Source organism: Micromonospora sp. NPDC048887 (assembly GCF_040649715.1).
Taxonomy (GTDB): domain Bacteria; phylum Actinomycetota; class Actinomycetes; order Mycobacteriales; family Micromonosporaceae; genus Micromonospora.
The window spans coordinates 112,308-340,224 of record NZ_JBEZGA010000004.1 but is presented as its reverse complement, the minus strand read 5'-3'; the positions used below and the strand labels follow the sequence as shown (position 1 = coordinate 340,224).

Sequence of the window (227,917 nt, the reverse complement as noted above, 5' to 3'; positions counted from 1 at the left end):
CAGGCCGTACAGCGTGAGGTAGCGGGTCCGGATCTGGCGTACGGACAGCGTGGTCACGGCTTCTCCTCGGCGGGCGGCGGGGTGGACCGTGGGTAGGCCGCGTCCATCGGCAGGGCGGCGAGGTAGAACTGCACCGTCTCGGCGGCGGGGTCGTCGGGGTCGGTGGCGTCACGGTGCCGCTCGAAGACCGCGAAGACCTCGTCCTGGATCGCCTTGAGGCGGTCGGCGGGAATCCGCATGAAGAAGTCACCCATACCGAAGCCGTCGCGCCAGGCCGGCGACCACCGGTGCCGCTGGGCGAACCAGCGTTCGGCGTGCTGGGCGAAGAAGCGGACGTAGTCCGCCTCGATCCACTCGATGGCCGCCCGCGCGTCGGGGTCGTCGTCGAAGTCGCTTGATTCCCAGTTCGTGACGTCGTGCGCGGCCCGCCAGTAGCGCTGGCGGCCGGTGCCGAGGCTCGGGTCCTCCACCACGAGGCCGACCTCGGCGAGTTGGCGCAGGTGGTAGCTGGTCGCGCCGCTGTTGGTGTCGAGCGCCTCGGCGAGGGCGGTGGCGGTGGCCGGGCCGCCCACGCGCAGCGCCCCGACCAGCCGCATGCGCAGCGGCTGCGCCAGGGCACGGACCTGGCGGTGGTCGATGCGTACGGTGCGCTCCTTCTTCTCCTCCATGAGATGCACAATATCTGTGCACACTTTACGTGCACAAGATGCTTGCAAAGAATCTGTGCAACTAGTCTACAGCTCGAAGATCCCCCGCAGGCGGGTCCGCAGCAGCCCGTTGGCGCGGGTGGAGTCGAGCACCACCTCACCGGCCGCTGGCACCCACCGAGCAGTCTCATCACTCCCCCTGAAGATCGAAGAGGCCCGCGTCATCATGACGCGGGCCTCTCCGGCAGGTGACGATCAGGTGGGGTCGGCCACCGGGGCGGCCGGGCCGGCGGTGCCGGCGTGCGGACCGGCCGGCGCCTTCGGCTTGGCGTCGATGCCGGCCTCGGCGCGCTGCTGCCCGGTGATCGGGGTGGGCGCGCCGGTCAGCGGGTCGAAGCCGCCCCGGGTCTTCGGGAACGCGATCACCTCGCGGATCGAGTCCGCGCCGGCCAGCAGCATGCAGACCCGGTCCCAGCCGAACGCGATGCCGCCGTGCGGCGGGGCGCCGTACTTGAACGCCTCCAGCAGGAAGCCGAACTTGTCCTGCGCCTCGTCGGCGGTGATGCCGAGCAGGTCGAACACCCGCTGCTGCACGTCGCCGCGGTGGATACGGATCGAGCCGCCGCCGATCTCGTTGCCGTTGCAGACGATGTCGTACGCGTACGCCAGCGCCCGGTCCGGCGCGGACTCGAACCGGTCCACCCACTCGGCGTTCGGCGAGGTGAACGGGTGGTGCACGGCGGTCCAGCCGCCGTCGTCCGTGCGTTCGAACATGGGCGCGTCCACCACCCAGCAGAACGCCCAGGCGCTCTCGTCGACCAGGTTCGCCCGCTTGGCGATCTCGATCCGGGCGGCGCCGAGCAACTCCTGCGCCTCGCGGGTGTTGGTGCTCGCGGCGAAGAAGATGGCGTCGCCGGGCTTCGCGCCGACCGCGTCGGCCAGGCCGGCCAGGTGCGCCTCGGACAGGTTCTTCGCCACCGGGCCGCGCGCCTCGCCGGTCTCCGCGTCCAGCACCACGTACGCCAGGCCGCGCGCGCCGCGCGCCTTGGCCCAGTCCTGCCAGCCGTCCAGTTCCTTGCGGGTCTGCGACGCGCCGCCGGGCATGACCACCGCGCCCACGTAGCCGCCCGCGTCGATCGCGCCGGCGAACACCCGGAACTCGGTGCCGCGCAGGTAGTCGGTCAGCTCGGTCAGCTCCACGCCGTAGCGCAGGTCCGGCTTGTCCGAGCCGTAGCGGGACATGGCGTCGTGCCAGGTGATGCGCGGGATCGGCCGGGCGATCTCGTAGCCGGCGAGGTCCTTCCACAGCGCCGAGACGATCGCCTCGCCGAGGTCGATCACGTCGTCCTCGGTGACGAACGACATCTCGATGTCGAGCTGGGTGAACTCCGGCTGCCGGTCGGCGCGGAAGTCCTCGTCGCGGTAGCAGCGGGCGATCTGGTAGTACCGCTCCATGCCGCCGACCATCAGCAGCTGCTTGAACAGCTGCGGCGACTGCGGCAACGCGTACCAGCTGCCCGGCTGAAGCCGCACCGGCACCAGGAAGTCGCGGGCGCCCTCCGGGGTGGAGCGGGTCAGCGTCGGCGTCTCGATCTCCAGGAAGTCCCGCTCGTGCAGCACGCCGCGGGCGATCTGGTTGGCCCGCGAGCGCAGCCGCATCGCCTTGGCCGGGCCGCCCCGGCGCAGGTCCAGGTAGCGATACTTGAGCCGGATGTCGTCGCCGGCCTCGATCTGGTCGTCCACCGGCAGCGGCAGCGGCGCGGCCTCGGAGAGCACCTCCAGCTCGGACGCGGTCACCTCGACCTCGCCGGTGGGCAGGTCCGGGTTCTCGTTGCCCTCCGGGCGGCGGGTGACCTCGCCGGTGACCTTGACGCAGAACTCGTTGCGCAGCGCGTGCGCGTCCTCCTCGCGGAAGACCACCTGCACGACGCCGGAGGCGTCGCGCAGGTCGACGAAGATGACGCCGCCGTGGTCGCGCCGGCGGGCCACCCACCCGGCGAGGGTCACCGTCGAGCCGGCGTCCGCGGCGCGCAGGCTTCCGGCATTGTGGGTACGGATCACGGCTGGCGTCTCCTCAATCTGGTCCACTCACTGCTCCCCGCATTCTGTCAGGGCGGGCGGGGCCCGCTCCCGGGCACCCGTCGAGCCCGGCCCCTCCTGGGAGGCGACAAAGCCCGGTGGCGCGCGTCGCCGGCGGTTACCGTGGCCGGGTGCGTGCCGTACCGAGCTGGGCCGTGGCCACCGGGGCCGCCGCGCCCGCGCTGCTGGTGGCGGGCTGGACGGTGGCCGGCGCCCGCCAGCCGGCGGGATACGACCCGGTCCGGGACACGATCAGCGAGCTGGCCGGCGAGGGCGCCACCGATCCGTGGCTGATGGGCGGCGCGCTGGTGCTGCTCGGCTGCTGCTACTGCGCCACCGCCGCCGCGCTGCACGCCGCCGGGCTGCCCAGCCGTTTCCTGCTCGCGGTCGGCGGGGTGGCCACGGTGGCGCTCATCGCGTTCCCCCGGCCGCAGGTGGGCGGCTCCCCGGCGCACGGGGTGGTGGCCACTGTGGCGGTGCTCGCGCTGGCGCTGTGGCCGGCCGGCACGGCGCTGCGCCTGCCCCGCAGGGTGCCGCGCGAGGTGGCCGCCTCCCCGGCGGGCCGGCCGCCGTGGGCGTTCCGCCGGCCGGTGGCGCTGGCCGTGACGGCGGTGCTGCTGGCGTTGTTCGGCTGGTCGGCGGCGGAGGTGACGGGCGGCTCCCGGACCGGGCTGGCCGGGCGGGTGGCCGCGCTCGCGGTGACGCTCTGGCCGCTGGCGGCGGTGCTGTCCGCGCGGCGGGCCCACCGGCACTGGACGGCCCGGCCGTCGGAGCCGCCCCGGCCGGACGGCCCGCCGCTCGGTCCGGGCCGCCTCGGCGCGGGCACCTGAGACGGGTACGCGGAACGGGCCGCCGGTCACCCGACGGCCCGTTCGTGGGAGTGCGTGGATCAGAAGACGCTCACGCCGTAGCGGCTGAGCGCCTCGGTGACCGGCTGGAAGTAGGTCGTGCCGCCGGAGGAGCAGTTGCCGCTGCCGCCGGAGGTGAGGCCCAGCGCGACGGTGCCGGCGAACAGCGAGCCGCCGCTGTCGCCCGGCTCGGCGCAGACGTTGGTGCGGATGAGGCCGGAGACGCTGCCCTCGGCGTAGTTCACGGTCGCGTTGAGCGCGCTGACGCTGCCGCTGCGCAGGCCGGTGGTGCTGCCGGAACGGCGGACGGACTGGCCGACGTACGCGTTGCCGGCCGAGGTGATGTCCTGGAAGCTGCCGTTGTAGAGCGAGACGTTGCCGGCCGCGTTGGCCGAGTTGCTGTGCCGGACGATGCCGTAGTCGTTGCCCGGGAAGCTGGTGCCGGTCCGGGTGCCGAGCACGGTGGTGCGGCTGGAGTTGGAGTACCAGGTCGAGCCGATGTTGGTGCAGTGCCCGGCGGTGAGGAAGTAGTACGTCGAACCGCTGCGCACGTTGAAGCCGAGCGAGCACCGGCCGCCGCTGGCGTAGATCGCCTGGCCGCCGGAGATCCGGGTGCTGAGCGTGCCGGCCTCGGCCTCGATGCGGATCGCGCCGTTGTGACGGGCGGCGGCGGCCTTGACCCGCTCCAGCTTGGCGCCGGTGACGGTGCTGTCGACGGAGACGACGACCTGGTTCGTGGCCGGGTCGGTCCACCAGGCGGTGCCGGGGATCTTGGCGGAGCGCTCCAGCTCGCTGGTGGCGGCGTTGAGCTTGTCCGCGCCGCGCGCCACGATCTTCGGGATGGCGCCGGCGTCGCGCACCTGGCGGGCGGTCGCGGTGTCGGTCACCGTGACGATCATCTTGCCGCTGGCGTCGGCGTACGTGCCGGCCGCGCGGGCACCGAGCTTCTCGACGAGGGTGGCGGCGGCGTCCGGCGAGAGGGCCGTGGGGGCGGCCTGCGCGGGTGCGCCGAGCAGCGAGCCGGTGACCAGGGTGCCGGCGACGGCGACTGCGGCGGCGCGGCGGAGCGTGGACCTCGTGGGTCGCATGTAACAACCTCCGAATGGGGGTGAACGGGCGCTGTCATGGGGGCGCGCCCGAGGACAACCCGGGTGACCTGGGGAAACCTCCCGGATGCCCAAAGTATTCACACATTTAAGATCATAAACAAGACATACCTTTGCCCGGATTCGCACCCGCGCGCGATGTAACGCCGAAGCAACAACATCGACACCATCTGTCAGAGCCGGTTCAGGGTCGCGGGGGTGGACCCCGGCACTCCGCGCGGCTCGGCAACCTCGCACCCCTCGGCGCAGCGCGAGCCGACCGGACCTCGCCGCCGCAGCCGCGGTGCGCACGCCCAGCAGCGAGCCCTCCGGGTCGGCCAGGTGGCGCCCACCCCAGCCGAGCACTGGTCAACGCCGAGCGCGGAAGGCCCGTACGCCTTCAACGGCGCACGCCGTCGAAGATCGGGCAGAGCACGACCAGGGTGCGCATCCGATACGGAACAATTTTCCGCCAAGGCAATGAAGCAAGCCCTGAACGCCCACTAGGGCGCTCAGGGCTTGCTGCTGGCATTACCAGCCTTCATTCAGGGTGCCCGCCAAGCTCCGGTCTGGGCGCACTGAAAAACAACGCACCACGGCGAGTCAGCGCATCGCGACTAGACGATCTGGACCGCCGTAATAGTCCTGCCGGGGGCTGCGAAACTCGTGGACTCACCGGGGTTGTAGAAGATTACGTCGCCGTTCGAGAGCGTTACGAAAGCCGTGTTGCTCCCGGCCTTGATACGAACCACACTGTTGATGGTCGTGTATACCTTACCCGCGCCACTGTAGCAGTGGTGATAGTTCAGAGCCGTAATGATGTCCACGGTAGAACTAGTGCATGACACCTTCGAGATGGCGAAGGCGGGCGTGCCGGGAATAGCCGCCAGAGCAAGCCCCGTGGCTGCCACCGCAGTGATCGCTCGCTTTACCCCTCGTCGCATAGGGAGCACCTTTCTCGTCGGCAGGTTCCGGCACACGAGGTCGTCATTTTGACGACCTCGTGCGTTGAGCAGAACGTTATCAGATAGATAGATGCATGACCATCTCTGATCGGCCATCATCACCCTGCCCGCGATGTCAACCGATTTACGACCTGCGTTTATCGGCTGCAGAAAATGTGTGCCTAGCTGCGGCTTCGATCCGACGAGCCGTATTGAGCACGTCGAAACGCGTGTGCATTGACCACCGAGGCACCAGGGGCGGGCATGCTCCGCCACGCCATCCCGAGGATTCTCGGTAGCTCGCTTCGGGCGGGGAGGAGCGGGGTGGGGCTAGCGCACAAGCAGGCGAGTGGCCCTGGCCGCGCGCCTCTCCTCGAAGCGGGACGCCTGGGTCTCCAGGGTGTCCAGGTGGGCGGCGATCTCGTCCCGGGCGGCCTCGCCGTCGGCGTTCAGGCCGGTCACCTCGAACAGGTTCCACTGCCGCAACACGGGCATCACCACGTCGTCGCGGTGCTGGCGCAGGTCGTAGATGCCGGCCAGCGCGATCGCCACCGACTTGCGGGCGAAGCCGTCGATGCCCACGCCCGGCATCTGGAAGTCGGCCAGCACGTCGGCGACCGCGCGCATGGCCTGCGACGGGGCCAGCTCGAACGCGGCGCCGAGCAGGTTGCGGTAGAAGACCATGTGCAGGTTCTCGTCCGCGGCCACCCGGGCCAGCAGCGCCTCGCACGTCGGGTCGCCGGTGGCCCGGCCGGTGTTGCGGTGCGAGATGCGCGTCGCCAGCTCCTGGAACGACACGTACGCCAGCGAGTGCAGCATCTCCTGGTCGTGCGCGTTCTGGTAGCCCGCCGACATGTGCACCATGCGGGCCCGCTCCAGCGCCACCGGGTCCACCGCCCGGGTCACCGTGAGGTAGTCACGGATCGCGGTGCCGTGCCGGCCCTCCTCGGCGGTCCACCGGTGCACCCAGGTGCCCCACGCGCCGTCGCGCCCGAACAGCGTGGCGATCTCGTGGTGGTACGAGGGCAGGTTGTCCTCGGTGAGCAGGTTGACGATCAGCGCGGTCCGCGCCACCTCGGGCAGCGTCGAGTCCTCCGGCGACCACGCCTCGCCACCCAGCGGGCCGTCGAAGGTGCGGCCCTCGCTCCACGGCACGTACTCGTGCGGGAACCACTCCTTGGCCAGCGACAGGTGGCGGTCGAGGTTCTTCTCGACCACCGGCTCGAGTTCGGTGAGCAGAGCGGTCTGGCTGAGCACGGTCACGACGTTCTCCCTACGGTGGCGTAACTTACGCCACCGTAGGTCGAAACGTCTTCAGACGCCAGTGCCGGCCGGGCCGACCAGCGGCTTCAGGTCCGCCCGGGGCGGCGTCCACTCCCCCGCCGAGGCCGGCACCTGCTCGCCGGAACGGATGTCCTTGACCTCGTCACCGTCCGCGCCGGGGAACCAGACGTACGGGATGCCGCGCCGCTCGGCGTACCGGATCTGCTTGCCGAACTTGGCCGCCGACGGGGACACCTCGGTGGGCACACCGCGCGAGCGCAGCGCCGCCGCGACCGCGTCACTGGCCGCCCGGCCCTCCTCGGCGGTGACCGCCACCAGCACGCAGGTCGGCACCGGACGGGACACCGACAGCGCCTCGGCGCCGAACAGCAGGCCCAGCAGCCGGGTCACCCCGATCGAGATGCCCACCCCGGGGAACCGGACGTTGCCCGAGCTGGCCAGGTTGTCGTACCGGCCGCCGGAGCAGATCGAGCCGAACCGCTCGTAGCCGAGCATCTGCGTCTCGTAGACCGTACCCGTGTAGTAGTCCAGGCCCCGCGCGATGCGCAGGTCGGCCACGCAGAGGCCGGGCGCGTGCGCGGCCGCGGTCTCCACCACCGCGGTCAGCTCAGCGACGCCCTCGTCCAGCAGCGGGTCGCTCACCCCGAGGCCGCGCACCGCGTCGGCGAAGGAGGCGTCCGGCGCGGAGATCTCGGCCAGCGACAGCACGGCCTTGGCCTGTGCCTCGCTCGCCCCGGCGGTGCTCGCCAGCAGCTCCGTCACCCCGGTCGGACCGATCTTGTCGAGCTTGTCCACGGCACGCAGCGCCGACTCCGCGTCCGTCAGCCCGATGCCCCGGTAGAACCCCTCGCAGATCTTGCGGTTGTTGACCTGGATGCGCACCGGCGGGATCGGCAGCGACCGCAGCGCGTCGCCGATGACCAGCGGCATCTCGGCCTCGTAGTGCGCCGGCAGCGTGTCCCGGTCGACGATGTCGATGTCGGCCTGGAGAAACTCGCGGTACCGGCCCTCCTGCGGGCGCTCGCCCCGCCAGACCTTCTGGATCTGGTAGCGGCGGAACGGGAACTGCAGCTTGCCGGCGTTCTCCAGCACGTACCGCGCGAACGGCACGGTCAGGTCGAAGTGCAGGCCGAGCGCGTCGTCACCGGCCGGGCCGTCGGCGTCGGCCTGCAACCGGCGCAGCAGGTAGACCTCCTTTGCGGTATCCCCCTTCCGCAGCAACTGATCCAGCGGCTCGACCGAGCGGGTCTCCAGTGGCGCGAAGCCGTACAGCTCGAACGTGGCGCGGATGCGATCGAGAACGAACTGCTCGATCATCCGCTGGGCGGTGGTCCACTCCGGGAAGCCGGAAATGGGCGTGGGCTTGCTCATCACGAACTCCTTGAGAACCCGCGCGGGCGCGGGCGAGGGTCTAGAGGCCTCGGGTGGGCGCGGCCGGGCGCGCGCCGCCGGTGCCCGCCACCTCGACGAGGAACGGGTTTGTCGCGCGCTCGCGGCCGATCGTGGTCGCGGGGCCGTGGCCGGGCAGGACGACCGTGTCGTCGGCCAGCGGGAGCACCTTGTCCCGCAGGCTGGACAGCATCCGGGGCATGCTGCCGCCCGGCAGGTCGGTGCGGCCGATCGAGCCGGCGAACAGCACGTCACCGGAGAGGCAGATCTGCTCCGCCTCCCAGGGCGAGCCGGCGCCGGGCAACCGGAACAGCACCGACCCGCCGGTATGGCCGGGAGCGTGGTCGACGGTGATCTCCAACCCGGCGAGCGACAGCGTCGCGCCGTCGGTCAGCTCGGCCACGTCGTCCGGTTCGGCGTACGGCAGCCGGCCGCCGAACAACTGGGTCAGGTCCATCGACAGCGCCTTGCTCGGGTCGGCCAGCAGTTCCCGGTCGTCCGGGTGGACGTAGGCGGGGATGCCCCGCGCGCCACAGACCGGGGCGACGGAGAACGTGTGGTCCAGGTGGCCGTGGGTGAGCAGCACGGCGGCCGGGTGCAGGCGGTGCTCGGCGAGCACGGCGTCGAGCTGGTCGAGCACCCCGATGCCGGGGTCGACCACCACGCACTGCTCCCCCGGCCCGGTCGCCACCACATAGCAGTTGGTGCCGAAGGCGTCCGCGGGAAAGCCGGCCACGAGCACGTCGCTCCCCTTTCCGTCCGGTCGTCGTCCCCCTGCAGCCTAGTCGCAGCGGCGAGCGGGTTGCGCCCGCCACCGGCCCCGCCTGCCCCGGCCGGGCTGAGACGGCGGGACCTCGTACACCACATTCACAGTCGCTACCCGTACACTCTGGCGGGCGTGTGGCGTGGCGCACCCCGATCGGAACGGCGGACGGCGCCCGGCGCCGGCGGCGATCAGGCAGAGGAAGGGGAGCACACGTGGCTTCCAGCAGGGACCGGCAGCGCAAACTGGCGCGCGCCAAACTCGATCGGCAGCTCGCCCGGCGGGCGGCGGCCGCGAAGCGCCGCCGGCAGATCCGGGCCGGCGTCGGTGCCGCGGTGGTGCTCGTGCTGATCGTGGCCGGCTCCGCCTGGGCGCTCGGCGCGTTCGACTCCGAGCCGGAGAAGAAGGCCGCCGAGGACGTCTGCCTCTGGACCGCCGAGGACGGCGCCGTCAACACCAACCTCAAGGACGTCGGCCAGCCGCCCACCACTGGCCTGCCCACCTCGGGCACCCGCCCGATGACGATCACCACCAACCAGGGTGGGCCGATCACGGTGGAGCTGGACCAGACCGACGCGCCGTGCGGCGCGGCGAGCCTGAGCTACCTGGCCGGCCGGTCGTTCTTCGACAACACCACCTGCCACGAGATCACCGCCGAGGGCGCGCTGCGCTGCGGCGACCCCACGGGCACCGGGCTCGGCGGCCCGACCTACTCGTTCTACAACGAGAACGTCCCGACCGCGCCGGAGCCCGACCCGTCGGCCTCCCCGGCGCCCGGGCAGCCCCCGGCGTACCCGAAGGGCACGGTCGCCATGGTCGGCAACCCGCCGGGCAGCAACGGCAGCCAGTTCCTGATCTTCTTCAAGGACGCCAGCCCGGCCAAGCCGGCCTACTCCGTGGTCGGCAAGGTCACCGGCGGCCTCGACGTGGTGGAGAAGATCGGCGCCCTGCCGACGGTGGACAATGGCAATGGCGCCAAGGTCAAGCCGAAGACGCAGGTGCTGGTCCAGAGCGTGACCGTCGGCGAGCCCGGCGCGGCACCGGCCGGCAGCCCCGCGCCGTCGCCCAGCGCCAGCGCGGGCTGACCCGACAAGCCGATCCGGCGGCCGCCGGCGGTGTCAGACATGATCCGGCGCGCGCGCCGACCCATACGCAGCAGGTGAGGAGTGACCGTGACGTCCACCAGAGACCGCCAGCGCGCGGCGGCGCGAGCCAAGCTCGAACGGGAGATGGCGGAGCGGGCCGGCCGGGCCCGTAAGCGCCGGCAGACCCAGGCGATCGTCGGAGCCGCCGCGGTGCTTGTGCTCGTCGTGGCCGGCACGGTCTGGCTGGCCACCTCGCTCGGCGGTGACGACGACGAGCAGCAGGCGGGCGGCGCCACCGGCGCGGGCTCCGTGCAGTGCGCGTACACGGAGGTGCCCAAGGAGGGCCGGCCGCCGCAGATCAAGGACGTCGGCCTGCCGCCGGCCCAGCAGGCGGGCAAGGGCACCCAGACGCTGACCATCGACACCAACCTGGGCCAGATCACCGCCAAGATCGACCGCGCCAAGGTGCCCTGCACCGCCGGTAGCTTCACGCATCTGACGGAGAAGGGCTTCTACAACAACACCAAGTGCCACCGGCTGGTTACCGAGGGCATCAAGGTGCTCCAGTGCGGCGACCCGAGCGCCACCGGGAAGGGCTGGCGGGACACCGACGGCATCGGCGGGCCGTCGTACAACCTGGCCGAGGAGAACCTGCCCACCGACAAGCGCCCGCCGTACCCGGAGGGCGTCATCGCGATGGCGAAGTCCAACCAGCCGGGCAGCACCGGCAGCCAGTTCTTCATCGTGTACGGCGACTCGCCGCTCGACCCGAACTACACGGTGCTGGGCACCATCACCGACGGCATGGACGTGGTGAAGCAGGTCGCCGCGGCCGGTGACGACGGCGCGTTCGCCAAGCAGGCCGGCGGCGGCCACCCGAAGAAGGAGATCACCATGACCAAGGTGACCATGAGCCCGATCCAGGGCGGCTGACCGCACCCCACGACGACGAAGCGCCCGCCGGCTGCGGATCCAGCCGGCGGGCGCTTTCGCGTGCGTCGTGGGTGGCTCAGGCCCCCGAGGTGACCCGGTACGCGTCGAACACGCCGTCGACCTTGCGGACGGCGGCCAGCAGGTGCCCCAGGTGCTTCGGGTCGGCCATCTCGAAGCTGAAGCGGCTCACCGCCACCCGGTCCCGGGTGGTGGTGACTGTCGCCGACAGGATGTTCACCCGCTCCTCGGACAGCACCCGGGTCACGTCGGCGAGCAGCTTGTGCCGGTCCAGCGCCTCGACCTGGATGGCGACCAGGAACGTCGAGGCCGACGTGAGCTTCCAGCTCACCTCGACCACCCGCTCCGGCTGGGCACGCAGGTCCTCGGCGTTGGCGCAGTCGTCCCGGTGCACGCTCACCCCGCCGGAGCGGGTGACGAACCCGAAGACCGAGTCCGGCGGCACCGGCGTGCAGCAGCGGGCCAGCTTGATCCAGACGTCGCTGACGCCGCGGACCACCACGCCCGGGTCGGCGCTGCTCTGCCGGCTGCGCGGCGGCCGGGTGGCGACGGCGGTCTCGGCGATGTCCTCCGCCGCGCCCTCCTCGCCGCCGTAGGAGGCCATCAGCTTCTGCACCACCGACTGCGCGGAGACCTGGCTGTCGCCGACCGCGGCGTAGAGCGAGGCCACGTCGGCCAGGTGCAGGTCCCGGGCGATCGCCATCAGCGCGTCCGAGGTGAGCATCCGCTGCAACGGCATGCCCTGCTTGCGCATCGCCTTGACGATCGCGTCCTTGCCGGCCTCGATCGCCTCCTCGCGCCGCTCCTTGTTGAAGTACTGGCGGATCTTCGTACGCGCGCGCGGGCTCTTGACGAAGCCGAGCCAGTCCTGCGTCGGGCCGGCGGTGTCGGACTTCGACGTGAAGATCTCGATCACGTCGCCGTTTGAGAGCGTCGACTCCAGCGGCACCAGCTTGCCGTTGACCCGCGCGCCGATGCACTTGTGCCCGACCTCGGTGTGCACCGCGTACGCGAAGTCCACAGGCGTCGACCCGGTCGGCAGCGGGATGACGTCGCCCTTGGGCGTGAAGACGTACACCTCCTGGCTGGACAGGTCGAACCGCAGCGCGTCCAGGAACTCGCTCGGGTCGGCCGCCTCGCGCTGCCAGTCCAGCAGCTGCCGCAGCCACGTCATCTCGTCGATGTGCGCCGGCGGGCCCACCACCGGGGTGCCCTTGTGCTCCTTGTACTTCCAGTGCGCGGCGATGCCGAACTCGGCCGTGCGGTGCATCGCGTACGTGCGGATCTGCATCTCCACCGGCTTGCCGGTGGGCCCGATGACAGTCGTGTGCAACGACTGGTACATGTTGAACTTGGGCATCGCGATGTAGTCCTTGAACCGGCCCGGCACCGGCTGCCAGTTGGCGTGGATGACCCCAAGCGCCGCGTAGCAGTCCCGCACCGTGTCGACCAGGATCCGCACACCCACCAGGTCGTAGATGTCGTTGAAGTCGCGTCCCCGCACGATCATCTTCTGATAGATCGAGTAGAGGTGCTTCGGCCGGCCGGTCGTCTCCGCCTTGATCTTGGCGGCCTTCAGGTCGGTGGACACCTTCTGGGTCACCTGGCGCAGCAACGCCTCGCGCTGCGGCTGATGCTCCCCGATCAGCCGGTTGATCTCCTCGAACCGCTTCGGGAACAGCGTGCCGAAGGCGAGATCCTCCAGCTCCCACTTGATCGTGTTCATACCGAGGCGGTGCGCCAGCGGGGCCAGGATCTCCAGCGTCTCCTTGGCCTTCTGCTCCTGCTTCGGGCGGGGCAGGAAGGTGAGCGTCCGCATGTTGTGCAGCCGGTCGGCCAGCTTGATCACCAGGACGCGGGGGTCCTTCGCCATCGCCACGACCATCTTGCGGATGGTCTCGGCCTTGGCCGCGTCGCCGAGCTTGACCTTGTCGAGCTTGGTGACTCCGTCGACGAGCAGCGCGACCTCACCACCGAAGTCGGCGCGCATCTGGTCGAGCGTGTATTCCGTGTCCTCGATGGTGTCGTGCAGCAGCGCCGCCACCAGCGTGGTGGTGTCCATGCCCAGGTTCGCCAGGATGGTCGCCACCGCGAGCGGGTGCGTGATGTAGGGGTCGCCGGACTTGCGGTACTGCCCCGAGTGCCACCGCGCGGCCGTGTCGAACGCGCGCTGGAGCAGCCGCGCGTCGGCCTTGGGGTGGTTCTCCCGGTGCGTCGCGATCAGCGGCTCCAGCACCTCGCTGACCTGCGAGGTCTGCCAGGGCGCGTTGAACCGGGCCAGCCGGGCGCGTACCCGCCGGCCGGTGGGCGCGTTGGAGAGGGCGAAACCGCCGCCGGCCGGGGATTCGGTGGAGCCCTCGGTCGGGAACGGCACCACGACCGCCCCGCCGTCGGCGGTCGCGTCGGACGCGCCGGTGGCACCGATCGCCCGCGCCGGCGGGTTGCCGCTGCGCTCGGTCACCGAGCCGTCCGCGTCGCCTGTCGGGTGCACCGTGCCCTCCACCGGAGGGACGACATCGTGGGACACCGGCCTCCTCACCGCTCGCCGGAATGCGCCGGCCGTCCGGCCGACGTCTGGTTCAACCGGCCCGGGGGCCGGTGTTGTTCCACGCGGTCGCCGGGGGCCGGGCCCCGGCGCCTTCGCCGCCCCGGACAGCTCGGCCGGGGCGGGCAAAGGGCAATGCTACCCGCACGCAGGGTACGCCACCGCTCCCCCGGGCGGTCGGTGCCGACCGCCCGGACGGGCCGGCCTGGTCAAACGGTCAACAGGGCATGGACCGGGCGCGGTGCCAGCCGCTCACGGCCGGCCAGGAAGCCCAGCTCCAGCAGCACGGTGAACCCGGAGACCGTCCCGCCGGCGCGTTCCACCAGGTCGAGCGTCGCCTCGGCGGTGCCGCCGGTGGCGAGCACGTCGTCGAGCACCAGCACCCGGTGACCGGCGGTGAAGGCGTCCTGGTGCACCTCCAGCGTCGCCTCGCCGTACTCGAGCGCGTAGGAGGCCGAAAGGGTGGCCCGGGGCAGCTTGCCGGCCTTGCGCACCGGCACCACGCCGACCCCGGTGGCGTACGCGACCGCCGCGGCCAGCACGAACCCGCGCGCCTCGATGCCGGCGACGGTGTCGAACGAGTCCGGCCCGTGGTGGGCGATGATGCCGTCGATCACCGCCCGGAACGCCTCACCGTCGGCGAACAGCGGCATCAGGTCCTTGAACACGACACCCGGCTTGGGGAAGTCCGGCACGTCCAGCAGCCGACTGGCGACGAGCTGGGCGACCTCCGGGCCGATGTCTCCGCGTATCCCTGCGGTGTGGGTCTCCGTCACGGTATGTCCCATGTCCTCTCGAAACGACGACGGCGTCCGTCATGCCGTGACATCAGCATGGCGGACGCCGTCGAACCAATTCCGTCCGGTCCTACGGTCAGCGGCGCTTGCCGCCGGGCCGGTTGCCGCCACCACCGGCGGGACGACCGCCGCGGGCTCCGCTGGGGCGCTTGCCGGTCGGGCGGGCGCCCACCTTGGGCGCGGCGCCGGCCAGCGCGGCCGCCTCCGGGTCGATCGGCGCGTCGGCGACCGGCGCGGCGGCCGGCCGGCCCTTCGGCGTGATCTCGCCGCGGGCGAGCGCGGCCCGGCGGGCCTGCACCCGCTTGTTGTGCGCGCTGATCCGGGGGTCCATGTTCTTCAGCAGCACCAGCAGCGGCGTGGCCAGCAGGATCGAGGTCAGGAACGCCACCGCCATACCGACGAACAGCACCAGGCCGAGGTCCTTCAGCGTGCCCGCCCCGAGCAGGCCGGCACCGATGAAGAGCAGACCGCCGACCGGCAGCAGCGCCACCACCGAGGTGTTCAGTGACCGCATGAGGCTCTGGTTGAGCGCCAGGTTGGACGCCTCGCCGTAGGTGACGTTGTTGTTCGCGGTGATGCCGCGCGTGTTCTCCTGCACCTTGTCGAAGACCACCACCACGTCGTAGAGCGCGAAGCCCAGGATCGTGAGGAAGCCGATGATCGTCGACGGGGTGACCTCGAAGCCGACGAGCGAGTAGATGCCGGCGGTGAGGACCAGGTTGGTCAGCAGCGAGATGATGGCGGCGACCGCCATCCGCCACTCGAAGCGCAGCACCAGGTAGATCGACACGACCGCGATGAAGATCAGCAGACCGAGGAAGGCACGCGAGGTGACCTGGCTGCCCCATGCCTCGGAGACCTGGCTGCCGCTGATCTGGTCGGCCTGGATGCCGAACTCCTGAGCGATCGCGGCCTTGGCCTCGTTCGCCTGCTCGGCGGAGAGCTGCCCGGTGCGCATCTCGTAGAACTCGCCGCTGGTGCCGCCGACCTTCTGCGCGCTCACCACCTCGACGCCGGGCGCCTCGTCGGCCAGCACCTCGTCGACCACCTGCTCGGCCCGGTCCAGCGTCCCGACGCTGGCCGGCACCTGGAACGAGTTGCCGCCGGCGAACTCGATGCCGAGCTTGAACCCGCTGATCGCGAAGCTGAGCACGGCGACGAGCACGAGCAGGCCCGCCACGCCGAACCACACGTTGCGGCGCCCGACGATGTTGAGATCCGCCTCGCCCCGGTAGAGCCGGGCGGCAAGACCGCTCTTAGCCATCTCAGGCCTCCTTCACACGCGGGTTGCGGGCGGTGCCCGGCTCGGCCGACCGGGCCGGGAGCGCCCGGCCCAGACCGCTGACCCGCGGCGACAGGAACGCCTTGGTACGGGCGAACATCGTCATGATCGGGTGGCGGAAGAGGAACACGACGACCAGGTCCAGCACGGTCGCCAGGCCGAGCGCGAAGGCGAAGCCCTTCACCGCGCCGACCGACACGATGTAGAGCACCACCGCCGACATCAGCGTGATGGCGTTGGCCGAGATGATCGTCCGTCGGGCCCGGATCCAGGCGCGCGGCACCGCGCTGCGTGGACTGCGGCCCTCCCGGATCTCGTCTTTCAGTCGTTCGAAGTAGATGACGAACGAGTCCGCGGCGACGCCCAGCGACACGATCATGCCGGCGATGCCGGCGAGCGTGAGCGTGAAGCCGATCGACCGGCCGAGCACCACGAGCGCGCCGAACACCAGGAGCGCGGAGAGCACCAGGCTCAGGAAGATGACCGAGCCGAGCAGACGGTAGTAGAAGAACGAGTAGATGATGACCAGCAGCATGCCGATGCCGGCGGCCAGCAGACCCGCCTTGAGGTGGCTGTCGCCGAGCGTGGCGGTGACGTTCTGCTGCTCCTGCGGCTCGAAGGTGACCGGCAGCGCGCCGTAGCGCAGCTGGCTGGCCAGCGCGTTGGCGGCCTTGCTGTCGAAGCTGCCGGTGATCTGCGAGTCACCGGTCAGCACGCCCTGGATCTCCGGGGACGAGACGATCTCGTTGTCCAGCACCACGGCGACGCGGCACTTGCCGTCCTGGCCGAGCGCGGTCTGGTCGCAGGCCTGGCCCTCGTTGTTGAACGCCTCGCGGGTCAGCGCGGTCCACTTCTCCTGGCCCTTGCCGGTGAAGTTCAGGCTGACCACCCAGGAGCTGGTCTGGTCGAGCTGGGCGGAGGCGTCCTTGACATCGGTGCCGAGCACCTTCGCCACGTCCAGCAGGTATTTCGCGCCGGACTCGCAGGCGACCGCCTTCTGCTTCTCGTCCTTGATCGAGGCGGCGGGCCGCGTGTCGAGCTGGGCGCAGGTGATGGTCGGGACGTTGAACTGCATCTCCACCGGCAGGACCGCGACCTCCTGCGGGGAGAGCGTGCCGAACGGCTTGAGCTTGTCGGCCAGCGACGGGTCGGTGGTCAGGTCCGCCGGGGCCTGCAGGCCGGAGGCGGCGGCCCAGGCGGGCGCGCCGACCTTCTGCTCGACGGCCTTGCGCTGCTGCTCGATGCTCTGCGGCACCGGCTCGGCGCTGGCGCTCGGGCTCGGGCTGGCGGCGCTCGGGCTCGCGCTCGGCGCGGCGGCGCTCGGCGTCGCCGACGGGGAGGCCGGGGCCATGCCGCCCTGGCCGCCGGCGCTCGGCGACCCGCTCACCTTGGGGCTCGCGCTCGCCTTCGGCGACGCGCTGCCCGACGGCGCCGGGCTGGCGGACCCGGACGGGGTGGCGCTGGGCACCGGCGCGGGCGCGGCTGCGGCGCCACTGCCGTCGGTGGCCTTGAGCACCTTGCGGAAGCGCAGCTCGGCGGCCTCACCGACGTCGGTCAGGTCGCGGTTCTGGCCGGGCAGGGAGATGACGATGTTGCGGTTGCCCTCGGTCACCACCTCGGCCTCGGCCACGCCGTAGGCGTTGACCCGGCTCTCGATGATCTGCCGGGCCTCCTCGAGGTTGTCGGCGGTCGGGGGCTTGCCGTCCACGGTGTTCGTGGCCTCGAGCGTCAGCCGGGTGCCGCCGACGAGGTCCAGGCCGAGCCGGGGCTCCAGCCGGTCCTTCCAGCCGCCGCTGGCGCCGCCCGAGAAGAACACCAAAAGATAGAGGACGACGAAGATGAAGCCGAGTACGGCGAGCTGCCGTCCGGGCCGCATCTGTCCCTGAGGTGGTGCCACGGCTGTCCTGTCTCCCTGTACGGTCGCGCCGCTTCCGCGGCGGCGACAACTGTCGGGCCGGGGGTGTCCGCCCGACTGCTCCGGCGGGTCGGCACCGGAGCACGGCACGCCGGCTGGTGCGCGGCGTGGGGGCGCCGCACGGCCCGGCCGGATGCCGACGCCGGGCGCCGACCCCAACTATCCACTTGTACGGATGAATCCGCTGCCCCGTCCGGGGCGGGTGGTCACTCCTTGACCGGCTCGGCGTCCTCGGTGATCGTCTCCTCAGCCGGAGCCTCGGCGCGCTTGATCACCCGCGCGACGGCGGGGCGGGCGTACCGGGTCTGCACGCCGGGCGCGACCTCCAGCAGGACCGTCTCGTCCTCGACCGCGGTGACCGTGCCGTGCAGGCCGCCGATGGTGACCACCTCGTCGCCCGGGGCGAGGGCGGACTGCATCTGCTCAGCCTCGCGGCGGCGCTTCTGCTGCGGACGGATCATCATGAAGTACATGACGACGAAGAGCAGAGCGATCATGAGGATCGGCGTCAGACCGCCGGCTCCTCCGCCACTCGCTGCTGCGTAAAGCACGGTGTAGACCTTCCGGTTGGCGTCCGCCCCGGCGCCGGAGGGCGCCGCAGCGGAAGCGAATTCTCACGTCCTGTACAAACGCGGCGAAGTCTAGTCCCTGCTCCTGAGAAGACCGAATGCGGCACAGATCACGAACGGATCACGGCTGGTCGGTCTGCACCGAGAACAGATCGGGCCCCGGAGGGGCATCCATCCCAAATGTACCATTCGGGGGCGTGCGGCCCAGATGGCGCCAGGCGGCCTCCGTCGCCACCCGCCCGCGCGGGGTACGGGCCAGCAGCCCGGCCCGGACCAGGAACGGCTCGCAGACCTCCTCGACCGTGTCCGGCTGCTCGCCCACCGCCACGGCGAGCGTGGACAGGCCCACCGGGCCGCCCCGGAACGAGTCGACGAGCGCGGTCAGCACCGCCCGGTCCAGCCGGTCCAGGCCGAGCGCGTCCACGTCGTAGACGGTCAGCGCGGCCCGCGCCGTCTCCAGCGTGACCACGCCGTCGGCGCGTACCTCGGCGTAGTCCCGCACCCGGCGCAGCAGCCGGTTGGCGATGCGCGGGGTGCCCCGGGACCGGCCGGCGATCTCCGCCGCCCCCTCGGCCCGGATCGGCACGCCGAGGATCCGGGCCGACCGGTGCAGCAGCGTCTCCAGGTCGGCCGGCGCGTAGAAGTCCAGGTGCGCGACGAAGCCGAACCGGTCGCGCATCGGGCCGGTCAGCAGGCCGGAGCGGGTGGTGGCGCCGACCAGCGTGAACGGCTCCACGTCCAGCGGAATGGCGGTCGCACCCGGACCCTTGCCCACGACCACGTCGACCCGGAAGTCCTCCATGGCGCTGTAGAGCAGTTCCTCGGCCGGCTTGGCGATCCGGTGGATCTCGTCGATGAACAGCACGTCGCCCTCGGCGAGGCCGGTCAGGATCGCGGCCAGGTCACCGGAACGCTCGATGGCCGGGCCGCTGGTCACCCGGATCCCGGTGCCCAGCTCGGCGGCGACGATGTTGGCCAACGTTGTGTTGTGCACCACGAAGTCGTTAACCGTGAAGGTGTGGTCGCCGTCGACGGTCAGGCACCGGCACTCCTGCAGGCCGACCGCCTCGACGGAGGCCACCCGGTCGGCGGCGAGCCGTTCGTCGAATCGATCTCGACGCGGCATCCACTCGGCGAGCCGCCGACCTCGCTCACCGATCACCGTCACACGCTGCGCGAACCGCGCCACATCGTCCTGGCTGGTGACGCTCAACCGCCAGGACTCGTGCGGCCGACCCTGGTAACGCCCGCGCTTGAGCTTGAGCCGTGACTGAACACCGAGCCGCAGCAGCAGGTGTTGTACGTCCTCCAGCAGCCCCCGTGAGACGCTGTAGAACTCGACGACCACGTCGTACCGGTCACGTCCCCGGCGGCTCACCGTACCGTCGCAGGCGAAGTAGGCGCCGAGAAACGCCGACACCTGCCAGGCGTCACCTTCGAAGACGAAGTCGGGCACTCGCTTCTGCCAGGCGTTCTTGCCGAGCAGGCCATGTTCGGCCAGCCAGGGCTGAAGACCCGAGATACGGATCATCGAACTGCGGGCACTGTTGGGCCTGGTCACGTGACTGTGCCCGATCCGGTCACAAACAGACCGGAAGTCGGCCAGCACGTCCTCGTCACCCCCCGTGAAGGTGACCTGATTCGTCGTGCATCCGTCGCCGATGAGATAGCCGGCGAGCTTGTACTCGGCGACATCCTGAACGGTGTCCGCGACCAGTTCCGGGCACAGGACATTGGCGACGAAGTCGCGGTCGGTGAGATCTCCCGCCTTCGTCCAGCCCTCGGTGGTCCAGAAGGGGTGGTCGGGTGCCGCGACGACATCCCGCCCGCTCGTGGTCCGGATCCTGACCGACTCCAGTTCACCCTGCTCGTGCACCGCCAGCACGGTGGCGCCCGCCCCGGTTCGGGTGATGACCCGGTCACCCACCTCGATGTCACCGAGCCGGCGCCGTGATCCGTTCTCCAACAGGACCAGAGCCTCCACGGACACCGGCTTCCCGAGACCCGGCGGGCCCGACAGGAGGATGTGGTCGGGCGGGGAGCCGCGCCGCATCGCGCCCTGCAGCAGCAGGTCGAGCTGGTCGCGGACCCGGTGCTGGGCGATGAACTCGTCCAGCCGCTTCGGGCGGACGCTGGCCTCCGCGTCCCGCTCGGCGTCGTGCACGTACGCCGAGACCAGGTTCTCCCCGGTCATCGGGTCCGGCCCAGGAGGCGGATCGCCTGCTTGAGCAGCACCGGCACCGGCGGGGTCTCGCCGTCGACCGTCTCCGCCACCGCGGCCACGGCCTGCTCGGCCTGGCCCGCCGTCCAGCCGAGCCCGACCAGCGCCTGGCGCACCTGCTCCGGCCAGGCGCCCCCGGTCACCCCGGCCGCGCCGTCGGCGCCCACCGGCACCGGACCGACCCGGTCACGCAGCTCCAGCACCAGCCGCTCGGCGCCCTTCTTGCCGATGCCCGGCACCCGGGTCAGCGCCGCGGTGTCGGCGTTGGCGATGGCCTTGCGGACCGCGTCCGGCGTGTGCACGGCGAGCACCGCCTGGGCCAGCCGGGGACCGACCCCGCTGGCGGTCTGGAGCAGCTCGAACAACTGCTTGGCGTCGTCGTCGGCGAAGCCGTAGAGGGTGAGCGAGTCCTCCCGGACCACAAGACTGGTGGCCAGCCGGGCGGGCTGGCCCACGCGCAGGTCGGCGAGCGTGCCCGGGGCGCACTGCACGGCCAGGCCGATGCCGCCCACCTCCACCACCGCGTGATCCGGGCCGGTGGCGGTCACCGTGCCGCGTACGCTCGCGATCATCGCGTCCCTCCTCGTCGAGCCTGTTGCGCGGCGGCGGCCAGCTTGGACCGGGTGCCCCCGCGCCACACGTGACAGATGGCCAGCGCCAGCGCGTCGGCGGCGTCGGCCGGCTTCGGCGGCTCGGGCAGCCGCAACAGCCGGGTCACCATGGCGGTCATCTGCTTCTTGTCCGCCTGCCCCGAGCCGGTCACCGCGGCCTTGACCTCGCTCGGCGTGTACGTCGTCACCGGCAGCCCGGCCCGCGCCCCGGCGAGCACGGCCACGCCGCTGGCCTGCGCGGTGCCCATCACGGTGCGGACGTTGTGCTGGCTGAACACCCGCTCCACGGCTACCGCGTCCGGCCGGTGCTCGGCGACCAGGTCGGTGAGCGAGCGGTCCAGGTGCAGCAGGCGCAGCGCGAGGTCGTCGGCCGGGTCGGTGTAGACCACGTAGTAGGCCACGAGCGTGCAGGGGCGGCCCGGCACGCCCTCGACCACGCCGACCCCGCACCGGGTCAGCCCCGGGTCGACGCCCAGCACGCGCACGCCGCCTCCTCCCGAGCCGCCAGCAGTACGTGTGTTCGACACACCCTACTGGTGGCCGCCGACGGCGGGTCGGCCGGACACGCCGGGCACGGGTGGTGACGCGGCGCACCACACAGGCGGGCGGTGGAGTATGTGTCGCCGCCCCATGTGCCGGGGGGCACCCGGCTCGTACGTTCATGCGCCATGACGGCAGAACCAGTGGCGGCCCCCCACGTCGTACACGTCGACCTGACCGGTCGCATCGCGCTGGTCACAGGTGGTGGCGGCGGCATCGGCCGGGCCTGTGCCCTGCGCCTGGCCGCGGCCGGCGCGACGGTCGTGGTGCTGGACCGCGACGTGGCGGCGGCCGAGGCGGTGGCCGCCGAGGCGGGCGGCCGGGCGGTCGGGATCGACCTGGCCGACCCGGTGGCGGTGGACCGGCTCGACGTCGACGCCGACATCGTGGTCAACAACGCCGGCCTGCAGCACGTCGCGCCGGTGCAGGACTTCCCGGTCGAGCGCTTCGAGTACATCCAGCGGGTGATGGTCGAGGCGCCGTTCCTGCTGATCCGCCGCGCGCTGCCCCGGATGTACGCGAACGGCTGGGGCCGGATCGTGAACATCTCCTCGGTGCACGGGCTGCGCGCCTCGCCGTTCAAGGCCGCGTACGTCTCGGCCAAGCACGCGCTGGAGGGCCTGTCCAAGGTGGTCGCGCTGGAGGGCGCCGCGCACGGCGTCACCGCCAACTGCATCAACCCGGCGTACGTGCGCACCGCGCTGGTGGAGAGCCAGATCGCCGACCAGGCGGCCACCCACGGCATCGGCGAGGACGAGGTGGTCGAGAAGATCATGCTGGCCCGGGCGGCGATCAAGCGGCTGATCGAGCCGGCCGAGGTGGCCGAACTGGTGGCCTACCTGTGCTCCCCGCCGGCGGCGTTCCTCACCGGCACCTCGATCGCCCTCGACGGGGGCTGGACGGCGAACTAGTGGCCCCGCGCACAATGTCGCTCATGTCGTCGCCGGTGGAGTTCCTGGAGTTGCTGGCGCGCGAGGCCGCCGCTGTCGAGTTCGAGGGCCCGCTGGTGGCCGCGCGCGCCGCCGGCCTGCCCGCCGAGCGGCTGGCCGAGCTGGAGCAGGCGAAGGTGGTGGCGCTGCGGGTACGGGCGCTGCTGGCCCGCCGGCGCCGCCGGGAGACCGAGCTGTCCGGCCTGTACGACACCGCGAGCGACCTGGCCGGGCTGCGGGACCTGGACGACGTGCTGCGCGCGATCGTGCACCGGGCGCGGATCCTGCTCGGCACCGACGTGGCGTACATGACGCTCAACGACGACGAGCGCGGCGACACGTACATGCGGGTCACCGACGGTTCGATCTCGGCCCGGTTCCAGCGGCTGCGGCTGGAACTGGGCGACGGGCTCGGCGGACTGGTCGCGCAGACCGGCACCCCGTACGTCACCTCGAACTACCAGGAGGACGAGCGGTTCCGGCACACCGGGGAGATCGACGGCGGGGTGGGCGAGGAGGGCCTGGTGGCCATCCTCGGCGTGCCGCTGCGGCTCGGATCCAGCGTGATCGGCGTGCTGTACGCGGCCAACCGCTCGGCCCGGCCGTTCGCCCGCGAGGAGGTGTCGCTGCTGGTGTCGCTGGCGGCGCACGCGGCGGTGGCGATCGACACCGCCCGGCTGCTCGCCGAGACGCGCGCGGCGCTGGCCGAGCTCTCCGCGGCGAACAGCACCATCCGGGCGCACAGCAGCTCGGTGGAGCGCGCCGCCGCCGCGCACGACCGGATGACCGCGCTCGTGCTGCGCGGCGGCGGGATGGAGGACGTGGCGGCGGCGGTCACCGAGGTGCTCGGCGGCGCGCTGCTGGCGCTGGACGCCGAGGGCCGGCGGCTGGCCCGGGTCGGCGAGATCGAGGAGCCGGACCGGGCGGACATCGTGGAGGCGGTCGCCGCGTCGCGTACCGAGGGGCGCAGCGTGCGCCGGGGCCCGCTCTGGTACGCCGCGGTGGTGGCCGGCGCGGAGAACCTGGGCGCGCTGGTGCTGCGCCCGGACGACGAGCTGGTCGACGCCGACCAGCGGATCCTGGAGCGGGCCGCGCTGGTGACCGCGCTGCTGCTGCTGTTCCGCCGGACCGTGGCCGAGGCGGAGGGACGGGTACGCGGCGAGCTGCTGGACGACCTGATCGCCCGGCCGCTGCGTGACGCCGACGCGCTACGAGCGCGGGCCCGCCGGATCGCCGTGGACCTGGACGCCCCGCACGTGCTGGTGGCGGTCGGCGACGACGCGTTCGCCGAGACCGGGTCGGCCCGGCAGCGGGTGCTGTCCTGGGCCACCACGTACGCCTCGACCCGGGGTGGCCTGGCCGCGGCGCGCGACGGGCGGGTGGTGCTGATGCTGCCCGGCAACGACGCCGGCGGCGCGGCCCGCGCGGTGGCCCGGGATTTGTCCCGGATGACCGGCCGCCCGGTGACCGCCGGGGCGAGCGGCCCGTCGACCGGTCCGGCGTCGCTGGCGGTCACGTTCGCCGAGGCGGAGCGCTGCCTGTCCGCGCTCGGTGCGCTGGGCCGGGCCGGGCAGGGGGCGAGCACCACCGAGCTGGGCTTCGTCGGGCTGCTGCTCGGTGCGGTCGGCGACGCCGGGGACCGGGACGTGGCCCGGTTCCTCGCCACGACCGTGGGGCCGGTGCTGGACTACGACGCCCGGCGGGGCACGGCGCTGGTGAAGACGCTGGAGGCGTACTTCGGGGTGGGCGGCAGCCTGGCCCGGGCCGCCGAGCAGTTGCACGTGCACGTCAACACCGTCACCCAGCGGCTGGAGCGGGTCGGGCACCTGCTCGGCGCGGACTGGCAGCGGCCGGAGCGGGCGCTGGAGGTGCAGCTCGCGCTGCGCCTGCACCGGCTGCGCACGCCCGGCCGCTGACCGGGCGCCGGCCGGGTCAGCGGACGCGCAGGCCGTCCAGGACCGTGTCCACGATCCGCTCCGGCAGCAGCCGCTCGTCGCGCTCGGGGTGCCAGCGCAGCATCCGCTGGGTGAGCATCGGCGCGGTCAGCAGTGCCATCGCCACCTCGATGTCGAGGTCGGCGCGCAGCTCGCCCCGGTCGACGGCACGGCGCAGCACCTCGCGCATCGCCGCGCGCCGGGGCCCGATGATCGCCTCGTACGCCTGCCGGTGGGCGGAGCTGCGGTTCACCTCCGGCACCAGGCAGGGCATGATCTTGCGGACGCGGGGGTCGGCGTGCTGGCCCACCGCGCCGACGAGCACCACCAGGTCGTCGCGGACGGAGCGCCCGGCAGTGCGGGGCGCGGGCCCCTTGAGCGTGCGCAACGCGTCCAGCAGCAGCGCGTCCTTGCCCGGCCAGCGACGGTAGATGGTGGCCTTGCCGACTCCGGCGCGGTTCGCGATCGCCTCGATGGACAGCGACTCGACGGTGCTGCCCTCGGCCAGCAGGTCGAGGGCGGCGTCGATGATCGCCTCGTCCGCGCGGGTGCTCCGCGGTCGCCCGGGCGACCGCGGAGCATCCGCCGTGGAAGTCATGTCAGACATTGTCCACGAACCTACGCGGTACCGGCCAACTCCCGGTCCGTGACCGGCGTCGCGCCGGGCGCGGCGACGACCGGACGGCCCGGCATCCAGCGCAGCACGATCACGATGCCGAGCGCGGCCACAAACGCGGAGGCGCCCGCGGCCCAGTGCATGGCCGACACGAACGAGTCGTTCGCCGCGTCGATCAGTCGCGGCGCGTCGGGGCCGAGCCGGCCGGCGACGGCGTACGCCCCGGAGACCGACTCGCGGGCCGCGTCGCGTACCGGGGCGGGCAGTGCGGCCACCGCCGGGCCGACCTGGTCGCGGTAGACGGCGGAGAGCACCGAGCCGATCACCGCGACGCCGAGCGCGCCGGCGACCTGACGCACGGTGTTGCTCACCGCCGAACCGACACCGGCCTTCTCCCGGGGCAGCGACGACATGATCGACTCGGTGGCCGGCGGCATGATGTTCGCCATCCCGGCGCCCTGGAGGAAGCCCAGCGCCGAGAAGATCCAGATCGGGGTGTCCGCGTCGATGAAGACGAACGCGGCGAGCGCCACTGTGGTGAGAAGCAGCCCGGCGGCCGCGACCGCCCGGCCGCCGTAGCGGCGGACCATCGCCGCGCTGCGCGGCGCGAAGATGAGCTGGGCCGCGGCGAACGGCAGGAACAGCAGGCCGCTCTCCAGCGGGCTGTAGCCACGCACGAGCTGGAGATAGAACGCGCCGAAGAACAGCACGCCCATGGCGGCGAAGAAGATCAGCCCGACCAGGGCCACCGGCGCGGCGAACCGGGGCACCCGGAACAGCCGTACGTCCAGCGACGGGTGGTCGCTGCGCAGCTCGTGGGCGACGAACCAGCCGAGCACCGCGAGGCCGCCGAGGACCGCGATCCACACCCGCGGGCGACCGAAGCCGTGCTCGCCGCCGTCGATGATGCCGTAGGTGAGCGCGACCAGGCCGACCACCGACAGCAGCACGCCGAGCAGGTCGACCCGGCCGGGCTTCGGGTCTCGGGACTCGGGGACCAGGGCCGCGACGAGCACCACGCCGAGCGCCACCACCGGCACGTTGATCAGGAATACCGAGCCCCACCAGAAGTGCTCCAGCAGCGCGCCGCCGAGCACCGGGCCGATCGCCACCGCGAGGCCGACCGCGCCGGCCCAGACGCCGATCGCCTTGGCGCGCTCGCGCGGGTCGAAGACGTTGGAAATGATCGAGAGCGTCACCGGCATGATGGCCGCGCCGCCGACGCCCATCAGCGCGCGGGCCGCGATCAGCTGGCCCGGATCCTGCGCGTACGCGGACAGCAGCGAGGACAGGCCGAACAGCGCCAGCCCGAGGATCAGGAAGCGGCGGCGGCCGAGCCGGTCACCGAGCACGCCGAAGGTGAACAGCAGCCCGGCGAAGACCAGTGTGTAGGAGTTGATCGCCCACTCCAGCTCGCCCTGCGTGGCGCCGAGGCCGTGCACCGGGTCGGCCAGGGTGCGCAGCGCGACGTTGAGGATGGTGTTGTCGAGGACGACCACGAGGAGGCTGATCACCAGCACCCCGAGGATCACCCACCTCCTCGGGTGTCCCGTGTTCTCGTGTGGTTCCACTTGCCGCTCTCCCCCCGGTTCACCCGCGCCGAAATACGATACGGGTCGGACTCGTAACCATGCCGAGCGTAGGCGAGCGGATTTCGATACGGTACCGGTTCGTATCGAGTGTGTCTCAGGTCACGTCCGGGTCCCCTAGGGCATGGCGGCGCGGCGCCCGGCCGCGGCGCGGCAGGAGGTGAGCGCGTCGGACAGGGTCCTCAGATGCCCCGCCGGCGGCGTGATCCAGCCCGGTCCGGCGCTGTGCACCCACACCGACGGGAACTCCCGCGCGAACCGGGCCATCCGGTACGCCCGGCCGGTCACCGGAGTCTGCGACCACACCACCACCGTGTGCGGCCGGCTGCGGCGCACCGCACTGGCCAGCGCCGGCCAGGGCAGGGCAGCGCCCAGGAACAGGCTGCCCATGTTCGCCTCCCGCAGCGCGGCGGCGAGCGCGTGCAGGCCGAGACAGTGCAGCTCCTGTTCGGCCGCGGCGAGCAGGATCCCCCCGGACGGCAACCCCCGCCCCGGCTCCCGCAGCAGCGCGTCCAGGCCGGACCGGATCCCCTCGGAGAAGGCGTGCTCCACCGCCACCTCGACCGCGCTGTGCCCGGGCAGCGCGGCCAGCATCGGCGCGCAGACCCGCTCCCACACCGCCGTCACGCCCCACCGCCCGGCGGCCTCGACGACCAGCCCGGCCACCCGGTCACCGTCCAGATCCTCCGCGGCGAGCGTGAGGTGCTTGCGGACGCCCTCGACGGCGTCGCCGGGCATCGCCTCGGTCACCAGAAGCACCTCCCGGGTAGACGGTCACTACCCAGGGATTCGGCGGAACGGCACCGCTTGGATGCGCTCGGGCCGCCCTGATCGAGGCAACCTCAGTCCGGGAAGGTGACCACCCAGCGGGCGCCCTCGCCCCGGGCCAGCCGGTCCAGCGCCGCGGGCGCCTCGGTCAGCGGCACCGTGCCGCTCACCAGCGGCCCCAGGTCCAGGTCGCCGGCGGCGAGCGCGGCGGCCAGCTCCGGCACCTCCAGATCGGGGTCGGTCGAGCCGTACACCGAGGAGCGCAGCGTGCGCGCGGAGTGGAAGATGTCCAGCGCGGAGAGGCTGAGCAGGTCGTCCTTGCCGCCCATGCCGACCACTGTGACCGCTCCCCCGCGCCGCGTCGCCCGCCAGGCGGCGCGGATGGTGGCGGACCTGCCGACGCACTCGAACGCGTGGTCCACGCCGCGCCCGTCGGTGCGGGCCCGGATCTCCTTGCCCAGCCGGTCGTCCGAGCGCAGGAAGTCGGTGGCCCCGGCGGCGAGCGCCAGGTCCCGCTTGGCCTCCACGACGTCCACCGCGAGGATCGGCGCCGCGCCGGCTCGCCGCGCGGCGGTCAGCACCGCGAGGCCCACCCCGCCGAGGCCGATCACCGCGACCGACTCGCCGGGTGCGACCCGCGCGGTGTTGCGGACCGCGCCGACGCCGGTGAGCACCGCGCAGCCCAGCACCGCCGCCTGCTCCGGCGGCAGCCCGGCCGGCACCGGTACGGCGGCGCGCTGCGGCACCACCACCTCCTCGGCGAGCGCGCCGAGCCCGAGCGTGACCTGCAGGGGCTCACCGGCGGCCGTCTCCCCCCGGGGCGTGGACGGGTTGGGGTTGGCCGCGCAGAGCCACGGTTCGCCGTGCCGGCAGTGCCAGCACTCCCGGCAGGCGGGCGCCCAGTTGAGCACCACCGGCGTGCCGACCGCCAGTGTCGTACCCGGCCCGGCCTCGGCCACCACGCCCGTCGCCTCGTGCCCCAGCACCAGCGGGTACGTGGGTGCCAGCGTGCCGTCCACCATGGCCAGGTCGGAGTGGCAGATGCCGGCGGCGCGGATGCGTACCCGCAGCTCGCCCGGGCCCGGCGCGGGCAGGCGTACCTCCTCGACCGCCGGGGTGGCGCCCCGGCCGCGCACCACGAGCGCCCTCACCGCTGGATCGCCTTCAGCTCGGTGAACTCCTCCACGCCGTACGCGCCCAACTCTCGGCCGAGGCCGGACTGCTTGTAGCCGCCGAACGGGGCGAGCGGGTTGAACGCGCCGCCGTTGACGTCCACCTGGCCGGTACGCATCCGCCGGGCCACCGCCAGCGCCGCGTCGGAGTCGGCGGACCAGACCGCGCCGGCCAGCCCGTACCGGGAGTTGTTGGCGATGGCGACCGCCTCGTCGGTGTCGGCGAACGGGATCACCGCGAGCACCGGACCGAACACCTCCTCCTGGGCGAGCGCGCTGTCCGGGTGGACATCGGCGAAGACGGTGGGCGCGACGAAGTGACCCTGCGGCGGCAGTGGCGCGTCCGGGCCACCGGCGACGAGCCGGGCGCCGTCGGCGAGCGCGCGGTCCACGTGGTCGCGTACCCGCTGGGCCTGCGCGGCGGAGGCCAGCGGGCCGAGCCGGGTGGCCGGGTCGAAGGGGTCGCCGAGCCGGTAGCCGGCCACCGCCGCCTCGACCAGGTCCAGCGCCTCGGCGTAGCGGTCGCGGTGCACGAGCATCCGGGTCCAGGCGGTGCAGGTCTGCCCGGAGTTGAGCAGCGCGTTGCCGACGCCGACCTTGACCGCGGTGGGCAGGTCGGCGTCGGCCAGGATGACGTTCGCCGACTTGCCGCCGAGTTCCAGCGACACCCGGGCGATCCGCTCGGCGGCCAGGTGGGCGATGCGGCGGCCGGTGGCGGTGGAGCCGGTGAACGAGACCAGGTCGACGTCGGGGTGCGCGGCGAGCGCCTCGCCGACGACCGGGCCGGTGCCGGGCACCAGGTTCACCACTCCCGGTGGCAGGCCGGCGTCGACGATCGCGTCGAAGAGCAGGTAGGCGGTCAGCGGCGTCAGCTCGCTGGGCTTGAGCACCACAGTGCACCCGGCGGCGAGCGCGGGCGCGACCTTCGCGACCACCTGGTGCAGCGGGTAGTTCCACGGGGTGATCGCGCCGACCACGCCGACCGGCTCCCGGACCACGAGCGAGTTGCCGACCGTGTGCTCGGCGGCCGGGCGGGCGGCCAGGTCGACCATGCTCCGCAGCACGGTGAGCGGCAGGCCGGCCTGGACGCGGGTGGCGAGCTTGAGCGGGGTGCCCAGCTCGGTCGCCACCGTACGGGCGATCTCGTCGGCGCGGGCGGCGAGCGCGCTGTGCAGCCGGTCGAGGTGCGCGGCCCGCTGTTCGGGGGCGGTGGCGGCCCAGCCGGGGAACGCGGCGCGGGCGGCGGCGACCGCGCGCTCCACGTCGGCCGGAGTGCCGGCGGGCACCTCGCCGACGGTGCTCGCGGTGGCCGGATTCTCCACCGGGATGGTGTCGCCCGACGACGGGTCGACCCAGTCACCGGCGATGTGCAGGTGGCGGCGCGTCAGCAGGGCGGGCGGGGCGGCGGCGAGATCCATGGCGTCCTTCGGGGGCGGGGGAAACTAGCGGTGGGAGTTTCTACGCTACTCCGGACCGCCGACCCGTTCCAGCGGGGCGACGGTGGCGGCGTACTCGGCGGCGAGCCCGTGCAGCAGCGCGTCCAGGCCGAGCGCGAACGCGCCCTCGTCCACGCTGCGCTGGTGGCCGGCGAGCCGGTGCGCCTGGTTGAGGTGCGGGTGCGCGGCGTAGAGCGAGGGGTCCTCGACGAAGCCGCGGGCGAACGAGCCGAGCGCGGACCCGGCCACGAAGTAGCGCATGGCGGCGCCGATGTGGGTGGCCCGCGCGGGCGGCCAGCCGGCCCGCACCAGCGCGCCGTAGACCGCGTCGGCCATGGCGAGCGCGGCCGGACGGCGGCCCGGCCCCTGCGCCAGGTACGGCACGATGTTCGGGTGCGCGGCCAGCGCGGCCCGGTACGAGTGCGCCCAGCGGCCGAGCGCGTCGAGCCAGTCGTACTCGTCGAAGACGCCGGTGTCGACGGTGGCCGCGACGCCGTCGGCCACCGCGTCGAGGATCTCCTCCTTGGTGGCGAAGTGGTTGTAGAGCGAGGGACCGCGTACGCCGAGCGCGGCGGCGAGCCGCCGGGTCGAGAGCGCGTCCAGCCCGTCGGCGTCGATCAGGGCCAACGCGGTCTCGACGATCCGATCGCGGGTGAGCAGGGCCTGCCGGGGTCTGGGCACCTGGTCATCATCCTCCCTTCGACATCGGGCCTGGACGCGGGAAAACTTCCAGCGCTAGTTTAGAGCCAGTCGACCTGAGGGGGCACCGTGGACTTCGCACTGTCCGACGAGGAACGCGCGATCCGGGACACCGTTCGCACGTTCGTCACCCGTGAGGTGATGCCGCTGGAGGCGGAGGTGCTGCGCCGCGAGCGCGCCCACCAGCCCGGCCTGGACCGCTCCGAGCTGCGCGAACTCCAGCTCAAGGCGAAGAAGTTCGGCTTCTGGGGGCTGGCCACGCCGGAGGAGTACGGCGGGATGGCCCTCCCGGCTGTCATGCAGTCGCTGATCTGGACCGAGCTGGGCCGCAGCTTCGTGCCGTTCCGCTTCGGCGGCGAGGCCGACAACATCCTGTTCCACGCCACCGAGGAGCAGAAGCGCGAGTTCCTGATCCCCACCATCGAGGGCGAACGGATCTCCTGCTTCGCCATCACCGAGCCCGGCGCGGGCTCCGACGCGGCGAACATCAAGCTGCGCGCCCGCCGCGACGGCGACGACTGGGTCCTCGACGGCGAGAAGACGTTCATCACGAACGGCAACGACGCCGACTTCGCCATCGTGGTCGCGGTGACCGACCCGGAGAAGGGCGCCCGCCGCGGCGGCGCGACGGCGTTCCTGGTGGACCGCGCGATGGGCTGGCGGTCCGAGTTCATCCAGACCATGGGCGAGGGCGGCCCAGCCTCGCTGATCTTCGACGGCGTACGGGTGCCGCACCGCAACATCCTCGGCGAGATCGGGCAGGGCTTCACGCTCGGCATGGAGTGGATCGGCAAGGGTCGCTACACGATCCCGTCGCACGCCATCGGCATCGCCGAACGCGCCCTGCAGATGGCCATCGACCACGCCAACACGCGGGAGACGTTCGGCGCGCCGATCGCCACCAACCAGGCCATCCAGTGGATGATCGCCGACTCGGAGACCGAGCTGGAGGCGGCCCGCTGGCTGATCCTGCGCTCGGCCTGGACCGTCGATGCGGGCCTCGACCCCCGGCACGCCTCCTCCATGGGCAAGCTCTACGGCGCCGGCATGGTCAACCGGGTGGTGGACCGGGTGCTGCAGATCCACGGCGGCATGGGCTACACCCGTGAGCTGCCGATCGAACGCTGGTACCGGCAGGTGCGGCTGTACCGGATCTTCGAGGGCACCGACGAGATGCAGCGGCTGATCATCTCCCGGGACCTGCTGCGCGGGTACACGAAGATCGGCGGCCATCTGGCCTGACGCGTCGTGTCTCAATCCTGACTCTGCGCAACCACGCGCAGGTCTGGGGTGTGTCCCCGGCACAGGCACCACCAGCTGGAGGGGATGCACATGCGCACACGAACCAGGGCGGTCGCGCTCACGACGGCCGCCGCCATGCTCGGAGTCCTCGCGCTCTCGGCCGCACCGGCCTCGGCGAGCGTGAGTCAGGGGTACATCGCGGGTTCCGGCGACTGGCGGGACGACTGGGGCGACGAGGGCCCGTTCTCGGCGTCGACGCGCTCGTACAGCAACGTCGTCGCCATGTGGCAGATGATCCTGTGGGCCGACGGCTACCTCACCCGCTCCGAGGTCGACTGCCGGTTCGGGCCGCAGACGACGGCCGCCACGAAGCGGTGGCAGAGCGCCCGGGGCCTCGTCGCCGACGGCGTCGTCGGGGCCAGGACCCTGTCCCGGGCGGCCACCCGCCTCGGCGTCTGGGAGAGCGAGGGCTGGTACTACTACGACGGAGCCACCGACTACTTCCAGCTCGGTCGCCGGACCGACGGCAGGTGGGACATGAGCCTCGGCCCGGACCAGGAGTGGAAGCTGCTCTCCTACACGTCCGCGACCTTCGCCGTCTGCTGACCCACAGGTACGGCCGGCGCGCGGTGGCGGGCCGGCCGTACTCCGGGTGGTCTGCGGTCGTTCTCCGGCCGCCCCGGCCCCGGGTCAGCCGGTCAGCGCCTCGATCGCCCGGTCCACGTCCGCCTCGGTCGTGTAGAGGTGGAACGAGGCGCGGACCCGGCCGGCCCGTACCGCCGCGCGCACCCCGGCGCGGGCCAGCCGCTCCTGTGCGTCCGGCACGTCCACGCTGACGATCGCGCTGTCGCCCGGCGGGCGGCCCAGCCCGGCGAGGAACCGGTTGGCCAGCGCCACGTCGTACGCGCGCACCTCCTCCGGATCGAGGTCGGCGAGCAGTTCCAGCGCCGGCGCGGCCCCGACGTAGCACAGCCAGGACGGGGAGATGTCGAAGCGCCGGGCGTCGTCGGCCAGCCGCAGCGGCGTCCCGTAGTAGGAGGCGTGCGGGTCCTCTCCGGCGTACCACCCGGCCGCGTCCGGGCGTATCCGCTCGCGCAGCGCCGGGGCCAGGTAGGCGAACGCCGCGCCGCGCGGCGACATCAACCACTTGTACGCCCCCACGACCACCGCGTCCGCGCGGTCCGCCGCGAACGGCAGCCACCCGCACGCCTGGGTGGCGTCGACCACCACGAACGCGCCGTGCGCCCGGGCCGCCGCGACGATCTCGTCGTACGGGGCCACGGTGCCGTCGGCGGACTGCACCACGCTGAACGCCACCAGGTCGGTGCCGGCGTCGATCGCGTCGGCCAGTCCGGCCAGCGGCACGGTGCGGACCCGCACGCCCCGCTCCCGCTGGACCAGCCAGGGGAACAGGATCGAGGTGAACTCGCCCTCGGGCACCACCACCGAGGCGCCGGCCGGCAGGCTCGCGGCGATCGGCGCGACCAGCTGCGACACGGCGGAGCCGATGCTCACGTCGGCGGCGTCCACACCGGTCAGCCGGGCGAACGCGGCCCGGGACCGCCCGACCGACTCGTCCCACACCTCGAACGACACCCGCCCGGTCCGCCAGTCGGCGAGCACCCGCTCCACGGCGTCGCACACCGGTTCGGGCGGCAGCCCGTAGGTGGCGGTGTTCAACCAGCCCGGCTCCGGCTGCCACAACTTCTGCGCCTGCTCCAGCTCCATTCCCCGACGCTAACCACCCCCACCCCACCCCCGGCACCACCAATCCCACCCCCGTGGCCCCCGCCCCCGCCCCCGACCCCGCCCGCCCCGGCCTGGCCCACCCCGCCGGAGCCGGGGCGCCGCACCAGGGCGGCCGGCCGGGCGATCATGAGGTTGGCGGCGATTGTGGTCCGAATTGCCGCCGTCAACCTCATGATCGTCGCGCTGAGGCTCAGCGGGGTGGGGGGAGGTCGGTGAGGGCTGCGGCCAGTTCGGTTCGCACCCTCGGCAGGGGCCAGGTGGCCAGGTCCCGCAGGGTGTGGCGCCGGCGCAGGTGTCGTACCGCGGTCAGGCCGACCAGGTAGCCGCAGCGTTTGGGCAGGTCACCTGCGAGCGGCGAGTCCCGCATGAGGAAGTACGGGGCGTGGTGGTCCACGTCGGTGGCGTCGAGGTCGGCGCGGACCCGGCGCAGGATCGCCGGCCAGCGGCGGCGGCACTCGTCGAGCCAGGGGCGGTGGCCGGGGCGGCCGAACCAGAGGTACGCCTCGTCCGGCCGCCCGGGATCCAGTTCCGCGGTGACCTGGGTGGCGAGCCCTTCGGTGAACAGCGCGTTCGCCACGCCGTACTCGGGCCAGTCGCGGATCGCCGCGCACCGGTCGTGCACCACGTGCGCGGCCTCGTGCCGCACCAGCAGGCCGAGGTCCTCGGGCGGCCCGAGCTGTTCCACGGCGAGGAACAGCGCGTACCTGCCGTCCATCTCGCCGGCCCAGCCGTTCGCCTGGTGCAGCCCGACCAGCACCACGCACTCGACCGGCCCGCCCTCGCCGGACCAGCCCAGCGCACCGGCCACCGCCGCGACGCCGTCGGGCAGCAGCGCGCGTACCGTCCCGGCGGTTGCCGCCAAATCGGCGGCGCGGTCGCGGAGTCCGTCCAGGACGGCGGCCACGCGCGCGGCGTCGGACCAGTCGCCGTCGCGGCGCAGCGCCCGGAGCACGTCCGGATGCCCGGCCAGGTAGCGGGAGGTCCACGGCTGCGGCGAAGCGAACGACTCGGCGCAGGCCAGGAAGTCGGGCACCAGGTCACGGACGCGGAGCAGGTCGGCGGGCGGCATCCGCACGATGCTGCCCGGCCGCGTCCCGCCGGGCAACACCGGGACGGTACGGGCCCCCGGCGCGACCGCGCCGGGGATCTCGCCCTAACTGAAGGAAGTCTTCACGATGAAGCCCTCTTTTGCAAGGTATCGACATTGATGAGCGTCACGCTATAAGGTGCGGCGAACCGGCGACGGGAGCCCAGTCGCCCCATGTAGTCGACGAGGAGTGACGTGACAATTCGGAGACCCTCGCGTCGGGTGAGCACCTTGCTCGGCGGCGCCATGATCCTCACGATCGGCCTGACCGGTCAGCCGGCCCAGGCAGCGCCACAGCACCGCGCGCAGCCGCTCGCCGCCGCCTTCGACCGGGCCGCCGCCGGTTCCGACGTGCCGCGCGACCTGCTCGCCGCGCTCGGGTACGCCGAGACCCGCCTGGACGGCCACGGCGGCGAGCCCAGCGCCTCCGGCGGATACGGCGTGATGCACCTGACCAGCAACCCGAAGGTGCGGACCCTCGACGAGGCGGCCCGCCGGACCCGGCTGGACCGCGCCGAACTGCGTACCCGGGACGCGGCGAACGTGGCCGGCGCGGCGGCGGTCCTGCGCTCGTACGCCGACGAGGCCGGGCTCACCGCGGCGCAGCGGGACGACGTCAACCAGTGGTACGGCCCGATCGCCCGCTACGGCGGCGCGACGGACCCGGCGACCGCACGGCTGTACGCCGACTCCGTGTACGACCTGCTCGCCAGGGGCTTCATCGCGACCACCGCCACCGGCGAGGTCAGCGTGGCCGGCCGTCCGGTCGCACCCCAGCGGGGCCGGTACACCGACGTCGCGCCGCTGGGCAGCGGCGACTTCGGCACCCTGAGCACCGACTACGGCCCGGCGGCCTGGGTGCCGGCCAGCTCGTCCAACTACACGGCCTCCAGCCGCGAGTCGGCGTACCCGATCAACTACATCGTCATCCACACCATGCAGGGCAGCTACTCCGGCTCGATCAGCTGGTTCCAGAACCCCGCCGCCGGCGCCAGCGCGCACTACCTGCTCCGCTCCTCCGACGGTGCGGTGACGCAGATGGTCCGGGACAAGGACATCGCCTGGCACGCGGGCAACTGGACCTACAACACCCAGTCGATCGGCATCGAGCACGAGGGGTACGTCGACAACGCCTCCTGGTACACCGACGCGATGTACCGGTCGTCGGCGGCGCTGACCCGCTACCTGTGCGACAAGTACGGCATCCCGAAGACCCGCACCAACATCATCGGGCACAACCAGGTGCCGGGCGCCACGCACACCGACCCGGGGTCGAACTGGAACTGGACCTACTACATGCAGCTGGTCACCGGCGACACCACGCCCCCGCCGACCGCCTGGTCGACCATCGTGGACAACACCACCGCCGGCCGGTTCACGGCGAGCGCCAACTGGAGCACCTCGACGTACTCGGCGCAGCGCTACGGCGCCGACTACCGGTACGCCAACCCCGTCGCGGCCAGCGACACCGCCTGGTACAAGGTGAACATCCCGGCGACAGCCACCTACCGGGTGGAGGTCTGGTATCCGGCCGTGGCCGGCTACAACACCTCCACGCCGTACATCGTCGCGACGACGAGCGGCAACCAGACGGTCTCGGTGAACCAGACGGCGAACGGCGGCGCCTGGCGCTCGCTGGGCACCTTCACCCTGGCCGCCGGGGACGCCAACAAGGTGGGTGTCAGCCGGTGGTCCGGCAGCACCGGGTACGTGATCGCCGACGCCATCCGCGTCACCCGCGTCTAGCTCGCTGAGCCGGAGGCGCTCGGCCCGGTCAGCTCACGTTGGCCGGGCCGAGCACGCTCTTCAGGTCACCCATCAGCGCGGTGGTCGCCGCGACCCGGAACGGGCCGAGGCGCAGCGTGGTCACCTTGCCGCCGTTGAGCAGCTTGACGTGCACCTCGGTGTCGCCGGGGTGCAGCACCAGCGTCTCCTTGAGCCGTTCCACCAGCGGCGGCGTGCAGCGGTGCACCGGGATGGTGAGCGTGACCGGTTTGCTCCCCGGGGTGCTGCTGACATCCGGCATGGACATGTCCATCGCCATGATGCGCGGGGTGTCGTCGCGCCGGTCCACCCGGCCCTTGACCACCACGATGGCGTCCTCGGCGATGTACTGCCCGATCACCTCGTACGTGTTCGGGAAGAACAGCGTCTCCACGCCGCCGGCCAGGTCTTCCAGGGTGGCCGACGCCCACGCCCGGCCCTGCTTGGTGACCCGGCGCTGCACGCCGGAGAGGATGCCGGCCAGCGTGACCACCGCGCCGTCGGGCACGGTGCCCTCCTCGGACAGCGCGGCGATGGTGGTGTCGGCGGCGGCGCCGAGCACGTGTTCCAGGCCGAACAGCGGGTGGTCGGAGACGTACAGGCCGAGCATCTCGCGCTCGAACGCGAGCTTGTCGCGCTTGTCCCACTCCCCCTCGCCGATGACCGGCATGACAGTGGTGGTGCCGCCGGTCTCCGCCTCGCCGAAGCCGGCGCCGAACAGGTCGTACTGGCCGACCGCCTCCTTGCGCTTGACGTCGGCGTACGCGTCGATGGCGTCGGCGTGCACGGCGAGCAGGCCCTTGCGCGGGTGGCCGAGCACGTCGAACGCCCCGGCCTTGATCAGCGATTCGATCGTCTTCTTGTTGCAGACCACGGCGTCGACCTTGGACAGGAAGTCGTAGAAGTCGGCGTAGTCGCCCTTCTCCTCGCGGCAGCGCATGATCGAGGCGACCACGTTCGCGCCGACGTTGCGCACCGCGCCGAGGCCGAAGCGGATTTCCTTGCCGACCGGGGTGAACGGCCCGGCCGAGGTGTTGACGTCCGGCGGGAGCACCTGGATGCGCATCCGGCGGCACTCGGAGAGGTAGAGCGCCATCTTGTCCTTGTCGTCACCGACGGAGGTGAGCAGGGCGGCCATGTACTCGGCCGGGTAGTGCGCCTTGAGGTACGCGGTCCAGTAGGAGACCAGGCCGTACGCGGCGGAGTGGGCCTTGTTGAACGCGTAGCCGGCGAACGGCACCAGCACGTCCCACACGGCCTGGATGGCCTCGTCGGAGTAGCGGCGCTCGCGGCAGCCGTCCCGGAACGGGATGAACTCCTTGTCCAGGATCTCCTTCTTCTTCTTGCCCATCGCCCGGCGCAGCAGGTCGGCCTGGCCGAGCGTGTAGCCGGCGAGGATCTGCGCGGCGCGCTGCACCTGCTCCTGGTAGACGATCAGGCCGTACGTGGGCGCGAGGATCTCCCGCAGCGGCTCCTCCAGCTCCGGGTGGATCGGGGTGATCTCCTGGAGGCCGTTCTTGCGCAGCGCGTAGTTGGTGTGCGAGTCCACGCCCATCGGACCGGGCCGGTAGAGCGCCAGGACGGCGGAGATGTCCTCGAAGTTGTCCGGCTTCATCAGCCGCAGCAGTGAGCGCATCGGCCCGCCGTCGAGCTGGAACACGCCGAGCGTGTCACCACGGGCCAGCAGCTCGTACGCCGCCTTGTCGTCAAGCGGCAGGCCGAGCAGGTCCAGCTCCCGGCCGTGGTTGAGCTGGATGTTCTTCACCGCGTCGTCGATGATCGTCAGGTTGCGCAGGCCGAGGAAGTCCATCTTCAGCAGCCCGAGCGACTCGCAGGTCGGATAGTCGAACTGCGTGATGATGACGCCGTCGGAGTCGCGCCGCATGAGCGGGATGTGCTCGATGATCGGCTCGGCGGACATGATGACGCCGGCGGCGTGCACACCGGTCTGCCGGATCAGGCCCTCGATGCCCTTGGCGGTCTCGATGACCTTCTTGACGTCCGGGTCGGACTCGTAGAGGCCACGGATCTCGCCGGCCTCGGCGTAGCGCGGGTGCTTCGGGTCGAAGATGCCGGACAGCGGGATGTCCTTGCCCATCACCGCCGGGGGCATGGCCTTGGTGATCCGGTCGCCGACCGCGTACGGGAAGCCGAGCACCCGGGCCGAGTCCTTGATCGCGGCCTTCGCCTTGATCGTGCCGAACGTGGCGATCTGCGCGACCTTGTCCTCGCCCCACTTGTCGGTCACGTACTTGATGACCTCACCCCGCCGGCGCTCGTCGAAGTCGATGTCGACATCCGGCATGGAGACGCGCTCGGGGTTCAGGAACCGCTCGAAGATCAGGCCGTGCGGGATCGGGTCGAGGTCGGTGATGCCCAGCGCGTACGCCACGAGCGAGCCGGCCGCCGAGCCACGCCCCGGGCCGACCGCGATGCCCTGGCTCTTGGCCCACTGGATGAAGTCGGCGACCACGAGGAAGTACGACGGGAAGCCCATCTGGATGATGACGCCCAGCTCGTACTCGGCCTGGACGACGTGGCCCTCGGGGATGCCGTTCGGGAAGCGGCGCTTGAGCCCCGCGAAGGTCTCCTTGCGGAACCAGGACTCCTCGGTCTCGCCCTCGGGGATCGGGAACCGCGGCATCAGGTTGTGGAACGTGAACATGCCGGCCGGGTCGACCTTCTCGGCCACCAGCAGCGTGTTGCGGCAGCCCTGCTGCCACAGTTCGGAGGAGTCGACGGCGCGCATCTGGTCGGCGGACTTGACGAAGTAGCCGCCGCCCTCGAAGCGGAACCGGTTCGGGTCGGCCACGTTGCTGCCGGTCTGTACGCAGAGCAGCACGTCGTGCGCCTCGGCCTGCGCCTCGTGGGTGTAGTGCGAGTCGTTCGTGACCACCGGCGGGATGTCGAGCTTGCGGGCGATCTCGGTGAGCCCGTCGCGGACCCGGCGCTCGATGTCGAGGCCGTGATCCATGATCTCCAGGAAGTAGTTGTCCTTGCCGAAGATGTCCTGGTACGCGGCGGCGACCTTGAGCGCCTCGTCGAACTGGCCCAGCCGCAGCCGGGTCTGCACCGCGCCGGAGGGGCAGCCGGTGGTGGCCATGATGCCCTCGGCGTGCTCGGCGATCAGCTCCATGTCCATCCGGGGCCACTTCACGTAGTGGCCCTCCATGGAGGCGCGGGAGTTGAGCTTGAACAGGTTGTGCAGGCCGTCGCGGTTGGCCGCCCACATGGTCATGTGGGTGATCGCGCCGTTACCGGAGACGTCGTCGCTCTTCTGCTCGGGGCGCCCCCACTTGACCCGGGCCTTGTGGAAGCGCGACTCCGGCGCGACGTACGCCTCGACGCCGAGGATGGGCTTGACCCCGGCGTCCATGGCCTGCTTGTAGAAGTCGTTCGCGCCGTGCATGTTGCCGTGGTCGGTGATCGCCACCGCCGGCATGCCGAGCCGCGCCGCCTCCGCGAAGAGGTCCTTGAGCCGGGCCGCCCCGTCCAGCATCGAGTACTCGGTGTGTACGTGCAGATGCGCGAACGAATCGCCCATGCGTGGCGCCCCCCGGGTTGTGGATCAAGCTGCGTCGGAGTCGACCGACCCACCCTACCGAGGCGGTCCCGCGGGCTCCACCGCCCACACCGAGGGTGCTCCGTCTCTCTCCGACCGGCAGGTGTGCGGCACGCGACGTTCTGCTCTATTGCAATAGTGTGTGGCACACACTATCGTGTTGAGCATGGTCAGCGATGAGGTCCTCCGGACCCACCTCCAGGAGCTACGGCGCGGCACGGTAGTGGTGGCCAGCCTGGTCGCCCTGCGCCGCCCCGACTACGGATACGCCCTGCTGCAACGGCTGGCCGCGCACGGCTTCGCGGTCGACGCCAACACGCTCTACCCGCTGCTGCGCCGCTTGGAGGACCAGGGCCTACTCACCAGCGAGTGGAACACCGAGGAGAGCCGGCCGCGCAAGTTCTACCGGACCAGCGCCGACGGCGACGCCGTGCTGAACCTCCTGCTCGACGACATGACCGCGGTGCGGACGTCCGTCACCGAACTGATCGAAGGAGCGGAACGATGAGTTCCCTGACCGACCGTTACGTCGCCGCCACCATGCGGGCCGTGCCCGCGCAACGCCGCCTGGAGCTCGCCGAGGAGCTGCGCGGCTCCATCGCCGACATGATCGACGACCGGACCTCGGGCGGGCAGGACCACGCCTCCGCCGAGCGCGAGGTGCTCACCGAGCTGGGCCATCCGGAGAAGCTCGCGGCCCGCTACAGCGACCGCACCCTGCAACTCATCGGCCCGCGCTACTACCTGACCTGGTGGCGGCTGCTGCGGCTGCTGCTCACCTGGATCCCGGCGATCGTCGGCGTGCTCTCCGGCGTCACGAAGGCGCTTGTCGACGGCGAGCCGGGCGCGGCGATCGGCACGGCGGTCGTGGCCGCGATGCAGACCGCGGTGCAGATCGCGTTCTGGGTCACGCTGGTGTTCGCCCTGCTGGAGCGCACCCGGACCCCGCTCGGGCTGCCCGAGTGGACCGTCGACCAGCTCCCCGAGGAGAGCCGGGAGCGGCAGATCAGCCACTCCGACAGCATCGCCTCGGTGGTGTTCCTGCTCGCCACCGTCGGTGGTCTGATCGGTCAGCACTTCCAGCGCTGGACCACCGACGGCGGCTCCCGGATGCCGGTGCTCGACCCGGCGCTCTGGAGCTTCTGGCTGCCGGCCCTGATCGTGGTGCTGCTGGCCACCGTCGGCCTGGAGATCGCCAAATACCGGTCCGGCCGGTGGACCTGGCCGCTGGTGGCGGTCAACGCGGTGCTCAACGTGGCCTTCGCCGCCCCGGCGCTCTGGCTGCTCGCCACCGACCGGCTGCTCAACCCGGAGCTGGTCGAGCGGTTCGCCTGGCTGCGCGACGGCGGCACCGTCGAGTTCGCCCGGGTGGCGGGCGCGGTGGTCGTGCTGGTCGCGATCTGGGATGTGATCGACAGCGCGATCAAGGCCGGACGCGCCACCCGCTGACGCCCGGCCGCGGTCCCCGCGACCTCGCTCTCGCCCCGGTGCCGTCGGCGCCGGGGCGAGACGCCGTCGGCTGCCCGACTCAGCCGGGGCGGACCGGCCACCCGGGGCATAGCCTGAGGTCCGGACCACCGGCGAGCACTGGGACGCCCTGATGCCCCTCCCCGACGGCACGGACGAGCTGGCCCGGTCGGCGGCACTCGGCGACCGCACGGCCCTCGACGCCCTGCTGGCCGCCGTACGGCCAGAGGTGCTGCGGCAGTGCGCGCGGCTGCTGCCCCACCGGCAGGACGCCGAGGAGGCCTGCCAGGACGCCCTGCTCGCGCTCGCGCACGGGATCACCGGGTTCGAGGGGCGGTCGTCGTTCGACACCTGGCTCTACCGGATCACCGCCAACCGGGCCCGCTCCACCTACCGCACGTTGCGGCGACGGTGGCAGCGGGAGGCCGACGGGGTCCCGCTGCCGGACCCGCCCGACCCCCGCCGGACGAGCGTGGTCGCCGGCACCCGGCTCGACCTGCTGGACGCGCTCGACGCGGTCCCGCCGGACCTCGCCGAGGCGGTGACCCTGCGCGACGTGCTCGGGCTGAGCTACCGGGAGATCGCCGGCCTGCTCGACGTGCCGGAGGGCACCGTCAAGTCCCGCATCCACGAGGCCCGGCGGCAACTGCGGCTACGGCTGTCCGATGCGTGAGCCGGCCCGCCGGCGGGGCGGCGTCGCGCTCGTCGTACTCGCCGCCCTCGCCGCGACGCCCGCCTGCGCCGGCCGCCCGGTCTCGCCACTTCCGGCACGGCCGGCGGTGACAAGCGCCGTCGCCGCCGCGCCGCCCACCACCGCGAGGCCGCCCGGGCCCACCCCGGCACCGCCGGGGAGCACGCCGGCCCCGTCGAGCAGCAGACCGGCGGTCCCGCGTACGCGGCCACGACCACCGGCCGCGCCCCGGACCACCCGGCCCGCCCCGCCGGTACGCACCACCGCCCCGGCCGCGTGCTTCGGGGCGGTCCGCCACGACCTGATCCTGGCCGAGACCGAACTGGCGCTGGTGCGGTCGCTCTGCTTCGCCGCCGGTGGAATCCTGCGTATCCGGGGCATCGGCCCGGGTGAGGTGACGGTGGACCGCGAGGATCTGGTCTCGCAGAGCTACGAGGCCGGCGTGGTGGACATCCGGTTCGTGCGCACCGGCACCGTCGTCGTCACCATCCCGCAGGACGGGCGGGCGTACCCCATCACAGTGGTGGTGGTCTGACCGCGCCGCCTACCCGGCCCGTACCCCGGCGAGCACGCCGTCGGCGAAGTCCGCGCCCGCGTCCGGCGGCGGGACGAGCTGGACGTAGAGCAGGCCGGCCCGGCCGGTCGCCGGCCCGGCCGCCTCGACGATCACCGGGCGGCCGGTGGGGCAGGTGTACGTGACGACGGTCCACTCGACGCCGCCCTGCCGGGTACGCCGCGGCGGTGCCGCGACGCAGTCGGCGTGCGGCCGTCCGGCGAGGAAGGCCGCCGGACCGGTCCGGCGAGCCGCACCGGTGGCGAGACCGACGAACGCGCCGGGCAGCATGGGGTCGGCCGCCCAGTTCCCCGGGTCCGGGGAGATCACCAGCGCCGGTTCGAGGCGGCCGTCGTCGCCGTACCGTCCGGCCCAGCCGGTTCCCTCGGCCCGCCAGCCCGCCGGCAGGAGCACGGTCAGCGGCCCGCTGCGGCCCACCGCACCGGCCGCAACGGGGTGGATCGCGTCCCCCGCGCCCGTGACGGCGACGGCGAGCGTCACCGCGACCGCGGCCACGGCCGGCACCGGGCGCGGTGCCCGCCGGGGCGGGGGCGGGGCGGGCCCACCCGCCACCGCGCGCCGCAGCGCCCGCCGGAACGCGTCCGCGTCCGGGTGGCGGTCGGCCGGGCGTACGGCGGTGGCGGTCCGCAGCACGACGTCCACGGCGGCCGGTACCCCGGGACGCAGGCGTGAACCGGCCGGCCGTTGCTCGACCGGCCCACCCGGTGGGTTCGCCCGGCCGAGCAGCCGCAGTCCCAGGCGGCCCAGTCCGAACACGTCGGCGCGGGTGTCGACCACCGCCAGCGGGTCGTCCTGCTCCGGCGCCATGTAGCCGGGCGTGCCGGCCCGGGCGGTCAGCCCGGAGGCGGAGGCGAGCGCCTTGGCCAGCCCCAGGTCGGCGATGAGCACCCGCTCACCGTCCGGGCCGGAGTGGAACAGGACGTTGCTCGGTGTCAGGTCCCGGTGCACCACCCGGTGCCGGTGCAGCACCGCCACCCCGGCCGCGATCTCGTCCAGCACCGACAGGGCCTCCGTCACCGGCAGCGGGCCCCGGGCCAGCCGGTCCCGCAGGCTGCCACCGTCGGCCCAGGCCAGCACGGCGTACGGGCGGCCGTCGGGCAGCTCCCCCACGGCGTGCACCCGGACCAGGCGGTCGTGGTCCAGCCGCCGCAGCAGCCGGGCCTCGTCGAGGAACCGTTCCCGCACCCGCAGGTCGTGGCTCCAGTTCTCGGCCAGCACCTTGACCGCCACCCGGCCGGCGAGGGCGGGGTCGTACGCGAGCCAGACCGTGGCGAAGGACCCCGTGCCGAGCAGGCGCTCCACCCGGTACGCCCCGATCCACGTCGGCGTGATCATCGCACCACCTCCGGGACCGCCACCCGGGCCACCACGTCGACGGTAGACGATCCACCGAACCGAACCGCCGCGGCCGGAGACCAACAGGACAGGAGAACCCGACGGAAGGAGATCCACCATGAACCGTCTCGCGTCCACCGTCCTCGCCGCTCTGCTGGCGCTGGCCGCCGCCGTGCCGGTCGCCGCACCGGCCGCCTCCGCCGCACCGGTGCGCACGGCGGCCACCGGTGGCGATGCCGGCACGCCGGTGCGCGCCCGGTCGGCGGTCCCGGAGAACGCGGTGCTCAGTGTCCGGGGCGCCGGCCCGTTCCGGATCGGCGCCCGGCTGGACCGGCTCGTCGCGGCCGGCCTGATCGACTGGACGGCGCCCGGCTGCCCCGGAGTCGTGCACGCCGGTGTCACCGGCTCCTGGGCCGGCGCGATCCTGCTGGCCTTCCGGGACGGCCGGCTCGTGTCGGTGGGCACGGCCACCGCGCCGCCGCGCTCCCCGGCCGGCGGGTCGGTCGGGATGTCCTTCGCCGAGCTGGAGCGCGTCTACGGACCGCGCGGCAGCATGATCCCCAACGACGCGGGTGACGCCGAGGCGTACCTGGTCCGGTTCGGGTCGCGGGTCGAGCTGTTCAGCGACCACCCGATCCGGCCCGGGGCCGGCTACTACGAGGCCGGTCTGGCGTCGTACGTCGAGCGGGGGTTCCGGCAGGGCTGCTGCTGCTGAGGGCGGCGGGCCCGGCCGTCGTGCCGGGCCCGCGTCCGGCGGCCGCTCAGGTCGCCGCCCGCCACTCGCGGGACAGCACCGCGTAGACCACCTCGTCGGTCCACTCCCCCTTGACGAACTCGTTCTCCCGCAGGTGCGCCTCCCGGCGCATGCCCAGCCGCTCCAGCACCCGGGCCGACGCGGTGTTGCGGGCGTCCAGCCGGCCGACGATCCGGTGCAGCCCCAGCCCGTCGAAGCCGATCCGCAGCAGTTCCCGGGCCGCCTCGGTGACGTACCCCCGGCCGGTGTGCGCGGGATGCGCCACGTACCCGATCTCGCCCTGCCGGTGCTCCCCGCTGGTCCAGCTCAGCAGCACGTCCCCGGCGAACTCGCCGGTGCCCGCCAGCGTCACGGCGAGATTGAGCACGTCGCCGGGGGCACGCAGCGCGGTCCGCCGGACCAGCCGCTCGATGGCGGCGCGGGCGGCGGCGTCGTCGTACGGCTGGTGGTAGAGGTAGCGGGTCACCTCCGGGCGGCCCCGGTAGTCCCGGACCACCGTGAGGTCGTCGGCGGTGAAGGCGCGCAGCACCAGGCGCTCGGTGCGCAACGGCAGATCGGGCACGAACACCCCGGCAGGCTACGTCGCGGTTGTCGTCCGGCCCACCCGATTACGCCCCGAGCACCGCACCGGGCGCGGCGGTGGCATGGTCGTACGGTGAGCACCGCACCCACCACCGCCTGGCGCCGGCCGGTTCCCACCGCCGCGCAGTTGCGCGCCGACCTCTGGGTCGGGCTCGCGGTCACCGTGCTGGCCCTGTTCGAGCTGACGCTGGCGCACAGCACCGGGGCCTTCCTGCTCGGGCCGCCGCCGAGCCTCGGCGAGCAGGTCTGGTGGACGGTGGCGGTGACCGCCCCGCTCGCCGTACGGCGGCGATGGCCCGCCACCGTCGCGGTGCTCGTCTCGATCGCGTTCATCGCCGGGCAGGCACGGGCGGTGCCGCTCGCCCAGCTCCCCTCGGGCGCGTTGTTCGCCGCCCTGTTCACGCTCGGCGCGTGGGGTGCCGACCGGCGGCTGGCCGGGCGGCTGCGCGCCGGCATCATCGTGGCGATGTTCGGCTGGCTCGCGCTGTCGCTCGCGCTGCGGGCCGACCAGATCTCGGCGGCCTCCTTCGCCGACGCCGCCGGCCCGGTGCCGCCGGTACTCGCGGCGGTGGTCAACGGGGTGTTCTACAACGTGCTGTTCTTCGGGTTCGCCTACTATTCCGGGCAGACCGCCTGGGTGGCCGCCCGCCGCCGGCACGAACTGCGGGAGCAGGCCGAGCAGCTGCGCCGGTCACAGGCCGAGGCGCGCGAGCGCGCGGTGATGGGCGAGCGGGTCCGCATCGCCCGGGAGCTGCACGACGTGGTGGCCCACCACGTCTCGGTGATGGGCGTGCAGGCCGCCGCGTGCCGGCGTGTCTTCGACCGCGACCGGGACAAGGCGCGTACCGCGCTGGCCGCGATCGAGGAGACGGCCCGCACCTCGGTCGACGAGCTGCGCCGGATGCTCGGTGTGCTGCGCGACCCGGCCGGCGCGGCCGCCGCGCCGGAGGACACCGCCGGCATCGAGGACGTCCGCGCGCTCGTGGACCGGGCCCGGGAGACCGGGCTGCGGGCCGAACTCGGGGTGTACGGCGAACCGGTGCCGCTGCCGCGCTCGGTGTCGCAGGCGGCGTACCGGATCGTGCAGGAGGCGGTGACGAACGTGGTCAAGCACGCCCACGCGACCACGCTCGACGTGCGCATCCGCTATCTGGCGAGGGAACTGGAGATCGACGTGAGCGACGACGGGCACGGCGGCGCGCCGGCCGCCGGGGCCGGGCTCGGCCTGATCGGCATGCGGGAACGGGTCGCCGCCCACGGCGGTGAGGTGGAGGCCGGGCCACGCCCCGGCGGCGGGTTCCGGGTCCGGGCCCGCATGCCGCTGCCGGTCGAGGCCACCGGGCGGGCGGCGTGACCGCGCCGGTACGGGTGCTGCTCGTCGACGACCAGCACCTGGTCCGGACCGGTTTCCGGGTCATCCTGGAGGTGGAGGACGACATCGAGGTGGTCGGCGAGGCCGCCGACGGGCAGCGTGCCGTGTCGATGGCGACCGCGCTGCGGCCGGACGTGGTGCTGATGGACGTGGAGATGCCCGTCCTCGACGGGCTGGAGGCCACCCGCCGGATCACCGCCGACGCGACGCCGGGCGGCCCGGCGGTGCTGATCCTCACCACGTTCGACCACGACGACTACCTGTTCGCCGCGCTGCGGGCCGGGGCGAGTGGCTTCCTGCTCAAGAACGGCACCCCGGAGGACCTGGTCGAGGCGGTGCGGGTGGTGGCGCGCGGCGAAGGGCTGATCGCGCCGTCGCTCACCCGGCGGGTGATCTCCACGTTCGCCCGGCCCGGCGCGGCGCCGCCGGACCCCCGGCACGACGCGGCGACGGCGGACCTGACCCCGCGCGAGCGGGAGGTGCTGGAGCTGGTCGCGAGCGGGGCCAGCAACGCCGAGATCGCGGACGTCCTGCGCGTCGGCGAGGCGACGGTGAAGACCCACGTCAGCCGCGTCCTGGCGAAGCTGGGGTTGCGCGACCGGGTGCAGGCGGTGGTGTTCGCGTACGAGCACGGCGTGGTGCGGCCCGGGGGATGACGCCCGTCCCCCACGCGACGGACCTCGTGATCGCCCCACGGTGGGACGACGGGAGCGACGGCCGGCCGTAGCGTCGGGATCATGACCAGCGTGCTCCGCCTCGACGGCGTCGACCGCAGCTTCGGCGGCCGTCAGGTGCTCAAGGACGTCTCCTTCGACGTGACCGCCGGGCGCATGACCGGATTCGTCGGCGGCAACGGCGCCGGCAAGACCACCACCATGCGGATCGTTCTCGGCGTGCTCGCCCCGGACGCCGGGCAGGTGACATGGCGGGGGCGGCCGCTCACCCGCGAGGCCCGGGCCCGGTTCGGCTACATGCCGGAGGAACGCGGCCTCTATCCCAAGATGACGCCCCGCGAGCAGGTGGTCCACCTCGGCCGCCTGTACGGGCTGGACGCCGCCGGTGCGCGCCGGCGTACCGACGCGCTGCTGGAGCGGGTCGGTCTGGGCGAGCGGGCCGACGACCTGCTGGAGACGCTGTCGCTCGGCAACCAGCAGCGCGCGCAGATCGCCGCCGCGCTGGTGCACGACCCGGAGGTGCTGATCCTGGACGAGCCGTTCTCCGGGCTCGACCCGCTCGCCGTCGACATGGTGGTGGCGGTGCTGCGGGAGCGCGCCGCCGCCGGAGCGCCGGTGCTGTTCTCCAGCCACCAGCTCGACGTGGTGGAGCGGCTCTGCGACGACCTGGTGCTCATCGCGGGCGGCACGATCCGGGCCGCGGGCGCCCGCGAGGAGCTGCGCGCCGCGTACACCCTGCCCCGGTTCTCGCTCGTGGTCGACGGCGACGCCGGCTGGCTGCGCGACCAGCCCGGCGTGCGGCTTGTCGACCTCGACGGCGCGCGCGCCGTGTTCGAGGTGGACCCGCCCGCCGACGACCAGGCGGTGCTGCGCGCGGCGCTGGAGCGCGGCCCGGTCCGCGCGTTCGGCCCGGTCACCCCGTCCCTCGCCGAGATCTTCCGAGAGGTCAACCAGTGAACACGTTCCAGGCCACCCGGCTGGTCGCGGCCCGCGAGATCAAGGTCAAGATCCGCGACAAGACGTTCCTCTACAGCACGCTTATCTTCCTGCTGCTCGCCGTCGTCGCCACTGTGGTGCCGGCGCTGATGAGCAGCGGCCCGTCCACGGTCGCGGTGACCGCGGCCGGCGCCGAACCGCTGCGCGCGGCCGGGCTGGACGTCATGCTCGTCGCCGACGACGGCGCCGCCGAACAGGCGGTACGCGACGGCGACGCGGACGCCGCGGTGGTCGCCGGTCCGGTCGTGGTCGCCGACGAGCGGGCCCCGGACGACGTGGTCTCCGCGCTCAGCGCGGCCCCGCAGGTGAAGCTGCTGGACCCGGACGCGGTGGATCCGCTCGTCGGCTACCTGGTGCCGTTCGCCTTCGCGTTCGTCTTCTTCTTCATGTCCCAGACGTTCGGGTTGCAGATCGCGCAGAGCGTCACCGAGGAGAAGCAGACCCGGATCGTGGAGATCCTGGTCGCCGCCGTGCCGGCCCGGGCGCTGCTGGCCGGCAAGATCCTCGCGGCGGGCGCGCTGGCGCTGGGACAGATCACCCTGATCGCGGCCGTCGCGCTGATCGGCATGCGCCTGACCGACGGCGGTGACCTGCTCGGCCTGATCGCACCCGCGATCGGCTGGTTCGTGCCGTTCTTCCTGTGCGGTTTCCTGCTGCTGGCGGCGATGTGGGCGGCCGCCGGGGCGCTGGTGAACCGCCAGGAGGACATCGCCGGGGCGTCCACCCCGGTGCAGCTCGCCGTGATGGCGCCGTTCTTCGCGGTGGTGTTCCTCAACGACAACGCCGCCGCGATGCGGATCCTGTCCTACCTGCCGATCTCCGCGCCGACCGCGATGCCGGTACGGCTGTTCACCGGCGACGCGGCCACGTGGGAGCCGTTCGTGTCGCTGGCGCTGCTGCTGCTCGCGGCGGCCGGGTTCCTGCTCGCCGGGGCCCGGATCTACGAGGGTTCGCTGCTGCGCACCAACGGGCGGACCTCGGTGCGCACGGCGTGGCGGCAGCGCGAGCCGATCGGCTGACCACGCGAGACGCGGAGCGCCGGCCACCCGATCACGGGGTGGCCGGCGCTCGGCACGTCGGGCGGGGTCAGCCGACGGCGGCCATGACCTCGTCGGAGACGTCGAAGTTGGCGAAGACGTTCTGCACGTCGTCGCAGTCCTCCAGCACGTCGATCAGCTTGAAGATCTTGCGTGCGCCCTCCTCGTCCAGCGGCACGTTCACGCTGGGGATGAGGGAGGACTCGGCCGACTCGTACTCGATGCCGGCGTCCTGCAGCGCGGTGCGGACCGCGACCAGGTCACCCGGCTCGGAGACCACCTCGTACGCCTCGCCGAGGTCGTTGACCTCCTCCGCGCCCGCGTCGAGGACGGCCATCATCACGTCGTCCTCGCTGGTGCCGGCCTTGGGGACGATCACGACGCCCTTGCGGGAGAACATGTACGACACCGAGCCCGCGTCGGCCAGCGAGCCGCCGTTGCGGGTCAGCGCGGTGCGCACCTCGGTCGCCGCCCGGTTGCGGTTGTCGGTGAGGCACTCGATCAGCATCGCCACGCCGTTCGGGCCGTAGCCCTCGTACATGATGGTCTGCCAGTCGGCGCCGCCGGCCTCCAGGCCGGAGCCGCGCTTGACCGCGCGGTCGATGTTGTCGTTCGGGACCGAGTTCTTCTTCGCCTTCTGGATGGCGTCGTAGAGAGTCGGGTTGCCGGCCGGGTCACCACCGCCGGTACGGGCGGCCACCTCGACGTTCTTGATCAGCTTGGCGAACATCTTGCCGCGCTTGGCGTCGATGACCGCCTTCTTGTGCTTGGTCGTCGCCCACTTTGAGTGGCCGGACATCTGTTACCTCCGTTGCTACCCGCCGTCTGCATCGACCGCACCACACGCCCCGCTCCCCCGCCGGCTCACGCCGACGCCGAGGTGCCGTGATCTCTGCTGGGAGCCGCGGCGGGCTGATGGCCCTGCCGAATCTCGGCAATCCTACCGGCGACCGGCGGGTGACTGTCACGCGCCGCACGGCACCGGCCCGTCCCAGGCCGCCCGAACCGGCACAACCGGGGACAGACCGGCCACTCATTCCCCGAAACCGTACGACAGCGCCACCGTCGGCTCGAACGTCTCGCGTTCCTCGCAGCGCTCCTCCAGACCAGCCCGGAAACGCCGGAACGACTCCAGCTGCGGCAGCGGCCCAGGCAGCTCCGGCGCGGTGGCCACCTCGACGAAGCTGCGTTCGTCGTCGAGCCGGTAGGAGACGTAGCGGAAACCGGACGGCCGCAGCCGGGCCAGCTCGTCGTGGACGGCGCGCAGCAGGCGCAGGTGCTCGGTCAGGCGCTCCGGGCGGATCCGGTAGCGGATCAGGATCATCTCCACGCTCACACCACCTGCTCCGGGCCGTCCCCGGCGGCGCCGCGACGGCCGGGGCGGGCACTTCCCACTGTCGGACCGATCCGCACCGGTCCTGTCCTCTGTGTCGTCCTCATGCCGGGAATCGTCGGTCCGGCCGCCGCCACACCGGGAGACCGGCGCGAGGCTGGCCCTGCCGGGGCCACCCGGCGGCCCGCCGCCGGTGCGAGACTGGGCCGATGATGGACGGCGAGCTGGGGGCGTTCCTGCGCAGCCGCCGGGAGGCGCTGCGCCCGGCCGACGTGGGGCTCGCCGCGGGCCCGCGCCGCCGCACGCCCGGTCTGCGCCGGGCGGAGCTAGCGACGCTGGCCCAGGTCAGCGTCGAATACCTGACCCGGCTGGAGCAGGGGCGCGACACCCGGCCCTCGCCGGAGATCCTCGCGGCGCTGGCCGACGCCCTGCTCCTCGACGACGCCGACCGGGACCACCTGCACCAGCTCGCGACGGTCGGCCACAGCCGGCACCTGTGCCCGCACGAACGGACGTCAGTGGCCCGCGCCGTCCGCCCGACGGTCCGGGCCGTACTCGACGGGCTGCGGGGCAACCCGGCGTACGTCGTCAACCGGCTGAGCGACGTGCTGGCCTGGAACGACGCGTTCGACCGGCTGGGCCGGCCACTCGGCCTACTCGACGGCAGCCGGCCCAACCTGCTCTGGTTCACGTTCGCCGACGAACGCGCCCGCGACCACTTCCCGCAGTGGGCGGAGCTGGCCGACCAGCAGGTCGCCGAGCTGCACCGGCTGCGACGGGGCGACCCGGCCACGGACGCGTTCGCCGAGCGGCTGGCCCGCACCGTGGGCACGCCGTTCACCGAGCGATGGCGGCGGCGTCCGGTGGCCGCGCCGCGTACCGGCGTGCGTGGACTGCGGCACCCGCAGGCCGGTCCGTTGCGGCTGGCCTACGAGACGCTGGACATCGCCGACGCCGCCCACCAGCGCATCGTCGTCCACCTGCCGGCCGACGCCGCCTCCGCGTCCGCCCTGGACGGGCTGCTCGGCCGGCGGCCCGGTCAGCTGCGCGCCGTCGCCGGCTGACGGCGGTCCGGACGGCGGGCGGGCCGCATGCCACTCAGGACGCGGCCCGGACCAGCTCCACGAAGTGGCGGTGCAGGCGCAGGTCACCGGTCAGTTCCGGATGGAACGAGGTGGCCAGCAGGTTGCCCTGCCGTACCGCGACGATCCGGTCCGCGGCCGGGCCGTCGGTCACCCGGCCGAGCACCTCGACGTCCGGGCCGACGCGCTCGACCCAGGGCGCGCGGATGAACACGGCGTGGAACGGGCCGCCGTCGACGCCGGTGAGCGCCACCGGCGCCTCGAACGAGTCGACCTGACGGCCGAACGCGTTGCGCCGCACCGTCATGTCGACGCCCGCGAAGCCACGCTGGTCGGGTCGGCCGTCCAGCACCCGCGCGGCCAGCATGATCATGCCGGCGCAGGAGCCGTAGACCGGCATGCCGGCGGCGATCCGTTTGTCGATCGGCTCGCGCATCTCGAAGATGTCCACCAGCTTGCTGATCGTGGTCGACTCGCCGCCGGGCACCACCAGGCCGTCGACCGCGTCCAGCTCGCCCGGGCGCCGCACCGGCCGGGCGTCGGCGCCCGCGCCGGTCAGCGCCGCGACGTGCTCGCGTACGTCGCCCTGAAGTGCGAGCACGCCGATCACCGGTACGGCCACGATGCTCCCTCCGGGGTGTTAAGAGGGGGCCCCGCCTCTACCGCAGGCGTTAACAGGGGGCCCTTCCTTGCGCTCACCAGCCGCGCTCGGCGAGGCGGTGCGGCTGGGGGATCTCGTCGACGTTGATGCCGACCATCGCCTCGCCCAGCCCGCGCGACACCTTGGCGAGCACGTCCGGGTCGTCGTGGAACGTGGTCGCCTTGACGATCGCCGCGGCCCGCTGGGCCGGGTTGCCGGACTTGAAGATGCCCGAGCCGACGAACACGCCCTCCGCGCCGAGCTGCATCATCATGGCCGCGTCGGCGGGGGTCGCGATGCCACCGGCGGTGAACAGCACGACCGGCAGCTTGCCCAGCTCGGCGACCTCCTTGACCAGCTCGTACGGGGCCTGCAGCTCCTTGGCCGCGACGTACAGCTCGTCGTCGGGCAGCGTCTGGAGCCGGCGGATCTCCTGCCGAATCCTCCGCATGTGCGTGGTGGCGTTGGAGACGTCGCCGGTGCCCGCCTCGCCCTTCGAGCGGATCATCGCGGCGCCCTCGGTGATCCGGCGCAGCGCCTCGCCCAGGTTCGTCGCCCCGCACACGAACGGGACGGTGAACGCCCACTTGTCGATGTGGTTGGCGTAGTCGGCCGGGGTCAGCACCTCGGACTCGTCGACGTAGTCGACGCCGAGCGCCTGGAGGATCCGCGCCTCGACGAAGTGGCCGATACGGGCCTTTGCCATCACCGGGATCGAGACGGCCTGGATGATGCCGTCGATCATGTCCGGGTCGCTCATCCGGGACACGCCGCCCTGCGCGCGGATGTCGGCAGGCACGCGTTCCAGGGCCATCACGGCCACCGCGCCGGCGTCCTCGGCGATCTTCGCCTGCTCGGGGGTGACCACGTCCATGATCACACCGCCCTTGAGCATCTCGGCCATGCCGCGCTTGACGCGGGCGGTGCCGACGGCGGTGGCGGCGGTCGGGGCTGCGGATTCAGACACGGGACATCGCTCCTCGGCGCACTCGGGAGGTGACTGCGCAGGAATGCTACGACCGGCGCGGCGCCGGTCCGAGCGCCAATCGAACCCCCGGTGGTCTGCCGTGTGGCCCCGGTCACGGCCGGTGGATCAGCCGGTGGTGACGTCCGCGTGCGACGCCAGCGTGGGATCGTCGATGTCGAAGTAGCGCGGCCACTCCCGCCCGCGTCCCATCCGGAACAGGCGCACCACCGGACGCCCGCGCGCCGAGCGGGCGTCGCGGACCAGATCGGTGTGCACCTGCCGGGCCAGCGCCAGCCGCCGGCTCGCCGCGATCACCGCCGCGCAGGCCGGGTCGTCCGGGTCCAGCCGCACCGCGCGCAGCTGCCGGGTCAGGTCGTTCTCCGCCGCCTCGCGCTCCTCCGGCACGGCGTCCAGCGCGATCCGGGCGGCGGCATACAGCTCCACGCCGTACCGCTGCTCGGCCAGGACCGCGGCGGCGGCCGCGCGGCGCAGCAGGTGCGCGTCCAGCGCGCGGGCCGCCGAGTCCGCGCGGATCTGCAACCGCTGCACCCGCCCGGAGGTCCAGATCAGGTACGCCGAGAGCAGCCCGAGCACCACGACCGCGCCCACCACCCACCACATGCCCGGCATCGTAGTGCTGCTCCTCATCCCGGCCGGCCGGCGCTCGCACCGGTCGACGCGCTCGTCACAGCGGCCGCGGCGGCCACAGCGGTCAGCCCAGTCCCGCCCACTCCTGGTCCATGACCCGGCCGTCGGTGGCCTCGATCGCGGCTGCGTATACCTCCAGAACGCGGCGGGCAACCACGGGCCAGTCGAAATTCGCCACCACCTGGTCGCCGCAGGCGGTCAGCCCGGCGCGGCGGCCGTCGTCGTCGAGCAGCTCGGACAGCGCGGCGGCCAGCCCGGTCGCGTCGCCGGTCGGGAACAGCCACCCGGCCCGCCCGCCGTCGAGCACCCGGCGGAACGCGTCGAGGTCGCTGGCGACCACCGTGGTGCCGGCGGCCAGCGCCTCGGTGAGGATCATCCCGAAGGACTCCCCTCCGGTGTTCGGTGCCACGTAGAGGTGCACGCTGCGCAGCATGCGTGCCTTGTCCGCCTCGGAGACCAGGCCGAGGAACGTGACCCGGTCGCGCAGGCCGGCCGGGAACCGCCCGTACAGCTCGTCGGCGTCACCAGGCCCGGCGACCAGCAGGCGCAGCCCGGGGCGGTGCGGCGCGAGCGCGACGAACGCGTCCCGCAGGATCGGGAAGCCCTTGCGCGGCTCGGTGAACCGGCCCAGGAACCCCAGCGTGCCGCCGGTGCCCGGGGCGCACTCCCCCGGCCAGCCCGGCAGCGGCGGCACCCCGGCGAACTTCGCCACCGCCACCCCGTTCGGGATCTCCACCGCGCCGCCGTCCATGTGCTCGACCTGCACCTTGCGGGCCAGCGCGCTGACCGCGATCCGGGCGGTGATCCGTTCCAGCACGATCTGGAGCGCGCCCTGCGCGGCCGACAGCACCCGGGAGCGGGTCATCGCGGTGTGGAAGGTGGCCACCACCGGCCCGCGCGCGCAGAGCACCGCCAGCATCGACAGGCTCGGGGTGAGCGGCTCGTGCACGTGCAGCACGTCGAAGTCGCCCCGGGTGATCCAGCGCCGCACCCGGGCGGTGGAGACCGGGCCGAACGCGATCCGGGCCACCGAACCGTTGTACGGCAGCGGCACCGCCCGGCCGGCCGACACCACGTACGGGGGCAGCGCCGAGTCCTCGTCGGCGGGTGCCAGCACGCTCACCTCGTGACCGAGCCCGAGCAGCGCCTCGGCCAGGTCCATGACGTGGTTCTGCACGCCGCCCGGCACGTCGAAGGAGTACGGGCACACGATGCCGATCCGCATGGCGTCCCCCTAGACCGTCCCGGTGGTGGCCGGCGGCTGCGCCGACGCGGGCGTGCCGTCCCGGCCCTGGTCCAGCCACATCCGTTGCAACATGTGCCAGTCTTGCGGATGCCGGGCGATGCCCGCCGCCAGACCGTCGGCAATCCGCTGCGTCACCGCGCGCACCCGCGCGTCGAGTGGGGCGCTGTCCGGGTCCGGCAGCGGCAGCGGACCCTCGAGCGACGCGCACGCGGTGTCCGGTTCGTACCACATCGAGGCCACGTAGAGCGGTGCGCCGGTGCGGATGGCCAGCAGCGCCGGCCCGGCCGGCATCCGGGTCCGGCCGCCGAAGAAGTCCACCTCGACGCCCCGGGCCGACAGGTCCCGGTCGGCGAGCAGGGGCACCACGTAACCGGCGCGCAGCCGGTCCACCAGCACGTCGAACGCGGGACGCGGGCCGCCCTGGTTGGGCAGGATCTCCATGCCCAGCCCTTCCCGGAACCCGACGAACCGCTCGTAGACGCCGTCCGGAAGCCGTTCCGCCACAGTCGTCATCGGCCAGCCGGTGGCCGCCACCCAGGCACCGGCCGCGTCCCAGTTGCCGGCGTGCGGCAGCGCCACCACCGCCCCCCGCCCGGCCGCCACGTCGGCGGCGAGCAGTTCCTGCCCGTCCAGGCGGAACCCGGCGAGGATGTCCGCCCGGCTCAGGCCGGGCAGCCGGAACGCCTCCATCCAGTACCGGGCGTACGAGCGCAAGCCCTCGCGCACCAGCGCGTCCAGTTCCGCGTCGGGCATCTCCGGTCCGACCACCCGGCGCAGGTTGGCGCGCAGCCGGCGCGTACCCCCGCCGTCCTTGCGGTGGGCGCGGTCGGCGCCCATCCGGAAGGCCGCCGCCGCGACGGGCCGGGGCAGCGCCCGGACCAGGCGCCAGCCCGCGACGAAGCCCGCCTCGGTGAGGTTCACTCGGCGCCGACCCGCTGGGCCTGGCGGTAGACGTGCGCCATCCGCTGCCCCACGGTGAAGATCGAGACGGCGGCGAGCAGCCAGAGCGCGATCTCCAGCGCGTGCCGGACGCCGACGCCGGTGAGCAGGCCGCCGACGCCGACGATGAGCAGCCGCTCGGTGCGCTCGGCGATGCCCACGTTGCAGGTCATCCCGAGCCCTTCGGCGCGGGCCTTGACGTAGGAGACGAGCCCACCCGCGGCCAGGCAGATCAGCGCCGCCGCCACGCCCGAGTAGTCGTGCTCGGTGGCCAGCCAGTACGCGACGGCGCCGAACACCGCGCTGTCGGCAATCCGGTCCATGCTCGAGTCGAGGAACGCCCCGAACCGGGTGGACCCGCCGCTCATCCGCGCCATCGTGCCGTCGAGCAGGTCGGTGAGAGCGAAGACCGTGACGATCAGCGCGCCGGCGACCAGGTGGCCGCGCGCGCCGAAGCCGAGCGCGCCGGCGAGCACGCCGAGGGTGCCGGTCACGGTGACCGCATTGGGGGACACGCCCGCACGCAGCAGCGTGCGGGCGATCGGCTCCACGACGCGGGTCATGCCCGCGCGGGCCGTCACTTGGAAGATCTTCGCCATGGCGGTCCCACGATAACGGCCCGCAACGGCCGGGGACACAGCCGGGCGTACGACCCGCCCGACGGCCCTTGTGCGGGCACCCGTGCGGGTGTGAGATCGAGCCAGGAGGTGAGCCAGTTCACCGGATCACCGGTCCGCGTTCGCATCCGGCAGCAGATCACCGGAAGATATCGCCGCGGCGCCCGTCCCGGGTCCGCTCCCCGTCGCCCGCGGCGGTCGCCACCACCACCGGTTGAGGGAGGTGCGCCGCGATGGCGCAGAAGAACGAGAAGGGTGTCACCGGCGGCGCGCCGGTGGTGACCGAGCCCGGCAGGGTCCGCAACGTGGTGCTCGTCGGGCACTCCGGCGCCGGCAAGACCACGCTGGTCGAGGCGCTGCTGGCCGCCAGCGGCACGATCAGTCGCGCCGGCGCCGTCACCGAGGGCACCACAGTCTGTGACCACGACCCCGCCGCCGTACGCCAGCAGCGCTCGGTGAGCCTCGCCTGCGCCCCGCTGGTGCACCGCGACGTCAAGGTCAACCTGCTGGACACGCCGGGCTACGGCGACTTCGTCGGCGAGCTGCGCGCCGGGCTGCGCGCCGCCGACGCGGCCCTGTTCGTGGTCTCCGCCGTGGACGGCATGGACGCCGCCACCGCCGCCCTCTGGGAGGAGTGCGCCGCCGTCGACATGCCCCGGGCGGTGGCGGTCTCCCGGCTGGACCACCCGCGGGCCGACTTCGACGAGGCGGTGGCGCTGTGCCAGCGGGTCTTCGGCGACAACGTGCTCCCGCTCTACCTGCCGATGCTCGGCGACGACGGCGAGTCGGTGGCCGGCCTGATGGGGCTGATCACCCGCCGGGTGTTCGACTACTCCGCCGGGCTGCCGGCGGCGGTGCGCGAGCCGGACCCGGAGCACCTGCCGGCCATCCAGGAGTCCCGCAACGAGCTGATCGAGGGAATCATCGCGGAGAGCGAGGACGAGACCCTGATGGACCGCTACCTCGGCGGCGAGGAGATCGACCCCGAGGTGCTGATCACCGACCTGGAGACCGCCGTCGCCCGGGGCCACTTCTATCCAGTGGTGCCCGTCTGCGCGGAGACCGGAGTCGGCCTGGACGCGCTGCTCGACGGCCTGGTCGCGGCGTTCCCGTCCCCGCTGGAGCACGACCTGCCGGCGGTCACCGGCGTGGACGGCTCGCCCCGCCCGCCGCTGACCTGCGACCCGGACGGCCCGCTGGTCGCCGAGGTGGTCAAGACGACAGTCGACAGGCACGTCGGGCGGGTCTCGCTGGTGCGGGTCTTCTCCGGCACGCTCCGCCCCGACCAGGTGATCCACGTGTCGGGGCACGGCATGGCCGAGCGCGGCCACCCCGACCACGACGCCGACGAGCGGGTCGGCCACGTCTACAGCCCGCTGGGCGCGACGCTGCGCGAGGTGCCCGCCTGCGTCGCCGGTGACCTGTGCGCGATCACCAAGTCGGGCAGCGCGGAGACCGGCGACACCATCTCGGCCAAGGACGACCCGCTGCTGATCGCCCCCTGGGAGATGCCGGAACCGCTGCTGCCGGTGGCGATCACGGCGCGCAGCCGGGCCGACGAGGACGCGCTGGCCCGCAACCTGTCCCGGCTGGTCGCCGGCGACCCGACGCTGCGGCTGGAACGCAACCCGGAGACCCACCAACTGGTGCTCTGGTGCATGGGCGAGGCGCACGCCGACGTGGTGCTCGACCGGCTGCGCGGCGGCGGGGTCGAGCTGGACACCGAGCCGGTCCGGGTGCCGCTGCGCGAGACGTTCGGCGCCGCCGCCCGGGGGCACGGCCGGCACGTCAAGCAGTCCGGCGGCCACGGCCAGTACGCGGTCTGCGACATCGAGGTGGAGCCGCTGCCCCGGGGCGCCGGCTTCGAGTTCGTCGACCGGGTGGTCGGCGGCGCGGTCCCGCACAACTACATCCCGTCGGTCGAGAAGGGCGTCCGGGCCCAGATGGAACGCGGTCTGGTCGCCGGCTACCCGGTGGTGGACCTGCGGGTCACGCTCGTCGACGGCAAGGCGCACAGCGTCGACTCCTCCGACGCGGCGTTCCAGACCGCCGGCGCGCTGGCGCTGCGCGACGCCGCCGAGAAGGGCCAGCCGACGCTGCTGGAGCCGGTCGACGAGATCACCGTACGGGTGCCCGACACGTCGGTCGGCGCGGTGATGGGCGACCTCTCCGGGCGGCGCGGCCGGGTGCTCGGCACCGAGCCGGACCCGGATGCCGAGGGCCGCACGCTGGTCCGCGCCGAGGTGCCCGCGACGGAACTGCTGCGGTACGCCGTCGAGCTGCGCTCGATGACCGCCGGCACCGGTACGTTCCGCCGCGAGTTCGCCCGCCACGAACCCATGCCCGCCCACCTGGCCGACCAGGCCCGCAAGGAATCCACCACCCGCTGACCCCACCCTCCCCCCTCCTCCCCTCTCCCCTCCCCCGCCTCGGCCCCGCGATCTTGCACTTGCGGCCCCGGCAAGCGGTGCATTTCCGGCAACGGGAGGGCACTAAGTGCAAGATCGACGCCGCCGAGGGCGGGGTTGGGTCAGGACTGCGCAGATCTTGGTAGGAAGTGGCCCTCATAGGGGCCCTTTCGTACCAAGATCTGCGGTGGCCTCAGGATTTGGGACACCGATCTCGTCGCGTGGGAGCGATCGGCTCGACGGGCGCGATCGGCTTGACGGGGTCGCTCGGCGGGCGCGATCGGCCGGGGCAGGGTCGGCTCGGCGGGGTCGGCTTGGGAGGTGCGGTCGGCTTGGGGGTGCGGTCGGCTCGGCGGGCGGGTCGGCCGGGGCAGGGGTCGGCTCGACGGGGTCGGCTGGTGGGTGGAAGTGCGGTCAGGGGCGGACGGCGGGGACCGGGGGCATCGGCCAGTGGGGGCGGTCGGCGTCCCGCAGGGCGGCCCGCCGTACCGCCGCCAGTTGCCGCTCCACCTCGGCGAAGTGGTCCGGGGCGAGCGGACCCCGGGCCAGCGCGGCGGCGTTCTCCTCGACCTGGGCGACGGTACGGGCGCCGGGGATCGGCACCGCCCTGTCGCTGCGCGCCCAGATCCACCCGATCGCTCCCTGCGCGAGGGTGCGGCCGTCGGCGATCAGCGCGTCGCGGACGGCGGCGACCCGGCGCAGCCACTCCGGGGCGGGCCGGCCGCTGCGGAACCACTCCAGCCAGGTCGGCCCGAGTCCGCGTACGTCGTCGCGGGGCAGCGTGGACTCCGGCGTGTACTTGCCGGTGAGCAGGCCCATCCCGAGCGGCCCCCGGGCCAGGCTGGCCAGGTCGTGCTTGCCGCAGACGTCGAGCATGGCCGGGGCGTCGCGCAGCACCGACAGCGCGTGCTGCACGGCGGCGGCGCCACGGGCGACCTGGGCGAAGGCGGCGGCCCGGTCGGCCCGGTCGGTGCTCCACCCGTACGACCGGATCAGGCCGGCGTCGACCAGGTCGTCGAGCGTGCCGATGAGCGCCTCGGCCCGGGGCAGCGGCAGGTCACCCAGGTGCAGCTGGTAGAGGTCGATGCGGTCGGTGCCGAGCCGGCGCAGCGAGTCGGTCACCGCCCGGCGCAGGTAGTGCGGCGAGGCGTTCTCGCCGGTGGCCTGCCGGGTGCGCTCGTCGAACGTGTAGCCGAACTTCGTGGCGATCACCGCCTCGTCGCGCCGGCCGGCCAGTGCCCGCCCCAGCACCCGCTCGCCGTGCCCGGCGCCGTACGTGTCGGCGGTGTCGAACAGGGTGACACCGAGGGCGAGCGCACGGCGGACGGCGCGTACCGACTCGTCGTCGTCGACCCGGCCCCAGCCCAGCGGGCGGGCGCCCTCGGCCCACGGGCCGCCGATCGCCCAGCACCCCATGCCGAGGGCGCTCACCTCGATGCCGCTGCGCCCCAACTGTCGTGTGTCGACTGCCACCGCCGCATCCTGTCACCTTCCCGGCGACCGCGGGCCGATTCGTAGCCGGAGAGTCCGACCGCGATCACGCCGCGTGACGCCAAGGGGTGGACCATCGTGCTGAACCCGATATGCCTCTGAGGCATATCGGTCCGAGGCCGTCCCTTCGGTCCCGCCTCTGAGGAGGAACGCCGTCGCCCGGCGAGCCGTCAGCGCGCGTAGGCCAGCAGCACCGGCTCGTCCTGGCCCGGCCAGGTGCCGGTGAGGCCGCCCGCCGCCGGAACGTCGGACGGTACGGGCCGCCGGACCACCGCAAGCTCGACGTCCCCCACCCGGACCAGCGTCACACCGCCGTCACCCGCGCCGGCCGAAGCCGGACCCGTCGGCACCGGTCCAGCCGGCACCGGGCGGCCGGTACGGCTGCCCGTCAGCGTCATGCTCGCCGGTCGCACCTCGCGCCTTCCGTCGACCTCGAAGTATTCCTCGGCCTGACCGGCGTCGGCGAGCACCGCGGCGGCCAGCAGCGGCGGGTACACCGGATCGCCGCAGGCGTCGTACGCCCAGCGGCGGCCGAGCACCGAGTGCTCGATGACGCCCACCAGGTGCTCGTCAGCTCCGGCAAGCGGCGCGGCCCGGTAGGTGAGCGGCGCCTGGAGCACCGGGCCGTCGCCGGCGCGCACGAGCAGCGTCTCGACGCCGACCTCGCCGGCCGGGTCGTCGAAGCGGTACGCCGCCACGCGGCTGACCGGCGCGCCGGCCTCGCCGGCGAACCACTGCCGGCCGGGCAGCCAGGAGGCGAGCAGCTCCAGTTTCGAGGGGCGCAGTTCCGCGCGGTGCAGGAGAGCCATGCGCGAGATCGTACTGTCGGGGCCCGCCGCCGTCAGGCCGCCGCCCACGCCCCGGCGAGCAGGTCCCGGGTGTCGGCGAGCAGCTGCGGCAGCACCTTCGTCCGGCCGATCACCGGCATGAAGTTGGCGTCGCCGCCCCAGCGCGGCACCACGTGCTGGTGCAGGTGCGCGGCGATGCCCGCGCCCGCGACGCCCCCCTGGTTCATGCCCAGGTTGAAGCCGTGCGCGCTGGACACGTGCCGGATCACCCGCATGGCGGCCTTGGTGAACGCGGCCAGCTCGACCGTCTCCGGCTCGTCCAGCTCGGTGTAGTCGGCCACGTGCCGGTAGGGGCAGACCAGCAGGTGGCCGGGGTTGTACGGGTAGAGGTTGAGCACCGCGAAGACGTGCTCGCCCCGGGCCACCACCAGGGACTCCTCCGGCGGCAGCCCGGGCGCGAGGCAGAACGGGCAGCCGGCCGGCTTCTCGTACCCGCCCTCGGGCCGGTCCTCGCCGGAGATGTAGGTCATCCGGTGCGGCGTCCAGAGCCGGTCGAGTCCGTCCGCCAGACCGTTGTCGCCGCCGTACCCGGTGTCCCGCTCCGCCCCTGTCACACAGGCGATCCTACGATCCGGGGCGAACCGCGCCGCCGCCCGGGCGGCGCGGTCGCCGGGCCGCCTACTCGGCGGCGGTGGCGGTGGGACCGGCGTTGGTGCGCGAATCCACCACCTCGCGGACGTGCGCCACCGCCTCGTCGATCGGCACACCGTTGCGCTGCGAGCCGTCGCGGTAGCGGAACGAGACGGTGCCGGCGGCCACGTCGTCGTCCCCGGCGATCACCATGAACGGGATCTTCTGCTGCTGCGCGTTGCGGATCTTCTTCTGCATCCGGTCGTCGCCCAGGTCGACCTCGGCCCGGACGCCGTGCCGCCGCAGCGTCGCGGCGAAGTCGACCAGGTAGTCGCCGTGCTCCTCGCGGATCGGGATGCCGACCACCTGCACCGGTGCCAGCCAGGCAGGGAACGCGCCCGCGTAGTGCTCGGTGAGCACGCCGATGAACCGCTCGATGGAGCCGAACTTGGCGCAGTGGATCATCACCGGCTGCTGCCGGGTGCCGTCGGCGGCCTGGTACTCCAGCCCGAAGCCCTTGGGCTGGTTGAAGTCGTACTGGATGGTCGACATCTGCCAGGTGCGGCCGATCGCGTCCTTGGCCTGCACGGAGATCTTCGGGCCGTAGAACGCCGCGCCACCCGGGTCCGGCACCAGCTCCAGGCCCGTCTCCAGCGCGCACTGCTCCAGCACGGCGGTGGCGGTCGCCCAGTCGGAGTCGGAGCCGACGAACTTGTCCGGCTTCGACTCGTCGCGGGTCGACAGCTCCAGGTAGAAGTCGTCGATGCCGAAGTCGCGCAGCAGGCTGAGCACGAAGCCGAGCAGGTGCTTGATCTCGGACGGTGCCTGCTCCTCAGTGCAGTAGGAGTGCGAGTCGTCCTGGGTGAAGCCGCGCACCCGGGTCAGGCCGTGGATCACGCCCGACTTCTCGTACCGGTAGAGCGTCCCGAACTCGAACAGCCGGATCGGCAACTGCCGGTAGGACCGACCGCGCGACCGGTAGATCAGGTTGTGCATCGGGCAGTTCATGGCCTTGAGGTAGTAGTCGCTGCCCTCCATCTCCATCGGCGGGAACATCGTGTCCTTGTAGTAGGGCAGGTGTCCCGACGTGTGGAAGAGACCTTCCTTGGAGATGTGCGGCGTGCCGACGTAGTCGAAGCCCTCCTCGATGTGGCGGGCCCGGACATAGTCCTCCATCACCCGCTTGAGCACACCGCCCTTGGGGTGGAAGACCGGCAGACCGGAGCCGATCTCGTCGGGGAAGCTGAACAGGTCGAGGTCCGCGCCGAGCTTGCGGTGGTCGCGGCGGGCGGCCTCCTCGAGCAGCTTCAGGTACGCCTTGAGCTCGTCCCGGGTCGGCCACGCGGTGCCGTAGACGCGCTGGAGCTGCGGGTTGCGCTCCGACCCGCGCCAGTACGCGGCGGCCGAGCGCATCAGCTTGAACGCGCCGATCAGGCGGGTGTTCGGCAGGTGCGGGCCACGGCACAGGTCCGACCAGCAGACCTTGTCCTCGTTGGCGGCCAGGTTGTCGTAGATGGTCAGCTCGCCGCCGCCCACCTCCATCACCTCGGAGGAGTCCAGCCCCTCCCCCTTGACCTCGATCAGTTCCAGCTTGAACGGCTCGGCCGCCAGCTCGGTCCGGGCCTCGTCCAGGTCGGCGAAGCGGCGGCGGCGGAACCGCTGGCCGGACTTGACGATCTCCTGCATGCGCTTCTCGAGCTTGGTCAGGTCGTCCGGCTGGAACGGCTTGTCGACGCTGAAGTCGTAGTAGAAGCCGTTCTCGATCGGCGGGCCGATGCCGAGCTTCGCCTCCGGGAAGATGTCCTGCACCGCCTGGGCCAGCACGTGCGCGGTGGAGTGGCGCAGCACGTTCAGCCCGTCCGGGCTGTCCAGCGGCACCGGCTCGACCGCGACCTCCTCGGCCGGGCGCCAGTCCAGGTCGCGGAGCTGGCCCTGCGGGTCGCGGACCACCACGATCGCCTTCGGCCCGCTCGTCGGCAGGCCGGCCGCGGCCACCGCGTCGGCAGCCGTCGTCCCGGCGGCGACGACGACGGGGTCGGCCACGACGGGGGTACGGGGTGCGGACACGGTGACTCCTAGTCGTCGACGGTACGGATCGGCCGGTGACCGGCCTCTGCGATGCTATCGGTCGCCCGGATCCGCGCCGCCGCCGACGCCGGTGCCCGTTCCCGGCGAGTTCCGTGCCGTGTTGAACCTTTTCGCCCCGCAGCCCGAACTACCAGGTGGGGCCGGAGCCGGTGCCGGCCCCAGTCGACAGGGATGGGGACGACCATGAGGATGACCCGTCGGGGCCGGTGGGCGGCGGCGTTGCTGGCGGCCGTACTCGCCGGGGCGGTAGGCTGGCCGGGCGCGGCGAACGCGGCCGGGGTGACGGTGACGACCTCGCCCGCCCAGGTACGCCAGGGCGACGCGATCGAACTGTCGGTGCTGGTGCCGGCGGACAAGCCCGGCACCCGGACCACCCGGATCGAGCTGACCATGCCCGCGGACGCCCCGATCGGGGAGGTGTATCCGCTGTCGGTGCCGGACTGGGCGCCGACCATCACCACCCGCACGCTCGACCAGCCGGTCCCCGGCATGCACGCGGCCGAGCTGAACCAGGTGACCCACTCGGTCAGCTGGCTGCGGATGCCCGGCACCGGCACCGGGCCGGCCCGGCTGCCGCTGGGCATGGGACCGATGCCCGCCACCGACCGGCTCACGTTCACAGTCGTGCAGACGTACGACGACGGCACCGTGGTCCGGTGGGCGGACCCGGCGGGTGGCGCGCACCCCGCGCCGACGCTCGATCTGCTGCCGCCGCTGCCGGGCACCGTGACGCACGACGGCGGCCCCGGCGCGGGGGCGAACGGCGGTGCGCACGGCGGTCACGGCGCGGCGGGCGGACCCGGCGCTGCCGATGGGGCGCAGGACGGCGCTCCGGGCGGCACGGCGGCCGGTACGGCGGACGACGGGCCGAGCGCGGACCTGCTGCTCGGTGGCGGCCTGCTCGCCGGGCTGGCCGGCGGCGCCGCGATCGGCTGGCTGCTCAGCCGCCGCCGGCGCGACACCATGGCCCTCCCGCAGGGCAGCAACGGCACCCCCGACGCCACCGCGACCGCGACCCCCGACAGCGGCACGCCCTCCGACACCGACGGTGCCCCCGCCAGCGCGACCCCCGAAGCCGGCGAGCCGGTGACCGTCGGCGCCCCCACACGCTCCTGAACGGGGCGGGGACGGACCCGTCAGGCGGGGGTGGGAAGCCAGTGGGGCAGCGGCTCGCGGGCGGCCAGCCAGTCCGCCGGCACGCCGCCCGGGGTGCCGGCTCCGGTGTACGCGGCCACGATCCCGCCCACGATGGCGGCCGTGGTGTCCACGTCGCCGCCCGCCTGGACGCAGGCGCGGATCGCGGCGGGATAGTCGTGCAGCAGCGTGGCGGCGACCCAGAGCGTGAACGGCACGGTGTCCTGCGCGGTGACCCGGGAGCCGTTGCCGAGCGCGCCGGCCGCCCCGGCGGCGGAGTGACCGAGCAGCGCGGCGGCCCGGCGTACCCCCCGGTGCACCTCACCGGCCGGGTCGAGCGCCCCCGCGACGGCGGTGAGCAGCCGGGCCGGGTCGGGCCGGTCGCCGTCGAGGCGGGCGCGGGCGGCGAGCGAGGCGGCCACCGCGACCGCCACCGCACCGGCGACGCCCTCCGGGTGGGCGTGCGTCACCTCGGCGGAGGCGCGGGCCTGTTCGGCGGCGCGCCGGGTGGAGTCGGCGTGCCAGGCGCCGAGCGGCGCGACGCGCATCGCGGCGCCGTTGCCGCAGGAACCCTGCCCGTCGAACGCGGACGCGGCGGCCACCGGCCAGGGCGTGCCGGTGCGGATCAGCCGCAGCACGGTCACCGCACCCGGCCCGTACCCCCGGTACGGCTCGCAGCGGTGCGCGAACGCCAGCGCCAGCCGGTCCCGGTCGATGTGCCCGTCGGCGGCCAGCTCGGCCACCACGGAGCAGGCCATCTCGGTGTCGTCGGTCCACTCCCACGGCGGCTCGGGCAGCCGCCCGGCGGCGAGGTCATCCGGGTGCCGTCCGGGGACGAAGAACTGGGAACCCAGCGCGTCGCCCACCGACAGGCCGGCCAGCGCGTCGCGGGCGAGCGTGAGGCGGGCGTCGGGAAAGAGCGTGAACGTCATCGCCGCCCCAGCTTGCCCGCTTCGCCGGAGCTCCGCAACGCTGCCGGCTTGCCACGCCGAGTACGGTGCTGACGTGGCAACCGTCCTGCTGGTCGAAGACGACCACGTCGTGCGCGGCGCCATGCTGCGGTCGCTGACCGACCGGGGGCACGCGGTGCACGCCGTCGGCACCGCGCTGGACGCGTTGCGCCGGGTCGCCGCGGAGACACCGGATCTGGTGGTGCTCGACCTCGGACTGCCCGACCTGGACGGCTCGGACGCGCTGCGCATGCTGCGCGGCATCACCGACGTGCCGATCATCATCGCCACCGCCCGCGACGACGAGCAGTCGGTGGTACGGCTGCTGCGCGCCGGCGCGGACGACTACATGGTCAAGCCGTTCACCGGGGCGCACCTGGACGCCCGGATCACCACGGTGCTGCGCCGGGCGGGGCGGGCCAGCCGTACCGTCGCGCCGGCCGTGCACACGGTCGGCGGCCTGCGGGTCGACGTGGGTGAGCGCAGCGCGGTGCTGGACGGGGAGGCGCTGGCGCTGACCCGCAAGGAATTCGACCTGCTGGCGTATCTCGCCGCGCGTCCCGGCCGGGTAGTGTCCCGGCGGGAACTCTTGGAGGAGGTATGGCGGCAGCCATCGGTCGGCGAGGACCAGACCATCGACGTTCACCTGTACTGGCTCCGCCGCAAAATGGGCGAGTCCGCGGCGAAGCCGCGCTACCTGCGCACCGTGCGGGGGGTCGGCTTCCGGCTGGTGGCGCCGGACTGAGGCTCACGCTGGCCGGGCTCACCGCCGGCCTGTGCGGGCTGATCGCGCTCGCGTTCCTCGTCCCGCTCGGGCTCACCCTCGCCGACCGGACCCGGGAGGCGGAGCTGGCGGACGCCGAGCGCCGCGCCGCGCTGGTGACCGGCGCGCTGGCGGCCAGCACGGACACCGCGACGATCGAACGGGCGGTGGCCGCCGCGGCCGGCGACGATCCGGCCCTGCGTCCGGTCGTGCACGGCATCGGGGCGGACGAGTCCGCCGGCCGCGCCAACCCGCGGGTGCTCGCCGACGCCGCCACGCAGCGCCGGTCGGTGGTGACCGACGTGGACGGCGGGGTGCTGCGGCTGGACCCGGTGGTGCTCGGTGACCGGGTCGCCGTGGTGGAGGTCTTCGTCCCCGACGAGGTGCTCGACTCCGGCGGCGGCGGGCGGTGGCTGCTGCTGCTCGCGATCGGCCTGGCGCTGGTCGGCGCAGCCGTGGCAGTGGTCGACCGGGTGGCCGCGCGGGCCGTGGACGCCACCGGCGACCTGGTCAAGGCGGCGCTCGCGGTGGGCGACGGCGAGCTTGGGGTACGCGTCGAGCCGACCGGCCCGCGCGAGCTGGCCGAGGCCGGGCACGCGTTCAACCGGATGACGGAACGGCTGGTGGCGCTGCGCGCCGACGAGCACGAACTGGTCGCCGACCTGTCGCACCGGCTGCGTACGCCGCTGACCGCGCTGCGGCTGGACGCCGAGGCGCTGGAGTCCGACGACACCAGCATCGGCACGTTCAGCGAGGCGGAGCTGGACCGGCGGCGCGGCATCCGGCGCATCCGGCAGGCGATCGTCACGCTGGAGGGCGAGGTCGACCAGCTCATCAAGACGACCCGCAAGGCGGTCAGCCAGGAGACGGCGCCGGCGTCGTGCGACGTGAGCGAGGTGGTCCGGGACCGGATGGTCTTCTGGTCGGCGCTGGCCGGGGACCAGAACCGCCCGCACCGGGTGGCCGGTGCGCAGTTGCGCATCCCGGCGCCGGTGCCCCGCGCCGAGCTGGCCGCCGCGCTGGACGCGGTGATCGGCAACGTGTTCCGGTACACGCCGCAGGGCACGGCGTTCGAGGTGGCGGTGAGCCGCCGGGACGGCTGGGTGGCGATCCGCGTCGACGACGCCGGGCCGGGCATCGCCGACCCGGACCGGGCACTGCGCCGGGGCGAGAGCGACAGGGGCTCCACCGGGCTCGGGCTGGACATCGCCAAGCGGGTCGCGTTGCAGGCGAACGGTTCGGTGAGCATCGACCGGGCCCGGCTCGGCGGGGCGAGCGTGGTGATGCTGCTGGCCGATCCGGACGCGGCGCCCCGGCCGGTGAACCGGTTCGGGCTGGTCGGCCGGATGGCCCGGGAGGCACGCGAGCCGCGCGCCGGGCGGCGCTGGGGGCGTCCGCGCTGACCGGTGACTGTGTACCGGCGCAAGTTCTCCTTAAAGGTGGTTTAACGACGGCCGCGAAACCGGCGTGAACTGGCAGGATCGCTGACAGAACCCATCAGTTCCGTCGGCCGGGACGCCCCGTAACACCTTCCGGCCGGCGGATCATGCGCGCGGCGGGAGTCCGGTCCCCCCACACCTCGCTCCCGTCGCGCGCGCTCTCCCGTCGAGCCCGGGCGCGAGGTGACCGTCATGCCACCGGCTGTCAGCCGTCTGCTCCGCTGGGCCGCCGTCATCGGCCTGGGCATCGCGCTCACGCTGGCGGTCTGGCAGGACCCGGTGCTCGCGCACGGTCCCGTGCGGCCCGCGCCGGCCGCGGCCGGTCCGAACGTCGCGCTCACCGCGCTGGCGGTGGCCGGGATGCTGCTGACCGCGCGACGCCGGCCGCCCCGGATGTCCCGGCGGCCGGCGCCCGTACGGCCGCTCAGCGGGCCGCGTTCGCCAGGTACGCGTCGATCTCGGCGGTGATCCGGGCCTGCTCGGCCGGCGCCAGGAACGCGGCCGAGACGGCGTCGCGCGCCAGTGCCGCCACCCCGTCCGGGCCGAGCCGCAGCAGCCGGGCGGCCACCGCGTACTCGTCGTCGAGCGTGGTGCCGAACATCGGCGGGTCGTCGGAGTTGATGCTGACCGGCACACCGGCCTCGACGATCCGGGGCAGCGGGTGGGCGTCCAGGCTCGGCACGGCCCGGGTGCGCACGTTGGAGGTCGGTGCGATCTCCAGCGGGATCCGCCGCTCGGCGAGGTGGGCCAGCAGCGCCGGGTCCTGTGCGGCGGAGATGCCGTGGCCGATCCGCTCGGCGCCCAGCTCGCGCAGTGCGTCCCAGATCGTCTCCGGGCCGGTGGTCTCACCGGCGTGCGGCACCGAGCGCAGCCCGGCCGCCCGGGCCTGGTCGAACCAGGGCTTGAACTGCGGCCGGGGCACCCCGATCTCGGGGCCGCCGAGGCCGAAGCTGACCAGCCCGTCCGGTCGTTCGTCGAGCGCGATCCGCAGCGTCTGCTCGGCGGCGGGCAGGCCGGCCTCGCCGGGGATGTCGAAGCACCAGCGCAGCGCGATGCCGAAGTCGGCCTCGGCGCGCTTGCGGGCGTCCTCGATCGCCTCGCAGAACGCCGGCGCCGGGATGCCGCGGTTGACGTGCGAGTAGGGCGTGACCGTCAACTCGGCGTAGCGGACCTGCTGGCGGGCCAGTTCCCGGGCGACCTCGTGGGTGAGCAGCCAGACGTCGTCGGCGTCGCGGATCAGGTCGACCACGCTCAGGTAGACCTCGATGAAGTGGGCGAAGTCGCGGAACGCGAAGTAGTCGGCGAGCGCCTCCGGGTCGGCCGGGACGGGGCTGCGCCCCTCGTGCCGGGCGGCCAGCTCGGCGACGATCCGGGGTGAGGCCGAGCCGACGTGGTGTACGTGCAGCTCCACCTTGGGCAGTCCGGCGATGAAGGTGGGCAGGTCGGTCACGAGTTCTCCTCTGCGCGGGCGCCGGTGCGGGCCACCATGAAGATCCGGCGGAACGGGAAGTACACCTGACCCTGCCGCAACGGGTACGCCTGCGCGAGCCGTACCCCCAGCTCGGCGCGGAAGGCGGCCCAGCCGGCGGCGTCCAGCGCGGCGCGGACCGGGCGCAGCGCGGTGCCCTCCATCCAGGTCAGCACCGGGTGGTCGGCGCCGGTGGCGGGCAGCAGATGCACGTACGTAGTCTCCCAGGCGTCCACCGCGCAGCCCGCGTCGGTCAGCAGCGTGGCGTAGCCGACCGGCTCGTCGACTGGCGCCTCGCGCAGCTCACCGGCGAGCGCGTCGCGCCACCGGTCCTGCCGGGCGACGGAGCGCAGCAGCCGGTGCGACGGCGCGTCGAAGTTGCCGGGGACCTGGAACGCCATCCAGGCGCCGGCCGGCAGCGCGTGCGCCCAGCGACGGAGCAGATCGCGGTGTTCCGGCACCCACTGGAGCACGGCGTTGCCGACCAGCACGTCCACGTCGGGCTCCGGCCGCCAGTCGCGGACGTCGGCGACGGCGTACGTGACCGGTCCGCCCTCGGCGGTCGCCCGGGCGATCATCTCCGGAGAGGAGTCCAGGCCGGTGACCCGGGCGCCGGGCCAGCGGCCGGCGAGCGTGGCGGTGAGCGTGCCGGGGCCACAGCCGAGGTCGACAACGGCGCGCGGGTGCTCGGCCCCGACGCGGGCCAGCAGGTCGTGGAACGGCCGGGAGCGCTCGTCGCCGTAGCGCAGGTAGGTGCGCGGATCCCACATGACAGCCTCCAAACCGTACGTACGTCTTGTTAGACCGTACGGCCCGCCGAGCGCGACGGCAAGCCGCTCACTAGGCTCGGCCGGGTGGAACAGCGCAGCTTCGACCGGCTCGGCCGGCACGTCGGCATCATCGGACTCGGCGCATGGCAGCTCGGCGCGGACTGGGGCGAGGTCAGCGAGGACGACGCACTCGCCGTGCTCGCCGCCGCCGTCGACGCGGGCGTCACCTTCCTGGACACCGCCGACGTGTACGGCGACGGCCGCAGCGAGGCGCTGATCGGCCGGTTCCTGCGCTCCCGCCCCGGGCACGGGCTCACCGTGGCGACCAAGATGGGCCGCCGGGTGGAGCAGACGCCGGAGGCGTACACGCTCGACAACTTCCGGGCCTGGACCGACAGGTCCCGGGCCAACCTCGGCGTCGACACGCTCGACCTGGTGCAGCTGCACTGCCCGCCGACCGCCGTCTTCGCCGACGACCGGGTCTTCGACGCGCTCGACACGCTTGTCGCCGAGGGTCGCGTGGCCGGGTACGGCGTCAGCGTGGAGACCTGCGACCAGGCGCTCACCGCCATCGCCCGGCCCGGCGTGGCGAGCGTGCAGATCATCCTCAACGCGGTCCGGCACAAGCCGCTGGAGCGGGTGCTGCCCGCCGCCGCTGCCGCCGGGGTGGGAATCATCGCCCGGGTGCCGCTGGCGAGCGGCCTGCTCTCCGGCCGGTACGACGAGCACACCACGTTCCCGGCGAACGACCACCGCACGTTCAACCGGCACGGCGAGTCGTTCGACGTGGGCGAGACCTTCTCCGGCGTCGACTACGACAGCGGCCTCGCCGCGGTACGCCGGCTCGCGCCGCTGGTCGGCGACGACCGGACGATGGCGCAGTTCGCGCTGCGGTGGGTCCTCGACCAGCCCGGCGTGACTGTGGTGATCCCCGGCGCCCGCTCCCCCGAGCAGGCGCGGCGCAACGCCGAGGCGGCCGGGCAGCCGGCGCTGACCGAGGTGGAGCTGGCCGCGGTGCGGGCCACCTACGACGAGCTGATCCGCCCGCAGATCCACGACCGGTGGTGAGCCGGCCGGCCGGCGCGGCGTCGCCGGGTGTACGCGGCGGCGGGCATGCTGGAGCGGGACTGTCGTCGGAGGGGAAACGATGAGGGGTTGGTTCCGGCTCACCCTGGGGCTGCTCGCCGTGGTGATCGGTGCGCTGTGGACGGTGCTGGGTCTCGGGTACGTCGAGGGCAGCGCGATGAGCGACAGGCGGATCTGGGCGGTGGTCGGCCCGGTGCTGATCCTGTTCGGACTGGCCGGGCTCTGGTGGGGGATGCGGGCGCGGCGCCGCTGAGCCACCGGGCAAGGCGAAGCCCCGCCTCCCGTACGGGATGCGGGGCTTCCGGCACCGGCCGGCGCGGCCGGTGCGGTCAGCTCAGATGGGGCGGACCTGCTCGGCCTGCGGACCCTTCTGACCCTGGGCGATCTCGAACTCCACCCGCTGGTTCTCCTCCAGCGTGCGGTAGCCGCTGGTCTGGATGGCCGAGAAGTGGACGAACACGTCAGCACCCCCGCCGTCGACGGTGATGAAGCCGAAGCCCTTGTCAGCGTTGAACCACTTCACGGTTCCCTGCGCCATGTGTATCTCCTTCTAAAACTGGCGGCCGAGCACGCCGTGCGGCCGATTGGCCGTTTTCGAGCAGCGGCGCCTGAGGCGGCCCCCATGCGGGAGACTTCTCTCAACCCACGCGTCTCTCAACAGCGTGAGAAAGCAAACCACGTACGCAAAAACTTCGCACAGCCTAGCGGAGGAAATTTCTCCGACATGTGACCTGAAGGTCGCGCGAGCGCCGCCGCGCGGACCGGACGGAGCCATGCGAAAGGCCCCTTCCCCGCGCTCGGGAAAGGGGCCTTTTCCGGCCTTCTCGTCAGTCCGGCCAGCGGCCGGTCAACCGGCGTACGCCCACCGCTCCGCCCCTGTCGACGGCGGCCCGCACCACCGCGAAGATGGCGCCCTGCAGGGCCGCGGCGGCCAGCACCTCGCCCCAGCGGCGGTCCTCGTCGGTGGCGCTCGGCGCCTCGCCGTCGCCCGCCGTCACCTTCCAGACCTGGCGGAAGACCGCCCCCGCGACGGCGCCGGCGGCGAGGCCGAGCAGCACCCCCACCGGCTTGTACGCCGCCTTGCCGACCCTGCCGCTCACCTGTGCCTCCCTCGGACGATCACCAGCACCACCGCCGTCACCAGCGCGCCGGCCGCGATGGCCGCCCACGGCAACGGGTTGCGCCCGACCGCCTCGCCCTTCTCGTACGCCTGCGCCCGGACCAGCCGGGCCCGCTGGGCCGCCCGCCCGCGCACCCGGGCCGCGGTCAGCGACGCCTGCTCACGCATCCGCGCCTTCGCCTGCTCGGCCGAGTGCCGCACCAGCGCCTTCGGATCGGCCCTGGCCGCGAGCAACTCCATCGTCTCACCGAGCTCCACCCGGGTCCGGCGGATCTCCTCCCGGAGCGCCGCCACGTCCCCGGTCCCGTTACCGGTCATGCCCGCCTCCCGTCCTTCACCGCGGCGGTGACCGTCTCGACGTCCGCCCGAACGCTGCGGACCGTCGCCTGGGGCACCGGCGGGACGGCACGGCTGACCTGCTTCTTGCCCACGAGCGCCAGGATCCCGGCGAGCAGGAACAACGCCACCGCCACGATCAGGGCGGCGAGCCACGCCGGCATGACCAGCGCCAGCAGCAGGATCACGGTGGCGACCAGGGCCCCGGCGCCGTAGAGCGCCATCACCCCGCCGCCGCCGAACAGACCGATCCCGATCCCGGCGTGCTTGCCCTTCTCGGTCAGCTCCGCACGGGCCAGGGCCAGCTCGTCCCGCACCAGGCGGGTGACCTGCTCGGTGGCGCGCTGTACCAGTTCGGCGGTGGACGGCTCGCTCCCGGTCCGCGACGTGCTGCGACTCGCGACGTCAGCCATGCTGTCCTCCTTTCGTCATCACCGCGCTGTATGCCCGGAGTCGCCGCTCGTCAATCCTGCGCGGCGCGGCCGGTACGTCCGGCCGCGCGCCGCCGCAAGCCGGTGCCGGGCACCGGATCCGGGGCGTGCGCACCACGTCCCCCGCCACGGCCCGGCCAAACCCGTGCGGCCGGAAAGCCGCCCGTACGCGCCGAACCCCCGGCGCCGTGGGCGGCCGGGGGCTCCGATCGGGGTACGGGGTCAGCCGCGCGCCTCGGCGTGCTCCTCCCGGCCCACGAACACCTCGCTGCGGGCGTCGCCGTCGTCGCTGCCGCCGAAGACCCGCGCGTCGTCGGGCGCCTCGGTGCCGGCCGGGCGGCGTACCGGGCGGCGCGGCTGCGCCGCCTGCCAGGGCAGCGGCCCGGTGGCCTCGCCGACCTCGGCGCGCAGCCGGGGCAGGGCGGTCGGGCGCTGGTCGCGTACCCAGGCCACCAGGTGCTCGCGGACCAGGCACCGCAGGTCCCACAGGCTGCCCGCGTCGGCGGCGCTGACCAGCGCGCGGACCTTGACCAGGCCACCCGTCGCGTCGGTCACCTGGAGCACGCAGACCCGTCCGTCCCACAGCTCGGTGCCCTCGCACAGGCGGCGCAGCTCCTCCCGCATCGCCTGCACCGGGATGGCCCAGTCCAGCTCGAACTCGGCGGTGCCGAGCACCGCCGCCTCGGTACGGGTCCAGTTCTGGAACGGCCGGCTGGTGAAGTACGAGGTGGGCAGGATCAGCCGTCGGTCGTCCCAGACCTGCACCACCACGTAGCTGAGCGTCAGCTCCTCGATCCGGCCCCACTCCCCCTCGACCACCACCACGTCGTCCAGGCGCACCGCGTCGCTGAACGCGAGCTGGAGACCGGCGAAGACGTTGGCGAGCAGGCTCTGCGCGGCCAGCGCGGCGACCGCGGCGATCACACCGGCCGAGGTCAGCACACCGGCGCCCACCCCGCGGACGGCCGGGAAGGTCATCAGCATCACGCCGACCGTGAGGATCACGATCACCGCGATGGTCAGCCGGCGCAGCAGCACCACCTGGGTACGCACCCGGCGGGCGTGCCTGTTGTTCGGCACGTCGACCCGGAACCGGGCCAGCGCGGTGTCCTCCGCCACCACCAGCAGCGAGGCCACCAGCCAGGCGGTGGCCGCGATCGTCGCCAGCACCAGCGTGTGCAGGACGAACTGCCGCCACGGGCTGCCGACCGCGTACCCGGTGGTGAACCGGACCGCGAACTGCACCGCGGCCACCGTGAGCGCGACCTGGAACGCGCGGTGCGCGTGCTCGGTCAGCTCGGTCATCAGCAGCGAGCGGCGGCCGAGGCGGCGGATGACCCGGTGCACCACCTGGGCCAGCACCAACGCGATCGCCGCCGCGGCGAGCGCGGCGGCGACGGTCACGACGTAACTCTGCACGAACTCTCTCTCCCTCCGACCGGGCGGAATCGGGCAAGGGCCCAATGGTGCCCGGCGGCCCGGGTATCGACCAGGATCAGACCTTGCGGTACCGGGACTGGAAGAAGCAGTAGACACCGAACGCGGCGATGCCGAGCGCCATGAGCGCCAGCAGCCACGGCCCGTACGACTGGTCGCGCAGCGTACGCAGGGCGGCGTCGAGGCCACGCGCCTTCTCCGGGTCGTAGTTCACCGCGGCGACGACGACAAGCACGCCGGCGATGGCGAAGACGGCGCCCCGGGAGGCGTAGCCGGCCATGCCGAGCCGACGGGTGAGCTGGCGGGTCTTCGGGCTCATCTCGCCGGTCTTGAGGTTGCGCTCGAACTTCTTCTTCAGGCCGTAGATCACCATGCCGACGCCGAGCGCGGCGAGCGCGAGCCCGGCCAGCCCGACCAGCCACCGGCCGCCGTCGGAGGCCATCAGCTTCTCGGAGAGCTGCTGCTGCTGGTCCGAGGCGTTGGAGCTGGCGTCCTGGAAGACCTTGATCGCGGTCCAGCCCAGCCAGACGAACACGACGACCCGGACCGCCGAGGCGATCCGCTCGAACAGCCGTTCCTTGCCGGTGCGGGACACGTGGCCGGAGATCGCCTCGAATGCCTGCCAGATCGCCATGGCGAACAGGCCGACCGCCATCGCGATCAGGAGGAACTTCCCGAGCGGCTGCTCACCGAGGGTGCGCAGCGCGCCGTTCTGGTTACCCTCCTCGCCCGAGTTCCCGAAGGCGATCTGCAGCGCCAGCCAGGCGAGGAGCAGGTGCACAACTCCGTAACCGATGAATCCGGCACGGGTCAACAGTTCGAGCCACCGGCTGTTTCGAGCCTGGGCGGCGGTGGCTCCGGCATTCCGGGTGAGAGACATGAGCCCTCAATCTCCCGGCGGGCGATTTTCCAAACGTCCGCGCCCGCCGGGACGGCCGAAACGGATCAGCCGTTGAGGTCGCGGGCGACCCGCAGCACCACCTGCTGGTCGGTGACGCTGTCCAGGCTGACCTGGAAGCCGGCGACCTCGGTGGCCTGCTGGCCGACGGTGAGCGAGAGCTGTTCCCCGGCCACCTCGACCGTCACCTGGTCGCCCTGGGCGCCGACCAGCTTGGCCTCGACGCCGAGGATCCGCGCGCTGGCCTCGACGCCGCGGTCGAAGGTGATCGTGCAGGCGTCCAGACCGCAGTCGGTCTCGGCGCCCTCGGAGCTGCATCCGGCGAGCAGTGCGGCGCCGAGGGCCAGGCCGGCGAGCAGACCGGCGGCGCGGCGGGCGGGGGCGGAGGTGGCGCGTCGGATCGTCACCGGCCCAAGGATAGGCGGCCCGCGCCACGGCGCCTTCGCCCACCGGTGCCGGGAGGCCACGCCGGGCGGCGTGTCCGGGGTGCGCGCTAGGGTGCCGGAATGGCTTTCGACGTCGCCCGGGTCCGGGCCGCCTACCCTGCCCTGGGCGAGGGATTCGCCCACTTCGACGGCGCCGGGGGCACCCAGACAGCCACCGGCGTCGTCGAGGCCGTGGCCGGGGCGATGCGTGCCGCCACCGGCAACCGCAGCACCGCGTTCCCGCCCGGCCGCCGGGCGCTCGACCTGGTCGCCGGGGCGCGGGCCGCGGTCGCCGACCTGCTCGGCGCGCAGCCGTCGGGCGTGGTGCTCGGGCCGAGCGCGACGGCGCTGACATACACGCTGGCCCGCACGCTCGGCGCGGGCTGGCGTCCGGGCGACGAGGTGGTGGTGTCCCGGCTGGATCACGACGCCAACGTCCGCCCGTGGGTGCAGGCCGCGCAGGCGTCCGGCGCCACGGTGCGCTGGGCCGAGTTCGACCCGGCGACCGGCGAGCTGCCCGCCGGGCAGTACGCCGACCTGGTCACCGAACGCACCCGGCTGGTGGCGGTGACCGCCGGCAGCAACGCGATCGGCACCGTGCCGGACGTGGCGGCGATCGCCAAGACCGCACACGCGGCCGGGGCGCTGGTCTGCGTGGACGGCGTGCACTCCGTGCCGCACGGCCCGACCGACCTGGCCTCGCTCGGCGCCGACTTCCTGGTGACCAGCGCGTACAAGTGGTCCGGTCCGCACCTGGCGGCGATGGTTGCCGATCCGCGGCGGTGGGCGGAGCTTCGCCCGGCGAAGCTGCTCCCCTCCGCCGACGCGGTGCCGGACCGGTTCGAGTACGGCACGCCGAGCTTCCCGCTGCTGGCCGGGGTGACCGCCGCGGTGGACCACCTGGCCGGCCTGGACCCGGAGGCGACCGGCGATCGCCGGGAACGCCTGCGCGCCGCGCTGGCCGCCGCGCGGGCGCACGAGGAGGCGGTCTTCGACCGGCTGCTCGCCGGGCTCGCCGACCGCCCGTTCGTGACCGTGTACGCCGCACCGGCCCGGCGCTGCCCCACGGTGTCGTTCCGGGTGGCCGGTCTGGCCCCGGCACGGACGGCGGCGGCGCTCGGCGAGGCGGGCCTGTGCCTGTCGCACGGCGACTACTACGCCTACGAGTACTTCGAGGGCATGGGCCTGCGCGCCGACGGCGGCGCGGTGCGGGCCAGCGTCTACCACTACAACACTGTCGACGAGGTGGACCGGCTGCTGGCCGAACTGGACCGGCTGGCCGGGCCCGGAGGGAGAATGATCCGGTGAGTTTTCTGGTCGAGGAGAACACCGCCGAGCGCCGCTTCGAGATCCTGGTGGACGACGCGCTGGGCGGGTTCGCCGCGTACACGCCCCGGGGCGAGACGCTCGTCTTCACCCACACCGAGGTCGACGACCGGTTCCAGGGCAAGGGCGTCGGCGCGGCGCTGGTCCGGGGCGCGCTGGAGCAGGTCCGTGCCCGGGGCGGCCGGGTGGTGGCGCAGTGCCCGTTCGTGGCCTCGTTCATCGAACGCCACCCCGAGTACGCCGACCTGCTGGCCGACAAGCCGTGAGGCCCGGCCCGGCCGGGGGACCTCCCCACCCGGCCGGGCCGGGAGTCAGCGTGCCCCGGTCAGCACCTCGGCGGCGGCCCGCGCCGCTGCGGCGGTCGCGCCGTGGGTGGCCAGGTGCACCGCGCCGGTGACCAGCTCGGGCACGCCCAGCTCGACCACCACCGCGTCCGGGCGGGCGGCGAGCGCCCGGCGTACCGCGTCCCGCATCCAGTCGTGGCGGTGCAGGTCGCGCACCACGAGCACCAGCGGCCGGCCGGCCGGCGCAGCGCCCGGATCGGCCGGTACGGCGTCGGCGGCGTAGCGGACGGTGGTGGTGCCCGGCGCCAGGTGGGCCAGCGGCGCGGCGATGCCCCACGGCGTCTCCTCGCCGATGGCGATGTTGCGTGCGGGCGCGAACTCCACCACGTGCGCCGGACCGGCCAGCGGCAGCAGCCCGGCGTCGCCGGTGACCCGTACCGCCCGGCGGGCGGCGGCGAGCCCGATCGGTGGGTTCCCGGCCGAGTGCGGGCCGGCGGTCCGGCGGGCGCGGGCGGCGACGCTCCACGCGGCGAGCTGACCGACGCGCTTGGCCGCCTCGGCGAGCCGTTCCTCGGGCAGTTCCCCGCTGATCACCGCCGCGACGATCGCGTCGCGCAGCTCGCGGGCGTCGGCCTCGGTGGCCCGTTCCCCGCCCACGCAGATCGCGTCGGCGCCGGCCACGAGCGCGCGCACGGCGGCGCCGGTGAAGCCGTACCGGTCGGCCACCGCGCGCATCTCCACCGCGTCGGTGACCACCACGCCGCCGAAGCCCATCTCCTCGCGCAGCAGGCCGCCGAGCACGCGCGGGCTGAGGGTGGCGGGCAACTCCGGGTCCAGCGCCGGCACCAGCAGGTGACCGGTCATCACCGCCTGCGCCCCGGCCGCGACGGCGGCACGGAACGGGGCGAGTTCGACAGCGTCGAGGCGGGCCCGGTCGCCGCCGATGCGCGGCAGGTCGTGGTGCGAGTCGACCCGGGTGTCGCCGTGGCCGGGGAAGTGCTTGGCGCAGGCGGCCACGCCGCCGGCCTGCAGGCCGCGTACCCAGGCGGCGGTGTGCCGGGCGACGAGTTCCGGGTCGGCGCCGAAGGAGCGCACCCCGATGACCGGGTTGGCCGGGTTGGAGTTGACGTCGGCGTCCGGGGCGTAGTCGAGCGTGACGCCGACTGCTGCCAGTTCGGCGCCGAGGTCGCGGGCGACCTCCTCGGTCAGGGCCGGGTCGTCGACCGCGCCGAGCGCGTAGTTGCCGGGCCGGGAGCTGCCCCGGGCCGACTCGATCCGGGTGACGTCGCCTGCCTCCTCGTCGATCGCGACGATGACGTCCGGCCGCTCGGCGCGCAGGTTCGCGGTGAGCGTGGCGACCTGCTCGTTGTCGACGACATTGCGGGCGAACAGGACGACCGAGCCGAGCCCTTCGCCGAGCCAGCGGCACACCCACGGCGGCGGCGTGGTGCCGACGAAACCGGGTTGCAGGACGGCGGCGGCGAGCGCCGCCAGGTCTCCGGTCGATCCCACGGTCCGCTCGCTCATGTGCTGTCGTACCCCCGTCTCCCCCACGGACCCGCCAGGACCGGCGGGTGCTGCCATGGTCACACCGCGCAGCTAAATAGTCAACAATCCTTACTGTTAGCCGCTGGCATCCCGTGACCACCCGTGGGAGAGTTCCCACATGTCCGCCCTGCCGCTCGCCGACGCCACCAGCGCCGCCGACATCCCCGGCGTACGCCTGCTCGGCCTGGTGGTCGGCGGCCTGTTCCTGCTGATCGCGATCCGGGCCATGTTCCGCCGCTGATCCCGCGCCGGGCGGTGAGCGGCGGTGCCGGTTTCGGGCGGGATCGCCGGGGGTAGCTGAGGCGCTTGATGAAACTGACCACGCACTCCACCAGCCTGCGCCGGGCGGCGCGGAACCTGTTCGGCTGGACCGCGCTGCGGCCCAACCAGCTCGCCGCCATGCGCGCCGTGATGAAGCGCCGCGACGCCCTGGTGGTGCTGCCCACCGGCGCCGGCAAGTCGGCGATCTACCAGATCCCGGCCAGCCTGATCCCCGGCCCGACGGTGGTGATCTCCCCGCTGCTGGCGTTGCAGCAGGACCAGATCGCCGCGCTCAACGAACGGCAGCGCCCGGAGCTGCGCGCGGTGCGGATCAGCTCGGACGAGAGCGCCGCGCAGCAGGCCGAGGCGATCGAGGACATCCGGGCCGGGCGCGCGGAGTTCCTGTTCATCACGCCGGAGGCGCTGAGCAATCCGGACCGCCTGGCCGAGGTGCGCGAGCTGAAGCCGGCTCTGGTGGCGATCGACGAGGCGCACTGCATCTCCGCGTGGGGCCACGACTTCCGGCCGGACTACCTGGCGCTCGGCCACCTGATCGACGGCCTGGGCCGGCCGCCGGTGGTGGCGCTCACCGCGACCGCCTCCCCGCCGGTACGCGACGACATCATCGCCCGGCTGCGGCTGCGCGAGCCGGAGGTGGTGGTCTCCGGGCTGGACCGGCCCAACCTCTTCCTGGAGGTGGCCTACTGCCCGACCGACGACTACCGGTGGCGGCGGCTCATCGCCCTGCTGCGCGACGACGAGCGGCCCGGCATCATCTACGTGCCGACCCGCCGGGCGGCCGAGGAACTGGCCGAGCGGCTCACCGGCGCCGGTTTCCCGGCCGAGTTCTACCACGGCGGCATGCCCACTGCGGCCCGGCACGAGCTGCACGAGGCGTTCCTGGCCGACCGGGTGCCGATCATGGTGGCCACGTCGGCGTTCGGCATGGGCATCGACAAGCCGAACATCGCCTGGGTGGTGCACATGGCGCTGCCCGACTCGCCGGACAGCTACTTCCAGGAGATCGGCCGGGCCGGGCGCGACGGCTCGCCGGCCCGGGTGCTGCTGCTGTGGCGCTCCGAGGACGTCGGGCTCCAGCGCTACTTCAGCGGCGGGCTGCCCGACGAGAAGGAACTGACCGAACTGGCGGCGGTGCTGCGCGGCAAGGCCCGCAACCGCAAGGAACTGCGTGAGCTGACCGGTCTCGGCCCACGCAAGCTGGGGCAGTACCTGTCCCTGCTGGAGCAGGTCGGCGCCGCCGAGCCACGGGCCAAGCAGCGCATCGGCGCGCCCCGGTACGCCCCGGCGGCGGTCGAGGCCGGCCGCGCCGCGCTGGCCGAGGCGGAACGGCAGCAGACGGTCACCCGGTCGCGTACCGACATGATGCGCGCCTTCGCCGAGACCACCGGCTGCCGCGGCCAGGCTCTGCTGGCGTACTTCGGCGAGCAGATGAACGAGGTCTGCGCGCACTGCGACAACTGCCACGCGGGCACCAGTGTGGCCGGTGACGGCGCGGTCGGGCCGTTCCCGGTGCACAGTCAGGTCCGCCACCCGGAGTGGGGCTCCGGCCTGGTGCTCAGCTACGAGGAGGACCGGATGACCGTGCTCTTCGACGAGGTGGGCTACAAGACGCTGTCCGTGCGCGTGGTGTCCGAACAGGGCCTGCTGACGCTGGACTAGCCTGACCCGGGCGCCACGGGGGCGCCCGTCGACAACGACGACCACGGCGAAAGGGGCCTGATCGTGATCGAGCAGCCGGCGTACACCCGGTTCGGCGTCTCCGACGAGGAGTGGGGACTGCTTGTGGGGCTGCCGCAGTCGGTGATCACCGCCGCGGCCGCCGCCGAGTCCGACGGCACCCGCCGGACCATGGCCGAGAACGCCGCCGGGCTGGAGACCATCGCCGCCGGCCGGGAGTCGGCGAGCCCGCTGGTCGCGGCGGTGGCAGGTGAGGTCGTCGACCGGGTGGGCGACCCGGAGACCGGGGCGGAGCTGCCGGTGATCACGCCGGACGACCCGAAGGCGATGATCGAGGACGTGCTGGCCCGGGCCGGGCAGGCGTCCGCGCTGCTCGGCGCGCGGGTGGACGAGGGGCAGGCCGGGGCGTACCGGCACTGGCTGGTGGAGATCGCCGAGCAGGTGGTGGGCGCCGCCTCCACCGGCGGCATCCTGGGTCTGGGCGGTGACACGGTGACCGATTCCGAGCGCCGGTTCCGGGACCGGCTGGCTCACGTGCTGAACGACTGAACGGACTCCTAACAGAAGGCTCGTCGATCCGTCAATGACGGACGTCACGCCCCACGGGTGTCGCTTTTCGACCCCGTGGGGCGTCCTGCTTAGAGCAGGAGTGACGAGCCACGGGGGTCGTTGATGGACGGAAAGCTGCAACGCCAGGTCCTCGACACGGCGGCGCTGCCGCCACGGGAACGCTTCGGCATGTGGCTGGACATGCTGGCGGGCATCCCGACGCCGCTGCGGGTGCACACCGCGCACGCCGACGACTTCGTCGCCCGCGCGGAGTTCATCGAACTGGGCCCGATGCGGCTCATCCGCTACCGCTACCCGTCGGTGGACTGCGTGCGCACCTCGAAGCTGATCCAGCGCTCCGACCCGGACTACTACCTGCTCGCGCTGACGCTCACCGGGACCAGCCAGGCCGACCAGGAGGGGCGGCGGGCCCGGTGCCGGCCCGGTGACCTCACCTTCTACGACTGCTCCCGCCCGCACGAGGTCAGCCACCACGCCGACGCCGCCGGGTCCGCGTACGCCCGCTCCATCGTGGCCCTCATGCCGTACGACGCGCTGCCACTGCCGCACCGCCGGCTAGCCCGCCTGTTCGCCGGCCGGATGTCCGGCTCCGAGGGCGTCGGCGCGCTGGTCGCCGACTTCCTCACCCGGATCACCGCGCACCCCGAGCAGTACCACGCGGCCGACGCGGAGCGGCTGGGCGCCGTCGGGCTGGACCTGGTCGCCACGCTGCTCGGGCGCAACCTCGTCTCCGAGGACGCGGTGCCCACCGAGATCCGGCGGCGTGCGCTGCGGGAACAGGTGCACGGGTACGTGCGCCAGCATCTCGGCGACGCCACGCTGGACCCGGGCCGGATCGCCGACGCGCATCACATCTCGCTGCGCTCGCTGCACCGGCTCTTCGAGGACGAGGAGACAACCGTGGCCGCGTACATCCGGGACGAGCGACTGGCCCGGTGCCGTCGCGATCTCACCGACCCGGCACTCGGCGACCGCTCGATCCAGGTCATCGCCGCCCGCTGGGGTTTCCGGGACAAGGCGCACTTCAGCCGGGTCTTCCGGGCCGCGCACGGGGAGACGCCGCAGGCGTACCGGGCCCGTCACCTGGAATCGGCACGGATCGTCAACACCACGGCATCCGCCGTCAACCCGGCCCGTACATACTGATCTCGGGCCGATACCGCTCGCGGTGGCCCATGGATATCGGGGGGCCGCGGCGTGGCGCCCGCGGCGGTTCAGCCGTGGGCGGCCCCGCCCGGTAAAGCCCCCGCACCGCACCCGCGGCCACGGTTTCCGGCCCCGTCGCGCATCCCCCCAGGACCGGCGGGGCCGGTCGGCACTCAGCCGGCCTCCTCCTCCAGCAGCGCCAGCACCGACTTCTCCACCGCCTCGCGCGGCATCTCCGGCCGTACCGGCGCCAGCACCCCGTCGTGGTAGAGGTCGACCACGCGCGGGTCCACGTATGAGGTCCGGGCCACCGTCGGGGTGTTGCCGAGCAGTTCGGCCACCGAACGCATCACCGCCGCCACGGCGCGCTTGCGGGCGGTGGCGGAGCGCTGCGGGCCCACGGTGGCCAGTTCGGCGGCGGCCAGCACCGTCGCGTGCCAGGTGCGGAAGTCCTTCGCGGTCATCTCGCCGCCGCTGGCGTCGCGCAGGTAGTCGTTCACCTCGTCGCTGCGCACGTCGCGCCAGGCCCGGCCGTCCCAGTAGCCGAACAGCCGCTCCTGCGCCCGCCGCCGCCGGCGCAGGTTGAGCAGCACCTGGCACAGCTCCGCGTCCTCGATCCGGCGGACCTGCTCGATCCCGCCCTTGGCCGGGAACTCGAACACCACGCAGCCGCCCCGGGAACGGGCGTGCTCGGGCCGCAGCGTGGCCACCCCGAACGTGGGGTCGTCACCGGTGGCGTACTGGTCGCTGCCGACCCGGAACGCGCCCATGTCCAGCAGCCGGGCGACAGTCGCCAGCACCCGTTCCCGGCGCAGGCCGCGCAGCGCCAGGTCCTGCGTGACCCGGTCGCGCAGCGCCGGCAGCCGGTGCGCGACCTCCAGCACGTGGTCGAACTTGGCCTCGTCGCGCTTGCGCCGCCAGCCCGGGTGGTAGAGGTACTGCTTGCGGCCCGCCGCGTCGATCCCGGTGGCCTGGATGTGGCCGTTCGGGTACGGCGAGATCCACACGTTCCGCCAGGCGGGCGGGATCACCAGCTCGCGCAGCCGCACCAGTTCCTCGGCGTCGCGCACCGGCTCGCCGGCCGGGTCGAGGAACAGCCAGCCCTTGCCGCGCCGCCGGCGGGCGTACCCCGGCCGGCCCGGATCGCTACGCCGCAACCGCACCGGATACCCGTTCCACGTCGGCCACCGCGGCCACCACCTCGTCGATCCCGATGGCATCCAATGTCGGGTGGGTTCCTACCCCGCCCGACCCGGTCGAATCCCGGTTGACGGTGGTGGGGGTGAGCGCGCCGAGCGCCCGGTGCCGGGGCCGGTCCGGCGGTGGCCCCCAGTGCGCCGCCGGCACCGGCCCGAACAGCACCACCGAGGCGGTGCCGTAGCCGGTGGCGAGGTGGGCGACGCCGGTGTCCCCGCTGACCACCAGCCGCGCGCCGGCGACCAGCGCGGCCAGTTCGGCCAGCCCGGTCCGGCCCGCCAGCACCGCCCGCGGCGGCAGCCCGGCGTCGCGGGCGACCCGCTCGGCCAGCGCCCGCTCGTCCGGCGAGCCGGTGACCGCCACCCGGTGCCCGCGCGCGGCCAGCTCCCGGGCCAGCCCGGCGAAGCGGTCCGCCGGCCAGCGCTTCGCCGGGATCTTCCCGCCCGGGTGCAGCAGCGTCACCCCGGCCGGCACGCCGGTCACCGCCGGCCGCCGCAGCGCCAGGTCTCCCGGGTCGGCCGGCAGCCCGTACGCGTGCAGCAGCCGGCACCAGCGTCGGACCTCGTGCTCGTCGTCGTCCCAGGCGGGGCCGTGCGGGTGTCCGGCGTCGGGGTTGGCGTGGGCGAGCAGCCGGCCGGGGCGGACGGCGGCCAGCGCCCGGTGCGACCGAGGTCCCCGGCCGTGCAGGTTGACAGCCACCTCCGGTGGCGGCCCGGTCCAGGCGATCCGGTCCGGTCCGGTGGTGGGCAGCACTCGGTCCACCGCCCCGGTCAGCTCCGCCAGCGGCGCCAGCCAGGCCGGGGCGGCCAGCACCAGTTCCCGGCCCGGCAGGCCGGCGCGCAGACCGCGCAGCGCCGGCACGGCGGTGGCCAGGTCGCCGACCCCGAGCGCCCGCAGCACCAGGATCACGGGTACGAGGACTCCTGCGCGGCGCAGACGACCATCTCGCGTACCGCGCAACCGGCCGGCTGGGACAGCGCGAACATGACCGCGGCGGCGGTGTCGGCCGGCTCGTTGAGCACCGCGTCCGGGCCGGGGCGGTACTGCGCGTCGCGCTCGTCGAAGAACGCGGTCCGCATCCCGCCCGGGATCAGCAGCGTCACGCCCACCGTGCCGGCCAGTTCGGCGGCGAGCGCCCGGGTGAAGCCGACCACCCCGAACTTCGCCGCGCAGTACGCTGTCGCGTCGCTGACCGCCTTCACCCCGAGCGTGGAGGCGACTGTGACGATGCTGCCCCGGGACGCCTCCAGCCAGGGCAGCGCGGCCCGGATCACCGCGGCGGTGGCGAGCAGGTCCACCGTGACGATCCGCTCCCAGGTCTCCGCCGGGATGTCGGCCAGCTTGCCCGGCACGTCCATCCCGGCGGCGGTGACCACCGCGTCCAGCCCGCCGGCGCGTTCCGCGAGGTCGCGGGTGGCGGCCTCGGCGGCGCGGGTGTCGGCCAGGTCGCACTCGACCCAGGGCACCCCGTCGGCGGGCCGCTGCCGGTCCAGCACCAGGGGGCGCCCACCGGCGCGGGCCACCGCGGCGACCACCGCCGCGCCGAGCCCACTGGAACCGCCGGTGACCAGGACGGTCGGCCCGGCGCCGGGCGCGCCGGTGCTCACGCCGCCACCGTCGGGCCGGCGGGGGCGGCCGTGCCGGGTCGGATGCGTCGCTCGTTCATCGTGCTCCCTTCGCCGTGGACCGGACCCGCGTGACGGCCGCGTCGACCGGCCAGCCGCCGCTGCCGCGCCCGGCCCGCGCCGCCGCGATCATGTCGGTGGTCGAGCGCCCGTCCAGGTACGGCACGACCACCGTGTGGCCGCCCCAGCGGGCCAGGATCTCCGTCTCGGGCAGCGTCTCCGGCCCGCCGCCGCTGGCGTAGTCGCCGCCCTTGACCCAGATGTCCGGGCGCAACCAGGACAGCGTCGCCTCCGGGGTGGGCTCGTCGAAGATCAGCACCGCGTCGACGCAGCCGAGCGCGGCGAGCAGCCGCCCCCGGTCGCCCTGCGGCACGACCGGACGTTCCGGCCCCTTGAGCCCGGCCACGCTGGCGTCGGAGTTGAGGCAGACCACCAGGCAGTCGCCGAGCTGCCGGGCCGCCTGGAGCGTCGCGACGTGCCCGGCGTGCAGCAGGTCGAAGCAGCCGCCGGTGGCCACCACCGTGCCGCCGGCCGCGCGTACCCGGGCCACCACCTCGCCGGCCGCCCCGGCGCCGATCCGGTCCCCCCCGCCGGTGACCACGGCGGGGGCCACCGCCCGCACCGGTGCGGGCAGCGCGGTGGCCACCCCGCCCGCGGCCACGTACGCGGACGCCTCGGCGACCGCCTCCTGCACCGCCTCGGACACCAGCGCGCCCCGGGCCAGGGCCAGCGCCGCGGTGGACGCGAACCGGTCGCCGGCCCCGCAGGTGTCCCCCTCGGCGGGCGGCGCCGGCACCACGAGGGGCGTGGCGCCGGCGTGGCTGAGCAGCGCGCCGTCCCCGCCGAGCGTCACCGCCACCGCGCGCGCCTGCCAGCGGCGGCGCAGCGTGTGGGCGCTGCGGGACGCGACGGCCAGGCGGGAGCCGCCCGGCGGCGTCTTGGCCAGGTCGCGGGCCTCCGGCTCGTTCGGGGTGGCCAGGTGCACCCCGGGTACGGCGGCCGGCCCTCGCGGGTGCGGATCCCAGACCACCGGCGCCCGGGTCGCGGTCAGCGCGGCGCGCAGCGCCGGATGCCCCGCCACGCCCCGGCCGTAGTCGCTCACCAACACGGCGGACGCGTCGGCGAGCAGCCGCAGCACGGCGTCGCTCGGCTGGCCCGGCGCACCGGCGGTACCGCCCCGGTCGTGGCGCAGCAGCACCCGGCCGCGCGCCCGCAACCGGATCTTCTCCGGGGTGGCGCCGGCCAGCGGAAGCGCGTACAACCGCACCCCGGCGGCGGCGAGCAACGTGCCCAGCCGGGCGCCGCCCGCGTCGTCGGCGACGGCGGTGACCAGCGCGACCTCGGCGCCCTGCGCGGCGGCGAAGACGGCGGCCAGCCCGGCGCCACCGGGCCGGTCGAGGGACACGGTCTCGTCCAGCACCGGCACCGGGGAGTCCGGGCAGAGCCGGTTCACCAGACCTTCGACGTCGCGGTCCAGCAGCGTGTCACCGAGTACCACCACCGGTCCCCTCATGCCGTACCTCCCCGGCCGGCCGGCGCCGTCGGATCCGGCTCGCCGACGACGACCTCGACACCGGCGCGTACCGGCCCGGCCGGAGTCTGCGCGGCGGGCAGCGCCAGTTCGACGTACTCGCAGAGCACGTGCGAGGCCACCAGGTGCAGTTCCTGCACCACCTGCCCGTCCGCCGAGTCGATCGCCAGGTGCTCGTGGCAGAGGTCGGCGAGGGGGTTGGGCGCGGGTCCGGTGAAGGCCCAGGTGCGTAGGCCGGTCTGGTGGGCGGCGTGGGCTGCGGTGAGGAGGTTGGTGCTGGTGCCGCTGGTGGTCATGAGGAGGAGGTGGTCGTGGGGTCGGCCGTGGGCGCGGACTTGCCGGGCGAAGGTTTCGTCGTATCCGTAGTCGTTGGCGATGGCGGTGAGGGCGCTGGTCTCGGCGTGCAGGGCGATGGCGGAGAGGGGTTGGCGGTCGTGGTGGAGTTTGCCGACGAGTTCGGCGGTGAGGTGCTGGGCTTCGGCGGCGCTGCCGCCGTTGCCGGCCACCAGCAGCCGGCCACCGGCGGCGAGCCCCCGCGCCAGCTCCGCACCCCAGCGGGCCAGCATGTGTTCGGCCTCCCGCAGGGGCAGCAGCGCGGCGGCCAGCCGGCTCAGGTGGTCCTCGAGCACCGTCGCGCCGGCGGCCGGCGTGGCGGGCGTCATCAGGCGACCACCCGGGTCGGGCGGCGCACGGTGGCCACCTCGCCGTACAGCTCAGTGAGGCGGTCCGCGGTGGTGGCCCAGGAGTAGCGGGTGCGGGCCCGCTCCAGCGCGGCGGTGGCGTAGGCGAAGCGGCGGATCCGGTCGCCGAGCAGGCCGCGCAGGGCCGCGCCGAGGGCCGCCGGCTCCCGGGGCGGCACCAGGTCGCCGGTGCGTCCGGCCACCACCGTGTCGATCAGCCCGCCGACAGCCGTCGCGACCACCGGTACGCCGCAGGCCATCGCCTCCAGTGGGGTGAGCCCGAACGGTTCGTACCAGGGTGCGGCGACGAGCACGTCGGCCGACCGGTACCAGCGGCCCATCTCCTCCCGGGGCACCGCGCCGACCAGGCGTACCCGGTCGGCGACGCCCAGGGAGCGGGCCAGCGCGCGCAGGCGCAACGCGTACGGGTCGGTCTCCAGCAGTCCGGCCGGCGGCCCGCCGACCACCACGCACTCGGCGTCGGGCACCTCGGCGACGGCCCGGATGACGTCCTGGAAGCCCTTGCGCTCGACCAGCCGGCCGACGGTGAGGATGCGGGCCCGGTCGCCGTCGCGGTCGGCGACCGGGCCGAGCGGGGAGAACGTCGTCAGGTTCACCCCCGACGGCACGACTGTCATCCGCGTCCGGGGCACGCCCATCCGGACCAGTTCGGCGACCTCGTCCTGGCACTGGGCGACCACCCGGTCCACCGAGCGGCCCAGCCTCCGCTCGTGCTCGACCCGGCCCGGCGGGCTGGTGTCCTGCACGCCCTGGTGGCGGCGCTTGACGGTGCCGAGCGCGTGGAACGTCTGCACCACCGGCACGCCCGCCCGGCGGGCTGCGGCGAGGCCGGCCAGCCCGCTCATCCAGAAGTGCGCGTGCACCACCTCGGGCTGCCAGTCGCCGGTGCGCCACCGGTCGGCCAGCCACTGCCCGAACGCCGGCATGTACGGCAGCAGGTCGTCCTTGGCCACCGGCTCGGCCGGCCCGGCCGGTACGTGCACCACCTCGTACCCGTCCGGGGTGCGGACGCTCACCGGGAGGTCCACCGCGTCGAGCCGGGTGTAGACGTGTACGTCGTGACCGGCCGCCGTGAGCGCGGCGGAGAGCTCCGCGACATGCGTGTTCTGGCCACCGGCGTCCTCCCCGCCGAGGACGGCGAGCGGGCTGGCATGCTCCGAGATCATCGCGATGCGCATACTTCCTCCTCCAGCAGCCGGTCCCAGTCGGCGAGGAATCGCTCCAGGCCGTAGCGGTCCCGGGCGGCGGCCCGGGCCACGGCGCCCGCCCGGCGGGCGGACTCCGGGTCGTCCAGCAGGCCACGGGCGGCGTCGACGAGCGTGTCGACGCGGGTGGACAGCGCGCCCGCGGCGGGTGGCACCGCCTCCACCGCCTCGGTGGTGGCCAGTGCCACCACGGGCATGCCCATGGTCATGGCCTCGATGAGGCTGAGGCCGAGTGAGGTCCAGCGGCACAGGTGCAGGTACGCGCGCCGTTTGGCGAGTTCGGCGTGCATCGCGTGCTGAGGTACGTCGTCGTGGCTGGTCAGCCGGTCCGCCGGCAGGCCGAGGTGGGCGGCGAGACCGTCCACCTTCATCCCGTAGACGTCGAGTGGCGCCAGCGCGGCGAAGCGGGCGAGCAGGTCGGTGCCGGTGACCCGCCAGCGGCGTACCGGCTCGTTGATGACCACGGCGAGGCGGTCGAGTTCGCCGGTCCACTCGACGGCCGGTGGTACGACGCCGTGGTCGACCACTGTGGTGCGGGTGGCGCCGTTGTCCCAGAACAGCTCGTTGAACGCGGTGACGTGGGTGAGCAGCAGGTCGTCCCGGTCGGCCATCGGGTGCCGGGTGTTCGGCACATCGCCCTTCGGGGTGTTGTGCTCGACGTAGATCGCGGGCAGGTCGCGGCCGGGCCGGCGGCCGAGCCACTCGGCGGCCAGGTCGAGTTCCTCCGGGCGTTGCAGGATCACCAGGTCCACGTCGGCGTCGCGCAGGTCTTCCGGGGCGATCTCGACGGCGTTGTCCGGCCACTGGTAGGTGCGCGCCCGGCCCAGCCCGTACGGGCCGCGATCCGGGGTGACGGGCACCAGGTAGCGGTGCTTGCCGTGCACGAAGGACGTCGTCCACGATCCGTGGACGTGCCACAGCAGGATGTTCATCCGGCCACCCCGCCCGCCACCGGCGCCGGCACGCCGAGCAGCCGCAGCGCCTCCAGCACCCGTCCCGGCTCGACTGCCGACAGGCAGGGGTGCCCGGGGACCGGGCAGACGGTGGCGCGGGTGTCCCGGCACGCCGCGCCCGCGTCACCCAGCCGTACCGTCGGCACCCGGTACGGCCCCCACTGCCCGAACGGGACGGTGGGCGCGAACAGGCTCACCACCGGCACGCCGAGCGCGGCGGCCAGGTGCGCCGGGCCGGTGTTTCCGACCACCAGCGCGGCGGCTCCGGCGATCACCGCAGCCAGCTCGTCCAGCCCGGTCCGCCCGCCCAGGTCGACGCCGCCCGCCGTGGCGACCCGCGCGGTCAGCTCCCGCTCGTCCTGCCCTCCGGTGACCACGACCCGGTGACCGGCGGCGGCGAGCACCCGGACCACGCGGGTGGCCAGTTCCTCCGGGCAGGCTCGGGTCTCCACCGACGATCCCGGGTGCAGGACGACGTAGCCGGGCGGCCCGGCGGCCTCCGCGGGCGGCGGCAGCCGGTCGGTGCGGATGCGCAGTGCCGGTTCGTCGTGGTCGGGCAGCGCGTAGCCGGCGGCGGCCGCGAGGGACAGGGCGCGTTCGGGTTCGGGTACGCCGGGCGGGACGCGGTGGCGCACGTCGAGCAGGCTGCCCGGGTAGTCGTCGCTGATCGCGCTGATGCGGGGTATCCCGGCCAGGCGCAGCAGCAGGGCCAGGGGCAGGGCGGACTGGTGGAAGGAGGTGAACACGACCGCCTCGTCGGCGCGTACCCCCGACAGCCTGTCGGTCAGCGCGCGGACGGCGTGGGGGTCGACGGGCGGGGCGGGCGCGTCGATCCACGGCAGCGACGCCTCGACGATCTCGTCCACGCCGGGGAGCAGTTCGGCGGCGGCGCGGCCGCGTGGCCCGCACAGCAGCACCACCCGCTCCGCGCCCGCCGCTACCGCCCGGATGCCCGGCCCGGTCACGAGCACGTCCCCGGCCGCGTCGCTGCGCACCACCAGCACCGTGCCCCGGCGCGACCGGCGCGCAGGCCGCGGCGCGGCCGTCAGGCGCATCCGGGCCAGCACGATGCCCACCGCGTCCGGCAGGTCGGCGGCGACTGTCGGCGCGGCGGCCACCTCGGCGGTCCTCGTGGCGGGCGTGGGGACCATGATCGCGGCGGCGCCCGCCGCGGCGGCGGCACCCGTGTCCGCGCCGATGTCGCCGATCAGCACGCACCGGGTCGGCGTCGTCCCGAGCGCGCGGGCGGCCTCGTGCACCAGGCCGGGCGCGGGTTTGCGGCAGGCGCAACCGTCGGCTTCCGCGTGCGGGCAGATCGCCCAGTGGTCGAACGGACCCAGCAACTCCTCGATCCGGGCGTGCACGGCACGCATCTGCGCCTCGGTGAACAGACCCCGGGCCAGCCCGGACTGGTTGGTCACCACGGCCAGCCGCAACCCGGCCGCCCGCAACCGGTCCAGCGCCTCCCGGGCACCCGGCACCGGCCGCACCTTCTCCGGATCGCCGTTGTACGGCACGTCCTCCACCAGCGTGCCGTCGCGGTCCAGCAGCACCGCGTCGTACAGGCCGGACGGGAACCGGTCAGCACCCGGGTCAACCCGGGCTGACCTGCACTGATCCCGCTCCTGGTCCCGTCGCACGGGCGGCGGGTTCCCGACGCCCCGAGGAGTAAACGTCAACGTCGGCGCCAGGCCGCCCCGCCGGTGCCGCACGGCCGGGGCGCACGACTGCCACGACCGGCCCGGTGCGGCGATACCCGCCGCCCCGGAGAAGCTAACCCCTGTCGCCGTTAGCGACGGCCCATGGCGGGGTACCGCTCGGTGATGGCGGTTGTGGAGAAGGTGATCGACGCGCCCCCGGAGCAGGTCTTCGAGGTGCTCGCGGACGGGTGGACGTACAGCGACTGGGTGGTCGGCACCGCACACGTGCGGGACGTGGACGACGCGTGGCCCCGCGTCGGCACCAACCTGCACCACCGGGCCGGGCCCTGGCCGTTCTCGCTCCAGGACAAGTCGACGGTGCTGGAATGCGAGGCGCCGCACCGGCTGGTGCTGCGCGCCGGGCTGTGGCCGGCCGGGGAGGCGATCGTGGCGTTCGCCCTGGAGCCGCTGGAGGGCGGCCGGACCCGGGTGACGATCGGCGAGGACTTCGCCGCCGGGCCGCTGCGGTGGGTCCGGACCAAGCTCAACGACCTGGTGCTGCACCTGCGCAACCGGGAGACGCTGGCCCGGCTCTCCGACATCGCGACGCGGCAGAAGCCGGAGCCGTGATCGATCGCCCGGCGGGGCGTCTGTGCGGCTGCCGTACGAGGGACTGGCTACCCTCTCAGGTGAACCTGTCGGCTGACCGAGGATGTCCGTGATGATCGAACCCGTGCAGTTACCCTCCCCGTGGGGGGATGCGCGCCTGACCGTCGTCGTTCCGACCTACAACGAGGCGGGCAACCTTCCGGTGCTGGTCGAGCGCCTGCTCGCGCTGCCGCTGCCGGGGCTGAAGGTGCTGGTCGCGGACGACAACTCCCCGGACGGCACCGGCGAGGTCGCCGACAAGCTGGCCATCGAGCACCCGGACCGGGTGACGGTGCTGCACCGCCCGGGCAAGGAGGGCCTCGGCCGGGCGTACGTGGACGGCATCGGCCGCGCGCTCGACGACGGCGCGGACTTCGTCGCCCAGATGGACGCCGACCTGTCGCACCCGCCGGAGGCGCTGCCCGGCATGCTCGGCGCTCTGCTGTCCACCCAGGCCTCGGTGGTCATCGGCTCGCGTTACGTGCCCGGCGGCGAGCTGGACGAGAACTGGCCGCTGTACCGGCGCGCGCTCAGCGGCTGGGCCAACCTGTACGTGCACACGCTGCTGCGGGTACGCATCCGCGACCTGACCGCCGGCTTCAAGATCTGGCGGGCCGACGCGCTGCGCGCGATCGGGCTGGACCGGGTGCAGTCGAACGGCTACAGCTTCCAGGTGGAGATGCACTACCTCGCCACCAAGCTCGGCCACACGATCCTTGAGGTGCCGATCCGCTTCGAGGAACGCCGCGACGGCGACTCGAAGATGACCACCGCCACGAAGATCGAGAGCGCGCTGATGCCGTTCAAGCTGCGCAGCCGGCACCGCAACCTCGACTCCTGAGCGCTTCCGCGTTCCACCGCGCCCTCACGCCGCGTAACTGTCACCGCGCGTGAGGGCGCGCCCGCTCAGCCACATCTCCCGCCGCGCCCTTTGCTCTGCCGCCATCGGCGCAGCACCGCCCTGAGCAGGGATGCTTTCCGGGCGGCCGTTCCGTTCACAGCGCACGTTGGTCACGATGCGTAACCGATGCATATGAGGCTGCAGAGCAAAGGCAGCGGCGCGGTCATCCCGTCGAGGCGCTGCCGAACACTCAGCGTGACGCACTCGAATTGACGTCAGCCGCGTCGGCGTAGTGGTGGTCGGTCGCTGCCGCTGAGCGCCTCGGCCCCGGCTGCCGATCTCGTTTGCCGGAAGACTGCGCCGGTCTGCGGTTCGGTCGACGAGGTTGCCAGGTGTTCCCCCGGTGGCGCGGGAAGCGGTCAACGGCAGCGGCAGCGGTGAAGGCGCGGCCGGGTCAGCGGTAGACGGTGCGGTGGGCGGCGGCGATCGTCCGGGCGTACACCGCTCCGGTGACTGCCCGGTCGCGGGCCAGCGCGGCCCGCGCCGCGTTCGCGCCCGGCGCGCCGTGCACGCCGCCGCCGGGGTGGGCGGAGGCACTGGCCAGGTAGAGCCGGTCCACCGGGGTGTCGGCCCGGCCCAGGCCGGGGATCGGCCGCAGGAACAACTGCTGGTACGCCGCGGCCGTGCCGCCGCCCAGCGCGCCCCCGACCAGGCTCGGTTCGGCGGCCTCCAGGTCGGCCGGGCCGGCCACATGCCGCCCGACGACGGACGCCCGGAACCCGGGTGCCGCCGCCTCCAGCGTCTCTTCCATCCGCTCCACGTGCCCGGCCACCTCCTCGGCGCGCCAGTCCCGGCGGAACGGCAGGTGGGTGTAGGACCAGAGCGACTCGGTGCCGGGCGGTGAGTGGCTCGGGTCGGCCACCGACATCTGCCCCACCAGCAGGAACGGATCCCGGGGCAGCTCGCCGCGGGCCAGCTCGGCCGCGTACGTGGTCAGGCCGTCCATGTCGGCGCCCAGGTGCACGGTGCCGGCACCGGCCAGGTCGCGGTTCTTCCACGGCACCGGCGCGGACAACGCCCAGTCGACCTTGAGCGTGGAACCGTCCCACTTGAAGTGCGCCAGATCCTCGACCATCCGGGGCGGCAGCGCCGCCGCGCCGACCAGGTCGAGGAAGAGCGCCGGGGCCGGCACGTCGGCGAGCACCGCGCGCCGGGCCCGCCAGTCGGCGCCGCCGACGGTGCGCACGCCCATCGCCCGGCCCCGGGCGGTGAGCACCCGCTCGACCCGGGCGCCGTACGTAATCCGGCCGCCCCGCTCGACCAGCCGCGCCACCAGCGCGTCGGTGATCCGCTGGGCGCCGCCGACCGGCACCGGCCAGCCCACCTGCTGGCCGAGCATGGCGAGCAGCCAGCCGTACACCCCGGAGCCGGCATCCTCCGGGGACAGGTCGGTGTGCAGGGCGCAGCCGGCCAGCAGGACCGGACCGCCCTCGCCCTCGAACAGCTCGGCACCCAGCTTGCGGACCGGGAGCACGAGGCGGCGGGCCAGCCGCAGCGCGCCGCCGACGCGGAGCTGCCGCAGCAGGCCCAGACCACCGCGCACCGGGGGGAACGGGGTGGTGATGGCCTGCAGCATCGGCTCGGCCACCTGACGCCAGTCGGCGTACGCGTGCCGCCAGCGCTCCCCGTCGCCGGGGGCGAACGCCTCAAGCGACGCGGCGGTGGTGTCCAGGTCGCGGTTGACCACGGCGGCCCGGCCGTCCGGGAGCAGGTGCGCCAGCACGTCCGGCGCGTGCGTCCAGGACAGGCCGTGCTGTTCCAGGCCCAGCCCGTCGAGCACCGGGGAGGCGTAGCCGAGCGGATAGAACGAGCTGTAGAGGTCGCTGAGATAACCGGGCGCTGTCACGTACGCGGAGCGGACGGCCCCGCCGGGCGCCTCGGTGGCCTCCAGGACCTCGACGTCCCATCCGGCGTCCACCAGCAGGTTCGCGGCCACCAGTCCGTTGTGCCCGGCTCCGATGACGACGGCGTCTGCGGTGGAGGTCATCGGATCCGCCTACCCGGCCGGTCACCGGGCGAAACGCGTTTGCCCTGCCCATGCCGGGGCAAGCACGGCCGCATGTACACGGTTGCGCAGCTCATTGGTGGAGTGTGGGGCGCCGGCGGCGAGGGCGGTGAGCTGGTCGTCCACGATCCGGCGGACGGGTCGCCGGTGACCCGGGCGCCGGTCGCCACCGCCGACGAGGTGGCCAAGGCGGTGGAGGCGGCCCGGGGCGTGGCGGCGGAGTGGGCGGCGACCGCCCCCGCGGAACGGGCCGCGGCGCTGCACCGTGCGGCGGACGCGGTCGAGGCGGCGGCCGGGGAACTGACCGACGCGACCACGGCGGAGATGGGCAAGCCCCTCGATGACGCGCGGGGCGGGGTGGCGGCGGGCATCGGCACGCTGCGACAGTACGCCGAACTCGCCCCGGTACGCGGCGGCCGGACCCTGCACGGCGCGCACGACGCACTGGACTTCATGGCTCCCGAGCCGCGCGGCGTGGTCGCCGCGATCACCCCGTGGAACGACCCGGTGGCGGTGTCCTGCGGCCTGCTCGGCGCGGCCCTGGTCACCGGCAACGTGGTGGTGTACAAGCCGAGCGAGCGGACCCCCGCCACCGGGTGGCTGCTGGCCCGCGCGCTGGACTCGGCGTTGCCGGCCGGGGTGCTGTCGCTGCTCACCGGCGGCGGCGAGGTCGGCGCCGCGCTGGCCGGGCAGGAACTGGACGTGATCGCCCACGTGGGCTCCACCGCCACCGGCCGGGCGATCGCCGTCGCGGGCGGGCGGACCGGCGCGAAGGTGCTGCTGGAGAACGGCGGGAGCGATCCGCTGGTGGTGGACGCGGACGTCGACCCGATCTGGGCGGCCGAGCAGGCGGCGCTCGGTTGTTTCGCCAACGCCGGGCAGATCTGCGTGGCGGTGGAGCGGATCTACGTGCACCGCGACGTCGCCGAGGGCTTCACCGACGCGCTCGTGGCACGCGCCGAGGCCCTGACCGTGGGCCCCGGCCGCGATCCGGGCACGCAGCTCGCGCCGCTTGTCGACAGGCGGCACCGGGACCACGTGCACGGGCAGGTCACCGCGGCGGTGGCGGACGGGGCCCGGGTACGCGCCGGCGGCGTGCTGCCCGACGGCCCCGGCGCGTTCTATCCGGCCACCGTGGTCGAGGGCTGCCGCCACGACATGGCGCTGGTCCGGGAGGAGACGTTCGGGCCGGTCGCCCCCGTGGTGGTGGTCGACTCGTTCAGCGAGGGCCTGCGCTGCGCGGCCGACTCGCCGTACGGCCTGGCCGCCACCGTCCTGACCGGTTCCATGAGCCACGCCCAGCGCGCCTGGCGGGAGCTGCCGGTCGGCACCGTGAAGATCAATTCGGTGTTCGGCGGGGCGCCGGGCGGCGCGGCCCAGCCGCGCCGGGGCAGCGGCCAGGGCTTCGGGTACGGCCCGGAGCTGCTGGACGAGTTCAGCGCCGTCAAGGCGGTACACCTGGAGGCGCCGGGCGGCGGCCACTGGTGAGACGGCACGAATGAGCCCGGGACCGAGGCGGTCCCGGGCTCGACGCGTACCCAAAGGGGTCAGCGACCCCCGCGGGCCTTGCGGGTCGCGTTGTTGTTGGCCTTCTCGATGGCCTTGACCAGTTCCGGCTTCGTCATCCGGGACCGGCCGCGCACGTCCAGTTTCTTCGCCACCTCCATGAGGTGGTCCTTGGTGGCGTTGGCGTCCACCCCGCCGGCCGTCGGCGCGCGCCGGGCCGGGCCGCCGCCCTCGGCCTGCCTGTCGCTGGGGCCCTTGCGGCCCTTGGGCTCCCAGTGGTCGCCCACCTTCTCGAACTCGTGCTTGACCGCGGCGAAGGCGGTGCGGTGCGCCCGCTCCCCCTCGCCGTAGGTCTCGACCGCCGAGTCGTGCGTCTTCTCCCAGGTCCGCTGCGCCTTCGCCGGCGAGCGCCGCAGCGTGCTGGGCAGTACCTCGCGCCCGGGCATCTCGTCCTCCTGGAGTATCGATCGGCTGTCTGGTGTGGTTCCCTCCCGCCCGGCGGGCAAACCGGCACCCGGTTTGTCGATTTCCACCGGCGGGTACCGCCCGCCCACGCCCGGTGGCGGGGCCTGGAGGAGGCGGACATGACCGTGACCACACCACAGACGGTCGGCGGCCGGACGCGATCCCGCTTCCCCCGGCGGATCCGCCAGCTCAACTGGCGCACCTGGCGCGGCGTGCTGATGCGCAGCGGCAAGGGTTTCGTCACTGACAACTGCGCGGACTGGGCGGCGGCGCTCACCTACTACGGGGTGCTGGCGCTGTTCCCGTCCACGATCGTGGTGGTGGCGCTGGTCGGACTGGTCTCCGACGGCCCACGCACCGTCGACACCGTGATCGACCTGGCCCGGGAAATCGGCGCCGGTTCGGTGGTCGGCAACGACGCGTTCGTCGGTGTGGTGCGCAACGTGGTCGAACAGCAGGGCTCGGCGAAGGTGCTGCTGAGCTTCGGCCTGCTCGGCGCGCTCTGGTCCGCGTCCGGGTTCATCGGCGCGTTCACCCGGGCCTCGAACGCGATCTACGGGGTGCGGGAGGGGCGGCCGTTCTACCGGCTGCGCCCGTTGCAGATCGGCATGGCCGCGGTGACGATCGTGCTGCTGGCGGTGGTGGCCACCGGGCTGATCGTCAGCGGCCCGGTCACCGACGCGGTGGGTGACCTGCTGCACGCCGGGGCGGTGGCCCGGACCACGTGGTCGGTGGCGAAGTGGCCGCTGCTCGCGGTGGTCGCGATGACCTTGCTGTCGCTGCTGTTCTGGATCGCGCCGAACGTCCGCCAGCCGCGGTTCCGCTGGCTCACCCCGGGTGGCGCGCTGGCGCTCGTGGCCTGGGTGCTCGTCTCCTTCGGCTTCGGCCTGTACGTGGCCAACTTCGGCTCGTACGACGTCACGTACGGCAGTCTCGGCGCGGTCATCGCGTTCCTGGTGTGGCTCTACCTGTCCAACTGCGCGTTGATGCTCGGCGTGCAGGTGAACGCGGAGCTGCAGCGCGGGCGGGCGATGCAGGCCGGGATCGAGGAGCCGGACGACCCGGTGCTGCCGCCGCGCGCCCCGGCCGACGAGGACAAGGAGAACGCGGACAACGAAAAGACCGCCGACCGGTTGCCGCCCGGATGACCGGCTCCCCCGGCCGGCGCCGGTTTACCGGCGGCCCTCGGGGGCATCTCCCAAGGCATGGAACGTGGCAGCAGCAAGCACTCGCCCAGGGTCGACGACCAGATGAGCAGTGAGGTCAGCGGTCTCGTCCAGAGCGCCGGCACCGGCGGTTCCCGGGCCGAGGAGTTCCGGATCCCCGAGCCGGCCGGCGAGGACCAGCCGGAGGCCACCACGGCGCCGGCCGGGGAGCTGCGCAGCGGCGCGCCGCAGGGCATGAGCTCCGAGGACGTCGAGGCGCGCAGCCGCCTGGGGCGGTTCATCACGATGACCGCCCTGCCCGGCGACCGGGAGGCGCTGCTTGCCAACGCGCTGGAGAACGAGGCGCCGACGGACATCGTCGCCGCCCTGGAGACCCTGCCCGAGGGCACCACCTACCAGACGATCTCCGAGGTGTGGGCCGCACTCGGGCACCGGAACGAGACGACGCGCTGGTGAGCGGGCCGGCCCACGGCCCGCGACGAGACACCGGCGGAACAGGAGGAACCCCGACATGAGTGGCGTTACCGAGCATGTGGACGTGAAGGTCCCGATCCGGACCGCGTACGACCAGTGGACCCAGTTCGAGGAGTTCCCGCACTTCATGGAGGGTGTGCAGGAGGTCCGGCAGCTCTCGGACAGGATGACCCACTGGACGGTCGAGATCGCGGGCGTGAAGCGCGAGTTCGACGCCGAGATCACCGAGCAGTTGCCGGACGAGCGGGTGGCCTGGCGCTCCACCGGGGGCACCCAGCAGGCGGGCGTGGTGACCTTCCACCGCCTCGACGAGGGGCACACCCGGGTCACGCTCCAGATGGAGTTCGAGCCGCACGGCGTGGTCGAGCAGGCCGGCGACAAGCTGGGCGTGGTCGACCGGCGCGCCAAGGGCGACCTGGAGCGGTTCAAGCAGTTCATCGAGCGGCGCGGTCAGGAGACGGGCGCCTGGCGCGGCGCCGTCGACCGCCCCACCCCCTGAGCACCCTCCCCGTACCGAGTCTCCGATGGCCGCCGGCACCGCCGGCGGCCATCGCCGTGCCCGGCCGTTTGCGATCATCCGGTCCGGGTACCGCAGGGTAATGACCGACAACGACCGCCACGTGTGGCGCGACGAGGACCGTACTCCCCTGCATGAGCTGGACCAGGCCATCGCCCGGTCGGCCACGGACGGCCAGGGCGACGACGTCACCGCCAACGACGCCGGCGAGGAGGCCGCGTTCGGCCACGGCCCGGAGGCGGTGGACCGGGGTGCCGGCCCGGAGGCCGAGCGGCGTGAGATGACCGATGCGGACCGGGCCTACCGGCCGTCGACGATCGGGCGGACCGGCCCCGACAGCATGTGATCCCCGGGTGACTGCGGGCACCCGTGCCGGTGCCCGCAGCCGCCGGATTCATGCTCGGCCGAAGCGACATAAAGTGCGGTACGGACGGTCGGGAAAACGGACAGCCCATCCAGAATCGGCCGAACGGCTGACGGCACTCACCTCGATGCGCGCAAGACTTTCGGGATGCAACAGGGCTCCGGTTTTCTCTCCAACCGTCAGCGCAAGCTCGCCTGGCTGGGCTTCCTGCTCGCCGCGATCCAGGCTCCGGTCTCGGCCCGGTTCACCGACGACAGCTCCTGGCTGTTCAGCCTGGTGGTGGCGCTGATGGTAGCGACCGTGATCATCGCCGACGACGGCGCCCGCCGCCGCCCGGCCGACGCCCGCGCCTCCGACTGAGTCAGCCTCCGCCGGGGCGCGCCTCGTGCCCCGGCACCCCCCGGCTGCGGCGGCGCTCCTTCATCTCCGCCTCGTAGAGGTGCCGCCGGCCCTCGACCAGCTCGTCGCGGGCCCGCCGGTCCAGCTCCCGGAAGAGCGCGTAGTACCCGTCGTCGAAGTCCTCGACGATCTGGAACGTCCACCGTCCGGCGATGACGTTGCGGCCGAGCAGTTCCCTGTCGATCCGCTCGGCGATCGCCGGGTGGCCGGCGGAGCGGAACATCTCCACCGCGTCGTCGAGCATCAGGTCGGCGTGGCCGATGAGCTGGTGCAGCTCGTACAGGTGGCCCCGGGCCCGCTCGACGCACTCCAGGGCCTCGCTGAGCTTGCCCAGCGCCTCGACGGTGGCGTCACTCACTCCCTCCGGGCGCCGGTGCGCCCGGTCCGGTCCGTCGGCCCGTTGTCCCATCCTGTCCCTCCGTGACCCGATCGCGTGGTCTGCGTATCGGACTTCTGCCCCCGCACGGGCGACTCAACCCTGGCGGAGGAGGCGGCCGCTCCCCCGGACGATCCGGGCATCCGCCGCTCGGCCGAGGTCGGCCCCCGGTGGGCGGCGTTAGCCTCGGACACCATGCGCGCGCCGAAGAACCGGGTCGCGACCCGCCGCTCTGCGGCCGTGGCCGCGCGGACGACCCTCACCACGCTCACCGCCGCCGTCGGCACCGCCGGCCTCGCCGCGGCCCACGCGAACCCCGGGCTGCTCGCCGAGGTCGACCAGCACGCCGCCGGGGTACGCGACAGCCTCGACGGCGACCGCCGGCCGCTCACCGTCGCGGCGCTGGCCGGGTACGTCGACGGGCTGCGCGAGGCGGCGGCCGAGCACGGCTGGACGCCGCCGGCCGGGGCGGAGGTGGACTGGTCCGAGCCGGACTGGATGCTCACCCGCCTGCTCGCGGTCTGCCTGCTGGCCCGCGGGCTGGACCCGCGCCACCTGGCCTGACCCGGGCACGGCTACGGGGCGCCCGCGATCGCCCCGCGGACACCCCGTCACCCGTTGCCGTCAGCCGTTCGGCCGGCGGAACTGCTGCGTCTCGTCCCCTGCCTCGCCGGAGCGGTATGTGCCCGCCCCCGACATGGACGACTGCGGCGACGCCGGTGCCGGTTGCCCGCCCCGGTCGGCCATCCGCCGCTCGTAGTCGCCGCGGCCGGCCTGCTGCGCCTGCCGCTGCTGCCGGATCGCCCGGGACTCCTCGGCGGCCCGGTGCAGCCAGCCGTCCCAGCGGTCCTGCATCGGCTTGACCAGACCACCACCGACACCCACGATCAGGATGCCGGCCACTGTGGCGAGGAACGCCACAAGCACCGGTGTGGTCACCGTGGTGGCGATGCCCACCTGGTTCAGCGCGGCGATGATGCCGAGCGCCAGGATGAAGATCGCCGTCACGTCGGCCAGCACCCGGCCGTACGAGAGCCCGCCGAGCGCGCCGGAGACCAGGTCCCGGACGGCGTTGGCGATGGCGGCGGCGATCACCACGATCACGATCGCCACGAAGGCCCGCGGCAGCCAGGACACCACCCCGCGAATCAGGTCGCTGATCGCGTTTGGCCCCCACACCCCGAAGGCGAACTGCAGGGTGAACAACAGGACCGCGTAGTAGGCCAGTTTGGCCAGGATGTCGCTGGCGTCGTACTTGGTGCGCTCCAGGGCCCGTTTGACACCGCCGCGTTCCACGGCGCGGTCGAACCCGACCCGTTCCAGTGCCGCGTCCACGATTTTGAGGACGGCTCGGGCGATGAGCCAACCCACGACGAGGATCGCGATGAACGCGATCGCCCGCGGTACGAAGAGCAGCACCGACCTCCAGAAGTCGGTCCAGGCCGCACTGATGTCGACCTGACCGACCGCGAGGGTTTTCGGCATGATGTCCCTCCTGTCGCGTGAACTGCGCCGCCCGCATACCCGATGGCCTGGGCAGCACGCCGGGCCGGACCGGGGCAATTTCCCGACATGGCCTGCCTAACCGGCCCTGACCTGCTCGAACATCCGCGTCGTCGGGTGCCCGCGTCCGCCACGGACACATGATCGGAACCAGCTGGCCACGCGCCGGTTAGGCTGCGGTCATGCCAGGCACCGTCGGTCGGGTTCCCACTCCGTCCGCCCCCGCACCGGGAGCGCCCACCGATCCCGTCGTCGGCGGGCCGGCGGCCGGTGCCGTTCACCCCTGGGCCGGCACGTCGCTGGGGCCCCCGGACACCTGGGATCCCGCGGTCCGCGCGGTGGCCGACGTGGTGCTCGCCTCCCCGGTGCCGATGGCCCTGCTCCTCGGCGACGACCTGGTGGTCTTCTACAACGACGGGTACGCCGAGCTGATCGGCGACCGGCACCCGGACGCGCTGGGCCGGCCGGCGGCCGAGGCGTTCGCCGAGGTGTGGCGCGACCCGGGCGCGGGCGAGGCGCTGGAACGGGTCTACCGGCACGGCGAGCCGTTCCTGCAACGGGAGGCGGTGCTGCCGGCCGACCGGCAGGGCCCGGCCGAGCCGGCCGTGTTCACCAGGGGCCACTGCCCGGTCCGCGACTCCGGCGGCCGCATCGTCGGCGTGCTCACCGTCTCGGCGCAGACCACCCAGCTGACCCAGCAGTTGCAGAGCCTGAGCGACTTCGCGGCGGCGCTGGCCGGCACGCTCACACTCGACGACGTGGCGCGGGTGACGCTGCGCTACTGCCTGCACACCTTCGACGCCGACCGGGTGTCGTTCGCGGTGGACGAGGGCAGCGCGTGGCGGCTGGTCCGCCGCATCCGCGGCGAGCTGCTCGACGAGGCCGACGAGCGGCTGCCCCCGCTGTGGCGGCGGATGTCCGCCGAGTCGGCGCTGCCGGCGGTGGTGTCCGCGCGCAGTGGCGTGGCCTCGTTCACCGCCGACGGGCAGCCGCTGCGCGGTGTCGCGGCGGACCGGCACGACGAGAAGATCCGCGCGCTCGCGGCGCTGCCGCTGCGGACGACTGTGGTCCGGGGTTCGCTGACCGTCGGCTACCGGGCGCCGCGCCCCTGGTCCCCAGCGGAACGGGCGCTGCTGACCGCGTCCGCGGAGCTGGTCGGCCAGGCCGCCGAGCGGGCCCGCCGGTTCGAGACCCAGCACGGCACCGCCCAGATGCTGCAACGCAGCATGCTCCCGGAACGGCTGCCGGACCTGCCCCGGCTGCGCATCGCCGCGCGGTACGACCCGGGCGTGGACGGCAACGCCGCGGGCGGCGACTTCTACGACGCGTTCCTGCTGCCCACCGGCGCGCTGGGCGTGGTGCTGGGCGACGTGGCCGGACACGACGTGCAGGCCGCCGCCCGGATGGGCCAGGTACGCGCCGCGCTGCGCGCGCTCGCCCTCGTCGACTCCCGCCCGGACGCGGTGCTCGACGGACTGGACCGGCTGGTCAGCAGCCTCGGCGTCGAGGGCGGCACCCAGGAGCTGTTCGTGACGGTGATCTTCGGCGTGGTCGAGGCGGACCGGGAGCTGATCACGCTCGCGAGCGCCGGTCATCCCGCGCCGCTGATCCGGCGCGCCGGACCCGACGCGGCGGCGGCCGAGTTCGTCGACGTGCCGCCCGCCCCTCCGCTGGGTCTGGGCGGGCGTGCGCGTACCGCCACCGTGCCGTTCCGTCCCGGCGACACCCTGCTGCTCTACAGCGACGGCGTGGTGGAGCGGCGCTGGCAGGACCTCGCGGCCGGGATGGCCGGGCTGGGCGCGGCGGTGACCGGGGCGGCAGGCGGTGACCCGCGCGCGCTGTGCGCGGTGGCGTCCGCGTCGGTGCCGGGCGCCACCGAGGACGACGTGGCGGTGCTCGCGGTGGAGTACGCGGTGCGCCCCAGCCGGTCGGCGAGCATGGAGGTGCCGGCCGAGCCGACCGCGCCGAGCCGGGTCCGGCACTGGATGACCGCGCAGCTGGGCGAGTGGCGGGTGCCGGAGGCGGTGATCGGCGCCGCGGTGCTGTGCACCAGCGAGCTGACCACCAACGCGTTGCTGCACGCCGGCACGGCCGCCCGGGTCGAGGTCGACCTGTCCGCCGAGCGGCTGCTGGTGTCGGTGGCCGACTCGGGCACCCGGGGTCAGGTCACCCGGGCGCAGACCGACACGCTCAGCAGCCGGGGCCGCGGGCTCGGCCTGATCGAGGAGCTGAGCGACGCCTGGGGCACCGACCCGACCGTACGCGGCTCGACGGTCTGGTTCGAGATCCTCATTCCGCCGGGTGAGTCGCGCGTCGGCGACGCTGCGGCCGGGTAGGAGCCGGACATGGCCGACGACAAGCGACGCGGTGTCCTCTTCGACGTGGACGGCACCCTGGTCGATACGACGTACCTGCACACGGTGAGCTGGTGGGAGGCGCTGCGCCAGGGCGACCACCGGGTGCCGATGGCGCGGATCCACAGGTCCATCGGCATGGGCTCGGACAAGCTCCTCGACCACCTGCTCGGCGCCGAGCGGGACCGGAGCGCCGACGGCAGGCTGCGCGACGCGCACGACGCGCTCTACGCCGAGTACTGGGAGCGGCTGGCGCCGCTGCCGGGCGCCCGTGAGCTGCTGCGCGCCTGCGCGGAGCGCGGGCTGCGGGTGGTGCTCGCCACCTCGGCCGCCGAGCACGAGGTGACAGCGCTGCGGGCGGCGCTGGACGCGGACGACGTGATCGACTCGGTCACCTCGTCGGCCGACGCGCAGGAGAGCAAGCCGGCACCGGACATCCTGGTCGCCGCGCTGGAGCAGTCCGGCCTGGCCGCCGAGCGGGTGGTGTTCGTCGGCGACTCGGTCTGGGACGTGGCCGCCGCCGGCAAGCTCGACATCCCCTGCATCGGGCTGACCTGCGGCGGCACCGGCCGCGCCGAACTGGCCGGCGCGGGCGCGGTGGCGGTGTACGAGGACCCGGCCGCGCTGCTGGGCGCGCTGGGTGACAGCGCCATCGCGTCGCTCGGCTGACGGGCGGCTCAACCGGCCGGCGCGCGCAGGCTTAGCCGGACCCGCTTCGGGGCACTGCTGGACTCCACCGCCCGGCCGCCGGGCGACGGAAGGGTGGTGTCGTGGAACCGGTGGATGTCGCGTTCGCTCTGCTGGGCGTCGGTGCGCTGCTGGCCGGGGTGCTGCCCCGCGTGCTGGAGCGACGGCCACTGTCGATGCCGATCGCGTTCCTCGGGCTCGGCATGCTCGTGTTCGTGCTGCCCACCGGCCTGCCCACACCGGACCCGCTGCGCTGGCCGGAACTGACCACCCACCTCACCGAGGTCGGTGTGATCGTCGCGCTGATGGGCGCCGGCCTGAAGATCGACCGTCCGTTGAGCTGGTCCCGCTGGTCGTCGACCTGGCGGCTGCTGGCGATCGCCATGCCGCTGTGCATCGCCGCGGTGGCGCTGCTCGGGTGGTGGTGGGCCGGCCTGGTGCCGGCCGCGGCGCTGCTGCTCGGCGCGGCGCTCGCCCCCACCGACCCGGTGCTCGCCTCGGACGTGCAGGTGGGCGAACCGACCGATGTGGAGGACTCGGAGGACGAGGTGCGCTTCGCGCTCACCTCGGAGGCGGGCCTGAACGACGGGCTCGCCTTCCCGTTCGTGTACGCGGCCATCGCGATCGCCACCACCGGGCTCGCGCCGTCCGGCTGGCTGGCCGAGTGGTTCGCGGTGGACGTGCTCTACAAGCTCGCCGCCGGGGTGGGTGGCGGGCTGCTCGTCGGCTGGCTGCTCGGCAAGCTGTTCTTCCGCGCCCCGAGCAAGCTGCGGCTGGCCCGGCACTCCGAAGGGTTCCTCGCGCTGGCCGCGACGTTCCTGGCGTACGGGCTGGTCGAGGTGATCGGCGGGTACGGCTTCCTGGCCGTGTTCGTGGCCGCCCGGGCGATCCGGGCCGCCGAGCGCACGCACGAGTTCCACTCCGTGCTGCACGACTTCGCCGAGCAGGTGGAGCGGCTGCTCACGGTGCTGCTGCTGCTGCTGTTCGGCGGGGCGGTGATCGGCGGGCTGCTCGCGCCGCTGACCTGGCCGGCGGCGCTGGCCGGGCTGGCCCTGGTGCTGGTGATCCGGCCGCTGGCCGGGTGGCTGTCACTGCGCGGGGCGCCGGGCAAGCCGGCCGAGCACTGGGTGATCGCGCTGTTCGGCATCCGCGGCGTCGGCTCGTTCTACTACCTGGCGTACGCCACCAGCAAGACCGACTTCCCGCAGGCGGATCTGGTCTGGGCCACAGTCGGTCTCGTGGTGGTGGTGTCGGTGGTGGCGCACGGCATCGCCGCGACACCGGTCATGCAGTTGCTGGACCGGGCGGGCGAACGCACCGGCGAGGGCGCGCGGGCCGGCTCGGCGGCGCAACCGGTGGCCGCCACCGGCTGAGCACGCGTCGAGTTGTGGCCTGGATCAGCCCAGCCGGGCGGCGAGCGCGCGGCCCAGGTCCCGGCCGGAACGCCAGGCGGTCTGCGCGCGCGGCCGGCCGAACGCGTCGCCGGCCAGCCCGATCCCGTCGTCGTCCAGGTGGTACGTGGCGCTCCCGGACTGCGCGGCAGGTGTCGCGTACGTCCAGCGGTGCACGTGTGTCGACGCGGCCGGCTCGGGCAGTCCGAGCAGGTCGCGGACCGCCTGCTCGATCGCCGGGCCGGCGGCGGCGGGCTGGCGCAGGTGCCCGGCGGCGAACCCGGCGGTGGTGTGCGCGACGAGCACCGGGGCGGCGTCGCCACGCCGGTCGCCGTCGTCACAGACCAGGCTGAGCACGGGGTGGTCGTTGACGAACGCGCCGTGGAAGTCCGCCCAGCGGCGGGCCGGGTACCGCAGCACCCCGGTCAGCGCCGACGACCAGCGCTGCGCGGCCACCGCCCGGGTGGCGTCGGCCAGGGCCGGGTCCAGCAGCGGCGCGGCCTGCGGGCCGGGCATGGCCAGCACGACCGCCTCCGCCTCGACGCCGTCCACCCGGGGGCCCGGCTCGACGCGCGTCACCAGCCGTTCGTGCGTCACCGGCAGGTCGGCGGCGAGGTGCTCGACGAGCGAGCGCAGCCCGCGCGGGGCGGCCCAGCGCATCGGGCCGCTGACCCGCTCGCGGCCGCCCGGCCCGTACGCGACGAGCGTGTCGGTCCACTCCCGGGCCAGCCCGGCGGCTCGCCACCGGTCCGCCACGGCGGCGAAGTCCGGATCGTCCACGGTGAAGTACGCGGCGCCCAGGTCGGCGGGACGGCCGTCGAAGCGCTTGCTGGCCATCCGCCCGCCGGTGACCCGGGCGCGTTCGCGTACCCGCACCGGGATGCCGGCCCGCGCCAGCTCGGTCGCGCAGGCCACCCCGGCGATGCCCGCACCGACCACCACCACGCCCGCCCGGTCCGCCGTCACCAGGTGATCGTAGGCGGCGGGCGGCATGAACCCGCCCGACCGGGGGTAGTGGTACACCTGTTCGAGGAGAGGTGATCAGCATGGCCGACCGCGACAACGCCAGCGGCAGGAACGTGAACCCGGACGCCGCCGTCAAGGACCCGGACGACTGGGTCACCGGCGACGAGCCGCCCACCGCCGCCCAGGAGTCGTATCTGCACACCCTGGCCCAGGAGGCGGGCGAGCCGGTGCCGGAGGGCCTGACCAAGGCCGAGGCGTCCCGGCGGATCGACGAGCTCCAGGCGGAGACCGGCCGGGGCCGCTGAGGTCAACGTGGGGGCAGGCGGTGCAGCTCGACCCGGTCGAGCCGCCCCGCCGCCACCCGGGCGGTCAGGTAGGTGGCGTACGGCTGTGCCCGCCGGTCGGTGGGTGAGCCGGGGTTGAGCAGGCGCAGGCCGCCCGGGGCGACGCTGTCCCAGGGGATGTGCGAGTGTCCGAAGACGAGCAGGTCGCAGTCGCCGTACGCGGCGGCGCAGCGTTCCTCGCGGCGGGTCTTCGGGCCGGTCTCGTGCACCACGGCGACGCGCAGGCCGTCCAGGTCGACCCGGGCCACCTCGGGCAGCCGGGCGCGCAGCTCCGGCCCGTCGTTGTTGCCGTACACGGCGATCAGGCGGCGCGACCGCTCCTCCAGTGCGTCCAGCAGCGCCACGTCAACCCAGTCCCCGGCGTGCACCACCACGTCCGCGGCCTCGACGGCCGCCCACAGCGCCGCCGGAAGGTCCCGCGCCCGCTTCGGCACATGCGTGTCCGCCATCAAGACCAGATCCACTCCCTCATCCTCCCCCACCCGCCCTCTTCGCCGCGTCGATCATGAACTTGGCGGCACTCAGGGAGATCGACTTCGCCGTCAACCTCATGATCGACGCGAAGCGGTAGCGGGGTGGCGGGCGGAGGGGGCGCGGGCGGCGGCGTCGGTGATGCGGCCGGCGGCGATGATCAGGCCGATGTGCGAGTACGCCTGCGGGAAGTTGCCCACCTGCTCGCCGGTGTCCTGGTCGATCTGCTCGGCGTAGAGGCCGAGGTCGTTGGTGCGGGCGGCGAGGCGCTCGAACAGCCGCCGGGCCCGGTCCAGCTCCCCCGCCTCGGCCAGGCAGGCGGCCAGCCAGAACGAGCAGATCACGAACCCGGCCGGGTCGCCGTCCCAGCGGCGCAGCAGCCCGTCGCGGGACAGCCGCCGCTCCAGCACGTCCATCGTGGCGCGCATCCGCGGATCGCTCGCCGGCAGGAAACCGACCAGCGGCATGACCAGCACCGAGGCGTCCAGGTCGTCGGCACCGAACGCCCCGGTGTACGCACCGACGCGCTCGTTCCAGCCGTGGGTGAGCACGGCCGCCCGGATCTCGTCGCGCGCGGCGGCCCAGCGCGCCACGTCGGCGGGCTCGCCGATGCGGGAACCGAACCGGACCGCCCGGTCCAGCGCGGTCCAGCACTCCACCTTCGACGACACGTAGTGCCGCTGCGGACCACGCCCCTCCCACATCCCCGCGTCGGGCCGGTGCCAGCCGCGCTCGGCCTGGTCGGCGAGAGTCCGCAGCAGGTCACGCACCTCTGGTGACATCGGATCGAGGTAATACCGCATCAGCCAGGCGGCGTCGAGCACCTCGCCCAGCACGTCGTTCTGCCGCTGCCGCCAGGCGTCGTTGCCGACCAGCACCGGGCGGCTGTGCTCGTACCCGGCCAGGTGGTCGAGGTCGTGCTCGGTCAGGTCCCGCTCCCCCTCGACGCCGTACATGATCGGCACCGGTTCGTCGCCGATCCGGCCCATCGCCCGCGCCACCCAGGTGAACTGCCGGTCCGCCTCGTCCGGGCAGGCGGCCCGCCAGAGGGCCTGGAGCGTGAGGCTGAAGTCGCGCAGCCACACGTAGCGGTAGTCGTAGTTGCGGTCGCCGCCGAGCCTCTCCGGCAGCGAGGTGGTGGCCGCCGCGACGACGGCGCCGCTCGGCGCGTACGTCATGCCCTGCACGGCGAGCGCGCTGCGCCGCACCTCGTCGCGGTACTCGCCCTGGTAGTCGTGCAGCGCCGACCAGGACCGCCAGCCGGCGACCGTCTCGGCCACCACCTCGGCGGCGTCGGGCAGCGCCGGTCGCCCCCCGGCGTACGTCGGGGCGTACCCGAGGGTGAAGCGGTGAGCGCTGCCGGCGCGGGCGGTGAACCGTCCGGCGGCAGCCCCTTCGGCGATGGTCAGCGGGACGTCGGCGCGCAGCTCCAGGCGGCAGGCCCCGGCGGTGGCGGCCACCACCCCGTCGTGCTCGGTGAGGTAGGCGCCGACCCGGCCGTACTCGAATCGCGGCGCGTATTCCACACGCATCCGCACCTCGCCGGTGAGCCCCTCGACCAGCCGGGCGAGCACCCGCGGCGAGCGCATCCCGATCTCGTGACCACGCGCGCCGGGCTCCAGCGCCAGGGCGTCGGTGACGGCCACCGTGCCGGTCGCGGTGGTGAAGACGGTACGCAGCACCAGCGTGTCGTCCAGGTACGACCGGCTGCTGGTGGCCGCGCCCTCCGGGCGGATGCTCCAGTGCCCGGCGTCGGCGTCGAGCAGCCGCCCGAACACCGACGGCGCGTCGAACCGGGGCGGGCACCACCAGTTGACCGAGCCGTCGCTGTCGACAAGCGCCGCGCTGCGCCCGTCGGCGAGGAAGCCGTGCTCGCTGATGTGTCGGGTCGGCACGGGTGTGGCTACCCGGCCCGGGCACCGGCATGCCTCGCCACATCGGTCCGGCCCGGCGCGTTACCGCTGCCCGGCGGCGGGAACGCGGCGGGTTGACGAAGGAGGATGCTCATGACCAGACCCTCGACTCCGACCGCGGCCTGGCAACCCGGAATGCCGGGCAGCGACAACCTCCCGTCCGGCCCGGGCGGTCGCCCGACGCCGCCGAGCGGGGACGGGCACGGCCCACAGGCCGGTTCGGCGACCGTCACGATCGGCTCGTACCCGGACTATCCGTCCGCCCAGCGCGTGGTGGACTATCTGGCCGACAACCGGTTCCCGGTGGAACGTACCTCGATCGTCGGCACGGACCTCACGCTCGTGGAGACCGTGATGGGACGGCTCACCACGGGCCGGGCGGCCCTGTTGGGCGCCGGCACCGGTGCCTGGTTCGGTTTGTTCATCGGGTTGCTGTTCGGCATCTTCACCGCCGGCAACTGGCTGGCGGTGATCCTGGTCGGGCTGGTGATCGGCGCGATCTGGGGTGCCGTGTTCGGCGCCGTCGCGCACGCCATGAGCGGTGGGCAGCGTGACTTCACGTCGGCCAGTTCGCTGCGGGCCGCCCAGTACGCGGTCACTGTGGACGCGGATCTGGCCGGTCAGGCCCAGCAGCTGCTCAGCCGGATGCACCTGACACCGACCGGCGCGACCGCCCGCTGACGCGGGTACGCGACATCGAGGGAGGGCCCCGCCGGGGTCCTCCCTCGTCGCGTCAGTGGTACGCCCGCTCGCCCGCCCGCAGCGACACGTCCACCCGGTTCTCCGGCGGGGCCAGCGGGCACGCCCACCTGTCGTCGTAGGCGCAGCTCGGGTTGTAGAGATAGTTGGCGTCCAGCCGGACCCGGCCGCCGGGCAGCACGGTCAGGCCCCGCCCGAACGTGCCCTTCACCGTGTCGGTGAGGTACCGGCCACCGCCGTACGAGCCGTCGCCGCAGGTGCCGTCGCGCAGCGGCAGGAACAGCCCGCCCCCGTACGCCTCGATCCACCACAGCGTCAGCGGTCCCCACGGCGTCTCGGCGACCGCGACCCGCCGGTACGCGACCACCCCGTCCGGGCCGCCGGTGTCGATGCGCAGCTCGCCGGAGGCGGCGCGCAGCGGCGCCTCGACCACTGCCGACGGGTCGGGCGGGTACCAGCGCAGCCCGGTGAAGCCGGGCCGGTCGGCGGGCGGCACCGGGCTGCTGGGGTGGGTGCGGAACAGCTCGTCGCGCGCGGCCCGGAACCCAGCCAGGTCGAGGCCGGACAGATAGAGCCGGGCCACCCGCTCCCGCCAGTCGAGCAGGTCGAGATCGTCCATCCCCCGACCCTATCTTCAGTTTTCAAGAAGGGCGGCATCAGGCACGATGCCGCATGCGGCAGAGGCGCTTGTTTAAATTTTAAATAGTGCTACTCTCGGAGCCATGACGGAGAGCCTGGACGCGGAGCGGATCGCCTGCTGGCGTGCGTACATCGAGTCGAGCCAGCGGCTGTTCACGCGGCTCGAGGACGACCTGCGCGCCGACAGCGACCTGAGCTTCGCCGACTACCACGTGCTGGTGCTGCTCTCCGAGGTGCCCGGCCAGCGGCTGCGCATGGGTGAGCTGGCCGACCGGCTGGTGTTCTCACCGAGCCGGCTGACCTACCAGATCACCACGATGCAGAAGCGCGGCCTGGTGGCGAAGGAGGCGTGCCCGGCGGACCGGCGCGGCAGCGAGGCCGTCCTCACCGCCGCCGGCCTGCTCGCCCTGCGCGAGGCCGCGCCGCACCACCTGCGCTCCGTGCGCGCCCACCTGATCGACGACCTCGACGACGCCGAGGTCGCCTGCCTCACCCGGGTCTTCGAGCGGCTCGGCCGGCGCCTGCGCGCCGACCGCACCGCGTCGTCCACCCCGGCCGACAAGTAAGGAGCCCCGCGATGCCCGCGATCACCGTCGACGACGTCCTCGTCCTGCCCCGCCTGCCGAAGCTCGGCGAGGCCACCGAATACCGCTCGGTCCGCCGGGTCACCACCGCCCCCAGCGGGTACGAGGGCGAGGGTTTCCCGGTCCGCCGGGCCTTCGCCGGCGTGCCGATGACCGAGCTGGACCCGTTCATCCACCTCGACCAGATGGGCGAGGTCGACTACGCGCCGGGCGAGCCGAAGGGCACCTCCTGGCACCCGCACCGCGGCTTCGAGACGGTGACCTACATGATCGACGGGATCATGGACCACCAGGACTCGACAGGTGGCGGCGGCACCATCACCGACGGCGACACCCAGTGGATGACGGCAGGTAGTGGTCTTCTGCACATCGAGGCGCCGCCGGAGCACCTGGTGATGAGCGGCGGGCTGTTCCACGGCCTCCAGCTCTGGGTCAACCTTCCCCGGGTGGCCAAGATGAGCGCGCCCCGCTACCAGGACATCCGCGGCCGGGAGTCGGCGCTGCTGACCACGCCCGACGGCGGTGGCCTGATCCGGGTCATCGCCGGGGAGGTCGCCGGGCACCGGGGCCCGGGCTCGACGCACACGCCGATCACCATCGCGCACGTCACGTTGCAGCCCGGCGCCGAGCTGAGCCTGCCGTGGCGGTCGGACTTCAACGCGCTGGTGTACGTGCTTGCCGGCCGTGGCACTGTCGGCACCGACCGTCGGCCGATCCACCTCGGCCAGCTCGCCGTGCACGGGCCGGGCGAGGCGCTGCGGATCACCGCCGACCCGACGCAGGACTCCAACACCCCGGCGCTGGAGCTCTATCTGATGGGCGGCCAGCCGATCCGCGAGCCGGTGGCGCACTACGGCCCGTTCGTGATGAACACCCGGGCCGAGCTGATCCAGGCGGTCGAGGACTTCCAGGCCGGCCGGCTCGGGGTGATCCCGACCGGGCGGGTGCCGCACAGCGACGGCCAGGGCGACCGGCCCTGACCCGCTCCGGGCGCCCCGGTTCGCCGGGGCGCCCCGGCGGCGGCCTCAGGAGACGGCGAAGATCCCGGCCACTCCGAGGATCACCATCAACAGGACCGCCACCAGCGCACCCCGCTCCCCCTCCACCGCCTGGTCGCGGTCGGTCACGGTGTTCGTCGTCTCGGCGGGCATGTCGGTGCCTCCTCGGTGTCGCGATCCAGGGGTCCGGCGCACCCCTGGCGCGCGGCGCCGACGCCGACCTGCTGCTCGACGTGCGGGGCCCTGCCGGGGGTCCTACCGTGTGAGGACGTCGTCGACCTCGGGGGGTGGAACGTGACTCTGCGGGACTGGTTCCTCACCGCACAGGAACGCGCCAACCCGAGGTCTGAGTTACCCGCCTGGACCGATGGAAACCTCGCCGAGCCACTGATTCACGGTGCCGCGTACTTTGACCGCCTGGTCAGCGAGGTGGAGTCGTTGTCGGCGGGCGACCACCTGTTCTTCACCGACTGGCGTGGCGACCCGGACGAGCGGATGCGCCCGGACGGCCCGACTGTGGCGCAGCTGTTCGCCCAGGCCGCCCAGCGCGGGGTGATCGTCAAGGGCCTGATCTGGCGCTCCCACCTCGACACGCTCTCCTACAGCGAGGCGGAGAACCGCGACCTCAGCGAGGCGATCCGCGCGGCCGGCGGCGAGGTGTTGCTCGACCAGCGGGTCCGGCGCGGCGGCTCGCACCACCAGAAGCTGGTGGTGCTGCGCCGCCCCGGCGACCCGAGTCGCGACGTCGCCTTTGCCGGCGGCATCGACCTGTGCCACAGCCGCCGCGACGACGCCGACCACGCGGGCGACCCGCAACCTGTCGGCATGTCCCCCCGGTACGGCCCCACGCCGCCCTGGCACGACGTGCAGCTCGCGGTGCGCGGGCCGGTGGTCGGCGCGCTGGACACCACGTTCCGGGAACGGTGGACCGACCCGATGCCGCTGGACTCGGAGAACCCGACGGCGTACCTGCGGGACCGGCTGCGCGGCTCCGACCTGCGCCCGGACCCGCTGCCCGCGCAGCCCGCCGACCCGCCGCCGTGCGGGCCGCACCACGTGCAGGTGCTGCGCACCTACCCGGCGGTGCGGCCCCGCTACTCATTCGCCCCGGACGGTGAGCGCACGGTGGCCCGCGGCTACACAAAGGCGGTACGCCGGGCCCGGCGACTGATCTACCTGGAGGACCAGTACCTCTGGTCGACCGAGGTGGCCGAGCTGTTCGCGCAGGCGCTACGGGAGCACCCGGACCTGCACCTGGTGGCGGTCGTGCCCCGGCACCCGGACGTGGACGGCCGGCTCGCGCTGCCGCCGAACATGGTGGGCCGGGAACAGGCGCTGTCGCTGTGCCACCGGGCCGCGCCGGAACGGGTGCACGTCTTCGACGTGGAGAACCGCGAGGGCACGCCGGTCTACGTGCACGCCAAGGTCTGCGTGGTGGACGACGTCTGGGCCAGCGTGGGCAGCGACAACTTCAACCGCCGGTCCTGGACGCACGACAGCGAGCTGTCCTGCGCCGTCCTCGACGACACCCGCGACACCCGCACGCCGGCCGACCCGGCCGGGCTGGGCGACGGTGCCCGGGTGTTCGCCCGCGACCTGCGGCTGTGGCTGTGGCGCGAGCACCTGGACCGCGATCCCGGCGGCGGGCAGGACGACGACCTGCTGGACCCGGCGGACGCGGTGGCGGCGATCACCACGACGGCGGAGGAACTGGAGCGCTGGCACGCCGGCGGGCGCGTCGGTCCCCGCCCGCCGGGCCGGTTGCGGCCGCACCACCCGGAGCGGTTGCCCTGGCGTACGCGGCTCTGGGCGCTGCCCGCGTACCGGCTGGTCTACGACCCGGACGGCAGGCCGCTGCGGGCCCGGCGAGCCGGTACCTGGTGAGACCCGAATCAACCGCTTCACACCGTTCACACCCGCCTACACCTTAAGTACATCGTACTTTCGGCTAGATTTCCGCAGGACGATCGGGCTATGGTGGCTTCCAAACGTAGGACCAACACCTAAACCTAAGCGTCACGTCTTTTTTCTTCCGTGGACGAGGTGCAGGGAGGACCACCCATGACCGCTCCCACGACGAGCGCCCCGGCGACCACGCCGGCCGGCTCCGCGAAGCTCGACCCCCGCTCGCTCACCGACAGCGCCGCCGACCTGCTCGCCGCGATGGCCGCGCTGCCCGCCGACCACCCGTCCCGGCCCGCGCTGCGCGACCGCGCCATCGAGGCGTGGCTGCCGCTGGCGAACCACCTGGCCCACCGCTACAGCGGCCGGGGCGAACCCAACGACGACCTGGCGCAGACCGCCGCCATCGGCCTGATCAAGGCGATCGACAAGTTCGACCCGTCGCGCGGCGTCGACTTCGCCGGCTACGCCATCCCGACCATCATCGGGGAGCTGAAGCGCCACTTCCGCGACCGCACCTGGGACATCCGGGTGCCCCGCCGGCTCCAGGAGCTGCGGCTGGCGATCTCCGACGCCAACAGCACGCTGCTCCAGACGCTCGGCCGCTCGCCGACTGTCGCCGACATCGCCGCCCACCTCAAGCTCACCGAGGAAGAGGTCCTGGAGGGCCTGGAGGGCGCTCGCGCCTACAACGCGGTGTCGCTGTCCACCCCGACCGGCGACGGCGAGCGGGCCACCGAGCTGGGCGACCTGCTCGGCGGCGAGGACGGCGAGTTCGAGCTGGCCGAGATGCGGGTCGCCCTCGGCCCGGCGCTCGCCACGCTCGACCAGCGCGAGCAGAAGATCCTCACGCTGCGCTTCTACGGCAACCTGACCCAGTCGCAGATCGCCGAGCAGATCGGCGTCTCGCAGATGCACGTGTCCCGCCTGCTGGCCCGGGCGCTGACCAAGCTGCGCGGTCAGCTCGACGGAACGTACTAGCAAGGGGGCGGCGGCCGGGTCGGCGGACCCGGCGTCGCGGCCACCCGGCCCGGTCGGCGGTGCGCCGGCCGGGCCGTTCCGCGTTCCCGGGGGCAGCGCGGACCGTCCAGCGGTGCGGTGCGAGAGTGGGTCAGTGCTCGCCGACATCCCGCTCGACCTGCCGGTCCGCCCGGTCCTGCCGGTGCTCGTCGACGCGCTGCGCGAGCGGGGCGCCGCAGTCCTGGTGGCGCCGCCGGGCACCGGCAAGACCACCACCGCGCCGCTCGCGGTCGCCGACGCGGTCACCGGCCGCGTGGTGATCGCCCAGCCCCGGCGGGTGGCCGCCCGCGCCGCCGCGCACCGGATGGCCGCCCTGCTCGGCGAGCGGGTCGGCGACCGGATCGGGTACGCGGTGCGCGGTGAGCGCCGGACCGGGCCGCGTACCCGGGTGGAGGTGGTCACCACCGGCCTGCTGGTCCGCCGCCTGCACCACGACCCGGAGCTGCCGGGCGTGGCCGCGGTGCTGCTCGACGAGTGCCACGAACGGCACCTCGACGCCGACCTGGCGCTGGCGTTCAGCGTCGAGGCCCGGGCGACGCTGCGCCCCGACCTGTGGCTGCTGGCGATGTCGGCCACCCCGCAGACCGACCGGTTCGCCGCGCTGCTCGGCGCCGGCGACCCCGCTCCCGTGGTACGCGCCGAGGCGGCGCTGCACCCGGTCGAGCGGGTGTGGGCGCCGCCACCGCGCCCGGTGACGCCGCCCGGCGCCGGCCGGGTCGACCCGGCACTGCTCGACCACGTGGCCGCCACGGTCCGCCGGGCGCTACGTGAACGCGACGGTGACGTGCTCGTCTTCCTGCCCGGCGCCGGTGAGATCGGCGCCGTCGCGCGCCGCCTGGCCGATCTCCGCGACATCGCGGTGCTGCCGTTGCACGGACGGCTGCCCGGGCCCGCCCAGGACGCGGCGCTCACCCCTGCTGCCGGACGGCGCGTGGTGCTCGCGACGGCGGTGGCGGAGAGCAGCCTGACCGTCCCCGGCGTCCGGGTGGTGGTGGACGCCGGACTGAGCCGGGTGCCCCGCACCGACCTGGCCCGAGGGCTGGGCGCGCTGGTGACGGTGCCGGTGTCGCGGGCCGGGGCCACCCAGCGCGCCGGCCGGGCCGGACGGGAGGCGCCCGGCGCTGTCTACCGCTGCTGGTCGGAGGCGGCGCACGAGCGGCTCGCCCCGCAGCCCGAACCGGAGATCGCCACCGCCGACCTGACCGGGTTCGCGCTGGAGCTGGCGGCCTGGGGCACACCGGACGGCACCGGGCTGGCGCTGCCCGACCCACCGCCGCCGGCCGCGCTCACGGTGGCGCGGGAGACGCTGACCACGCTCGGCGCGGTGGACCACGACGGCCGGATCACCGCGCGGGGACGGGCGGTCGCGGCGGCGGGCACGCATCCCCGGCTGGCGCGGGCGCTGCTGGACGGCGCGCCCCGGGTCGGTGCCGACCGGGCCGCCCAGGTGGTGGCGATCCTCGGCGAGGACACGCTGGGCGGGACGGGAGACGACCTGCCCGCACGCTGGCGCCGGCTGCGCGACGGCACCGATCCGGGCGCCACCGCGCGCTGGCGCACCGAGGTACGCCGCCTGCGCGCCGCCCTGCCCGCCGACCGGAACCCCGCCGGCACCCCGGCCGGATCGACGCCGCACCGCAGCGGGAGCGGCGAACCGTCGGCCGGCGACGAGCGGGAGCGCCTGCCCGACGATCTGGCCGCGGGGCTGCTCGCCGGGCTGGCGTACCCGGAACGGCTGGCCCGGGCACGGCGGCCGGGCGGGTCCGCGTACCTGATGGCCGGCGGGACCGCCGCGGAGCTGGCGCCCGGGTCGGGGCTGGCCGGAGCGGCGTGGCTGGCCGTCGCGGTGGCCGACCGTTCCCCCGGCGCGCCGTCCGCCCGGGTGCGGCTGGCCGCGCCGATCGACGAGGCGACCGCCCGGGAGGCCGGTACGGCGCTGCTGCGCTCCGGACGGGAGGTGACCTGGTCCGGCGGGGACGTGGTGGCCCGGGAGGTGGTGCGGCTCGGTGCCGTCGAACTGGTCGACCGGCCGCTGACCGCGCCGGAGCCGGAGCTGGTCGCGGCGGCGCTGCTGGACGGGCTGCGGCAGGAGGGGACGGGCCTGCTGCGCTGGACGCCGGAGGCAACCGGGCTGCGCCAGCGGCTGGCGTTCTGCCGCCAGGCGCTCGGCGACGACTGGCCGGACGTCACCGACGCGGCGCTGCTCGCCGGCGCGCCCGTCTGGCTCGGCCCGGAGCTGGCCCGCGCCCACCGCCGGGCCGACCTCGGCCGGGCGGACGTGGCGACGGCGCTGCGGCGGCTGCTGGACTGGCGGCAGGCGGCGCGGCTGGACGAGCTGGCCCCGGAGCGGCTCGCGGTGCCCAGCGGCTCGCGGATCCGGGTCGACTACGCCGATCCGGCCGCCCCGGTGTTGGCGGTGAAGCTCCAGGAGACGTTCGGCTGGCGGGACGTGCCACGCGTCGCCGACGGGCGGGTGCCGGTGCTGCTGCACCTGCTCTCCCCCGCCGGACGGCCGGTGGCGGTCACCGCCGACCTGGCGTCGTTCTGGCGCACCGGATACCCGCAGGTACGGGCGGAGCTGCGCGGACGCTACCCGCGCCATCCGTGGCCGGAGGACCCGACCACCGCCGAGCCGACCCGCCGGGCCAGCCCGCGCCGGCGGTGAGGGCTGCTACTCCTCGACCACGTCGGCGATCACGACGGTGATGTTGTCCGGGCCGCCGGCCCGCAGCGCCAGGTCGATCAGCCGGGCCGCGCAGGCGTCGCGTTCCGGCTGCTCGCTGAGCACCTCGGTGAGCGTGTCCGCGCGGACCACGTTGGAGAGGCCGTCGCTGCACAGCAGCCAGCGGTCACCGGCCCGGGGCACCATCGTGGCGTACGACGGGGAGACCTCGTCGCCCTGCAACGCCTGGGTCACCACTGCCCGCCGGGGGTGGCTGCTGGCCTGCTCGGCGGTGATGACGCCCTGGTCGACGAGCATCTGCACGAACGTGTCGTCGCGGGTGACCTGCTTGAGCACGCCCTCGCGGTACAGGTAGGCCCGGGAGTCGCCGACGTGCGCCACCGCCAGGCAGCTGCCGGTGCGGGCGAACAGCAACGCGGTGAGCGTGGTGCCCATGCCCTGGCGTTCCGGATCCTCCTCGACGGCCTGGCGGATCCGCGCGGTGGCCACCTCGATCCCGCCCTGGAGCGCGGCGACGAGCGCGTCCTCCGGCGTCTCCACGTCCAGCGGGGCGATCGCGTCGATGGCGATGCGGCTGGCCAGGTCGCCCGCCGCCATGCCGCCCATGCCGTCGGCGACCGCCACCAGCCAGGCGCCGGCGTGCTGCGCGTCCTGGTTGCCGCTGCGGATCAGCCCACGGTCGCTCGCTCCGACGGAACGAAGCTTCAGGGTCATGGGTCGCAGCCTGCCAGGTCTAGGGCTCGGATGTCTCTAGGAGATCACTGACATCGTACGTGGCGCGCGGAATCCCGCCGCGCGCGGGCGCGCGGCAGCTCATCGGGCCGGATCGATTGACAGCGACGGAACGCGGTGGAAACATCGGGCTGATATTGGGAGCGCTCCCAGTTCCCGGTCTCCCCCACCACCCCCGAGCACGGAAGGAACCTCCGTGACCCGATCCCGTCGTCGGCTCGCCGCGATCGCGGCTACCACGCTGGCGCTCACCGGCCTCACCGCCGGCCCGGCGAGCGCCGAGGTGCCGCCGGACGCCCCCGAACAACTACGCAACGGCGACTTCAGCGCCGGTGTCTCACCCTGGTTCTCGTACGGCACCGGCGACCTCGCTGTCGTCGACGGCCGGCTCTGCACCTCAGTCGCCGCCGGCACCGCCAACCCGTGGGACGCCGGCATCGGCCAGGACGCGGTGCCGCTGACCCAGGGCGCCGAGTACGAACTCTCCTTCGACGTCTCCGCCACCCCGGGCGCGGCCGTCAAGGCGGTGCTCCAGCTCGGCAGCGCCCCCTACACCACGTACGCGAGCGTCGACGCGACCGCCACCGGCACCGCGAAGCACGTCACCACCACCTTCACCTCGCCGGCCGACAACCCCACCGCCCAGCTGATCTTCCAGGTCGGCGGCAGCGCCCAGGCGCAGACGTTCTGCCTGGACAACGTGTCGCTGCGCGGCGGGGAGCCGGCGCCGCCGTACGAGCCGGACACCGGTCCGCGGGTCCGGGTCAACCAGGTCGGCTACCTGCCCGGCGGCCCGAAGCACGCCACTGTGGTCACCGAGGCCACCGAGGCGCTGCCCTGGCAGCTCAAGTCGGCCGCCGGCTCGGTGGTCGCCAGCGGGCAGACCGCTCCGCGCGGCACCGACGCCGCCTCGGCGCAGAACGTGCAGACTGTCGACTTCTCCGCGTACCGCACGCCGGGCACCGGCTACACGCTCACAGTGGACGGCGAGACCAGCCACCCGTTCGACATCTCCGGCGCGCTCTACGACCGGCTGCGCGCCGACTCGCTGCAGTTCTTCTACGCCCAGCGCAGCGGCATCGAGATCGACGGCGACCTGATCGGCGAGGAGTACGCCCGCCCCGCCGGCCACCTGGACGTCGCGCCGAACCAGGGCGACACGAACGTGCCGTGCCAGGCCGGCGTCTGCGACTACTCGCTGGACGTGCGCGGCGGCTGGTACGACGCGGGTGACCACGGCAAGTACGTCGTCAACGGCGGCATCGCCGCCTACCAGCTGCTGAGCACCTTCGAGCGGACCAAGACCGCCGAGACCGCCGACGGCGGCGCCGCCCTGGGCGACGCCACGCTGCGGGTGCCCGAGCGCGGCAACGACGTGCCGGACGTGCTCGACGAGGCGCGCTGGGAGCTGGAGTTCCTGCTCCGCATGCAGGTCCCGACCGGCAAGCCACTGGCCGGGATGGTCCACCACAAGATCCACGACCGGAACTGGACCGGCCTGCCGCTGCAGCCCCAGGACGACCCGCAGCCGCGCGAGCTGCACGCGCCGTCCACCGCCGCCACGCTGAACCTCGCCGCCGTCGCGGCGCAGTGCCAGCGCCTGTACGCCCCGTACGACGCCACCTTCGCCGCGCGCTGCGGCACCGCTGCGAAGACCGCGTACGCGGCAGCCAAGGAGCACCCGGCGATCTACGCCTCGGCCACCGACGGCACCGGCGGCGGCGCGTACGACGACACGAACGTCAGCGACGAGTTCTACTGGGCCGCGGTCGAGCTGTGGCTGACCACCGGCGACAAGGCATACCTGGCCGACGTCACCGGCTCGCCGCTGCACACCGCCGACGTGTTCGCCGCGAACGGCGCGTTCGGCTGGCAGAGCGTCGCCGCGCTGGGCCGCCTGGACCTGGCCACCGTGCCGAACACGCTGCCCGCCGCCGAGAAGACCCGCATCCGCGAGTCCATCACCGCCGCCGCCGACAGCTACCTGGCCACCATCGCCGGCCAGGCGTACGGGCTGCCGTTCCCGGGCAGCGCCGACGCGTACGTCTGGGGCAGCAACAGCAACCTGGTGAACAACGCGATCGTGCTGGCCACCGCGTTCGACCTGAGCCGGGACGCGAAGTACCGCGACGGCGCGGTGCAGGCCGCCGACTACCTGTTCGGCCGCAACGCGCTGAACATGTCGTACGTGACCGGCTGGGGCGAGCAGCACGCCCGCAACCAGCACAGCCGCATCTTCGCCCACCAGTTGAACCCGGACCTGCCGCGCCCGCCGGCCGGTTCGCTCGCCGGTGGCCCGAACGCCGCGCTCCAGGACCCGTTCGCGGCGAACCTGCTCGCCGGATGCGCGCCGATGTTCTGCTACGTCGACGACATCAACTCGTACGCGACGAACGAGGTGGCGATCAACTGGAACTCGGCGCTGGCCTGGCTGGCGTCGTTCCTGGCCGACCAGGGTGACGCCGGCGCGGTGCCGGCGCCGTCCTGCGCGGTCACCTACACCACCCACGGGAGCTGGCCGTCCGGCTTCACCACCCAGGTGACGGTGCGCAACACCGGCACGAAGGCGGTGAACGGCTGGACCCTGCGCTGGGCCTTCCTCAGCGGCCAGAAGGTGAGCCAGTCGTGGTCGGCGCAGGTCGGCCAGAGCGGCGCCACCGTCACCGCGAAGAACCTGTCGTGGAACGCGAAACTGGCGCCCGGCGCCAGCACCACGTTCGGCTTCAACGGCGTCTCCTCCCCCGGCCCCAATCCCGACCCCGGGCTGGTCACGCTGAACGGAAAGGCCTGCACGGTCTCCTGACCGGGCGGATCGGGCGCCATCGCAGGACCGGGTACGGTCCTGCGATGGCGTACCTGTTCCTGCTCGGCGCGATCACCGCCGAGGTGATCGGCACCAGTCTGCTCAAGGCCACCGACGGCTTCACCCGCCTCTGGCCGACGCTCGGCCTCGCCGTGGCGTACCTGTCCGCGTTCGGGCTGCTCTCGCTGGCCGTGAAGGACATCCCGGTCGGCGTCGCGTACGCGGTCTGGTCCGGCCTCGGCACCGCCGCCATCATGGCGATCGGCGCGGCGTTCCTGGGTGAGCCGCTGAGCGTGGCGAAGGTGGTCGGGGCTGGGCTGGTCATCGCCGGGGTGGTGGTGCTCAACCTCGGCGGCGCGCACTGAGCACGGCCCGGCTCAGGCCGGCCGCCCCGCCGCCCGCAGCAGCCGGAGCTGCCCGATCTCGGCCACGTTCTTCATCAGCTCGGCGTTCACCCAGCCGGCGAGGTGCGCGACGGTGAGCCCCGCGTCGGCGGGCCAGGGGTACGCGGCCGGCCGATCCAGGTCGGCCGCGGTCAGCCCGTCCAGCACGTCCGTCCACTCCGCCCGCAGCTCCCGCAGCCAGGCGACCGTGTCGTCGCCCGGCCCGGGCCACCGGATGTCGTCGCGTTCCCGCGCCGGTCGCTGCCGCACGTGGTCGGCGGCGACCGACCACCACCAGCCGATGTGCCAGCTCAGCCACGCGATCGTGGGCACCGGGACCGGGTCCGGCTCGGTGTCGGCCCAGTCGGGACGCCACCCGCCGTCCGGGCCGGGACGCATGGTCCAGCAGAGTCCGCCCGGCTCCCAGAGGAAGTCCGCCGGCTCCAGCCGGTCGAGGTGGTACTCGGCGAGCGCCCAGGTCAGGTCGAACTGCCGGCGCAGCAGGGTGTTCACGGGGGCGGACACCGCGCGATCGTGGCACGGGACGCGGTCCCGGTCGACCGGTTGACCGCTCCCGGCCCCCGTGCGGGGGACGGGGCGGCGCATCGCGATCCGCTCGGCCGGGTCGAGGCCCAGTGCCGCCTCGGCGGCCAGCAGCTCGATCAGGCCCGCGGTCAGCTCCGTCCCGCGCAGCTCGCGGAATCCGCACCGCACGTAGTAGGGCCCGTTCCACGGCACCGAGCGGAACGTGGTCAGCGTCAACGCCGGCAACCCCTGCGACGACGCCCACCCCGCCACCCGGTCGAGCAGACGCCGCCCGATGCCACGCCGCGCGTACGCCGGGTCGACGCTGAGCTGCTGCACGTGCGCCGCGCCGTCGACCACGTCGGCCAGCACGAACGCGATCGGCCGGTCGGCCGGGTCGGTCGCCACCCACAGCCGGCCGGCGCGCTGCCCGGCGGCCAGCGCCTCCACCGGCAGCGGCGGCATGTCGGCCACCAGGGTCATGCCGATCTCCCGGAACGGGGCACCGGAGGCCACCTCGATCCGCTGCACCTCGGTCAACTCGTCGGCCCGGGCGATCCTGCTGCGCTCCACGGCGCCGACCCTGGCAGAGCGGGGACCGGCGGGCGAGCGGATTTCCCGTGTCGTGCTCCGGGTGTTCCGGCGGCGACCAGCGCCGGCGACGCCCCGCTGGGCTCGCGGTGTGACAGGCGTCGCCCCGAGCGGGGCTCCGGGCCGACCGGAACAGTCCTAGCGTCGACCCCATGGCCCTCGCCGGACCCCGCTGACGGGCGCGTCTCGCCGCTCCCGCCGCCCGGGCCGCTGCGCACGCACGCGTACGCCACGCTGGCCAACACCGTCGGCGCAGGGCTGTGGCTGGCGGGCGGGGCGCTCTACCTGACCCGGGACGTGGGGCTCTCCGCGACCTCGGTGGGTGCCGGGCTCACCCGTCGCCGGGCTGATCGGGCTGAGCGCGAGCGTGCCGCTGGGCGGGCTGGCCGACAGGTGGGATCGCCTACGACCTGGCCCCGCCCGGGGCGATCGGGGCGTACCAGGGCGCGGACGGCCTGGTCGCCGGGCTGGCCCAGGCGCTCGGCCGGGGCCTGCTCACGCTGCTGGTGCTCGGCGGCGGTCCGGTCGGCTGGCTGGTGCTCGGCGGGATCTTCGCCGCCGCCGGGCTGACCGCCCCGGCGCTGACCCGCCGCGCGGTGGCGAGCCGGGCCGCGCCCGCGAGGCGACCCGCCGGCGTGCCCGGCTGAGCGCGGTGTAGCAGCATGGCGGGATGACCGACCGGCAGAGCATCACGATCCGCCCGGGTGGACCCGGCGACGCCCCCACGCTGCTGCGGCTGCTCGACAGCGCCACCGCCTGGCTGACGGAACTCGGGCGTACCGACCAGTGGGGCAGCGAGCCGGCGTCGATCGACCCGCGTCGCATCGCCCAGGCCGACGCGTGGGCCGCCGGGGACGGGCTGTACCTCGCCGAGATCGACGCGACTGTGGTGGGCGCGCTCGTGGTGGGTGCGGCCACCGAGTATGTGCCGCCGGCCACCGGGCCTGAGCTGTACGTGAACCTGCTGGTCACCGACCGGGCGTACGCGGGGCGCGGGGTCGGGGCGCGGTTGCTGGAGTACGCGGCGGAGCTGGCCCGCGAGCGCGGTGTCGGCCTGCTGCGGGTGGACTGCTTCCGCAGCCCCGACCGGGCGCTCGTGCGGTTCTACGAGAGCTGCGGGTTCACCGCCACCGAACCGTTCACCGTGGAGCGGCCGGGCCGCCCGACGTGGACCGGGCAGGTGCTGGAGCGCCGGGTCGGCTGAGTCAGCCGATCTCCTCGTCCACGAAGCACCAACGCCACGACTCCCCTGGCTGGACCGACCGCATCACCGGGTGCCCGCTCGACTCGAAGTGCTTCGTGGCGTGCTGGTACGGCGACGAGTCGCAGCAGCCCACGTGCCCGCAGGTCAGGCAGGCGCGCAGGTGCACCCAGTCCGGGTTGCCGATCGCCACGCAGTCGGGGCACTCGGTGGTGGTGCCGGGTTCGGCCGTACCGGCCTCGGCCAGGTGCTCGCAACTCATTCAACGACCTCCTGTCGCAGCAGGGACTCCTCCAGATCCAGGTCACGATAGGCGCGGGTGAGCACCTCCTCCGGGATCCGGCCGGAGTCGCGGGCAGCCCGGAACACCTCCCGCTCGGCGTCGATCATCTCCTGCCGCAGGCGGGCGTACGCCTGGGACGGGGTCTCCCGTTCCGTGCCGCCGAGCCGTTCCCAGGCCAGGTTGGCGCGGGAGGTGGTCAGCCCGCGCAGGCGTTCCACCACCGCCTCCGGCGCGCCGGCGGCCAGCTCGTCGAGGCGTTCCCGGGCGGCCCGGCTGGCCCGTTGCTGCACCCCGGCGGCGGACAGCGCGTCCTGCACCGGGTCGTCCGGGGGCAGCCGCAGCCGCCGGGCCAGCCAGGGCAGCGTGGCGCCCTGGCCGACCAGCGTCGCGACGATCACCGCGAAGGCCAGCCAGATGAGCAGCGCACGCGGGTACGGCGTGTCGCCGGCGAGGGTGAGCGGCAGGCCCAGCGCGGCTGCCAGCGTCACCACGCCCCGCATGCCGGCCCAGCCGACGACGACGGGAAACTGCACCGGCGGCGCCGGGTCGCGCCGGCGGATCCGGGGCACGAGGCGGGCCAGGTAGGTGGCCGGGAACACCCAGGCGAACCGGGACAGGAAGACCGCGGCCAGCACCCCGGCGGTGATCGCGGCCAGCGAGCCGATCGGCTCGTCGAGGTCGCGTACCACCTCCGGCAGTTGCAGGCCGACCAGCAGGAACACCAGCCCTTCCAGCAGGAACCGGATGAGCCGCCAGAACGCGGTCACCTGGAGGCGGGAGGCGGCCGACAGCAGCGTGGGCAGCCGGTGCCCGATGCCGAGGCCGGTCACCACCACGGCGACCACACCGGAGGCGTGGATCTCCTCGGCGGCGAAGACCACGGCGAACGGCACGATCAGCGACAGCGCGTTGTCCAGAACCGGGTCGGTGATGCGCTTGTGCAGGTAGCCGAAGACCACCACGCCCAGCAGACCGACCAGGATGCCGCCACCGGCCGCGACGACCACCTCCCGGGCCACCGCGCCGACGCCGACGCCGCCGGTGGTGGCTGTCGCGGCGACGATCGCCACCCGCAGCAGCACCAGCGCGGTGGCGTCGTTCACCAGGCTCTCGCCCTCCAGGATGGTGACGACCCGGCGGGGCAGTCCGACCCGGCGGGCCACCGCGGTGGCGGCGACCGCGTCCGGCGGCGCCACCACCGCGCCGAGCGCCAGGCAGATCGCGTACGGCAGCTCGGGCAGGAACCAGTGCACGACGGTGCCCACCACGAACGCGGTGAAGACAACCAGCCCGACGGCGAGCAGCAGGATCGGCCGCAGGTTGAGCCGGAACGCCGGTACGGACGTCTCCAGCGCCGCCACGTAGAGCAGCGGCGGCAGGATGCCCACCAGCACCAGGTCCGGGTCCAGCCGCACGTGCGGGAAGAACGGCAGGAAGGACAAGGCGAGGCCGAGCACCACCAGCAGGATCGGTGCCAGCAGGCCGAGCCGGCGGGCCAGCGCCGCGCCGAAGGTCGCGATGGCCAGGAAGACCACGACCTCGAACAGTGCATCCACGACCGTCGAGCCTATGCGGCGGCGGGCCGTTGTGGGATCAGGCGGCGGAGCGCAGCTTCGGCAGCACCTCGGCGCCGAACGTGTCGATGAACGCGCGCTGCTCCTGCCCGACGTGGTGCAGGGCGATCTGGTCGAAGCCCAGCGCCACGTACTCCTCCAGCCAGCCGATGTGCCGGCCCAGGTCGGCGGAGACGTTCACGGTCTCGGCGACCTTGGACATCGGCACGTCGGCGCTCGCCACGTCGAAGTGCTCGGGGGTCTCCAGGTCCCAGCAGACCGGCGGGGCGAACACGTTGCTGCGCCACTGCTCGTACGCGATCGCCTCGGCCTCGGCCTGCTCGGGCGCCCAGCTCACGTGCACCTGGAGGTGCAGCGGGCCGCGCCCGCCCGCGTCCCGGTAGGCGTCGATCATCTGCCGCAGGTGCTCGACCGGCGCGTTGACGGTGATCAGCCCGTCCGCCCACTCGGCGCACCAGCGCGCGGTGGCGACGCTGACGGCGGCGCCGACGAGCGCGGGCGGCTCCTCCGGCCGGGTCCACAGCCTCGCCCGGTCCACTGTGACGAGCCCGTCGTGGCTGACCTCGTCGCCTGCGAGCAGCGCCCGGATCACGTCGACGCACTCACGCAGCCGTGCGGAGCGCACGTCCTTGCGCGGCCAGACCTCGCCGGTGATGTGCTCGTTCGCCGCCTCGCCGGTGCCCAGGGCGGCCCAGAACCGGCCCGGGTACATGGCGCCGAGCGTGCCGATGGCCTGCGCGATGATCGCCGGGTGGTAGCGCTGGCCGGGCGCGTTCACCACGCCGAAGGACAGGTTCGTGGCCTGGAGCGCGGACCCGAGCCACGACCAGGCGAACCCGGACTGCCCCTGCCGTTCGCTCCACGGCGAGAAGTGGTCGGAGCACATGGCCGCGTCGAAGCCGGCGCGCTCGGCGTGGATCACCGCCTCCAGCAGCCGGGCCGGATGGATCTGCTCGTGGGATGCGTGGAAGCCGAACGCCGTCATGGTCGCCACTCCTACCCACCCCGGTCCGGATGTAAGCAGGGGCCCCTTCTTAACGCCTCAGGTCGAGGAAGGGCCCCCGCTTAACACCTCACTCGGAGTGCGCGCCCGCGCCCGCTCCTGCCTCGCCCTCGCCGATCCAGACGGTCTTGGTGTTGCAGAACTCGCGCATGCCGGCGGCGGACAGCTCGCGGCCGTACCCGGAGTTCTTCACGCCGCCGAACGGCAGCTCCGGATAGGACGTGGTCATGCCGTTGATGAAAACGTTGCCGGCGTCCAGGTCGACGGCGAAGCGCTCCTGCTCGGCCGGGTCGCTGGTCCAGGCGTTGGAGCCGAGGCCGAAGCTGGTGCCGTTGGCGACCTCGATCGCCTCGTCGTACGAGCCGACCCGGTAGAGCCCGGCGACCGGCCCAAACACCTCCTCGCTCCACATGCGCATCTCCGGGCGCAGGTCGGTGACCACAGTCGGCGGGTAGTACCAGCCGTCCCCGGCCGGCTTCTCACCGCCGCAGAGCACCGTCGCGCCCTGGTCCACCGCGTCGGTGACCTGGGCGTGCACCTCGTCGCGACCGCGCTCACTGGCGAGCGGGCCGACGTCGGTGCCGTCGTCCATCGGGTCGCCGACGCGCAGCGCCGCCATCCGGGCGGCGAACTTCTCGGCGAACGCGTCGAACACGTCGGTGTGCACGATGAACCGCTTCGCGGCGATGCAGGACTGCCCGTTGTTCTGGCAGCGGGCGGTGGTGGCGACCTCGGCGGCGGTGTCCAGGTCAGCCGAGGGCATCACCACGAACGGGTCGCTGCCGCCCAGCTCCAGCACCGTCTTCTTGATCTCCCGGCCGGCGATCTGGGCGATGGACCGGCCGGCCGGTTCACTGCCGGTGAGCGTGGCGGCGCGGACGCGGGGGTCGCTGAGGATCCGGTCGACCGCGTCGGAGCCGACCAGCAGCGTGGTGAACGCGCCCTCGGGGAACCCGGCCCGGCGGAACAGGTCCTCCAGGTAGAGCGCGGTCTGCGGCACGTTCGAGGCGTGCTTGAGCAGGCCGGTGTTGCCCGCCATCAGGGCCGGGGCGGCGAACCGCATCACCTGCCACAGCGGGAAGTTCCACGGCATCACCGCCAGCACCGGGCCGATCGGCTGGTAGCGCACGTACGCCCGCTTCGCCTTGACCGCGGCGGCGTCGGCCGGCTCGTCGGCGAGCATCCGGGGTGCGTGCTCGGCGTAGAAGCGGCAGGCGGCGGCGCACTTGGTGACCTCGGCCTTCGCCGCCGCGTACGTCTTGCCCATCTCGGTGGTCATCAGGCGGGCCGTCTCGTCGCGCTCGGCGTCGAGCAGGTCGGCGGCGGCGAGGAGCCAGCGGGCCCGTTGCGCGATGGTGGTGTCCCGCAACTGCCGGAAGGCGAGGTCAGCCCGCTCGATCGCGGCGTCGATCTGCTCGTCCGACATCGCCTCGTACGTCTTGAGCACCTGTCCGGTGGCGGGATTGGTGGTGGCGATGGGCATCTCGTACTCCTGTCACTCGAACAGCGAGTGCCGCACGCCCGGCTCCTCCCGGCGGCGCGCGGCGCGGCGGCGCTGGATCACGACCAGGTCGACCACCGCCACCACGGCGAGCAGCGCGCAGACGACACCCAGCCAGGCGATGTCGGCGGCGAACGCGAGCACCGCGAAGACGGTCATCACGACCAGACCGAACGTGGCGAGCGCGAGCCGCAGGTTCAGGGCGCTGTTCGCGTGGCCGACCGTGCCACGGGCGCGACGGGGCTGTGATCGGGTCATTCCTGTCGCCTACCCCGGCTCGGGCGGGGATAACCGGCGGGCGGGGGAACGCCGGTGATCCGGGACACCCGGCGGGTGGCCGCCGGATGCGCCCGGTGGACGGGTGCGTTACATCGGTCTGCCGGTTCCGGCGGAGATCCCGCGGGCCGGTGGAGAGGATGGCATGACCACGACTCAGGCCGTACCCGTGACCGTCGCCGTGTCCCGGCGCGCTGACCCGGCGCGTACCCACGAGGTGGTGGCGTGGATGCGGGCCGGGACGGCGCTGGCGGAGGGCTTCCCGGGCTTCCTCGGCGCCGGTTTCGTCCGCAGCGCCCCCGGCTCGGGCGAGTGGCACGTGATGTACCGGTTCGCCGACGCGGACACGCTGCGCGACTGGGAGGAGTCGCCGCAGCGGCGCTGGTGGCTCAGCTCCGCGCAGGGCATCGTCGAGCACACGCGGGTGGAGCGGCGGACCGGCATCGAGGGGTGGTTCGAACCGCCGGTGGACCACGTGGTCGAGACGTTCGGCGAGCCGGAGCCGGCCGCGCCGCCGCGCTGGAAGCAGGCCGTCACGATCTGGCTGGCGTTCTTCCCGCTCAGCCTGGCCGCCACGCTGCTGACCACGAGGTTCCTGTCCGGCGTGCCGCTGGCCGGCCGGACGCTGCTCGTGACGCTCGTGCTCACGCCGCTGATGACCTACCTGGTGCTGCCCCGGATCACCCGGGCGTTGCACCGGTGGCTGCACGGCCGGCCAGCGCCGACACGGCAGATGTGAACGACGGTGGTCGATGCCCGATAGCCGACAGAACCGTCGCCGGGCCACCGCCGGGGCATAGGGTCGACGCGCCCGTTGCCGCCGCCGGACGGGGGACCGATGAGACGCTGGATCGCCGCGCTGGCCTGCCTGGCGGCGCTGGTCGCGCTCGCCTGTGACGGCGCCGGCGAGGCGTCTCCCCGGCCCTCCGGCACGCCCCGCCCCGGCGAGCCCCGGGTGCTGACCGCGCTCGGCGACTCGGTGACCACCGGCTACGGCTCCTGCCTGGTGCTGGTGAGCTGCGAACGCAACTCCTGGTCGACCGGGGACGGCCTGCGGGTGGAGAGCGTCTACCGGCGGCTGCGCGCCGACGTGCCGGGGCTGCGGGCGTACAACCGGGCGACGCCCGGGGCCCGCGCGACGGCGCTGAGCGGCCAGGCCCGGTCGGCGGTACGCGACAAGGCCGACCTGGTCACCGTGCTGATCGGGGCGAACGACGCCTGCCGGGGCGACGTCGACGACATGACTGCGGTGGCGACCTTCCGCGACCAGGTGGACGCGGCGCTGGCGGTGCTGCGCGAGGGCCGGCCGAAGGCCCGGGTGCTGGTGACGAGCATCCCGGACCTGTACCGGCTCTGGCAGATCGGGCACACCGAGCCCCGCGCGGTGCGGGCCTGGTCGCGGGGCGTCTGCCCGGCGCTGCTGGCCGACGCCACGTCGAGCGCGCCCGCCGCGGCGGCCCGCCGGGCCCGCGTCAGGGACCGGATCGAGGCGTACGACGGGCAACTCCGTGCCGCCTGCCGGGCGTACGGTTCGCGCTGCCGCTTCGACGGCGGCGCGATGCACCGCCACCGCTTCACGCTGGAGCAGGTGAACGCGCTGGACTGGTTCCACCCGAACGCGGCCGGGCAGGGCCGGCTGGCGGAGGTGGCCTGGAACGCCTCCGGCTGGGCGAGCTGACCGGCCGGCACCGGCCGCCCGGGGCGGGTCGGCCGGCGCGCGGCGGGTCAGGGCCGGCGCGGGCCGGGTAGCTGCTGGTGGCCGGCGGCGCGGTAGAGGGCGCGCGTGCGGTCGGCCAGCTCCTTCGTCGCCGACGAGTTGGCCCAGGTGCCGAGCACGATGGCGGCGCCGGGCACGATCTTGGCGAACATCCGCTTGGCGGCGCGTACCCCGGCCATCCGGGCCAGCCGGACGCCGAGCTGGAGCATCACCCGGCCCAGCGCCCGGTCACCGGCGGCGCCGAACAGCGCGCCGGCCCGTTCCCGGCCGGCGGCCACGCCGAGCGCCAGGCGGGCGGTCTGGGCGGCCTTGTGCACCCGCTGGAGCACCAGCAGGTCGGTGGCCCGCTCGGGGTCCGCCGGGTCGGCGCCGTAGGCGGCCGCGACGTGCAGCACCAGCCGGGCCTGGGTCCAGGCCAGCACGCCCACGTCGATCACCGCGCCGGGCAGCCCGGCCGCGCCGGACACCGCGCCGGAGAGCCGGGCGTGGTTGACGAACTTGCGTACCGCCTGGTCGGCGAGCTGCTCCGGTGGCGTGTCGGGCCGCAGCGCCCGCTCCCGGGCGGCCCACTGCGCGGCCTCCGGGCCGAGCCGGCGTACCGCTTCCAGGGCCAGGTGCTCCGGCGCGTACTGCGGGTCCGCCCGCATCCGGTCCCACAGCTTGGCCGGTGGCGCCTCGGGCGCCTCCACCGGCGGGACGGGGGCGGTGGGGACGGCGTTGGGCTCCCCGTCGACGGGGGCGGGGTCGGTCACGAAGGGCTCCGGAGGGCTCGTGCGGCGGGGGCGACGCGGGTCAGCGCCGGCGCGACTGGAGCCGGGTCGCGATCTGCCGCAGCCGGGCCTGGTTCTCCGGCTTGGACATCTCACGCCGGCCGCGCTCGACCAGCTGCTGGCCCCGCGGCGACCGCAGGAAGGCGGTGATCCGTTGCATCAGTGACATGAGGGTCCTCCCGTCCCGCGGTCCCCTTCATGTGTACCTGGGACCGGCAAGCCCCGTGATACCCGAATCGCCCCTTCGGCAACCCCCGTCCGGGTCAGCCCAGGATCTCGGCCACCACCTCGCCGGCCCGCCACTCGTGCTGGGCGTACGCGTCCGGGAACGCCGAGATCTGCACCGCCTGCGCGGCCACCGAGAGCGGCAGGTTCTGCCAGCCGGGGATCTCCGCCAGCGCGGACAGGAACGCCTTCGTCGCGTACTCGGGGTCCATCAGCTGCTCGACGGTGCCCCAGCCGCTGCTCGGGCGCTGCTGGAACAGCCCGACCGAGTCGTGGTCCCAGCCGATCGCCTGGTGCGGGTAGCTCTGCGACTCGGGCAGGACGCCGCTGGCGTAGTTGAGCAGGGTGCTCTCCTGCATGGCGGTCGCCACCGCGATGACCAGGGCCCGGCGCGGCATGCCCATCTTCTGGCCGGCCTGCACGATCTTCTTGGCGTTGTTCATCTGGGTGCGGTCGAGGCCGGCGACCGGGACGATCTGCCGGACCGTCTTCTTCGGCTTGGGCTTGGCGGTCGCCTTCGGGCTCGCCGTGGCGGACGGGGAGGCGCTGGGGGTGGCCGGGGCGGTGCTCGGGCGGGCCATGGCCCGGGAGGCCGGGTCGACCGCCGCGCGCTCGGCGACCTCCGCCGAGGGCGCCGGGCTCGCGGCGCGCTCCGGGGCGCCGAAGCCGGCCTGGCTGACGCCGACCAGGCCGAGGCAGCAGGCCGCGCCGGTGGCGACCGCGAGCTTCGTCCGGCCGGGCCGGGGGTTCGTCGGTGCCCAGAAGCGGGTACGTGGGAAGAGCCGCCGGAGCGTCGCCGACCGGTTGGTGGAGGAGATATCGTCCGAACGGTCAGCCGGGCGGCCGGAGCCGAACGGGTCGTCGAGGTTGCCGTCGTTACGCATCCGACGAGGCTAGGCAGGGCAAACCGGGATCACCCAGGCCGATTGAGTGGCCCTCGCCACACTTTGGCCAGCATAAAACGGACATGTCGCCCCGGCGCCGGTCGGCCGGTGACGGACCTCGGCAACCGGGCCAATCACCCGGGCGACAGTGGGCATACCGGGCCGGGCACTAACGTCGCAGACCTCCCGGTCCCGGCCGATGATCGACTAACTCGTCCGTTCGGACGATCCGGATATCGGTCGCCGGACCGGGGCGTAGCCGAATCGTGATCATCATCCGGGCATCGGACGTGGCCGTAACGGAATGGACCACGCACCCCGGTACGTTGGCCGAACCGGGGAGGCCGCACGGTCGGCACTCCCCCGTACGCGTCGACAGGGAGGACCCACCGGTGCTCGATCCACACGAGCTCTACGAACTCACCGACGAGCTGCCCGAGCTCGGCCAGCCGGTGCTGATCCAGGCGCTCACCGGCTTCGTCGACGCCGGCAACGCCACCCGGCTCGCCCGGGAACAGCTACTCACCTCGCTCGACGCCCGGGTGATCGCCCGTTTCGACGTCGACCAGGTCTTCGACTACCGCTCCCGCCGCCCGGTGATGACGTTCGTCGAGGACCACTGGGAGTCCTACGACGCCCCGGCGCTGGAGCTGCACCTGCTGCACGACGACGACGAGACCCCGTTCCTGCTGCTCACCGGCCCCGAGCCGGATCTGCAGTGGGAGCGTTTCGTCGCCTCCGTCGCCGGGCTCAGCGCCCGCCTCGACGTCCGGCTCACCGTCGGGCTCAACTCGATCCCGATGGCGGTGCCGCACACCCGGCCCAGCGGCGTCACCGCGCACGCCACCCGCAAGGAGCTGATCGCCGGGCACGAGCCGTGGCTGCAGAAGGTGCAGGTACCGGCCAGCGTCGGTCACCTGCTGGAGTACCGCCTCGGCGAGCGGGGTCGCGACGCCCTCGGCTTCGCCGCCCACGTGCCGCACTACGTGGCCCAGGCCGAGTATCCGGCCGCCGCCGAGGCGCTGCTGTCCGCCGTGTCCCGCAGCACCGGACTGCTCCTGCCCGTCGAGGATCTGCGGACCGCCGCCGAGGCGGTCCGGGTCGAGATCGACCGTCAGGTCACCCAGACCGAGGAGGCGGCGACGCTGGTCCAGGCGTTGGAGGAGCAGTACGACGCGTTCGCGCGCGGCCGGGGCGAGAAGAACCTGCTGGCCGGCGAGACCGGGCCGCTGCCCACCGCCGACGAGCTCGGCGCCGAGCTGGAACGGTTCCTGGCCGAGCAGACCCGCCCGGGCGACACCCCGGAGCGCTAGCGGACCGCCGCCCGTCCCGGGGCGGGCCGCTCGGCGGGCCGGGCGGCGGCGTCCCCGGGGATGCGGCAGGGTGGAGACATGCGCCTGGCGACCTGGAACGTCAACTCGGTGAAGGCCCGCCTGCCCCGGCTGCTCGACTGGCTGGCCACCACGAAACCCGACGTCGTGTGCCTGCAGGAGACCAAGTGCCCCGACGGGGCGTTCCCGGTCGCCGAGGTGGGCGAGCTGGGCTACGAGGTGGCCAGCCACAGCGACGGGCGGTGGAACGGCGTCGCCGTGCTGTCCCGGGTCGGGCTGGCCGACGTGACAGTCGGCTTCCCGGGCGAACCCGGGTTCCCCGAGCCCGAGGCCCGCGCCATCTCGGCCACCTGCGACGGGCTGCGGGTCTGGTCGGTGTACGTGCCGAACGGCCGCGCGCCGGACGACCCGCACTACGCGTACAAGCTGGCCTGGTTCGCGGCGCTGCGCGACGCGCTCGAACCGGAGGTGGCCGGACCACTGCCGGTGGCCGTCTGCGGTGACTTCAACGTCGCGCCCACCGACGCCGACGTCTGGGACCCGGCGCTGTTCGTCACCTCCACCCACGTCACCCCGGCCGAGCGGGCCGCCCTGGCCGCGCTGCGCGACCTGGGGCTTCAGGACGTGGTGCCGACACCGATGAAGGGGCCGCACCCGTTCACCTACTGGGACTACCGGGCCGGGATGTTCCACCAGAACAAGGGCATGCGGATCGACCTGGTGTACGCCAGCGCGCCGTTCGCCCGCGCGGTCCGCTCCGCGTACGTGGACCGGGAGGCCCGCAAGGGCAAGGGCCCCTCCGACCACGCCCCGATCGTGGTCGACGCCGACCTGGCACCGGCCGTCGAGACGTTCTGAGCCCGACGCTGGTTAGGGTGGACACATGGCTGTCGTGAAGATCAACGCGATCGACGTCCCGCCCGGTGCCGGCGAGGAGCTGGAGAAGCGGTTCGCGGCCCGGGCCGGCGCGGTGGAGAACTCCCCCGGCTTCCTCGGCTTCGAGCTGCTGCGCCCGGTCGCCGGTGACACCCGCTACTTCGTCTACACCCGCTGGGAGAGCGAGGAGGCGTACCAGGCGTGGGCGCAGGGCCCGTCCCGGGCCGCGCACGCCGAGGGCGGCGAACCCCGCAAGCCCGTCGCCACCGGCGCCACCCTGCTGGAGTTCGAGGTGGTCCAGCAGGTCCCCGCCAAACCCTGACCCACCCCCTCCCACCTTCCCCGCCCCGTTGGAGATCTTGGAAGATTTGGGCCCCCACAGGGGCCGTTTCCTTCCAAGATCTCCCACGTTCCTGGCGCTCCGGGTCTCCGCTCGGCGATCATGAGGTTGGCGGTGACGAAACGGGCAACCTGCGCCGCCAACCTCATGATCGACACGGCCGGGACGTGCCGGGCGGGAGCGGTCAGCGGGTGAGGGACGCGAAGACGATAACGTTGTCCTGGTAGCCGGTCCGGCCGCCGACCCACTCGCCGCCGCACGTGATCAGGCGCAGCTCGGCCGGGCCCGAGTCGCCGTAGACCCGGGCGGCGGGCAGGTTGGCCTTGTCGAAGTACTCGACGCTGTCCACCGTGAAGGTCACCACGCTGCGGTCCGCGCGGGTCACCTGGATCCGGGCGCCCGGCTTGAGCGAGCGCAGCCGGTAGAAGACGGCCGGGCCGCTCTTGGTGTCGACGTGGCCCACGATGATCGCCCGGCCCGGGTCGCCGGGCACCGCTCCCCTGTCGTACCAGCCGGTCTGGTCGTGCTCGGTCAGCGGCGGCACCGCCACCGAGCCGTCCTTCGCCTGCCCGACCGGGGTGACCGGCGCGTTGACCTTGATGGCCGGCACCGCCAGGCGTACCGGCCGGCTCGCCGGCTTGCGGACCGGGGCGGCGGCACTCACCGCGGGCGCGGCGACGCTCGATTCTCCTGACTCGGTGGACGCGTCGGCGAAGTCGAACGGCCCGGCCGTGCGGCCCAGGCCGGCCCCGGTGGCGAACACGCCGACCAGCACCAGCACCACCGCGAGGGGCTTCGACCAGGAGCCCCGGCCTCGGTCCCGTCCGCCTGGCGACGCCGGTGGCGGTTCGACAGGCGGCGGCCCGGCGGGGCGTGGGCGCAGGGCCGGCGGCCCAGCCGGTGGCGGGCTCCACGGTCGCGACGCGGCGGGCGGCGGCATCCACGCCCGCGCCCCGGAGACCGGCACGGCCGGCGATCCGGTGCCGGCGGTCGGTCCGCTCCGGCCGGCCGGGCGAGACGAGCCCGTGAAGGTGTCCGCTCCGTCTTGGTGCGGCGAGCCGGCCCGGCGCGCGGCAGCCGAGGGCGCGGCGGCCGAAGGCGCGACGGCCGAGGGCGCGGCGGCCGGGTCGGCCCTGGAGAACCGGGCCGCCTCGGTGGGCGGTGCGGCGGGCGGGCCATTCCGGGACGGGCGGGCCGCGTCCGTGGGTGGCGCGGCGGGCGGGGGCAGGGCGAGGAACGGCCAGCCGGAGCGCCGGGATCCGGCGGGCGGCGGCGGGACGAAGTGCTCGGCCATGACCGGCCTCAGCGTCCGGCGGCGCCGCGGGCCTGCCGGCGGGACGCGGCCACGCCGAGCCCGGCGCCGACCACAGTCACCGCCAGCCCGACGGGCACCAGCAGGCCGCCGAGTCCGGGGCCGGCGGTGCCGCCGAAACCGGTCGCCGGACCACGGCTGGGCAGGTGACTCGGCTGGGGCGGCTGCCGGGTGGGCTGCCCCTGCTTCACCACCTGGAGCATGGTGGAGGCGGTCTCCCCGCCCGGGCATTCCAGCTTGACCCGGTAGTTGCCGGGCCGGGTGCGCTCGTGCACCATCGGCGTGGCGGTGAGCAGGCCGCGCTGCGGCTGCACCTGGATCTTGCCGAACGCGTCCGAGGTGACGATCGCCGGTACGGAGTTGTCCCGGCAGCTCGCCCGGATGCCGACCAGGTAGCCGGGCGAGACGGTGCCCGGGGTGACCTCCACGAAGATCACATCGGCCGGGGGCTGTTCCGGCACCGGCTCGGCGGCGCGCGGCGCGGCCTGGGCGGGCCCGGCGCCGGCCAGCGGGGCGGCGCACGCGGCGAGGGCGACAAGCAGCGCCTCACGTACCCTGAACGACCCCATGACCCCTCCCGGCGTACGGGATGAATCCTCTCACCCCCGGCCGCACATCACATCCGATCCGGGTCGCGTAGGCTCGGATCGCTGTGACCCTCACCGACATCGCCGCCGGCCGCATCCGTACCTTCCATCCGCGTCGCGGACGGATGAGCGAGCGGCAGCGCGACGCGCTCACCCGGCTCTGGCCCGCGTACGGCCTGGAGATCGCCGCCCTCGACGGGCCGTGCGATCCGACGGCGCTGTTCGGACGACGGGCGCCGCTGGTGCTGGAGATCGGCTCCGGCATGGGCGACGCCACCGCCGCCATGGCGGCGGCCGACCGGGACCGACACTATCTGGCGGTCGAGGTCCACACGCCGGGAATCGCCAACCTGCTCGACCTGGTCGAACGCCACGGTCTGGACAACGTGCGGGTGGCCGAGGGGGACGCGCTGGACCTGGTCCGGGCCATGCCGGAGGGCTGCCTGGACGCGGTGCACGTCTTCTTCCCCGACCCGTGGCCGAAGACCCGCCACCACAAGCGGCGGATCATCGCGCCCGCGCACGTGGCGCTGCTGCGGTCCCGGCTGGCGCCGGGCGGCACGCTGCACTGCGCGACGGACTGGGCCGAGTACGCCGAGTCGATGCGCGAGACGCTCACCGCCGACCCGGAGCTGGTCGACGTGTACGGCGGCTACGCGCCGCGCCCGGCGCACCGGCCGGTGACGAAGTTCGAACGGCGCGCGCTGACCGCCGGCCGGGAGGTCTTCGACCTGATCCACCGGCGGCGCTGAACCCGGTTGGCGCGGCGGGGCGGGATCCAGGCACGATGGGAGCCGCCATGACTCTCACCGCCGCGCTGCCGAAGACCGCCGACCCCGACACCCTCTACGACGCGTTCGCCTCCTGGGCGTCCGAGCGCGGCCTGGACCTCTATCCCCATCAGGAGGAGGCGGTCATCGAGATCGTCTCCGGCGCGAACGTGATCATGAATACGCCGACCGGATCGGGCAAGAGCCTGGTGGCGATCGCGGCGCACTTCGCGGCGCTGGCCGACGACCGGACGACCTTCTACACCGCGCCGATCAAGGCGCTGGTCTCGGAGAAGTTCTTCGCGCTCTGCGAGGTCTTCGGCGCGGAGAACGTCGGCATGCTCACCGGCGACGCCAGCGTCAACGCGGACGCGCCGATCATCTGCTGCACCGCGGAGATCCTGGCCAACCTGGCGCTGCGCGAGGGCCGCCGCGCCGACGTCGGCCAGGTGATCATGGACGAGTTCCACTTCTACGCCGAACCGGACCGGGGCTGGGCCTGGCAGGTGCCGCTGATCGAGCTGCCGCAGGCCCAGTTCGTGCTGATGTCGGCCACGCTCGGCGACACCACCCGCTTCGTCGACGACCTGACCCGGCGCACCGGGCGGCCGACCGCCGTCGTCCGCTCGGCCGAGCGGCCGGTCCCGCTCCTCTTCTCGTACGCGACCACGCCGCTGCACGAGACGCTGGAGGAGCTGCTGGAGACCAGACAGGCCCCGGTGTACGTCGTGCACTTCACCCAGGCCGCCGCGCTGGAACGCGCCCAGGCGCTGATGAGCGTGAACGTCTGCACCCGCGCCGAGAAGGACATGATCGCCCAGGCGATCGGCAACTTCCGGTTCACCTCCGGCTTCGGCAAGACGCTGTCCCGGCTGGTCCGGCACGGCATCGGCGTGCACCACGCCGGCATGCTCCCGAAGTACCGCCGCCTGGTGGAGACGCTCGCCCAGGCCGGCCTGCTCAAGGTCATCTGCGGTACCGACACGCTCGGCGTCGGCATCAACGTGCCGATCCGTACCGTGCTGTTCACCGGCCTCTCGAAGTACGACGGGGTGCGCACCCGGCTGCTCAAGGCGCGCGAGTTCCACCAGATCGCCGGCCGGGCCGGTCGGGCCGGATTCGACACGCTGGGCCGGGTCGTGGTGCAGGCCCCCGAGCACGTGATCGAGAACGAGAAGGCCCTCGCGAAGGCCGGCGACGACCCGAAGAAGCGCCGCAAGGTGGTGAAGAAGAAGCCGCCGGAGGGTTCGATCGGCTGGGGCGAGCCGACGTTCCAGCGCCTCGTCGAGGCCGAGCCGGAACCGCTCACCTCCAGCTTCCAGGTCAGCCACTCGATGCTGCTGAACGTGATCGGCCGCCCCGGCGACGCGTTCGCCTCGATGCGGCACCTGCTCACCGACAACCACGAGGACCCGGCCGCCCAGCGCCGGCACATCCGCCGGGCCATCGCCATCTACCGGGCGCTGCGGGCCGGCGGCGTGGTCGAGGAGCTGCCCGAGCCGGACGAGACAGGCCGCCGGGTGCGGCTCACCGTCGACCTCCAGCTCGACTTCGCGCTCAACCAGCCGCTGTCACCGCTGGCGCTGGCCACCATCGAGCTGCTCGACCGCGAGTCCCCGTCGTACGCGCTCGACGTGCTCAGCGTGATCGAGTCGATCCTGGACAACCCCCGCCAGGTGCTCTCCGCGCAGCAGTTCAAGGCCCGCGGCGAGGCGGTCGCCGCGATGAAGGCAGAGGGCATCGAGTACGAGGCCCGCCTGGAACTGCTCGACGAGGTGACCTGGCCCAAGCCGCTCGCCGAGCTGCTGGAGTCCGCGTACGAGATGTACCGGCAGGGCCACCCGTGGGTCGCCGACCACCAGCTCTCCCCCAAGTCCGTGGTCCGGGACATGTACGAGCGGGCCATGACGTTCCCCGAGTACGTCCAGTTCTACGGGCTGTCCCGCTCCGAGGGGCTGGTGCTGCGCTACCTCGCCGACGCGTACAAGACGCTGCGCCAGACCGTCCCCGAGGACGCGAAGACCGAGGAGCTGGTCGACCTCATCGAGTGGCTGGGCGAGCTGGTCCGCCAGGTCGACTCCAGCCTGATCGACGAGTGGGAGCGGCTGCGCAACCCGTCGGACGTGGCCGAGGTGGCCGCCTCGCTGGACGACCGGCCGCCGGCGGTGACGCGCAACGCGCGGGCGTTCCGGGTGCTGGTGCGCAACGCGTTGTTCCGCCGCGTCGAGCTGGCCGCGCTGCGCCGCTGGGACCTGCTCGGCGAGCTGGACGCCGGGGACGGCTGGAACGCCGACGCCTGGGCCGACGCGCTGGAGCCGTACTTCGAGACGTACGACTCGATCGGGGTGGGGCCGGACGCGCGAGGGCCGGCGCTGCTGATGATCGAGCAGGGCCGCGAGAGGTGGACCGTACGGCAGATCCTGGACGACCCGGACGGCGACCACGACTGGGGCATCAGCGCCGAGATCGACCTCGCCGCCTCGGACGAGACCGGCGCGGCGGTGGTCCGGGTGACAGACGTCGGCCAGCTCTAGGACTACGCGAAAAAGGGCCGCCCGGGATGTCCGGGCGGCCCTTTTCGTTCCCTGGGCGATGTCAGACCCGTCGATTAGAATGTATGTACTAATCCAGTCGTTGACCTGGGAGGACGCCCGTGACCGCGCCCACCTCCGCCGCCCCTGTCACCCCCTATGCCACCCTCCTCGGCTTCACCCGGTACGTCGACCGCACCGGCCCCACGAAGGCCACCTTCGTCGGCGGGCTGCGCCGCCAGCGGGCCAGCCGGCACGGCTTCAACCCGCACGGCCAGTTCGTCAAGGCACTCAAGGCCGACGTCGCGTTCCACACCGGCGGCACGCATCTCGCGCAGGTCGCCGACCTGGTCAAGCCGCGCTGGCGCCCGCTCTACGAGGCGCTGGTGCCGGGCGCGACCCGCTGGTTGCACTCGCTCGGCGAGCCGGCCGGCGTCGACCTGGCGCAGACCCGTGACGCGCTGGCCATGCTGGGCGACCTGCCCGTGAAGATCAACCCGCAGTTCGGTGTGCGCTTCGCCGACGGCCGGGCCGAGGCGATCCGGCTGCACTTCGACGAGGCGCCGCCGAGCGAGGAGGCGACCCTGGCCACGCTGCACCTGATGGCCCGGCACATGGACGCGGTGCTGCCGCACGCCGAGCCGGTCCTCGTCGACGTGCGGCGCGGCGAGGCGCACCGGATGCCCGCCGACGTCAAGCCGGAGCCGATCGAGCAGTGGCTGGCCGGTGAGGCCGCCGCCTTCCGCGCCATCTGGTCCACCGCCGCCTGACCTGGCGCAGCGAACGGCCGCCCTCGCCCGAGGGCGGCCGTTCGTCGTGGCCGGAGTCCGGTGAGGACGCTTTTCCTCCACCTGGCCGGAACAGGTGGCATATGTGGGCAATCATTGGGAACAGCCCGGCATGGCTGTCGACTCCACGAACGTCCGTCGCCACCGCGACCGGACCGATCGGGGCGAACCCCTCTCACTCCGGGCGTCCTGCCACGAGCTGCGCGCGCCGATGCTGACGCTCGCCCCACCGCGTCGCCGCCGCCTGGCCGCGTCGGTCGGCGCGGCGCCGGCCGCCCCGCGTCCCTACGGCACCGACCCGGAAACGGCCGACAAGGCCGCCGACACGGTCCAGAGCAAGCTCGCCTGACCTCGCCGCGCCGCCCCGCGCGGCGGCCGCGCGGCACGAACCCGCCTGATCCGTCTCGTTCCGTCGCTCGTCAAGGAGCAGCAGTGGTCACGAACGACTCAGCTGTCGCGTCTCCGCTACGGACCGCCCGCGCCCCGCGCCCGGTACGTGGCCGGCTCATCCTGCTCGGGCCCGCCTTCGTGGCGGCGGTCGCGTACGTCGATCCCGGCAACTTCGCCACCAACTCCACGGCCGGGGCCCGGTACGGATACCTGCTGGTCTGGGTGGTGGTCGCGGCGAACCTGGCCGCCATGCTGGTGCAGACGCTCACCGCCAAGCTCGGTCTGGCCACCGGGCGCAGCCTGCCCGAACTGTGCCGGGAACACCTGCCCCGGCCGCTCAACCGGGTCATGTGGGCGCAGGCCGAACTGGTCGCCATGGCCACCGACCTGGCCGAGGTGATCGGCGGGGCGGTCGCGCTCTACCTGCTGTTCGGCGTACCGCTGCTGCCCGGCGGCCTGATCATCGGCACCGCCTCGTTCGCGATCCTGGCGCTGCGCGCCAGGGGCTTCCGTACGTTCGAGATCGCCATCGCGGTGCTGCTCGGCGTGATCGTGCTGGCGTTCGCGGTCAACCTGGTCAGCGCGCAGCCGGACGCCTCCGCCGCCGCGGCCGGGCTGCTGCCCCGGATGCAGGGCACCGACAGCATGCTGCTCGCCGCCGGCATCCTGGGCGCGACGGTGATGCCGCACGTCATCTACGTGCACTCGGCGCTGACCCCGAACCGCCTGCCGGCCGAGGGCGAGGCGCAGCGGCGGGTGATCGCCAAGGGCCTGCGAATCGACGTGCTCATCGCGCTGGGCATCGCCGGCGCGGTCAACCTGGCCATGCTGCTGGTGGCCGCGAGCAGCTTCCACGGCACCTCGATCCCCGGCACCGACACCCTCGAAGGCGTGCACGCCGGGCTCGCCACCGCGCTCGGCACGGCGGCGGCGGTCGGCTTCGCGGTCGCCCTGCTCCTGTCCGGCCTGGCCTCCACGAGCGTCGGCACGTACGCCGGTGAGATCATCATGCAGGGCTTCCTGCGCCGCCGGATCCCGCTGCTGGTCCGCCGGATGATCACACTGCTGCCCGCGCTGGCGGTGCTCGCGATCGGCGTCGACCCGACCCGCGCGCTGGTGCTGTCCCAGGTGGTGCTGAGCTTCGGCATCCCGTTCGCGCTGATCCCGGTCGTGCTGTTCACCCGCCGCCGGGACATGATGGGCGCCCTGGTCAACCGGCGGGCCACCACCGCCACCGCGGTGGCGATCACCGCGTTCGTGGTGGCGCTCAACGGGTTCCTGCTCTGGCAACTGGTGGCCTGAACACACCGCGCCCGTCCGGCCGGCGACGGCGGGACGGGCGCTGGCGTATCGGGGCTCAGGCGGCCAGGTGCTTCTCCAGGTCGTCCAGGATCTTGTTGGCGGCGCCCACGCCGATGCCGGTCATCCAGATCTCGTCGGAGACCACGTGCGCCTTGCCGGCCTTGACCGCGGACAGGCCCTTCCACAGCGTTCCGCCGGTGACCTTGGCCTGCTCGGCGGCGGCCTTCTCGCCGTACGCGGTCACGAACACCACGTCACCGTCGGCCTCGGCGATGCGCTCCGGGCTGACCCGGTCCATCCGCTTGTCCTCCTTGTCGGCGAGCATCTGCCGCTCGGGGCGGCCCAGGCCGGTGTCGCCGACGACGATGCCGGAGAACGAGTCCGGCCCGTACAGGCGGATCTCGGTCGGCATGAAGCGCACGATGGAGACCTTGCGGGATGAGGCGTCGCCGAGCTTCGCGCCGAAGTCCTTCGCCCGCTTCTCGTACTCGGCCAGCAGGTCCTTGGCCTGCTGCTCCTTGCCCAGCGCCGCGCCGTCGAGGAGGAAGTTCTCCTTCCAGGTGACGCCGACCTTCTCGGTGAACACGGTCGGGGCGATCTTGGCCAGCTCGTCGTAGAACTTCTCCTGGCGGAACTTGCTGCCCAGGATCAGGTCCGGGTTGAGCGCGTTGATCGCCTCCAGGTCCGGCTCGGTGAGCACGCCGACCTCGGTGATGCCGGCGAGCTTGTCCGCGCCGAAGTAGGTGGGCCAGCTCTTCGCCTCACCGGCGGTCGCCGCGCCGACCGGGGTCACGCCCAGCGACAGCGCGGTATCGATCTTGTCGGTGTCGAGCACGACCACACGCTTCGGCTCGGCGGGGACCTTCGTGGTGCCCATGGCGTGGGTGATCTCCCGGGTCTCCCCGGTGCCGGTGCCGGCGACGGGGTCGCTCTCCCCGCATGCGGTGAGGCCGACCCCGAGAGCGAGGGCGGCGGTGAGTGCGACGGCGAGACGACGCATGAGGTTCCTTTCGGTGGTGCGGGTCGGCGCGCTCAGGCGTCGCCGACGGGGGCGCCGGCCGTGGCCGGCGTGCCGGCCGGAGCGGCCGAGGTCTGGGTGGGCGCGGTCTGGGCCGGAGCGGCGTGGGTGGCCCCGGTCTGGGTGAGGGCCGGCACCACGAGCGGGGCGCCGCTGACCGGGCAGGGCACGACCACGCAGTCCAGGCCGAACACGTCGCGGACCAGGTCCGCGGTGAGGATCTCGCGCGGCTCGCCGGCGGCCACCACCGCGCCGTCACGCATGGCGATCAGGTGGTCGGCGTAGCGGGCCGCCTGGTTGAGGTCGTGCAGCACGGCCACCACGGTCCGGCCCCGCTCGGCGCGCAGCCGGTGCAGCAGGTCCAGCACCTCGACCTGGTGAGCCAGGTCGAGGAACGTGGTCGGCTCGTCCAGCAGCAGCGCGTCGGTGTCCTGGGCGAGCGTCATGGCGATCCACACCCGCTGGCGCTGCCCGCCGGAGAGCGTGTCCACCGCGCGGTCGGCCAGCGCGCTGACGTCGGCCAGCCGCATGGCCTCCTCGACCGCCAGCCCGTCCTCGGCCGACCACTGACGCCACCAGCGCTGGTAGGGCTGACGGCCCCGGCCGACCAGGTCGGCCACGGTGATCCCCTCCGGGACCAGCGGGCTCTGCGGCAGGACACCGAGCCGCCGGGCCACGTCGCGGGTGGGCAGGTCCCGGATCGCCGCGCCGTCGAGCAGCACCGCGCCGCGCCGGGGCGTGAGCAGCCGGGCCATCGTGCGCAGCAGCGTCGACTTGCCGCAGGCGTTCGGGCCGACGATCACGGTGAACGTGTCGGCCGGCAGGTCGAGGTCAAGTCCGTCCAGCACGGTGCGGCCCTCGTAGCCGACGACCAGGTCGCGGGTGGACAGCAGCGCGGTCACGACCGCCTCCCTCGGGTGCGCAGCAGCACGAAGATCAGGTACGGCCCGCCGATCGCGGCGGTCAGCACACCGGCCGGCAGTTGGGTGGGTGCCAGCAGCCGGCGGGCGCCCAGGTCGGCGAGGACCAGCAGCAACGCGCCCAGCAGCGCGGCGCAGAGCAACGGCGGGCGCTCGGCGCGGACCAGCCGGCGGGCCACCTGCGGGGCCACCAGCGCGACGAAGTCGACGGCGCCGACCTGGGCGGTCACCATGGCGGCAGCCAGTACGCCGGTGCCGGCCAGCCCCATGCGCCGGGCCACCGGCCGCAGGCCGATCCCCCGCGCGGTGTCGTCGTCGAGCGCGCTGCTGCGCAGCGCCCACCCGGCCCAGAGCAGCACCGGCAGCAGCACGGCGAGCGTGCCGGCGATCCAGGCCGCCTCGCTCCACCCCTTGCCGGCGAGCGTGCCGATCAGCCAGATCTGCGCGCGCAGCCCGTCGATCGGGTCGGCGGTGAGCATGACCACCTCGATCAGCGCCCGGAACGCGAACGCCACAGCCACACCCGCCAGCACGAACCGCTGAGCCGCGAGGCCGTGCCGGGCGCCGAGCGCGAACACGGCCACCGCGGCGGCCAGGCCGCCGAGCAGCGCCGCCGGCGCCACCAGCACCGCCGCCGCGCCGCTGGTCAGCGCGATCGTCGCGGCCAGCCCGGCACCCTGGGTGACACCGATGACGTCGGGGCTCGCAAGCGGGTTGCGGGCCACGCTCTGGATCAGCGTGCCGGCCACGCCGAAGGCCGCCCCGGCCACCGCCGCGAGGACCGCGCGAGGCAGTCGCAGGTCGCGCACCACGAGGTCGTACGGGGTGCCGGCGCCGGAGAGCGACCGCACCACGTCGACCGGGGCGACGTACGGCGTACCCAGGGACAGGCTGACCACCACCGCGACGCAGAGCAGCACGAACAGGACAAGCGCCACGACAAGGGGCCGCCACCGGAACGGCACCACCACCGCCCCGGCCCGCAACACCCCACGCCCGGGGCCGCCACGCTCACTCCGCTGATCTTGCACTTTGGGCCCCCGAGATGCCGGGATCACCCTTTTCGCCGGGGCAGCAAGTGCAAGATCGCCGGAGCCGGGGGCGGGGCCGGGGCCGGGGGTGGGGTGGGGGGTGGTCATGTGGTCACCGTCTTGGCTCGGTGGACCAGGAAGGCCAGGAGCGGGGCGCCGAGCAGGGCAGTGATGATGCCGGCGGGGATCTCGCCGGGCGGGGAGACGAGACGGCCGGCCACGTCGGCAGCGAGCAGCAGCGCGGGACCGAGCAGCGCGGCGACCAGGAGCGTCCACCGCTGGTCCGCGCCGACCAGTGCCCGGGCCAGGTGCGGCACCGCCAGCCCGACGAACGCGATCGGCCCGGCGGCGGCCACCGCCGCGCCGGTGAGCAGCACGCCACCGGCCCCGGCGGCGAGCCGGACCAGGGCGACCCGGTGCCCGAGCCCCCGGGCCACGTCGTCGCCGAGGGCGAGCGCGTCCAGGCCGCGGGCGGCGAGCGCGGCCAGCAGCACCCCGGCCACCACGAACGGCAGCACCTGCCCGGCGACGGCGACGCCCCGGCCGGTCAGCCCGCCGACCACCCAGAAGCGGTACTCCTCGAACGTGCGGGCGTCGATGGTGAGCAGCGCGTACACCATGGCGCCGAGACCGGCGTCGAGCGCGGCGCCGACCAGCGCGAGGGTGACCGGGCTGGCGCCCTCGCGGGTGCGGTTGGCGATGGCGAACACGAGCAGCCCGGCGAGCAGCGCGCCGGCGATGCCGAACCAGACGTACCCGGCGAGCGTGCCCACACCGAACACGGCGATGGCCAGCACCACCCCGAACGACGCCCCGGCGCTGATACCGAGGATCCGCGGCTCGGCCAGCGGGTTGCGGGTGACCGCCTGGAACAGCACGCCGGCCAGCGCCAGCGCCAGGCCGACGACGAGCCCGAGGGCGGTACGCGGCAGCCGCAGTTCCCGGACCACGACGCTGGCGTCGCCGCCGTCCGGGGCCACCAGCGCGTGCCACACCTGGTCGACGGGAAGGTGCCGGCTGCCGAGCGCCAGGCTGGCGAGCAGCGCCAGCAGGAGCAGGAGCGCCGCCGCCACGGTGACCGCGACGCGGCGGACGGTGCCGCGGCGGACGGGAGTCCCGGCCCGCGCGGGCCGGACGGCGACGGTGGTCACGAGAGAGGTTCGCCTTCCGATTAGGTGCGCCTTACCTTAGCTGACCAGGTAAGGCGAACCTAAGCGGGCGCTGTCGATGGGGTTGCGCCTCCACCGAGGGGAGGCGCGATGGTGGTCGGCATGGACGGTGCGGAGCGCTACTCGATCGGTGACCTGGCCCGGCGGACCGGGCTGCCGGTGAAGACCATCCGGTTCTGGTCCGACAGCGGCATCGTGCCGCCCACCGACCGGGGACCGGCCGGCCACCGGCGCTACGACGCGGCGGCGGTGGCCCGGCTCGACCTGGTGCGGACGTTGCGCGAACTGGGTGTGGACCTGCCCACCGTGCGCCGGGTGGTGGCGCGCGAGGTCACCCTGCCCGAGGTCGCCTCGGCGCACGCGGACGCGCTGACCGCGCAGATCCGCCTGCTGCGGACGCGCCGCGCGGTGCTGACCGTGATCGCCCGGCGCGGGGCCACGCCGTCCGAGGCGGACCTGCTGCACCGGCTGGCCGGCCTGGCCGCACGGGAGCGACGGCGACTGGTCGACGAGTTCCTCGACGCGGCGTTCGGGGCCTGAGCGAGCCGGCGTTCGCGGGCATCCGCCGATCGCTCACGCCGGAGCTGCCGGACGATCCGGACGACGGCCAGATCGAGGCGTGGACGGAGCTGGCCGAGCTGGCCCTGGACCCGTCCTTCCGGGCCGGGCTGCGCCGGCTGGCCGAGCAGCACGCGGCAGATCGGGCCGGCGCCGAGGGCGTACGCCGGGACGTGGTCACAGTGATCCGGGAGGAGGTGGCCCCGGCGCTCGCCGACGGCGTCGAACCGGCCTCGCCCGGGGCCGGCCCGGTCCTGGCCCGGGCGGCGAGCCGGTACGCACGGCTCTGCGACGTGCCGGACGACGCCGACCTGCGCCTCCGGATGCTGGACCGGTTGCGGACCGCGCGCGATCCCCGCCGGGAGCGGTACCTGGAACTGCTCTGCGTGGTCAACGGCTGGCCACCGCCCGAGAGCCTGGCGCCGGTGCTGGACTGGTCGATCCGGGCACTGCGCGCCCGGCAGCCCCTAGCCTGAGGGCATGCGATTCGACAGGCACACTGTGGTGCTCCTGGTCCGCCCGGACGACGCACCCGAGCTGCCACAGGACGCCCTCGACCGGATTCAGGACGCCCACCTGGCGCACCAGGCCGGGCTGGTGGAGCAGGGCGCGGTGCTCGCGGCCGGACCGTTCCTGGACGGCGACGACGGGCGGATCCGCGGTTTCGCGGTGCTGTCCGTCGACCCGCAGACGGCCCGTGAGCTGTACGCGAACGACCCGGCCGTCCGGGCGGGACGGCTGGTCGCGCGGGTGAGCAGCTGGATGGTGCCGGAGGGTCAGGTCCGCTTCGAGCAGGTGCCGGTCCCCCGCTCGATGCTGGAGGCCGCGGCCGGCGACTGAGGCGGGTCAGTCCTCCGTTGCCTGCCGGCTTCCCGGCACCACGGGCGTCGGCCACACCCCGGCGCGGGCGGCCACCGGCACCTCGACCTGGTGGTCGGACCAGACGTACGTCTCGGGCAGCAGGTCGGCGATCGGGATGGCGCGGAGCCCGTCGGGCGGGCCGAGGATCACCTTTATCGACGGGAAGTAGTCGAGCAGCACCTGACGGCAGCGCCCGCACGGCGGAATGACGCCCCGCCCCCGGTCCCCCACCGCGACGATCGCCTCCAGCTCGCCCGCGCCCTGGGTCGCGGCGGCGCCGAGGGCCACCACCTCGGCGCACGGGCCGCCGGTGAAGTGGTAGACGTTCACGCCGCTGAACACCCGGCCGTCGGTGCTGCGTACGGCGGCGGCGACTGTGTGGTTGTCGCTGCGGCAGCGCAGCTTCGCGACGGCGGTGGCGGCCTGCACGAGCGCCCGGTCGGTGTCCCGCATGATCATCCCCGCCCCTCGTCGGCCTCGTCCGTCGGCCTCGTCGGCGGCAACCTTATCCGGCGGGGACGGCCCGGCCGGGGAGGGCACGCCCAGCGCCGGTAACCCGGGAGCGGTCCGCCGCGCGGCTGCCTATCCTTGGCGACGACATGCAGAATCCAGCCGTACCCGCCGCCCCTGAGACCGCCCGCGACCTGCACCGCCGCCTCGCCCCCCTGATGTTCCGCGACCAGCGGCGGCTCCAGCGGCGGCTCGACGGCGTGCGCAAGCTGCGCGACCCGCAGCGGCGGGAGGCGGCGCTGGCCGAGATCGCGGCCGACGTGGCCCGGGCCGAGGCGCGGCTCCAGGCCCGCCGCGCGGCAGTGCCGGCGATCACCTATCCGCCGCAGTTGCCGGTCAGCGAGCGCAAGGACGACATCGCCGCCGCGATCCGCGACCACCAGGTGGTGATCGTGGCCGGTGAGACCGGTTCCGGGAAGACCACCCAGCTGCCCAAGATCTGCCTGGAGCTGGGGCGCGGGATCACCGGCCTGATCGGGCACACCCAGCCCCGCCGGCTGGCGGCCCGCACCGTCGCCGACCGGATCGCCGACGAGCTCGGCACCGAGCTGGGCGACGTGGTCGGCTACAAGGTGCGCTTCACCGACCAGGTGGGCGACAACAGCCTGGTCAAGCTGATGACCGACGGCATCCTGCTGGCCGAGTTGCAGACCGACCGGATGCTGCGGCAGTACGACACGCTGATCATCGACGAGGCGCACGAACGCAGCCTCAACATCGACTTCATCCTCGGCTACCTCAGGCAGCTCCTGCCCCGCCGGCCCGACCTCAAGGTCGTCATCACCTCGGCGACCATCGAGACGGACCGGTTCGCGAAGCACTTCGCCGACGCCGCGGGCGAGCCGGCGCCGGTGGTCGAGGTGTCCGGGCGTACGTACCCGGTGGAGGTCCGCTACCGGCCGCTGGTCGAGGTCACCGAGGCCGAGGAGGAGGACGAGGCCGACGAGGAGAACGTCCGGGACCAGATCCAGGCCATCGGCGACGCGGTCGAGGAGCTGGCCGCCGAGGGGCCGGGCGACATCCTGGTGTTCCTCAGCGGCGAGCGGGAGATCCGGGACACCGCCGACGCGCTCGGCAAGCTGGTGCAGTCCAAGCGGTCGCTGCTCGGCACCGAGATCCTGCCGCTGTACGCCCGGCTCTCCACCGCCGAGCAGCACCGGGTCTTCGCCGCGCACTCCAACCGCCGGGTGGTGCTGGCCACGAACGTCGCGGAGACCTCGCTGACGGTGCCCGGCATCAAGTACGTGGTGGATCCGGGCACCGCGCGGATCTCCCGCTACTCCAGCCGGCTCAAGGTGCAGCGGCTGCCGATCGAGCCGGTCTCGCAGGCCAGCGCCAACCAGCGCAAGGGCCGCTGCGGGCGTACCTCGGACGGCATCTGCATCCGCCTCTACGACGAGCAGGACTTCACCTCCCGCCCCGAGTTCACCGACCCGGAGATCCTGCGCACCAACCTGGCCTCGGTCATCCTCCAGATGACGTCGATCGGGCTCGGCGACGTGGCGGCGTTCCCGTTCATCGACCCGCCGGACCGGCGCAACGTCACCGACGGCGTCAACCTGCTGCACGAGCTGGGCGCGCTCGACCCGGCCGAGTCCGACCCGGCGAAGCGGCTCACCGCGCTGGGGCGGCGGCTGGCGCAGCTCCCGGTCGACCCCCGGCTGGCCCGGATGGTCCTCGAAGGCGAGCGCAACGGCTGCGCCACCGAGGTGGTGGTGATCGCCGCCGCGCTGTCCATCCAGGATCCGCGCGAACGCCCGGTCGACAAGCAGGCCCAGGCCGACCAGGCGCACGCCCGGTTCGCCGACAAGGAGTCCGACTTCGTCGCGTACCTGAACCTGTGGCGCTACCTGCGGGAGAAGCAGCGGGAGCTGTCGTCGGGCGCGTTCCGCCGGATGTGCAAGGCCGAATACCTCAACTACCTTCGGGTACGCGAGTGGCAGGACATCGTCAGCCAGTTGCGCCAGGTGTTGCGTACCGCCGACAAGGGTGAGGGCCGGCGCGGCGCCGGCGCCGACCTGCCGGAGGAGATCGACACCCCGAAGGTGCATCAGTCGCTGCTGCCCGGCCTGCTGTCGCACCTCGGTCTCAAGGACGCGCAGAAGCACGAATACCTGGGCGCGCGGGGCGCGAAGTTCGCGATCTTCCCCGGGTCCGCGCTGTTCAAGAAGCCGCCGCGCTGGGTGATGGCCGCCGAGCTGGTGGAGACGTCCCGGCTGTGGGGCCGGGTGGCCGGCCGGGTCGAGCCGGAATGGGTCGAGCCGCTCGCGCAGCACCTGGTCAAGCGCAGCTACAGCGAGCCGCACTGGGAGAAGAGGCAGGCCGCGGTGATGGCCTACGAGAAGGTCACGCTGTACGGCATCCCGCTCGTCACCTCCCGCAAGGTGAACTTCGGGCGGATCGACGCAGGTCTGAGCCGGGAGCTGTTCATCAGGCACGCCCTGGTCGAGGGCGACTGGCAGACCCACCACCAGTTCTGGCGGGACAACCAGAAGCTGCTGACCGAGATCGAGGAGCTGGAGAACCGGGCCCGGCGCCGCGACATCCTGGTCGACGACGAGACCATCTTCGCCTTCTACGACCAGCGCATCCCCGCCGACGTGGTCTCCGGCCGGCACTTCGACTCGTGGTGGAAGAAGACCCGCCGGGAGCGGCCCGACCTGCTGACGTTCACCCGTGAACTGCTCGTCAACGACGGCCGGGGCGGGGTGGACGAGGAGGACTTCCCCGACGAGTGGCGGGCCGACGGCGTGACGCTGCCGCTGACGTACACGTTCGACCCGACAGTGCCCACCGACGGCGTCACAGTGGACATCCCGCTGCCGCTGCTCAACCAGGTGCCGGCGGAGAGCTTCGACTGGCAGGTGCCGGGGCTGCGCGAGGAGCTGGTGATCGCGCTGATCCGGTCGCTGCCCAAGCCGGTGCGGCGCAACTTCGTGCCGGTGCCCGACTACGCCCGCGCCGCGCTCGCCGCGATCACCCCGGGCGAGGAGCCGCTGCTCGCCGCGCTGACCCGGCAGTTGCGCCGGATGACCGGCGTGACCGTACCGGCGGACGCGTGGGACCTGGGCCGGCTGCCGCCGCACCTGCGGGTCACGTTCCGGGTGCTCGGCGACGACGACAAGCCGGTCGCCGAGGGCAAGGACCTGCCGGCGCTGCAACGCGAGCTGCGCCAGGAGGTACGCCAGGTGGTGGCCGCCGCCGCGCCGGACGTGGCCCGTACCGGGCTGACCGGGTGGTCGATCGGCACCCTGCCGCGCACCATCGAGCAGGTACGCGCCGGCTTCGCGGTGACCGCGTACCCGGCGCTGGTGGACGAGGGCGCGACGGTCGGGGTGAAGGTGTTCGACTCGGCCGCCGAGCAGGAGGCGGCGCACTGGGCGGGCACCCGGCGGCTGCTGCGGCTGACGACGCCGTCACCGGCGAAGTTCCTCCAGGGGCGGCTGAGCAACGAGGCGAAGCTGGCGCTGTCCCGCAACCCGCACGGCAGCGTGCCGGAGCTGATCGAGGACGCGGCCGGGGCGGCGATCGACAAGCTGATCGGCGACGCGGGCGGCCCGGCCTGGGACGCAGAGGGTTTCGCCGCGCTGCGCGACAGGGTGCGCGCGGACCTGGTGGACACCGTGGTCGAGGTGATGGATCGGGTACGCCGGGTGCTCGCTTCCGCGTACGCGGTGGAGCAGCGGCTCGGCGCCACCCGCAACCTCACGGTGGTGGCCGCGCTGGCGGACATCCGCAACCAGCTCACCGGCCTGGTGCACAAGGGTTTCATCACCGAGACGGGGTACGCGCGCCTGCCCGACCTGCTGCGCTACCTGACCGCGATCGAGCGCCGGCTGGACCGGCTTCCCGGCAACCCGCAGCGCGACAAGCAGCAGCAGGACCGGGTCGCCGTGGTGCAGAAGGAGTACCAGGACATGCTGGCCGCGCTGTCTCCGGCCCGGCGCCAGGAGGCGGCGGTCCGCCAGATCCGCTGGATGATCGAGGAGCTGCGGGTGAACGTCTTCGCCCAGGCCCTGGGCACCCCCTACCCGGTCTCCGAGCAACGCATCTACCGAGCCATGGACGACGCCGAGTCCCGCTGACGCCACCCGCCGCGCGCCGCCGCGCTCGTCGATCTTGCACTTGGTGCCCCCGCGCTGGGGCATTCACACCTTTCGCCGGGGCCGAAAGTGCAAGATCGCGCGGGAGAGGGGGCCCTAGAGGGGTTCTACGCCTGGGGGGAGTTCGGCGGTGGCGGTGGCGTCGTGGACGTACTCCAGGAGGATGCGGCGTAGTTCGCGCCCGGCGTGGGTGGGCACCACGTCGCGGCGGCGGGCGACCGCTATGGTCCGGCGGACGCCGGGCGGCACGAGCCGGGTGACCCGGATGCCGGCGCGGCGGGCCACCACGATGCCGGGCACCAGCGCGACGCCGAGCCCGGCCTCGACGAAGCTGAGCACCGCGTCCATCTCCCCGCCGTCGACGGACAGGGTCGGCTCGAAGCCGGCCGCGCGGCAGGCCTGGAGCGTGGCGTCGCGCAGGTCGTAGCCCTCGCGGAACATGACGAGCGGCTGGTCGCGCAGGTCGGTGATGCGCAGCTCGCCGGTGGCCGAGGCGCCCGGCAGCGGGTCGACCGAGGCGACCACCAGGCTCTCCCGCAAGATCGGGTCGGCGCGCAGCCCCGGGTCGGTGCCGGCCGACGGCATGATGATCAGCGCGAGGTCGAGGCCGCCGCGGAGCAGGTCCCGGACGAGGTCCTGCGAGCCACCCTCCTCCACGCGCAGGTCGACGGTGGGGTGCGCGTCGCGGAACCGGCGCAGCACCGGTGGGGCGAGCGAGGTGGCGAGGCTGGGCGTTGCGCCGAGGCGGACCCGGCCGCGCCGCAGCCCCACCAGCTCCTGGACCTCGCGGGTGGCGGTCTCCACGTCGGCCAGGATCCGTTTGGCCAGCGGCAGCAGCACCTCGCCGGCCGCGGTGAGCCGGATGTTGCCCCTTACCCGCTCGAACAGCGGGGCTCCCAGGTCGGTCTCCAGCGCGTGAATTTGCTTACTCAACGAGGGCTGGGTTATGCCGACAAGATCGGCCGCCTGGGTGAAATGTCGTACTTCGGCGACCGCTACGAAGTACCGGAGCTGATGGAGCTGCATCACCATAGCTTACGGCTATCGATGCTGCGATTTCGATGCATTGGACGCCTGATCGAAGTGCTCCTAGCGTCGACCGCGTGGTAATCACGAAAACTCGGTCGCCCATCCGCTCGAACGTCGGCCTCAAGGCCGTCATGGCGGTGACGGGCATCATTCTTGTGCTGTTCCTGATCGCCCACATGGTCGGCAACCTGAAGATCTTCACGGGCGAGACGTCGTTCGACCACTACGCGCACTGGCTGCGGGACATCGGCACGCCGCTGCTGCCGACGACCTGGTTCCTGTGGATCCAGCGCACGGTGCTCACCGCCGCTGTCGTCGGGCACATCGGCGCGGCCACCGTGCTCGCGATGCGGTCCCGGGCCGCCCGCCCGGTCCGGTACGCGCACCGCCGCAAGATCCACGTGAACTACGCGGCCCGCACGATGCGCTGGGGTGGTGTGATCATCCTGCTCTTCGTGATCTACCACATCCTCGACCTGACCACGGGTCACCTGAACCCGCAGGGCGACCCGTCCAACCCGTACGGCAACGTCGTCGCGGGCTTCGCGCCGGAGCGCTGGTACGTCACGCTCTTCTACACCCTCGCGCTGGTGACCCTCGGCTTCCACCTGCGCCACGGCGCCTTCAGCGCGTTCCGCAGCCTCGGCCAGCAGACGCCCAAGGGCGAGCGCCGGGCCCGGATCGCCGCGCTCGTCTTCGCCGTCGCGCTCGTCGGCGGCTACCTGCTGGTCCCGTTCGCCGTGATCACCGGATTGGTGTCCTGACATGGATCTCTACACCGAGGGCGACCCGATCGCCGACACCCGGGCCCCGGACGGCCCGATCGAGACGCGGTGGGAGCGCCACCGCTTCGAGATGAAGCTGGTCAACCCGGCCAACCGCCGGAAGATGACGGTGATCGTGGTCGGCACCGGCCTGGCCGGCGGCTCCGCCGCCGCGACGCTGGCCGAGCAGGGCTACCGGGTGCGGTCCTACTGCTACCAGGACAGCCCGCGCCGCGCCCACTCGATCGCGGCGCAGGGCGGCATCAACGCCGCCAAGAACTACCGCAACGACGGCGACTCGGTGCACCGCCTCTTCTACGACACGGTCAAGGGCGGCGACTTCCGCTCCCGTGAGTCGAACGTGCACCGGCTGGCCGAGGTGTCGGTGAACATCATCGACCAGTGCGTGGCCCAGGGCGTGCCGTTCGCCCGCGAATACGGCGGCCTGCTGGACACCCGTTCCTTCGGCGGCGCCCAGGTGCAGCGCACCTTCTACGCCCGGGGCCAGACGGGCCAGCAGCTGCTGCTCGGCGCGTACCAGGCCCTCGAACGGCAGATCGGCCTGGGCAACGTGGAGATGAACGCCCGCCACGAGATGCTCGAACTGGTGATCGTCGACGGCCGGGCACGCGGCATCGTGGTCCGCGACATGGTCACCGGCGAGATCAGCACCGAGATGGCCGACGCGGTCGTGCTCGCCACCGGCGGCTACGGCAACGTCTTCTACCTCTCCACGAACGCCAAGGGCTGCAACGTCACCGCCTCCTGGCGGGCACACCGCAAGGGCGCGTACTTCGCCAACCCCTGCTACACGCAGATCCACCCGACCTGCATCCCGGTCTCCGGCGACCACCAGTCGAAGCTGACCCTGATGAGCGAGTCGCTTCGTAACGACGGCCGGGTGTGGGTGCCCAAGGCCAAGGGCGACCAGCGCAGCCCCCGGGAGATCCCCGAGGACGAGCGGGACTACTACCTGGAGCGGATCTACCCGTCCTTCGGCAACCTGGTCCCCCGCGACATCGCCTCCCGCGCCGCGAAGAACGTGTGCGACGAGGGACGTGGCGTGGGCCCGACCGGCCTCGGCGTCTACCTCGACTTCGCCGACGCGATCAACCGGCTGGGCCGCCAGGCCATCGAGGCCAAGTACGGCAACCTCTTCGAGATGTACGAGCGGATCACCGGCGAGGACCCGTACGAGGTCCCGATGCGGATCTACCCCGCCGTGCACTACACGATGGGCGGCCTCTGGGTCGACTACGACCTCCAGTCGTCGATCCCCGGGCTGTTCGTGATCGGTGAGGCAAACTTCTCCGACCACGGCGCGAACCGGCTCGGCGCCTCGGCGCTGATGCAGGGCCTGGCGGACGGCTACTTCGTGCTGCCGAACACGCTCGCCAACTACCTGGCCTCCTCCGGCCCGCTGGAGAAGGTCGACGCGAGCCACCCCGAGGCGGTCGCGGCGCGTACCGACGTCGAGGACCGGATCAAGCGGCTGCTGGCGATCAACGGCGACCGCACCGTCGACTCGTTCCACCGCGAGCTGGGCCAGATCATGTGGGAGCACTGCGGCATGGAGCGCTCCGAGGCCGGGCTGCGCAAGGCGATCGACGAGATCCGCGCGCTGCGCGAGCAGTTCTGGCAGCGGGTGCGCGTGCCTGGTGACGGCGAGGGCCTGAACCAGTCGCTGGAGAAGGCCGGCCGGGTGGCCGACTTCTTCGAGCTGGCCGAGCTGATGTGCATCGACGCGCTGCACCGCGAGGAGTCCTGCGGCGGCCACTTCCGGGCCGAGCACCAGACCCCGGACGGCGAGGCGCAGCGCGACGACGAGCGGTTCGCCTACGTGGCGGCCTGGGAGTACACCGGCACCGGTGAGCCCGTGCTGCACAAGGAAGACCTGACCTTCGAATACGTCCACCCCACGCAGCGGAGCTACAAGTGAACCTGACCCTGCGCATCTGGCGCCAGACCGGCCCCGAGGACAAGGGTCGGATGGTCACCTACCCGGTGCGGGACGTGTCGCCGGACATGTCCTTCCTGGAGATGCTCGACGTGCTGAACGAGCGGCTGATCCTCGACGGCGAGGAGCCGGTCGCGTTCGACCACGACTGCCGCGAGGGCATCTGCGGCATGTGCAGCCTCATGATCAACGGTGAGGCGCACGGCCCGCAGCGCGGCACCACCGCCTGCCAGCTGCACATGCGGCAGTTCTCCGACGGCGACACGATCGACATCGAGCCGTGGCGGGCCCGGGCCTTCCCGGTCGTCAAGGACCTGGTGGTCAACCGCAACGCGTTCGACCAGATCATCGCGGCCGGCGGTTACGTCACCGCGCCGACCGGCAGCGCCCCGGAGGCGCACTCGGTGCCGGTGCCGAAGGCCGACGCGGACGCGGCGTTCGAGTCGGCGGCCTGCATCGGCTGCGGCGCCTGCGTGGCGGCCTGCCCGAACGGCTCCGGCATGCTGTTCACCGCCGCGAAGATCACCCAGCTCTCGCTGCTGCCGCAGGGCCAGCCGGAGCGCTACACCCGGGTGATCGGCATGGTGGACGCGCACGACGAGGCCGGCTTCGGCGGCTGCACCAACATCGGCGAGTGCGCGGCAGCCTGCCCGAAGGGCATCCCGCTGAACACCATCGGCCGCCTCAACCGGGACTACCTGAAGGCGACCGCCAAGCGCTCCGGCTCCTGACCGGACACCGCACGACAGACGCGACCGCCGCGCCCCGCATCCGCCGGGCGCGGCGGTCGCGCTCGCGCGGGGGTACGCCCCGGCGATTGGTACGGTGAAGCGCCAACCGCGTCACCGTCTCTCCCGGGAGGGCACCCATGGCCCGGACCGCTGCGGCGCAGGCGTCCTCCCCCGAGGCGGGTCACGGCGGACCGGCCGGCCCGCCGGAGTCGCTGCTGGAACGCGCCTTCACCGAGGCGTTGCAGAGCGCCGACGACACCGACGAGGTGGCGACCCGGATCCTCGACGCGGCCTACGAGCAGTTCTGCCGGATGGGCATCCGCCGCTCCACGATGGAGGACGTGGCCCGCCGGGCGGGTGTCTCCCGGATCACCGCGTACCGCCGGTTCGCCACCAAGGACCGGCTGGTCGAGCAGGTCGTCCGCCGCGAGTTCCGCCGCTACTTCGACCGGTTCCTGGTCGACATCCAGCAGGCGGCCACCGTCGGCGACCGGGTGGTGCTGGGCTTCGTCAGCGCGCTGGACGCGATCCGCCGCAACCCGCTGATCGGCGGGCTGATGACCGTCGAACCGGACGTGCTCATCCCCTCGATGATCAGCGACGGCGGGCGGACCCTGGCCACCGTGCAGCGGTTCGTCGCCGGGCAACTGCGCCGCGAGCAGCGCGCCGGCACCATCGCCGCCACTGTCGACGTGGAGGTGGTGGCCGAGCTGATGACCCGGCTGTCCTGCTCCTTCCTGCTGACCCCGAGCCACGTCATCGACCTGGACGACGCCGACGCGCTGCGGGAGATGGCCCGCCGGTTCCTCGTACCCATGCTGGAGCCCGGCTCACAGGCCGAGTGACCGGCCGATCACCTCCTTCATGATCTCGGTGGTGCCGCCGTAGATGGTCTGCACGCGGGCGTCCAGGTAGGCGCGGGCCACCGGGTACTCGCGCATGTAGCCGTACCCGCCGTGCAGCTGGAGGCACCGGTCCACGACGCGCTGCTGCAGCTCGGTGCACCACCACTTCGCCATCGCCGCCGTCTCCGCGCTCAGGTCCGGCGCGACCAGGCAGTTGTCGACGAAGACCCGGCCCAGGCGCAGCTCGGTGGCGAGTTCGGCGAGGACGAACCGGTTGTGCTGGAAACTGCCGATGGGACGGCCGAACGCCCGGCGCTGCCTGCAGTAGTCGAGCGTCTGCGCGAACACCGTCTCGGCGCCGGCGAGCGCCGCGACGGCTATCGACAACCGTTCCAGGGGCAGGTTGCGCATCAGGTAGGCGAAGCCCTCGCCCTCCGCGCCGAGCAGGTTGGCCACCGGTACGCGGACGTCGGCGAAGAACAGCTCGGCGGTGTCCTGCGCCTTCTGCCCGAGCTTGTCGAGGTTGCGCCCACGCTCGAAGCCGGGCATGCCGCGCTCGACCACGAGCAGGCTGATCCCCCGCCGCCCGGCGCCGGGGTCGGTACGGGCCACCACGATCACCAGGTCGGCCAGGATGCCGTTGCTGATGAACGTCTTCTGCCCGTTGAGGACGTAGTCGTCGCCGTCGCGTACCGCCGTGGTGGTGATGCCCTGAAGGTCGCTGCCGGCGCCCGGCTCGGACATGGCGACGGCGGTGACGATCTCGCCGGAGCAGAAGCCCGGCAGCCAGCGCTGCTTCTGCTCCTCGGTGGTCAGGTCGGTCAGGTACGGGCCGATGATGTCGTTGTGCAGGCCGAACGCCGGACCACTCGCGCCCGCCCGGGCGAGTTCCTCGGTCAGGACGGCGTGGAACCGCCGGTCGGTGACCCCGGAGCCGCCGTACCGCTCGTCGACGAAGAACCCGAGCAGCCCGGCTGCCCCGGCGGCCCGCCACACGGCGCGGTCGACGATGCCGTCTGCCTCCCAGCGCTCGTGGTGCGGGGTGATCTCCTTGTCGATGAAGGCGCGCACCAGTTCGGCGAACGCGAGGTGGTCGGCGGTGAAGATCGCGCGGTCCATGTGTCAGCTCCTCCCCGCGCTACCGGGCCATGTCCGCGACGGCGGCGACGAGACGCCGGGGGTCCTCGCCCAGCGGTGCCACGTTGAGGATGGTCACGCCCGCGTCGCGGTACTCCTGGACCCGGTCGCGCACGTAGCTCTCCGGCCCGATCAGGCTGGTGCGTTCCAGCAGTTCCGCCGGCACCGCGGCGGCGGCCTCGGCCTTGCGGCCGGCCAGGTAGAGGTCCTGGACGCGGTCCGCCTCGGCTTCGTAGCCGTAGCGGCACAGCAGGTCGTGGTAGAAGTTGCGGCCCTTGGCGCCCATCCCGCCCACGTACAGGGCGATCAGCGGCCGGGCGAGGTCGCGCAGCCCGGTCACGTCCGGGCCGATGGCCAGCGGCCCGCCGGCCACCACCTCCAGCGGCCCGAGGTCGGCGGAGCGTTTCGCCCGGCCGGCCGCCAGCGCGGCGCCCCAGACGTCGCCCGCGCGCCGCGGGTCGTAGAGGAACGGCAGCCACCCGTCGGCGATCTCGGCGGTCATCCGGACGTTCCGGTCGCCGAGACTCGCCACGTGGATCGGGATGCGGTCGCGTACCGGGTGGGTGAGGATCTTCAGCGGCTTGCCCAGCCCGGTGCCCTCGCCGGGCGGCAACGGCAGCGGGTAGAGGCCGTCGTTCGTCAGCGTCTCCCGCCGCCACACCCGCCGGCAGATCTCGATCACCTCGCGGGTACGGGCCAGCGGCCTGTCGTAGGCGACGCCGTGCCAGCCCTCGATCACCTGCGGTCCGGACGCGCCGAGGCCGAGGATGGCCCGGCCACCGGACATGGCGTCCAGGCCCGCCGCGGTCTGTGCCAGCAGAGCCGGGGTACGCGAGAAGATCGGCAGGATCGCCGAGCCGATGTGCATCCGGCTCGTCCGGGCGGCCAGGTAACCCATCACCGTGGGCGCGTCGAAGCCGTACGCCTCGGACACCCAGGCCACGTCCAGGCCGTCCTGTTCCCAGGCGGCCACGTCGTCCGCGCCGCTGCGGGGATCGGCGGCGTACGCCAGTGTCGTCCCGATACGCATCAGTGAACTCCCTGTCCCTGGCGGACGACGCCGTCGTCCCGCCACCGCGGTAGGTGTGCGCCCAGCCCCCAGTCGGTGAGCACGGGCCCGGTGTCCGCGCCCGGCGCGGGCGGCGGGCCGCCGACCCGGCCCGGTGTGCCGGACAGGCGGGGCGCCACGGCCGGCTGCCGGACGCCGAAGTGCTCCTCGTACGTGCCGCGCGCGAGCAGGTGCGGGTGGCCCGGCGCCTCGGCCAGCGACAGCACCGGCGCGACGCAGGCGTCGGTGCCGTCGAACACGGCGGTCCACTCGTCGCGGGTACGGCCGGCGAACACCTCGGCGAAGCGGGCGCGCAGCACCGGCCAGCCCGCCACGTCGTGCTGTGCCGGCAGGTCCGCGCCTGCGAGCCCGAGCAGCCGCAGCAGTTCGGCGTAGAACTGGGGCTCCAGCGCGCCCACCGCCATGTGCCCGCCGTCGGCGGTGGCATACACGTCGTAGAACGGGGCGCCGCCGTCGAGCAGGTTGCGGCCCCGCTCGGCTCGCCAGGCGCCCTGCGCGAGCAGCCCGGCGAACGGGGTGGTGAGGTGCGCCGCGCCGTCCACGATGGCGGCGTCGACGACCTGGCCCCGGCCGGTGGCACCGGCCACGTGCAGCGCCGCCAGGAGGCCGACGACCAGGTAGAGCGAGCCGCCGCCGAAGTCGCCGACCAGATTGAGCGGGATCTGCGGCGGCCCGCCGGCCCGGCCGATCGGGTGCAGCGCCCCGGCGACGGCGATGTAGCCGATGTCGTGGCCGGCGGCGCGGGCCAGCGGACCGTCCTGGCCCCAGCCGGTCATCCGCCCGTAGACCAGGGCCGGGTTGCGGGCGAGCGCGTCCTGCGGTCCGACGCCGAGCCGCTCGGCCACACCGGGACGCCAGCCCTCGATCAGGATCGCGGCCCGGCCGGCCAGCGCGAGGACCACCTCGGCGCCGGCGGGGTGCTTCAGGTCCACCACTATCGAGCGCTTGCCCCGGTTGAGCAGGTTCTGTCCGGGGTCGCCGGCCGCGAACGCGCCGGGTTCCGGCCGGTCGACGCGCACCACGTCGGCGCCGAGGTCGGCGAGCAGCATGGCGGCGAACGGGCCGGGCCCGATGCCGGCCAGTTCCACGACCCGGACGCCGGCGAGCGGGCCGCTCACGCGCCGGCCCGTGGCGCGAAGCGGGGCGGGCGCCCCTCGGCCCGGCTGAGCAGGGCCTCGCCGAAGTCGGGGCCGGCCAGGGACTCGACCATGAGCCGGATCGCGTCGGCGGCTGCCTCGCCCACGCCGGTCTCCAGGCCGCCGAACACCTGCCGCCGGATCACCGCCATGGACGCCGGTGAGCAGTGCTCGGCCAGTTCGGCGGCATAGGCTTGGGCCTCGGCCAGCACCTCGTCGCGCGGGAGCACGCGTTGCACAAGTCCGATCCGCAGCGCCTCCACCGCGTCGACCCTGCGGCCGGACACCAGCAGGTCCAGCGCGGCGCCGACGCCGACCAGCCGGGGCAGCAGCCAGGCGCTGCCGTACTCGGCGACGAGGCCGAGGCGGCTGAACGAGGTGGACAGGCGCGCCTGCGCCGCCAGGAACCGCACGTCGGCGTAGAGCGCGTGGACCAGGCCCAGGCCCGCCGCGCCGCCGTTCATCGCGGCGACGATCGGCGTGCCGAGCGTCAGCGGCAGGTGCGGCGGGAACCCGAACTCACCGGCGAGCAGGTCACGGTTGCGCTCGTCCAGCAGCGCGGCGAGCGCCTCCGGGTCGGCGCCGGCACAGAACCAGTCGCCGGAGCCGGTCACCACCACCGCCCGCACCTCCGGGTCGGCGTCCGCCGTCACCAGGGCCGCGTAGTAGTCGCGGAACATCTCCAGCGTCATCGCGTTGCGCCGGTCGGGCCGGTCGAACCAGATGGTGCGCACACCGCCCCTGGTGGCGGCCCGCAGTCCGGCGCCGGCCGGCGTCCCGGTTGTGACATTTGACATTTGATACCCTCAACTGGTGGCGGACCGCGGCAGGATCCAGAACGTCTCCCAACCCCAGCTCTCCGAGACCGTGGCGAGCCTGCTGCGCGACCGGATCATGTCGGGCCAGCTGCGCCCGGGCGAACGCATCCGGCTCGAAGAGGTCGCCCAGGAGACCGGGCTGAGCATCACTCCGGTACGCGAGGCGCTGCTGATGCTGCGCGCGGAGGACATGGTCGAGCTGCAACCGCGCCGCGGGCACGTGGTGGCGCCGCTGTCGAGGCAGGACATCATCGACGTGTTCAGCCTCCAGGGCCACATCGCCGGTGAGCTGGCCGCCCGGGTCGCCGTCAGCATCACCCCCGAGCAGCTCGACGACCTGCGGCAGCAGCACGAGCGGCTGCGCCGCGCCGCCCAGGCCCGGCAGGTCAGCCGGGTCGAGCAGCTCGAATACGAGTTCCACCGCCGGATCAACCGGCTCGCCGACGCGCGCAAGCTGTCGTGGCTGCTGCGCACCGTGACCCGCTACACGCCGTCGCGGTTCTACGCCGCCGACGCCCAGTGGCGGGCCGGCATGGTCGCCGATCACGAGGCGCTGCTCGACGCGCTCGCCGCGGGCGACCCGGAGGCCGTCCGGCCGGTCATGGCCCGGCACTTCACCGACGGCGCGGAACGGCTGGTCAAGCACCTGGACGGGCTGGGCGTGTGGAACGGGTGAGCCGTCACCGGCGGCCATGACGCCACGCGAACATCGCCAGCGAGCGCTTCATGGCCGACGCGGACGGCTGGAGCGTCATCACCTCGATCGGCGGCCGGAACCGCTGCCACGTCACCGACCGCGCCCGGGCGAACTCGCGCAGGCCGTCCACGCCGTGGACCCGGCCGAACCCCGAGTCGCCCACGCCGCCGAACGGCAGTGAGGGCACGCCCGCGTACCCCAGGACCGAATTGACCGACACCGCGCCGGCCCGCAGCCGCCCGGCGAGCGCCAGGCCACGGCGGCGGTCGCGGGTGAAGATCGAGCCGGAGAGCCCGTAGCTGGTCGCGTTCGTGCGGCGGACCGCCTCGTCGGCGTCGGCGACCGGGTTGACCACCAGCACCGGGCCGAACGTCTCCTCGGTGACGGCGGTGCTGTCCTCCGGCACGTCGGTCAGCACGACCGGCTCCACGAACGGCGGCCGGACCGAAGCCGCGTCACCGACCACCGCCCGGCCGCCCCGGTCGAGCGCGTCGGTGACGTGGCGCCGGACGACCTCGGGCTGGGTGGGCGTGGTCATCGGCCCGTACGGCGCGTCCGGCTCGGCACCCGGCCGGACCTGCCGCGCCAGCTCGGTCAGCGTGGCCAGGAACGGCTCGCAGACGGACCGTTCGACGTAGACGCGCTCGACGCCGGCACACGTCTGCCCGGCGTTGCCCAGGCCGCCGAAGACCGCCGCCCGCGCGGCCGCGTCGAGGTCGGCGTCGGCGGTGACGATCAGCGCGTCCTTGCCGCCGCCCTCGATCACCACGGGTGTCAGGCTCTCGGCGCAGGCGGCCATGACCGACCGGCCGGTCGCCGCCGACCCGGTGAACGCGATCTTGTCGACCGAGGCGCGGCACAGCGCGGCGCCGGTCGTGCCGTCTCCGGTGACCACCTGGAGGACCGGGTGGTCGGGAAACAGCTCGTGCCAGCGCTCGGCCAGCCACACCCCGACGCCCGGGGTGAACTCGCTGGGCTTGAACACCACCGCGTTGCCGGCGGCGAGCGCGTGCGACACCGCGCCCATCGGCGTGTAGACGGGGTAGTTCCACGGGCCGATCACGCCGACCACGCCGTACGGCACGTACTCGACGGAGGCGGCCTGGTTGAACGCGAGCAGGCCGGAGGAGACCGAGCGCCGCCTGAGCACCCGCGCGGCGTGCCGGGCCGCCCAGTCCAGGTGCTCGACGGCGAGCATCACCTCGAGCTGGGCCCCGGCGAGGCTCTTGCCGGTCTCGCTCCGGACGATGCCGGCGAGTTCCTCGATGCCGCCCGCGACCGCCGCCTTGTACGCCAGCAGATGGCGGCGGCGCTGCTTGGCGTCCAGACCGGCCCACCAGCCGGCCGCCTCGCGGGCCCGCGTCACGGCGGCGCGCACGGCGGCGTCGTCGGCGAGGTCGTAGTCGGCGCGGTGCTCACCTGTCACCGGGTCGACGACGCTCAGCCGGCGAGGGTGCTCCACGAGGGACGTCATCGGGCAGCCTCCTGACATTTGATATTCGATAGTCTAGCCTTGCTGTCAATCCCTCACGATGCGCTGGAGGTACCGCTGTGGAGTGGACCGACGAGCAACTGTCACTTGTCGAGGCGGTGCGGGACTTCTGCCGCCGCGAGGTGGGCACCCGCGAGCAGCGGCAGAACCTCACGAACGGCGGCCGGGAACCGCACAGCCCGGAGCTGTACCGGAAGATGGCCGACCTCGGCTGGCTGGGGCTGTCGCTGCCAGAGGAGTTCGACGGCGGCGGCGCCGGCATGACGGAGCTGTGCCTGTTCCTGGAGGAGACCAGCCGGGCGATGGCGCCGATCGGCGGCTTCACCACCTCGATCATCGTCGCCGCCACCTACCAGCGGTTCGGCACACCGGAGCAGAAGAAGCTGATCCTCAGCGGGGTGGCGCGCGGCGTGGTCGAGGCGGTGGCGATGTCCGAGCCCGAGGCCGGCTCGGACGTTGCGAACCTGAGCTGCCGTGCCGAACGGCGCGGGGACGGGTGGGTGGTGAACGGTCAGAAGACGTGGTGCTCCAACGCCCACCTGGCCGAGCACATCCTGCTCGTCGCGCGCACCTCGGGCCGGGCCGGCGACCACCACGGCCTGACCATGTTCCTGGTCCCGGCCCGCGCGCCCGGCCTGACCGTCTCCGGCATCGACACCATGGGCGGCCGGGAGGTGAACGACCTCTACTTCACCGACTGCGTGCTGCCCGCCGACGCGGTGGTCGGCCGGGTCGACCACGGCTGGCGGCAGCTGATGGCCGGGCTCAACATGGAACGGCTGATCCTCGCCAGCGTGGTGCTCGGCATCGCCCGGCGGGCGTTCGACGACGTGGTGGCGTACGTGAAGGACCGCCGCCAGTTCCGCCGGCCGATCGGATCGTTCCAGGTGATCCGGCACCGCCTGGCCGACCTGGCCACCGAGATCGAGTGCGCCCGGCTGCTGGTCTACGACACCGCCGCCAAGGTCGACAAGGCGCCGGACACGGTGCTGCCCCGGGAGACCTCGATGGCGAAGCTCAAGGCCACCGAGACGGCCCGGCGCGTCGCGCTGGACGCGATGCAGATGATGGGCGGCTACGGCTACACCACCGAGTTCGACATGGAGCGCCTGGTCCGCTCGGCGATCGTGTCCACAGTCTACGGCGGCGCGAGCGAGATCCAGCGCGAGATCATCGCCAAGACGTACGGACTGTCCGACCGGATGCTCTGACGCGACCCGGCCCGGCCGGTGGGTTCGCCCCACACCGGCCGGGCCGCGTCGTCGTCTACTCGAACCGCTCGCCCCGCTCGGCCATGGCGACCAGCAGCGGCGGCGGGTCGAACCGCTCGCCGTAACGCTCGGCCAGCACCCGGGCACGGGCCACGAAGCCCGGCAGCCCGCCGTCGTACTGGTTGACGTACTGCAGGACGCCGCCGGTCCAGCTCGGATAGCCGATGCCCAGGATCGAGCCGACGTTGGCGTCGGCCACCGAGGTCAGCACGCCGGAGTCCAGGCACCGCACCGACTCGATCGCCTCGATGAAGAGCATTCGCTCCTTGAGGTCCTCGAACGGCGTGTCCAGGTTCGTGCCGCCGAACAGTTCCCGCAGCCCCGGCCAGAGCCCGGCCCGCCTGCCGTCGCGGTAGTCGTAGAAGCCGGCGCCGCCGGAGCGTCCGGTCCGGCCGCACCCGTCGATCATCGCGTCGATCACCGCGTCGGCGGCGTGCGGCTGCCACGTGCCCCCGGCCGCCACTGTCGCGGCGGCCGTCTCCAGGCGGATCTTCCGGGGCAGGGTGAGGGTCAGCTCGTCCATCAGCGCGAGCACCGGCGCGGGATAGCCGGCCTGGCTGCTGGCCTGCTCGATGGTCGCCGCCGGGATGCCCTCGGCCAGCATCGCCACGCCCTCGTTGGTGAACGTGCCGATGACCCGGCTGGTGAAGAAGCCCCGGCTGTCGTTGACGACGATCGGCGTCTTGCGCAGCTGACGGACGACACCCAGCGCCCGGCCCAGCGTGGCCTCGTCGGTCCGCTCCCCGCGGATCACCTCGACCAGCGGCATCTTGTCCACCGGGGAGAAGAAGTGCAGCCCGACGAACTCCTCCGGCCGGCTGACGCCCTCGGCGAGCAGGGTGATGGGCAGTGTGGAGGTGTTGGAGGCGATGAGCGCGCCCGGCGCGACCTGCTCGATCTCGGCGTACACCTTGTGCTTGAGCGCCGGGTCCTCGAAGACCGCCTCGATCGCGAGGTCGACGCCGGCCAGGTCGGCGAGGTCGCCGGTGGCGTGGATGCGGCCCAGGATCTCGTCCCGCTTCTCCGGCGTGGACCGGCCCCGGGCGACCGCCTTGTCGAGCAGGCCCGCCGAGTACGCCTTGCCGCGCGCCGCACCCTCGGCGGTGACGTCCTTGAGCACCACCCGCATCCCGGCGCGGGCGCAGACGTACGCGATGGCGGCGCCCATCATGCCCGCGCCGACGACGGCGACGCTGCGTACCGGCTGGTGGTCGCCACCGGCGGTGCGGGACCGGGCGGCCTGGAGGTCGAAGAAGAGCGCCTTGATCATGTTCTTGGCGATCTGGCCGGTGGCCAGCTCGGTGAAGTACCGCCCCTCGATCGTGAACGCGGTGTCCAGGTCGACCTGGGCGCCCTCGACGGCGGCGGCGAGGATGTTGCGCGGCGCCGGGTACGGCGCGCCCTTGAGCTGCTTGCGCAGCAGCGCGGGCATGGCCGGCAACTGCATCGCGAGTCCCGGGCTGGACGGGGTGCCGCCGGGCATCCGGTAGCCCTTGCGGTCGTACGGCTGGGTGGCGTCCGGGTTCGCGGCGACCCACTCGCGGGCGGCGGCCATCAGGGCGTCCCGGTCGGCGGCGAGTTCGTCGACCAGTCCGTGCGCGAGCGCGTCCTGCGGCCGGCGGCGCTGGCCGCGCAGCAGCCAGTCGGTCAGCGCGGCGGTGACGCCGAGCAGCCGGACGGTGCGCACCACGCCGCCGCAGCCGGGCAGCAGGCCGAGCGTGACCTCGGGAAAGCCGATCTCGATGCTCGGGTCGTCGAGCACGATGCGGTGGTGGCAGCCCAGGGCCAGCTCCAGCCCGCCGCCGAGGGCGGAGCCGTTGATCGCGGCGACGACCGGGCGGCCGAGCGTCTCCAGCCGGCGTACGGCCTGCTTGAGCGCGGCCGCGTCGGCCGCTGACGCCTCGGCGTCGGCGGGCGTGAGCCGCACCAGGGTCTCCAGGTCGCCGCCGGCGAAGAACGTCTTCTTGGCCGAGGTGACGATCACGCCGGTGATCCGGTCACGCTCGGCCTCGAGCCGGTCCACGGTGGCCGCCAGGCTCTCGCCGAACTCCGCGTTCATCACGTTCGCGGAGCGGCCGGGATGGTCGAGGGTGAGCAGCACGATGCCGTCGTCGCCGTGCTCCCACCGGATGGTGTTTGCCATTCGTGCTCCTCAGATTCGTTCGATCACGGTCGCGATGCCCATGCCGCCGCCCGCGCAGAGCGTGGCCAGCCCGTAGCGGCCGCCGCGTCGCTCCAGTTCGTCGACGAGCGTGCCGAGGATCATGGCGCCGGTCGCGCCCAGCGGGTGGCCCATCGCGATCGCCCCGCCGTTGGCGTTGACGATGTCCGGGTTCAGGCCCAGGTCGGCGACGAACCGCAGGACCACGGCGGCGAACGCCTCGTTGATCTCGACCAGGTCCAGGTCGTCCACGCCGAGACCGGCCTTCGCCAGCGCCTTGCGGGCGGCCGGGGCCGGGCCGGTGAGCATGATGGTGGGGTCGGCGCCGCTGAGCGCGGTGGCCACCACGCGGGCGCGCGGGGTGAGACCGGCGGCGGCACCGGCCGCCTCGCTGCCGATCGCGACGAGCGCCGCGCCGTCCACGATGCCGGAGGAGTTGCCCGCCGTGTGGACGTGCTCGATGCGCTCGACCCAGTGGTACTTCTGCAACGCGACAGCGTCGAAGCCGGCCTTCTCGCCGATCTCGGCGAACGAGGGGCGCAGCGCGCCGAGGCTCTCCGCCGTCGAGTCGGCCCGGATGTGCTCGTCCCGGTCCAGCACGGTCAGCCCGTTGCGGTCGCGGACCGGCACCACGGACCGGGCGAAGTAGCCGTTGGCCCACGCCTTGGCGGCCCGCGCCTGCGACTGGAGCGCGTACGCGTCCACCGTCTCCCGGTCGAAGCCGGCGATGGTGGCGATGAGGTCGGCGCTGATGCCCTGCGGCACGAAACCGGTGGTGAAGTTGACCTCCGGGTCGAGCGCCCACGCCCCGCCGTCGGAGCCCATCGGCACCCGGGACATCGACTCGACACCACCGGCGAGGACGAGATCCTCCCAGCCGGAGCGCACCTTCTGCGCGGCGATGTTCACCGCCTCCAGGCCGGAGGCGCAGAAGCGGTTGAGCTGCACGCCGGCCACCGTGTCGGGCAGGCCGGCGGCGACGGCGGCGGTCCGGGCGATGTCGGCGCCCTGGTCGCCGAGCGGCGACACCACCCCGAGCACGAGGTCGTCGATCAGCGCCGGATCGAGGCCGGGCATCCGCCGCAGGATCTCCCCGATCAGGCCGGTGACGAGCGAAACCGGCTTCACCCCGTGCAGCGATCCGGTCGGCTTGCCCCGCCCGCGCGGCGTGCGCAACGCGTCGTAGATGAACGCATCGGTCGTCATGCCAAGCTCCTCATCGCTCACCCGCATGCGAATTTCGCCTAACTTTTCTTGAGGCTGCGGCTCCTTGTCAAGAAGCGTTCCGCGCTGTCCGGCTCCGGCCTCCGCGACGGGAAGCGCGTGGGGCACCACCTGACGGACGCGAGGGGGCGCTAACCTGTAGCGGTGCGACGAGCAGCAGGCGACACCGTCCCGGCACCGGTCCGGCGGCCCAAGGACCGCAAGGCCCGCATCGCGCTCGCCGGGGCCGAGCTGTTCTGCGAGCGGGGCTACCACGGGGTCTCGGTCGACGAGATCGCCGCCGCCGTCGGCATCAGCGGGCCGGCCGTCTACCGGCACTTCCCTAACAAGTACGCGATCCTCGTGCACGCCACCCGGGAGGTCGTCGGCGCCCTGCTCGCCGCGACCGAGGAGCCGGCGGCGAACGACGCGGACGGGCTGCTCGACGAACTGCTGCGCGCGCTCGCCGAGGTCACGGTGAGCAGGCGGCGGGTGGCCGGGCTGTACCAGTGGGAGGGCCGCTACCTGACGCCCGAGCACCGGCAGGAGTTCGCCGCGTCGATGGCCACGCTCATCGGCCGCGTCGCCGCGCCGTTGCGCGAGCTGCGCCCCGAGCTGACCGCCGCGCAGGCCGATCTGCTGGTGAACGCGGCGCTGAGCGCGTTCGGCAGCGTGACCACGTACCGGACGGCCGGTGCCGACACCGAGCACCTGCTCACCCGCGTCGCCCGGACGCTGCTGCGGACCGACGCGCCCACGGTGCCGCCCCGGCGGCGCACCGGGGTGGAGGACTCCCCCGCCACCGGGCCGGTCCGCCCGGCGTCGCGCCGCGAGCTGCTGCTGATCGAGGCGATGCGGCTGTTCCACAGGCACGGCTACCACGCCGTCGCGGTGGAGGACATCGGCCGCGCCGCGGGCATGCAGGCATCCAGCGTGTACCGCTACTTCCCCGGCAAGGCCGACCTGCTCGCGGCCGCCTACTACCGGGCCACCGACCGGCTGACCGGTGCCACCACGGCGGCCATCGCCGAGGCGAGCGACCCGGCCGACGCGCTGCACCGGGTGGTGCGCGCGTACGTCGACTTCGCGTTCGGCCAGAGCGACCTGGTCGCGGTGTACCTGGCGGAGAACAACAACCTGCCGGAGCGGGACCGTCACCAGTTGCGCGGCGCGCAGCGGCTGCACGTCGAGGAGTGGGTGGGCCTGGTCCGGGCGGTACGACCGGAGCTGCCGGCCGGCGACGCCCGGGTGCTCGTGCACGCCGCGCTGAACGTGGTCACCGACGTCGGGCGGCTCGGCCGCTTCGACCGCACGGCGGGCTACGACGACCAGACCGCCCGGCTCGCGCTCGCCGTCCTGCACGCCTGACCGGCGTCCAGCGACCGCCCGGGCGGCGTGAGGCCCTGTGGTTGACTGACACCTATGGTCCTGTGCCCGTCCGCGTCCGCCCGGACGGTCCGGTGACCACCGGGCCGGCCGCGGCCACCCGGCCACGCAACCGCAGGCAGGTCATCGTGGAGTCGGCCGGGCAGGTGTTCAGCGAGCGCGGCTACCACGGCGCGTCCATGGAGGAGATCGCCGCGGCGGTCGGGATCAGCGCGCCCGCGCTGTACCGGCACTTCCCGAACAAGTACGCGTTGTTCGCCGAGTGCGCGAACGTCATGGTGGACAACCTGGTCGGGGCCGTCGACGAGTGGCCGCCGGACGCGGCGCTGGCCGACGTGCTGCTGGCCCTCACCCGGGTCACCGTCGCGCACCGCTCCTCCGGCGGCCTCTACCGGTGGGAGGCCCGCTACCTCGGCCGCGCGGACCGCCACCTGCTCCGCGCGAAGTTCGGCCACGTCGTGGGCCGGGTGACCGAGATGGTACGGCGGGAGTACCCGCTGCCCGACGAGCGCCTGCGGGCGGTGGCGGCGCTCGGTGTGATCGGCTCGGTGACCATGCACCACACCTCGATCGCCCAGCGCCGGATCGAGGACCTGGTGCTGCGGTCAGCGATGCGGGTGGTCGCCACCGATCCGACGACAGCCGCCGGGACCGCGCGGCTGGTGGAGCTGCCCGCCCAGCCGGTGCCCCGCACCCGGCGCGCGCAGATCCTGGCCGCGGCCGTGCCGCTGTTCGCCCGGGACGGCTTCGCCACCGTCACGAACGCGCAGATCGCCCAGGCGGTGGGGCTCGCCCCGTCCGCGATCTACCGCCACTACCCCGGCAAGGTGGACATCCTGGTGGCCGCCTGCCTCCAGGCGGCGGAACTGCTCGCCCAGGCGGTCGACCGCAGTCTCCAGCGGGCGGCCGACCCGCGGCAGGCCGTGGTCGCGCTGGCGGCGGCGTACGTGGCCTACTGCTTCGAGCACAACACCCTCAACAGCGTGGCCGAGGCCGAGGTGGCCGGCCTGCCCGCCGACGTACGGCGTCCGCTGATCCTCGCCCAGCGCGAGCACATCGCGGTCTGGGAGCAGCAGTTGCGGGCGGTCCGGCCGGACCTGGACCGGCGGCATGCCCGGCTGCTCGTGCACGCCGGGTTCGGCGTGGCGGTGGAGGCCGGGCGGGCCCTGCGCTGGCAGGACTCGCCCGGTCACCGGGACGCGGTCACCGCGCTGGTCACCGGCGCCCTGACGCTGTGAGGCCGCATCCGCTCAGGTGCCCGGCCGGTTCATCACCGGGATCGTGATCGGGGTGTGCGACGCGGACGAGCCGTTGTTGAGGAACAGCATCGCCAGCCCGCGGATGAACCTGTCGAACAGGCCGAACGTCTCCGGCATGAGCGGCGAGAGCCCTTCGCGGAACATCACGTACGTGGGCCAGCCGGCCTCGATCACGCCCCGGGAGATGTAGTCGCGCGGCAGCCGCAACCAGTCGCCGATCCGGTCGGTGAGCACGTAGCGCGCGAACTCCCGCTGGAATCCCCGGGTGACGCCGAGGTCCACCGAGGACGTCAGGTTCAGCAGGATGTCGGCCAGGTCGATGCCCTCGGGCGTCGGCGCGAGGAGCGGGGACAGCGCGTACCGGGACTGCTCCTCGGCGGCGGCCCAGCTGTTCGGGATGAACTCGTCGCGGACGCCGAGCAGGTGCAGCGCGACCTGCCACATGTGCAGGTAGGCCTCCTCCTCCGCAGCCGACATCCGCAGGCCCCAGCGACGCCAGTCGAGCAGCTTGCGGTGCACGTACGTGCCGAGGCTGTGGAAGGTGATGAGGATGTCGCCGTTGCTGATCGGGATCGGGTGGTCGGTGACGCCGCGCCACGGCGCGGACCGCGGCAGCAGGTGCCGCACCGCCGCGTGGGTGAGCCGCGTCTTGTGCGAGGTCACCACGAAGCTGCCGGTGGCCTTGAACGCGTCGGGGGCGCTCAGGTCGTAGCCGTAGGTGAAGGTCTTCGCGGCGCGCGACTTCATGTCCGCGCCGCCCTCGGACCAGTAGACGTTGCGGGCCTCGCGCGGGATCACCGTGCTCATGATCCCGCTGCCCAGGCCGTAGAGCAGGAACAGGTACATGCTCATGCGCTTGTTGAACTGGGCGGCCCGGTCCAGCTTGGCCTGGTCGGCCCAGGACGGCAGCGTGTTGACCCGCCGCAGGTAGGTGGTGAGCGCCGGGGGCAGGCCGGCGGGCAGCGCGTCGCCGTTGCGGATCCAGGACGCGAACGCGGTGTTCACGGCCGGGATCTGACCGGCGTCCAGCATCGAGGCGACGAGCGGGTCGGTGTCGTCGTCCCAGACGTCCCACGGGTCGGTGACCGTGTCGGTCCCGGCGATAGAGCCGGACGACGACCACGCCCACGCCTTGGGGGCGTCCGCCACAGCTACCAGTCCCAGCGCGGCACCGAGCGTCAGGACGCTTCGTCTACTGAGATTCTCCATTAGCACCACTTCCCGGTTTCGACCGGACATCGCCCTGAACACCGGCCCGCGAGGTGCGCACAAGCAGGTTTCGAGTTATCCGGGGATGTGATTTTCTATTAACATAGAGGAGCTTGACTGCATCGGCAAGGGTGGACGGTGGGGGTGGTGGCGATGGCTCGTGACGGGCGGTACCGCTGGTTGCGGCGGATCGAGACGCTCGATCCGGTCCGCGACCATCACGAGATCTACCGGCTCTCCGCCGGGTACGAGTTCCCCTTCGACTACCAGCGCGCGCTGGAACTGGCGCTGCTGCGCACGTTCTGCGTGCCGAGCATCTCCGCGCTGCTGGACGCGACAGGCGAGTTCCGGCTGCGCGCGCAGCAGCGCTACGACGACACCGCGCTGCTGATGGCCGAGCTGCTGGAGCACGGCTACGACTCGCCGCGCGGCCGGGAGGCGCTGCGGGTGGTCAACCGGGCGCACGGCCGGTACGCGATCTCCGACGACGACATGCGCTACGTGCTGTCCACGTTCGTCTACGAGCCGATCGACTGGCTGGACCGCTACGGCTGGCGCCCGCTGCACGAGCACGAGCGGCTGGCCGCGTTCCACTACTACCGCGCGGTCGGCACGCGCATGGGCATCCGCGACGTCCCGGCGGACTTCGCCGCGTTCCGCGCGTTCAAGGACGCGTACGAGCGGGAGACGTTCCGCCGCACGCCGAGCAACGAGCGGGTCGCGGCGTACACGCTGGATCTGTTCGCGTCCTGGTACCCGGCGCCGCTGCGCCCGGCCGCGCGGCTCGGGGTGCGCGCGCTGCTGCCGGCCGAGATGCGGTCCGCCTTCGGGCTCCCGGCCGCCCCGCGACCGCTGCCCGCGCTGGTCGACGGCGTGCTGCGCGCCCGGGCCGCCGTGGTGCGGCGGCTGCCCGCGCGGACCGTGAGCCGGCTGACCCGCGCGCCGCGCAACCGCACCTATCCCGGCTACCCGCGGGGGTACCGGCCCGCCGACCTCGGCGCGCCGCCACCCCCGCCCGGCATGGACCCGGCGCTACTGCGTGACGGGCTCGGCCGCCGCGTCGCCCGGCCGGTAGAGGTCGTCGATCCGGTCGCCGTACCTGTCGACGATGACCCGGCGCCGTAGCTTCAGCGTCGGGGTCAGCTCGCCCGACTCCGGCGTCCACGCCGACGGCAGCACCTGGAACGTCTTGACCTGCTCGGGCCGGGCGAGCCGCGCGTTCGCCGCGTCCACGGCGGCCTGGATCTCGGCCAGCAGCACCGGGTCCGAGGCCAGCGCGGGCAGCTGCGGGTCGGCGATGCCGTGCGTACGCGCCCACTGCGGCGCGACCTCCTCGTCCAGCACGATCAGCGCCGTGACGTACGGCCGCCGGTCGCCGATCGCCACCGCCTGACCGATGAGCGGGTGCGCCCGCAGCAGGTTCTCGATCTGCGCCGGCGAGATGTTCTTCCCGCTGGAGGTGATGATGAGTTCCTTCTTGCGGTCGGTGATGGTGAGGAAGCCGTCGGCGTCGAGCGTCCCGACGTCGCCGGTGGCCAGCCAGCCGTCCGCGTCCACGACCGGCTCGACGCCGCCGTCCTCGCGCAGGTAGCCGGAGCAGACCAGCGGACCCCGGACGAGGACCTCGCCGTCGTCGGCGAGGCGCACCTCCATGCCCACGTTGGGGCGGCCGACGCTCCCGGTGCGGAAGCGGTCCGGAGTGTTGAGGGTGGCGGTGCCGGTCGTCTCGGTCAGCCCCCACACCTCAAGCACGTCGACGCCGAGCCCGGCGAGGAACCGCAGCACGTCCACCGGGATCGGGGCGGCGCCGCTGCCGGGCCAGACCATGTTGTGCAGGCCGAGGGTGGCCTGCAACGGCCGCAGCACGGTGTCGCGGGCCTGCGCCACCCGGGCGGCCAGCTCGTCCGGCACCGCCTCTCCGGCCGCGCGCAGTTCGTACGCCTCCAGCGTCACCGCACTCGCGGCGGCGACCGCGGCGCGGACCGCGGGCTCGGCGCCGGCCAGGTGCGCCTGGACCCCGGCGGCCATCTTCTCCCAGACCCGCGGCACCCCGAAGAACGAGGCGGGGCCGACGGTGCGCAGCGCCGCGACGAGCTGCGTGGCGTCGGGGCAGATCGTCACGTGCCCGGCGCGGTGGATCGGGTTGTAGATGCCGAGGAACCGTTCGGCGATGTGCGCGAGCGGCAGGTAGGCCACCGTCGGCGCGTGGTCGGGGACGGACACCATCGCGTCCAGCGCCACCGCCTGGTAGATCACGTTGTGGTGGCTGAGCACGACGCCCTTCGGGTTACCAGTCGTGCCGGAGGTGTAGAGCAGCGTCACCGGCTGCTCGGGCCGGATCGTGCGCCAGCGCCGCTCGAAGGCGTCCGGGTCCGCCTCGCGGGCGGCCCGCCCGAGGGTACGCACGCGCGACAGCGGCACCACGTCGGCGGCCGGTTCGCCCGGCTCGTCCACCAGCACCACCCGCAGCAGGTCCGGCAGGTCGGGCAGGATCGGCCGCCAGCGCTCCAGCTCGGCCGGGCCCTCCAGGACGAGCACCTGGGCGGCGCTGTGCCGGGCCAGGTAGCGCATCTGCTCGGCGCTGAGCGTCGGGTAGATCGTGGACGGCACCGCGCCCACGTGGACCGCGGCGAGGTCGACCAGCCAGTGCTCGGTACGGCTGGACATCATGATCAGCATGTGCCGCCCGGCCTCCAGGCCGGTCTCGGCCAGGCCGGCGGACATCTCGGCGACCTCGTCGCGCAGCTGCGCCCAGGTGCGGGTGTCGTCGCGGCCGAGCGTGGTGAGCGCGGGCCGGTCGGCGTACTCGGTGGCGTTGCGGTGCAGCAGTGCCGGGACGGTCAGGTCGGCGGCTTTCTTGGCGCAGTTCTCGGCGAGGACGTCGGAGGGGTCCATGGGCTACTCCTTCACACGCAACCGGGCCTGGTGGTGGCAGGGCTGGCCGCACCCCTCGCCGTGGTGCCCGCGCGGGTTCCGCAGCCGATGGCAGCACTGTAAACGAGGGTTAACTTTCTGGGAAGGAGTGGCCGTGATCCGGCGTGATATCGCATTGCGGCGAGACGCCGGTGCCGAACGCGGACTAACCAAACGACCCACGCTCACTGCGCGGTAAAGCCACCGTCCACGTGCAACACGCTGCCGGTGACGTAGCTCGCCGCATCCGAGGCGAGGAACAGCACCGCGCCGACGACCTCCTCGGGGCGGCCGAACCGGCCCATCGGGATGCGGTCGCGCAGCCGCTTCGACCACTGCTCGTGGCCGCGCAGCCCTTCGGTCATCGGGGTCTCCAGGTAGCCGGGCGCCACCGCGTTGACGCGTACGCCCGCCGCTGCCCACTCCAGCGCCAGCGTGCGGGTGAGCTGCTCGACGCCGCCCTTGCTGGCGCTGTACGCGGCCAGGCGCGGGAAGCCGACCTGACCGTGCACGGAGGACATGTTGACGATGCTGCCCGCGCCCTGCCCGACCATGACCGCGCCGGCCGCGCGGGCGCAGACGAACACCCCGGACAGGTTGGTGTCGATCACCTGCTGCCAGTCACCGAGGCCGAGCCGCTCGCTGCGATGCAGCGCCGGGCTGATGCCGGCGTTGTTGACCAGGACGTCGAGCCGCCCCCAGCGCCGCCGGGCCAGGGCCACCACGGCGTTCGCGGCCGACTCGTCGGCGACGTCACCGGCGACCGCCTCCGCCGTGCCGCCACCGGCCGCGATCCGGTCCCGCACCTCGTCCAGCGCATCCGGCCGCCGGGACTGGAGGATCACCGACGCGCCGGCCCGGGCCAGCCCTTCGGCGATCGCCGCGCCGACGCCCTGACTGGCGCCGGTCACCCACGCCACCTTGCCCGACAGCATCCCCTCGACCAGCGCCACCGTGGACTCCCCTCATCGCAAACCATCGACAGTTGTCGTCGCGAGCCTTGTGGACACCGTTACCACGTGCTCTCATGTGATACACGGGCGCAACAATTGTTTCACCGTATCAGCGGCCTCGACCCCGAGGAGTGGACGTGGAACCGGTAAGCAGGCGCAAGATGTTGAAGGCCGGTGGGGCACTGGGCGCGCTCGGCGCGCTGAGCGTCGCCGCGCCGGCACAGGCCCGGTCGGCGTGGACCTGGTCCCCGACGGGATCAGTGGCCGGCGCCGGGGCGGGCGTGGACCCGCGCTGGGTGTGGGACGAGGAGGCCGACCCGCTCGTCGCCTCCCTCCTGGACCGGGGCGAGGCGCCACTTGTCAACCAACTGCTGCGGACGTGGACGAGGAACGGCCAGCCGCTGCCGGTCGGCCTCCCGGCGGACGTCCGCGCGTTCATCGAACGCGCACGCGTGCTGCCGTCCTGGGTGGACCAGGGCAAGCTGGCCACCGCGGTGCGCTTCAACGAGAAGCGCGGTCTCTACCTCGGCGTGCTCTACGGCCTGGCCAGCGGCATGATGAGCACCGTCATCCCGAAGGAGGCGCGCGCCGTCTACTACTCCAAGGGCGGCGCGGACATGAAGGACCGCATCTCCAAGACCGCCAAGCTCGGGTACGACATCGGCACCGCCAACGCGTACCAGCCCGACGGCTCGATGATCGTGACCGCGGTCAAGACCCGGCTGGCGCACGCGGGCGTCCGTCACCTCCTGCCGCAGTCGCCGGACTGGGCCGAGGTCGCGCCGGAGGACATCCCGATCAGCCAGCGGGACCTCATGGTCACCTGGCACAGCCTGCCCACCACGGTCATGCGGAAGCTGACCGACTGGCGCGTCCCGATCCCCGCCGCCGAGTCGGCCGCGTTCCTGCACCTGTGGCAGGTCGCCGCCCACATGCTCGGCATCAAGGACGAGTACATTCCCGCCTCCTGGAGCGAGGCGAACGCCCAGGCCGCCGAGGTCCTCGACCCGGTGCTGGCGCCCACCCGCGAGGGCAACGCGCTGGCGGACATCCTGCTCGGCCTCGGCAGGGAGATCGACGCCGGGCTGCTCAGCAAGCCCATCCTCGGCTCGTTCACCCGGTTCCTGCTCGGCAACCAGATCGCCAACTGGCTGGAGATCCCGCGCGACCTGCTCTGGGACACTCTGCTGCGGACGAGCTGGGGCCCGTTCATCGCGGTCCGGGAGGCGCTGCTGCCGTTCCCGCTCGCGCCGGAGTGCTACTGGCTGTTCGACGAGTTCCTGCGCAAGCTCGCGCTGCTGTTCCTGTCCGAGGGGCAGTCGATAAACATCGAGATCCCGCTCGGCAACCGCGAGTTCTGACCGCCGGGTCGCGGTGCGCACCATGACCGCGCCCCTCCGCCCGTTCCTGGGGTACGTGCTGGCCGCACCGGTGCTGGTGGCAGCGGCCGAACTCAGCACGGGGTATCCGGCCGCCGCCCGGACGCCGTCGCCGGGCATGGCCGGGCTGCTCGGCCTCGGCGAGATCATGACGGCGGCGGCCCTGCCCGGGGCGGGACTTGTCGCCGTCGAGGTCGGCCCGGACGGGACCGTGACGTTCACGCTGCCGCCGGATCGGGCCGGTTACTGCGGCGACGTCCCGGCGGCCGAGCTGATCGCCGACGGGCTGGCCGTGCCGCGCCGGCGGGTGCGGGTGCCACCGGCCCGGCCGGCAGGGGGCCGGACGCGTGGCACACCGCATCCGGCGGTCCCCGCCCGTACCCCCGTCCGGGTCGCCGTGGCGGTGGCCCGGCGGCGGCTGCTGGAGGCCGCGTCGGCGACGCACGGCACGCCCGTGGGCTGCCTGCGGCTCGCGGCCGGCGCCGTCACCGACCGCGCGGGCCGCCGCCTCGACATCGGCGCGCTGGCCGGCACCGCCGCCAGCACCAGCACGATCGCCGTGCCGGTCGACCTCACGCCACGGTGACCGGCGCCGCCGATTCAACGGCCCCCTGCCGGGTAGCAGTCCGATGGACGGCACCGGAGAGGGGACATACAGGCATGAAGGCACTGACCTGGCACGGCAAGCGGGACGTTCGCGTCGAGGACGTCCCGGACCCCCGGATCGAGGAGCCGACCGACGCGATCGTCCGGATCACCTCGACCGCCATCTGCGGTTCCGACCTGCACCTGTACGAGGTGCTCGGGCCGTACCTCAAGCCCGGCGACATCCTCGGGCACGAGCCGATGGGCATCGTCGAGGAGGTCGGGCCCGGCGTGACCCGGCTCAAGAAGGGCGACCGGGTGGTCGTCCCGTTCAACATCTCCTGCGGCTCGTGCTGGATGTGCGAGCGGCAGCTCTACGCGCAGTGCGAGACCACCCAGGTGACCAGCCAGGGCAAGGGCGCGTCGCTGTTCGGCTACACCTCGCTGTACGGCTCGATCCCCGGCGGCCAGGCCGAGTACCTGCGCGTCCCGCAGGCCCAGTTCGGCCCGATCACGATCCCGGACAGCGGCCCGGACGAGCGCTGGCTCTACCTGTCCGACATCCTGCCCACCGCCTGGCAGGCGGTGAAGTACGCCGACGTCCCGCCCGGCGGCACCCTGGCCGTGTTCGGGCTCGGCCCGGTCGGCCAGTTCAGCGCCCGGATCGGCCGCCACCTGGGCGCCGGCCGGGTGATCGGCCTCGACCTGGTCCCCGAGCGGCTGGAGATGGCCCGCCGCCACGGCATCGAGGTGCTCGACGTCAGCCAGCTCGACGACGTGCCCGGCGCGCTCATCGACCTGGTCGACGGGCGCGGCCCGGACGCGGTGATCGACGCCGTCGGAATGGAGGCGCACGGCGCGCCGCTGGGCAAGATGGCCCAGACCGCAGCCGGGCTGCTGCCGGACAAGCTGGCCCAGGCGATGACCGACAAGGCCGGCGTGGACCGGCTCGTCGTGCTGCACGCCGCGCTCAAGGCCGTGCGGCGCGGCGGCACCGTGTCGATCTCCGGCGTGTACGGCGGCGAGCAGGACCCGATGCCGCTGATGGAGATGTTCGACAGGGGCATCCAGCTGCGCATGGGGCAGTGCCACGTACGGCGCTGGGTGGACGAGATCATCCCGCTGCTGGAGCGCGACGACGACCCGCTGGGCGTGGAGGACCTGCGTACCCACCGGCTGCCGCTGACCGACGCGCCGCGCGCGTACGAGATGTTCCAGAAGAAGGAGGACGGCTGCGTCAAGGTCGTGCTCGCACCGTGACCCGGACGGTGGTCGTCACCGGCGCCACGAGCGGCATCGGCCGGGCGACCGCCCGGGAGCTGGCGGGTCGCGGGGACCGGCTGGTCCTCGCGGCCCGCTCCCCCGCGACCCTCGACGAGGCACGCGACGAGTGCCGGGCGTCGGGCGCGCGGGCGATCGCCGTACCGATGGACGTGACCGAGCCCGGTGCGGTGGCCGCGCTCGCCGACGCGGCGCGGGCCGAGTTCGGCCGCGTCGACGCCTGGGTGCACACCGCCGCCGTGATGTCCTACGGCCGCTTCGACGAGACCCCGGCCGAGGTGTTCGAGCAGGTGGTCCGCACCGACCTGCTGGCCGCCGCGGCGGTGGCCCGGGAGGCGCTGCGAATGTTCCGGGCCACCGGCGGCGGCACGCTCGTGCTCACCGGCTCGGTGCTCGGGCACATCACCGCGCCCTACATGAGCGGCTACGTGGCGGCCAAGTGGGGCCTGCAAGGGCTGGCCCGCACGCTCCAGCAGGAGGCCCGGGAGACGCCGGGCATCGCGATCTGCCTGGTCAACCCGGGCAGCGTGGACACACCCGTCTACCGGCAGGCGGCCAACTACCTGGGCCGGATCGGCCGGCCGCCACCCCCGATCGCCTCGCCCGAACGGGTGGCCCGGGCCATCGCCGGATGCCTCGACCGGCCGCGCCGGGAGGTCTCGGTGGGACGGCTCAACGTGATCATGCGGTTCGGCTTCACCGCCCTGCCCGGCGTGTACGACGTGCTGGTCGGGCCGCTGATGCGCCTGGCCGGGCTGACCCGGCAGCCGGTCGCCGCGCACCAGGGCATCGTGTTCACGCCGAGCCCGGCCGGAGAGACGGTCCGGGGCGGATGGCTGCCCGACGTGTCGCAGATGGTCCGCGCGGTCGGCGGACGGGCGGCCACCGTGGCGTCCGCGGTACGCCGCCGGCCGCACTGACAGCCGTCGCGGATAGTCGCGCGGGCGGACCGGCGCGCTGGTGGCTACCGTGTACGACGGGACACGTCGGAGGGACGAGCATGCGGGAAGCAACGGGGCGGGAACCGGACCGGACGCGCGGCGGGCGGGTGTGGAAGCTCGCCGGGCTGGCCGCCGTCGCCGGGCTGGCCTGGGCGGCGCGGGACGTACCGGCCCAGCTCGGCGGGCGGCTCACCGGCGCCCGGGCGGAACGGGCGGCCCGGTCACCGCGCTTCCGCGACGGCACGTTCCACAACCCGGCCGGCGCCAGCGCCACGATGGTCGCCGACCCCGGCCGCAACCTGCTCCGTGAGCTGGTCTTCGGCAAGCAGAAGCGGCGGCCGGGCAGCCCGGTGCCGCTGCTGCGCCCGGCCTCCGCGCCGGCCGGTGACCCGACCCGCGAACTGAACGTCGTCTGGTACGGCCACGCCTCCACGCTCGTCGAGATCGAGGGGCACCGGGTGCTGCTCGACCCGGTGTGGAGCGACAGGTGCTCCCCGTCCGGGCTGGTCGGCCCGCGCCGCATCCACGAGCCGCCGGTCCGCCTGACCGAGCTGCCCCCGCTGGACGCGGTGCTGATCTCGCACGACCACTACGACCACCTGGACATGGAGACCGTCCGCACGCTCGCCGACCTCCAGTCCGCGCCGTTCGTGGTGCCGCTCGGCGTCGGCGCGCACCTGGCCCGCTGGGGCGTACCCGAGCACCGCATCGTCGAGCTGGACTGGTCCGACAGCCACCGGGCCGGCGGGCTGACGCTCACCGCCACCGCCGCGCAGCACTTCTCCGGGCGCGGGCTGCGCCGCGACGGCACGCTCTGGAGTTCCTGGACGATCACCGGCACACACCGGAAGGTCTTCTACACCGGCGACTCCGGCTACTTCGACGGGTACGCCGCGATCGGCGCCGAGCACGGCCCGTTCGACCTGACGCTCATGCAGATCGGCGCGTACGACAGGGCGTGGCCGCACATCCACATGTTCCCGGAGGAGGCGGTCGCCGCCCACCTCGACGTACGCGGCGGGCTGCTGGTGCCGGTGCACTGGGGCACGTTCAACCTGGCCCTGCACGACTGGTCCGAGCCGGTGGACCGGCTCTGGGCCGAGGCGAAGGCGCGCGACGTCCGGCTCGCAGTGCCGCGCCCCGGCGAGCGGGTCGTGGTGGACGAGCCGCCCGCGGTGGACGGCTGGTGGCAGGCGGTCGCCTGACCCGGCACGGTCCCCGGGTGGCGCGGTCGCCCTCGTGCTCCGAGCCGTCTCAGAGCACGAAGGCGTCCGTCCAGAGCGCGCCGGAGCGGCCGGACAGCGCGTCGAGCATCGCCACCGCCTGACCGTCGGTGAGCTGCGCGACGAAGTCGATGATCGCCCGCCCCCGGGCCCGGCCGATCCGGTCCGGGGTACGCGGGTGCAGCTCCGCCTCGGCCAGCTCCACCAGGTCGTGCAGCCGGCGCGGCAGCCGGGACTCCTCCTCCGGGTCCAGCAGCCACTCCCAGAGCGCCTCCACCAGCGTGCCCAGCAGCCGGGCCTGGCCACGCTGGTGCAGGGCCAGGTCCGGGCGGGCCAGCACGAACCGGTGGTGCACGAACTTGAGCACCTGCACCTCGTGCCACTGCGCCTTGTCCAGCAGCACGTACCCGGAGCGGACCCCCGGGTCCGGCGTCACCGTGATGGCCTCCACGAAACGGGTGGACCAGCGGGCGGAGAACCGGGCCACGTACTGCTCCGCCTCGATCGAGCCGTCGAACGGCAGCGCCAGCAGCCCCTCCACCAGTTCCTCGCGGACGTGCTCGACGGCGGCGGCGAACGCCTCGTCGTCGGCGATCCAGTCGTCCTTGCGGTGCAGCTGCCGGCGCAGCCGCTCGATCGCCACGCCGGGTCGCCGGGCCGTCGCCTCCAGCGCCGACGCGGTGATCGACCGCAGGTGCCCGCACTCGCGCTGCCACGCCATCAGCTCGGCCGCCACCGCGCCCTGCTGGAGCACCCCGACGCGGTAGAAGTCCTCCACGTCGTGGATCGCGTACGCGATGTCGTCGGCGGTGTCCATCACCGACGCCTCGGGGGTCTGCTGCCAGTCCGGGATCCGCCCGGCGAACGGCTCCCGCGCCTGGCGCAGGTCGTCCAGCTCGGTGCGGTACGCGCCGAACTTCACCGACCCGCTCTCCGGATCCTCCGGCGGGGCCGCCGCGCCCCGGGGCGCCGGGTCAAGGTGGCGCGGGTGCGGGTCGGGATGGTCCAGCCGGGTCCACGGGTACTTCAGCATGGCGGCCCGGACCGCGGCGGTCAGGTCCAGGCCGGTGGTCGCCGCGCCGCGGATCTCGGTGCTGGTGACGATCCGGTACGACTGGGCGTTGCCCTCGAAACCGTCGGCCAGCCCGAGTCGCTGCCGGGCCAGCCGGTCGAGCACCCGCTCCCCCAGGTGCCCGAACGGCGGGTGCCCGAGGTCGTGCGCGAGCGCGGCGGCCTCCACCACCTCCGGGTCGCAGCCGCCGAGCCTGTCCAGCAGGTCCCGGTGCGCCGGGTCGGCCGTCAGCCGCTCCGCTATCGCCCGGGCCACCTGGGCCACCTTCAGGCTGTGCGTGAGCCGGTTGTGCACCAGCAGCCCGGATCCACCCGGGCTGATCACCTGGGTCACGCCGCCCAGCCGGGTGAAGAACGGCGAGCCGACGATCCGGTCGCGGTCGGCCCGGAACGGGCCGGCGGCCAGGTCGCCGAGCGCCCGGGCGCTGCCGCCGAACAGCCGCCGGGCCCGCGGATCCGCAGGTGCCTCCATGATCGCCACGCTAGCGCAGCCGGCGGCGGGCCGGGCACAGCCGGTCGGAGGCGAACGGCACAATGCAGGGCGGAAACCACCCGAGAAGGCGGATGACAATCGTGACCCAGTCAGTGCACCAGCGGATCGCCGAGGAACTCGGCGTCGCCGAACGTCAGGTGCGGGCGGCAGTCGAGCTGCTCGACGGCGGCGCCACAGTGCCGTTCATCGCCCGCTACCGCAAGGAGGCCACCGGCCTGCTCGACGACGCGCAGCTGCGCACGCTGGAGGAGCGGCTGCGCTACCTGCGTGAGCTGGACGAGCGGCGCGCGGCGGTGCTGGAGTCGATCCGGGGCCAGGGCAAGCTCGACGAGGCGCTGGAGGCGCAGATCCTCGCCGCCGACTCGAAGTCCCGCCTGGAGGACATCTACCTGCCGTACAAGCCGAAGCGGCGCACGAGGGCGCAGATCGCCCGCGAGGCCGGGCTGGAGCCGCTCGCGGACACGTTGCTGGCCGACCCGGCGCAGGACCCGAAGACGGTCGCCGCCGGGTTCACCGACCCGGACAAGGGCGTCGCGGACGCGGCGGCCGCCCTGGACGGGGCACGGGCCATCCTGATCGAGCGCTTCGCCGAGGACGCCGACCTGATCGGCACGCTGCGCGAGCAGATGTGGTCGCGGGGCCGGCTGGTCTCCCGGGTACGCGACGGCCAGGAGACCACCGGGGCGAAGTTCGCCGACTACTTCGACTTCGCCGAGCCGTACCCGAAGCTGCCCTCGCACCGCATCCTCGCCATGTTCCGCGGCGAGAAGGAGGGCGTGCTGGAGCTGACCATGGACCCGGAGGCCGAGGGGGACACCGACGCGACCCCGGGTCCCAGCCGCTACGAGGCGGCCGTCGCCGGCCGGTTCGGCGTCAGCGACCAGGGACGGCCCGCCGACAAGTGGCTGGCCGACACGGTGCGCTGGGCCTGGCGTACCCGGATCCTGATCCACCTGGGTGCGGACCTGCGGATGCGGCTGTGGCAGGCGGCCGAGGAGGAGGCCGTGCGGGTCTTCGCCACCAACCTGCGTGACCTGCTGCTGGCCGCGCCGGCCGGGACGCGGACGACGATGGGCCTCGACCCGGGCCTGCGTACCGGCGTGAAGGTGGCGGTGGTCGACGCGACCGGCAAGGTGGTCGCCACCGACACGATCTATCCGCACGAGCCGCGCCGGCAGTGGGACGCCTCGCTGCACACGCTCGCCACGCTCGCCGCCGCGCACGGCGTCGAGCTGATCGCCATCGGCAACGGCACCGCCAGCCGGGAGACCGACAAGCTCGCCGGTGACCTGATCAAGCAGCACCCGGAGCTGAAGCTGACGAAGGTGGTCGTCTCCGAGGCCGGCGCGTCGGTCTACTCCGCCTCCGCGTACGCCTCGCAGGAGCTGCCCGGTCTGGACGTCTCGCTGCGCGGCGCGGTGTCGATCGCCCGCCGCCTCCAGGACCCGCTGGCCGAGCTGGTGAAGATCGACCCTCGGTCGATCGGTGTCGGCCAGTACCAGCACGACCTGTCCGAGGTGAAGCTGTCCCGCTCGCTCGACGCGGTGGTCGAGGACTGCGTCAACGCCGTCGGCGTGGACGTCAACACCGCCTCCGCGCCGCTGCTCACCCGCGTCTCCGGCATCGGTGCGGGGCTGGCCGAGAACATCGTGCTGCACCGCGACGCGAACGGGCCGTTCCGCACCCGGGCCGAGCTGAAGAAGGTGCCGAGGCTCGGGCCGAAGGCGTTCGAGCAGTGCGCCGGCTTCCTGCGCATCCCCGGCGGGGACGACCCGCTGGACTCCTCCAGCGTGCACCCCGAGGCGTATCCGGTGGTGCGCCGCATCCTCTCCTCCACAGGGCAGGACCTGCGCGGCCTGATCGGGAAGTCGGCCATCCTGCGCGGCCTGCGCGCGACCGACTTCGTCGACGAGACGTTCGGCCTGCCCACCGTCACCGACATCCTGGCCGAGCTGGAGAAGCCCGGCCGCGACCCGCGCCCGGAGTTCCGCACCGCTACCTTCGTCGAGGGCGTCGAGAAGATCAGCGACCTGACGCCGGGCATGGTGCTGGAGGGCGTGGTGACGAACGTGGCCGCGTTCGGCGCGTTCGTCGACGTGGGCGTGCACCAGGACGGCCTGGTGCACGTCTCGGCCATGTCGCACACGTTCGTCAAGGACCCGCGCGACGTGGTGAAGTCCGGTGACGTGGTCAAGGTCCGGGTGCTCGACGTGGACGTGCCGCGCAAGCGGATCTCGCTGACGCTGCGGCTCGACGACGAGGCGCCGGCCGGTGGCCGTCCCGCGACCGGCGGTCCGGGCGGCGAGCAGCGCGGCGGCCGGCGCGGCAGCGGGCAGCGCGGCGACGGCGGCGGGCAGCGCGGCGGCCAGGGCGAGCGGGGCGGCCCGCGCGGCGGTCAGTCGCCGCGGCAGGGACGAGGTGGCGGATCGGCGGCGCCGGTGAACGACGCCATGGCGGAGGCCCTGCGACGCGCCGGCCTGGCCTGAGAGGCAGGGGAAGCGACGTGGCGGACGACGACCTCCAGTGGCGCGAGCGGCAGCGCCGCGCGGTGCGGGCACACGCCGAGGCCGAGGCCCGGCAGCGCGCCGCGGACCAGGCCGAGGCGGCGGCACTGGTGGCGTCGTTCGCCGCCGAGGCGATCCGCCTCGGGCTCCGCACCACCCGGCTCTCCGCCCGCTCCTACGACGGGCGAACGCGTTACCGCACCCGGATCAGCGGCTGGTACATCGACCGGGCCCACACCCGGGCGGTGGATCGGGACGGTCGTTTCCATCTGCTCACCGTGCCCGCGAGCCTGCGCGCCCGGCTGTTCGGAGTGGATCCACAACCGGACCCGCCGCCCCTGGTGCTGGGCAGGGGCGGCCGCGACGGCGAGTCCGTTCCGCTGCGTGACGCGCTGCGGCGACGGCTCGCCGCCGGGGACTCCTGGGGGTAGTCGGCGGCGGACGCCGCCGCCGTCGACACCTCACCGGCCCGCTGTCGTTTGACCAGCAGTGACGACGATGCGAATTGAGATCCTGGACGCCCGCAGCACGTCGGACAGCGAACGCTGGACCGCCCTCCACCAGACCTGGAGCCGCCGGGAGGTCTTCGCCCATCCGGCCTACCTCAGGCTCTTCGCGGGCCCGGAGGACCAGCCGTTGGCCGCGTACGCCCGCACCGGGCGCGGTTTCATCCTCTACCCGTTCCTGCTCCGCCCGGTCGACGCGCCGCACCTGGACGTGCCGCCGGGCCGGTATCACGACGTCACCAGCCCGTACGGCTACGGCGGCGCCTTCCAGGAGGGTGCCGACGAACTCGACGCGAAGAGGTTCTGGGAGTCCTTCGACGTGTTCTGCGCCCGCCGCAACGTGGTGTCCGAGGTCACCCGGCTCACGCTCTTCGACGACGAGCGGCTGCCCTCGCCCGGCCCGGTCCGGGAGAGGCTCGTCAACGTCGTCCGCGACCTGCGCACCAGCGACGAGGACATGTGGCGCGAGTTCGACCACAAGGTGCGCAAGAACGTCAACAAGGCCCGTCGGAACGGGGTGACTGTCGAGGTCGACCTCGACGGCGCACGGCTCGACGACTTCCTGCGGATCTACCAGGGCACCATGGACCGGCGGGCGGCGACGAGCGGCTACTACTTCCCGCGTGACTTCTTCCAGACGATCATCGACGAACTGCCCGGGCAGTTCGCGTTCTTCCACGCACTGCACGACGGGCGGGTCGTCTCCACCGAGCTGGTGCTGTCGAGTGCGCTGAGTCTCTACTCCTACCTCGGCGGCACCGAGCAGGCCGCGTTCGACCTGCGCCCGAACGACCTGCTCAAGTTCGAGATCTGCCGGTGGGGACGCGCCCAGGGCCGGATCCGGTTCGTCCTCGGCGGCGGGTATGCCCCCGACGACGGGATCTTCCGCTACAAGCGGGCCTTCGCCCCGCACGGGCTGGTGCCGTTCCACCTCGGTACCCGCGTGCTCGACGAACCGGTGTACCGGCGGTTGTGCGCGGCGCACCGGCAGGAGGGGACGCGGCGGGACGCGGCCTGGTCGGCGTCTCCGGACTTCTTCCCCGAGTACCGGTGTGCGCTGCCCGGCAGCCGCTGACCGTCAGCGCGAGGCGTCCCGCTGCCCGGACGGTGGACCCGGCTGCGGTGCCGGAGGCACCGCCTCACCAGCCGGCGGACGACGGCGGCCGGGCACCCGGGACGTTCCGGCCGGGCGGATGTACCGTCCCCACCAGAACCGCTGGACGCCCAGGGTGAGCAGACCGGCGAGCACTATGGCACCCAGGTTGATCACGAGTTGGAGAGCGGAGCCGGCCGCCTCGTGCCACACACCGTAGGCGAGCGCGACCGCGACGTTCGCCGCCGCCGGCACCGTGGTGACGGAGATCAGGACACCGACCAGGGAGCCGGATTTCTTCGACGTCAGTGAGAGCATTCCGGCGATCCCGGCGAGCATCCCGACCACCCAGGAGAGCGCATCCGGGCGCCAGATGAAGTCGGTCAGGGGCCGCTCGGCGACGAGCATCTCCCGGCCGACCAGGCCCGCGGCCGTCAGTGCCCAGGTGCTGAGCACAGTGACCACCATCGCCACGACGAAGCCGACCACCAGCGCACGGAGGGCGGAACGGACCGTCCGGCCGTCACGCCGCAGCAGGGCCACGCACAGAGCGGCCAACGGCCCGAACTCCGGGCCGACCACCATCGCGCCGACCACCAGGATGGGCTGGTCCAGGAGGACGCCGATGCCGGCGATGACGGTGGCGACGATGATCAGTGCCAGGTAGGTGCCGGAGAGCTGGGTCTGCTCGCCGGTCTGCGCGGCGATCTCGTCCCAGACCACCGCATCGGTTCCGCTGCCCGGCACTGTTTCGGCGGCCTTCTCGGCCGCTGCGGACAGGGTCAGCTCCACGTCGGTGGCGGAGACGCCACCGTTCTGCTCGACACCCAGTTCCTGAAGGCCCCGCAGCACCCCGTCCGCGCTCTCCCGCACCACGTCACAGAGGATCAGGTCGCCGGGTGGCTGCCGGGCCGCGCCCGGGAGGACCGCGAGGTGGGTGACACCGGGATCGGCAGCGAGGAGGTCGGCCACGGCCGCCGATCGATCGGACGGCGCGATCAGTCGCAAGTGCAGCACCGGCGGATGCTATCGGATAAGGCGGCGGACTGCCCGATAAACGATTTCCGACGGAATCGGTTACGCCCTCGCAAGCAATTATATGAATTGGCGCAAGAATCATCCGACGGAGGTGTCCATGGGGAATCATCGGTGACGCCGCACAAATGCATTGGAGCGTCATGGGCTATCGGATCTTCCTTTCTCCCCCGGACGTCGGCCCTCTGGAGGAGTCGTACCTCCTGTCGGCACTGCGGTCCGGCTGGGTGGCGCCGACGGGACCGGAGCTCGACGCGTTCGAACAGGAGATCGCGCAGCGGAGCGGGAGACGCCACGCGGTCGCGGTCAGCTCCGGCACGGCGGCGCTGCACCTCGCGCTGCTCTGCACCGGAGCCCGGGCGGGCAGGGTGGTCGTGGTACCGACCCTCACCTTCGCCGCCACCGCCAACGCGGTGACGTACACCGGGGCGGAACCGGTCTTCGTGGACTGCGACCCGAACACGGGCAACATCGACGTCGCGCTGCTGGCCGAGACGCTGAGCCGGCTGCGCGCCGAGGGCGCCGACGTGGCCGCCGTGGTGCCTGTCGACCTGTTCGGCGCCTGCGCCGACTACACGTCCATGCTGCCGGTCTGCGCCGAGGCGGGAGTGCCGGTCGTCGCGGATGCCGCGGAGGCGCTGGGCGCCGCCCACGCGGGGCAGCCCGCCGGGTCGTTCGGCGTGGCCGCCGCCTTCTCGTTCAACGGCAACAAGATACTCACCACGTCCGGCGGTGGCATGCTCGTCTCCGACGACCAGGAACTCGTCGCGCGCTGCCGGTACCTCGCGACGCAGGCCCGCCAGCCGGCCGTCCACTACGAGCACACCGAGGTCGGCTACAACTACCGGCTGAGCAACCTGCTCGCCGCGTTGGGCAGGGCGCAGTTGCGCCGGCTGGACCGCATGATCGCCCAGCGCCGCCAGGCCCGGGAGCGATACGCGAAGCTCTTCGCCGCGAGCCCCGGTGTGCGCCTGCTCAACGACGCCGACGGCGACGCCAACTACTGGCTGACGGTCATCGTGGTCGACCCGCGGGAAGCCGGCTGGCACGCTTCCGATCTGGCCGCACACCTGGCAGGGCACGGCATCGAGACACGACCGGTGTGGAAGCCGATGCATCTCCAACCGGTGTTCCGGGACGCACGGCACATCGTCACCGGCGCCGCCGAGCGCCTCTTCGCCCAGGGGCTCGCGCTGCCCAGCGGCTCCGCCACCACCGAGGCCGAGGCCCAGTTGATCGACGACGCCATCGGCCGGTTCCTGCTCAACCCGTGAGGCGGGAGGCCGGCGGCACCCGTCGGCCTCCGGGGACGGCCCAGTGGCCGTCCGCGTCACCGCACCACCAGCCATCGGAAGGACACTGACACGTGAGGCTGACCATCACCGAGGAATGCCGTTACGTCCGCACCCCGGACAACCGCTTCTGGGTCACCTTCGGCACCGACTACGCGCTCTGGTCCCGCTATCTGGAGGCCTTCGACGAGGTGCGGGTCGTGGCTCGGGCCCGGGACGTGGCGGAGATTCCGCCGAACGCCCTCCGCGTCGACGGCGACCGGGTGACGGTGGCGCCCATCCCCTACTACCAGGGGCCGCGACAGTACGTACGGCAGATGCCCCGGATCGACCGGGCCGTGCGCAGGATCGCCGCCGACGCGGAGGCGGTGTTGCTGAGGACGCCGTCGACGATCGCCACCCACATGCACCGGCACATCACGCGACGCGGTCTCCCCTACGCGATGGAGGTCATCGGCGACCCGTACGCCGTCTTCGCCCCCGGCGTGGTGGAACACCCGCTGCGGCCGTTCCTGCGCGCGTGGACCACACGCAACCTCAAGCGGCAGTGCGGGTCCGCGGTGGCCGTGTCGTACGAGACGAGCCGGACGCTGCAGTCCCGGTACCCGACCCGGCCCGGGGCGCTCTCGACCGGCATCAGTTCGGTCAACCTGCCGCCCGCCGCCTACGTGCCGGAGCCCCGCACTCATCGGCCGCCCTCCGGGTCGCTCACCCTCATGTCGGTCGGCTCGCTGGAGCAGCTGTACAAGGGCATCGACACGCTGATCGAGGCGATCTCGCTGTTGGGGCCGTCGACACCGGAGGTGCGGCACGTCCACGTCGGTCCCGGCCGCTACCAGCCCGCGCTGGAGGAACTCGCCACCCGCCTGGGGGTACGCGACCGGATCACCTTCGCCGGGTGGATTCCCACAGTCGAGGCGCTGCGGCACCGGCTCGACAGCGCAGACCTCTTCGTGATGCCGTCCCGGACCGAAGGTCTCCCCCGGGCTCTGATCGAGGCCATGGCCCGCGCGTTGCCCGCCATCGGCTCCACGGCCGGCGGCATCCCCGAACTGCTCCCCCCGGAGATGCTGTTCACCGCCGGTGACGCCGACGACCTGGCCAGGGTCCTCCGTCGCACCCTGGCGGACCGGGAGGGGATGGTAGCCGCGTCGCGGCGCAACCTCGCGGTCGCCCGGGAGTTCGCCGAGGACAGGCTCGTCCCGCGGCGTACGGAGTTCTACCGAGCGGCCCGCGGTCTCATGTCGGGCGGGCCGAGGCTGCCGCAACCCGCCGCTCCCGCCGCGGAGTCCGTCCGGCACGAGAACCGGCCGGCCTGACGGCTCGGTCATGACGTTAGGAGGGCCGGCACCCGTTACGGGTGCCGGCCCTCCTGCCGCCGAGTCAGACGGGCGTGCGGTCGCGTGCCGCCGTCAGCTGCCCGGGCATGGCGATCGTCTGCCGCCAGCCCCGGTACCAGTCGACGGTCCGGCCTACCCCCTCGGTGAGGGAGACGGTCGGTTCGAAGCCGGTCAGCCGCCGCAGCCTGCCCAGATCGGGGCACCGGCGTCGCACGGACCGGTCCGGGGCCGGCATGGGTCGCAGCGTGGCCGAGACGCCCACCACGTCGAGCACGAGCCGAGCGAGATCGGCGATGTTCGTCTGCTCCCTGTCGTTCCCGATGTGCACGACCTCCGGGCCCTCGACGGCGGCGTCCATCAGTCGCACGACCGCCTCGATCGCGTCGTCGACATAGCAGAACGCGCGGTACTGGTCGGCCCCCCACACCCGGAACGGGTTCTCACCCTCCATCGCCCGCAACGCCATCTCCGGAACGACGTGGTCGGCGCCCATCCGGGGCCCGTACACGTTGTGGAAGCGGCCGATGACCACCGGCACGCCCGTGGCCCGGGCGTGGTGCAGCAGCATGGCCTCGCCCGCGAGCTTGCTGATCGCGTACGACATCCGGGGAGACGCCACGTCGGCCACCATGATCGGGACGTCTTCCGGGGTGGGCACCGGCACCACGCCGGCATCGACGCCACCGGCGTAGATCTCGCTCGTCGAGCTGAAGAAGACCTTCGGCCCCGGCCGCAGCCAGTTCACGAGATGGGCCACGGTGAGCGTGTTGACCCGCAGCACCCGGCCGGGGTCCGCCTCGACGTTCCGCACGCCCACCACCGCGGCCAGCAGATACACCTGGTCGACGTCGGGCTGGAGCCGTGCCCAGGCCTCGGGCCGCGTCAGGTCGGCGGAGACGACGTCGACACCGGGACGGGCCCGCAGAGCGGCCATCCGTTCGTCGTCGGAACCGCGCGAGAAGTCGTCGACGACAGTGACCTGGCAACCCTCGGCACTGAGTCGCTCCACCAGGTGGAGGCCGATGAAGCCCGCCCCGCCGAGCACGAGCGCGCGCATCAGGCGGTCACCGCCGTGGCGTCGGCCTTCGGAGTCCGGTAGCCGATACCGGCGTACCGGATGCCGGCGGCCCGGACCTCGCCCTCGTCGAGGACGCGCCACGAGTCGAACAACACCTTGACGGTCGTCCCCGCGAGCAGGGCGCCGACCGGCAACGACCGGTAGTCGGGATGGTCGGTGAGGACCAGCACCGCGTCGGCCTCACCGAACGCCTTGTCGAGGCTGGTCGGCTCGCCGCCGTACCGGCGGATGACGTCACCACTGACCATCGGGTCGTGACCGACCACCTCCAGCCCGGCGGCCTGGAAGATCGGCATCATCGCGGCGATCGGCGTACCCCGCATGTCGTCGGTGGGCGGCCATCCCTTGTAGGCCCATCCGAGCACCGCCAGCCGGGCTCCCGCGAGCCGGGGGCACGTCTGCCGGATCAGCTCGACCATGTTCTCGGCGACGTGGACCGGCAGTTCTTCGTTCAGCTGCCGGGCCGCGTTGACCAGGAGCGGTGTCCGTTGCCCCGCGCTCTCGACCATCAGGTACGGATCCTTTGACAGACAGCCCCCGCCGACGTATCCGGGCTTGCTGAGGTCAGGGCGCGGATAGTTCACGTTCGCCGCCCGGATCACCTCCAACGGATCCAGCTGATGGGTCTCCGCGACGAGCGCGAGCTCGTTGCCGAACGAATAGATCAGGTCGGTGTGGCAGTTGTTCGCCAGCTTCACCAGCTCCGCCGCCTCCAGGCTGGAGACCGGCACCAGCTCCCGGGCGAGCCCGCCGAAGAACTCCAGCCCCGCTTCCAGACTGGCGGCGTCCAGCCCCCCGACCACCTGCGGCAGGTCGACCAGCTCACGCAGGGCCTGTCCCTGGATGGTGCGTTCCGGCGCCATGACCAGGCGTACCCGGCCCCACGCCCGGGCCAGCGGCGGCAGCACGACCCGCCGGCTGACTCCGACGGGCACCGTGCTCCGGACCACCACCAGGGTTTCCGGCCGGCAGCGCCGGGCGACCGTCTCGGCCGCGGCGGCGAGGTTCTCCAGGCGGCCACGACGGGTGGTCCCGTCCACCGGGGTCGAGACGCACAGGACCACGGCGTCGAGGTCGCCCGGTAGTTCCTCCTCGATGAGCAGGGACCGCCCGACGTGCGCCGCGAACACCTCCTCGATGCCCGGCTCGAACACATGGACCCGCCCGGCGCGCAGGGACTCCCGAACCCGGGGCTGGGTGTCCACGCCGTGGACCTCGTACCCCTTGGCAGCCAACGCGGCAGCCAGCGTCACGCCGACGTAGCCGAGCCCGACGACCCCTATTCGCTGATACAACCTCTACTCCTTCGGCAGTGCGGTCCGGTCGAGGTCGGACGCCTCGGCCCAGATGGCCTTCACCGTGTCGGTCATTTCGTGGGCAGGACTCCAGCCGAGCCGCCGGGCTCGCGAGATGTCCGCACACATCCAGGTCACGCCCGCGGAGCGGTGGCCGTCCTCGGCGGGTGCCGCCTCAGCGACCCCGCCGGTGAATCCGGCCACCGCGGCCAGCTCCCTGATCACCGTCCGCACCCGCACCGCCCGGCCGGAGCCGACGTTGAGGACGGGATGCGGCACCGCCGGTGCCGCCACGACTGTGGCCACGGCGCGAGCGACGTCCCGGACGTCCACGAAGTCCCGGTACGCGCCGAGCGGTCCCAGGGCGATCTCCGAGGCGCCGCGTGCCAGTCCGGCCCGCAGCAGACGTACCGCCCGGCCCAGGACGTTGTCCCGCGACAGACCGGCACCGATGGGGTTGAACACCCGGAGTACGACGCCGTCCAGGCGGTTCGCCGCGACGGCGAGTTCCATCAGCCGGGTGGCGGCCAGGTGACTCAGGCCGTACGCGCTCACCGGCGCGCCCGGCCACGTCTCGGGCACCGCCATGCCGTCGGGAACGATCCCGTACTCGCCGGCGCTGCCGAGCCGGATCAGCCGGGCCTGGGGCGCGGCGGTCGCCACGGCCTCGACGAGCTTGGCGGTGACCAGGGTGTGGGCCGCGACCATGTCGTGATCGGTTCCGGAGAGCAGGCCGGTGCAGTTCACCACCGCGACGGGCCGGTGCGCCCCGATCAGCGCGCCCAGCTCACCCACGGTGGCGGTGATCAGGTCACACTCGGCGCGACGGGGAGAGGTGACGTCGTGCTCGGCGGCGAGAGCGGCATGGACGTGACGGCCGACGAAGCCGTTGGCGCCGAAGAGCAGAACGCTCGTCACGGCAGTTCCCTGAGGCCGGCGGGCAGGAGGATGTCCCGCTGTGCCTCGAAGGTCCGGTTGGCCTCGTCGTAGTCCTCGGGACGGCCGATGTCGAGCCAGTAGCCGTCGAAGGGGTAGTCGGCCGGGTACTGCCCCTGCTCGATGAGACTCGTCATGAGCTGGTCGAAACCGAGCGGCATGCCGGCGGGGTAGGACGCCACGGTCTTGGCCGCCAGGCCGTAGACCCCCATGCTCACCCGATAGTCGAGGGTGGGCTTCTCGGCGAACTCGACCACCCGGCCGTCGGACACGGCGAGCACCCCGAAGTCCACCTTGACCTGACGGCGGAAGGTCGCCACCGTCAGCGGCGCGCCACCGGCGACGTGGGCCCGCAGCAGGTCCCCGTAGTCGAGGTCGGTGAGGATGTCGCCGTTCATGACCAGGAAGTGCTCGGGCAGGCGGTCACGGAGCCCGAACAGCGGGCCGACGGTCGACAGCGGCACCCGTTCCTCGGTGTAGTCGACCCGCAGGCCGAACCGCCGGCCGTCGCCCACGAAGGCGCGGATCAGCGACCCGAGGTGGTTGACCGCGAGCGTGACACCGCCGAACCCGGCCGCCGCGAGCTGGTGCAGGACGATCTCCAGGATCGCGTAGCTGTCACCGATGGGCACCAGCGGCTTCGGCAGCGCCGTGGTGTACGGACGAAGCCGCGTCCCCCGACCACCGGCCATGATCACCGCGTGCATGCCGCACCCCCCGCCTCGCCGGCCGAGCCCGTTCCCCCGAGGGCACCCGTCAGGTTGGACCCCTTGGAATCGGCACCCTCCGTGACGACGAATTCCACTTCTGCTCCCACCGGTCGCGCATCTCTTCCGCAGGAGCAACGAAAAACAGGAGCTTTGGTTACTAAATGCCGCGAGCATCGTTCTTAACGCCAAAGCGACTATAAGCCTCGTACTACTCGTGACGGGGTCCGAACGCTCGGAGGCGAACCCGTGAAGCCTGCTCCCCGGTCCGGTGCTGCCGTCCACGACCCGACCGGCCGGCCGGCACTGCGCGTCGCCGTCATCGTCAAGACGAACTACGGCGGGCTCTGGACCGTCCCGCAGGCGTGCGCCCTGCGGGATCGCGGCCACGAGGTGGTGGTGATCTGCCCGCCCGGTGGGCGGCTGAACACGCGCCTGGCCGAGGCCGGGATCCGGACGGTGGCGTCGCCGTTCTCGTTCCGCTTCCGGCCCAGCCTCACCACGCTGTCCGAGCTGTGGCGGCTGCGCCGGCTCGTCCGCCGCCTGCGGCCCCAGGTGCTCTACCACCACCTGTACGCGGCCACGCTGGGCGCGCGGCTCGCGACCGTCGGCCTGCCCCTGGCCCGGGTGCAGTTCGTCGCCGGCCCCGCGTTCCTGGAGTCACGGGCGGTCCGGATGGTCGAGCGGCTGCTCTGGCGCCTGGACCGCACGATCATCTGCGGCACCCGCTACACCTCGCGCCTCTACGGCGAACTGGGCGTGCCGGCGTCGCGCCGGCCGGCCGTGACCAGCGGGCTCAACCTGGCCTGGGCGACCGCCGACCTGCCGGACGACACGGCGGCGACGCGTGCGGAGGCACGGGCGAAGTGCCGGGCGGATCTCGGGCTGAGCCCGGACCAGTTCGTCGTGATCATGGTGGCGTACGTCTATCCCCCGCGGAGGCTCGCCGCCCACCGGGACCGCGCGTTCAAGGGCCACGACGTCCTGCTCGCGGCGTGGCAGGAGATCCGCTCCCGGCACCCCGAGGCGGTGCTGATGCTCGTCGGGGGCGGCTCGGACCAGGCCGGGGAGGAGCACCGGCAGGAGCTGATCCGCCGGTTCGGGGTCGCCGACGACCACTCCGTCCGCTGGATCGACACCGCCGACGACGTGCGGCCCTACTACCGGGCGGCCGATCTCAGCGTGAGCCCGTCGCTGAGCGAGGGGCACGGCGCGCCGCCCGAGGCGGCGCTGCTGGACGTACCCAGCATCGTCAGTGACGCCGGCGGGCTGCCGGAGACGGTGGACGAGAGCTGCGGGTGGGTGGTCCCCCGGGACGACCCGGCCGCCCTGGCGCGGGCCATCGAGCACGCGTACGACGAGTTCCGGTCCGGGCGTCTCGCCGAGCGCGGCGTACGCGCCCGCGAACGGTCGCACCGGCACTTCGACAACCGGATCTCCGCGGTGCGGATGGCCGAGGTCATCGAGCACGCCGCCGGCGTCGGCGGACCACCCGGCGAGTACGCGCCGCCGGCCGCCGGGAAGGCGCACTCCCGGTGAGCCCCGCCCGGCGGACGATCGAGCTGCGGCTCAAGCGGCTGGTCGACATCACCGTGGCGCTCGTCGTCCTGGTGGTGACCGCACCGGTGGTGGCCGTCGCCGCGCTGCTCGTCCTGGCCCAGTTCGGCAGCCCGGTCTTCTTCCGGCAGGAACGCACCGGCCGGTACGAGCGCCGCATCCGGGTCCTCAAGCTCAGGACGATGTCCGACGACCGCGACGCGGAGGGCCGGCTGCTGCCCGACGGGGTCCGCTGCCGGGGCGTCGGTCGAACGCTGCGACGGTTGAGCATCGACGAGCTGCCGCAGATGGTCAACGTGCTGCGGGGCGACCTGAGCCTGGTCGGCCCCCGGCCGCTGCTGCTGCGCTACGACCCCTGGTACACCGACCGGGAGCGAACGCGTTTCGAGGTCCGGCCGGGCATCACCGGGCTCGCGCAGGTGAACGGCCGCAACGACCTGGCCTGGACCGAGCGCCTGGAACTCGACGTCCGCTACGTTCTCGACTGGTCCCTCTGGCTCGATCTGCGCATCCTCGCGCGGACGGCGGGCAAGGTCCTGCGCGCCTCCGGCGTGGCGGTCGACCCGTCGGCGCGGATGCTCGACCTCGACCAGGAACGGCGCCTCACCGGCGTCCGCTGAGGCGCCCGCATCGGCCCTGTGCCCCGCAGTGCGGCCCGGTCCACGTACCGGTGCCGTCTCCGCCGCGGCCGACGACGAGCACACGATCGGTCCCCGCGCCGTGCGGGCACGGGGATCGATCGGTGGCGGGCCGGGCTCAGCGTGACCGCGGGCGGCGCGTGTGGTGCGGCCTCCCGGCGGCGTCGCGGAGGATGTCCAGGTAGGAGCCGAGCTGGTCCTCGCGGAACAGGCCGTCCATCGCGGCGGCCGGCACCGCTGGCAGCCGTCCGGTCCGCTCCTTCACGGCGAGCCACTCCCGCAGCCGTGCCGCGATCGCAGCGGGGTCGTTGCACACCACCCCGGCGCCCCGGTCCCGCAGGAGTTTCGCCGCCACCCCACCCTCGTACCCGAGGAGGAGGATGGGGCGCCGGGCCTGGAGGTAGTCGAATATCTTGCCGGTCACCGTGCCGGCGTCCCGCGGGTCGTTCCACATGAGCAGGACGAGCGCATCCGCGTCCGCCTGGATCCGCCATGACTTCTCCGGCGGGACGTAACCGAGGTTGGTGACCGAATCACGCACGCCGGCCCGTCCGGCCGCGACGTCGACGATCCCGTGGTCCTCGCCGGCGAACGTCACGTGCACCCGGCTGGCCTCGTCGCCCAGCAGCGCGATCGCCTCCAGCAGGGGGCCGGGATCCCGACGCCCCGGGTAGACGTACCCGGTGTGTGCCAGTGTGAGAGTCGCCCGGCCGCCGCCGACGGGAACGGCATCGACTGATCCGGCGGGCGGGGGCCGCCGGTCGATGCCGTTCATGACCACATGCGTGTCCACCCCGAACGTACGGCGGACCGTCTCCGCCAGCGGCTCCGACACGGTCACACAGGCCGTCACCGACCGCAGGAGGCGACGTTCCAGCTTCTCGTCCACCGCCCGTCGCGGCGCCGAACGCACCCAGTACTCGTTGCCCACGGACCAGAGATCGCGGTAGTCCGCGACCCAGGGCACCCGCAGCCGGTTGGCGATCGCGGCCGCCACCAGGAACCCGGAGAACGGCGGAGCTGACACCAGGACGACGTCGGGACGCCAGTCGCCGGCGGACCGGCGGAAGGCACGGATGGCCGGCCGGACCCAGTTGAGCTGCGGGTCGGGGACGAGCAGCTCCAGGCCGGCACGGACGAGCGAACGGTTGGCCTTCGCCCTCAGCCTGGTCAGTCGCGGCACCGGCCGGGCGACTTCGCCGTCGGCCGGCACGGCCTCGATCCGCCTGACCCGGGGAAGCCGGGGCGACGGCTCGGCGCGGATCACGCGCTCCTCGGGCACCAGGGCCGGCTCGTCCCCCGGCCCGGCGGCGACGGTGGTCAGCACCCGGACGTCCCAGCCCTGCTGGAGCGCGAAGGCGGCGAGGGCGCCGGGCCGGCGGGCGCCGACCGACTCCGCCGGCGGGAAGTAGTAGGAGACGATCAGCAAGCGCAACGCCGACCCCGGTTTCCGTTCTCGATCGGTCATGGCCGGCACCCCGGCCGCCCGTGGTACGAGCCCCGCATCTGGGCACACTCCTTTCCTGACTGACAGATGCATCAACGACGCCGCACAGGGTCGAGATGCTGTTCCGCTGTCCATCAGCTCTGTGGAACGAGCCGGGGTGACGAGGCGGCACGTCTCGCGGCCCGGGTCGCCACCGTCACCACACGCAACGACATGAGCCAGCCGACGCCGTACGTGACAGCTCCGGAGAGACCGAACGCCCAGACGGCGACCAGCGCGGATCCGTGGGCCAGCGCCACGGCGGAGACAGCGCCCGCGATCACCAGGACACGGCCCGCGTCCCAGGCGAGTTGGAGACCCTGACGTTCGAACACGACAAGCGTCTGGGAGAGCGGTGACGCGACGAACTGAGCCGCCATGAAGACGGCCAGCGCCTGTGCGTAGTCGGCGCTGCGGTGCCACTGGGGCCCGAAGATCAGGGAGAACGCCGACGGCGCGGCGAGCACGACGGCCACCGCGCCGGGCACAGCGATCATCGCCAGTCTCCGCGTGGCGCCGAGGAAGATCCGCCGCCCGTCCACGGCACGCTCCCGGGCGGCCCGCGCGATCTCGGCCAGGTAGACCTGGGCGACGGCGGAGGACACCAACGCGATCGGCATCGCGATCACCCGTTGGGTCAGGCCCAGCCAGCCGGCGACCGTGCTGCCGTACCAGGAGGCGATGAGCAGGACCGGCAGCTGAGTACCGAGGATGTTGAGGAGTCCGGACGGCGCCATGAGAACGGGGAACCGGCGGTATCTCCGGGCCACAGCCGCGAGGCCCCGGAACCGCACGCCGCGCCGGCGCGCGCCCCCGAGCAGGACCCCGGCGGCAACCACCTGCCCGAAACCGAACCCGAGCGCCAAGCCGCCGGACCGCAGGCCCGCCACGCCGGCCACGAGCTGCGTGGCTACGACGCCCACGGCCTGGAACAGGTTGCGCCGGCCGATCATGCCGTACCGGCGGTGTCGCACGGCGAACTGGTTGAGCACCAGAACCGTGCCCATCGCCGCGGCGGTGGGCGGAACCACCCACAGCCAGGACGCAAGATCGGGCTGGTCGAACCACCGGGCCACCTCGTCACGCAGGAGCAGCACCAGCAGCGCCCCGACGGCGCCCGTCCCGCAGGCCGCAGCGAGGCCCAGGGTCACCAACGCGCGGGCGTCACTCTCCCGCTCGGGGATCGGGATCGCCATCTCCCACCGGAGCGCGGCCACCGTGCCGATGGTCACCGCCAACGCGGAGACCACGGCGAAGAGACCGAAATCGGCCGGACGGTAGATCCTGGCCAGGAGCGGAGCGGCCGCCAGCGCCAGCACCTGGCCGCCCGCCGACCCGGCGGCGATGCTGAGCACGCCGCGCCGGGCCCCCGACATGGCGGGCCACCGGGAACGGCGCCAGGTCAACCGAGAGCCCGCGCCCGGCCGGTGTCTTCCCGGAGCCCGCCCCCGCTCGGCAGGCGGGCCGGGGACATCGGCCCCCATCCCTCGGCACGGGCCCGCCGCCGGGCCCCGGCCGCGCCCGGCCGCCCCCCGGCAGCCCGTGCCCGCGCTCCGGCGAGCAGGAGCACGCCGAGAGCCAGCACGACGAAGAGCGGTCGATCCCCGTTGATGTCGCCGGAGGCCGACACCGCCACCGCGTAGAACGCCAGCAGGCCGAGGACGAGCCCCGCTGCGGGCTCACGTCTGCTGACCACCCAGAGTCCGGCCGCCACGGCGAGGACGGCCAGGACGAAGACGCCTCCCACCAGCCACCCCGCCTCGGCCGGTAGTTCGAGCCAGAGGTTGTGCGGATACCTGTAGGCGACCATGCCGGAGTAGTCGCCCCAGTTGCCGTAACCGATTCCGCCCGGGTTCTCGGCGATGATCGGCATGGTGGCCTCGCGCATGGTTGCGCGCGCGCTCCCGAACAGCTCCTCGCTCGGGTCGACCACGAGGGCGTACACCCGGGGCGGCAGCAGTGCGGGCAAGGCGGCGACGACCAGCACCAGGGCACCCATCAGGGTCAGGCCGACCCACTCACGGCGAACCTGCCGGATCTTCAGCCGCAGTCCGGCCAGGACGAGGAAGAACATGGCTACGACAGTGGCCAGCAGCGGCCCCCGGGACCCGGTCGCGACCAGGCCGAGGAGGAGTATCACGGCCAGGAGAGCCGCCGGCCAGGCCGACAGACGCCTGCGCAGGTAGAGCCAGGTGAGGGCCACGAGCGCGGCCCCGACGGCTCGGGCCAGCCAGATCGGGTTGGAGCCGAACCCACTCGCCCGCCCGCCCTCCGAGTCCCCCGTCAGGGCCGCGACCGCGAGCACCAGGCCCGACACGACGAACACGACGGCGAACATCTCGACGTCCCGCGGTCCGCGCAGCACCGCGACCGCCAGGGCGGCGGCCATCGTCAGGGTCACCAGCAGGAAGAACTTCTGCTGGCCGTACTCGGATTCCGGTGAGCGGATGATCCCCGGTAGCGCGAGCACTCCGAAGAGCACCAGAACCCCGAACACCACGACGCGGGCCCGGGAGGCCGGACGAAGGACCTCGTGGAGGATCAACGGCACCGCCAGCAGCACGGCGGTCACCACGAACCCCCGGGCGATCAGGCGCGGGAACTGGTCGAAGTTGAGCAACGCCACCACGATCGCGGCACGCACCACGGAGGATCCGACACCTGAGCCGGACCGCACCCGCGGGCCCGCTTCGAACGGCGGCCCGGGGCGGTTGATCACGCCGGCGGCCGACCGGTCCGTGCCGTGCGCCACCGTCACCTCCGGCTCCTCACCGCGCACCTCGGCGTCCGGCTGCGCGGGCTGCGCACCTCAGGGTCCGGCCGATGCCGCAGTCGGGCACCCGCCATGATCATGACTCGCATCGACGCTCCACTCGTCCCCCGTTCCACCTCGCGTCCAACGAGCCGGAGCCGAGCACGGGTACGGAAGGTCGCCTGTTCGGACACACTTCGCCGCCCGAGCGCCTTCCGGTACGCCGGACGGCCCGCCCACCGTTGTGATGAGCTGTAGGGGTGGCGGGCTATGTGTTCGGGCTGGTGCTGCATCCCACCCGGGACGTCTCCGAGGTGGTGGAGACGATCGCACGGTGGGCGGCCCAGCACCGCAAGACCCTGGCCGTCAGGTGCGAGGACCGGCACCGGGTGCCGGCCTCGGTGGAAGCGGTGCCCGACGGCGACCTGGCCGCACACTGCGACGCGCTGATCAGCATCGGCGGCGACGGCACCATGCTGGGTGCGCTGCGGATGGCGGTCCGCGACCCGAGGCCGGTGCTCGGCGTACACCTGGGGCGGCTGGGCTTCCTGGTGGAGGTGGAACCGCCCGACCTGCCCCGGGCGCTGGAACGGCTGGTGGCGCGCGATTTCACAATCGAGTCGCACGCGTGTCTGGCCTGCGACGTCTGCGGTGACGACGTGGTGGCGTTCAACGACATCGCCCTGGTCCGGCAGCCCGGGGCGGGCTTCGTCACCGCCACCCTGGCGGTCGACGGTCAGCGCTACGGCTACTACCGGTGCGACGCGTTGGTGGTGAGCACGCCCACCGGCTCGACCGCCTACAGCTACGCCGCCGGTGGCCCGCTGATCTCGCCCGCGACCGAGGCGATGGTGGTGACACCCTCCGCGCCGATGGCCGGGATCTCCCGTTCGGTTCTGCTCTCCGCCCACGAGACCGTGCACCTGGAGCTACGGCCGGATTCCGCGCCGGTGGCGGTGGAGATGGACGGGTTGCTGATCCGTCAGGCGGCGACTGAGGGTTCGATCCACGTCCGGTACGTCCGCGACGCCGGTCGCGTCGTCCGTCTGGACCCGCGCCGCTACCAGGAACGCAACCAGCTCAAACTGAGCCTGCTCGATCTGCCGTTGCTGCCCGAACAGCTACGCGAGCTCCTCCCGGAAGGGCTACGGGAGCAACTCAACCGCCGGAACCTGCCCCCGCCGCGCTGACGGCAGCGCCCTGCGCCGCCTCGTCGCCCCCGAACCCGGGCGCCACCACGGTGCGGTGGCCGGGAAGCGGGTCCAGGGCCCGGCGGAAGGCGGCGACCAGGTCGGGGTAGTCGTCCGGAGCGACGTCCTGGTGCACCGGGAAGTTGATGATGTGCCGCGCGAGGTGCGCCGTCGTCGGGTGGTCACGCAGGTGCTCGATGAGCGTGTGGTAGAGGCTGACCATGCCGAATCCCGCGCGGTTCATCTCGGCGTAGACGTGGTCGCGGTTCTCGCGTCCGGCCCCGAGGATCCGCACCGGCAGGGTCTGCGGCGCGTCGTCCTCGTCGAGTTCGGGCCACATCAGCTCGAAGGCGTCACCCCGCTCCGGCAGGGTGCCGAGCAGAGCGGTGAGGGCACGGAAGTTCTCCCGGCGCTGTCGGGCGATGCCCAACGTGTCGTGGTCGATCACGTACCGCGCCAGCTCCGGCGCGGTCTCGCGCTGCCCGGTGAGCCGGTCGGGGTTGCGGTAGGTCACCATCCCGCCGCGCGCGCCCGGCATCGGCAGCATCTTGTGCAGGGAGTAGAGCGACACCTCCCCGGTGCGCCCGGCCGGACCACCGAGCGCGTGGGTGAACCAGGCGTGCGCGAGGTCCTCCAGCAGCAGCGCCCCGTACCGATCGGTCAGGTTGCGGATCCGCCCGACCGCCCGCTCGGTACGGCCGAAGTAGTGGATGACCACGACCACGTCGTACCGGCGCTCGGCGAGCCGGGCCTCCAGCGACGCCAGGTCCACCGCGAGGTCCGGGGTCAGGTCGTAGAAGCCGGGGTCGAGGCCGAGTTCGGTCACCGGGTCGAAGACGCCGCTTCCTTCGTGCGCCGACCAGCCGATGAACGACGGCAACAGGATGCCGCGTTGCTCGCCTCGCCACACCTCGGGCTGCGCGAGAAGGTCCCGCATCCCCTCCCGGGCCGCTCCGTAGAACAGGCTCGGGGTGCGGAATGCACCCGGGTCGGTGGCGGTCTTGGCGATCGTCTTCGTCACGTGAGCTCCAGTCGGGTGCGGATCTCGGGTGTGGACATCCTCAGCGAGCGGTTGACGGCGCGCAGGTCACCGAGGGCACAGGGTGGCGGGACGTCGCCCGGCGCCATGACCAGCACGCGATCGATCTCGGGGAACTCGCGCAGCACGGCGGCGACGACGGCCGGCTGCCGAAGCGTCGCGACGTCGAAGCAGCGCAGCACCCGGGCGCTCGGACGACCGAATCGCACGCCGCAATCCCCGGCGACGGCCGTGAGCTCGCCGAAGCCGTAGGTGTCGAACCAGGCGCGGGCGGCGTGCAGACCGTCGAGCCGCACACCGGCGGACGGAGCGGATCGGTCGGCCGCGACGTCGGTGACCCACCACGTGCTCGTGGACTCGATGGTGAAGCCGAGCCGGTCGTACAGCGCCCGGGCGGGGGCGTTGTCCGCGAAGACGTCCAGCCGCATTCCCCGTACGCCGGGATGGCGATCGAGGTACGCCCGCAACAGCGCACGGGCGACGCCGCGGCCGCGCGCGGCCCGGACCACGCAGATGTAGGAGAGGTGGGCGAGTCCCGGGTCGACGAGCGTCAGGTCGGCGAAGCCCAGCCGCTCGCCGCCGTCGGTCTCGGCCACGAGGAAACAGCGGCCGGGGAACGACGCCGGATGCGCCAGCACGACCTCCCAGAACCGGGCGACGCCGGGCTGGGCCGACGTCAGGTAGTCGTGCAGGTGACCGGCGAACGACGCCTGGCTGACCGAGGCCAGCCAGGCGGCGTCACCGACGACTGCCGGACGGACGTGGACATCCGGCGGAGCAACCGGGTCTCGACTGTCGGAGGCGGGCGACGCGGAACCGGGCAGAGGTGGGGGACGCGGGACGACCGACATGGCCACACCATAGGACGCCTATCACCCCTAAAGGTGGATTTCCGGCAGAAACCGCCCGGGCGGAACTTCTGACGTCCCCGCGAGCGGTCAGGCGGTGGCGAGCACGCCGTCGACCAGCGCCTTGGCCTCCTCCTGGATCCGGACCAGGTGCTCCGGCCCCTGGAACGACTCGGCGTAGATCTTGTAGACGTCCTCGGTGCCGGACGGGCGGGCCGCGAACCACCCTGACTCGGTGGTCACCTTCAGGCCGCCGATCGCGGCGCCGTTGCCGGGCGCGGTGGTGAGGATCGCGGCGATCGGCTCACCGGCCAGCTCGGTGGCGGTGACCTGCTCCGGCGAGAGCTTCGCGAGGACCGCCTTCTGCGCCCGGTCGGCCGGGGCGTCGATCCGGGCGTACGCGGGCGCGCCGAAGCGGTCGGCCAGCTCGGCCCAGTGCTCGCTGGGCGTACGGCCGGTGGTGGCGATGATCTCGGCCGCGAGCAGGCAGAGCAGGATGCCGTCCTTGTCGGTGGTCCAGGTACTGCCGTCGCGGCGCAGGAACGACGCGCCGGCGCTCTCCTCGCCGCCGAAGCCGACGCTGCCGTCGAGCAGGCCGGGCACGAACCACTTGAACCCGACCGGCACCTCCAGCAGCCGGCGGCCCAGGTCGGCCGCCACCCGGTCGATCATCGAGGAGGAGACGAGCGTCTTGCCCACGGCCGCGGCCGGGCTCCACCGCTCCCGGGTACGGAACAGGTGGCCGATCGCCACGGCCAGGTAGTGGTTGGGGTTCATCAGGCCGCCGTCGGGGGTGACGATGCCGTGCCGGTCGGCGTCGGCGTCGTTTCCGGTGGAGACCGCGTAGTCGTCCCGGGCGGCGATCAGCGAGGCCATCGCGTTCGGCGACGAGCAGTCCATCCGGATCTTGCCGTCGCCGTCGAGCGTCATGAACCGCCAGGTCGGGTCCACCAGCGGGTTGATCACGGTCAGGTCGAGGCGGTGCCGCTCGGCGATCTCCCCCCAGTACGCCACGCTCGCCCCGCCCATCGGGTCCGCGCCGATGCGCACCCCGGCGTCGCGGATCGCGTCGATGTCCAGCACGGCGGGCAGGTCGTCGACGTACCGGGCGAGGAAGTCGTACTCCCCGGTGGTCGCGGCGGCGCGCGCCCGCGCGTACGGGATGCGTTTCACCTCCTTGAGCCCGGCGGCGAGGATGGCGTTCGCGCGGTCCTGGATCCACGTGGTGGCGTCGGTGTCGGCGGGCCCGCCGTGGGTGGGGTTGTACTTGAACCCGCCGTCGGACGGCGGGTTGTGCGACGGGGTGATGACGATGCCGTCGGCGAGGCCGCTGGTGCGCCCCCGGTTGTGGGTGAGGATGGCGTGCGAGACGGCGGGCGTCGGGGTGTAGCCGTCGCGGCTGTCGCGCAGCACCGTCACGTCGTTGGCGGCGAGCACCTCCAGCGCGTCGGCCTCGGCGGGCGCGGAGAGCGCGTGGGTGTCCCGGCCGAGGAACAGTGGCCCGTCCAGGCCCTGTTCGCGCCGGTAGTCGCAGAGCGCCTGGGTGACGGCGAGGATGTGGTCGGAGTTGAAGGCGTTGCGCAGGCTGGACCCGCGGTGCCCGGAGGTGCCGAAGGAGACCTGCTGCGCCGGGTCGTCCGGGTCCGGGTGCTCGGCGTAGTAGGCGGTGACCAGCCGGGGCACGTCGACCAGGTCGGCGGGCTGGGCGGGCTGGCCGGCACGGGGGTGGGCCACTGCGGGATCCTCCTCGGGTGTTGCGGTGGGGACTGCTCAGGGCTCGACGCGCTGGCCCTTGCCGATGACGACGATTCCGTTGTCGGACACGGTGTAGCGCTGGCGGTCCTTCTCCAGGTCGACACCGATCTCGGCGCCCTCCGGGACGTGGACGTTCTTGTCCAGGATCGCGCGCCGGACGACCGCGTGGCGGCCGATCTGGACGCCCTCCATCAGCACGGCGCCGTCGACGTGCGCCCAGGAGTGCACCTTCACCTTCGGCGCCACGATCGAGTTCTCCACCAGCGAGCCGGAGATCACCGAGCCGGGCGAGACCATCGAGCTGACCGCGCGGCCCACCCGCTCGCCCCAGGCGTGCACGAACTTGGCCGGCGGGTACGGCGGCTGCTCGGTGTAGATGGGCCACTCGAAGTTGTAGAGGTTGAACACCGGGTGCACGTTGATCAGGTCCATGTGCGCGTCGTAGAACGAGTCGAGCGTCCCCACGTCCCGCCAGTAGCCGCGGTCGCGGTCGGTGCTGCCGGGCACCTCGTTGTCCTTGAAGTCGTAGACGTTCGCCTCACCACGCTCGACGAGCATCGGGATGATGCTGCCGCCCATGTCGTGCTTGCTGGTCTTGTCCGCCGCGTCGCGCTCGACCGCCTCGCACAGCGCGCGGGTGGTGAACACGTAGTTGCCCATCGAGGCGTAGATCTCGTCCGGCGCGTCGGGCAGCCCGACCGCGTCGGTGGGCTTCTCCCGGAACGCGCGGATCCGCTTGCCGTCCTCGCCGACCTCGATCACGCCGAACTGGTCGGCGGTCGACAGCGGCTGCCGGATGCCGGCCACCGTCACGCCGGCGCCGGAGGCGATGTGGTCCTCGACCATCTGCCGGGGATCCATCCGGTAGATGTGGTCGGCGCCGAAGACGATCACGTAGTCCGGCTGCTCGTCGTTGATCAGGTTGAAGCTCTGGTAGATCGCGTCGGCCGAGCCGGCGAACCACCACGGGCCGCGGCGCTGCTGCGCGGGCACCGGCGTGACGTAGTTGCCCAGCAGCGTCGACATCCGCCAGGTCTTGGTGATGTGCCGGTCCAGGGAGTGGGACTTGTACTGGGTCAACACGACGATCTTGAGGAAGCCGGCGTTCGCCAGATTCGACAGGACGAAATCGACCATGCGGTACATCCCGCCGAAGGGGACGGCGGGCTTCGCCCGGTCGGTGGTCAGGGGCATCAGGCGCTTGCCCTCCCCGCCGGCCAGGACGATCGCGAGCACCTTGGCAGCCATGCCCAGACGCTAACGACCTGGAACCGACTTCACCACTCGGACGCCCACACTTCGCACCGCGTGCGACGTGGCGCTCTGCACTAGGGTGCGGGCATGGCACCGATGCGCGTCGACCTGCTCACCCGCGAGTACCCGCCGGAGGTGTACGGCGGCGCCGGGGTGCACGTGGAATACCTCGCCCGCGAGCTGCGCCGGCTCGCCGACGTGCGGGTGCACTGCTTCGGCGCGCCGCGCGACGAACCGGGCGTCACCGCGTACGCCGAACCGGCCGCGCTGGCCGGCGCGAACGCCGCGCTACGGGTCATGGGCGTCGACCTGGAGATGGCCGCCGGTACGGCCGGCACCGACGTGGCGCACAGCCACACCTGGTACGCCAACCTGGCCGGGCACACCGCGAAGCTGCTGCACGGGGTGCCGCACGTGGTGACCGCGCACAGTCTGGAACCGCTGCGCCCGTGGAAGGCCGAGCAGCTCGGCGGCGGATACGCGCTCTCCTCCTGGTGCGAGCGGACCGCGTTCGAGGCGGCCGACGCGATCATCGCGGTGAGCGCGGGCATGCGGCGCGACGTGCTCACCGCGTACCCGGGGGTGAACCCCGACCGGGTACGCGTGGTCTACAACGGCATCGACACCGCGCAGTACGCCCCGGACCCGGGCACCGACGTGCTCGACCGGCTCGGCATCGACCCGGGCAGGCCCAGCGTGGTCTACGTCGGGCGCATCACCCGGCAGAAGGGCCTGCCGTACCTGCTGCGCGCGGCCCGGGAGCTGCCCGCCGACGTCCAGCTGGTGCTGCTGGCCGGCGCGCCGGACACCCCGGAGATCGCCGCCGAGGTGGAGAGCCTCGTGGCCGAGCTGCGGGAGAAGCGCTCCGGGGTGGTCTGGGTGGCGGCGATGCTGCCCAAGCACGAGGTGATCCAGGTGCTCACCCACGCCACTGTCTTCGCCTGCCCGTCCGTGTACGAGCCGATGGGCATCGTCAACCTGGAGGCCATGGCCTGCGAGACGGCTGTGGTGGCGACCGCCACCGGCGGCATCCCCGAGGTGGTGGCCGACGGCGAAACCGGGCTGCTGGTGCCGATCGAGCAGGCCGGCGACGGCTCCGGCACCCCGCTGGACCCGGAGCGTTTCGTGGCCGACCTGGCCGCGAGCATGAACGAGCTGCTGGCCGACCCGCGGCGGATCGCGGCGTTCGGCGCGGCGGGGCGGCGGCGCGCGGTGGAGCACTTCTCCTGGGACGCGATCGCCCGCCAGACGCTGGAGGTCTACCGCTCGGTGGGCGGGTAAGGAAGGGCCCCCTGTTAACGCCTCCGGTAGAGGAAGGGCCCCTTCTTAACAGGTGTCGGCCGGCACGAGCAATCGCGACGCACCGCGTGGAGGACGAGCGCCGCGTCGGTAGGGTCGCCGGATGCCCGATGCGATCTTCGCCCATCCGCGTCTCGCGCCGGTCTACGACGCCTTCGACCTCGACCGGGACGACCTGGCCGCCTACCTCGCGCTCGCCAGTGAGCTGGGCGCGCGCACGGTGCTCGACGTGGGCTGCGGGACCGGGTCGCTGGCGGTCCTGCTGGCCCGGCACGGGTACGCGGTCGTCGGCGTCGACCCGGCCGGGGCGTCCCTCGACGTCGCGCGGGCCAAGGACGGGGCCGGCGCGGTCCACTGGATCCACGGCGACGCCACGGCGCTGCCCGCGCTCAGCGCCGACCTGGCCACGATGACCGGGAACGTGGCGCAGGTCTTCCTGACCGACGCCGACTGGGGACGGACGCTCCAGAGCATCCACGCCGCGCTCCGACCGCAGGGGCATCTCGTCTTCGAGACCCGGCGTCCCGACCGTCGCGCCTGGGAGGAGTGGGCGACGGACACCGGCCCGGTCATCCGATCCGTCCCGGGCGTCGGGCGGGTGGAACGGCGTTTTCGAGTAACCGCGATCGACCTGCCGTTCGTGTCCTTCCGCTTCACCTACCGGTTCCTGTCCGACGGGGCGGTGGTCACGTCGGACTCGACGCTGCGGTTCCGCGACCGCGACGAGGTCGAGTCGAGCCTGACCGCCGCCGGATACCGGGTGCTCGATGTGCGGCAGGCGCCTGATCGCCCTGATCGGGAGTTCGTGTTCGTCGCGCAGCGGACGGGCTAGAGGCGGAGCGCGCGGTCACGTCGCCGGGCGGTCGCCGATTATTGACGCTTCCCGACAAAAATGCTTCACTTGCCGCATGGCCTCGGACAACCCGCCCGCGCGGCGCCGACGTGGCCGGCCCACGGTGCTCGATCCCGAAGCGGTCGGCACCGCGGCCCTGCGGCTCTGGGCGGAGAAGGGCTACGGCGCCACCGGCTGGGACGACATCTCCGCGGCCACCGGGGTCAGCGCCCGCACCCTGATGCGGCACTTCCCGTCCAAGGCCGCCCTCGCCTGGGTGGGGGTGCCCGCCGCCACCCGGCGGCTGACCGAGACGTTCCACACGCTGCCCCTCGACATCCCGCTGTCGGACGCGCTGCGCGCCGCCGTGGTGGCCTCCGTCTCCGACGACGCGCTCGTGCTCAGCGCGGGCGGGTACTGGATGCGGGTCGTCGCCGAGGAACCCGAGCTGGCGGAAGCCTCCGGCCGCGCCTACGCGCCCTGGACCGAGGCCCTCGCCCGGGAGATCGCCCGGCGTCAACCGGGAGCGCCGAGGGCGATCTGCCACGCCGTCGCCGCCGCGTACCGCGAGGCGGCCCAGGCCGCGCTGTACGACTGGGCCCACGGCGGCCCCGACGGCTCGCCCGCCCACGCCGTCGACGCCCTGCTGCGTCGGCTGGACATCCGCATCACCCCACCCGAGGAAGCCCCGTGACCGCCACGCGCCCGACTCCCGACCCGCTCGCCCCCGCCACCCTCGGTCCGGTTCGCCTGCGCAACCGGGTCATCAAGTCCGCCACCTTCGAGGGGGCGACCCCGGACGCCCTGGTCACCGACCGCCTGATCGAGTACCACACCGCTGTGGGCCGCGGCGGCGTCGGCATGACGACTGTCGCCTACCTCGCCGTCGCGCCCGAGGGGCGCACCGAACGGGGGCAGGTCTACTGGCGGCCCGAGGCGTTGCCCGGGCTGCGGCGGCTGACCGAGGCGGTGCACGCCACCGGCGCCAAGGTCAGCGCCCAGATCGGGCACGCCGGGCCGGTGGCGAACTCCCGCTCGAACGGGCTGCCCTCGCTCGCCTCGTCGGCGCGGTTCAACCCCCTGGCGATGGGCTTCGACCGCGCCGCGACGCACGACGACATCCGCCGCATCGTGGCCGCACACGGCAGCGCCGCCGCGGCGGCGCGCGAGGTGGGCTTCGACGCCGTCGAGGTGCACCTGGGCCACACCTACCTCGCCGGATCGTTCCTGTCGCCGAAGCTCAACCGACGCCGGGACGAATTCGGCGGTGCGCTGGCCAACCGCGCCGAGTTCCCGCGCCGGATCCTGGCCGCCGTCAAGGAGGCCGTCGGCGACGACGTGGCCGTCATCGCCAAGATGAACATGAGCGACGGCGTACGCGGCGGTTTCGATCTCGACGAGTCGATCCCGTTCGCCCGGATGCTGCAGACCGACGGGCACCTGGACGCCCTGGAGCTCACCGGCGGGTCCTCGCTGCTCAACCCGATGTTCCTGTTCCGGGGCGACATCCCGCTCGCGGCGATGGCCGCGCCCCAGCCGCCGCTGCTACGGCTCGGCATGAAGATGTTCGGCCGGTTCCTGTTCCGCGACTACCCCTACCAGCCGCTCTACTTCCGCGACCTCGCGCTCCAGTTCCGCCGGGAGCTGTCCATGCCGCTGATCCTGCTCGGCGGCGTCACCGACCTCGACGGGATGCGCACGGCCATGAGCGACGGCTTCGAGTACGTCGCGATGGCCCGCGCCCTGCTCCGGGAGCCGGATCTGATCAACAAGATCAGCCGCGACGCCGCCACCCGGTCGCGCTGCACCCACTGCAACCTCTGCGCCGCCAGCATCTTCACCGGCACCCACTGCCCCCTGGACGCCGAGGGGACGACGGCGCTCGTCGCCGCCGGTACCCGGCCCGTCGTCGCCCCGTAGCAAGGAGTTCCCCGATGTCCGTACCCCGGCAGCCCCGGCCGACCTCCGTCGACCTCGTCGTGATCGGCTCCGGCACCGGCCTCGCCGCCGCGCTCAGCGCCCACGAGGCCGGCCTCTCCGTCGTGGTCGTGGAGAAGTCGCGCTGGGTCGGCGGCTCCACGGCGCGCTCCGGCGGCGCCTTCTGGATCCCCGCCAATCCCGTGCTGGCCGCCGAGGGCTCCGGGGACACGCCCGAGCGCGGCGCGGCGTACCTGGAGGCCGTCGTGGACGGCTCCGCGCCCGAACAGCGCTGGCGCAGCTTCCTGGAGCACGGCACCGCCACGATCGAGATGCTTACGCGGACCACCCCGATGCGGTTCCTCTGGGCCCGCGGCTACTCCGACTACCACCCGGAGCTGCCCGGCGGCACCGCCGCCGGCCGGAGCTGCGAGTGCCGCCCGCTCGACCTGAAGGTCCTCGGCGCCGACCGCGCGCGGCTGCGTCCCGCCGTCCTCTCCGCACCAGTGCCCATGCCGGTCACCGGCGCGGACTACAAGTGGCTCAACCTGATGGCGAAGACCCCGGTTCGCGCGCTGCCCCGCATCGTGACCCGCCTCGCCCAGGGCCTCGGCGGCCTCGCGCTCGGGCGCGAGTACGCCGCCGGCGGCCAGGCCATCGCCGCCGGCCTCTTCGCCGGCGTCCGCCGCGCCGGCATCCCGGTCTGGACCGAGACGTCGCTGGAGCGGCTCCTGGTCGAGTGGAACCGGGTCGTCGGGGCCGAGCTGCGCCACGGGGAGACGACGTTCGCCGTACGGGCCGAGCGGGGTGTCGTGCTCGCCACCGGCGGCTTCGACCACAACCTGCCGCTGCGGCACGCCCACCACCACCGCGACCTGGGCGACTGGAGCCTCGGCGCGGACAGCAACACCGGCGACGGGATCCGCGCCGCGCAGGAGGCGGGCGCCGGCACCGACCTGATGGAGCAGGCGTGGTGGTTCCCCGCCGTCGCGCCGGTCGGCGACGCCGCGCCGTCGGTGCTCCTCGCCGAGCGTTCCCTGCCCGGGTCGCTCATGGTGGACGGCACGGGCCGCCGGTTCGTCAACGAGTCCTGCGACTACATGACGTTCGGGCAGCGGGTGCTCGGCCTCGCCCGCGAGCGCGCGGCGCTGCCGGCCATGTGGCTGGTCTTCGACCAGCGGTACCGCAACAGCTACGTCTTCGCCGGCACGCAGTTCCCCCGCGCCCCGCTGCCGAAGTCCTGGTACGCGGCGGGCGTCGCGCACCGCGCGGGCACCCCGGGTGACCTCGCCCGGTCGATGGACGTGGACGCCGACGCGTTGAGCGCCACCCTGGCGCGGTTCAACCAGCTCGCCGCCGCCGGCGTCGACGAGGACTTCGCGCGTGGCGCCAGCGCGTACGACCGCTACTACGGCGACCCGACGATGACGCCGAACCCGAACCTGCGGCCCCTGGCCGGCACCCTGTACGCCGTCCGGGTCGTCCTGTCCGACCTCGGGACCTGCGGTGGGATCCGGGCTGACGGCCTCGGCCGGGCGCTGTCCGACGAGGGGACCCCGGTCCCCGGGCTGTACGCGATCGGCAACGCCGCCGCCAACGCCTTCGGCCGCACCTACCCGGGGGCCGGGGCGACCATCGGCCAGGGCCTGGTCTACGGCTACATCGTCGGGCGGCACGCGGCGGGCAAGCTCCCCGCCGCCGACCAGGCCGAGGGCCGCCGGACGGCGAAATAGGCACGGTTTTGCCGCGATCGCCGCACCCGGGGCCGCCCGGCGTGCCAGCATCCGGCAGAACGCACGGGGCCGACCCGGACCGGCCGTCGGCGAAGCGGAAAGGAACCGACATGGGTACGTATGCGGTGACCGGCGCGGCCTCGGGCATGGGCCGGGCGTCCGCCGAGCGGCTGCGGCGCGACGGGCACACCGTCGTCGGCGTGGACCTGCGGGACGTGGAGGTCGTCGCCGACCTCTCCACGCCGGCCGGACGCGCGGCGGCGGCCACCGAGGTGCTGGAGCGCGCCGGAGGGCGGCTCGACGGGGCGGTCTGCGCCGCCGGGCTCGGCGGCATCCCCGGCCGGGACCGGCTCGTGCAGCAGGTCAACTTCTTCGGCGTGGTGGAGCTGCTCGAGGCGTGGCGACCGACGCTGGCCGCCGCCGGCAACAGCAAGGTCGTGGTGTTCGGCTCGAACTCCGTCACGCTCACCCCGATGGTGCCGGAGCGCGCCGTGCGGGCCCTGCTCGACCGAGACGCCGGCAGGGCGCTGCGCGTGGTGGGGCGCTTCGGCAAGCGCTCGGCGCCGTTCGCGTACGCGAGCTCGAAGCTGGCGGTGACGCGGTGGGCACGCCGCGCCGCGATCTCGCCGGAGTGGGCCGGCGCCGGCATCCGGGTGAACGTCCTGGCCCCCGGCATCATCGCCACCCCGCTGCTGGAGGAGCAGATGGCCCGGGGCGAGAAGGAGGCGGTCGAGGGGCTGCCGGTACCGATCGGCGGGCGCGGCAAGCCGGCGGACGTCGGCGAGTGGGTGGCGTTCATGCTGTCGCCGGCCGCCGACTTCCTCTGCGGTTCGGTGATCTTCCTGGACGGCGGCTCGGACGCCTACTTCCGCACCGACGACTGGCCCGTCTCCACCGGGCCGGGCGGGGTGCTGCGCTACATGCGGCGTGCCAAGGCGTGGCGGGCCCGGCGCTGACCCGGCAGGCCCGCCCACCCGGGTGGGCGCGTCGCCGTGGAAGCAGCGCGCAACCGAGCGCGAAAGGATCTCGCGCAGTAGGTTGAGCGGGTGACTGGACGGTTCCCGATCGAAGACGTCTCCCCCGTCGTCTCCTGCGGTCGCTACCCGGCCAAGGCAGTGGTCGGCGAGGTCGTGCCGGTGTCGGCGCGGGCCTACCGCGAGGGCCACGACGCGCTCGGGTGCAACGTGGTCTGGCTCGGCCCGGACGGCGCGGCCCGCCCGTTCACCCGGATGCGCCCGGGCGAGCCCGGCCAGGACCGCTGGCACGCCACCATCCGCCCGGACGCGGTGGGCCTGTGGCGCTTCGCCGTCGAGGCGTTTCAGGACCCGTACCTCACCTGGCAGAACGCGGTCACCAAGAAGCTCGCCGCCGGTCAGGGCGCGGCCGAGCTGGCGAACGACCTGGCCGAGGGCGCACGCGTGCTGACCGCCGCGCTCGACCTGGTGCCGAAGGGCGACCGTGAGCGCGTACGCGAGGCCGCGCGGGCGCTGACCGACGACGGGCTGGAGCTGCCGCGGCGGGTGAGCGCGGCGCTGGATCTGGCCGACCTGCTGTGGGAACACCCGGTGCGCGAGCTGGTCACCACCGGCGAGGAGCGCACGCTGTGGGTGGACCGGCCCCGGGCGCTCTTCTCCGCCTGGTACGAGTTCTTCCCCCGTTCCGAGGGCGCGACAGCGGCGACAGCGGACGCGCCCGCGCGTTCCGGCACGTTCGCCACCGCGACGCAGCGGCTGCCGGGCGTCGCGGCGATGGGCTTCGACGTGCTCTACCTGCCGCCGATCCACCCGATCGGCCGGGTCAACCGCAAGGGCCGTAACAACACGCTCACCGCCGGGCCGGACGACGTCGGCTCGCCGTGGGCGATCGGCGCGGCCGAGGGCGGCCACGACGCCATCCACCCCGACCTGGGTACGCCGGCGGACTTCCGCGACTTCGTCGCCGCCGCCGCCGAGCAGGGGCTGGAGGTGGCGATGGACCTGGCGTTGCAGTGCGCACCGGATCACCCGTGGGTCACCGAGCACCCGGAGTGGTTCACCACCCGGGCCGACGGCAGCATCGCGTACGCGGAGAACCCGCCGAAGAAATACCAGGACATCTACCCGCTGAACTTCGACAACGACCCCGAGGGCATCCGGGCCGAGGTGCTGCGGGTGGTGCTGCACTGGGTCGGCGAGGGCGTGCGGATCTTCCGGGTGGACAACCCGCACACCAAGCCGTTCGACTTCTGGCACTGGCTCATCGCCGAGGTCAAGAAGGCCGACCCGGACGTGCTGTTCCTGGCCGAGGCGTTCACCCGGCCGGCGATCATGCACGGGCTGGGCAAGGTCGGCTTCACCCAGTCGTACACCTATTTCACCTGGCGCACGACGGCGGCCGAGATGCGGGAGTACTGCGAGGAGCTGGTCGCCTCGGTCGACTGGATGCGGCCGAACTTCTGGCCGAACACGCCGGACATCCTGCACTCGTCGTTGCAGCACGGCGGCCCGCCGATGTTCAAGATCCGGGCGGTGCTGGCGGCGCTGCTGTCCCCCTCCTGGGGCATGTACGCGGGGTTCGAGCTGTTCGAGCACGTGGCGCGGCCCGGCGCGGAGGAATACCTGGACAACGAGAAGTACGAGCTGCGGCCCCGCGACTGGGACGCCGCGCTGGCGCAGGGCCGGTCGCTGGCGCCGTTCATCACCACGCTGAACCGGGTACGCCGGGACAACCCCGCCCTGCACCAGCTGCGCAACCTTCGGTTCCACGACATCGACAACCCGGCGCTGCTGTGCTGGTCGAAGCACGACCTCCAGACCGGCAACACGGTGATCGTGGTGTGCTCGTTCGACTCGCACGAGGTGCAGTGGGGCAACACCACGCTCGACATGCCGGCGCTCGGGCTGGACTGGCACGAACGGTTCACCGTGCGCGACGAGCTGACCGGCGCCGAGTACGACTGGGGGCAGCGCAACGCCGTGCGCCTCGACCCGTACCTGCAACCGGCGCACGTGCTCACCGTGCGCCGCCCGGCCGCGCCGGCCCCCGCCGATCCGGAGCACCCGGCCGCGCCCGACCTCACAGTCGAAGACGTACCCGCCGACCTCTCCGGCGGCACCGCCCCGACCGCACCGGCCGACAAGGACGACACCCGATGGACCAGTTGATCGCCGGCGAGGTACACGACCCGCACGCCGTGCTCGGCGCGCATCCCGCCGACGGGAGCACCACGATCCGGACGCTGCGCCGGGGCGCGGGCGAGGTGACGGTGCTCGTCGACGGCGACCGGCACCCGATGAAGCGGGTGCACGACGCCGGTGTCTTCGAGGCGGTGGTCCCCGGCGAGGTGCTCGACTACCGGGTCGAGGTGGACGGCACGACGCACGACGACCCATACCGTTATCCGCCCACCCTCGGCGACCTCGACCTGCACCTGATCGGCGAGGGCCGGCACGAGCGGCTCTGGGCGGCGCTCGGCGCCCGGGTCTTCGACGAGGGCGTCGCGTTCACCGTCTGGGCGCCGAACGCGCGTGCCGTGCGGCTCGTCGGCGACGTGACCGGCTGGGCGCCGGACGACGGCTGGCCGATGCGGTCGCTCGGCTCCAGCGGCGTGTGGGAGATCTTCGTGCCGGGCATGCCGGTGGGCGCGCGCTACAAGTACCGCGTCCTCGGCGCCGACGGCCGGTGGCGGGACAAGGCCGACCCGATGGCCGCGCGCACCGAGGTGCCGCCGGCCACCGCGTCGGTGGTGCACGAGTCACGGTACGAGTGGGGCGACGCGGACTGGCTCGCGCGCCGGTCCCGGCAGGCCCCGCACCAGGAGCCGATGAGCGTGTACGAGGTGCACCTGGGCTCCTGGCGGCCCGGCCTCGGCTACCGGGAGCTGGCCGAGCAGCTCACCGCGTACGTGCTGGAGATGGGCTTCACCCATGTGGAGTTCCTGCCGGTGATGGAGCACCCGTTCGGCGGCTCGTGGGGCTACCAGGTCACCGGCTACTACGCGCCGACCGCCCGGTTCGGCGACCCGGACGACTTCCGCCACCTGGTGGACCGGCTGCACGCCGCCGGCATCGGGGTGCTCCTGGACTGGGTGCCGGCGCACTTCCCCAAGGACGAGTGGGCCCTCGCGCGTTTCGACGGCACCCCGCTGTACGAGCACCCCGACCTGCGTCGCGGCGAGCACCCCGACTGGGGCACGTACGTCTTCGACTTCGGCCGCAACGAGGTGCGCAACTTCCTGGTCGCGAACGCGCTGTACTGGCTGGACGAGTTCCACATCGACGGGCTGCGCGTGGACGCGGTGGCCTCGATGCTCTACCTGGACTACTCCCGCTCCGACGGGCAGTGGGCGCCGAACGTGCACGGCGGGCGGGAGAACCTGGAGGCGATCGCGTTCCTCCAGGAGGTGAACGCCACCGTCTACCGGCACCACCCGGGCGTGCTGATGATCGCCGAGGAGTCCACCGCCTGGCCCGGGGTCACGAAGCCGACCTCCGAGGGCGGGCTCGGGTTCGGGTTCAAGTGGAACATGGGCTGGATGCACGACACGCTGCTCTACACCTCGAAGGACCCGGTCTACCGGCAGCACCACCACCATCAGCTCACGTTCTCCCTGGCGTACGCGTGGAGCGAGAACTACGTGCTGCCGATCAGCCACGACGAGGTGGTGCACGGCAAGGGCTCGCTGACCGGCAAGATGCCCGGCGACACCTGGCAGCGGCTGGCGACGGTACGGGCGCTGCTGGCGTACATGTGGGCGCACCCGGGCAAGCAACTGCTCTTCATGGGCTGCGAGCTGGCCGACGACAGGGAGTGGAGCGAGGAGCGCGGCCTCGACTGGTACCTCACCCACGACCCGGCCCGCGCCGGCGTGCAGCGCCTGGTGGCCGACCTGAACCGGGTCTACCGGGCGAGTCCGGCGCTCTGGGCGCAGGACACCGACCCGGCCGGTTTCCGCTGGATCGCCGGAGACGACGTCGCCAACAACACGGTGTCGTTCATCCGGATCGCCCCGGACGGGCAGACGCTGGTGTGCGTGACGAACTTCTCCGCGCTGCCGCTTGAGGACTACCGGATCGGCCTGCCCGCCGCCGGTACGTGGGCCGAGGCGCTGAACACCGACGCCCACCACTACGGCGGATCGGGTGTCGGCAACCTGGGCGAGGTGCACGCCGAGAACATCCCCTGGCACGGCCTGCCCGCCTCGGTCTCCCTGCGCGTCCCCCCGCTCGGCGTGCTCTGGCTCCGCCCGAGTTGATCATGAGGTTGACGCAGTTGTGGATCTCCACAAGGTCGTCAACCTCATGATCGACGCTGTGAGCGGTCAGACCAGGTCGGCTTCGCGCAGCAGCTTCCACAGGCCGGCGCCGTCGGGGGCGCTGAGCCACTTCTGGCCGATCGGGCCCGACGACGACCGTCCGGCCGGGGCGGGCAGGCTGCCGGCCAGCACCGACTGGGTCGGCGACAGCCGCCGGATCGCCACCCCCGCGACGTTGTCCGGGTGGGCGGCGGCGAACTCCCGGTAGATCTCCGGGTCGTGCTGCCCGTCGTCGCCGATCAGCAGCCAGCGCACCTCGGGAAACTCCCGGGACAGCCGGGCCAGTGTGGCCCGCTTGTGCTCCCGGCCGCTGCGGAACCACCTGTCCGCCGTCGGACCCCAGTCGGTGAGCAGCAGCGGCCCGGCCGGGTAGAGGTGCCGGGACAGGAACCGGGTGAGCGTCGGCGCGACGTTCCAGGCGCCGGTGGACAGGTAGAAGACGGGGGCGCCCGGGTGGGCGGTGGCCAGCCGCTCGTACAGCACGGCCATGCCGGGCACGGCGGTGCGGGCGTGCTCGTCCAGCACGAACGTGTTCCACGCGGCGAGCAGCGGCCGGGGCAGCGCGGTCACCATGACCGTGTCGTCGATGTCGGAGAGGATGCCGAAGCGGACGGCCGGGTCGAGGATGCGGACCAGCGCCTCCACCGGCTCGGCGTCGGCGACGCTGAGGCGTACGCAGCCCCAGCCGGGGGTGAAGTCGCCCTCGATCACGGTGTCGACGAAGCCGCTGCGGTCGGCTGTCACCTCCTGGCGCACGCCGTCGGCCTCGATCGTCACAGTGATGTGCTTGGCGGGCAGCGTGGCGAAGCTGCGCCAGCCCCGCACCTTGTCCAGCCGGCCCCGCCGCCGGGTGTCCGGACGCCCGAGCAGCACCCGGCAGAGCACGCGCGCCCAGCCCGGGGCGCCGTAGCCCGCGTACGCGATGATGTTGGGCTGCCACCCGGTGCGCCGCAACCGGCGCTCCACCAGGCCGTGCACGGCGTCCTCGAAGCGCGCGGCGCGGTGCAGTTGCGGAACGGCCAACTGGTCCGGTGGTGTGGGCGGCACACGGCAACAGTGCCACAACCGGCCCGGCCGGGCCACGCGAGTGATCCACGCCGATCCGGCCCGGCGCCGGCCGCCGCCGTGACAGACTGCGGTCGGGACGACGACGGGGGCGTTTGTCGTGTCGACGACGAAGCGGGACCCGGTGCGACCGCGTCCGGACGCGCCGGCGCTGGTGGCGCTGCTGCTCGGCGCCGCGGGGGTCGGCTACCGGCTGGTGCTGACGCTGCTCACGGTGCCTGCGTCCAACAGCGACGAGGCCACGTTCGGCCTGGCCGCGCTGCACATCGCCGGGCGCGGTGAACGGCCGGTCTTCCTCTACGGCCAGCGCTACATGGGCATGCTGGAGTCGTACCTGGCCGCGCCGCTCGTGGGCTGGGGCGGGCCGGCCTGGCCGCTGCTGCGGCTGCCGCTGCTCGCGCTCTTCGCGGTCTTCCTGTGGCTGGCGTACCGGCTGACCCGCCGCCTGTTCTCCCCCTGGCTCGCCGTCGCCGTGGTGGGTCTGCTGGCGCTCGGCTCGGAACGCGTGGTCCGCGACCAGCTCACGGCGGTCGGCGGCCGTCCCGAGGTCAAGCCGGCCGTGCTGGCGATGCTGCTGATCGCGGTCGCGCTCGGTGACCGGCGGATCCGGCACCACTGGCTGGCCACCGGCGCGTTCGGGCTGCTCGCCGGGCTGGCGCTCTGGTCGGACTGGCTGATCGCGCCGTACCTGCTGGTGGCGGCGGTGGTGCTGGCGGTGGCGGTGCCCCGGGACCTGATCGGCTGGCCGGGCGTGCTGCTGGTCGTGGGCTTCCTGGCCGGGATCGCCCCGGTGATCAAGGACAACCTCGTCGCGCCGCCCGGACAGGACTCGCTGTCGGTGTTCCGCGAGATCAGCACCAAGGAGGGGGTCGCGCCGCCGCTGGCCGAACGGCTGCGCGGCGGGCTGCTGGAGGGGGTGCCGCTGGCGTCCGGCATGTGCCCGATGGACGGCTGCGCACGCTGGGCGCAGTGGTTCGGCCTGCTCTACCCGGTGCTGCTGGTGGCCGCCGCCGCGCTCGGCCTGCGCGCGTACCGCCGGGCCGCCGACCATGCCGCGCGGGTCCGGGCCGCGGCGATCCTCGGCCTCGTCGCGGGCGCGGCGCTGACGCTCCTGGCGTACGTGCGCAGCCCGCTCGCCGCGACCGACCCGCTCGGCAACGCCCGCTACCTGTCGGTGCTCCAGATCTCGCTGCCGGCCGTGCTGTGGCCGCTCTGGCTGGCCGCCGCGCACGCGCTGCGGGCCACCGCCGGACGGGCCGCCCGGATCGGCGGCGTCACGGCGACTGTGGTGCTGGCCGGGCTGACCGCCGCCACGCTGGCCGGCACCGTGGCGTTCCTGGCCGGTGTGCCGGCGGTGCGGGACGAGGAGCGCACCGCCCGCCGCCTCGCCGACACGGTGGAGAGGGCCGGGCTGCGCGAGGTGTACGGCGACTACTGGACCTGCAACCGGCTGATCTTCAACACCGGGGAGACTGTCGCGTGCGGGGTGCTCGACGGCGCGCTCACGCCGGGGCAGAACCGCTATCCGGCGTACTGGCGGCGGGTGGCGCACGCCCAGCGGCCCGGGTACGTGATGACGGCCGGCTCCCCGGCCGAGCGCACGCTGCGGCGGCTGCTGGGCGACCGGGCCGACGCGGCGGTGGTCGCCGAGGTGGGCGGCAGTCGCGTGTACCACCCCGACCGTGCCGTGCGGCCGTGGCGCTGAACCCGGCCCGTACGCTGTGCCGGTGCTCATCCTGCTGCCCCCGTCGGAGGGGAAGGCCGAGGCCGGCACGGGCCGCCGGCTGGACCTGTCCCGGCTGTCCCTGACCGAGCTGAACCCGGCCCGGGAGGCGGTCCTGACCGCGCTCGTCGACCTGTGCGCCGGGCCGGACGAGGCGGCGGCCCGGACCGCGCTGGGCCTGACCGAGGGGCAGCGCGGCGAGCTGCGGCGCAACGCCCGGCTGCGGAAGGCGGCCACCGCACCGGCCGGGCGGCTCTACACCGGGGTGCTCTACGAGGCGCTCGGCCTGGACACGCTGCCCCCCGACGCGCAACGGGCGGCCCGCCGCCAGGTGCTGATCAGCTCCGGGCTGTGGGGCGCGGTACGGCTCGCCGACCGGATCCCGCCGTACCGCTGCCCGATCGGGGCGCGGCTGCCGGGGCTCGGTGCGCTGTCCGCGTACTGGCGGGAGGCGCTCGGCCCGGTGCTGGAGCCCGCCGCCGGACGCGGCCCGGTGCTGGACCTGCGCTCCGGCGCGTACGCGGCCACCTGGACGCCGCGCGGCGCGCTCGCCGAACGCACGGTGACGGTGCGGGTGCTGCACGAACGCACCGTGGACGGCACGCCCACCCGGTCGGTGGTGAGCCACTTCAACAAGGCCACGAAGGGCCGGCTGGTGCGGGATCTGCTGCTGGCCGACGCCCGGCCGCGCACCGCCGACGCGCTGGTGGGGGCGCTGCGGGAGCTGAAGTACACGGTCGAGGAGGCGCCCCGGGCGGCCGGCCGCCCCCGGCAGGTCGACCTCGTGGTCACCGAACTCTGAGGCGCGCGCTTCCCGCAAATTTTGCTCAAGGCTCGGGCGCAGCGGTTCCCGGTCCGGCGCTGGGGGGCCACGGTAGAGGCACCCCGAATCTGACCGAGGAGCCGCGCCGATGCTCACCACGCTGCTCGACCGCCCGAGCCCGTCGCCACCGCCGCTGGACTGGCTGACCCTGACCGACGCCTTCGAGATCGCCTGCATGGTGCGCTGCACCCCGCCACCGGCCGCCGGCGTGCGCCGGCTCGACTCCGGATCGCACCGGGCCGGGATCGCCGAGTTCAACCGCGAGGACGCGGCACAGCGGATGCGGCAGCTCCTGGGCCGCCTCGACGTGCCGGTGGAGCACGAGCTGACCACCGGTGGCCTGCGCCGCCGTTACGAGCTGCACCGGCTCTCGGTGCCGCAGCAGCACCGGGCGGCGTACGCGAATCTGCTGGCCACGGGCTGGCGGCAGGGCCGCCGGGAGCTGCTCGGCGGGCCGTTCCCCGGCGCCTCGGCGGCGCGGCGGCTGTGGCGGCCCCGGCTGGCCGCGGCGGCCTGGCGGGCGGCACTGCTCGCCGGCGGCCGGCACGTACGCCGGCACTGCCTCGGCATCCGGCTCGCCGACCGCGACCTGGCGGCGGTGCTGGTACGCGGGGCGGCGCTGCTGGACGTGCCGGCGGCGCTGCGGCCCGGCTCGGGCTGCTTCCTCGTGGTGGTGGCGAACGGCGAGCACCGGGACCGGATCACCGAGAGCGCGGAGCTGGCCCCGGCGAACTGACCGGCCCGGTCCGGGCTCCCGGGCGGCAGGTGCACGGTCCGGGCTTGCGCGGCGACGGGTGCACGGCGCAGAGTGCAGCCCGTGAGCCGACACTGGCCTGTGCGCGCCGCCGCCCCGCTCGTGCTGGTGCTCCTGCTCGTCACCGGGCTCACCGCGTGCCGGGACGAGCCGTCCGAGCCGACCCGCATCCGGATCGCGACCGGCAGCCCCACCGCCGTCTACCACGCCTTCGGCCAGTCGCTCGCGGCGCTGCTCAACCGGGAGCTACCAGGCGTGCGGGCCGAGGTGGTGGTAACCGCCGCCTCGGCGCAGAACGTCCGGCTGGTCGGCGGCGGGGAGGCGGAACTGGGCTTCACCCAGGCCGACGTGCTGCCGCCGCGCGAGCCCGAGCACCCGTCGGTGCTGGCTGTGGCCCGGGTCTACGACGACCTGCTGCACCTGGTCACCCGCGCCGGCGGGCCGATCCGCACGCTCGGCGACCTGCGCGGCCGGCGGGTGTCGGTGGGCGCCGACGGCTCCGGCACGGAGATCACCGCGACCCGCCTGCTGGCGGTGGCCCAGCTCGACGGCGACCGGATACGCCAGGAGCACCTGGGGCTGGACGACTCGGTGGCGGCCCTGCGCGAGGGACGGATCGACGCGTTCTTCTTCTCCGGCGGGCTACCCGTGCGCGGCGTCGCCGACCTGGCCCAGCGGACCTCGCTGCGGATCGTCGACCTGGGCGCCTGGACCGAGCCGCTGCGCCGTGCGTACGGGCAGGTCTACGTGACCCGGGACGTGCCGCGTTCGGTGTACCGGGTCGACCCGGTCAGCACCGTGGCGAACCCGAACTACCTGATCGTCCGCGCCGGCCTGCCCGCCGCGCTGGTGCGGGAGGTGACCCGGCTGCTGATGGACCGCCGGCAGGAGCTGGCCGCAGCCCACCCGGCGGCCGGACGGATGAGCCCCCGGTCGGCCATCGTCACCACCCCGCTGCCACTGCACCCGGGCGCGGCGCAGTGGTATCGCGACGCGAAGCCCTGACGACGGGTCAGCGCCAGACCGGCCCGACGGCCTCCGGCGGCCCGACGGCCTCGGGCGGGCCGGCGACCTCGGGCGGGGCGACGACCTCGGGCGGGCCGGGGGCGGGCGCCGGGAACCACAGCTCGGCGACGAGGCCCCGAGGCTCGCCCTGACGCATGGTGAGCCGGCCGTCGGAGGCGTCCACGAGCACCGCCGCGATGGTCAGGCCGAGACCCACGCCGTCCACGTTCTGCGCGTCCGGCGCCCGCCAGAACCGCTCGGTGGCCTGGTCGAGCTGGCTCGCCGTCATGCCCGGGCCGGTGTCGCCGACGGTCAGCACCGTCCCGCCGCCGTCGGCGCGTACGGTCACCGTCACCTCTCCCCCGGCGCCGCTGAACTTCACCGCGTTGTCGATCAGGGCGTCCAGCGCCTGGTCGATCGCGGTCGGCACGGTCCAGGCGTACACCGGCGCGTCTGTCGCGTCGAGGCGCAGTGCGACCTCGCGGTGCCGGGCCAGCGGCAGCCAGGCCGCCACCCGGGAGGCGGCCGTGGCGGTGGCGTCCACAGTGACCCGCTGGTTCTCCTCCCGCTCCGCACGCGCCAGGGTGAGCAGCGCGTCGAGCACGGTGGCGAGCCGGTCGGTCTCCTCCAGCGCCAGCTGGTGCTCGGCGCGTCCGTCCGGGTCGGTGAGGCTGGGACCCAGTTCCTCCACCCGCAGGCGCAGCGCGGTGAGCGGGTTGCGCAGCTGGTGGCTGGCGTGCGCGACGAAGGCGCGCTGCCGGTCCATCACGTCGGACACCGCGTCGGCCATGTGGTTGAAGCTGGTCGCCAGCCGGCGCAGTTCGGGCGGGCCGACCCGGGGGCGGACCCGCGCGGCGCGGCGGCCCTCGGCGATCTCGTGGGTGACCGCGTCCAGCTCGGTGACCGGGCGCAGCACCCAGCCGGCCAGCCCGAACGCGGTCGAGACGCAGGCCAGCACCGCCAGCAGCCCGATGCCGGCCAGCAGCAGCCACCACACGGTGACGGAGCGGCGCACGCCGTCCGCCGGGCTGGTCGTGACCACGGCGCCGAGCACCTCGCCGCCGTCGTTGATCGGTACGGCCGTCACCACCGGCCCGCTGTCCCAGGGCCACACCGACTCCGGGCCGCTGAACTGCTGTCCGGAGAGCGCGGTGTCGAGCGCCGGGCCGGCGCCCTCGTCCGGCTTCCAGCCGGTCGAGGCGACAACGGTGCGCCGTTCCCGGTCCACCACCGCCGCACCGATGCCGTACAGCGCGTCGTAGGCGGCCAGTTCCCCGTCCAGCGGGCCGGAACCGCCACCGCGCAACGCCGGTCCGGCCAGCGAGGCGAAGCGGGTGGCGTCGGCGAGGCGGTCGGCGCGTACCCGGTCGGTCTCCCGGGTCGCGAGGGTGGCCGCCAGCGGCGTCTCCAGGGCGAGCAGGACCAGCACCATCAACAGCAGGTAGCTGATCACCAGCCGGCGGCGCACGGGCCCCTCCTCACGCGTCGCGGAGCCGGTAGCCGACCCCGCGTACGGTCTCCACCAGCGTCGGGTCGCCGAGCTTGCCGCGCAAGGACCCGACGTGCACCTCGACGGTGTGCCGGTCGGCCCAGGTGGTGCCCCACACGTCGAGCAGGATCCGCTCGCGCGGCACCGCCACCCCGGGCTGGCGGGCCAGGGACAGCAGGATGTCGAACTCCTTGCGGGTCAGCGTGACGTCCCGGCCGGCCACGTTCACCGTCCGGCCGCCCACGTCGATGCGGACCGCCCCGGCCTCGATCAGGTTACGCTGCGGCGCGGTGTGGGCGGCCCGCCGCAGCACCGCCTCGATCCGCGCCTGCAACTCCACCATGGAGAACGGCTTCACCACGTAGTCGTCGGCGCCCAGTCGCAGCCCCAGCACCCGGTCGCGTTCCTCGCCGCGCGCGGTCACCGCGATGAT

Annotated in this window: 211 protein-coding genes and 3 pseudogenes (2 of these 214 only partly in view); 102 read left to right on the top strand and 112 right to left on the bottom strand. The window is 73.5% G+C overall.

The features are described 5' to 3' along the window. From AB0C17_RS09300 to aspS, 3 genes are all read right to left on the bottom strand, one after another. Positions 1-57, bottom strand: the start of a protein-coding gene (locus AB0C17_RS09300) for an MFS transporter (protein ID WP_357477730.1). It extends 1,302 nt beyond the left edge of the window; only the first 57 of its 1,359 coding nucleotides appear in the window; the start codon lies at positions 55-57; its stop codon lies beyond the left edge, outside the window. Further along, positions 54-668: a helix-turn-helix domain-containing protein gene (locus AB0C17_RS09295; RefSeq protein WP_357477727.1), complete on the bottom strand. Its 615-nt coding sequence runs from the start codon at positions 666-668 to the stop codon at positions 54-56. Before AB0C17_RS09295 ends, AB0C17_RS09300 begins: the two co-directional genes overlap by 4 nt. 234 nt (positions 669-902) lie before the next feature. Beyond that, on the bottom strand, positions 903-2,708 hold the full coding sequence (gene aspS / locus AB0C17_RS09290; RefSeq protein ID WP_357477859.1) for an aspartate--tRNA ligase: 1,806 nt from the start codon (positions 2,706-2,708) through the stop codon (positions 903-905). 149 nt (positions 2,709-2,857) lie between these two features. On the opposite strand from aspS, the gene AB0C17_RS09285 reads away from it, so the two are divergent. Continuing rightward, entirely contained in the window at positions 2,858-3,556 is a 699-nt protein-coding gene (locus AB0C17_RS09285; protein WP_357477724.1) for a DUF998 domain-containing protein, read from the top strand. 59 nt (positions 3,557-3,615) lie between these two features. Here AB0C17_RS09285 and AB0C17_RS09280 read toward each other — a convergent pair whose 3' ends face one another. The 4 genes from AB0C17_RS09280 to AB0C17_RS09265 all read right to left on the bottom strand — a co-directional run bounded on the left by AB0C17_RS09280 (position 3,616) and on the right by AB0C17_RS09265 (position 9,018). After that, on the bottom strand, positions 3,616-4,662 hold the full coding sequence (locus AB0C17_RS09280; RefSeq protein WP_357477720.1) for an alpha-lytic protease prodomain-containing protein: 1,047 nt from the start codon (positions 4,660-4,662) through the stop codon (positions 3,616-3,618). Between the two features lie 1,271 nt (positions 4,663-5,933). Beyond that, entirely contained in the window at positions 5,934-6,866 is a 933-nt protein-coding gene (locus AB0C17_RS09275) for an acyl-ACP desaturase (protein WP_357477717.1), read from the bottom strand. A 51-nt stretch (positions 6,867-6,917) separates the two neighbouring features. Beyond that, positions 6,918-8,258: a histidine--tRNA ligase gene (gene hisS / locus AB0C17_RS09270; protein ID WP_357477714.1), complete on the bottom strand. Its 1,341-nt coding sequence runs from the start codon at positions 8,256-8,258 to the stop codon at positions 6,918-6,920. A gap of 40 nt (positions 8,259-8,298) precedes the next feature. Then, complete coding sequence (locus AB0C17_RS09265; RefSeq protein ID WP_357386529.1) at positions 8,299-9,018, bottom strand: MBL fold metallo-hydrolase; 720 nt, start codon at positions 9,016-9,018, stop codon at positions 8,299-8,301. Between the two features lie 236 nt (positions 9,019-9,254). Here AB0C17_RS09265 and AB0C17_RS09260 point away from each other — a divergent pair, with 236 nt between their 5' ends. After that, positions 9,255-10,124 carry a peptidylprolyl isomerase gene (locus AB0C17_RS09260; RefSeq protein ID WP_357477711.1) on the top strand — a complete coding sequence of 290 codons (870 nt, stop codon included), beginning with the start codon at positions 9,255-9,257 and terminating at the stop codon, positions 10,122-10,124. Between the two features lie 87 nt (positions 10,125-10,211). Next, the gene (locus AB0C17_RS09255) at positions 10,212-11,057 is read left to right on the top strand and encodes a peptidylprolyl isomerase (RefSeq protein ID WP_357386533.1); all 846 of its coding nucleotides are present in this window, start codon (positions 10,212-10,214) and stop codon (positions 11,055-11,057) included. 76 nt (positions 11,058-11,133) lie between these two features. Here AB0C17_RS09255 and AB0C17_RS09250 read toward each other — a convergent pair whose 3' ends face one another. From AB0C17_RS09250 to ruvC, 10 genes and pseudogenes are all read right to left on the bottom strand, one after another. Continuing rightward, positions 11,134-13,578 carry a bifunctional (p)ppGpp synthetase/guanosine-3',5'-bis(diphosphate) 3'-pyrophosphohydrolase gene (locus AB0C17_RS09250; RefSeq protein ID WP_357386594.1) on the bottom strand — a complete coding sequence of 815 codons (2,445 nt, stop codon included), beginning with the start codon at positions 13,576-13,578 and terminating at the stop codon, positions 11,134-11,136. Positions 13,579-13,829: 251 nt separating this feature from the next. Then, positions 13,830-14,396, bottom strand: coding sequence for an adenine phosphoribosyltransferase (locus AB0C17_RS09245; protein WP_357386535.1), 567 nt, complete (start codon positions 14,394-14,396; stop codon positions 13,830-13,832). A 97-nt stretch (positions 14,397-14,493) separates the two neighbouring features. Further along, entirely contained in the window at positions 14,494-15,681 is a 1,188-nt protein-coding gene (gene secF / locus AB0C17_RS09240; RefSeq protein ID WP_357469186.1) for a protein translocase subunit SecF, read from the bottom strand. Between the two features lies 1 nt (position 15,682). After that, complete coding sequence (gene secD / locus AB0C17_RS09235; protein WP_357386539.1) at positions 15,683-17,596, bottom strand: protein translocase subunit SecD; 1,914 nt, start codon at positions 17,594-17,596, stop codon at positions 15,683-15,685. A 224-nt stretch (positions 17,597-17,820) separates the two neighbouring features. Beyond that, positions 17,821-18,165: a preprotein translocase subunit YajC gene (gene yajC, locus AB0C17_RS09230; RefSeq protein WP_357386541.1), complete on the bottom strand. Its 345-nt coding sequence runs from the start codon at positions 18,163-18,165 to the stop codon at positions 17,821-17,823. A gap of 139 nt (positions 18,166-18,304) precedes the next feature. Next, positions 18,305-19,291, bottom strand: a pseudogene (ruvB, locus tag AB0C17_RS09225) (Holliday junction branch migration DNA helicase RuvB); the annotation flags it as partial. Between the two features lie 69 nt (positions 19,292-19,360). Next, positions 19,361-20,059, bottom strand: a pseudogene (locus AB0C17_RS09220) (LAGLIDADG family homing endonuclease); the annotation flags it as partial. Positions 20,060-20,176: 117 nt separating this feature from the next. After that, a pseudogene (locus tag AB0C17_RS09215) lies at positions 20,177-20,377 on the bottom strand (Holliday junction branch migration DNA helicase RuvB); the annotation flags it as partial. Further along, complete coding sequence (gene ruvA, locus AB0C17_RS09210) at positions 20,374-20,976, bottom strand: Holliday junction branch migration protein RuvA (RefSeq protein ID WP_030271013.1); 603 nt, start codon at positions 20,974-20,976, stop codon at positions 20,374-20,376. The gene ruvA and the pseudogene AB0C17_RS09215, both read right to left, overlap by 4 nt. Then, positions 20,973-21,500 (bottom strand): crossover junction endodeoxyribonuclease RuvC, encoded by a 528-nt coding sequence (gene ruvC, locus AB0C17_RS09205; protein ID WP_357386543.1) that lies wholly within the window; start codon positions 21,498-21,500, stop codon positions 20,973-20,975. Before ruvC ends, ruvA begins: the two co-directional genes overlap by 4 nt. Positions 21,501-21,683: 183 nt before the next feature. On the opposite strand from ruvC, the gene AB0C17_RS09200 reads away from it, so the two are divergent. Further along, the gene (locus tag AB0C17_RS09200) at positions 21,684-22,466 is read left to right on the top strand and encodes a 3-hydroxybutyrate dehydrogenase (RefSeq protein ID WP_357386545.1); all 783 of its coding nucleotides are present in this window, start codon (positions 21,684-21,686) and stop codon (positions 22,464-22,466) included. 14 nt (positions 22,467-22,480) lie between these two features. Then, complete coding sequence (locus AB0C17_RS09195) at positions 22,481-24,400, top strand: helix-turn-helix domain-containing protein (protein ID WP_357477856.1); 1,920 nt, start codon at positions 22,481-22,483, stop codon at positions 24,398-24,400. A gap of 16 nt (positions 24,401-24,416) precedes the next feature. Here AB0C17_RS09195 and AB0C17_RS09190 read toward each other — a convergent pair whose 3' ends face one another. The 6 genes from AB0C17_RS09190 to AB0C17_RS09165 form a co-directional block, all read right to left on the bottom strand. Then, a complete protein-coding gene (locus AB0C17_RS09190; protein ID WP_357386547.1) occupies positions 24,417-25,025 on the bottom strand; it encodes a TetR/AcrR family transcriptional regulator in 609 nt (202 codons plus the stop codon). Between the two features lie 11 nt (positions 25,026-25,036). Next, positions 25,037-26,605 carry an MFS transporter gene (locus AB0C17_RS09185; RefSeq protein WP_357386549.1) on the bottom strand — a complete coding sequence of 523 codons (1,569 nt, stop codon included), beginning with the start codon at positions 26,603-26,605 and terminating at the stop codon, positions 25,037-25,039. A gap of 135 nt (positions 26,606-26,740) precedes the next feature. Continuing rightward, entirely contained in the window at positions 26,741-27,373 is a 633-nt protein-coding gene (locus AB0C17_RS09180) for a transcriptional regulator (protein ID WP_357386551.1), read from the bottom strand. Between the two features lie 92 nt (positions 27,374-27,465). Beyond that, on the bottom strand, positions 27,466-28,542 hold the full coding sequence (locus tag AB0C17_RS09175; protein WP_357477708.1) for a zinc-binding dehydrogenase: 1,077 nt from the start codon (positions 28,540-28,542) through the stop codon (positions 27,466-27,468). After that, positions 28,539-29,981 (bottom strand): aldehyde dehydrogenase family protein, encoded by a 1,443-nt coding sequence (locus AB0C17_RS09170; RefSeq protein ID WP_357477705.1) that lies wholly within the window; start codon positions 29,979-29,981, stop codon positions 28,539-28,541. The genes AB0C17_RS09175 and AB0C17_RS09170 overlap by 4 nt, the downstream gene beginning before the upstream one ends. A 45-nt stretch (positions 29,982-30,026) precedes the next feature. Then, the gene (locus tag AB0C17_RS09165; protein WP_357386557.1) at positions 30,027-30,680 is read right to left on the bottom strand and encodes a TetR/AcrR family transcriptional regulator C-terminal domain-containing protein; all 654 of its coding nucleotides are present in this window, start codon (positions 30,678-30,680) and stop codon (positions 30,027-30,029) included. 87 nt (positions 30,681-30,767) lie between these two features. Here AB0C17_RS09165 and AB0C17_RS09160 point away from each other — a divergent pair, with 87 nt between their 5' ends. Both AB0C17_RS09160 and AB0C17_RS09155 read left to right on the top strand, forming a co-directional pair. Beyond that, positions 30,768-31,940, top strand: a complete 1,173-nt coding sequence (locus tag AB0C17_RS09160) for an acyl-CoA dehydrogenase family protein (protein ID WP_357386559.1) — start codon at positions 30,768-30,770, stop codon at positions 31,938-31,940. Positions 31,941-32,030: 90 nt separating this feature from the next. Then, positions 32,031-32,546: a peptidoglycan-binding domain-containing protein gene (locus tag AB0C17_RS09155; protein ID WP_357477702.1), complete on the top strand. Its 516-nt coding sequence runs from the start codon at positions 32,031-32,033 to the stop codon at positions 32,544-32,546. 84 nt (positions 32,547-32,630) lie between these two features. Here the strand turns inward: AB0C17_RS09155 and AB0C17_RS09150 are convergent, their stop codons facing one another. Together AB0C17_RS09150 and AB0C17_RS09145 are read right to left on the bottom strand one after the other, a co-directional pair. Next, a complete protein-coding gene (locus AB0C17_RS09150) occupies positions 32,631-33,668 on the bottom strand; it encodes an aminotransferase class V-fold PLP-dependent enzyme (protein WP_357386563.1) in 1,038 nt (345 codons plus the stop codon). 211 nt (positions 33,669-33,879) lie between these two features. Continuing rightward, entirely contained in the window at positions 33,880-34,794 is a 915-nt protein-coding gene (locus AB0C17_RS09145; RefSeq protein ID WP_357477699.1) for a hypothetical protein, read from the bottom strand. 204 nt (positions 34,795-34,998) lie between these two features. On the opposite strand from AB0C17_RS09145, the gene AB0C17_RS09140 reads away from it, so the two are divergent. Next, on the top strand, positions 34,999-36,522 hold the full coding sequence (locus AB0C17_RS09140) for an N-acetylmuramoyl-L-alanine amidase (RefSeq protein ID WP_357477696.1): 1,524 nt from the start codon (positions 34,999-35,001) through the stop codon (positions 36,520-36,522). Positions 36,523-36,550: 28 nt separating this feature from the next. On the opposite strand, the gene dnaE is transcribed toward AB0C17_RS09140, so the two are convergent. Further along, positions 36,551-40,084, bottom strand: coding sequence for a DNA polymerase III subunit alpha (gene dnaE / locus AB0C17_RS09135; protein ID WP_357477692.1), 3,534 nt, complete (start codon positions 40,082-40,084; stop codon positions 36,551-36,553). A gap of 184 nt (positions 40,085-40,268) precedes the next feature. Here dnaE and AB0C17_RS09130 point away from each other — a divergent pair, with 184 nt between their 5' ends. The 4 genes from AB0C17_RS09130 to AB0C17_RS09115 all read left to right on the top strand — a co-directional run bounded on the left by AB0C17_RS09130 (position 40,269) and on the right by AB0C17_RS09115 (position 42,795). Further along, entirely contained in the window at positions 40,269-40,610 is a 342-nt protein-coding gene (locus tag AB0C17_RS09130; protein WP_357386571.1) for a PadR family transcriptional regulator, read from the top strand. Further along, entirely contained in the window at positions 40,607-41,551 is a 945-nt protein-coding gene (locus AB0C17_RS09125; RefSeq protein ID WP_357477689.1) for a permease prefix domain 1-containing protein, read from the top strand. Before AB0C17_RS09130 ends, AB0C17_RS09125 begins: the two co-directional genes overlap by 4 nt. Before the next feature lie 151 nt (positions 41,552-41,702). Further along, entirely contained in the window at positions 41,703-42,242 is a 540-nt protein-coding gene (locus AB0C17_RS09120; RefSeq protein WP_357477686.1) for an RNA polymerase sigma factor, read from the top strand. Then, the gene (locus tag AB0C17_RS09115; protein ID WP_357477683.1) at positions 42,235-42,795 is read left to right on the top strand and encodes a hypothetical protein; all 561 of its coding nucleotides are present in this window, start codon (positions 42,235-42,237) and stop codon (positions 42,793-42,795) included. The genes AB0C17_RS09120 and AB0C17_RS09115 overlap by 8 nt, the downstream gene beginning before the upstream one ends. A gap of 9 nt (positions 42,796-42,804) precedes the next feature. Here the strand turns inward: AB0C17_RS09115 and AB0C17_RS09110 are convergent, their stop codons facing one another. Next, on the bottom strand, positions 42,805-44,169 hold the full coding sequence (locus AB0C17_RS09110) for a serine/threonine-protein kinase (RefSeq protein ID WP_357477680.1): 1,365 nt from the start codon (positions 44,167-44,169) through the stop codon (positions 42,805-42,807). A 118-nt stretch (positions 44,170-44,287) separates the two neighbouring features. On the opposite strand from AB0C17_RS09110, the gene AB0C17_RS09105 reads away from it, so the two are divergent. Continuing rightward, the gene (locus AB0C17_RS09105) at positions 44,288-44,884 is read left to right on the top strand and encodes a hypothetical protein (protein ID WP_357477677.1); all 597 of its coding nucleotides are present in this window, start codon (positions 44,288-44,290) and stop codon (positions 44,882-44,884) included. A 46-nt stretch (positions 44,885-44,930) separates the two neighbouring features. Here the strand turns inward: AB0C17_RS09105 and AB0C17_RS09100 are convergent, their stop codons facing one another. After that, a complete protein-coding gene (locus tag AB0C17_RS09100) occupies positions 44,931-45,491 on the bottom strand; it encodes a GNAT family protein (RefSeq protein WP_357477674.1) in 561 nt (186 codons plus the stop codon). Positions 45,492-45,578: 87 nt separating this feature from the next. Between AB0C17_RS09100 and AB0C17_RS09095 the strand changes: the two genes are divergently transcribed. The 4 genes from AB0C17_RS09095 to AB0C17_RS09080 all read left to right on the top strand — a co-directional run bounded on the left by AB0C17_RS09095 (position 45,579) and on the right by AB0C17_RS09080 (position 49,566). Then, the gene (locus tag AB0C17_RS09095; protein WP_357477671.1) at positions 45,579-46,859 is read left to right on the top strand and encodes a sensor histidine kinase; all 1,281 of its coding nucleotides are present in this window, start codon (positions 45,579-45,581) and stop codon (positions 46,857-46,859) included. Then, positions 46,856-47,533: a response regulator transcription factor gene (locus AB0C17_RS09090; protein WP_357387128.1), complete on the top strand. Its 678-nt coding sequence runs from the start codon at positions 46,856-46,858 to the stop codon at positions 47,531-47,533. Before AB0C17_RS09095 ends, AB0C17_RS09090 begins: the two co-directional genes overlap by 4 nt. 81 nt (positions 47,534-47,614) lie before the next feature. Further along, the gene (locus AB0C17_RS09085; RefSeq protein ID WP_357387126.1) at positions 47,615-48,508 is read left to right on the top strand and encodes an ATP-binding cassette domain-containing protein; all 894 of its coding nucleotides are present in this window, start codon (positions 47,615-47,617) and stop codon (positions 48,506-48,508) included. After that, positions 48,505-49,566: an ABC transporter permease gene (locus AB0C17_RS09080; RefSeq protein ID WP_357477668.1), complete on the top strand. Its 1,062-nt coding sequence runs from the start codon at positions 48,505-48,507 to the stop codon at positions 49,564-49,566. Before AB0C17_RS09085 ends, AB0C17_RS09080 begins: the two co-directional genes overlap by 4 nt. Before the next feature lie 67 nt (positions 49,567-49,633). Here the strand turns inward: AB0C17_RS09080 and AB0C17_RS09075 are convergent, their stop codons facing one another. Then, on the bottom strand, positions 49,634-50,383 hold the full coding sequence (locus tag AB0C17_RS09075) for a YebC/PmpR family DNA-binding transcriptional regulator (RefSeq protein WP_357469221.1): 750 nt from the start codon (positions 50,381-50,383) through the stop codon (positions 49,634-49,636). Positions 50,384-50,617: 234 nt separating this feature from the next. Beyond that, complete coding sequence (locus tag AB0C17_RS09070) at positions 50,618-50,920, bottom strand: hypothetical protein (RefSeq protein WP_357477665.1); 303 nt, start codon at positions 50,918-50,920, stop codon at positions 50,618-50,620. Between the two features lie 206 nt (positions 50,921-51,126). Here AB0C17_RS09070 and AB0C17_RS09065 point away from each other — a divergent pair, with 206 nt between their 5' ends. After that, on the top strand, positions 51,127-51,981 hold the full coding sequence (locus AB0C17_RS09065) for a helix-turn-helix transcriptional regulator (protein ID WP_357477662.1): 855 nt from the start codon (positions 51,127-51,129) through the stop codon (positions 51,979-51,981). A 34-nt stretch (positions 51,982-52,015) separates the two neighbouring features. On the opposite strand, the gene pdxT is transcribed toward AB0C17_RS09065, so the two are convergent. The 6 genes from pdxT to pgsA all read right to left on the bottom strand — a co-directional run bounded on the left by pdxT (position 52,016) and on the right by pgsA (position 57,038). Then, entirely contained in the window at positions 52,016-52,621 is a 606-nt protein-coding gene (gene pdxT, locus AB0C17_RS09060; RefSeq protein ID WP_357387120.1) for a pyridoxal 5'-phosphate synthase glutaminase subunit PdxT, read from the bottom strand. Between the two features lie 73 nt (positions 52,622-52,694). Beyond that, positions 52,695-53,606: a pyridoxal 5'-phosphate synthase lyase subunit PdxS gene (gene pdxS / locus AB0C17_RS09055; RefSeq protein ID WP_357387118.1), complete on the bottom strand. Its 912-nt coding sequence runs from the start codon at positions 53,604-53,606 to the stop codon at positions 52,695-52,697. 126 nt (positions 53,607-53,732) lie between these two features. Continuing rightward, positions 53,733-54,236, bottom strand: a complete 504-nt coding sequence (locus AB0C17_RS09050) for a hypothetical protein (RefSeq protein ID WP_357477659.1) — start codon at positions 54,234-54,236, stop codon at positions 53,733-53,735. 82 nt (positions 54,237-54,318) lie between these two features. Further along, positions 54,319-55,479 carry a glycosyltransferase family 4 protein gene (locus AB0C17_RS09045; RefSeq protein WP_357387114.1) on the bottom strand — a complete coding sequence of 387 codons (1,161 nt, stop codon included), beginning with the start codon at positions 55,477-55,479 and terminating at the stop codon, positions 54,319-54,321. A 9-nt stretch (positions 55,480-55,488) separates the two neighbouring features. Continuing rightward, a complete protein-coding gene (locus AB0C17_RS09040) occupies positions 55,489-56,421 on the bottom strand; it encodes a phosphatidylinositol mannoside acyltransferase (RefSeq protein WP_357477656.1) in 933 nt (310 codons plus the stop codon). Then, positions 56,418-57,038 carry a phosphatidylinositol phosphate synthase gene (gene pgsA, locus AB0C17_RS09035; RefSeq protein ID WP_357387110.1) on the bottom strand — a complete coding sequence of 207 codons (621 nt, stop codon included), beginning with the start codon at positions 57,036-57,038 and terminating at the stop codon, positions 56,418-56,420. The genes AB0C17_RS09040 and pgsA overlap by 4 nt, the downstream gene beginning before the upstream one ends. 251 nt (positions 57,039-57,289) lie before the next feature. On the opposite strand from pgsA, the gene AB0C17_RS09030 reads away from it, so the two are divergent. Continuing rightward, entirely contained in the window at positions 57,290-59,446 is a 2,157-nt protein-coding gene (locus AB0C17_RS09030) for an elongation factor G-like protein EF-G2 (RefSeq protein ID WP_357387108.1), read from the top strand. A gap of 432 nt (positions 59,447-59,878) precedes the next feature. Here AB0C17_RS09030 and AB0C17_RS09025 read toward each other — a convergent pair whose 3' ends face one another. The 4 genes from AB0C17_RS09025 to thrS form a co-directional block, all read right to left on the bottom strand. Then, complete coding sequence (locus tag AB0C17_RS09025) at positions 59,879-60,937, bottom strand: aldo/keto reductase (protein ID WP_357477653.1); 1,059 nt, start codon at positions 60,935-60,937, stop codon at positions 59,879-59,881. A 188-nt stretch (positions 60,938-61,125) separates the two neighbouring features. Further along, positions 61,126-61,764: a hypothetical protein gene (locus tag AB0C17_RS09020; RefSeq protein ID WP_357477650.1), complete on the bottom strand. Its 639-nt coding sequence runs from the start codon at positions 61,762-61,764 to the stop codon at positions 61,126-61,128. Between the two features lie 32 nt (positions 61,765-61,796). Continuing rightward, positions 61,797-62,312 carry an HIT domain-containing protein gene (locus AB0C17_RS09015; RefSeq protein WP_357469411.1) on the bottom strand — a complete coding sequence of 172 codons (516 nt, stop codon included), beginning with the start codon at positions 62,310-62,312 and terminating at the stop codon, positions 61,797-61,799. A gap of 109 nt (positions 62,313-62,421) precedes the next feature. After that, entirely contained in the window at positions 62,422-64,440 is a 2,019-nt protein-coding gene (gene thrS / locus AB0C17_RS09010) for a threonine--tRNA ligase (protein WP_357477647.1), read from the bottom strand. A gap of 204 nt (positions 64,441-64,644) precedes the next feature. On the opposite strand from thrS, the gene AB0C17_RS09005 reads away from it, so the two are divergent. Further along, positions 64,645-65,577 carry a DUF1775 domain-containing protein gene (locus AB0C17_RS09005; RefSeq protein ID WP_357477644.1) on the top strand — a complete coding sequence of 311 codons (933 nt, stop codon included), beginning with the start codon at positions 64,645-64,647 and terminating at the stop codon, positions 65,575-65,577. Between the two features lie 20 nt (positions 65,578-65,597). Here AB0C17_RS09005 and AB0C17_RS09000 read toward each other — a convergent pair whose 3' ends face one another. Next, positions 65,598-66,527 carry an ADP-ribosylglycohydrolase family protein gene (locus AB0C17_RS09000; RefSeq protein WP_357477641.1) on the bottom strand — a complete coding sequence of 310 codons (930 nt, stop codon included), beginning with the start codon at positions 66,525-66,527 and terminating at the stop codon, positions 65,598-65,600. A gap of 73 nt (positions 66,528-66,600) precedes the next feature. Here AB0C17_RS09000 and AB0C17_RS08995 point away from each other — a divergent pair, with 73 nt between their 5' ends. The 3 genes from AB0C17_RS08995 (at position 66,601) to AB0C17_RS08985 (ending at position 69,215) form a co-directional block, all read left to right on the top strand. Beyond that, positions 66,601-67,290: a response regulator transcription factor gene (locus AB0C17_RS08995; protein ID WP_013285422.1), complete on the top strand. Its 690-nt coding sequence runs from the start codon at positions 66,601-66,603 to the stop codon at positions 67,288-67,290. A 29-nt stretch (positions 67,291-67,319) separates the two neighbouring features. Then, complete coding sequence (locus AB0C17_RS08990) at positions 67,320-68,711, top strand: HAMP domain-containing sensor histidine kinase (RefSeq protein WP_357477853.1); 1,392 nt, start codon at positions 67,320-67,322, stop codon at positions 68,709-68,711. Positions 68,712-68,939: 228 nt separating this feature from the next. Continuing rightward, positions 68,940-69,215: a hypothetical protein gene (locus tag AB0C17_RS08985; protein ID WP_357387094.1), complete on the top strand. Its 276-nt coding sequence runs from the start codon at positions 68,940-68,942 to the stop codon at positions 69,213-69,215. Here the strand turns inward: AB0C17_RS08985 and AB0C17_RS08980 are convergent. Both AB0C17_RS08980 and AB0C17_RS08975 read right to left on the bottom strand, forming a co-directional pair. After that, entirely contained in the window at positions 69,172-70,197 is a 1,026-nt protein-coding gene (locus AB0C17_RS08980; protein WP_357469242.1) for an adenosine deaminase, read from the bottom strand. The genes AB0C17_RS08985 and AB0C17_RS08980 overlap by 44 nt on opposite strands. Beyond that, positions 70,194-70,985, bottom strand: a complete 792-nt coding sequence (locus tag AB0C17_RS08975; protein ID WP_357477638.1) for a trans-aconitate 2-methyltransferase — start codon at positions 70,983-70,985, stop codon at positions 70,194-70,196. Before AB0C17_RS08975 ends, AB0C17_RS08980 begins: the two co-directional genes overlap by 4 nt. 84 nt (positions 70,986-71,069) lie before the next feature. Here AB0C17_RS08975 and AB0C17_RS08970 point away from each other — a divergent pair, with 84 nt between their 5' ends. Together AB0C17_RS08970 and AB0C17_RS08965 are read left to right on the top strand one after the other, a co-directional pair. Then, a complete protein-coding gene (locus tag AB0C17_RS08970; protein WP_357477635.1) occupies positions 71,070-72,053 on the top strand; it encodes an aldo/keto reductase in 984 nt (327 codons plus the stop codon). Between the two features lie 79 nt (positions 72,054-72,132). Next, positions 72,133-72,324 carry a hypothetical protein gene (locus AB0C17_RS08965; protein WP_357387086.1) on the top strand — a complete coding sequence of 64 codons (192 nt, stop codon included), beginning with the start codon at positions 72,133-72,135 and terminating at the stop codon, positions 72,322-72,324. 81 nt (positions 72,325-72,405) lie between these two features. Here the strand turns inward: AB0C17_RS08965 and AB0C17_RS08960 are convergent, their stop codons facing one another. The 7 genes from AB0C17_RS08960 to AB0C17_RS08930 form a co-directional block, all read right to left on the bottom strand. Continuing rightward, on the bottom strand, positions 72,406-72,609 hold the full coding sequence (locus tag AB0C17_RS08960) for a cold-shock protein (protein ID WP_007075740.1): 204 nt from the start codon (positions 72,607-72,609) through the stop codon (positions 72,406-72,408). A gap of 289 nt (positions 72,610-72,898) precedes the next feature. Next, complete coding sequence (locus tag AB0C17_RS08955) at positions 72,899-73,171, bottom strand: DUF4235 domain-containing protein (protein WP_357387084.1); 273 nt, start codon at positions 73,169-73,171, stop codon at positions 72,899-72,901. Continuing rightward, positions 73,168-73,509 (bottom strand): DUF3618 domain-containing protein, encoded by a 342-nt coding sequence (locus AB0C17_RS08950; RefSeq protein ID WP_357477632.1) that lies wholly within the window; start codon positions 73,507-73,509, stop codon positions 73,168-73,170. Before AB0C17_RS08950 ends, AB0C17_RS08955 begins: the two co-directional genes overlap by 4 nt. After that, positions 73,506-73,940: a phage holin family protein gene (locus AB0C17_RS08945; protein WP_357387080.1), complete on the bottom strand. Its 435-nt coding sequence runs from the start codon at positions 73,938-73,940 to the stop codon at positions 73,506-73,508. The genes AB0C17_RS08950 and AB0C17_RS08945 overlap by 4 nt, the downstream gene beginning before the upstream one ends. Positions 73,941-74,180: 240 nt before the next feature. Further along, a complete protein-coding gene (locus AB0C17_RS08940; protein ID WP_357477629.1) occupies positions 74,181-75,377 on the bottom strand; it encodes a mechanosensitive ion channel family protein in 1,197 nt (398 codons plus the stop codon). Between the two features lie 76 nt (positions 75,378-75,453). Beyond that, positions 75,454-76,275, bottom strand: a complete 822-nt coding sequence (locus AB0C17_RS08935) for a DUF1206 domain-containing protein (RefSeq protein ID WP_357477626.1) — start codon at positions 76,273-76,275, stop codon at positions 75,454-75,456. A gap of 65 nt (positions 76,276-76,340) precedes the next feature. Further along, positions 76,341-76,700: a hypothetical protein gene (locus tag AB0C17_RS08930; protein ID WP_354867092.1), complete on the bottom strand. Its 360-nt coding sequence runs from the start codon at positions 76,698-76,700 to the stop codon at positions 76,341-76,343. 99 nt (positions 76,701-76,799) lie between these two features. Between AB0C17_RS08930 and AB0C17_RS08925 the strand changes: the two genes are divergently transcribed. Then, positions 76,800-78,026 carry a cysteine desulfurase-like protein gene (locus AB0C17_RS08925; protein ID WP_357477622.1) on the top strand — a complete coding sequence of 409 codons (1,227 nt, stop codon included), beginning with the start codon at positions 76,800-76,802 and terminating at the stop codon, positions 78,024-78,026. Further along, entirely contained in the window at positions 78,023-78,310 is a 288-nt protein-coding gene (locus AB0C17_RS08920; protein WP_357387072.1) for a GNAT family N-acetyltransferase, read from the top strand. Before AB0C17_RS08925 ends, AB0C17_RS08920 begins: the two co-directional genes overlap by 4 nt. Before the next feature lie 45 nt (positions 78,311-78,355). On the opposite strand, the gene AB0C17_RS08915 is transcribed toward AB0C17_RS08920, so the two are convergent. Then, a complete protein-coding gene (locus AB0C17_RS08915; protein ID WP_357477619.1) occupies positions 78,356-79,855 on the bottom strand; it encodes a glycoside hydrolase family 3 protein in 1,500 nt (499 codons plus the stop codon). A 139-nt stretch (positions 79,856-79,994) separates the two neighbouring features. Between AB0C17_RS08915 and AB0C17_RS08910 the strand changes: the two genes are divergently transcribed. From AB0C17_RS08910 to AB0C17_RS08895, 4 genes are all read left to right on the top strand, one after another. Continuing rightward, on the top strand, positions 79,995-80,117 hold the full coding sequence (locus AB0C17_RS08910) for a hypothetical protein (RefSeq protein WP_013285408.1): 123 nt from the start codon (positions 79,995-79,997) through the stop codon (positions 80,115-80,117). 68 nt (positions 80,118-80,185) lie between these two features. After that, positions 80,186-81,817, top strand: coding sequence for a RecQ family ATP-dependent DNA helicase (locus AB0C17_RS08905; protein WP_357387067.1), 1,632 nt, complete (start codon positions 80,186-80,188; stop codon positions 81,815-81,817). Positions 81,818-81,880: 63 nt separating this feature from the next. Continuing rightward, positions 81,881-82,384: a hypothetical protein gene (locus AB0C17_RS08900; protein ID WP_357387066.1), complete on the top strand. Its 504-nt coding sequence runs from the start codon at positions 81,881-81,883 to the stop codon at positions 82,382-82,384. 123 nt (positions 82,385-82,507) lie between these two features. Next, positions 82,508-83,551 (top strand): helix-turn-helix domain-containing protein, encoded by a 1,044-nt coding sequence (locus AB0C17_RS08895; RefSeq protein WP_357477616.1) that lies wholly within the window; start codon positions 82,508-82,510, stop codon positions 83,549-83,551. A 173-nt stretch (positions 83,552-83,724) separates the two neighbouring features. Here AB0C17_RS08895 and AB0C17_RS08890 read toward each other — a convergent pair whose 3' ends face one another. Genes AB0C17_RS08890 through AB0C17_RS08855 form a run of 8 tightly spaced genes read right to left on the bottom strand, consistent with a single transcriptional unit; the run spans position 83,725 to position 92,328 of the window. Continuing rightward, complete coding sequence (locus AB0C17_RS08890; protein ID WP_357387062.1) at positions 83,725-84,714, bottom strand: DNA topoisomerase IB; 990 nt, start codon at positions 84,712-84,714, stop codon at positions 83,725-83,727. Continuing rightward, entirely contained in the window at positions 84,698-85,657 is a 960-nt protein-coding gene (locus AB0C17_RS08885; protein WP_357477613.1) for a glycosyltransferase family 9 protein, read from the bottom strand. Before AB0C17_RS08885 ends, AB0C17_RS08890 begins: the two co-directional genes overlap by 17 nt. Continuing rightward, the gene (locus AB0C17_RS08880) at positions 85,654-86,355 is read right to left on the bottom strand and encodes an SDR family oxidoreductase (RefSeq protein WP_357477610.1); all 702 of its coding nucleotides are present in this window, start codon (positions 86,353-86,355) and stop codon (positions 85,654-85,656) included. The genes AB0C17_RS08885 and AB0C17_RS08880 overlap by 4 nt, the downstream gene beginning before the upstream one ends. Before the next feature lie 55 nt (positions 86,356-86,410). Next, entirely contained in the window at positions 86,411-87,886 is a 1,476-nt protein-coding gene (locus AB0C17_RS08875) for a PfkB family carbohydrate kinase (RefSeq protein WP_357477607.1), read from the bottom strand. Further along, positions 87,883-88,566, bottom strand: a complete 684-nt coding sequence (locus tag AB0C17_RS08870; protein ID WP_357477604.1) for an SIS domain-containing protein — start codon at positions 88,564-88,566, stop codon at positions 87,883-87,885. The genes AB0C17_RS08875 and AB0C17_RS08870 overlap by 4 nt, the downstream gene beginning before the upstream one ends. After that, positions 88,566-89,783 carry a glycosyltransferase gene (locus AB0C17_RS08865; RefSeq protein WP_357477601.1) on the bottom strand — a complete coding sequence of 406 codons (1,218 nt, stop codon included), beginning with the start codon at positions 89,781-89,783 and terminating at the stop codon, positions 88,566-88,568. Before AB0C17_RS08865 ends, AB0C17_RS08870 begins: the two co-directional genes overlap by 1 nt. Next, complete coding sequence (locus AB0C17_RS08860) at positions 89,768-90,742, bottom strand: glycosyltransferase (protein ID WP_357477598.1); 975 nt, start codon at positions 90,740-90,742, stop codon at positions 89,768-89,770. The genes AB0C17_RS08865 and AB0C17_RS08860 overlap by 16 nt, the downstream gene beginning before the upstream one ends. Continuing rightward, positions 90,739-92,328 carry an HAD-IIIA family hydrolase gene (locus AB0C17_RS08855; protein ID WP_357477850.1) on the bottom strand — a complete coding sequence of 530 codons (1,590 nt, stop codon included), beginning with the start codon at positions 92,326-92,328 and terminating at the stop codon, positions 90,739-90,741. Before AB0C17_RS08855 ends, AB0C17_RS08860 begins: the two co-directional genes overlap by 4 nt. Positions 92,329-92,586: 258 nt before the next feature. Here AB0C17_RS08855 and AB0C17_RS08850 point away from each other — a divergent pair, with 258 nt between their 5' ends. Next, a complete protein-coding gene (locus tag AB0C17_RS08850) occupies positions 92,587-93,033 on the top strand; it encodes an SRPBCC family protein (RefSeq protein WP_357387146.1) in 447 nt (148 codons plus the stop codon). Positions 93,034-93,124: 91 nt separating this feature from the next. After that, positions 93,125-93,892 carry a polyprenol monophosphomannose synthase gene (locus tag AB0C17_RS08845; RefSeq protein ID WP_013285395.1) on the top strand — a complete coding sequence of 256 codons (768 nt, stop codon included), beginning with the start codon at positions 93,125-93,127 and terminating at the stop codon, positions 93,890-93,892. Positions 93,893-94,346: 454 nt separating this feature from the next. Here the strand turns inward: AB0C17_RS08845 and AB0C17_RS08840 are convergent, their stop codons facing one another. Beyond that, positions 94,347-95,939: an NAD(P)/FAD-dependent oxidoreductase gene (locus tag AB0C17_RS08840; RefSeq protein ID WP_357469268.1), complete on the bottom strand. Its 1,593-nt coding sequence runs from the start codon at positions 95,937-95,939 to the stop codon at positions 94,347-94,349. A gap of 72 nt (positions 95,940-96,011) precedes the next feature. On the opposite strand from AB0C17_RS08840, the gene AB0C17_RS08835 reads away from it, so the two are divergent. Continuing rightward, positions 96,012-97,445 carry an aldehyde dehydrogenase family protein gene (locus AB0C17_RS08835; protein WP_357477595.1) on the top strand — a complete coding sequence of 478 codons (1,434 nt, stop codon included), beginning with the start codon at positions 96,012-96,014 and terminating at the stop codon, positions 97,443-97,445. Positions 97,446-97,504: 59 nt separating this feature from the next. Here AB0C17_RS08835 and AB0C17_RS08830 read toward each other — a convergent pair whose 3' ends face one another. Further along, complete coding sequence (locus tag AB0C17_RS08830) at positions 97,505-97,909, bottom strand: ChaB family protein (protein ID WP_357469274.1); 405 nt, start codon at positions 97,907-97,909, stop codon at positions 97,505-97,507. Between the two features lie 138 nt (positions 97,910-98,047). Between AB0C17_RS08830 and AB0C17_RS08825 the strand changes: the two genes are divergently transcribed. From AB0C17_RS08825 to AB0C17_RS08805, 5 genes are all read left to right on the top strand, one after another. Continuing rightward, on the top strand, positions 98,048-99,076 hold the full coding sequence (locus tag AB0C17_RS08825) for a YihY/virulence factor BrkB family protein (protein WP_357469277.1): 1,029 nt from the start codon (positions 98,048-98,050) through the stop codon (positions 99,074-99,076). A gap of 57 nt (positions 99,077-99,133) precedes the next feature. Further along, positions 99,134-99,550, top strand: a complete 417-nt coding sequence (locus AB0C17_RS08820) for a DUF2795 domain-containing protein (RefSeq protein ID WP_354867132.1) — start codon at positions 99,134-99,136, stop codon at positions 99,548-99,550. Between the two features lie 55 nt (positions 99,551-99,605). After that, a complete protein-coding gene (locus AB0C17_RS08815; protein WP_357387038.1) occupies positions 99,606-100,067 on the top strand; it encodes an SRPBCC family protein in 462 nt (153 codons plus the stop codon). Positions 100,068-100,167: 100 nt separating this feature from the next. Then, entirely contained in the window at positions 100,168-100,431 is a 264-nt protein-coding gene (locus AB0C17_RS08810) for a hypothetical protein (protein ID WP_030270328.1), read from the top strand. A gap of 165 nt (positions 100,432-100,596) precedes the next feature. After that, the gene (locus AB0C17_RS08805; protein WP_357387036.1) at positions 100,597-100,809 is read left to right on the top strand and encodes a hypothetical protein; all 213 of its coding nucleotides are present in this window, start codon (positions 100,597-100,599) and stop codon (positions 100,807-100,809) included. 1 nt (position 100,810) lies between these two features. On the opposite strand, the gene AB0C17_RS08800 is transcribed toward AB0C17_RS08805, so the two are convergent. Further along, on the bottom strand, positions 100,811-101,257 hold the full coding sequence (locus tag AB0C17_RS08800) for a hypothetical protein (protein WP_357477592.1): 447 nt from the start codon (positions 101,255-101,257) through the stop codon (positions 100,811-100,813). 162 nt (positions 101,258-101,419) lie between these two features. Here AB0C17_RS08800 and AB0C17_RS08795 point away from each other — a divergent pair, with 162 nt between their 5' ends. Beyond that, a complete protein-coding gene (locus AB0C17_RS08795; protein WP_357469284.1) occupies positions 101,420-101,788 on the top strand; it encodes a DUF6401 family natural product biosynthesis protein in 369 nt (122 codons plus the stop codon). A gap of 60 nt (positions 101,789-101,848) precedes the next feature. Here the strand turns inward: AB0C17_RS08795 and AB0C17_RS08790 are convergent, their stop codons facing one another. Next, positions 101,849-102,709 (bottom strand): hypothetical protein, encoded by an 861-nt coding sequence (locus AB0C17_RS08790; RefSeq protein WP_357477589.1) that lies wholly within the window; start codon positions 102,707-102,709, stop codon positions 101,849-101,851. Positions 102,710-102,909: 200 nt separating this feature from the next. Between AB0C17_RS08790 and AB0C17_RS08785 the strand changes: the two genes are divergently transcribed. The 3 genes from AB0C17_RS08785 (at position 102,910) to AB0C17_RS08775 (ending at position 107,141) form a co-directional block, all read left to right on the top strand. After that, on the top strand, positions 102,910-105,063 hold the full coding sequence (locus AB0C17_RS08785; protein ID WP_357477587.1) for a SpoIIE family protein phosphatase: 2,154 nt from the start codon (positions 102,910-102,912) through the stop codon (positions 105,061-105,063). Between the two features lie 9 nt (positions 105,064-105,072). Beyond that, complete coding sequence (locus tag AB0C17_RS08780) at positions 105,073-105,750, top strand: HAD family hydrolase (protein WP_357477584.1); 678 nt, start codon at positions 105,073-105,075, stop codon at positions 105,748-105,750. Between the two features lie 101 nt (positions 105,751-105,851). Continuing rightward, entirely contained in the window at positions 105,852-107,141 is a 1,290-nt protein-coding gene (locus AB0C17_RS08775) for a cation:proton antiporter (RefSeq protein WP_357477582.1), read from the top strand. A gap of 24 nt (positions 107,142-107,165) precedes the next feature. On the opposite strand, the gene AB0C17_RS08770 is transcribed toward AB0C17_RS08775, so the two are convergent. After that, positions 107,166-108,104 carry an FAD-dependent oxidoreductase gene (locus tag AB0C17_RS08770; protein WP_357477847.1) on the bottom strand — a complete coding sequence of 313 codons (939 nt, stop codon included), beginning with the start codon at positions 108,102-108,104 and terminating at the stop codon, positions 107,166-107,168. Positions 108,105-108,205: 101 nt separating this feature from the next. On the opposite strand from AB0C17_RS08770, the gene AB0C17_RS08765 reads away from it, so the two are divergent. Continuing rightward, positions 108,206-108,430 carry a DUF3072 domain-containing protein gene (locus tag AB0C17_RS08765; protein WP_357387024.1) on the top strand — a complete coding sequence of 75 codons (225 nt, stop codon included), beginning with the start codon at positions 108,206-108,208 and terminating at the stop codon, positions 108,428-108,430. Positions 108,431-108,432: 2 nt separating this feature from the next. On the opposite strand, the gene AB0C17_RS08760 is transcribed toward AB0C17_RS08765, so the two are convergent. Together AB0C17_RS08760 and AB0C17_RS08755 are read right to left on the bottom strand one after the other, a co-directional pair. Beyond that, on the bottom strand, positions 108,433-108,933 hold the full coding sequence (locus AB0C17_RS08760; protein ID WP_357477579.1) for a YfcE family phosphodiesterase: 501 nt from the start codon (positions 108,931-108,933) through the stop codon (positions 108,433-108,435). Positions 108,934-109,017: 84 nt separating this feature from the next. Further along, entirely contained in the window at positions 109,018-110,835 is a 1,818-nt protein-coding gene (locus AB0C17_RS08755) for a glycoside hydrolase family 15 protein (protein WP_357477575.1), read from the bottom strand. A gap of 111 nt (positions 110,836-110,946) precedes the next feature. Here AB0C17_RS08755 and AB0C17_RS08750 point away from each other — a divergent pair, with 111 nt between their 5' ends. Then, complete coding sequence (locus tag AB0C17_RS08750) at positions 110,947-111,534, top strand: general stress protein (protein ID WP_184684403.1); 588 nt, start codon at positions 110,947-110,949, stop codon at positions 111,532-111,534. 52 nt (positions 111,535-111,586) lie between these two features. Here AB0C17_RS08750 and AB0C17_RS08745 read toward each other — a convergent pair whose 3' ends face one another. Continuing rightward, complete coding sequence (locus AB0C17_RS08745; protein WP_357387019.1) at positions 111,587-112,171, bottom strand: DUF1684 domain-containing protein; 585 nt, start codon at positions 112,169-112,171, stop codon at positions 111,587-111,589. Positions 112,172-112,274: 103 nt separating this feature from the next. On the opposite strand from AB0C17_RS08745, the gene AB0C17_RS08740 reads away from it, so the two are divergent. Continuing rightward, on the top strand, positions 112,275-112,757 hold the full coding sequence (locus tag AB0C17_RS08740; protein WP_357387017.1) for a MarR family transcriptional regulator: 483 nt from the start codon (positions 112,275-112,277) through the stop codon (positions 112,755-112,757). 11 nt (positions 112,758-112,768) lie between these two features. Next, entirely contained in the window at positions 112,769-113,755 is a 987-nt protein-coding gene (locus AB0C17_RS08735) for a pirin family protein (RefSeq protein ID WP_357387015.1), read from the top strand. Between the two features lie 45 nt (positions 113,756-113,800). On the opposite strand, the gene AB0C17_RS08730 is transcribed toward AB0C17_RS08735, so the two are convergent. Further along, positions 113,801-113,926 carry a hypothetical protein gene (locus AB0C17_RS08730; RefSeq protein WP_013285371.1) on the bottom strand — a complete coding sequence of 42 codons (126 nt, stop codon included), beginning with the start codon at positions 113,924-113,926 and terminating at the stop codon, positions 113,801-113,803. Between the two features lie 141 nt (positions 113,927-114,067). Here AB0C17_RS08730 and AB0C17_RS08725 point away from each other — a divergent pair, with 141 nt between their 5' ends. From AB0C17_RS08725 to hrpB, 3 genes are all read left to right on the top strand, one after another. Further along, the gene (locus AB0C17_RS08725) at positions 114,068-115,657 is read left to right on the top strand and encodes a phospholipase D-like domain-containing protein (protein ID WP_357387013.1); all 1,590 of its coding nucleotides are present in this window, start codon (positions 114,068-114,070) and stop codon (positions 115,655-115,657) included. A 177-nt stretch (positions 115,658-115,834) separates the two neighbouring features. Further along, positions 115,835-116,656: a SigB/SigF/SigG family RNA polymerase sigma factor gene (locus tag AB0C17_RS08720; RefSeq protein ID WP_357387011.1), complete on the top strand. Its 822-nt coding sequence runs from the start codon at positions 115,835-115,837 to the stop codon at positions 116,654-116,656. A gap of 133 nt (positions 116,657-116,789) precedes the next feature. After that, positions 116,790-119,360: an ATP-dependent helicase HrpB gene (gene hrpB / locus AB0C17_RS08715; RefSeq protein ID WP_357477573.1), complete on the top strand. Its 2,571-nt coding sequence runs from the start codon at positions 116,790-116,792 to the stop codon at positions 119,358-119,360. 6 nt (positions 119,361-119,366) lie between these two features. Here the strand turns inward: hrpB and AB0C17_RS08710 are convergent, their stop codons facing one another. After that, positions 119,367-120,092 (bottom strand): protein phosphatase 2C domain-containing protein, encoded by a 726-nt coding sequence (locus AB0C17_RS08710; protein WP_357387007.1) that lies wholly within the window; start codon positions 120,090-120,092, stop codon positions 119,367-119,369. A 214-nt stretch (positions 120,093-120,306) separates the two neighbouring features. Between AB0C17_RS08710 and AB0C17_RS08705 the strand changes: the two genes are divergently transcribed. Together AB0C17_RS08705 and AB0C17_RS08700 are read left to right on the top strand one after the other, a co-directional pair. After that, positions 120,307-122,913, top strand: a complete 2,607-nt coding sequence (locus AB0C17_RS08705) for a glycoside hydrolase family 9 protein (protein ID WP_357477570.1) — start codon at positions 120,307-120,309, stop codon at positions 122,911-122,913. Between the two features lie 44 nt (positions 122,914-122,957). After that, positions 122,958-123,278: a multidrug efflux SMR transporter gene (locus AB0C17_RS08700; RefSeq protein WP_069089914.1), complete on the top strand. Its 321-nt coding sequence runs from the start codon at positions 122,958-122,960 to the stop codon at positions 123,276-123,278. 12 nt (positions 123,279-123,290) lie between these two features. On the opposite strand, the gene AB0C17_RS08695 is transcribed toward AB0C17_RS08700, so the two are convergent. Beyond that, positions 123,291-124,394, bottom strand: coding sequence for a GNAT family N-acetyltransferase (locus AB0C17_RS08695; RefSeq protein WP_357477567.1), 1,104 nt, complete (start codon positions 124,392-124,394; stop codon positions 123,291-123,293). A 524-nt stretch (positions 124,395-124,918) separates the two neighbouring features. Between AB0C17_RS08695 and AB0C17_RS08690 the strand changes: the two genes are divergently transcribed. Then, positions 124,919-125,059 carry a hypothetical protein gene (locus AB0C17_RS08690; RefSeq protein WP_357477564.1) on the top strand — a complete coding sequence of 47 codons (141 nt, stop codon included), beginning with the start codon at positions 124,919-124,921 and terminating at the stop codon, positions 125,057-125,059. 23 nt (positions 125,060-125,082) lie between these two features. Then, positions 125,083-125,616: a GNAT family N-acetyltransferase gene (locus AB0C17_RS08685; RefSeq protein WP_357386999.1), complete on the top strand. Its 534-nt coding sequence runs from the start codon at positions 125,083-125,085 to the stop codon at positions 125,614-125,616. 1 nt (position 125,617) lies between these two features. On the opposite strand, the gene AB0C17_RS08680 is transcribed toward AB0C17_RS08685, so the two are convergent. The 5 genes from AB0C17_RS08680 to AB0C17_RS08660 all read right to left on the bottom strand — a co-directional run bounded on the left by AB0C17_RS08680 (position 125,618) and on the right by AB0C17_RS08660 (position 130,232). Further along, positions 125,618-125,875, bottom strand: a complete 258-nt coding sequence (locus AB0C17_RS08680) for a UBP-type zinc finger domain-containing protein (protein WP_357386997.1) — start codon at positions 125,873-125,875, stop codon at positions 125,618-125,620. After that, the gene (locus tag AB0C17_RS08675) at positions 125,872-127,452 is read right to left on the bottom strand and encodes a Na+/H+ antiporter (RefSeq protein WP_357477561.1); all 1,581 of its coding nucleotides are present in this window, start codon (positions 127,450-127,452) and stop codon (positions 125,872-125,874) included. Before AB0C17_RS08675 ends, AB0C17_RS08680 begins: the two co-directional genes overlap by 4 nt. 37 nt (positions 127,453-127,489) lie before the next feature. Continuing rightward, the gene (locus AB0C17_RS08670; protein WP_357477558.1) at positions 127,490-128,455 is read right to left on the bottom strand and encodes a TIGR03885 family FMN-dependent LLM class oxidoreductase; all 966 of its coding nucleotides are present in this window, start codon (positions 128,453-128,455) and stop codon (positions 127,490-127,492) included. An 88-nt stretch (positions 128,456-128,543) separates the two neighbouring features. Beyond that, positions 128,544-129,956, bottom strand: coding sequence for an NADP-dependent succinic semialdehyde dehydrogenase (locus AB0C17_RS08665; RefSeq protein ID WP_357477555.1), 1,413 nt, complete (start codon positions 129,954-129,956; stop codon positions 128,544-128,546). A 12-nt stretch (positions 129,957-129,968) separates the two neighbouring features. Then, positions 129,969-130,232 (bottom strand): DUF6343 family protein, encoded by a 264-nt coding sequence (locus AB0C17_RS08660; protein ID WP_013285356.1) that lies wholly within the window; start codon positions 130,230-130,232, stop codon positions 129,969-129,971. 163 nt (positions 130,233-130,395) lie between these two features. Between AB0C17_RS08660 and AB0C17_RS08655 the strand changes: the two genes are divergently transcribed. Together AB0C17_RS08655 and AB0C17_RS08650 are read left to right on the top strand one after the other, a co-directional pair. After that, positions 130,396-130,989 (top strand): antibiotic biosynthesis monooxygenase, encoded by a 594-nt coding sequence (locus AB0C17_RS08655; protein WP_357477552.1) that lies wholly within the window; start codon positions 130,396-130,398, stop codon positions 130,987-130,989. Between the two features lie 99 nt (positions 130,990-131,088). After that, positions 131,089-131,928 carry a GDSL-type esterase/lipase family protein gene (locus AB0C17_RS08650; protein WP_357477548.1) on the top strand — a complete coding sequence of 280 codons (840 nt, stop codon included), beginning with the start codon at positions 131,089-131,091 and terminating at the stop codon, positions 131,926-131,928. A 47-nt stretch (positions 131,929-131,975) separates the two neighbouring features. Here the strand turns inward: AB0C17_RS08650 and AB0C17_RS08645 are convergent, their stop codons facing one another. The 3 genes from AB0C17_RS08645 to AB0C17_RS08635 form a co-directional block, all read right to left on the bottom strand. Next, entirely contained in the window at positions 131,976-132,719 is a 744-nt protein-coding gene (locus tag AB0C17_RS08645; protein WP_357477545.1) for an EcsC family protein, read from the bottom strand. Positions 132,720-132,759: 40 nt separating this feature from the next. After that, entirely contained in the window at positions 132,760-132,906 is a 147-nt protein-coding gene (locus AB0C17_RS08640) for a hypothetical protein (RefSeq protein WP_357386985.1), read from the bottom strand. Positions 132,907-133,000: 94 nt separating this feature from the next. After that, positions 133,001-133,846, bottom strand: coding sequence for a peptidase M23 (locus AB0C17_RS08635; RefSeq protein WP_357477543.1), 846 nt, complete (start codon positions 133,844-133,846; stop codon positions 133,001-133,003). Between the two features lie 392 nt (positions 133,847-134,238). On the opposite strand from AB0C17_RS08635, the gene AB0C17_RS08630 reads away from it, so the two are divergent. The 3 genes from AB0C17_RS08630 (at position 134,239) to AB0C17_RS08620 (ending at position 136,375) form a co-directional block, all read left to right on the top strand. After that, a complete protein-coding gene (locus AB0C17_RS08630; protein WP_357386981.1) occupies positions 134,239-135,159 on the top strand; it encodes a PAC2 family protein in 921 nt (306 codons plus the stop codon). A 78-nt stretch (positions 135,160-135,237) separates the two neighbouring features. Next, positions 135,238-136,035 (top strand): exodeoxyribonuclease III, encoded by a 798-nt coding sequence (locus AB0C17_RS08625; protein ID WP_357477540.1) that lies wholly within the window; start codon positions 135,238-135,240, stop codon positions 136,033-136,035. A gap of 25 nt (positions 136,036-136,060) precedes the next feature. After that, on the top strand, positions 136,061-136,375 hold the full coding sequence (locus AB0C17_RS08620; protein WP_302906002.1) for an antibiotic biosynthesis monooxygenase: 315 nt from the start codon (positions 136,061-136,063) through the stop codon (positions 136,373-136,375). Positions 136,376-136,577: 202 nt separating this feature from the next. Here AB0C17_RS08620 and AB0C17_RS08615 read toward each other — a convergent pair whose 3' ends face one another. Both AB0C17_RS08615 and AB0C17_RS08610 read right to left on the bottom strand, forming a co-directional pair. Beyond that, positions 136,578-137,276 carry a class F sortase gene (locus tag AB0C17_RS08615; protein WP_357387138.1) on the bottom strand — a complete coding sequence of 233 codons (699 nt, stop codon included), beginning with the start codon at positions 137,274-137,276 and terminating at the stop codon, positions 136,578-136,580. A 419-nt stretch (positions 137,277-137,695) separates the two neighbouring features. Continuing rightward, positions 137,696-138,274, bottom strand: a complete 579-nt coding sequence (locus AB0C17_RS08610) for a hypothetical protein (protein WP_357386977.1) — start codon at positions 138,272-138,274, stop codon at positions 137,696-137,698. 143 nt (positions 138,275-138,417) lie between these two features. Here AB0C17_RS08610 and trmB point away from each other — a divergent pair, with 143 nt between their 5' ends. The 5 genes from trmB (at position 138,418) to AB0C17_RS08585 (ending at position 144,073) form a co-directional block, all read left to right on the top strand. Continuing rightward, on the top strand, positions 138,418-139,044 hold the full coding sequence (gene trmB / locus AB0C17_RS08605; RefSeq protein ID WP_221489093.1) for a tRNA (guanosine(46)-N7)-methyltransferase TrmB: 627 nt from the start codon (positions 138,418-138,420) through the stop codon (positions 139,042-139,044). 47 nt (positions 139,045-139,091) lie between these two features. Beyond that, a complete protein-coding gene (locus AB0C17_RS08600; RefSeq protein ID WP_357477537.1) occupies positions 139,092-141,596 on the top strand; it encodes a DUF3516 domain-containing protein in 2,505 nt (834 codons plus the stop codon). Between the two features lie 119 nt (positions 141,597-141,715). Further along, the gene (locus AB0C17_RS08595) at positions 141,716-142,363 is read left to right on the top strand and encodes a hypothetical protein (RefSeq protein ID WP_357386973.1); all 648 of its coding nucleotides are present in this window, start codon (positions 141,716-141,718) and stop codon (positions 142,361-142,363) included. A gap of 130 nt (positions 142,364-142,493) precedes the next feature. After that, positions 142,494-142,730, top strand: coding sequence for a hypothetical protein (locus tag AB0C17_RS08590; RefSeq protein ID WP_357386971.1), 237 nt, complete (start codon positions 142,494-142,496; stop codon positions 142,728-142,730). 83 nt (positions 142,731-142,813) lie between these two features. Further along, entirely contained in the window at positions 142,814-144,073 is a 1,260-nt protein-coding gene (locus AB0C17_RS08585; RefSeq protein ID WP_357477534.1) for an Nramp family divalent metal transporter, read from the top strand. 55 nt (positions 144,074-144,128) lie between these two features. On the opposite strand, the gene AB0C17_RS08580 is transcribed toward AB0C17_RS08585, so the two are convergent. From AB0C17_RS08580 to AB0C17_RS08565, 4 genes are all read right to left on the bottom strand, one after another. Next, complete coding sequence (locus AB0C17_RS08580) at positions 144,129-145,073, bottom strand: iron-siderophore ABC transporter substrate-binding protein (RefSeq protein ID WP_357386968.1); 945 nt, start codon at positions 145,071-145,073, stop codon at positions 144,129-144,131. A gap of 32 nt (positions 145,074-145,105) precedes the next feature. After that, positions 145,106-145,993, bottom strand: coding sequence for an ABC transporter ATP-binding protein (locus tag AB0C17_RS08575; RefSeq protein WP_357477532.1), 888 nt, complete (start codon positions 145,991-145,993; stop codon positions 145,106-145,108). Further along, entirely contained in the window at positions 145,990-147,042 is a 1,053-nt protein-coding gene (locus AB0C17_RS08570) for an iron ABC transporter permease (RefSeq protein WP_357477529.1), read from the bottom strand. Before AB0C17_RS08570 ends, AB0C17_RS08575 begins: the two co-directional genes overlap by 4 nt. A gap of 104 nt (positions 147,043-147,146) precedes the next feature. After that, a complete protein-coding gene (locus AB0C17_RS08565; RefSeq protein ID WP_357386962.1) occupies positions 147,147-148,193 on the bottom strand; it encodes an iron ABC transporter permease in 1,047 nt (348 codons plus the stop codon). Positions 148,194-148,301: 108 nt separating this feature from the next. Between AB0C17_RS08565 and AB0C17_RS08560 the strand changes: the two genes are divergently transcribed. The 3 genes from AB0C17_RS08560 (at position 148,302) to AB0C17_RS08550 (ending at position 149,609) form a co-directional block, all read left to right on the top strand. After that, the gene (locus AB0C17_RS08560; protein ID WP_357477526.1) at positions 148,302-148,751 is read left to right on the top strand and encodes a MerR family transcriptional regulator; all 450 of its coding nucleotides are present in this window, start codon (positions 148,302-148,304) and stop codon (positions 148,749-148,751) included. 200 nt (positions 148,752-148,951) lie between these two features. Next, positions 148,952-149,245, top strand: a complete 294-nt coding sequence (locus AB0C17_RS08555; RefSeq protein ID WP_357477523.1) for a hypothetical protein — start codon at positions 148,952-148,954, stop codon at positions 149,243-149,245. 4 nt (positions 149,246-149,249) lie between these two features. Beyond that, positions 149,250-149,609 (top strand): YciI family protein, encoded by a 360-nt coding sequence (locus tag AB0C17_RS08550; protein WP_357386958.1) that lies wholly within the window; start codon positions 149,250-149,252, stop codon positions 149,607-149,609. 6 nt (positions 149,610-149,615) lie between these two features. Here the strand turns inward: AB0C17_RS08550 and AB0C17_RS08545 are convergent, their stop codons facing one another. After that, positions 149,616-150,089, bottom strand: coding sequence for a cytidine deaminase (locus AB0C17_RS08545; RefSeq protein ID WP_357469346.1), 474 nt, complete (start codon positions 150,087-150,089; stop codon positions 149,616-149,618). 140 nt (positions 150,090-150,229) lie between these two features. Between AB0C17_RS08545 and hrpA the strand changes: the two genes are divergently transcribed. Then, a complete protein-coding gene (gene hrpA, locus AB0C17_RS08540) occupies positions 150,230-154,225 on the top strand; it encodes an ATP-dependent RNA helicase HrpA (RefSeq protein ID WP_357477520.1) in 3,996 nt (1,331 codons plus the stop codon). A gap of 114 nt (positions 154,226-154,339) precedes the next feature. Here hrpA and AB0C17_RS08535 read toward each other — a convergent pair whose 3' ends face one another. Next, positions 154,340-155,275, bottom strand: a complete 936-nt coding sequence (locus tag AB0C17_RS08535; RefSeq protein ID WP_357390227.1) for a LysR family transcriptional regulator — start codon at positions 155,273-155,275, stop codon at positions 154,340-154,342. 29 nt (positions 155,276-155,304) lie between these two features. Here AB0C17_RS08535 and AB0C17_RS08530 point away from each other — a divergent pair, with 29 nt between their 5' ends. From AB0C17_RS08530 to AB0C17_RS08515, 4 genes are all read left to right on the top strand, one after another. Next, positions 155,305-156,036: a succinate dehydrogenase cytochrome b subunit gene (locus AB0C17_RS08530; RefSeq protein WP_357469352.1), complete on the top strand. Its 732-nt coding sequence runs from the start codon at positions 155,305-155,307 to the stop codon at positions 156,034-156,036. Between the two features lies 1 nt (position 156,037). Continuing rightward, the gene (locus AB0C17_RS08525; protein WP_357477517.1) at positions 156,038-157,975 is read left to right on the top strand and encodes a fumarate reductase/succinate dehydrogenase flavoprotein subunit; all 1,938 of its coding nucleotides are present in this window, start codon (positions 156,038-156,040) and stop codon (positions 157,973-157,975) included. Further along, the gene (locus tag AB0C17_RS08520; protein WP_357390223.1) at positions 157,972-158,724 is read left to right on the top strand and encodes a succinate dehydrogenase/fumarate reductase iron-sulfur subunit; all 753 of its coding nucleotides are present in this window, start codon (positions 157,972-157,974) and stop codon (positions 158,722-158,724) included. Before AB0C17_RS08525 ends, AB0C17_RS08520 begins: the two co-directional genes overlap by 4 nt. Positions 158,725-158,861: 137 nt before the next feature. Then, complete coding sequence (locus AB0C17_RS08515; protein ID WP_357477515.1) at positions 158,862-159,569, top strand: helix-turn-helix domain-containing protein; 708 nt, start codon at positions 158,862-158,864, stop codon at positions 159,567-159,569. On the opposite strand, the gene AB0C17_RS08510 is transcribed toward AB0C17_RS08515, so the two are convergent. The 4 genes from AB0C17_RS08510 to AB0C17_RS08495 are packed head-to-tail and all read right to left on the bottom strand — an operon-like array spanning position 159,555 to position 163,708. Further along, entirely contained in the window at positions 159,555-160,688 is a 1,134-nt protein-coding gene (locus tag AB0C17_RS08510) for an acyl-CoA dehydrogenase family protein (protein ID WP_357477512.1), read from the bottom strand. The genes AB0C17_RS08515 and AB0C17_RS08510 overlap by 15 nt on opposite strands. A 19-nt stretch (positions 160,689-160,707) precedes the next feature. Then, entirely contained in the window at positions 160,708-161,736 is a 1,029-nt protein-coding gene (locus tag AB0C17_RS08505) for an LLM class F420-dependent oxidoreductase (protein ID WP_357477509.1), read from the bottom strand. Beyond that, positions 161,736-162,893: a CaiB/BaiF CoA-transferase family protein gene (locus AB0C17_RS08500; RefSeq protein ID WP_357390214.1), complete on the bottom strand. Its 1,158-nt coding sequence runs from the start codon at positions 162,891-162,893 to the stop codon at positions 161,736-161,738. The genes AB0C17_RS08505 and AB0C17_RS08500 overlap by 1 nt, the downstream gene beginning before the upstream one ends. Continuing rightward, on the bottom strand, positions 162,890-163,708 hold the full coding sequence (locus AB0C17_RS08495) for an enoyl-CoA hydratase-related protein (protein WP_357477506.1): 819 nt from the start codon (positions 163,706-163,708) through the stop codon (positions 162,890-162,892). The genes AB0C17_RS08500 and AB0C17_RS08495 overlap by 4 nt, the downstream gene beginning before the upstream one ends. Before the next feature lie 16 nt (positions 163,709-163,724). On the opposite strand from AB0C17_RS08495, the gene AB0C17_RS08490 reads away from it, so the two are divergent. After that, on the top strand, positions 163,725-164,405 hold the full coding sequence (locus AB0C17_RS08490; RefSeq protein WP_357390210.1) for a GntR family transcriptional regulator: 681 nt from the start codon (positions 163,725-163,727) through the stop codon (positions 164,403-164,405). Positions 164,406-164,409: 4 nt separating this feature from the next. Here the strand turns inward: AB0C17_RS08490 and AB0C17_RS08485 are convergent, their stop codons facing one another. Further along, positions 164,410-165,900 carry an aldehyde dehydrogenase family protein gene (locus AB0C17_RS08485; RefSeq protein ID WP_357477503.1) on the bottom strand — a complete coding sequence of 497 codons (1,491 nt, stop codon included), beginning with the start codon at positions 165,898-165,900 and terminating at the stop codon, positions 164,410-164,412. Positions 165,901-165,977: 77 nt separating this feature from the next. On the opposite strand from AB0C17_RS08485, the gene AB0C17_RS08480 reads away from it, so the two are divergent. Then, entirely contained in the window at positions 165,978-167,129 is a 1,152-nt protein-coding gene (locus AB0C17_RS08480; RefSeq protein WP_357477500.1) for an acyl-CoA dehydrogenase family protein, read from the top strand. A gap of 55 nt (positions 167,130-167,184) precedes the next feature. On the opposite strand, the gene AB0C17_RS08475 is transcribed toward AB0C17_RS08480, so the two are convergent. Both AB0C17_RS08475 and AB0C17_RS08470 read right to left on the bottom strand, forming a co-directional pair. After that, positions 167,185-169,332: a 3-hydroxyacyl-CoA dehydrogenase NAD-binding domain-containing protein gene (locus AB0C17_RS08475; RefSeq protein WP_357477497.1), complete on the bottom strand. Its 2,148-nt coding sequence runs from the start codon at positions 169,330-169,332 to the stop codon at positions 167,185-167,187. Positions 169,333-169,341: 9 nt separating this feature from the next. Further along, a complete protein-coding gene (locus tag AB0C17_RS08470; protein WP_357390202.1) occupies positions 169,342-170,556 on the bottom strand; it encodes an acetyl-CoA C-acetyltransferase in 1,215 nt (404 codons plus the stop codon). A 162-nt stretch (positions 170,557-170,718) separates the two neighbouring features. Between AB0C17_RS08470 and AB0C17_RS08465 the strand changes: the two genes are divergently transcribed. Together AB0C17_RS08465 and AB0C17_RS08460 are read left to right on the top strand one after the other, a co-directional pair. Further along, positions 170,719-171,921 carry a TetR family transcriptional regulator gene (locus tag AB0C17_RS08465; RefSeq protein WP_357469377.1) on the top strand — a complete coding sequence of 401 codons (1,203 nt, stop codon included), beginning with the start codon at positions 170,719-170,721 and terminating at the stop codon, positions 171,919-171,921. Positions 171,922-172,013: 92 nt separating this feature from the next. Next, the gene (locus tag AB0C17_RS08460; RefSeq protein ID WP_357477494.1) at positions 172,014-173,177 is read left to right on the top strand and encodes a TetR/AcrR family transcriptional regulator; all 1,164 of its coding nucleotides are present in this window, start codon (positions 172,014-172,016) and stop codon (positions 173,175-173,177) included. Positions 173,178-173,189: 12 nt separating this feature from the next. Here the strand turns inward: AB0C17_RS08460 and AB0C17_RS08455 are convergent, their stop codons facing one another. Next, positions 173,190-174,407, bottom strand: a complete 1,218-nt coding sequence (locus AB0C17_RS08455) for an oxygenase MpaB family protein (RefSeq protein ID WP_357390196.1) — start codon at positions 174,405-174,407, stop codon at positions 173,190-173,192. Positions 174,408-174,560: 153 nt separating this feature from the next. Here AB0C17_RS08455 and AB0C17_RS08450 point away from each other — a divergent pair, with 153 nt between their 5' ends. Next, on the top strand, positions 174,561-175,532 hold the full coding sequence (locus AB0C17_RS08450) for an oxygenase MpaB family protein (RefSeq protein WP_357477491.1): 972 nt from the start codon (positions 174,561-174,563) through the stop codon (positions 175,530-175,532). On the opposite strand, the gene AB0C17_RS08445 is transcribed toward AB0C17_RS08450, so the two are convergent. Together AB0C17_RS08445 and AB0C17_RS08440 are read right to left on the bottom strand one after the other, a co-directional pair. Then, the gene (locus AB0C17_RS08445) at positions 175,440-177,302 is read right to left on the bottom strand and encodes an AMP-dependent synthetase/ligase (protein ID WP_357477489.1); all 1,863 of its coding nucleotides are present in this window, start codon (positions 177,300-177,302) and stop codon (positions 175,440-175,442) included. The genes AB0C17_RS08450 and AB0C17_RS08445 overlap by 93 nt on opposite strands. A 203-nt stretch (positions 177,303-177,505) precedes the next feature. Then, positions 177,506-178,273, bottom strand: a complete 768-nt coding sequence (locus tag AB0C17_RS08440) for a 3-oxoacyl-ACP reductase family protein (RefSeq protein ID WP_357477486.1) — start codon at positions 178,271-178,273, stop codon at positions 177,506-177,508. A 137-nt stretch (positions 178,274-178,410) separates the two neighbouring features. On the opposite strand from AB0C17_RS08440, the gene AB0C17_RS08435 reads away from it, so the two are divergent. The 5 genes from AB0C17_RS08435 to AB0C17_RS08415 all read left to right on the top strand — a co-directional run bounded on the left by AB0C17_RS08435 (position 178,411) and on the right by AB0C17_RS08415 (position 183,664). Beyond that, positions 178,411-179,634 (top strand): oxygenase MpaB family protein, encoded by a 1,224-nt coding sequence (locus tag AB0C17_RS08435; RefSeq protein ID WP_357390188.1) that lies wholly within the window; start codon positions 178,411-178,413, stop codon positions 179,632-179,634. Between the two features lie 22 nt (positions 179,635-179,656). Continuing rightward, on the top strand, positions 179,657-180,238 hold the full coding sequence (locus tag AB0C17_RS08430) for an isoquinoline 1-oxidoreductase (protein WP_357477483.1): 582 nt from the start codon (positions 179,657-179,659) through the stop codon (positions 180,236-180,238). Positions 180,239-180,312: 74 nt separating this feature from the next. Continuing rightward, on the top strand, positions 180,313-181,497 hold the full coding sequence (locus AB0C17_RS08425) for a zinc-dependent alcohol dehydrogenase (RefSeq protein ID WP_357469399.1): 1,185 nt from the start codon (positions 180,313-180,315) through the stop codon (positions 181,495-181,497). Then, positions 181,494-182,438 (top strand): SDR family NAD(P)-dependent oxidoreductase, encoded by a 945-nt coding sequence (locus AB0C17_RS08420; RefSeq protein ID WP_357477481.1) that lies wholly within the window; start codon positions 181,494-181,496, stop codon positions 182,436-182,438. Before AB0C17_RS08425 ends, AB0C17_RS08420 begins: the two co-directional genes overlap by 4 nt. A gap of 80 nt (positions 182,439-182,518) precedes the next feature. Continuing rightward, positions 182,519-183,664 carry an MBL fold metallo-hydrolase gene (locus AB0C17_RS08415; RefSeq protein WP_357477478.1) on the top strand — a complete coding sequence of 382 codons (1,146 nt, stop codon included), beginning with the start codon at positions 182,519-182,521 and terminating at the stop codon, positions 183,662-183,664. Positions 183,665-183,713: 49 nt separating this feature from the next. Here the strand turns inward: AB0C17_RS08415 and dgt are convergent, their stop codons facing one another. Next, the gene (gene dgt / locus AB0C17_RS08410) at positions 183,714-185,225 is read right to left on the bottom strand and encodes a dGTP triphosphohydrolase (RefSeq protein WP_357477476.1); all 1,512 of its coding nucleotides are present in this window, start codon (positions 185,223-185,225) and stop codon (positions 183,714-183,716) included. Between the two features lie 62 nt (positions 185,226-185,287). On the opposite strand from dgt, the gene AB0C17_RS08405 reads away from it, so the two are divergent. The 3 genes from AB0C17_RS08405 (at position 185,288) to AB0C17_RS08395 (ending at position 189,331) form a co-directional block, all read left to right on the top strand. Next, entirely contained in the window at positions 185,288-187,732 is a 2,445-nt protein-coding gene (locus AB0C17_RS08405; protein ID WP_357477474.1) for a Tex family protein, read from the top strand. A gap of 17 nt (positions 187,733-187,749) precedes the next feature. Further along, entirely contained in the window at positions 187,750-188,181 is a 432-nt protein-coding gene (locus tag AB0C17_RS08400; protein WP_357477472.1) for a hypothetical protein, read from the top strand. 67 nt (positions 188,182-188,248) lie between these two features. Then, positions 188,249-189,331 carry a GNAT family N-acetyltransferase gene (locus AB0C17_RS08395; RefSeq protein ID WP_357477469.1) on the top strand — a complete coding sequence of 361 codons (1,083 nt, stop codon included), beginning with the start codon at positions 188,249-188,251 and terminating at the stop codon, positions 189,329-189,331. Positions 189,332-189,334: 3 nt separating this feature from the next. On the opposite strand, the gene AB0C17_RS08390 is transcribed toward AB0C17_RS08395, so the two are convergent. Continuing rightward, positions 189,335-190,366, bottom strand: coding sequence for a DUF389 domain-containing protein (locus tag AB0C17_RS08390; protein WP_357477467.1), 1,032 nt, complete (start codon positions 190,364-190,366; stop codon positions 189,335-189,337). A gap of 161 nt (positions 190,367-190,527) precedes the next feature. On the opposite strand from AB0C17_RS08390, the gene AB0C17_RS08385 reads away from it, so the two are divergent. Together AB0C17_RS08385 and AB0C17_RS08380 are read left to right on the top strand one after the other, a co-directional pair. After that, on the top strand, positions 190,528-191,658 hold the full coding sequence (locus tag AB0C17_RS08385) for an aminotransferase class I/II-fold pyridoxal phosphate-dependent enzyme (RefSeq protein WP_357477464.1): 1,131 nt from the start codon (positions 190,528-190,530) through the stop codon (positions 191,656-191,658). A gap of 92 nt (positions 191,659-191,750) precedes the next feature. Beyond that, positions 191,751-192,995 (top strand): glycosyltransferase family 4 protein, encoded by a 1,245-nt coding sequence (locus AB0C17_RS08380; protein ID WP_357477461.1) that lies wholly within the window; start codon positions 191,751-191,753, stop codon positions 192,993-192,995. A 64-nt stretch (positions 192,996-193,059) separates the two neighbouring features. Here the strand turns inward: AB0C17_RS08380 and AB0C17_RS08375 are convergent, their stop codons facing one another. Genes AB0C17_RS08375 through AB0C17_RS08360 form a run of 4 tightly spaced genes read right to left on the bottom strand, consistent with a single transcriptional unit; the run spans position 193,060 to position 197,032 of the window. Further along, a complete protein-coding gene (locus AB0C17_RS08375) occupies positions 193,060-194,073 on the bottom strand; it encodes an NAD-dependent epimerase/dehydratase family protein (protein WP_357477459.1) in 1,014 nt (337 codons plus the stop codon). Further along, the gene (locus AB0C17_RS08370; RefSeq protein WP_357477457.1) at positions 194,073-195,389 is read right to left on the bottom strand and encodes a nucleotide sugar dehydrogenase; all 1,317 of its coding nucleotides are present in this window, start codon (positions 195,387-195,389) and stop codon (positions 194,073-194,075) included. The genes AB0C17_RS08375 and AB0C17_RS08370 overlap by 1 nt, the downstream gene beginning before the upstream one ends. Before the next feature lie 3 nt (positions 195,390-195,392). Further along, positions 195,393-196,307 (bottom strand): NAD(P)-dependent oxidoreductase, encoded by a 915-nt coding sequence (locus AB0C17_RS08365; RefSeq protein ID WP_357477454.1) that lies wholly within the window; start codon positions 196,305-196,307, stop codon positions 195,393-195,395. After that, positions 196,304-197,032, bottom strand: a complete 729-nt coding sequence (locus AB0C17_RS08360) for a sugar phosphate nucleotidyltransferase (protein WP_357477452.1) — start codon at positions 197,030-197,032, stop codon at positions 196,304-196,306. The genes AB0C17_RS08365 and AB0C17_RS08360 overlap by 4 nt, the downstream gene beginning before the upstream one ends. Before the next feature lie 249 nt (positions 197,033-197,281). On the opposite strand from AB0C17_RS08360, the gene AB0C17_RS08355 reads away from it, so the two are divergent. Next, a complete protein-coding gene (locus tag AB0C17_RS08355) occupies positions 197,282-198,571 on the top strand; it encodes a glycosyltransferase (protein WP_357477450.1) in 1,290 nt (429 codons plus the stop codon). After that, positions 198,568-199,209 carry a sugar transferase gene (locus tag AB0C17_RS08350; RefSeq protein WP_357477447.1) on the top strand — a complete coding sequence of 214 codons (642 nt, stop codon included), beginning with the start codon at positions 198,568-198,570 and terminating at the stop codon, positions 199,207-199,209. Before AB0C17_RS08355 ends, AB0C17_RS08350 begins: the two co-directional genes overlap by 4 nt. Positions 199,210-199,345: 136 nt before the next feature. On the opposite strand, the gene AB0C17_RS08345 is transcribed toward AB0C17_RS08350, so the two are convergent. The 3 genes from AB0C17_RS08345 to AB0C17_RS08335 form a co-directional block, all read right to left on the bottom strand. Then, complete coding sequence (locus tag AB0C17_RS08345; protein ID WP_357477445.1) at positions 199,346-200,695, bottom strand: glycosyltransferase; 1,350 nt, start codon at positions 200,693-200,695, stop codon at positions 199,346-199,348. A 113-nt stretch (positions 200,696-200,808) separates the two neighbouring features. Continuing rightward, on the bottom strand, positions 200,809-202,089 hold the full coding sequence (locus AB0C17_RS08340) for an oligosaccharide flippase family protein (protein ID WP_357477443.1): 1,281 nt from the start codon (positions 202,087-202,089) through the stop codon (positions 200,809-200,811). A 26-nt stretch (positions 202,090-202,115) separates the two neighbouring features. Beyond that, positions 202,116-203,471 carry an O-antigen ligase family protein gene (locus AB0C17_RS08335; protein ID WP_357477440.1) on the bottom strand — a complete coding sequence of 452 codons (1,356 nt, stop codon included), beginning with the start codon at positions 203,469-203,471 and terminating at the stop codon, positions 202,116-202,118. A 254-nt stretch (positions 203,472-203,725) separates the two neighbouring features. Between AB0C17_RS08335 and AB0C17_RS08330 the strand changes: the two genes are divergently transcribed. Then, a complete protein-coding gene (locus tag AB0C17_RS08330; protein ID WP_357477437.1) occupies positions 203,726-204,655 on the top strand; it encodes an NAD(+)/NADH kinase in 930 nt (309 codons plus the stop codon). On the opposite strand, the gene AB0C17_RS08325 is transcribed toward AB0C17_RS08330, so the two are convergent. The 4 genes from AB0C17_RS08325 to glgC form a co-directional block, all read right to left on the bottom strand. Further along, positions 204,624-205,676: a DegT/DnrJ/EryC1/StrS family aminotransferase gene (locus tag AB0C17_RS08325; protein WP_357477435.1), complete on the bottom strand. Its 1,053-nt coding sequence runs from the start codon at positions 205,674-205,676 to the stop codon at positions 204,624-204,626. The genes AB0C17_RS08330 and AB0C17_RS08325 overlap by 32 nt on opposite strands. Beyond that, complete coding sequence (locus AB0C17_RS08320; protein WP_357477432.1) at positions 205,673-206,545, bottom strand: GNAT family N-acetyltransferase; 873 nt, start codon at positions 206,543-206,545, stop codon at positions 205,673-205,675. The genes AB0C17_RS08325 and AB0C17_RS08320 overlap by 4 nt, the downstream gene beginning before the upstream one ends. An 87-nt stretch (positions 206,546-206,632) precedes the next feature. Beyond that, positions 206,633-208,276, bottom strand: coding sequence for a phosphoglucomutase (alpha-D-glucose-1,6-bisphosphate-dependent) (gene pgm, locus AB0C17_RS08315; protein ID WP_357477429.1), 1,644 nt, complete (start codon positions 208,274-208,276; stop codon positions 206,633-206,635). 36 nt (positions 208,277-208,312) lie between these two features. Further along, on the bottom strand, positions 208,313-209,545 hold the full coding sequence (glgC, locus tag AB0C17_RS08310) for a glucose-1-phosphate adenylyltransferase (protein ID WP_194800913.1): 1,233 nt from the start codon (positions 209,543-209,545) through the stop codon (positions 208,313-208,315). A 93-nt stretch (positions 209,546-209,638) separates the two neighbouring features. On the opposite strand from glgC, the gene glgA reads away from it, so the two are divergent. From glgA to glgB, 8 genes are all read left to right on the top strand, one after another. Then, the gene (glgA, locus tag AB0C17_RS08305) at positions 209,639-210,832 is read left to right on the top strand and encodes a glycogen synthase (protein WP_357477426.1); all 1,194 of its coding nucleotides are present in this window, start codon (positions 209,639-209,641) and stop codon (positions 210,830-210,832) included. 121 nt (positions 210,833-210,953) lie between these two features. After that, on the top strand, positions 210,954-211,682 hold the full coding sequence (locus AB0C17_RS08300) for a class I SAM-dependent methyltransferase (protein ID WP_357477423.1): 729 nt from the start codon (positions 210,954-210,956) through the stop codon (positions 211,680-211,682). Positions 211,683-211,758: 76 nt separating this feature from the next. After that, on the top strand, positions 211,759-212,376 hold the full coding sequence (locus tag AB0C17_RS08295; RefSeq protein WP_357477421.1) for a helix-turn-helix domain-containing protein: 618 nt from the start codon (positions 211,759-211,761) through the stop codon (positions 212,374-212,376). Then, the gene (locus AB0C17_RS08290; protein ID WP_357388949.1) at positions 212,373-213,602 is read left to right on the top strand and encodes an NADH:flavin oxidoreductase; all 1,230 of its coding nucleotides are present in this window, start codon (positions 212,373-212,375) and stop codon (positions 213,600-213,602) included. The genes AB0C17_RS08295 and AB0C17_RS08290 overlap by 4 nt, the downstream gene beginning before the upstream one ends. A 14-nt stretch (positions 213,603-213,616) precedes the next feature. Continuing rightward, positions 213,617-215,332 (top strand): 3-ketosteroid-delta-1-dehydrogenase, encoded by a 1,716-nt coding sequence (locus AB0C17_RS08285; RefSeq protein WP_357477418.1) that lies wholly within the window; start codon positions 213,617-213,619, stop codon positions 215,330-215,332. A 110-nt stretch (positions 215,333-215,442) separates the two neighbouring features. Beyond that, entirely contained in the window at positions 215,443-216,288 is an 846-nt protein-coding gene (locus AB0C17_RS08280; protein ID WP_357477414.1) for an SDR family oxidoreductase, read from the top strand. A 90-nt stretch (positions 216,289-216,378) separates the two neighbouring features. Beyond that, positions 216,379-218,475, top strand: a complete 2,097-nt coding sequence (locus tag AB0C17_RS08275; RefSeq protein ID WP_357472232.1) for a maltotransferase domain-containing protein — start codon at positions 216,379-216,381, stop codon at positions 218,473-218,475. Next, a complete protein-coding gene (gene glgB / locus AB0C17_RS08270) occupies positions 218,463-220,565 on the top strand; it encodes a 1,4-alpha-glucan branching protein GlgB (protein ID WP_357477411.1) in 2,103 nt (700 codons plus the stop codon). The genes AB0C17_RS08275 and glgB overlap by 13 nt, the downstream gene beginning before the upstream one ends. A 66-nt stretch (positions 220,566-220,631) precedes the next feature. Here glgB and AB0C17_RS08265 read toward each other — a convergent pair whose 3' ends face one another. Next, complete coding sequence (locus AB0C17_RS08265; protein ID WP_357388939.1) at positions 220,632-221,672, bottom strand: phosphatase domain-containing protein; 1,041 nt, start codon at positions 221,670-221,672, stop codon at positions 220,632-220,634. Between the two features lie 118 nt (positions 221,673-221,790). Between AB0C17_RS08265 and AB0C17_RS08260 the strand changes: the two genes are divergently transcribed. From AB0C17_RS08260 to AB0C17_RS08245, 4 genes are all read left to right on the top strand, one after another. Next, a complete protein-coding gene (locus AB0C17_RS08260) occupies positions 221,791-223,395 on the top strand; it encodes a hypothetical protein (RefSeq protein WP_357477408.1) in 1,605 nt (534 codons plus the stop codon). A gap of 16 nt (positions 223,396-223,411) precedes the next feature. Next, the gene (gene yaaA, locus AB0C17_RS08255) at positions 223,412-224,215 is read left to right on the top strand and encodes a peroxide stress protein YaaA (RefSeq protein ID WP_357477405.1); all 804 of its coding nucleotides are present in this window, start codon (positions 223,412-223,414) and stop codon (positions 224,213-224,215) included. Between the two features lie 109 nt (positions 224,216-224,324). After that, complete coding sequence (locus tag AB0C17_RS08250; RefSeq protein ID WP_357388935.1) at positions 224,325-224,972, top strand: hypothetical protein; 648 nt, start codon at positions 224,325-224,327, stop codon at positions 224,970-224,972. A gap of 81 nt (positions 224,973-225,053) precedes the next feature. Continuing rightward, a complete protein-coding gene (locus AB0C17_RS08245; RefSeq protein WP_357477403.1) occupies positions 225,054-225,995 on the top strand; it encodes a TAXI family TRAP transporter solute-binding subunit in 942 nt (313 codons plus the stop codon). A 7-nt stretch (positions 225,996-226,002) separates the two neighbouring features. Here the strand turns inward: AB0C17_RS08245 and AB0C17_RS08240 are convergent, their stop codons facing one another. Both AB0C17_RS08240 and AB0C17_RS08235 read right to left on the bottom strand, forming a co-directional pair. Then, complete coding sequence (locus AB0C17_RS08240) at positions 226,003-227,463, bottom strand: HAMP domain-containing sensor histidine kinase (protein WP_357388931.1); 1,461 nt, start codon at positions 227,461-227,463, stop codon at positions 226,003-226,005. 10 nt (positions 227,464-227,473) lie between these two features. Continuing rightward, on the bottom strand, positions 227,474-227,917 hold the 3' portion of the coding sequence (locus AB0C17_RS08235; RefSeq protein ID WP_357388929.1) for a response regulator transcription factor. The gene runs 213 nt beyond the window's last position; only the last 444 of its 657 coding nucleotides appear in the window; its start codon lies beyond the right edge, outside the window; it ends in the stop codon at positions 227,474-227,476.

Excerpts from the sequence above, each read along its gene's own strand:
- AB0C17_RS09005 (WP_357477644.1), top strand. The coding sequence starts at position 64,645 with ATGAGGATGACCCGTCGGGGCCGGTGGGCGGCGGCGTTGCTGGCGGCC.
- AB0C17_RS08810 (WP_030270328.1), top strand. The coding sequence starts at position 100,168 with ATGACCGACAACGACCGCCACGTGTGGCGCGACGAGGACCGTACTCCC.
- AB0C17_RS08650 (WP_357477548.1), top strand. The coding sequence starts at position 131,089 with ATGAGACGCTGGATCGCCGCGCTGGCCTGCCTGGCGGCGCTGGTCGCG.
- AB0C17_RS08425 (WP_357469399.1), top strand. The coding sequence starts at position 180,313 with ATGAAGGCACTGACCTGGCACGGCAAGCGGGACGTTCGCGTCGAGGAC.
- dgt (WP_357477476.1), bottom strand. The coding sequence starts at position 185,225 with ATGGAGGCACCTGCGGATCCGCGGGCCCGGCGGCTGTTCGGCGGCAGC.
- AB0C17_RS08590 (WP_357386971.1), top strand. The coding sequence starts at position 142,494 with ATGGCTGTCGACTCCACGAACGTCCGTCGCCACCGCGACCGGACCGAT.
- AB0C17_RS09000 (WP_357477641.1), bottom strand. The coding sequence starts at position 66,527 with ATGACGTTCACGCTCTTTCCCGACGCCCGCCTCACGCTCGCCCGCGAC.
- AB0C17_RS08340 (WP_357477443.1), bottom strand. The coding sequence starts at position 202,089 with ATGTCGGGGGCCCGGCGCGGCGTGCTCAGCATCGCCGCCGGGTCGGCG.
- AB0C17_RS09120 (WP_357477686.1), top strand. The coding sequence starts at position 41,703 with ATGCCCCTCCCCGACGGCACGGACGAGCTGGCCCGGTCGGCGGCACTC.
- AB0C17_RS09125 (WP_357477689.1), top strand. The coding sequence starts at position 40,607 with ATGAGTTCCCTGACCGACCGTTACGTCGCCGCCACCATGCGGGCCGTG.
- AB0C17_RS08550 (WP_357386958.1), top strand. The coding sequence starts at position 149,250 with ATGCGATTCGACAGGCACACTGTGGTGCTCCTGGTCCGCCCGGACGAC.
- ruvA (WP_030271013.1), bottom strand. The coding sequence starts at position 20,976 with ATGATCGCGAGCGTACGCGGCACGGTGACCGCCACCGGCCCGGATCAC.
- AB0C17_RS08740 (WP_357387017.1), top strand. The coding sequence starts at position 112,275 with ATGACGGAGAGCCTGGACGCGGAGCGGATCGCCTGCTGGCGTGCGTAC.
- AB0C17_RS08450 (WP_357477491.1), top strand. The coding sequence starts at position 174,561 with ATGGCTCGTGACGGGCGGTACCGCTGGTTGCGGCGGATCGAGACGCTC.
- AB0C17_RS08300 (WP_357477423.1), top strand. The coding sequence starts at position 210,954 with ATGCCCGATGCGATCTTCGCCCATCCGCGTCTCGCGCCGGTCTACGAC.
- AB0C17_RS08405 (WP_357477474.1), top strand. The coding sequence starts at position 185,288 with ATGCAGGGCGGAAACCACCCGAGAAGGCGGATGACAATCGTGACCCAG.
- AB0C17_RS08320 (WP_357477432.1), bottom strand. The coding sequence starts at position 206,545 with ATGTCGGTCGTCCCGCGTCCCCCACCTCTGCCCGGTTCCGCGTCGCCC.
- AB0C17_RS08895 (WP_357477616.1), top strand. The coding sequence starts at position 82,508 with ATGGACGGAAAGCTGCAACGCCAGGTCCTCGACACGGCGGCGCTGCCG.
- AB0C17_RS08910 (WP_013285408.1), top strand. The coding sequence starts at position 79,995 with ATGTCCGCCCTGCCGCTCGCCGACGCCACCAGCGCCGCCGACATCCCC.
- AB0C17_RS08790 (WP_357477589.1), bottom strand. The coding sequence starts at position 102,709 with ATGCCGAAAACCCTCGCGGTCGGTCAGGTCGACATCAGTGCGGCCTGG.
- AB0C17_RS08430 (WP_357477483.1), top strand. The coding sequence starts at position 179,657 with ATGACCGCGCCCCTCCGCCCGTTCCTGGGGTACGTGCTGGCCGCACCG.
- AB0C17_RS08815 (WP_357387038.1), top strand. The coding sequence starts at position 99,606 with ATGAGTGGCGTTACCGAGCATGTGGACGTGAAGGTCCCGATCCGGACC.
- AB0C17_RS09190 (WP_357386547.1), bottom strand. The coding sequence starts at position 25,025 with ATGTCTGACATGACTTCCACGGCGGATGCTCCGCGGTCGCCCGGGCGA.
- AB0C17_RS08795 (WP_357469284.1), top strand. The coding sequence starts at position 101,420 with ATGCGCGCGCCGAAGAACCGGGTCGCGACCCGCCGCTCTGCGGCCGTG.
- AB0C17_RS08710 (WP_357387007.1), bottom strand. The coding sequence starts at position 120,092 with ATGACCCTGAAGCTTCGTTCCGTCGGAGCGAGCGACCGTGGGCTGATC.
- AB0C17_RS08785 (WP_357477587.1), top strand. The coding sequence starts at position 102,910 with ATGCCAGGCACCGTCGGTCGGGTTCCCACTCCGTCCGCCCCCGCACCG.
- secF (WP_357469186.1), bottom strand. The coding sequence starts at position 15,681 with ATGGCTAAGAGCGGTCTTGCCGCCCGGCTCTACCGGGGCGAGGCGGAT.
- AB0C17_RS08635 (WP_357477543.1), bottom strand. The coding sequence starts at position 133,846 with ATGCGTAACGACGGCAACCTCGACGACCCGTTCGGCTCCGGCCGCCCG.
- AB0C17_RS08560 (WP_357477526.1), top strand. The coding sequence starts at position 148,302 with ATGGTGGTCGGCATGGACGGTGCGGAGCGCTACTCGATCGGTGACCTG.
- AB0C17_RS09150 (WP_357386563.1), bottom strand. The coding sequence starts at position 33,668 with ATGGAGCTGGAGCAGGCGCAGAAGTTGTGGCAGCCGGAGCCGGGCTGG.
- AB0C17_RS08825 (WP_357469277.1), top strand. The coding sequence starts at position 98,048 with ATGACCGTGACCACACCACAGACGGTCGGCGGCCGGACGCGATCCCGC.
- AB0C17_RS09050 (WP_357477659.1), bottom strand. The coding sequence starts at position 54,236 with ATGCCGGGCATGTGGTGGGTGGTGGGCGCGGTCGTGGTGCTCGGGCTG.
- AB0C17_RS08840 (WP_357469268.1), bottom strand. The coding sequence starts at position 95,939 with ATGACCTCCACCGCAGACGCCGTCGTCATCGGAGCCGGGCACAACGGA.
- AB0C17_RS09155 (WP_357477702.1), top strand. The coding sequence starts at position 32,031 with ATGCGCACACGAACCAGGGCGGTCGCGCTCACGACGGCCGCCGCCATG.
- AB0C17_RS08250 (WP_357388935.1), top strand. The coding sequence starts at position 224,325 with ATGCTCACCACGCTGCTCGACCGCCCGAGCCCGTCGCCACCGCCGCTG.
- AB0C17_RS08475 (WP_357477497.1), bottom strand. The coding sequence starts at position 169,332 with ATGGCAAACACCATCCGGTGGGAGCACGGCGACGACGGCATCGTGCTG.
- AB0C17_RS08850 (WP_357387146.1), top strand. The coding sequence starts at position 92,587 with ATGGCGGTTGTGGAGAAGGTGATCGACGCGCCCCCGGAGCAGGTCTTC.
- AB0C17_RS08625 (WP_357477540.1), top strand. The coding sequence starts at position 135,238 with ATGCGCCTGGCGACCTGGAACGTCAACTCGGTGAAGGCCCGCCTGCCC.
- AB0C17_RS09115 (WP_357477683.1), top strand. The coding sequence starts at position 42,235 with ATGCGTGAGCCGGCCCGCCGGCGGGGCGGCGTCGCGCTCGTCGTACTC.
- AB0C17_RS08835 (WP_357477595.1), top strand. The coding sequence starts at position 96,012 with ATGTACACGGTTGCGCAGCTCATTGGTGGAGTGTGGGGCGCCGGCGGC.
- AB0C17_RS09295 (WP_357477727.1), bottom strand. The coding sequence starts at position 668 with ATGGAGGAGAAGAAGGAGCGCACCGTACGCATCGACCACCGCCAGGTC.
- AB0C17_RS08745 (WP_357387019.1), bottom strand. The coding sequence starts at position 112,171 with ATGGACGATCTCGACCTGCTCGACTGGCGGGAGCGGGTGGCCCGGCTC.
- AB0C17_RS08610 (WP_357386977.1), bottom strand. The coding sequence starts at position 138,274 with ATGGGGTCGTTCAGGGTACGTGAGGCGCTGCTTGTCGCCCTCGCCGCG.
- AB0C17_RS09110 (WP_357477680.1), bottom strand. The coding sequence starts at position 44,169 with ATGATCACGCCGACGTGGATCGGGGCGTACCGGGTGGAGCGCCTGCTC.
- AB0C17_RS08360 (WP_357477452.1), bottom strand. The coding sequence starts at position 197,032 with ATGCACGCGGTGATCATGGCCGGTGGTCGGGGGACGCGGCTTCGTCCG.
- AB0C17_RS08960 (WP_007075740.1), bottom strand. The coding sequence starts at position 72,609 with ATGGCGCAGGGAACCGTGAAGTGGTTCAACGCTGACAAGGGCTTCGGC.
- AB0C17_RS09020 (WP_357477650.1), bottom strand. The coding sequence starts at position 61,764 with ATGGCTCTCCTGCACCGCGCGGAACTGCGCCCCTCGAAACTGGAGCTG.
- AB0C17_RS08530 (WP_357469352.1), top strand. The coding sequence starts at position 155,305 with ATGCATTGGACGCCTGATCGAAGTGCTCCTAGCGTCGACCGCGTGGTA.
- AB0C17_RS08945 (WP_357387080.1), bottom strand. The coding sequence starts at position 73,940 with ATGGCTGACGTCGCGAGTCGCAGCACGTCGCGGACCGGGAGCGAGCCG.
- AB0C17_RS08925 (WP_357477622.1), top strand. The coding sequence starts at position 76,800 with ATGGCTTTCGACGTCGCCCGGGTCCGGGCCGCCTACCCTGCCCTGGGC.
- AB0C17_RS08780 (WP_357477584.1), top strand. The coding sequence starts at position 105,073 with ATGGCCGACGACAAGCGACGCGGTGTCCTCTTCGACGTGGACGGCACC.
- AB0C17_RS08515 (WP_357477515.1), top strand. The coding sequence starts at position 158,862 with ATGGCCCGGACCGCTGCGGCGCAGGCGTCCTCCCCCGAGGCGGGTCAC.
- AB0C17_RS08865 (WP_357477601.1), bottom strand. The coding sequence starts at position 89,783 with ATGCGCATCGCGATGATCTCGGAGCATGCCAGCCCGCTCGCCGTCCTC.
- AB0C17_RS08280 (WP_357477414.1), top strand. The coding sequence starts at position 215,443 with ATGGGTACGTATGCGGTGACCGGCGCGGCCTCGGGCATGGGCCGGGCG.
- AB0C17_RS08680 (WP_357386997.1), bottom strand. The coding sequence starts at position 125,875 with ATGAGTTGCGAGCACCTGGCCGAGGCCGGTACGGCCGAACCCGGCACC.
- dnaE (WP_357477692.1), bottom strand. The coding sequence starts at position 40,084 with ATGGGCGATTCGTTCGCGCATCTGCACGTACACACCGAGTACTCGATG.
- AB0C17_RS08730 (WP_013285371.1), bottom strand. The coding sequence starts at position 113,926 with ATGCCCGCCGAGACGACGAACACCGTGACCGACCGCGACCAGGCGGTG.
- AB0C17_RS08535 (WP_357390227.1), bottom strand. The coding sequence starts at position 155,275 with ATGGTGATGCAGCTCCATCAGCTCCGGTACTTCGTAGCGGTCGCCGAA.
- AB0C17_RS09075 (WP_357469221.1), bottom strand. The coding sequence starts at position 50,383 with ATGTCCGGCCACTCAAAGTGGGCGACGACCAAGCACAAGAAGGCGGTC.
- AB0C17_RS09280 (WP_357477720.1), bottom strand. The coding sequence starts at position 4,662 with ATGCGACCCACGAGGTCCACGCTCCGCCGCGCCGCCGCAGTCGCCGTC.
- glgA (WP_357477426.1), top strand. The coding sequence starts at position 209,639 with ATGGCACCGATGCGCGTCGACCTGCTCACCCGCGAGTACCCGCCGGAG.
- trmB (WP_221489093.1), top strand. The coding sequence starts at position 138,418 with ATGAGCGAGCGGCAGCGCGACGCGCTCACCCGGCTCTGGCCCGCGTAC.
- AB0C17_RS08580 (WP_357386968.1), bottom strand. The coding sequence starts at position 145,073 with ATGCGTCGTCTCGCCGTCGCACTCACCGCCGCCCTCGCTCTCGGGGTC.
- AB0C17_RS08915 (WP_357477619.1), bottom strand. The coding sequence starts at position 79,855 with ATGAGCGAGCGGACCGTGGGATCGACCGGAGACCTGGCGGCGCTCGCC.
- AB0C17_RS08295 (WP_357477421.1), top strand. The coding sequence starts at position 211,759 with ATGGCCTCGGACAACCCGCCCGCGCGGCGCCGACGTGGCCGGCCCACG.
- AB0C17_RS08415 (WP_357477478.1), top strand. The coding sequence starts at position 182,519 with ATGCGGGAAGCAACGGGGCGGGAACCGGACCGGACGCGCGGCGGGCGG.
- AB0C17_RS08830 (WP_357469274.1), bottom strand. The coding sequence starts at position 97,909 with ATGCCCGGGCGCGAGGTACTGCCCAGCACGCTGCGGCGCTCGCCGGCG.
- AB0C17_RS08935 (WP_357477626.1), bottom strand. The coding sequence starts at position 76,275 with ATGTCTCTCACCCGGAATGCCGGAGCCACCGCCGCCCAGGCTCGAAAC.
- hrpA (WP_357477520.1), top strand. The coding sequence starts at position 150,230 with ATGCAGAATCCAGCCGTACCCGCCGCCCCTGAGACCGCCCGCGACCTG.
- AB0C17_RS08485 (WP_357477503.1), bottom strand. The coding sequence starts at position 165,900 with ATGACGTCCCTCGTGGAGCACCCTCGCCGGCTGAGCGTCGTCGACCCG.
- AB0C17_RS08720 (WP_357387011.1), top strand. The coding sequence starts at position 115,835 with ATGACCGCTCCCACGACGAGCGCCCCGGCGACCACGCCGGCCGGCTCC.
- AB0C17_RS09045 (WP_357387114.1), bottom strand. The coding sequence starts at position 55,479 with ATGCGGATCGGCATCGTGTGCCCGTACTCCTTCGACGTGCCGGGCGGC.
- AB0C17_RS08640 (WP_357386985.1), bottom strand. The coding sequence starts at position 132,906 with ATGTCACTGATGCAACGGATCACCGCCTTCCTGCGGTCGCCGCGGGGC.
- AB0C17_RS08975 (WP_357477638.1), bottom strand. The coding sequence starts at position 70,985 with ATGTGGGATCCGCGCACCTACCTGCGCTACGGCGACGAGCGCTCCCGG.
- AB0C17_RS08620 (WP_302906002.1), top strand. The coding sequence starts at position 136,061 with ATGGCTGTCGTGAAGATCAACGCGATCGACGTCCCGCCCGGTGCCGGC.
- AB0C17_RS09200 (WP_357386545.1), top strand. The coding sequence starts at position 21,684 with ATGACGGCAGAACCAGTGGCGGCCCCCCACGTCGTACACGTCGACCTG.
- AB0C17_RS08950 (WP_357477632.1), bottom strand. The coding sequence starts at position 73,509 with ATGACCGGTAACGGGACCGGGGACGTGGCGGCGCTCCGGGAGGAGATC.
- AB0C17_RS08385 (WP_357477464.1), top strand. The coding sequence starts at position 190,528 with ATGGGCTATCGGATCTTCCTTTCTCCCCCGGACGTCGGCCCTCTGGAG.
- AB0C17_RS09085 (WP_357387126.1), top strand. The coding sequence starts at position 47,615 with ATGACCAGCGTGCTCCGCCTCGACGGCGTCGACCGCAGCTTCGGCGGC.
- AB0C17_RS08670 (WP_357477558.1), bottom strand. The coding sequence starts at position 128,455 with ATGACGGCGTTCGGCTTCCACGCATCCCACGAGCAGATCCATCCGGCC.
- AB0C17_RS08525 (WP_357477517.1), top strand. The coding sequence starts at position 156,038 with ATGGATCTCTACACCGAGGGCGACCCGATCGCCGACACCCGGGCCCCG.
- AB0C17_RS08985 (WP_357387094.1), top strand. The coding sequence starts at position 68,940 with ATGCCACCGGCTGTCAGCCGTCTGCTCCGCTGGGCCGCCGTCATCGGC.
- AB0C17_RS08800 (WP_357477592.1), bottom strand. The coding sequence starts at position 101,257 with ATGGGACAACGGGCCGACGGACCGGACCGGGCGCACCGGCGCCCGGAG.
- AB0C17_RS08375 (WP_357477459.1), bottom strand. The coding sequence starts at position 194,073 with ATGCGCGCGCTCGTGCTCGGCGGGGCGGGCTTCATCGGCCTCCACCTG.
- AB0C17_RS09130 (WP_357386571.1), top strand. The coding sequence starts at position 40,269 with ATGGTCAGCGATGAGGTCCTCCGGACCCACCTCCAGGAGCTACGGCGC.
- AB0C17_RS08700 (WP_069089914.1), top strand. The coding sequence starts at position 122,958 with ATGGCGTACCTGTTCCTGCTCGGCGCGATCACCGCCGAGGTGATCGGC.
- AB0C17_RS08510 (WP_357477512.1), bottom strand. The coding sequence starts at position 160,688 with ATGGACCGCGCGATCTTCACCGCCGACCACCTCGCGTTCGCCGAACTG.
- glgB (WP_357477411.1), top strand. The coding sequence starts at position 218,463 with ATGGACCAGTTGATCGCCGGCGAGGTACACGACCCGCACGCCGTGCTC.
- AB0C17_RS09065 (WP_357477662.1), top strand. The coding sequence starts at position 51,127 with ATGATGGACGGCGAGCTGGGGGCGTTCCTGCGCAGCCGCCGGGAGGCG.
- AB0C17_RS08600 (WP_357477537.1), top strand. The coding sequence starts at position 139,092 with ATGACTCTCACCGCCGCGCTGCCGAAGACCGCCGACCCCGACACCCTC.
- AB0C17_RS08765 (WP_357387024.1), top strand. The coding sequence starts at position 108,206 with ATGGCCGACCGCGACAACGCCAGCGGCAGGAACGTGAACCCGGACGCC.
- AB0C17_RS08860 (WP_357477598.1), bottom strand. The coding sequence starts at position 90,742 with ATGAACATCCTGCTGTGGCACGTCCACGGATCGTGGACGACGTCCTTC.
- pgsA (WP_357387110.1), bottom strand. The coding sequence starts at position 57,038 with ATGGCGAAGATCTTCCAAGTGACGGCCCGCGCGGGCATGACCCGCGTC.
- AB0C17_RS09170 (WP_357477705.1), bottom strand. The coding sequence starts at position 29,981 with ATGGATCTCGCCGCCGCCCCGCCCGCCCTGCTGACGCGCCGCCACCTG.
- AB0C17_RS08395 (WP_357477469.1), top strand. The coding sequence starts at position 188,249 with ATGCGAATTGAGATCCTGGACGCCCGCAGCACGTCGGACAGCGAACGC.
- AB0C17_RS08875 (WP_357477607.1), bottom strand. The coding sequence starts at position 87,886 with ATGAGGGGACCGGTGGTGGTACTCGGTGACACGCTGCTGGACCGCGAC.
- AB0C17_RS08735 (WP_357387015.1), top strand. The coding sequence starts at position 112,769 with ATGCCCGCGATCACCGTCGACGACGTCCTCGTCCTGCCCCGCCTGCCG.
- AB0C17_RS08345 (WP_357477445.1), bottom strand. The coding sequence starts at position 200,695 with ATGACCGATCGAGAACGGAAACCGGGGTCGGCGTTGCGCTTGCTGATC.
- AB0C17_RS09195 (WP_357477856.1), top strand. The coding sequence starts at position 22,481 with ATGTCGCTCATGTCGTCGCCGGTGGAGTTCCTGGAGTTGCTGGCGCGC.
- AB0C17_RS08470 (WP_357390202.1), bottom strand. The coding sequence starts at position 170,556 with ATGACGACCGATGCGTTCATCTACGACGCGTTGCGCACGCCGCGCGGG.
- AB0C17_RS08820 (WP_354867132.1), top strand. The coding sequence starts at position 99,134 with ATGGAACGTGGCAGCAGCAAGCACTCGCCCAGGGTCGACGACCAGATG.
- AB0C17_RS08285 (WP_357477418.1), top strand. The coding sequence starts at position 213,617 with ATGTCCGTACCCCGGCAGCCCCGGCCGACCTCCGTCGACCTCGTCGTG.
- AB0C17_RS08965 (WP_357387086.1), top strand. The coding sequence starts at position 72,133 with ATGAGGGGTTGGTTCCGGCTCACCCTGGGGCTGCTCGCCGTGGTGATC.
- glgC (WP_194800913.1), bottom strand. The coding sequence starts at position 209,545 with ATGGCTGCCAAGGTGCTCGCGATCGTCCTGGCCGGCGGGGAGGGCAAG.
- AB0C17_RS08495 (WP_357477506.1), bottom strand. The coding sequence starts at position 163,708 with ATGTCAAATGTCACAACCGGGACGCCGGCCGGCGCCGGACTGCGGGCC.
- AB0C17_RS08750 (WP_184684403.1), top strand. The coding sequence starts at position 110,947 with ATGACCAGACCCTCGACTCCGACCGCGGCCTGGCAACCCGGAATGCCG.
- AB0C17_RS08455 (WP_357390196.1), bottom strand. The coding sequence starts at position 174,407 with ATGGAGAATCTCAGTAGACGAAGCGTCCTGACGCTCGGTGCCGCGCTG.
- AB0C17_RS08870 (WP_357477604.1), bottom strand. The coding sequence starts at position 88,566 with ATGACGCCCGCCACGCCGGCCGCCGGCGCGACGGTGCTCGAGGACCAC.
- AB0C17_RS08545 (WP_357469346.1), bottom strand. The coding sequence starts at position 150,089 with ATGATCATGCGGGACACCGACCGGGCGCTCGTGCAGGCCGCCACCGCC.
- AB0C17_RS08655 (WP_357477552.1), top strand. The coding sequence starts at position 130,396 with ATGACCACGACTCAGGCCGTACCCGTGACCGTCGCCGTGTCCCGGCGC.
- AB0C17_RS08665 (WP_357477555.1), bottom strand. The coding sequence starts at position 129,956 with ATGCCCATCGCCACCACCAATCCCGCCACCGGACAGGTGCTCAAGACG.
- AB0C17_RS08905 (WP_357387067.1), top strand. The coding sequence starts at position 80,186 with ATGAAACTGACCACGCACTCCACCAGCCTGCGCCGGGCGGCGCGGAAC.
- AB0C17_RS08845 (WP_013285395.1), top strand. The coding sequence starts at position 93,125 with ATGATCGAACCCGTGCAGTTACCCTCCCCGTGGGGGGATGCGCGCCTG.
- hisS (WP_357477714.1), bottom strand. The coding sequence starts at position 8,258 with ATGAGCAAGCCCACGCCCATTTCCGGCTTCCCGGAGTGGACCACCGCC.
- AB0C17_RS08660 (WP_013285356.1), bottom strand. The coding sequence starts at position 130,232 with ATGACCCGATCACAGCCCCGTCGCGCCCGTGGCACGGTCGGCCACGCG.
- AB0C17_RS08685 (WP_357386999.1), top strand. The coding sequence starts at position 125,083 with ATGACCGACCGGCAGAGCATCACGATCCGCCCGGGTGGACCCGGCGAC.
- AB0C17_RS08505 (WP_357477509.1), bottom strand. The coding sequence starts at position 161,736 with ATGCGTATCGGGACGACACTGGCGTACGCCGCCGATCCCCGCAGCGGC.
- AB0C17_RS08805 (WP_357387036.1), top strand. The coding sequence starts at position 100,597 with ATGCAACAGGGCTCCGGTTTTCTCTCCAACCGTCAGCGCAAGCTCGCC.
- AB0C17_RS08445 (WP_357477489.1), bottom strand. The coding sequence starts at position 177,302 with ATGGACCCCTCCGACGTCCTCGCCGAGAACTGCGCCAAGAAAGCCGCC.
- AB0C17_RS09105 (WP_357477677.1), top strand. The coding sequence starts at position 44,288 with ATGAACCGTCTCGCGTCCACCGTCCTCGCCGCTCTGCTGGCGCTGGCC.
- AB0C17_RS09030 (WP_357387108.1), top strand. The coding sequence starts at position 57,290 with ATGGCGCAGAAGAACGAGAAGGGTGTCACCGGCGGCGCGCCGGTGGTG.